The sequence below is a fragment of the Pleomorphomonas koreensis DSM 23070 genome (assembly GCF_000425185.1).
Classification (GTDB): domain Bacteria; phylum Pseudomonadota; class Alphaproteobacteria; order Rhizobiales; family Pleomorphomonadaceae; genus Pleomorphomonas; species Pleomorphomonas koreensis.
The window spans coordinates 1-173,571 of record NZ_AULH01000014.1; the positions used below are offsets into that span (position 1 = coordinate 1).

General features: G+C 69.4%; 154 protein-coding genes and 3 tRNA genes. 84 read left to right on the plus strand and 73 right to left on the minus strand.

Translation table 11 applies throughout. From position 1 onward, the window contains the following. On the minus strand, positions 1-469 hold a 469-nt coding region (locus tag H512_RS23830), incomplete at its 3' end, for an NAD(P)/FAD-dependent oxidoreductase (protein WP_036791545.1). A 169-nt stretch (positions 470-638) separates the two neighbouring features. Here H512_RS23830 and H512_RS0112565 point away from each other — a divergent pair. Both H512_RS0112565 and H512_RS0112575 read left to right on the plus strand, forming a co-directional pair. Then, positions 639-977 (plus strand): NifB/NifX family molybdenum-iron cluster-binding protein, encoded by a 339-nt coding sequence (locus tag H512_RS0112565; protein ID WP_026783756.1) that lies wholly within the window; start codon positions 639-641, stop codon positions 975-977. A gap of 127 nt (positions 978-1,104) precedes the next feature. After that, the gene (locus H512_RS0112575) at positions 1,105-1,287 is read left to right on the plus strand and encodes a hypothetical protein (RefSeq protein ID WP_026783757.1); all 183 of its coding nucleotides are present in this window, start codon (positions 1,105-1,107) and stop codon (positions 1,285-1,287) included. A gap of 222 nt (positions 1,288-1,509) precedes the next feature. Here the strand turns inward: H512_RS0112575 and H512_RS0112580 are convergent, their stop codons facing one another. From H512_RS0112580 to H512_RS0112610, 7 genes are all read right to left on the minus strand, one after another. Further along, positions 1,510-2,757: an FAD-dependent oxidoreductase gene (locus H512_RS0112580; protein WP_026783758.1), complete on the minus strand. Its 1,248-nt coding sequence runs from the start codon at positions 2,755-2,757 to the stop codon at positions 1,510-1,512. 46 nt (positions 2,758-2,803) lie between these two features. Continuing rightward, complete coding sequence (locus H512_RS0112585) at positions 2,804-3,508, minus strand: YeeE/YedE thiosulfate transporter family protein (RefSeq protein ID WP_084798461.1); 705 nt, start codon at positions 3,506-3,508, stop codon at positions 2,804-2,806. A 16-nt stretch (positions 3,509-3,524) separates the two neighbouring features. Further along, entirely contained in the window at positions 3,525-4,112 is a 588-nt protein-coding gene (locus tag H512_RS0112590; protein WP_053239825.1) for a YeeE/YedE thiosulfate transporter family protein, read from the minus strand. A gap of 178 nt (positions 4,113-4,290) precedes the next feature. After that, positions 4,291-4,518, minus strand: coding sequence for a sulfurtransferase TusA family protein (locus H512_RS0112595; protein ID WP_026783761.1), 228 nt, complete (start codon positions 4,516-4,518; stop codon positions 4,291-4,293). A gap of 160 nt (positions 4,519-4,678) precedes the next feature. Then, on the minus strand, positions 4,679-5,302 hold the full coding sequence (locus H512_RS0112600) for a response regulator transcription factor (protein WP_026783762.1): 624 nt from the start codon (positions 5,300-5,302) through the stop codon (positions 4,679-4,681). A gap of 5 nt (positions 5,303-5,307) precedes the next feature. Beyond that, positions 5,308-7,053, minus strand: coding sequence for a sensor histidine kinase (locus tag H512_RS0112605; RefSeq protein WP_026783763.1), 1,746 nt, complete (start codon positions 7,051-7,053; stop codon positions 5,308-5,310). A gap of 364 nt (positions 7,054-7,417) precedes the next feature. Continuing rightward, a tRNA-Gly gene (locus H512_RS0112610) sits at positions 7,418-7,492 on the minus strand. A gap of 237 nt (positions 7,493-7,729) precedes the next feature. Here H512_RS0112610 and H512_RS0112615 point away from each other — a divergent pair. The 4 genes from H512_RS0112615 to H512_RS0112630 all read left to right on the plus strand — a co-directional run bounded on the left by H512_RS0112615 (position 7,730) and on the right by H512_RS0112630 (position 10,194). Continuing rightward, positions 7,730-8,233 (plus strand): prolyl-tRNA synthetase associated domain-containing protein, encoded by a 504-nt coding sequence (locus H512_RS0112615; protein WP_026783764.1) that lies wholly within the window; start codon positions 7,730-7,732, stop codon positions 8,231-8,233. Positions 8,234-8,326: 93 nt separating this feature from the next. Beyond that, on the plus strand, positions 8,327-9,280 hold the full coding sequence (trxA, locus tag H512_RS0112620) for a thioredoxin (protein WP_084798462.1): 954 nt from the start codon (positions 8,327-8,329) through the stop codon (positions 9,278-9,280). A gap of 16 nt (positions 9,281-9,296) precedes the next feature. Further along, a complete protein-coding gene (locus H512_RS0112625; protein ID WP_026783766.1) occupies positions 9,297-9,977 on the plus strand; it encodes an LON peptidase substrate-binding domain-containing protein in 681 nt (226 codons plus the stop codon). A 10-nt stretch (positions 9,978-9,987) separates the two neighbouring features. After that, complete coding sequence (locus tag H512_RS0112630) at positions 9,988-10,194, plus strand: Trm112 family protein (RefSeq protein WP_026783767.1); 207 nt, start codon at positions 9,988-9,990, stop codon at positions 10,192-10,194. 10 nt (positions 10,195-10,204) lie between these two features. On the opposite strand, the gene H512_RS0112635 is transcribed toward H512_RS0112630, so the two are convergent. Then, positions 10,205-10,528, minus strand: a complete 324-nt coding sequence (locus tag H512_RS0112635; RefSeq protein WP_026783768.1) for a DUF167 family protein — start codon at positions 10,526-10,528, stop codon at positions 10,205-10,207. A gap of 129 nt (positions 10,529-10,657) precedes the next feature. Continuing rightward, the gene (locus tag H512_RS0112640) at positions 10,658-10,948 is read right to left on the minus strand and encodes a YggT family protein (protein WP_026783769.1); all 291 of its coding nucleotides are present in this window, start codon (positions 10,946-10,948) and stop codon (positions 10,658-10,660) included. 230 nt (positions 10,949-11,178) lie between these two features. On the opposite strand from H512_RS0112640, the gene H512_RS0112645 reads away from it, so the two are divergent. Continuing rightward, positions 11,179-11,254: transfer RNA gene (locus H512_RS0112645), tRNA-Ala, on the plus strand. Between the two features lie 127 nt (positions 11,255-11,381). On the opposite strand, the gene H512_RS23835 is transcribed toward H512_RS0112645, so the two are convergent. The 4 genes from H512_RS23835 to H512_RS0112665 all read right to left on the minus strand — a co-directional run bounded on the left by H512_RS23835 (position 11,382) and on the right by H512_RS0112665 (position 17,141). After that, on the minus strand, positions 11,382-13,946 hold the full coding sequence (locus H512_RS23835; RefSeq protein ID WP_053239826.1) for a glycoside hydrolase family 31 protein: 2,565 nt from the start codon (positions 13,944-13,946) through the stop codon (positions 11,382-11,384). Positions 13,947-13,997: 51 nt separating this feature from the next. Further along, entirely contained in the window at positions 13,998-14,816 is an 819-nt protein-coding gene (locus tag H512_RS0112655) for a carbohydrate ABC transporter permease (protein WP_036791549.1), read from the minus strand. A gap of 11 nt (positions 14,817-14,827) precedes the next feature. Then, entirely contained in the window at positions 14,828-15,706 is an 879-nt protein-coding gene (locus H512_RS0112660) for a carbohydrate ABC transporter permease (RefSeq protein WP_026783771.1), read from the minus strand. Between the two features lie 148 nt (positions 15,707-15,854). Then, complete coding sequence (locus tag H512_RS0112665) at positions 15,855-17,141, minus strand: ABC transporter substrate-binding protein (RefSeq protein WP_053239827.1); 1,287 nt, start codon at positions 17,139-17,141, stop codon at positions 15,855-15,857. 343 nt (positions 17,142-17,484) lie between these two features. Here H512_RS0112665 and H512_RS0112670 point away from each other — a divergent pair, with 343 nt between their 5' ends. The 5 genes from H512_RS0112670 to H512_RS0112690 all read left to right on the plus strand — a co-directional run bounded on the left by H512_RS0112670 (position 17,485) and on the right by H512_RS0112690 (position 24,253). Further along, on the plus strand, positions 17,485-18,525 hold the full coding sequence (locus tag H512_RS0112670) for a substrate-binding domain-containing protein (RefSeq protein WP_026783773.1): 1,041 nt from the start codon (positions 17,485-17,487) through the stop codon (positions 18,523-18,525). A gap of 208 nt (positions 18,526-18,733) precedes the next feature. After that, the gene (locus H512_RS23840; protein WP_084798463.1) at positions 18,734-20,593 is read left to right on the plus strand and encodes a cation:proton antiporter domain-containing protein; all 1,860 of its coding nucleotides are present in this window, start codon (positions 18,734-18,736) and stop codon (positions 20,591-20,593) included. Beyond that, positions 20,590-20,991, plus strand: a complete 402-nt coding sequence (locus tag H512_RS0112680; RefSeq protein WP_026783774.1) for a hypothetical protein — start codon at positions 20,590-20,592, stop codon at positions 20,989-20,991. Before H512_RS23840 ends, H512_RS0112680 begins: the two co-directional genes overlap by 4 nt. A gap of 75 nt (positions 20,992-21,066) precedes the next feature. Continuing rightward, positions 21,067-23,598, plus strand: a complete 2,532-nt coding sequence (locus H512_RS0112685; protein WP_026783775.1) for a protein translocase subunit SecDF — start codon at positions 21,067-21,069, stop codon at positions 23,596-23,598. Positions 23,599-23,749: 151 nt separating this feature from the next. Continuing rightward, on the plus strand, positions 23,750-24,253 hold the full coding sequence (locus H512_RS0112690) for a rubrerythrin family protein (protein WP_026783776.1): 504 nt from the start codon (positions 23,750-23,752) through the stop codon (positions 24,251-24,253). Positions 24,254-24,352: 99 nt separating this feature from the next. On the opposite strand, the gene H512_RS23845 is transcribed toward H512_RS0112690, so the two are convergent. The 5 genes from H512_RS23845 to hemC all read right to left on the minus strand — a co-directional run bounded on the left by H512_RS23845 (position 24,353) and on the right by hemC (position 29,599). Next, positions 24,353-24,622: a helix-turn-helix domain-containing protein gene (locus tag H512_RS23845; protein WP_053239828.1), complete on the minus strand. Its 270-nt coding sequence runs from the start codon at positions 24,620-24,622 to the stop codon at positions 24,353-24,355. Between the two features lie 80 nt (positions 24,623-24,702). Continuing rightward, positions 24,703-24,778, minus strand: a tRNA-Thr gene (locus H512_RS0112705). A gap of 102 nt (positions 24,779-24,880) precedes the next feature. After that, positions 24,881-26,554, minus strand: a complete 1,674-nt coding sequence (locus H512_RS0112710) for a heme biosynthesis protein HemY (protein ID WP_026783777.1) — start codon at positions 26,552-26,554, stop codon at positions 24,881-24,883. Between the two features lie 21 nt (positions 26,555-26,575). After that, positions 26,576-28,675, minus strand: a complete 2,100-nt coding sequence (locus H512_RS25830; RefSeq protein ID WP_026783778.1) for a uroporphyrinogen-III synthase — start codon at positions 28,673-28,675, stop codon at positions 26,576-26,578. A 3-nt stretch (positions 28,676-28,678) separates the two neighbouring features. Further along, on the minus strand, positions 28,679-29,599 hold the full coding sequence (gene hemC / locus H512_RS0112720; RefSeq protein ID WP_026783779.1) for a hydroxymethylbilane synthase: 921 nt from the start codon (positions 29,597-29,599) through the stop codon (positions 28,679-28,681). Between the two features lie 213 nt (positions 29,600-29,812). Between hemC and tsaD the strand changes: the two genes are divergently transcribed. Both tsaD and H512_RS0112730 read left to right on the plus strand, forming a co-directional pair. Continuing rightward, complete coding sequence (tsaD, locus tag H512_RS0112725) at positions 29,813-30,889, plus strand: tRNA (adenosine(37)-N6)-threonylcarbamoyltransferase complex transferase subunit TsaD (RefSeq protein WP_026783780.1); 1,077 nt, start codon at positions 29,813-29,815, stop codon at positions 30,887-30,889. After that, positions 30,886-31,866 (plus strand): NAD(P)H-dependent glycerol-3-phosphate dehydrogenase, encoded by a 981-nt coding sequence (locus H512_RS0112730; protein WP_026783781.1) that lies wholly within the window; start codon positions 30,886-30,888, stop codon positions 31,864-31,866. The genes tsaD and H512_RS0112730 overlap by 4 nt, the downstream gene beginning before the upstream one ends. A gap of 253 nt (positions 31,867-32,119) precedes the next feature. On the opposite strand, the gene H512_RS0112735 is transcribed toward H512_RS0112730, so the two are convergent. Then, positions 32,120-33,331: an NAD(P)/FAD-dependent oxidoreductase gene (locus tag H512_RS0112735; RefSeq protein WP_026783782.1), complete on the minus strand. Its 1,212-nt coding sequence runs from the start codon at positions 33,329-33,331 to the stop codon at positions 32,120-32,122. 262 nt (positions 33,332-33,593) lie between these two features. Between H512_RS0112735 and H512_RS0112740 the strand changes: the two genes are divergently transcribed. Both H512_RS0112740 and H512_RS0112745 read left to right on the plus strand, forming a co-directional pair. Further along, positions 33,594-34,622, plus strand: a complete 1,029-nt coding sequence (locus H512_RS0112740; protein ID WP_026783783.1) for a beta/alpha barrel domain-containing protein — start codon at positions 33,594-33,596, stop codon at positions 34,620-34,622. 2 nt (positions 34,623-34,624) lie between these two features. Then, positions 34,625-35,638 carry a carbohydrate kinase family protein gene (locus tag H512_RS0112745; protein WP_036791552.1) on the plus strand — a complete coding sequence of 338 codons (1,014 nt, stop codon included), beginning with the start codon at positions 34,625-34,627 and terminating at the stop codon, positions 35,636-35,638. A gap of 36 nt (positions 35,639-35,674) precedes the next feature. Here H512_RS0112745 and H512_RS0112750 read toward each other — a convergent pair whose 3' ends face one another. Continuing rightward, positions 35,675-36,475: an SDR family NAD(P)-dependent oxidoreductase gene (locus tag H512_RS0112750; RefSeq protein WP_026783785.1), complete on the minus strand. Its 801-nt coding sequence runs from the start codon at positions 36,473-36,475 to the stop codon at positions 35,675-35,677. A 150-nt stretch (positions 36,476-36,625) separates the two neighbouring features. Between H512_RS0112750 and H512_RS26995 the strand changes: the two genes are divergently transcribed. Then, positions 36,626-36,796 carry a hypothetical protein gene (locus H512_RS26995; RefSeq protein WP_156899481.1) on the plus strand — a complete coding sequence of 57 codons (171 nt, stop codon included), beginning with the start codon at positions 36,626-36,628 and terminating at the stop codon, positions 36,794-36,796. 6 nt (positions 36,797-36,802) lie between these two features. On the opposite strand, the gene H512_RS0112760 is transcribed toward H512_RS26995, so the two are convergent. Then, entirely contained in the window at positions 36,803-38,275 is a 1,473-nt protein-coding gene (locus H512_RS0112760; RefSeq protein ID WP_026783786.1) for a xylulokinase, read from the minus strand. 232 nt (positions 38,276-38,507) lie between these two features. On the opposite strand from H512_RS0112760, the gene H512_RS0112765 reads away from it, so the two are divergent. From H512_RS0112765 to H512_RS0112775, 3 genes are read left to right on the plus strand one after another with little or no spacing between them, the layout of a single operon-like run. Further along, a complete protein-coding gene (locus H512_RS0112765) occupies positions 38,508-39,437 on the plus strand; it encodes a substrate-binding domain-containing protein (protein WP_026783787.1) in 930 nt (309 codons plus the stop codon). Positions 39,438-39,491: 54 nt separating this feature from the next. Further along, complete coding sequence (locus H512_RS0112770) at positions 39,492-40,997, plus strand: sugar ABC transporter ATP-binding protein (protein ID WP_026783788.1); 1,506 nt, start codon at positions 39,492-39,494, stop codon at positions 40,995-40,997. Between the two features lie 11 nt (positions 40,998-41,008). Further along, the gene (locus H512_RS0112775) at positions 41,009-41,959 is read left to right on the plus strand and encodes an ABC transporter permease (protein WP_026783789.1); all 951 of its coding nucleotides are present in this window, start codon (positions 41,009-41,011) and stop codon (positions 41,957-41,959) included. 6 nt (positions 41,960-41,965) lie between these two features. Here H512_RS0112775 and H512_RS0112780 read toward each other — a convergent pair whose 3' ends face one another. The 8 genes from H512_RS0112780 to H512_RS0112815 all read right to left on the minus strand — a co-directional run bounded on the left by H512_RS0112780 (position 41,966) and on the right by H512_RS0112815 (position 49,014). Then, positions 41,966-43,231, minus strand: coding sequence for an AGE family epimerase/isomerase (locus tag H512_RS0112780; protein WP_053239829.1), 1,266 nt, complete (start codon positions 43,229-43,231; stop codon positions 41,966-41,968). 291 nt (positions 43,232-43,522) lie between these two features. Beyond that, the gene (locus tag H512_RS0112785; protein WP_026783791.1) at positions 43,523-45,610 is read right to left on the minus strand and encodes an alpha-galactosidase; all 2,088 of its coding nucleotides are present in this window, start codon (positions 45,608-45,610) and stop codon (positions 43,523-43,525) included. Between the two features lie 187 nt (positions 45,611-45,797). Then, positions 45,798-46,715: a metal ABC transporter substrate-binding protein gene (locus H512_RS0112790; RefSeq protein ID WP_026783792.1), complete on the minus strand. Its 918-nt coding sequence runs from the start codon at positions 46,713-46,715 to the stop codon at positions 45,798-45,800. Between the two features lie 199 nt (positions 46,716-46,914). Further along, entirely contained in the window at positions 46,915-47,142 is a 228-nt protein-coding gene (locus H512_RS0112795; RefSeq protein WP_026783793.1) for a sulfurtransferase TusA family protein, read from the minus strand. A gap of 2 nt (positions 47,143-47,144) precedes the next feature. Then, positions 47,145-47,315, minus strand: a complete 171-nt coding sequence (locus H512_RS27000) for a hypothetical protein (RefSeq protein WP_156899482.1) — start codon at positions 47,313-47,315, stop codon at positions 47,145-47,147. Positions 47,316-47,319: 4 nt separating this feature from the next. Next, on the minus strand, positions 47,320-47,916 hold the full coding sequence (locus H512_RS0112805; protein ID WP_026783794.1) for an SCO family protein: 597 nt from the start codon (positions 47,914-47,916) through the stop codon (positions 47,320-47,322). Positions 47,917-47,934: 18 nt separating this feature from the next. Further along, entirely contained in the window at positions 47,935-48,435 is a 501-nt protein-coding gene (locus H512_RS23855; protein WP_036791555.1) for a disulfide bond formation protein B, read from the minus strand. Between the two features lie 381 nt (positions 48,436-48,816). Next, positions 48,817-49,014 carry a DUF1674 domain-containing protein gene (locus tag H512_RS0112815; protein ID WP_026783795.1) on the minus strand — a complete coding sequence of 66 codons (198 nt, stop codon included), beginning with the start codon at positions 49,012-49,014 and terminating at the stop codon, positions 48,817-48,819. 100 nt (positions 49,015-49,114) lie between these two features. On the opposite strand from H512_RS0112815, the gene htpX reads away from it, so the two are divergent. From htpX to mbfA, 5 genes are all read left to right on the plus strand, one after another. Continuing rightward, complete coding sequence (gene htpX, locus H512_RS0112820; RefSeq protein ID WP_026783796.1) at positions 49,115-50,086, plus strand: zinc metalloprotease HtpX; 972 nt, start codon at positions 49,115-49,117, stop codon at positions 50,084-50,086. Continuing rightward, the gene (locus tag H512_RS23860; RefSeq protein WP_084798466.1) at positions 50,083-51,543 is read left to right on the plus strand and encodes an RsmB/NOP family class I SAM-dependent RNA methyltransferase; all 1,461 of its coding nucleotides are present in this window, start codon (positions 50,083-50,085) and stop codon (positions 51,541-51,543) included. The genes htpX and H512_RS23860 overlap by 4 nt, the downstream gene beginning before the upstream one ends. Positions 51,544-51,690: 147 nt before the next feature. Then, positions 51,691-53,436 (plus strand): heparinase II/III family protein, encoded by a 1,746-nt coding sequence (locus H512_RS23865; protein WP_084798467.1) that lies wholly within the window; start codon positions 51,691-51,693, stop codon positions 53,434-53,436. Positions 53,437-53,545: 109 nt separating this feature from the next. Then, positions 53,546-55,135: a bifunctional phosphoribosylaminoimidazolecarboxamide formyltransferase/IMP cyclohydrolase gene (purH, locus tag H512_RS0112835; protein WP_026783797.1), complete on the plus strand. Its 1,590-nt coding sequence runs from the start codon at positions 53,546-53,548 to the stop codon at positions 55,133-55,135. Between the two features lie 28 nt (positions 55,136-55,163). After that, positions 55,164-56,141, plus strand: coding sequence for an iron exporter MbfA (gene mbfA, locus H512_RS0112840; RefSeq protein WP_026783798.1), 978 nt, complete (start codon positions 55,164-55,166; stop codon positions 56,139-56,141). A 74-nt stretch (positions 56,142-56,215) separates the two neighbouring features. Here the strand turns inward: mbfA and acs are convergent, their stop codons facing one another. From acs to H512_RS0112865, 5 genes are all read right to left on the minus strand, one after another. Next, on the minus strand, positions 56,216-58,159 hold the full coding sequence (acs, locus tag H512_RS0112845; protein WP_026783799.1) for an acetate--CoA ligase: 1,944 nt from the start codon (positions 58,157-58,159) through the stop codon (positions 56,216-56,218). A 128-nt stretch (positions 58,160-58,287) separates the two neighbouring features. Continuing rightward, positions 58,288-58,941, minus strand: a complete 654-nt coding sequence (locus tag H512_RS0112850; RefSeq protein ID WP_026783800.1) for a class I SAM-dependent methyltransferase — start codon at positions 58,939-58,941, stop codon at positions 58,288-58,290. Beyond that, positions 58,938-59,351, minus strand: coding sequence for an EVE domain-containing protein (locus H512_RS0112855; RefSeq protein WP_026783801.1), 414 nt, complete (start codon positions 59,349-59,351; stop codon positions 58,938-58,940). Before H512_RS0112855 ends, H512_RS0112850 begins: the two co-directional genes overlap by 4 nt. A 24-nt stretch (positions 59,352-59,375) precedes the next feature. Further along, positions 59,376-59,660, minus strand: coding sequence for a YciI family protein (locus H512_RS0112860; protein ID WP_026783802.1), 285 nt, complete (start codon positions 59,658-59,660; stop codon positions 59,376-59,378). Between the two features lie 151 nt (positions 59,661-59,811). Beyond that, the gene (locus tag H512_RS0112865; RefSeq protein ID WP_026783803.1) at positions 59,812-60,132 is read right to left on the minus strand and encodes a hypothetical protein; all 321 of its coding nucleotides are present in this window, start codon (positions 60,130-60,132) and stop codon (positions 59,812-59,814) included. A gap of 314 nt (positions 60,133-60,446) precedes the next feature. Here H512_RS0112865 and H512_RS0112870 point away from each other — a divergent pair, with 314 nt between their 5' ends. From H512_RS0112870 to pyc, 5 genes are all read left to right on the plus strand, one after another. Continuing rightward, positions 60,447-60,971, plus strand: a complete 525-nt coding sequence (locus H512_RS0112870; RefSeq protein ID WP_026783804.1) for a peptide deformylase — start codon at positions 60,447-60,449, stop codon at positions 60,969-60,971. A 53-nt stretch (positions 60,972-61,024) separates the two neighbouring features. Next, the gene (locus H512_RS0112875; RefSeq protein WP_026783805.1) at positions 61,025-61,816 is read left to right on the plus strand and encodes a DeoR/GlpR family DNA-binding transcription regulator; all 792 of its coding nucleotides are present in this window, start codon (positions 61,025-61,027) and stop codon (positions 61,814-61,816) included. Positions 61,817-62,069: 253 nt separating this feature from the next. Continuing rightward, complete coding sequence (locus tag H512_RS23870) at positions 62,070-63,629, plus strand: OpgD/OpgG family glucan biosynthesis protein (protein ID WP_053239830.1); 1,560 nt, start codon at positions 62,070-62,072, stop codon at positions 63,627-63,629. Continuing rightward, positions 63,617-65,800 (plus strand): glucans biosynthesis glucosyltransferase MdoH, encoded by a 2,184-nt coding sequence (gene mdoH, locus H512_RS0112885; protein ID WP_053239831.1) that lies wholly within the window; start codon positions 63,617-63,619, stop codon positions 65,798-65,800. The genes H512_RS23870 and mdoH overlap by 13 nt, the downstream gene beginning before the upstream one ends. Positions 65,801-66,171: 371 nt before the next feature. Then, on the plus strand, positions 66,172-69,612 hold the full coding sequence (gene pyc, locus H512_RS0112890; protein WP_026783807.1) for a pyruvate carboxylase: 3,441 nt from the start codon (positions 66,172-66,174) through the stop codon (positions 69,610-69,612). A gap of 108 nt (positions 69,613-69,720) precedes the next feature. On the opposite strand, the gene H512_RS0112895 is transcribed toward pyc, so the two are convergent. Then, positions 69,721-70,551, minus strand: coding sequence for an inositol monophosphatase family protein (locus tag H512_RS0112895; RefSeq protein WP_026783808.1), 831 nt, complete (start codon positions 70,549-70,551; stop codon positions 69,721-69,723). Between the two features lie 174 nt (positions 70,552-70,725). Here H512_RS0112895 and H512_RS23875 point away from each other — a divergent pair, with 174 nt between their 5' ends. The 4 genes from H512_RS23875 to H512_RS0112915 all read left to right on the plus strand — a co-directional run bounded on the left by H512_RS23875 (position 70,726) and on the right by H512_RS0112915 (position 77,383). Next, positions 70,726-71,607: a YihY/virulence factor BrkB family protein gene (locus tag H512_RS23875; protein ID WP_245585405.1), complete on the plus strand. Its 882-nt coding sequence runs from the start codon at positions 70,726-70,728 to the stop codon at positions 71,605-71,607. A gap of 95 nt (positions 71,608-71,702) precedes the next feature. Next, positions 71,703-72,011, plus strand: a complete 309-nt coding sequence (locus tag H512_RS0112905; protein ID WP_026783809.1) for a hypothetical protein — start codon at positions 71,703-71,705, stop codon at positions 72,009-72,011. A gap of 135 nt (positions 72,012-72,146) precedes the next feature. Continuing rightward, positions 72,147-76,883: an NAD-glutamate dehydrogenase gene (locus H512_RS0112910; protein WP_036791562.1), complete on the plus strand. Its 4,737-nt coding sequence runs from the start codon at positions 72,147-72,149 to the stop codon at positions 76,881-76,883. Between the two features lie 167 nt (positions 76,884-77,050). Beyond that, on the plus strand, positions 77,051-77,383 hold the full coding sequence (locus H512_RS0112915) for a DUF2794 domain-containing protein (RefSeq protein ID WP_053239849.1): 333 nt from the start codon (positions 77,051-77,053) through the stop codon (positions 77,381-77,383). A 96-nt stretch (positions 77,384-77,479) separates the two neighbouring features. Here H512_RS0112915 and H512_RS0112920 read toward each other — a convergent pair whose 3' ends face one another. The 3 genes from H512_RS0112920 to H512_RS0112930 form a co-directional block, all read right to left on the minus strand. Beyond that, positions 77,480-78,532, minus strand: coding sequence for an aldo/keto reductase (locus H512_RS0112920; protein WP_026783812.1), 1,053 nt, complete (start codon positions 78,530-78,532; stop codon positions 77,480-77,482). Between the two features lie 18 nt (positions 78,533-78,550). Beyond that, positions 78,551-79,084: a DinB family protein gene (locus tag H512_RS0112925; RefSeq protein ID WP_026783813.1), complete on the minus strand. Its 534-nt coding sequence runs from the start codon at positions 79,082-79,084 to the stop codon at positions 78,551-78,553. Between the two features lie 77 nt (positions 79,085-79,161). Continuing rightward, positions 79,162-79,722: an arylesterase gene (locus H512_RS0112930; protein ID WP_026783814.1), complete on the minus strand. Its 561-nt coding sequence runs from the start codon at positions 79,720-79,722 to the stop codon at positions 79,162-79,164. 181 nt (positions 79,723-79,903) lie between these two features. Here H512_RS0112930 and H512_RS0112935 point away from each other — a divergent pair, with 181 nt between their 5' ends. From H512_RS0112935 to H512_RS0112950, 4 genes are all read left to right on the plus strand, one after another. After that, a complete protein-coding gene (locus tag H512_RS0112935) occupies positions 79,904-80,599 on the plus strand; it encodes an ABC transporter ATP-binding protein (protein ID WP_026783815.1) in 696 nt (231 codons plus the stop codon). Further along, entirely contained in the window at positions 80,596-83,166 is a 2,571-nt protein-coding gene (locus H512_RS0112940) for an ABC transporter permease (protein WP_026783816.1), read from the plus strand. The genes H512_RS0112935 and H512_RS0112940 overlap by 4 nt, the downstream gene beginning before the upstream one ends. A gap of 132 nt (positions 83,167-83,298) precedes the next feature. After that, positions 83,299-84,048, plus strand: a complete 750-nt coding sequence (locus tag H512_RS0112945) for a Bax inhibitor-1/YccA family protein (protein ID WP_026783817.1) — start codon at positions 83,299-83,301, stop codon at positions 84,046-84,048. A 98-nt stretch (positions 84,049-84,146) separates the two neighbouring features. Beyond that, the gene (locus tag H512_RS0112950) at positions 84,147-84,689 is read left to right on the plus strand and encodes a GNAT family N-acetyltransferase (RefSeq protein ID WP_053239832.1); all 543 of its coding nucleotides are present in this window, start codon (positions 84,147-84,149) and stop codon (positions 84,687-84,689) included. A gap of 64 nt (positions 84,690-84,753) precedes the next feature. Here H512_RS0112950 and H512_RS0112955 read toward each other — a convergent pair whose 3' ends face one another. Continuing rightward, positions 84,754-85,785, minus strand: coding sequence for an aspartate-semialdehyde dehydrogenase (locus tag H512_RS0112955; RefSeq protein ID WP_026783819.1), 1,032 nt, complete (start codon positions 85,783-85,785; stop codon positions 84,754-84,756). 528 nt (positions 85,786-86,313) lie between these two features. Here H512_RS0112955 and H512_RS25835 point away from each other — a divergent pair. Together H512_RS25835 and H512_RS0112965 are read left to right on the plus strand one after the other, a co-directional pair. Beyond that, on the plus strand, positions 86,314-87,582 hold the full coding sequence (locus H512_RS25835; protein WP_026783820.1) for a zinc metalloprotease: 1,269 nt from the start codon (positions 86,314-86,316) through the stop codon (positions 87,580-87,582). 287 nt (positions 87,583-87,869) lie between these two features. After that, on the plus strand, positions 87,870-89,150 hold the full coding sequence (locus H512_RS0112965) for a methyl-accepting chemotaxis protein (RefSeq protein WP_026783821.1): 1,281 nt from the start codon (positions 87,870-87,872) through the stop codon (positions 89,148-89,150). Between the two features lie 75 nt (positions 89,151-89,225). Here H512_RS0112965 and acnA read toward each other — a convergent pair whose 3' ends face one another. Beyond that, positions 89,226-91,922 carry an aconitate hydratase AcnA gene (acnA, locus tag H512_RS0112970; protein ID WP_026783822.1) on the minus strand — a complete coding sequence of 899 codons (2,697 nt, stop codon included), beginning with the start codon at positions 91,920-91,922 and terminating at the stop codon, positions 89,226-89,228. A 328-nt stretch (positions 91,923-92,250) separates the two neighbouring features. Here acnA and ccmA point away from each other — a divergent pair, with 328 nt between their 5' ends. Both ccmA and ccmB read left to right on the plus strand, forming a co-directional pair. Then, positions 92,251-92,892, plus strand: a complete 642-nt coding sequence (gene ccmA, locus H512_RS0112975) for a heme ABC exporter ATP-binding protein CcmA (RefSeq protein ID WP_245585406.1) — start codon at positions 92,251-92,253, stop codon at positions 92,890-92,892. After that, a complete protein-coding gene (gene ccmB / locus H512_RS0112980; protein ID WP_026783824.1) occupies positions 92,892-93,560 on the plus strand; it encodes a heme exporter protein CcmB in 669 nt (222 codons plus the stop codon). Before ccmA ends, ccmB begins: the two co-directional genes overlap by 1 nt. Positions 93,561-93,566: 6 nt before the next feature. Here the strand turns inward: ccmB and H512_RS0112985 are convergent, their stop codons facing one another. After that, positions 93,567-95,585, minus strand: coding sequence for a HAMP domain-containing methyl-accepting chemotaxis protein (locus H512_RS0112985; RefSeq protein WP_026783825.1), 2,019 nt, complete (start codon positions 95,583-95,585; stop codon positions 93,567-93,569). Between the two features lie 261 nt (positions 95,586-95,846). Then, positions 95,847-96,803 (minus strand): 2-hydroxyacid dehydrogenase, encoded by a 957-nt coding sequence (locus tag H512_RS0112990; RefSeq protein ID WP_026783826.1) that lies wholly within the window; start codon positions 96,801-96,803, stop codon positions 95,847-95,849. 146 nt (positions 96,804-96,949) lie between these two features. Here H512_RS0112990 and H512_RS0112995 point away from each other — a divergent pair, with 146 nt between their 5' ends. The 3 genes from H512_RS0112995 (at position 96,950) to H512_RS0113005 (ending at position 101,722) form a co-directional block, all read left to right on the plus strand. Then, the gene (locus H512_RS0112995) at positions 96,950-97,891 is read left to right on the plus strand and encodes an SMP-30/gluconolactonase/LRE family protein (RefSeq protein WP_026783827.1); all 942 of its coding nucleotides are present in this window, start codon (positions 96,950-96,952) and stop codon (positions 97,889-97,891) included. Between the two features lie 172 nt (positions 97,892-98,063). Next, on the plus strand, positions 98,064-99,086 hold the full coding sequence (locus H512_RS23890; protein WP_084798470.1) for a LacI family DNA-binding transcriptional regulator: 1,023 nt from the start codon (positions 98,064-98,066) through the stop codon (positions 99,084-99,086). A gap of 152 nt (positions 99,087-99,238) precedes the next feature. Further along, entirely contained in the window at positions 99,239-101,722 is a 2,484-nt protein-coding gene (locus tag H512_RS0113005) for a glycoside hydrolase family 2 protein (RefSeq protein WP_026783828.1), read from the plus strand. A 22-nt stretch (positions 101,723-101,744) separates the two neighbouring features. On the opposite strand, the gene H512_RS0113010 is transcribed toward H512_RS0113005, so the two are convergent. From H512_RS0113010 to H512_RS23895, 4 genes are all read right to left on the minus strand, one after another. Then, positions 101,745-102,623, minus strand: coding sequence for a 3-hydroxybutyryl-CoA dehydrogenase (locus H512_RS0113010; protein WP_026783829.1), 879 nt, complete (start codon positions 102,621-102,623; stop codon positions 101,745-101,747). A gap of 72 nt (positions 102,624-102,695) precedes the next feature. Continuing rightward, on the minus strand, positions 102,696-103,634 hold the full coding sequence (locus tag H512_RS0113015; RefSeq protein WP_026783830.1) for an electron transfer flavoprotein subunit alpha/FixB family protein: 939 nt from the start codon (positions 103,632-103,634) through the stop codon (positions 102,696-102,698). Positions 103,635-103,657: 23 nt separating this feature from the next. Further along, entirely contained in the window at positions 103,658-104,404 is a 747-nt protein-coding gene (locus H512_RS0113020; protein WP_026783831.1) for an electron transfer flavoprotein subunit beta/FixA family protein, read from the minus strand. Between the two features lie 333 nt (positions 104,405-104,737). Beyond that, entirely contained in the window at positions 104,738-107,137 is a 2,400-nt protein-coding gene (locus tag H512_RS23895) for a TIGR02302 family protein (RefSeq protein WP_053239834.1), read from the minus strand. A gap of 190 nt (positions 107,138-107,327) precedes the next feature. On the opposite strand from H512_RS23895, the gene H512_RS23900 reads away from it, so the two are divergent. From H512_RS23900 to H512_RS0113040, 3 genes are all read left to right on the plus strand, one after another. After that, complete coding sequence (locus H512_RS23900) at positions 107,328-108,458, plus strand: D-alanyl-D-alanine carboxypeptidase family protein (protein WP_053239835.1); 1,131 nt, start codon at positions 107,328-107,330, stop codon at positions 108,456-108,458. Positions 108,459-108,480: 22 nt separating this feature from the next. After that, positions 108,481-109,710, plus strand: a complete 1,230-nt coding sequence (locus H512_RS0113035) for a CobW family GTP-binding protein (protein WP_245585407.1) — start codon at positions 108,481-108,483, stop codon at positions 109,708-109,710. 306 nt (positions 109,711-110,016) lie between these two features. Beyond that, the gene (locus H512_RS0113040; RefSeq protein ID WP_169507158.1) at positions 110,017-110,268 is read left to right on the plus strand and encodes a hypothetical protein; all 252 of its coding nucleotides are present in this window, start codon (positions 110,017-110,019) and stop codon (positions 110,266-110,268) included. 8 nt (positions 110,269-110,276) lie between these two features. Here the strand turns inward: H512_RS0113040 and H512_RS23905 are convergent, their stop codons facing one another. Then, positions 110,277-110,912, minus strand: a complete 636-nt coding sequence (locus tag H512_RS23905; RefSeq protein WP_036791570.1) for a TlpA disulfide reductase family protein — start codon at positions 110,910-110,912, stop codon at positions 110,277-110,279. 31 nt (positions 110,913-110,943) lie between these two features. On the opposite strand from H512_RS23905, the gene argH reads away from it, so the two are divergent. The 5 genes from argH to H512_RS0113070 all read left to right on the plus strand — a co-directional run bounded on the left by argH (position 110,944) and on the right by H512_RS0113070 (position 116,475). Continuing rightward, positions 110,944-112,323 carry an argininosuccinate lyase gene (gene argH, locus H512_RS0113050; protein ID WP_026783834.1) on the plus strand — a complete coding sequence of 460 codons (1,380 nt, stop codon included), beginning with the start codon at positions 110,944-110,946 and terminating at the stop codon, positions 112,321-112,323. A gap of 39 nt (positions 112,324-112,362) precedes the next feature. Then, complete coding sequence (gene lptM / locus H512_RS0113055; protein WP_156899485.1) at positions 112,363-112,560, plus strand: LPS translocon maturation chaperone LptM; 198 nt, start codon at positions 112,363-112,365, stop codon at positions 112,558-112,560. Between the two features lie 10 nt (positions 112,561-112,570). After that, on the plus strand, positions 112,571-113,839 hold the full coding sequence (gene lysA, locus H512_RS0113060) for a diaminopimelate decarboxylase (protein WP_026783836.1): 1,269 nt from the start codon (positions 112,571-112,573) through the stop codon (positions 113,837-113,839). Between the two features lie 167 nt (positions 113,840-114,006). Beyond that, complete coding sequence (locus H512_RS0113065; protein WP_026783837.1) at positions 114,007-114,639, plus strand: urease accessory protein UreE; 633 nt, start codon at positions 114,007-114,009, stop codon at positions 114,637-114,639. A 147-nt stretch (positions 114,640-114,786) separates the two neighbouring features. Next, positions 114,787-116,475 (plus strand): methyl-accepting chemotaxis protein, encoded by a 1,689-nt coding sequence (locus H512_RS0113070; protein WP_026783838.1) that lies wholly within the window; start codon positions 114,787-114,789, stop codon positions 116,473-116,475. Between the two features lie 30 nt (positions 116,476-116,505). Here H512_RS0113070 and H512_RS0113075 read toward each other — a convergent pair whose 3' ends face one another. Next, on the minus strand, positions 116,506-116,724 hold the full coding sequence (locus H512_RS0113075) for a SlyX family protein (protein WP_026783839.1): 219 nt from the start codon (positions 116,722-116,724) through the stop codon (positions 116,506-116,508). A gap of 14 nt (positions 116,725-116,738) precedes the next feature. Further along, the gene (locus H512_RS26370) at positions 116,739-117,140 is read right to left on the minus strand and encodes a YbhB/YbcL family Raf kinase inhibitor-like protein (RefSeq protein WP_245585408.1); all 402 of its coding nucleotides are present in this window, start codon (positions 117,138-117,140) and stop codon (positions 116,739-116,741) included. A gap of 208 nt (positions 117,141-117,348) precedes the next feature. On the opposite strand from H512_RS26370, the gene H512_RS0113085 reads away from it, so the two are divergent. From H512_RS0113085 to H512_RS0113095, 3 genes are all read left to right on the plus strand, one after another. Further along, positions 117,349-118,293, plus strand: a complete 945-nt coding sequence (locus H512_RS0113085; protein WP_026783841.1) for an AEC family transporter — start codon at positions 117,349-117,351, stop codon at positions 118,291-118,293. 69 nt (positions 118,294-118,362) lie between these two features. Further along, the gene (gene hisC, locus H512_RS0113090) at positions 118,363-119,469 is read left to right on the plus strand and encodes a histidinol-phosphate transaminase (RefSeq protein WP_026783842.1); all 1,107 of its coding nucleotides are present in this window, start codon (positions 118,363-118,365) and stop codon (positions 119,467-119,469) included. Beyond that, on the plus strand, positions 119,466-120,407 hold the full coding sequence (locus H512_RS0113095; protein WP_026783843.1) for a prephenate/arogenate dehydrogenase family protein: 942 nt from the start codon (positions 119,466-119,468) through the stop codon (positions 120,405-120,407). Before hisC ends, H512_RS0113095 begins: the two co-directional genes overlap by 4 nt. Here H512_RS0113095 and H512_RS0113100 read toward each other — a convergent pair. Next, complete coding sequence (locus H512_RS0113100) at positions 120,399-121,391, minus strand: DUF2125 domain-containing protein (protein WP_026783844.1); 993 nt, start codon at positions 121,389-121,391, stop codon at positions 120,399-120,401. The two genes, H512_RS0113095 and H512_RS0113100, sit on opposite strands and share 9 nt — an antisense overlap. A gap of 160 nt (positions 121,392-121,551) precedes the next feature. On the opposite strand from H512_RS0113100, the gene H512_RS0113105 reads away from it, so the two are divergent. Then, positions 121,552-122,088, plus strand: a complete 537-nt coding sequence (locus H512_RS0113105) for a gamma-glutamylcyclotransferase (protein WP_026783845.1) — start codon at positions 121,552-121,554, stop codon at positions 122,086-122,088. On the opposite strand, the gene H512_RS0113110 is transcribed toward H512_RS0113105, so the two are convergent. The 4 genes from H512_RS0113110 to ftsE form a co-directional block, all read right to left on the minus strand. After that, positions 122,063-122,845 (minus strand): lysophospholipid acyltransferase family protein, encoded by a 783-nt coding sequence (locus H512_RS0113110; RefSeq protein WP_026783846.1) that lies wholly within the window; start codon positions 122,843-122,845, stop codon positions 122,063-122,065. The two genes, H512_RS0113105 and H512_RS0113110, sit on opposite strands and share 26 nt — an antisense overlap. Positions 122,846-122,923: 78 nt before the next feature. Further along, positions 122,924-123,622: a YdcF family protein gene (locus tag H512_RS23910; protein WP_084798475.1), complete on the minus strand. Its 699-nt coding sequence runs from the start codon at positions 123,620-123,622 to the stop codon at positions 122,924-122,926. A 97-nt stretch (positions 123,623-123,719) separates the two neighbouring features. Continuing rightward, entirely contained in the window at positions 123,720-124,697 is a 978-nt protein-coding gene (locus H512_RS23915; protein WP_053239837.1) for a cell division protein FtsX, read from the minus strand. Next, the gene (ftsE, locus tag H512_RS0113125; protein WP_026783847.1) at positions 124,694-125,353 is read right to left on the minus strand and encodes a cell division ATP-binding protein FtsE; all 660 of its coding nucleotides are present in this window, start codon (positions 125,351-125,353) and stop codon (positions 124,694-124,696) included. The genes H512_RS23915 and ftsE overlap by 4 nt, the downstream gene beginning before the upstream one ends. Before the next feature lie 332 nt (positions 125,354-125,685). Here ftsE and H512_RS0113130 point away from each other — a divergent pair, with 332 nt between their 5' ends. The 3 genes from H512_RS0113130 to H512_RS0113140 all read left to right on the plus strand — a co-directional run bounded on the left by H512_RS0113130 (position 125,686) and on the right by H512_RS0113140 (position 127,876). After that, positions 125,686-126,669, plus strand: coding sequence for an MJ0042-type zinc finger domain-containing protein (locus H512_RS0113130; protein WP_026783848.1), 984 nt, complete (start codon positions 125,686-125,688; stop codon positions 126,667-126,669). A 111-nt stretch (positions 126,670-126,780) separates the two neighbouring features. Then, positions 126,781-127,311: a hypoxanthine phosphoribosyltransferase gene (gene hpt / locus H512_RS0113135; protein ID WP_026783849.1), complete on the plus strand. Its 531-nt coding sequence runs from the start codon at positions 126,781-126,783 to the stop codon at positions 127,309-127,311. A gap of 175 nt (positions 127,312-127,486) precedes the next feature. Continuing rightward, entirely contained in the window at positions 127,487-127,876 is a 390-nt protein-coding gene (locus tag H512_RS0113140) for a response regulator (protein WP_026783850.1), read from the plus strand. 17 nt (positions 127,877-127,893) lie between these two features. Here H512_RS0113140 and H512_RS0113145 read toward each other — a convergent pair whose 3' ends face one another. The 3 genes from H512_RS0113145 to H512_RS0113155 all read right to left on the minus strand — a co-directional run bounded on the left by H512_RS0113145 (position 127,894) and on the right by H512_RS0113155 (position 129,908). Beyond that, entirely contained in the window at positions 127,894-128,496 is a 603-nt protein-coding gene (locus H512_RS0113145) for a cob(I)yrinic acid a,c-diamide adenosyltransferase (protein ID WP_026783851.1), read from the minus strand. A 79-nt stretch (positions 128,497-128,575) separates the two neighbouring features. After that, a complete protein-coding gene (locus H512_RS0113150) occupies positions 128,576-129,241 on the minus strand; it encodes an alpha/beta hydrolase (RefSeq protein WP_026783852.1) in 666 nt (221 codons plus the stop codon). A 25-nt stretch (positions 129,242-129,266) separates the two neighbouring features. Next, positions 129,267-129,908 (minus strand): DNA-3-methyladenine glycosylase family protein, encoded by a 642-nt coding sequence (locus H512_RS0113155; RefSeq protein ID WP_026783853.1) that lies wholly within the window; start codon positions 129,906-129,908, stop codon positions 129,267-129,269. Positions 129,909-130,003: 95 nt separating this feature from the next. Here H512_RS0113155 and gluQRS point away from each other — a divergent pair, with 95 nt between their 5' ends. The 5 genes from gluQRS to H512_RS0113180 all read left to right on the plus strand — a co-directional run bounded on the left by gluQRS (position 130,004) and on the right by H512_RS0113180 (position 134,824). Then, entirely contained in the window at positions 130,004-130,921 is a 918-nt protein-coding gene (gluQRS, locus tag H512_RS23920; protein ID WP_053239838.1) for a tRNA glutamyl-Q(34) synthetase GluQRS, read from the plus strand. 23 nt (positions 130,922-130,944) lie between these two features. After that, entirely contained in the window at positions 130,945-131,364 is a 420-nt protein-coding gene (locus tag H512_RS0113165; protein WP_026783854.1) for a hypothetical protein, read from the plus strand. A gap of 124 nt (positions 131,365-131,488) precedes the next feature. Beyond that, complete coding sequence (metX, locus tag H512_RS0113170) at positions 131,489-132,700, plus strand: homoserine O-acetyltransferase MetX (protein ID WP_053239839.1); 1,212 nt, start codon at positions 131,489-131,491, stop codon at positions 132,698-132,700. After that, positions 132,697-133,344 carry a methionine biosynthesis protein MetW gene (metW, locus tag H512_RS0113175; RefSeq protein WP_026783856.1) on the plus strand — a complete coding sequence of 216 codons (648 nt, stop codon included), beginning with the start codon at positions 132,697-132,699 and terminating at the stop codon, positions 133,342-133,344. The genes metX and metW overlap by 4 nt, the downstream gene beginning before the upstream one ends. An 82-nt stretch (positions 133,345-133,426) precedes the next feature. Continuing rightward, on the plus strand, positions 133,427-134,824 hold the full coding sequence (locus tag H512_RS0113180; protein ID WP_026783857.1) for a GGDEF domain-containing protein: 1,398 nt from the start codon (positions 133,427-133,429) through the stop codon (positions 134,822-134,824). Positions 134,825-134,834: 10 nt separating this feature from the next. On the opposite strand, the gene H512_RS23925 is transcribed toward H512_RS0113180, so the two are convergent. Beyond that, positions 134,835-135,593: a class I SAM-dependent methyltransferase gene (locus H512_RS23925; protein WP_036791653.1), complete on the minus strand. Its 759-nt coding sequence runs from the start codon at positions 135,591-135,593 to the stop codon at positions 134,835-134,837. Between the two features lie 108 nt (positions 135,594-135,701). Here H512_RS23925 and gloB point away from each other — a divergent pair, with 108 nt between their 5' ends. Then, positions 135,702-136,472, plus strand: coding sequence for a hydroxyacylglutathione hydrolase (gloB, locus tag H512_RS0113190; protein ID WP_026783858.1), 771 nt, complete (start codon positions 135,702-135,704; stop codon positions 136,470-136,472). Here gloB and yddG read toward each other — a convergent pair. Beyond that, positions 136,465-137,358, minus strand: coding sequence for an aromatic amino acid exporter YddG (gene yddG, locus H512_RS0113195; protein ID WP_026783859.1), 894 nt, complete (start codon positions 137,356-137,358; stop codon positions 136,465-136,467). The genes gloB and yddG overlap by 8 nt on opposite strands. Before the next feature lie 136 nt (positions 137,359-137,494). On the opposite strand from yddG, the gene H512_RS23930 reads away from it, so the two are divergent. Beyond that, entirely contained in the window at positions 137,495-139,645 is a 2,151-nt protein-coding gene (locus H512_RS23930) for a putative bifunctional diguanylate cyclase/phosphodiesterase (RefSeq protein WP_053239840.1), read from the plus strand. Positions 139,646-139,649: 4 nt separating this feature from the next. On the opposite strand, the gene H512_RS0113205 is transcribed toward H512_RS23930, so the two are convergent. The 3 genes from H512_RS0113205 to H512_RS0113210 are packed head-to-tail and all read right to left on the minus strand — an operon-like array spanning position 139,650 to position 141,238. Then, complete coding sequence (locus H512_RS0113205; RefSeq protein WP_026783860.1) at positions 139,650-140,207, minus strand: HNH endonuclease; 558 nt, start codon at positions 140,205-140,207, stop codon at positions 139,650-139,652. Between the two features lie 13 nt (positions 140,208-140,220). After that, entirely contained in the window at positions 140,221-140,355 is a 135-nt protein-coding gene (locus H512_RS27765) for a hypothetical protein (protein WP_281170348.1), read from the minus strand. Between the two features lie 25 nt (positions 140,356-140,380). Further along, positions 140,381-141,238 (minus strand): SDR family NAD(P)-dependent oxidoreductase, encoded by an 858-nt coding sequence (locus tag H512_RS0113210; RefSeq protein ID WP_036791578.1) that lies wholly within the window; start codon positions 141,236-141,238, stop codon positions 140,381-140,383. A gap of 100 nt (positions 141,239-141,338) precedes the next feature. Here H512_RS0113210 and H512_RS23935 point away from each other — a divergent pair, with 100 nt between their 5' ends. Beyond that, the gene (locus H512_RS23935) at positions 141,339-141,866 is read left to right on the plus strand and encodes a Fur family transcriptional regulator (RefSeq protein WP_245585409.1); all 528 of its coding nucleotides are present in this window, start codon (positions 141,339-141,341) and stop codon (positions 141,864-141,866) included. A 13-nt stretch (positions 141,867-141,879) separates the two neighbouring features. Beyond that, complete coding sequence (ispG, locus tag H512_RS0113220; protein WP_026783862.1) at positions 141,880-143,136, plus strand: flavodoxin-dependent (E)-4-hydroxy-3-methylbut-2-enyl-diphosphate synthase; 1,257 nt, start codon at positions 141,880-141,882, stop codon at positions 143,134-143,136. Here ispG and H512_RS0113225 read toward each other — a convergent pair whose 3' ends face one another. Together H512_RS0113225 and H512_RS0113230 are read right to left on the minus strand one after the other, a co-directional pair. Beyond that, complete coding sequence (locus H512_RS0113225) at positions 143,137-144,066, minus strand: polyprenyl synthetase family protein (protein WP_026783863.1); 930 nt, start codon at positions 144,064-144,066, stop codon at positions 143,137-143,139. A 187-nt stretch (positions 144,067-144,253) separates the two neighbouring features. Beyond that, positions 144,254-144,760, minus strand: a complete 507-nt coding sequence (locus tag H512_RS0113230; protein WP_053239842.1) for an Lrp/AsnC ligand binding domain-containing protein — start codon at positions 144,758-144,760, stop codon at positions 144,254-144,256. Positions 144,761-144,932: 172 nt separating this feature from the next. On the opposite strand from H512_RS0113230, the gene putA reads away from it, so the two are divergent. From putA to rpmF, 3 genes are all read left to right on the plus strand, one after another. After that, entirely contained in the window at positions 144,933-148,040 is a 3,108-nt protein-coding gene (gene putA / locus H512_RS0113235; protein ID WP_026783865.1) for a bifunctional proline dehydrogenase/L-glutamate gamma-semialdehyde dehydrogenase PutA, read from the plus strand. 380 nt (positions 148,041-148,420) lie between these two features. Beyond that, positions 148,421-149,161 carry a monofunctional biosynthetic peptidoglycan transglycosylase gene (gene mtgA / locus H512_RS0113240; protein ID WP_026783866.1) on the plus strand — a complete coding sequence of 247 codons (741 nt, stop codon included), beginning with the start codon at positions 148,421-148,423 and terminating at the stop codon, positions 149,159-149,161. A 165-nt stretch (positions 149,162-149,326) separates the two neighbouring features. Further along, complete coding sequence (gene rpmF / locus H512_RS0113245; RefSeq protein WP_026783867.1) at positions 149,327-149,509, plus strand: 50S ribosomal protein L32; 183 nt, start codon at positions 149,327-149,329, stop codon at positions 149,507-149,509. A gap of 85 nt (positions 149,510-149,594) precedes the next feature. On the opposite strand, the gene H512_RS0113250 is transcribed toward rpmF, so the two are convergent. Then, positions 149,595-149,966 (minus strand): hypothetical protein, encoded by a 372-nt coding sequence (locus H512_RS0113250; RefSeq protein WP_026783868.1) that lies wholly within the window; start codon positions 149,964-149,966, stop codon positions 149,595-149,597. 235 nt (positions 149,967-150,201) lie between these two features. Here H512_RS0113250 and H512_RS23940 point away from each other — a divergent pair, with 235 nt between their 5' ends. After that, a complete protein-coding gene (locus H512_RS23940; RefSeq protein WP_053239843.1) occupies positions 150,202-151,962 on the plus strand; it encodes an EAL domain-containing protein in 1,761 nt (586 codons plus the stop codon). A gap of 21 nt (positions 151,963-151,983) precedes the next feature. Here the strand turns inward: H512_RS23940 and phaR are convergent, their stop codons facing one another. After that, positions 151,984-152,514: a polyhydroxyalkanoate synthesis repressor PhaR gene (gene phaR / locus H512_RS0113260; RefSeq protein WP_026783869.1), complete on the minus strand. Its 531-nt coding sequence runs from the start codon at positions 152,512-152,514 to the stop codon at positions 151,984-151,986. Between the two features lie 215 nt (positions 152,515-152,729). Between phaR and H512_RS0113265 the strand changes: the two genes are divergently transcribed. Continuing rightward, on the plus strand, positions 152,730-155,657 hold the full coding sequence (locus H512_RS0113265; protein WP_026783870.1) for an AsmA family protein: 2,928 nt from the start codon (positions 152,730-152,732) through the stop codon (positions 155,655-155,657). Positions 155,658-155,662: 5 nt separating this feature from the next. Here H512_RS0113265 and H512_RS0113270 read toward each other — a convergent pair whose 3' ends face one another. From H512_RS0113270 to H512_RS23945, 3 genes are all read right to left on the minus strand, one after another. Then, positions 155,663-157,903, minus strand: coding sequence for a heavy metal translocating P-type ATPase (locus H512_RS0113270; RefSeq protein ID WP_053239844.1), 2,241 nt, complete (start codon positions 157,901-157,903; stop codon positions 155,663-155,665). 95 nt (positions 157,904-157,998) lie between these two features. Next, positions 157,999-159,015: a glucokinase gene (gene glk / locus H512_RS0113275; protein WP_026783872.1), complete on the minus strand. Its 1,017-nt coding sequence runs from the start codon at positions 159,013-159,015 to the stop codon at positions 157,999-158,001. A 12-nt stretch (positions 159,016-159,027) separates the two neighbouring features. After that, positions 159,028-159,474 carry a methylglyoxal synthase gene (locus tag H512_RS23945; RefSeq protein ID WP_053239845.1) on the minus strand — a complete coding sequence of 149 codons (447 nt, stop codon included), beginning with the start codon at positions 159,472-159,474 and terminating at the stop codon, positions 159,028-159,030. A gap of 432 nt (positions 159,475-159,906) precedes the next feature. On the opposite strand from H512_RS23945, the gene H512_RS0113285 reads away from it, so the two are divergent. From H512_RS0113285 to upp, 10 genes are all read left to right on the plus strand, one after another. Beyond that, positions 159,907-160,902, plus strand: a complete 996-nt coding sequence (locus tag H512_RS0113285; protein ID WP_053239846.1) for a BMP family lipoprotein — start codon at positions 159,907-159,909, stop codon at positions 160,900-160,902. Between the two features lie 81 nt (positions 160,903-160,983). After that, on the plus strand, positions 160,984-162,501 hold the full coding sequence (locus H512_RS0113290) for an ABC transporter ATP-binding protein (RefSeq protein ID WP_026783874.1): 1,518 nt from the start codon (positions 160,984-160,986) through the stop codon (positions 162,499-162,501). 7 nt (positions 162,502-162,508) lie between these two features. Continuing rightward, entirely contained in the window at positions 162,509-163,612 is a 1,104-nt protein-coding gene (locus H512_RS0113295) for an ABC transporter permease (RefSeq protein ID WP_026783875.1), read from the plus strand. 11 nt (positions 163,613-163,623) lie between these two features. After that, positions 163,624-164,592: an ABC transporter permease gene (locus H512_RS0113300; RefSeq protein ID WP_026783876.1), complete on the plus strand. Its 969-nt coding sequence runs from the start codon at positions 163,624-163,626 to the stop codon at positions 164,590-164,592. 1 nt (position 164,593) lies between these two features. Further along, positions 164,594-165,010, plus strand: a complete 417-nt coding sequence (cdd, locus tag H512_RS0113305; protein WP_026783877.1) for a cytidine deaminase — start codon at positions 164,594-164,596, stop codon at positions 165,008-165,010. A gap of 6 nt (positions 165,011-165,016) precedes the next feature. Continuing rightward, positions 165,017-165,838: a purine-nucleoside phosphorylase gene (locus H512_RS0113310; RefSeq protein ID WP_036791583.1), complete on the plus strand. Its 822-nt coding sequence runs from the start codon at positions 165,017-165,019 to the stop codon at positions 165,836-165,838. Continuing rightward, a complete protein-coding gene (gene deoA / locus H512_RS0113315; RefSeq protein ID WP_026783879.1) occupies positions 165,835-167,151 on the plus strand; it encodes a thymidine phosphorylase in 1,317 nt (438 codons plus the stop codon). The genes H512_RS0113310 and deoA overlap by 4 nt, the downstream gene beginning before the upstream one ends. A gap of 87 nt (positions 167,152-167,238) precedes the next feature. Further along, positions 167,239-168,456, plus strand: coding sequence for a phosphopentomutase (locus H512_RS0113320; protein WP_026783880.1), 1,218 nt, complete (start codon positions 167,239-167,241; stop codon positions 168,454-168,456). Positions 168,457-168,479: 23 nt separating this feature from the next. Next, positions 168,480-169,466: an adenosine deaminase gene (gene add / locus H512_RS0113325; RefSeq protein WP_036791586.1), complete on the plus strand. Its 987-nt coding sequence runs from the start codon at positions 168,480-168,482 to the stop codon at positions 169,464-169,466. 94 nt (positions 169,467-169,560) lie between these two features. Next, positions 169,561-170,187, plus strand: a complete 627-nt coding sequence (upp, locus tag H512_RS0113330) for a uracil phosphoribosyltransferase (RefSeq protein ID WP_026783882.1) — start codon at positions 169,561-169,563, stop codon at positions 170,185-170,187. Positions 170,188-170,255: 68 nt separating this feature from the next. Here the strand turns inward: upp and H512_RS0113335 are convergent, their stop codons facing one another. The 3 genes from H512_RS0113335 to H512_RS0113345 form a co-directional block, all read right to left on the minus strand. Beyond that, positions 170,256-171,230: a type II secretion system F family protein gene (locus H512_RS0113335; RefSeq protein ID WP_036791589.1), complete on the minus strand. Its 975-nt coding sequence runs from the start codon at positions 171,228-171,230 to the stop codon at positions 170,256-170,258. 10 nt (positions 171,231-171,240) lie between these two features. After that, positions 171,241-172,239, minus strand: coding sequence for a type II secretion system F family protein (locus tag H512_RS0113340; protein ID WP_026783884.1), 999 nt, complete (start codon positions 172,237-172,239; stop codon positions 171,241-171,243). Positions 172,240-172,285: 46 nt separating this feature from the next. Then, on the minus strand, positions 172,286-173,571 hold a 1,286-nt coding region (locus tag H512_RS0113345; protein WP_026783885.1), incomplete at its 5' end, for a TadA family conjugal transfer-associated ATPase.

The following is a 173,571-nucleotide window of genomic DNA, read 5'->3' on the forward strand; positions in this document are numbered from 1 at the left end:
CGTCCGCACGTCGATCAGCTCGATCGTGTCGGGCGCGTCCCTGAGCATGTCCCTGAGTTCGCTCCAGCCGATGATTGCGCAGGGTGAAGATGCGCGGTGAGCCGATGCCGGGGATCGGCGGCTTCAGCACCTCGGCGCCGGGCGACAGCAGCAGGCGATCGTAGGACTCGACCGTCTCCTCGCCGCTGTCGAGGTCGCGCAGCGTCACGGTGCGGGCGGCGCTGTCGATCGACAGCGCCTCGGTACGCGAGCGGACATCGACGTGGTAGCGCGCCTCGAACATCTCCTCGGAGGTGACCAGCAGCTTGTCGCGATCGGCAATGGCGCCGGAGATATGGTAGGGCAGTCCGCAGTTGGCGAAGCTGATGTAGGGGCCGCGCTCGACGAGCACGATCTCGGCCTGTTCGTTGGCGCGACGAAGCCGCGCCGCCTGCCATGCAGCCGGCGTGGGCCATTCCGGTTTCCTCACGAGGTGTCACGGCGCGGAGCGTATCCGGACAGGCCGTCCCGGCCATCGGCAGACACTCGGTATCAAGCATTCCCACGTCTTTCATTATGGGTGTATGCTCATAATTCGTCCGAATGTCCCTCGCGGCAACGATCGGGCGAGGTTACCTTCCAGTCAGCGGGAGCGTTCCATGAAGATCGTGTTCACCCTCAAAGGCGATGGCCGCGGCGGCCTCGTCGATCGCCGTTTCGGACGGGCCGAGACTTTCCTGGTCTACAACAGCGAAACGGGCGAACGGCGGCTGGTCGCCAACTCCGCCGTCGATGCCGCCATGGGCGCCGGTCTCAAGGCGGCGGAAGCCATCGTCGCGCTGGGCGCTGTCGCGCTGGTCACCGGCGAGTGTGGCGTCAAGGCCCTGCACGCCCTCCATCGCGCCGGCGTCAAGGTCTACTCCAGCGACAGCACCACCTTCGACGACGCCCTCGAAGACCTGCGGCAGGGCAACCTCCGCGAGGCGCAGCCGGCATGAGGATCGCCATTGCCTCGGGCACGGGCGGTACCGGCAAGATCCTGGTAGCGGGCAATCTGCCGGCCATCGCCGGCCGGTCCGTCACGCTGACCGGCTGCGCCATGCGCTGATCGTCATCGAACCGACCATGTCCGGCCTGCACGATCTCGACCGCCGTCTCGTCCTTATCAACCATTTCCCGGTGCCGGCCTCGGTCTGCCTCAACAAATGGGACATCGCCGCGGAGAAGAGCGCCGCGGAAGCCGTCGTCGCCTCGGCCGGCGACATCCGCGCGGTCCGGCAAAAGCCGGCCGGGACAACCGGCCTTTGACAGATTCGACGGATTGGCGGCCAAGACAGGAACAGCCAGGGCCGATGCCGCGCCTGATGGCCGCCCCGGCCTCATCGATCGGCGTGTCGCCGCCTGCATCCCTCCACCGGGCAGAGCGCTCGTTGCGTCGTGATCTCACCCGGTCAACACATCCGAAACAACTTGCCCGGAAGGCAGCCTTCCGGGCAATGCCAACGGACAAGAAAGCGGACGATACCGGCCTCAGGCGGTGACAGGCTCCGCGACGAGGCCATCCAGCACCCGCATGATGGATGCCCGGTCCGTCTGGATGGACCGCGTCACGACCTGACCATCCTTGGTGAACACGAAGGATGGCGGCTGGGCCGCCCCGAGGCGGGCGGACAAACATACGGACTTGTAGGTGTCGACCAGGCTGAGCTTGACCCGCCCGTCATAGTGCTGCTCGATCTCCTGAACCATCGGCAGCAGGTCGCGCGACGCTTCGTCGATGGCCGAATAGACGAAGACCAGCCCCGGCTTTTCCTTCTGCATCAACTGCTTTTCGAAGATGTGCATTTCCGCGACGTAGCGCTCCACTTCGTAGCCGGCGGTGGCTCCGTCGCCGACCGCCGTCGCCACCTGGCGCAGGCAGGTCTGGCGGACGTCGCCGGCCGCGAAGACGCCATCGACGTTGGTGCGCATATGCGGATCGGTGGGAATGTAGCCGCGGTCGGTGAGGTTGATCTGCCCCTTGAACATCTCGGTCGCCGGCAGATAACCGATGAAGTAGAAGCAACGATCGGCGTCGATGACTTCCAGCTCGTTCTTCTTGGTATTTCGCAACACCACCCGTTCCAGGCGTGCGCTGCCCTCGAAATGATCGACCACCGTGTTCCAGTGGAACTCCATCTTGGGGTTGGCCAGCGCTTCCTCCTGGGCGACGGCATTGGCGTCCATGTGGCCCTCTTCGTGCAGGACCGACATGATCACCTTGTCGGCGAACTTGGTGAGGAAGAGGGCTTCCTCCACCGCCGCGTCGCCGGAGCCGATCACCACCACCGTCTTGCCGACGCACTGGGCGGCGTCGCAGGTGGCGCAGAAGGAAATGCCCTTGTCGTAGAGATAGTCGCTCTCGCCGGGAACGCCGAGCAGGCGCGGCTTGCCGCCCGTCGCGATGATCACCGACCTGGCATGGTAGACCGTACGGAAGGTCTCGATCGTCTTGTCGTCGCCCGTCAGGTTGACGGCCTTGACGGGCGTGTTCTTGATTTCCAGGCCGAAGTGCCGGGCCTGGGCCTCGAACAGGTGCATCAGCTCGAGGCCGGTGGTGCCTTCGGGGAAGCCGGGATAGTTGACGATCTCGTTGGTGTAGGTGGCGAGCCCGCCGAGCAAGGCCCGTTCGAACAGGACGGCCTTGAGACGTGCCCGGCCGGCGTAGATTCCCGCCGTCAGTCCGGCCGGCCCACCGCCGATGATGACGACATCGTAGTGGAGATGCTGCTTTTCCATGGTTTTCGTCTTTCTGGCCGCACCGGGCCACCGTTTGGGGCCGGGGTCAGGACTGCGACGTCTTGCGCTTGTTCCACCAGTCGGCGGCGAGCCAGATGGCGAACAGCAACCCGAACTGGACCACGAGCGCCGGCAGGAAGCCGCCGAGCATGGCCGGCAGATAGACGGTGTCGGCGAGATTGACGCCGAGGAGGTCGCGCCAGATCGGCCAGCTTGCGGCGGCGAGGCCCGAGCCGGCAACGAAGGCCACCAGCGCGATCATGTTCTGAGCGTAGCCTTCGCCGACGCGCATCAGCGTACCCGACGCGCAACCGCCGGCGATGACGGCGCCGATGCCGAACAGGAAGGCTCCGATGGCGGTGTGAATGCCGACCGGCGCCAGATGGACGAGCTTCATGGCATCTGCCATGTCGCCGCTCTTGAGATAGGCGCCGAGTTGCAGGGCCGAGAAGCCGACGGTGCCGACGGCAAGGCCGACGACAACCGCCTTGGTGAGGCTGGTGCTGCCCGTCAGCACCGGATCGCGCATGGCGGCGGTGAAGCAGAACCGCGAGCGCTGGAGGGTCAGCCCGAGGGCGATGGAAATGGCCCAGGACAGGGCGAGCTTGGGCGAGCCGAGATAGAAGCCGAAGGCGATGATGGCGGCCAGCAGCAGCAGCGCGTAGGGGAGTTGCGACGGCGTGGGTTTGGCGACCGTCCGGGTCCGCTTGATGCGCGAGATGCCGGAGGTGTTGCCCGTGGTGGCGGTCATGAGGGTAGCCTCCGCTTCAGATGAAATACTTGACCAGCAGCCGGGAACCGACCGCCGCGCCGAGGAAGATGAAGACGATGAACACCCAGCCCTGGCCCGACAGCGACGGCAGGGCGGTGAACAGCGCGCCGATGTTGCAGCCAAAGGCCAGACGGGCCCCGAAGCCCATCAACAGGCCGCCGAGTATGGCAGCGACCGCCTGCTTGCCGGATTTCAGCCCCTTGAAGCGGGCCTGGCTGGCCAGCAGCACCGAGAGGAAGGCGCCGGCAATGATCCCCAGGTTCATGATCGAGGCGGGGTCGGTGAGGAAGTTGAAGCCCTCGCCGTTGAAGGCTTTGGCGACCTCGGTGAAATAGGCCCAGTTGTGGGCGTCGCCGCCGACGCCGTTCCAGATCCAGCCGGCCCAGTAGGCGAAGGCGGTGGTGACGCCCCAGCCCTTGCCGGTCGAGGCGATCAAGGCGATGTTCAGCAGCGCCAGGATCACCGCGCCGGTGACATAGGTCCAGGGATTGACGAACAGATCCTTGAAGACGGCGTTGTTGCGCAGGCCGCCCGATCCGGCGGCGTTGGCGTCCCGCCCGGTGGTGGAAGACAGATTTGTCATGAGGGTTCTCCCGGAAGTCAGCGACGACCTGCCGCCGCGGCCGGCTTCGCCCGACGTGCCGGGGAGGAGGCCGGCGGACATTCCAAGCCCAGGGCGCCGCGATGCAGCGTCGCCATCGGGTCATGAAGCTCGTTGCCGGTTTCCGATCGGTCTCGTTCGGGGAAGCGGTGCGCGTCGGTCAGTGCGCCTTTTCGATGACGATTTCCCAGCGGCCGGTTTCGACCTCATCGATCTCGAAGTTGTGGCCTTCCTTGTCGGCCCATTCGGGAATGTTCTTCATGGCGCAGGAATGGTCGATCTGAACGATCAGCACATCGCCGACCGCCAGGCCGGCGAGGGCCTTCTGGGTGCGGACCAGCGGCACCGGGCAGGCCTCGCCCAGGCAATCGAGAGTCTGTTCGGCCATGGTTCTTTCCTTCCGTGTCATGGGCCGGCGGCTCTTGCCGGCTTTGGGGATCAGCTCGTGAAGTCGATCCTACGGTGAGGAAATATCAGCCGAAATTGGGCTGATCCCCCTGGCGGTTAGGGGGTGGCGGCAGGCCGGCTAGAGGATGACGGCAATGCGTCTAGGGGTTACCCCCCAGACAGGACGAGAACAGGCGGGCGAGTTCGACGGCCGACCGGACTTCCATCTTTTCCATGACGTTGTGCCGGTGGACCTCGACGGTCTTCACCGAGATGTCGAGTTCGGCCGCGATCGACTTGTTGGGCTTGCCCGCCACCACGAGATCGAGAACGGCCCGCTCTCTGGGCGTCAGGCGGTTCCGCCTTGCCTCAACCTCGGCACGCCGCCGGCGAAGCTGGGTTGCGGCGATGCTTTTCCGGATGGCGTCGCCGATACGGTCGAGCAGCATCTGGTCGTTCACCGGCTTTTCCAGGAACTCGACGGCACCGTCGCGGATGGCGCGCACAGCCATCGGCACGTCGCCGTGACCGGTGATGAAGACGATGCCGAGGGTCGTCCCTTCCGCCTTGAGCGCCTGTTGCAGGTCGAGCCCGCTCATGCCGGGCATCCGGACGTCGACCACCAGGCAGCCGGGGCGGTCGCGCCGGCCGCCGGCAAGGAAAGCCTCGGCGGAGGGGAAGGCGACGCACTCGTGGCCGACGCCGCCGATCAGGAAGACCAGGGAATCCCGCATGGCGGGGTCGTCGTCGACCACGAAGACCACCGGAGAAAGATCGGGTTCCACGGCAGTTACTCCTGTGCGATGGGGAGCGAGAACGATAGCATCGTTCCGCCCTCCGGAAGATTTTCCCCGGTCAGCCGCCCGCCGTGCGCCTCGACAATGCTGCGGCAGAGCGACAGTCCCAGTCCCAGCCCCTCCGGCTTGGTCGTGTAAAAGGCCTCGAACAGGCGTTCGCAGGTCTCCTGCGACATGCCCGGTCCGGTATCCCGCACCGAGACCATGAGAACGCCGTCCACCACCGTCGCCGACAGGCGGACCTGCCGCTCGTCGGTATCTTTCACGGCATCGACGGCGTTCTGCAGCAGGTTGAGGAGAACTTCCTCGATCTGTATGCGGTCGGCATTGACGCGGGGCAAGGGCATCTCGCAGGCATAGTCGAGCGTGACGCCCTGCCGCTCGGCCAGCGGCAGAAAGAAATCGAGCGTCTCTTCGAGGATCTCGCCGATATTCACCAGGGACGGCGACGGCGGACGCTTGCGGACGAAGTCGCGCATGCGGCGGACGATGATCGCCGCCCGCTCGGCCTGGGCGACGATCTGGGTCATGCCCCCCTCGATCTCGGCCAGTTTGTGGCCATCGGCAAGACGGCGCTGGCAGCCGCGTGCATAGTTGACGATGGCCGCCAGAGGCTGGCTGATCTCGTGGGCGATGCTGCTGGCCATCTCGCCCATCAGCGACAGCCGGGCGGCGTGCTCCATCTTCTCGCGCTCCCGCCGGGTCTGCAGGTGGGCGGCATTGAGCTGCTGCGTCCTGAGGCGCACCAGATACTGCACCCTGGCGAGGCTGATCAGCGTCCAGGCCAGACAAAGGACGACCACCGCCACCCAGTGCCAGTTCTCCCTGGCCAACTGGTAGATGCTGCGCTGGCGCAGGTACTCGTAAGGGCCGATCTTCAGGGCACGGAACACGGCATGGACGGGCTGGTAGTCGACGGGGACCGTCCAGCTGAGGCCGTTTTCGCCGGCCGGCATGGCCAGCAGAGCCTGCGCGACGCGCTTGGCGAGCGAATCCGGCGTCGACGCCAGCTTGGCGAACGGCCAGTCCGGATAGAGCGGCGTCGACACCTGGCAGCGAAGCCGTTCGGGTGTCCGCCCCTCGATCGCCACGAAATCGTCGCCGCGCAGGCGTCCGGCGGCCACCAGCCTCTCGAGGTAGCAGCCTCGGGCGATGCCGACATCGGCCCTGCCGTCGCGAACGGCCGCAAAGACCTTTTCGACCGGCTCGCCGACGAACTCCATCGAGCCGGCATCGGTGAACGGGTCGAAGCCCTGCTCGGCGAACTCCTTCCAGGCAACGCGGAAGCCGCCGAAGAGATCGGGGGCGATGGCAACAAGCCGCTTGCCCCGGAGATTGGCGAAGGAGGGGATGTCGGCGCGGCCCGCCCTGGTGAAGACGAGGCTTCCGATGGCGCTCGACGGGGCAGGGCCGCCGGCAAACTCCACGGTGGCAATGCGCGACACGCCGAATTCCGCTTCCAGCTCGATGTACTGGGCCGGATTGCCGATGATGAAGTCGACGCCCCCGTCCGCCAGAATCCGGCGGTAGGCGCCCTGATCGAGAACCCTCATCTCGAAGCGATAATCGGGCAGCGAGATGGAAAGCTGATGGAGTGTCGCCCCCCAGCTGTATTCGGCGCCGTCGATGTCGCGCGGTGCAATGACGCCGATGCGGACCGTCGGCCGTTCGTCGGCCCACCCCGGTCCGACAGCGGCTCCCAGGCACAGAATCAGCAGCATGATCGTCAAGTTGCGCATGGCCCGACTTTATAGCGGGCGACGGGATTTGCCATGCGTCCGATCCCCAAGCCGGTGCGGACAGGCGGCAGCGCATGCGGCGATCATGTCGACGGCAAAGCCCCGACGACGGGCGGCGTTCCATGGCTGCGGACGGACAGGTGCGTGTCCGCGCCGATGAAGCTCGGCGAGCGCCGCCACGCCCGCAGACTGCTACCCGATTTCACGCCTTAAGCAGGGACCTCGCGTATCCACCAACAGAGTCACGGTGCTCCGGACAGCGCTATGGCTCGCCACTTCCGAATGCTTACACGGCGACCCCAACAGTCCATTCAAGCAAAAAGCGCCCCGAAGGGCGCTTTTTCGCAGTCGATTCTTGGAAAAATGGAGCGGGCGATGGGATTCGAACCCACGACCCTAACCTTGGCAAGGTTATGCTCTACCCCTGAGCTACACCCGCGCTCCGCTTTTCAGCATGCTCCGTCGCCGGAGCGAGGCGGTATATCGCCCAAGTCGGCGGCGAATGCAACAGCCTTTTTCGACTTTTTTCGCGGGCGCGGGATTTCCGCGGGGAAAAGGCCGCCTCCTTGCCGGCAAGGCACGGATTTTCCAACGATTTCGGCTTGCGCGCGCCGGCCGTTGCCTCAAATATCGGGGCCTTGCGGGCTGTTTCCCCGCCTGTCGCCGGAGGTTTGCCATGGCCGCGACGCGCGCCGATCTCTTCGCCTTTCTCGACCGTCTGGGTATCGCCCACCGGACGATCGAGCATCAGCCGCTGGCCACCGTCGAGGCGGCGATGGCCATCTGGGGCGGCCTGCCCGGCGGCTTTGCCAAGAACCTGTTCGTGAAGGACAAGAAGAGCCGGCTCTTCCTGATCTCTCTCCGCAAGGACGCCGCCCTCGACATCAAGCACGTGCAGGCGGCGATCGGCGCGTCGGGGCGGGTATCCTTCTGCTCCGCCGAGCAGCTCATGCAGCATCTCGGCATCCTGCCCGGCTCGGTGACGCCGTTCGGCGTCATCAACGACACGGAGGGCGCGGTGACGGTGGTGCTCGAGAAGGCACTCATGGCGCTCGACCCGGTGCATTTCCACCCGCTGGAGAACACCGCCACCACCGCCGTTTCGAGCGGCGGGCTCCTTGCCTTCCTGCGCGCCACCCGTCACGAGCCGCTCGTCGTCGACCTGCCGCTTCTCGCCTGACGGGCGGCTGTTAAACTTGTTGCCGCCGCCCTATATAGGGCAGACGAATTTTCATGCCGCCTCCCCCGGGAGGGGCCAGCCCCGAGTGAGACAATGAGCAGCCCGACCTTCACCTTCGGCAACGGTTTCGCGCCGACCGGCACCCCGGCGCCAGCGACTTCCCCGGCGCCGGTGGCGGCCGACGACATCGTCGAGACCACCACCCGCGATTTCGTCCGCGACGTGATCGACGCCTCCAAGGACAGGCCGGTGCTGGTGGACTTCTGGGCGGACTGGTGCGGCCCCTGCAAGCAGCTGACGCCGATCATCGAGAAAGTGGTGCGCGACGCCAAGGGCAAGGTGCGGCTGGTCAAGATGAACATCGACGACCACCCCGAGGTGGCCGGCCAGCTCGGCATCCAGTCGATTCCGGCGGTGATCGCCTTCGTCAAGGGCCGCGCCGTCGACGGCTTCATGGGCGCCCAGCCGGAAAGCCAGGTGCGGCAGTTCATCGAGCGCGTCGCCGGCCCGATGGGGCCGACCGAGACCGAAACGCTCATCGCCGCCGGCCAGGAGGCGCTCGCCGCCGGCACGCCCGAGGCGGCAGCCGACGCCTTCCTCGCCGTGCTCGACCGCGAACCCGATTCGCTCCCCGCCATCGCCGGCCTCGTCCGGGCGCTGACGGCGGCCGGCCAGCTCGAGGACGCGCGCACCGTGCTCGGCCGCGTGCCGGACCTCAAGGCCAACGATACGGCGATCGCCGGCGCCCGTGCCGAGCTGGAACTGGCCGAGCGGGCGGCCAGCGTCGGCGACACCGAGGCGCTGGCGCGACAAGTCGCCGCCGATCCCGCCGACCACCAGGCGCGCTTCGATCTGGCCGAAGCGCTGGCGGTGAAGGGCGACCGGCAGGCGGCCGTCGACCATCTGGTCGAGATCGTCCGCCGCGAGCGCGGCTGGAACGACGAGGCGGCGCGCAAGCAGCTCGTCAAGCTGTTCGAGGCCTGGGGCATGACCGATCCGTCGACGCTCTACGGCCGCCGCAAGCTGTCGTCGGTTCTGTTCTCCTGATAACGAAAGGCATTCGATGCAGGTCGGCAACGCAAGCTACGTCGGTCCCGCCGATCTCCCCGGCGAACTGCCCCTCTTCCCGCTGAAGGGCGTGCTGCTGCTGCCGCGCGGCCTGCTGCCGCTGATCGTCTTCGAGCCGCGCTACCTTGCCATGGTCGACGCGGCGCTGTCGGGCGACCGGCTGATCGGCATCATCCAGCCGCGTTTCGACGCCGACGACACGGTGGAGGAGGGGTCGGCGCCGCTCTGCGCGGTGGGAACCGTCGGCCGCATCACGGCGATCGCCGAGACCGGCGACGGCCGCTACCAGGTGACGCTGACCGGCGTCTGCCGCTTCCGCCTGACGGACGAGGCGCCGCCCGCCGGCCTGCCTTATCGGCTCGGGCGGGTGGTCTACGACTTCCCCGTCGATTTCGAGCCGCGAACCGGCGAGGATGAGGTGGACCGCGCCGCCTTCCTGGCGGTATTCGAGGCCTACCTCGACGCCAACGAGATGGAAGCGGACTGGGACGCCGTCGAGAAGGCGTCGACGGAGGCGCTGATCAATACGCTGTCGATGATGAGCCCCTACGGCCCGGCCGAGAAGCAGGCGCTCCTGGAGGCGCCCGACCTCAGGACGCGGGCCGAGACTTTGATCGCCATCACCGAGATCACCTTGGCACGCTCCGCCGATGGCGCGCCGCCGACCTTCAACTGAGGATGCCGCCATGCAGGAAAGCGATGGCCGGCGCGACGGCGAGATCGATCCGAAGCTCCTGGAAATCCTGGTCTGCCCGCTGACCAAGGCGACGCTGGAATGGCATCCCGAGCGGCGCGAACTGGTGTCGCGGCCGGCCCGCCTCGCCTATCCGGTGCGGGACGGCGTGCCGATCATGCTGCCCGACGAGGCGCGGGCGCTCGATCCCGACGAATAGCGGCGGGTGATCAGCAGGGAAGGCCGCAGGCCGCCCTGAGTCGCGCCTCGGCGTCTGGTCCGGCGGCCGCGAGGCGGATGGTCTTGAGGCGCGCCGTCGAGCCGGAAACCACGGCAGCCGCCGACTTCGGCAGGCCGGCGGCGGCCGCGAGCAGCGCCGCCACGGCGGCGTTGGCCTTGCCGTCCTCCGGTACCGCCCTGACTCGCGCCGCGACCACGCTCCGGCCGTCCGACAGCGCCTTCACGCCGTCCAGCCGGTCGGATCCGCCGCGCGGCGTCAACCGCACGTCGACGAGCAGATCGGCGCCGTCACGCCGGATGGGGCCGTCCGCCATGCTCTTATGCCAATTCGCGAAGATGCCGACGCATCCGCTCATTGAAGTATTGCCGATTTCTCATTTGCATCAGGGGCATGAGAAACCGGCAAGCGGAATACCAGGAGGCATTTTCGATGCCTCCCGGTATCAGAATACGTAAGGGTAGACGTAGCGGACGATGATCTGTTCCAGGAGGATGATGCCGAACCACAGCACCAGGAAGGACAGGTCGAGGCCGCCGGTGCTCGGCATGAAGCGCCTGATGGGGCGCAGCAGCGGCTCGGTCATGGTGTAGAGGAAGGAGGCGATGGCCGCCACCACCTGGTTGCGCAGGTTGACGACGTTGAAGGCGATCAGCCAGGACATGATCGCCGAGGCGATCAGGATGTACATGTAGAGATTGAGAACCTGCAAGAAAACGTAGAGGACGGCCTGCATGGATGGGTCTTTCGCGTCACGGGTTTTGCGAGATGTAGACACCGCGCCGGCAACCCGCAAGCCCGCTTCGCGGCGGCGGCCTCCAACCATCGCCGGACGTGGTAAAGGCCGGCACCGTCGGTCTCCGCCCTTTGGGCTGCAGGCCCCGCGAAAGGCTTGACAGCCTCGGCCCCTCCCCCTAAAAGCGGCTCACCCGACGCCGGGTTCGCGGCCGAGAAGCCGTGCCGGATGGGGCTGTAGCTCAGATGGGAGAGCGCTGCAATCGCACTGCAGAGGTCAGGGGTTCGATTCCCCTCAGCTCCACCAATTCCCGCTTTCGGGAATGGTGTTCAAAGCCTTCGATAGACTGATCAACCTCATCGGCGATGTTCGATCTGCGAGGTTGCCGCCAGCCAGATGAGGCCTGCGGCTCTCCTGGCTGGCCTGTGTTCCTTTACGTGAGCACGACGGAAATCGATTCTCCGCGATATTCTACCGAGAGTCCGGCGGCCGAGGTCATCGGCGAGACGCCCGGACCTGCGCGGCAGATCGTGAGGTTCCTGACCCGGGGCATTCCTGGGTAGGTTCCACGGCACGCTTCGATCCATAGAGTGTTTTGCGCGTCATCCCACCGGACCGGAATGCGGGCACATTCGCCTCGCTCATAGCCGAGGCTGAGGCCATCGTCCTCATAGAGCTCGATGGCGCCGTCACGGCCGGGAAAGACGTAGATCGTCAGTGTCTCCCAGGACAGGCTGGCGGTCGCCTGAACGACCGGGCCGACAGGGAGCAGGCTGCCCGCCCTTGCGTGAAGCGGAATGCGCTCCAGCGGGCTTGCAACCTCATGCGTCCGGCCGCCGGCGCGATGCTCGCCGGTCCAGAAATCGAACCAGCCGCCTTCCGCTTCGGGAAGATAGACCGGCCAGCTTTCCGCTCCTTCCGCAAGGATCGGGGCGACATGCAATGCTCGGCCGAACATGTAGCTATGGACTTCATCCAGCGCACGCGGGTCCCCGGCGAAGTCGAACACCAGAGGCCGCATCATCGGAATGCCGGTCGCAGCCGTTTCGGCGGCGGTGCCATAGACATAGGACAGAAGGCGATAGCGCAGTTCGAGATAGGTCCTTGCGATCGATTCCACCTTGTCGCCATAGCGCCAGAATTCGGTGTCGGTCTCGAAGCCGTGGACACGCTGCATCGGCAGGAAGGTGGCGTACTGGAACCATCTGAGGAAGCGTTCGCGGTAAGCTTCGTCCTCATATTGGCCGGGGCCAGGACGGAAAAAGCCACCGGCGTCGACGGTCCAGTAGGCATAGCCGGCCGCCGCTATGTTGAGCCCGGCGGCGATCTGGTTGCCGAGCGTTGCCCAATCGTTGCCGACGTCGCCCGACCAGGTGAAGGCCGGGTAGCGGTGCTGGCCTAGGAAGGCGCTGCGGGTCAGGATCAGTCCCCGCCTGTCCGGTACGGACGCCCGCCACGACTCCGACACGGCACGCGTGACCTCCAGAGGATAGACGAGCTGGACATGTTCGCCCCGGCCGGCGGCCGTCATCCGCCCGGCGAGATCGTCGTTCTCGGGCTCGGTGGCGTCCTGCCACCAGGCGTCGATGCCGAAGCGTCTCAGCCGGTCCTCCTGCTGAGCGGCGTAGAAGGCGGCTGCTTCGGGATTGAAGAAATCGACCCAGTCGGTACCCTCGATGAAATACCCGCGACGGGCAAACTCCTGGCCGAGTTCGGACGACGGATCTATGCGTGCCCAGACCGACAGCATGAAGCGCGCATCGCGCTTGTGAACCTCGTCGATGAGCTGTTTCGGATCGGGATATTGGGACTCATCGAAGCGCATGGCGTTCCAGCCGTGCGCGCCCCAATACTGCCAATCCTGCACGATCACGTCGAGCGGCAGGTTTCGCCGCCGAAACTCGTCGAGCGTCTCGATGATCTCGTTTGAGGAATGGAAGCGTTCGCGGCAGTGAACGTAGCCAAAGGCCCATATCGGCAGCATCGGCGTCGCGCCGAGGAGTTGGCGATACCCCGCCATGACCTCGGCAGCGCTGGGGCCGGCGATCACCACGTAGTCGATGGCGTCGGTGACGGGAGAGCGCCAAATGGTGCGATCGACGACAGGACCGTGATGGAGGACGGGGGCGTCGGCTTCGTCGGCCTCCACGGTCACCAAATGGGTTCCGGGCGCGAGGTCGGCGATAAAGCTCGTCGTCGGGGGGAGCCAGAAGTTGTCGTAGTCGGCGTAGATCCGGCCATCGATTTCCACCCGATAGCGTGTGCCCATTGTTCGGCCGATGTCGAGCAGCATCGCATGGCGCCCGCCTGTGGCGACCTCGATCCGCCCTTCGAACACGGCCGTGCGGCGTTCCACTGCGGCGCCACCCGACGTCGTCGAGACGGTTGCCACATGAGCCTGCCCGACCGAGCGCTTCGCCAGAACCATCCGGTTCGGCGGCGGGTTCAGTTCGCTGCGGCCGCGATGGTGCCAGATCAGCCCGTAGCCCTGATCGGACAGGATGAAGGGCAGGGCGATCTGAGTGTTGACTTGAGTAAGGCGACGCGGCAGGCCGCGCAGGTCGAGCGCGCCGTCCTGGAAGCAGCCGGTTCCGTAGAGATGCTCGGTGGGTGGGGATTCGAAGGCCTGTTCGGCTATGAGAATATGATCGCCGTCAAGCAGATCCGGCGACAGGCTGCGCCCCGCCTCGGCTTCGGCAAGCAGCAGCCGGCCGTCCCGCCCGAAGAAGCGCAGGCGCCCCGTGGCGTCGTCGATCTCGCAGGCAAGATGCGGCAGGTCCAGGCGGATGGTGCCGCTTCCGGCCCGATGGAGCGCGGAGATCGGAGGCAGGTCGCTCACCAGGATCCGGCTTTCCGGCATCGCTCCGTCCTGCCCGACCGGGGCGAAACGGACCCGGAAGGCCCGGTCGCTGAGGGTCGAGATGCAAAGCGTGCCGGTGGCATAGGCCTTGATGAAGTCGGGCCTGATGCCTGCGTGGGAAAGAGCGTTGTTGGTCATGATGCCCGGAATACTGATGTGTGATGGAGAAGTCGGATCGTCGCCGGCGGTTCATCCCTTGACCGAGCCGCTGGTCATGCCCGCGATGATGAAGCGCTGGCCCAGGAGGTAGATGACGACGACCGGAATGATGGTGAGCAGGATGTCGGCGGAGACGAGGTTCCAACTGCTCTGGTACTGGCCGAAGAAGTTGTAGACCGCGAGCGTCATGGGCCAGTTGGCGCTGCTGTTGAGGTAGTAGAGCGGTATCATGAAGTCGTTCCAGATATTGAGGAAGTTCAGGATACCGGCCGTGACGAGCACCGGCTTCAGCAAGGGAAGGATCACCAGGAAAAACAGTTGCGGCGGCCGGCACCCATCGATGATGGCGGCCTCATCCAGCTCGCGCGGAATGGTCTCGACAAAGCCGTAGATCAGAAAGATCGAGAAGGGCACCTGCAGGGCGGCATAGAGGATGATGACGCCGATCTTGGTGTTGATCAGGTGGGTCAGCTGCATCATCGTCGTCAGCGTGAAGAAGTTGATGGGCAGCGCGATGCCCATGATCAGGAACAGGTAGAAGAAGCGGTTGAGCCTCGTCCGATGGCGCGACATCACGAATGCCGCCATGGCCGACACCAGCGTGGCGATGACGGTGGCCGACGTGGCGTAGAGCAGGCTGTTGAAGAAGCTGCCAAGCAACTTTCCCTTTTCGATGGCGATCAGGAAGCTCTCGAGGTGGAGCTCGCTCGGCAGCTCCATGCTCATCGTGCTCGCCTCGCTCGACGATTTGAGCGCGTTGATGGTGATGAGGTAGACCGGCAGGATCATGATCAGGCTGGCCAGGAAGGCCGCGAGATGGGCGGCCGGTGCGCGCAGGTTGCCAGGCATCCGTGTTCTCCTCAATCGCGGTCCGATTGGCGTTCCATCACCCGGATGACCAGGTAGCCGGTGACGACCAGGATCAGGAACAGGATGCTGGAAATGGCGGTGCCGAGCCCGAACTGCCCCTTGGAGAAGGCCTTGAAGATCTCGGTCGAGAGAACCTCGGTCGCATAACCGGGGCCGCCGTTGGTCAGGGCGTAGACGATGTCGAAGACGCGCAAACCGTAGAGGACGTTGAGCACGGTGACGATCATCAGCGCGGGCATCAGCATGGGAAGGGTGATATGGCGAAACTTGGCCCAGGCGCCGGCACCGTCGATGGCCGCGGCCTCGTAGAGGTCCTTCGGAATGGTCTGCAGGCCGGCGAGCAGGATGACCATGATGTAGCCGATGCCCTTCCAGCTATCGACGCCGATCACCGAATAGAGTGCGATGCTCGGGTCGATGAGCCAGGGCAACGCGAGGGCATCGAGACCGATACCGCGCAGGAAGCCGTTGAGGAGCCCGGCGGCGGGGTCGAGAATGGACCGGAAAATCAGAGCTACGACCAATGTCGGCAGGATGACCGGAAGATAGATCAGCACCCGATAGCCGTTGACGAACCGCCGGACGCCCTGGTTGAGCAGCAAGGCGAGCGCCAGGCCGAACACCGTCTTGATAATGATCGTCCAGAAGGTGAAAAGCAGCGTGTTCCCGATGAAGGAAAGGTAATTCTCGTCCGGGGACAGGATGGTCCGATAGTTGTCGAGGCCGATGAACTCGGTCTCTTCGGAATAACTGCTCCAATCGGTGAACGAATAGGCGATGCCGCTAAGGCTCGGAATGATGAAGAACGTCACATAGAGGGCGAGCGCCGCGAGGATGAAATAGAACGGGTAGGGACTATGCGTTTTCATTGCGAATTCCGGTCGCTCGCAGTCGCACCCCCGGTCTTGGAGCCTTGCTCGGAAAGACCGGGGATGGACGCTGCCAAGTCCAGAGCTTTTCCGGCGGAGAACTCGCCGGAGCAGCTTTATCCACTCGTCAAGACGAAGCAGGGAGGAGTTACTTCTTCCAGGCGGGGTCCTTGGCGGCCTTGGCAAGATCGCCGCGGCGCTTGTCGATGTTGGCGAGCACCTTGGCCGGTTCCATCGCGCCGGTGAACATCGCCGTCAGATCCGCCCCAATGTCCATCCACTGCGGGTTCACGTAGTTGACGGCAGTTTGGTAGACGGTGCCGCGCGCGTCCTTGTGGGCATCGAACAGCGTTTGAACGTCGGCGCTGAACTTGCTCTTTGCTCCTTCGAAGGGCAGCGTCATCGCGGTCGGCGTGTTGTCGATGAAGTAATCTACGTTCTCGGGCTGGGCGAGGAAGTCGAGATATTGCTTGGCGGCGTCGATGTGGGCCGATCCCGAGTAGATGAAATGGGTGGGGCCGGCCGGATTGATATTGATCCTCTGATTGTCGGCAAGCGGCATCAGAAATACGCCGATGTCGGACGCCTTCATGTCGGGATAGTCGTGCTCCACTAGGGAAGCGAAGCCTGTGTTGGCGAGCACCATCGCCACTTGGCCGCTGGCCATTGCCTTGGAGGCGCCGGTGTAGACGTCGGCGAGAGCGTTCTTGCCCATGAAGCCGAGGTCGTACACTTCCTTGAGTTGCGTGACGGCCGAAAGCATCGTGGGATTGCCGGCAAAAGTGGCGGTGTTCGCGTTGAGGGCATCGGCCAGCCCCGGCGTCACCTCCTCGAAGCGCGGCCCGAGTTCCGGGAACCAGAGCACGTGGTGCCAGCCGTCGGCAACCGGTTCATAGAGCGGCTGGATGCCACTGTCGGCGAGCTTCTGGCACAAGGCCTTGAACTCGGCATAGGTCTTGGGGGCGGCAAGACCGTATTGGGAGAACAGCTTCTTGTTGTAGCTGATCACCCAGGTATTGCCGAGCACATCCCAGTAAGTGAGGCCATAGAGCTTGCCTCCCACCGTCGCCTGGGCGGTGACGAGCGGATCCATTTTGGCGGCCCAGGGCTCGCTCGTAAGGTCGACGGCGTTCTTCTCGACGCCATATTGAAGCTTGAGGTCGGTGACGCCGCTTTGCCCGCCGAACATGTCGGGACCTTCGCCCGAGTTCAGCTTGGCCTGGAGGACATTGAAGTACTGGCCCGATGGCAAGATCTGGAAATCGATGGCGATTCCGGTCTTTTCCTCGAATTTCTTGGCGAGCGCCTGTTCGGCGTCCTTCACCCAGTCCTGGCTTGCCATGTAGGTCAGCGTCACCTTGTCCGCTGCGAGGCCAGCCCCGCCCGTGAGGACAAGAGCCAAGCAGGTGGCGCCGGCAAGAGCCAGCGAGCGCATGGTGCCACTCGCGGCGTTTCGAGTGCTGTGTTTTGCAATCATGGTACCCTCCCTCTTTGCAGATCCAACCGAAGTGCGCCGCCTCCTGCGACGGCTTCGAGCCTGAGACCTTTGCCTGTCGCGGCGAGCGATCCGAATGTCGCCAAGACCCGCTCCGAAACCTCCCGATCTCCGGCCCGTCTCCTCATTGTAAGCGCTTACAATCGATGCGCTGTTCCTGGACTGCCGTCCTTCTCCCTCACGGACAGACTTGAGATAGCCATCATGTTACTGTAAGCGCTTACAATGCTAAGTTCGCCGCTGGATGTCTGTCAATGGGCAACGTGGAAGGTCGGAGGGTTTTATGAGAGGCATCGCCCGCCTGGCCCGGGAGCTCGGAGTTTCCACGGCCACGGTATCCCGCGCTCTCAACGGAAATCCCAACGTCAACGAAGAGACGCGCCGGAAGGTTCTGGAAACGGCGCAACGCCTTGGGTATGCGGCCAACCAGGCCGCCCGTTCGCTTGCCCAGGGCGTTACTCATTCCGTTGGTTTCATGATCGAGCTCGATCCGGAAAGCACCACCAGCACCGACTACTTTTTCATGGGCGTCGTCGAGGGTATGCAAGCCATTCTTGCCGCGCACGGCCTCGACCTCCTGGTGCTGCCTTGTGTCAAGAGCCAGGATACCTTCACGTTTCTTCAACGCTTCGTATCGCGTGGAGCCGTCGACGGCCTGATTCTCGCCGAAACACGGCGGATCGACCGGCGCATCGATCTGTTGCAGTCGTCGGGCCTCCCTTTCGTCACGCTGGGGAGAAGCGACAGCGGCGGCAACCACTCATGGATCGATCTCGACTTTGAGGGTGTCATGGCCACCGCCGTCGAACGCCTGGTTCGGTTTGGCCACCGGCGCATCGCCGTAACTCTGCCATCCAACGATGCCAACTACGGAGCCATCTTTGCACAGGCCTATCGGGACAATCTCGCGCGGCATGGTCTCGAACTCGACGAAGGATTGGTATTCTCTACCCGTCGGCAAGAGGACGACGGCGACAGTATCGTCGATGGTCTCCTAGATCGGCCTGATCCTGCGACGGCCATCATCCTGTTCTACGAAGTGACCGCCATCGGCATCTACAGGCGTCTTGCCGAACGCGGGCTCAAACCCGGCCGGGATCTGTCGATCATCGGTTTCCGCGGCGAAGAGTCGGTTCGTTTTCTCATGCCGCAGGTGACGTGTTTCCAGATGTCGCTCCACGATCTCGGGACCGCTGCGGCTTGCGCGTTGCTCGCTCAGATGCCTTCGACCGCGCCGGCCTTCTCCTCAAAGGTCGTACAATCCAGGGTGCCGCTGTCGCTGATGCCCGGCGAGAGCGACGGACCTGCCTTACAAAGCGGTTAGGACAAGGACAATCGGAGGCCGACGGAAGGCCTGGGAACTGCGTTTTTCTGCTCCTATCATGCCGTCTCTCGGTGCAGGCGAACACTCGCTCTCGGCGGAATGCACTTGATCGATCTTCGAAAACCTCCATATTGTTCCGAGGTCTATTGGCCCGGCCTGCCCGCGAGGTGAGTCACCCCCTGAAAATCCAGTTTCCCGGAGGCCTAGCATGCCGCATGACACGTCCCTTATTTCGACGATCGTCGGCGGCTTGGTTCTAGCCTTCATCTTCGGCGCGGTTGCCAATCGCTTCCGCCTGCCGCCGCTGGTCGGCTATCTGGTCGCCGGCATGCTGGTCGGGCCGCACACGCCGGGCTTCGTCGCCGACCAGACGCTGGCGCCGCAGCTGGCCGAACTCGGCGTCATCCTGCTGATGTTCGGCGTCGGCCTGCACTTTGCGCTGAAGGACCTCCTGTCGGTGCGCTTCATTGCCGTGCCCGGCGCCGTCGGTCAGATCGCCATCGCCACGCTGCTCGGCTGGGTGCTCGGCGAGGTGATGGGCTGGTCCTTCGGCGCCAGCCTGCTGTTCGGCGTCGCGCTGTCCACCGCCTCGACGGTGGTGCTGCTCAAGGCCATGCAGGACCGGCGCCTCGTCGACAGCGAGCGCGGCCGCATCGCCATCGGCTGGCTGATCGTCGAAGACCTCGCCATGGTGCTGGTGCTGGTGCTGATCCCGGCGGCGGCCAGCGTGTCGGACGGCGGCGTCAGCTCCTATTCCGATCCGCTCGCCGCCATGGCCAGCCGAATGGTCGGCATCGACCTCGGCGTCGGCGGCATCCTGGCCACCACCTTGTTCAAGGTGGCCCTGTTCGTCGGCCTGATGCTGGTGGTCGGCCGCCGGCTGATCCCGGCCATCCTGCACCGCATCGCCCACACCGGCTCGCGCGAGCTGTTCCGACTCGGCGTGCTGGCCATCGCGCTCGGCGTCGCCTTCGGCGCGGCCGAGCTGTTCGGCGTGTCGCTGGCCCTCGGCGCCTTCTTCGCCGGCATGGTGCTGTCGGAAAGCGAACTCAGCCATCGCGCCGCCCAGGAGAGCCTGCCGCTTCGGGATGCCTTCTCGGTGCTGTTCTTCGTCTCGGTCGGCATGCTGTTCGATCCGCGCATCCTGCTCGACGAGCCGTTCATCCTGCTCGCCACGCTGGCGATCATCCTGGTCGGCAAGACGCTCGGCGCCTTCTTCATCGTGCTGGCCTTCCGCCGGCCGGTGAAGACGGCGCTGACCATCTCGGCCAGCCTTGCCCAGATCGGCGAGTTCTCGTTCATCCTGGCCGAGATGGGCGTCGGCCTCGACATCCTGCCGGCGGAAGGGCGCGACCTGATCCTGGCCGGCGCCCTGATCTCCATCATCCTCAACCCCTTGATGTTCAACGTCAGCGACTGGCTGCGCCCCTATCTTGAAGCCTGGCTGCAGCCGCGCGTCGAGCCGGCGCCCGCCGCCGAGGCGCCGGCCGCCGCCGTCGAGGCCGAGGCGCCGCCGGCCGCCGCCGGCAGCGACGACGACGACGACGAGGAAGTCGAGCCCACCTCGCTCGCCGGCCATCTGGTGTTGATCGGCTACGGCCGGGTCGGCAGCGTCGTCGCCGACGATCTCGCCAGCCGGGGCGTGCCCTTCCTGGTGATCGAGGACGCCGAGGACCGGGTGCGCCGCCTGCGCGACAAGGGCATCGAGACCATCGTCGGCAATGCCGCCGCGCCGCAGGTGCTGGCGCTGGCCGGCCTCGAACGGGCGACGGCGCTGATGGTCGCCATTCCCAACGGTTTCGAGGCCGGGCAGGCGATCGAGCAGGCGCGCAAGATCAATCCGGGTCTTCTCATCGTTGCCCGCGCCCATTCCGACGAGGAGGTGGAGCACCTGATGCACCACGGCGCCACCCTGGTGATCATGGGCGAGCGCGAGATCGCGCTGGGCATGCTGAAGATGCTGGGCGACCGGTCGCCGGCGACGCCGGAGCCGGCCGCCGAGGCCGAAACGCCGCCGGCCGCGGCGGACGACGACGACGAAACGGAGGAGGGAAAACCGGCGGCGTGACAGCGGCGAGCGCACCCCATCCGACCGTCGCCGGGCGCCGCAGGACGGCGCCGGTGGCGGCTTGCGCCTTTTTCGCCAGCCTGCTGCTGCTGTTCCTCCTGCACGTCGGCTATGGGTTTGGCGGCGGCGGCTCGGCCTCGCCGCTGCTCGGCGCCGGCGACGCCACCGTCGCCCGCCATGCCGCCGTGCTGCGCGACGGTCCGCGACCGGTGGTCGCCGCCGAGCATGGCGACCGGACCTCGGCGCCGCCGCCGTCGTCGCCGGCCGCGCTCGTCTTCGCCGCCGCCGCGCCTTCGGCGCCTTCGGCTACCTTCCACGCCTCCTTCGCCGCCGCCGATGTCATCGTCGGCCGCCGCATCGCCGGTCACCGGCCGCGCGCCCCGCCCATCGCCGTCTGATCCTCCGAACCCGAGATCAGCATCCGCGACCGTCCGTCCGCCCTGGCGGCGGCGGCGCCCGGCATGGACAATCCGATGAAAACTTCCCGCTGGCTGGTGGCGCTCTATTCGGCCATCATCGCCCTCGGCATCCTCGTCACGCTTCCGAACGTGGTGCCGCAATCCGTCCTCGACGCCTTCCCCTCCTGGCTGCCGCGCGACAAGGTGTCGCTCGGTCTCGATCTCCGGGGCGGCTCGCATCTGGTGCTGGAGGTCGACGCCGCCGACCTCGTCAAGGAGCGCTTGCAGACGCTGACCCAGGACGCCCGCCGCGCCCTGCGCGAGGCGAAGATCGGCACGTCGTCGATCCGCCGTACCGGCGATGCCGTGGTGATCAACCTCGACGATCCGGCGCTGACGGCGCGTGCCGCCGAGGCGCTCGGCAAGCTGGCGTCCCCAGTCGGCAATCCCGGTCTCGGCGTCACGGCCAGCGATCTCGACATACGCCGCGGCAGCGGCACGGTGACGCTCGCCCTCACCGAGGCCGGCCTCACCGAACGCACCGCGGCGGCGGTGGAACAGAGCCTCGAAATCATCCGCCAGCGCATCGATCAGGTGGGCGTTGCCGAGCCGACCATCCAGCGGGTGGGCAGCGACCGCATCCTCGTCCAGCTGCCCGGCGTGCAGGATCCGGCGCGCATCCGCGAGCTGCTCGGCTCGACCGCCAAGATGAGCTTCCATCTTCTCTCCGATACGGCGACCGCCGATTTCGTGCCGCCTGGGGTGAGCATGCTCCGGGACGAGACGGGCCGCGTCTATCCGGTCGACGACCGCGTCGAACTCAGCGGCGACCGCCTCACCGACGCCCGCGTCGGCTTCGACCAGATGACCAACGAGCCGATCGTCTCCTTCCGCTTCGATACGGCCGGCGCCCGGCTGTTCGCCGAGATCACGCGGGCCAACGTCGGCCGGCCCTTCGCCATCGTGCTCGACGACAAGGTGCTGAGCGCGCCGGTGATCCGCGAGCCGATCACCGGCGGCTCGGGCCAGATTTCCGGCAGCTTCTCGGTCCAGAGCGCCACCGATCTCGCGGCCATGCTCAGGGCCGGCGCGCTGCCGGCCAAGCTGACGGTGATCGAGGAACGCACCGTCGGTGCCGATCTCGGCGCCGACGCCATCGAGATGGGCATCGTCACCGGCCTGATCGGCTTCGCGCTGGTGTTCGGCTTCATACTGCTGCTCTACGGCGCCTGGGGCCTGCTCGCCAACCTGGCGCTCGGCCTCAACGTCATGCTGACCTTCGCCGGCCTGACGCTGCTCGGCGCCACGCTGACGCTGCCCGGCATCGCCGGCATCGTGCTCGGCATCGGCCTCGCAGTCGACGCCAACGTGCTGATCAACGAGCGCATCCGCGAGGAGCAGCGCAAGGGCATGAGCGCCATCGCCGCGCTCGACGCCGGCTTCAAGCGCGCCTATTCGACCATCGTCGACGGCAACGTCACGGCGCTGATCGCCTCGGTGCTGCTGTTCTGGTTCGGCTCCGGCCCGGTGCGTGGCTTCGCCATCACCATGGGTCTCGGCATCGGCATATCGATGTTCACCGCCGTGTCGGTGGTGCGCGTGTTGATGATGGCCATCGTCCGGCGCAAGAAGCTGCGGAAGATGGACATCCGGCCGCTGTTGCCGATCCGGCTGATCCCCGACGGCACGAAAATTCCCTTCATGCGGGCGCGCTTCTTCGGCATCGGCTTCTCGGCCTTCCTGTCGCTCGCCTCGATCGGCCTGTTCATCTACCCCGGCCTCAACTATGGCGTCGATTTCCGCGGCGGCATCCAGATGCAGGTGGAGACGGCCGGCCCGGCCGATCTGGCCGCCTTCCGTTCGGGCCTCGACCGGCTCGGTCTCGGCGAGGTGGCCTTGCAGGCCTTCGGCGACGACCACCACCTTCTCGTCCGCGTTGAGCGGCAGGAGGGCGGCGAGGAGGTGCAGACGGCGGCCGTCGAGCGTCTCCGGCAGGAGATCTCGGCCATCGACGCCTCGGCCAAGGTGCTGGGCACCGAGGTGGTCGGCCCCAAGGTGTCGGGCGAACTCGCCAATGCCGGCATACTCGCGGTGATTTTCGCCAGTCTCGCCATGCTGGTCTACATCTGGGTGCGCTTCGAGTGGCCGTTCGCGGTGGGCGCCATCGCCACGCTGGTGCTCGACGTCACCAAGACCGTCGGCTTCTTTGCCCTGACCGGGCTCGATTTCAACCTCACCGCCATCGCGGCGCTGCTGACGCTGGTCGGCTACTCGGTCAACGACAAGGTGGTGGTCTACGACCGCATGCGCGAGAACATGCGTCTCTACAAGCAGATGCCGTTGCGCGAGCTGATCGACAAGTCGATCAACGAGACGCTGGCGCGCAGCCTCTACACCTCGGTCACCGCCTTCCTGTCGCTGCTGCCGATGGCGCTGTGGGGCGGCAGCGCGGTGGAGAGCTTCGCCGTGCCGATGATCTTCGGCATCGTCGTCGCCGCCTCGTCGTCGGTGTTCATCGCCGCGCCGATCCTGCTGTTCCTCGGCGACTGGCGGACGCGGCGGCGGGCGGCCCGGCCGGCCAAGGCCGAGGCGATTCCCGGAGCCTGACGAAAAGGCGGGGAGGCCGATGCCGGCCTCCCCGCCTCTTTAGAAAAAATCTGAAGTTCACGGGATTGTCCCGATACTCGGGGGCAAATGGCCGGGCTAGTCTTTCGGGGAGACCCGCGACGTCTCTCAAATCAAAAGAAAGACAGGCACCATGCCCACCACCACGGACAACCTCAAGGAAGCCTTCGCCGGCGAAAGCCAGGCCAACCGCAAGTATCTCGCCTATGCCGACGCCGCCGTGCGTGAAGGCAAGCCGGGCGTCGCCAAGCTGTTCCGCGCCGTCGCCGCCGCCGAGACCATCCACGCCCATGCCCACCTCCGGGCGCTGGGCGGCATCAAGACCACGCTCGACAATCTTGCCGACGCCATGGACGGCGAGAGCCACGAGTTCACCTCGATGTATCCGCCGATGATCGCGACGGCCAAGGCCGAGGGTCACAAGCGGGCCATCCGCTCGATGACCGAGGCGATGGAAGTGGAGAAGATCCACTACGGCCTGTTCGACGAGGCGCTGGAAGCGGTGAAGGCCGGCGGCGACCTCGGCGACGTGGTGATCCGCATCTGCCCGAACTGCGGCCACACGGTGATCGGCGACGCGCCCGAAGCCTGCCCGGTCTGCGCCTGCGCCGGCGAGCATTACAAGATCGTCGAGTGACCGCCTGACGATCGCCCCGAAGCGTCCCGACCTCCCGGGGGGCTTCGGGGCTGCGGCCCGGCCGGGCACCATTTTCGCGATCCGACCGGCGAAGCCGCCTTATCCCGGAAAAGCCGTCAGCATTTTGCCGGCCCGCGCCAACCGGTCGTCGTTCATCCGCGACGGAGTGCCATGGATGTCGACGAGCGGTCGTGCACGCTCGCCGCTGCCGGGCGTCGGCACCCCCGGCGCCGCCGCGATCTTTTCATCTGTCTCGAACAGTGGCGCGGCCTTGCCTCGTTCGATATTGCCGAAGGTCTCGCGGCAAACGCCGACCTGATCGGCAAGCTGCTCCAGCGTCCATCCCTTTGCCTTGCGATGATGGCGCACGGATGCGCACGGCCGACGCTGGCCTCTGGCGCCCGCTCCGGAGCGGACGGCCTTAGGCCATGGCAGCGTGATGGGAAAAGTGGTGCCGCACGACGGATTCGAACCGCCGACCCCATCATTACGAATGACGTGCTCTACCAACTGAGCTAGTGCGGCGCCGGCGCGGGAGGAGACCCCCGCGAGACCGGGCGTTGATACCGGCATCGCCGGCCAATTTCAAGCACCGCTTCGGAAGAAAATGAAGCGGCGTGGATCGCCTCAGGAGAAGGGCGACTGCGGCGTCAGGCTGCGGGCAAGGCCGCGGCCGTTGGCCGGGCCGGGATCGTCGGGCGGCGGCGGCAGCACCACCAGCGGTTCGGCCGCCGGCCTGACTTCCACCGACTTGGCGGCGATGACCGGTTTCGTCTCGACGGGCCTGTCGTCAGGCGGCGGCACCTCGGGCTCCGGCTCGATCGCCGGCGGCGTTTCGGCCGGCTCCGGTTCGGCGAGGATCGGCGCCGGCGGCGCCTCGGGCTCGGTGGCGGGCGATGGCGCTTCCGTCACCGCCTCCGGCGCCGGTGCCGCGACCACCATCGGAGGCGGTTCGACGACGGGGCGCGGCGCGGCGGCGATCACGGCGAGGTCGTCGCCGTCGATCTGGTGGATGGCATCGCGCTCGGCGGGCACCCGCCACTCGACGGCATCGAGCCGGCCCGACAGCGGCGACAGCGGCTGCCAGGCGTCGAGCACCAGGCCGTCGGCGGTCCAGGCGGCGTCGCGCGGCGCCCGTACGGCGCGGGCCAGCCACTCGCGGACGCGGCCGACGTCGCCGCTCTCGCTGTCCTCCAGCTCGGCCATCATCAGGCAGACGCGTTCGGTCGGCGCCTGCCTCAGCGCCTTGGCCAGCGCCTCGCGGGCGAGGTCGAACTCGCGGGCGTCGAGGGCGGCGCGGGCGACGGTGACGGCGCCTTCGGGATGCACCGGCTTCAGGTTCTCCAGCATGCGGGCGCGCTTCAGGCGGTCGCGCGCCGAATCGCCCGACCGCAGATGCAGATAGGCGGCGGCAAGCTCGGGATGCGGGGCGAGCCGCCAGGTGGCCTCCAGCACCTTGGCGGCGCGGCGGGTGTCGAGCGCGCGGGCCAGCGTACGGGCGGCGACGGTGGCGGCCGGCACGAAGGCCGGGGCAAGCTTGTGCGCTTCCAGCGCCAGGCTGCGTGCCTTGTCCGGCTCGCCGTCCTCGATCTCCAGGGCGCGAGCGGTGAGCAGCACGGCGCGCAGGCGGGCGGCCTCGTCCTTGTCGATCAGCCGGCCGGCGACGTTCTGCTCCAGCACGGCGAGGGCGTCGGCCCAACTGCGGTCGGCCGAGAGATAGTCCATCATGGCGGCGCCGGCCCAGGGCAGCGCCGGGTTCTCCTTCTGCGCCTCGGCGGCGAACTGGCGGGCGGCGGCCGTCTCGCCGGCCCGCGTCGCCTCGATGTAGAGGCCGCGCAGGCCGAGGAGACGCGTCTCCGGCGCCTTCAGCATGCGGGTGAAGGACTGACGGGCGGCGTCGCTGCGGCCTTCGAGCTGGGCGGCCTGGGCGGCAAGCAGCAGCACCAGCGGCTCGCCGTCCAGGAAGCGGTGCGCCTCGGCGGCCTCGCGCTGGGCAAGGCGGTAGTCGCCCGAGCCGACGGCGATCATGCCGCGCGACAGCGCCCGGTAGCCGCGGTCGCGGCGGCGGCCGGCGAAATAGGCGCGCAGGCCGGACGGGGCGCGCCAGAGGCCGGAAGCCAGCTTCCAGACAACGGTGAGGACGACGACGAACACCAGCAGCGCGACGACGACGACGCGCAGCGGCGGCGCCGCGGCGCCGCCCGGCCAGCTCACCGACACGGCGACCGGCACGCCGCCCAGCCAGTCGAAGGCGAGAACGGCGAGAAACAGCGCGGCGACCGACAGGAGAATGCGGATCATCTCGGAGCCTTTCCACGGGGGTCAGTCGGCGGTGGGCACCGACAGGCGGTCGACGAGGCGGGCGGAGAGCGCCTTGACGGCGGCGTCGGCGCGGACGCGGGCATCGAGGCCGGCGAGCCAGCTTTCGGCCGGCGGCCGGGCCCAGTCGGGCAGCGTGTCGGCGGCCGCCCGGGCGGCGGCGGCGTCGCCGCGCTGCAGCGCGGCGCGGATGCCTTCGACGGCGCCCGACGCCGGGTCGGCGGTCGTCTCGCCGGTCTCGCGATAGGCGACCAGCGACTTGGCGCTTTGCATGAGGCCATCCATCCAGCCGGCGCCGATCTCGGCCGGCCGGCCGGCCAGCATGGCATCGACCGGCAACGTGGCCAGCAGCCGGTCGCGGGTGGGCACGCCGGTGTCGGCGAGGGGTTTCAGGCCGTCGAGGCCGGGCAGGTCGGGCGCCGCGGCGGCGACCACCGCGAGATCGGCGGCGAACGGCAGGCCGGCGTCGATCTTGCCGCTAAGGCTGGTGACGGCGAGCGACAGCGCGGCGATCTCGCCGCCCTTCGGCGCCCTGGCCAGCCGCTCGTCGACGGCGGTGAGGCGGCGCGCTGCGTCGGCGCTTTCGGCCTTCAGCGCCTGGACGCTTGAAGCAAGTTCGGCGAGGCGGCCGTCGAGCGCGGCGATGGCGGCGGGATCGACCTGCGGCCGGGCGGCGGCCGTCTTCTCGGCCGCGTCGAGGCGGGCCGCGAGATCGTCGAAACGGGTGGTGAGGTCGTCGAGGCGGTTGCCGACCGGTCCGAGATCGACGGTAGGCGCCTCGCGACCTTCGAGGGCAGTAAGCCGGCCGGCCAGCGTCTCGGTTGCCGTCTGGCCCGCCGCGAGGCGGTCGGCCACTTCGCCGAGCCGGGTCTCCAGCGTCGCCGGATCGACGGCCGCCTGCGGCCGGTCGTCCGGACGCGGCAGCGCCACCAGCAGGATGGCGGCGGCGACGCCGCCGCCGAGCAGGGCGGCGGCGACGAGCGGGCCGGCGGTCCTGAGGAGGCTCGGGCGATCGGTGCGCGGCGGCACGGCGTCGGGCGGCGGCTCGATGACCGGTGCGTCGGGACCCGGCGGGTCGCCGAGCGGCGGCGCCTCGTCCGGCGGCTCGACCGGCGGAATGTCCGGGCCGGGCGGTTCGATCACCGGCTTCTCCGGCTCAGGCGGCTCGGGAGTGGGCGGCTCGGGAACGGGCGGCTCGGGAACAGGCGGCTCGTGCGGCGGCCGCGACGGTTCGGGCGGCTTGCCGACCTCGGTCGCCTCAAGGTCGATGACCGGCGCCTTGGGGCGATTCCGCCTGGTGTCGGCACTCTTGCGGTGGTCGTCGGATGCCATGGTCGAGGTGTCCTCCGCTGGTGGTGCGCGGTTGGCAGTTTCGCCCAGCCGGGCGGCAAGTGCAACGCTGGCTTCAACGAGGGCCGGGCCGGTCGGTTCCGTTGCCACCGCCACTTCGGCGACGCGACCGGCGAACGGGGTTACCGCCGCTTCCGACAATGCCGCCACGCCGAGCGGCGCCAGCCGGTCCGCCCAGCCCATGGCGCCGATGAGATCGACGAAAGCCTGCGACGAGCGCCGCGAGGCGACGACGAGGCCGGTGATGCGGCCCTCGGCGAAAGCGGCGGCCACGGCGGGCGCCAGATGCTGGCGCGGCTCGGCGCGATAGATCTCGGCCTCGGCGACCGTGACGCCGAGCAGGGCCAGCCGGCCGGCGACGTCGCCGGCCTTGTCGCGGCCGCCGGCATGGACGAGCCGCTGGAACCCGGCGCGCGCGACGAGATCGACGAGGTCGTCGGCATTGCCGTCGGCCGAGCGCACGTCGGCAAAGCCGGCGGCGCGGGCGTCGTGGGCGGTGCCGGCGCCGACGGCGATCACCGGCCGGGCGGTCAGCGGGCCGAGGCCGCCGGCGGCGCGCAGGATGGCCACGGTCTGGCGCGAGGTGAGGATGATCGCCTCGGCCTGGGGGTCGGCGGCCCGGATGCGGCCGACCGGATCGTCCGACGGCTCGATGGTCAGCATCGGTTCGGCCAGCGCCTCGACGCCGCGGCCGGCGAGCGCCGCCACCATGTCGCCCGCCTGCGGTTCCGGACGGAGGACGAGGAGAGCCATGGCTCAGCCTCCGCTGAAGAAGCCGGGACCGGCCAGCACGGCGAGGCGGGCGCCCAGCCGGTCGCCGACCGCTACAGGGTCGTCGCCGCTCTCCCGGCCCTCGTGGGCGACGCGGCCGTCCGGCGTCAGGATCAGCCCATGCAGGTCGACCCTGGCGCCGGTCACCGTGGCGTAGCCGGCGATCGGCGTGCGGCAGGAGCCGTCGAGCCGGGCGAGATAGGCGCGCTCGGCGGCAAGCGCCATGGCGGTCGGCGCGTGATGGATCGGCGCCAGGAGATCGGCGACGCGGGCGTCATCGATGCGGCTCTCGATGCCGATCGCCCCCTGGCCGACGGCCGGCGGAAAGGTTTCGATATCGAGGATGTCGGTGGCGACGTCGAGCCGGCCGAGGCGCTTGAGGCCGGCGACGGCGAGCAGCGTCGCGTCGGCGACGCCCTCCACGAGCTTCCTGAGCCGCGTCTGGACGTTGCCGCGATAGGGCACGATGGCGAGGTCGGGACGCAGCCGCCGGACGATGGCCGCCCGCCGCAGCGAGGCGGTGCCGACCACGGCGCCGGCCGGCATCTCGGCGAGCGAGGTGTATTTCAGCGACACGAAGGCGTCGCGGGCGTCCTCGCGCGGCAGGAAATGGGCGAGCGTCAGGCCGGCCGGCAGCACGGTCGGCATGTCCTTTGACGAATGGACGGCGATGTCGAGCGCGCCGCTGGTCAGACCCGCCTCGATCTCCTCGGTGAACAGGCCCTTGCCGCCGACCTCGGATAGCGGCCGGTCCTGGATGCGGTCGCCGGCGGTGCTGATCGTCACGATCTCCACCTCGGGCGCGCCGGCACCCCAGGCGGCCAGAAGCCGGTCGCGCACCTCATTGGCCTGGGCCAGGGCGAGCGGGCTGCCGCGCGTGCCGAGACGGATGGGTTTTGATTGCACCGCTGCGCTCCCCAGTGATAGAGCCATGAGACAAAGGCGCCGGCCGCCGCCACCGGCGAATCGGCGCATGCCTCACCTCGTCACGGCAACACTTGGACCATGGGACGCCGTGAGGCAACGTGTTCTTGGGTCTGCCCTTTCGGGCGGATGGGGTCTGCCCTTCCGGGCGGATAACGGTCGGAGCGAGGGTGCAGGATGGGCGTTTCCGGGGATATCATCGTTCTCGGCCTTGAAAGCTCCTGCGACGAGACCGCCGCCGCCGTGGTGCGCCGGCATGCCGATGGCAGCGGCGAAATCCTTTCCAACGTCGTGCTGTCGCAGATCGAGGAACACGCGGCTTTCGGCGGCGTGGTGCCGGAAATCGCCGCCCGCGCCCACGTTGAGGTGATGGACGGCCTCGTTCGGGCGGCGCTCGACGAGGCGGAGACGACGCTCGGCGGCGTCGACGCCATCGCCGCGACGGCCGGCCCCGGCCTGATCGGCGGCGTGCTGATCGGCCTCACCACCGCCAAGGCGCTGTCCTATGCCGCGCGGAAGCCGCTGGTCGCCGTCAACCATCTCGAGGGACATGCGCTGACCGCCCGGCTGACCGACGGCGTCGCATTTCCCTACCTGCTGCTGCTGGTGTCCGGCGGCCACAGCCAGATCCTCAGGGTCGACGGCGTAGGGCACTACAAGCGCATCGGATCCACCATCGACGACGCGCTCGGCGAAGCCTTCGACAAGACGGCCAAGCTGCTCCAGCTCGGCTATCCCGGCGGTCCGGCGGTGGAGAAGATGGCGACGGACGGCGATCCCCGCCGCATCGTCCTGCCGCGGCCGCTGATCGGCCGCGACGAGCCCAATTTCTCCTTCTCCGGCCTGAAGACGGCGGTGCGCCACGAGGCGGAAGCGCTGGCGCCGCTCTCCCGGCAGGATGTCGCCGACCTCTGCGCCGCATTCCAGCTGGCGGTGTCCGACGTGGTGGCCGATCGGGTCGGCCTCGCCGTGCGCCGCTTCGCCGCGACGCTCGACGGCCGGCCGCCGGTGCTGGTGGTGGCCGGCGGTGTCGCCGCCAACAAGGCGATCCGCGCCCGGCTCGATCAGGTGATGGCCGGCCTCGGCGGCCGTCTGGTGGTGCCGCCCGGCAACCTCTGCACCGACAACGGCGCCATGATCGCCTGGGCCGGCGCCGAGCGGCTGGCGCTCGGCTTCACCGACGATCTCGCCGTGGCGGCGCGGCCGCGCTGGCCGCTCGACGACATCGCCGTGCCGATGGTCGGTCACGGCCGGCTGGGGGCGAAGGTATGAGCACGATCGGCGTCTATGGCGCCGGCGCCTGGGGCTCGGCGCTGGCACTGACCGCGGCGCGGGCCGGCGGCGAGGTGATCCTCTGCGGCCGCAACGCCAGCGCGGCGGCCGAGCTGAACGCCACCCGGCGGAGCCGGCACTTGCCGGCCGCCGAATTCCCCGCTGCCGTGACGGCGAGCGCCGATCCGGCCGCACTCGCCGGCGTCGATCTGCTGCTGCTCGCCGTGCCGGCCCAGGCCTGCCGGGCGGCGGCGCAGGCGCTCTCCGATTTCGCAGGCCGCGACGCGGTGATCGTCTCCTGCGCCAAGGGCATCGAGCAGGCGACCGGCGACCGGCTCACTCAGGCGATCGCCGCGGCGCTGCCGGGCCGGCCGATCGCCGTGCTGTCGGGACCGGGCTTTGCCGACGACGTGGCGGCCGGCCTGCCGACGGCGGTGACCGTCGCCGCCGAGGACGCCGGCCTGGCTGACGCCATCGCCCGCCGCCTGGCCGGCCCCGCCTTCCGGCCCTATGCGGCCACCGACGTCGCCGGCGTCGAGCTGGGCGGCGCGCTGAAGAACGTGCTGGCCATCGCCGCCGGCATCGTCGCCGGCCGGGCGCTCGGCGCCTCGGCGCAGGCGGCGGTGATCACCCGCGGCTTCGTCGAGATGCGCCGCCTCGCCGCCGCCTTCGGTGCCGAGGCGGAAACGCTGATGGGCCTCTCCGGCTTCGGCGACCTGATGCTGACCTGCTCGTCGGCCCAGTCGCGCAACTTCTCCTTCGGCCTCGGCATCGGCCGCGGCGAGCCGCCGGCCCGCTTCGGCAAGCTTGCCGAGGGGGCGGCTACCGTCGGCATCGCCGTGCGCAAGGCGGCCGAATTCGCCGTCGAGGTGCCGATCATGGCGGCGGTGGCCGAGGTGATCGGCGGCCGCCTCTCCGTCGACGACGCGGTCGACCGGCTGATGGCCCGGCCGCTCAGGCGCGAGAACGTCATCTAGGTTTGCGCATCGTTGCATTTTGCAAGTGTGGTGGCGCGGCGCAGCAGGTGATATCAATATATGGTGTGTCGAACTTGATTTCGGCTCTATGTATTGAACTCGGCAAAAATGCGGCCGGAAACCGAATCGCAACCATGATCGGCGAAACTTCTCGGTGTCGGCATCAGGTCGCGCGTAGCCGGCCGGTCCGCATGGACACCGGGTTCCGCCCTCGTTCTGTCTCGCGTCGAGGGCGGCCCGAGCCCCGCTTTTCCTATCCCAGCAATTCCTTGAGCGGCTTCGTCTCGACGTCGGCGCGCGAGACGGCCTTGCCGGCTTCCAGCAGCTTCTTGGCGGTGACGAAGGCGGCCGGGAAGTTCAGCGCGTCGACGGCGATCATCCTGCCGCCGGCGAAATACCAGACGGCGTGGCTGCCGGGGCGCGGCCCGTCGGTCTGGAGCGTGTCGTCGTAGCCGTGGTGGAGGCCGGCGATCTGCAACTTGGCGTCATACTGGTCCGACCAGAACCACGGCTGCGGCTGGTAGGCGCCGCCGGCGCCGACCAGCGCCGCCGCCGCCGCCTCGCCCTGGTCGAAGGCGTTCTGCACCGATTCCAGACGGATCGAGCGGCCGCGATACGGGAAACGGGCGCAGTCGCCGACGGCGAGGATGTCGGGATCGGTGGTGCGGCAGACCTCGTCGACCAGGATGCCGTCGTCGACGGCAAGCCCGGCCGCGGCGGCCAGTTCGGCGTTGGGCGCGACGCCGATGCCGACCACGGCGAGGTCGGCGTCGATCACGCGGCCATCGGTCAGTTCGGCGCCGACGAGGCGGCCGCCGGCGCCGATCAGCCGGGCGACGGCGGCGCCTTCCAGGATGTCGACGCCGTGCTCGCGGTGCAGGGTGCGGACCAGATCGGCGGTGGCCGGGGCGGCGACGCGTTGCAGGATGCGGTCGGCCAGCTCGACGACGGTCACTTCCAGGCCGCGCGTCCGCGCCACCGCCGCCGTCTCCAGGCCGACATAGCCACCGCCGACCACGATCAGCCGTCGTCCCGGCTGGAAATCGGCCATCAGCGCGTCGGCGTCGGCCTTGCCGCGCAGCGTGTAGACGCCGGCCAGATGTCCGCCGATCGCCGCCGGCAGGCGGCGCGGCGTGGAGCCGGTGGCCAGCACCAGCGTCGCGTAGGGCAGTTCCTCGCCATCTTCGAGCCGGACGAGGCGGCCGGCGCGGTCGATGGCGACGGCCCGGCGGCTGGTCAGCATCGTCACGGCGTTGGTCTCGTACCAGGCCGGCGGCTTCAGGAGCAGCCGGTCGAAAGCAGCCTCGCCGACCAGGTATTTCTTGGACAGCGGCGGCCGCTGGTACGGCAGCACCGGCTCGTCGCCGACGATCGTCAGCGGCCGGTCGGCGCCGAGCATCCGGAGCTTGCCGGCGAAGGCGGCGGCCGCCTGGCCGGCGCCGATGATGACGATGGGGTCGGACATGATGGTCTCTCGCGCAGACGGGCCGGGGCGGCCCTTTCCCAAGCTATAGCCAACTCGGCGGGCCCGAGGGAAGCGATCGGCGCGGGAGATAAGTCATATCGCCGATCTCATCGGCTCTTGCCACCCGCCTTGAATCGACACAACATGGGCTGAAACAACAAGAGGCCGCCGCTTTCCGTCGGGAAGCGGGCGGCCCTGAGGAAACGCCAAGCCGCCGCGCCGGATCGTATCGGCCGCCGGCCAACCGGGAGTGGTGATCTCTATGTTCCGTCTCGACGAAAAGCTGGCCCGCATTCGGGCGGGCGCCTATACGCGCGCCGATTTCATCATCGCTGACGCCAAGGATCCGGACATGGGGCCGTCGATCCCCGGCGCCGGCCCGCTGCGCGACAAGGACGGCACGCTCGGCCGCTTCCGGACGCGGCCGGAGTTCCTCGACAGCGTGCGCGCCATCGTCGAGCAGGACATCGTCGACATCATGCTGACGTCGGCCTCCAGCCTGGAGCTGCTCAACGAGGCAGGCGTCTACCAGGACTCCAAGGTCAAGCCAGCCATCCGCGCCAACGACACCACCGACATCTGGTTCGTGCGCGGCGGCATCTATCCCAAGAAGCCGTCGCGGCCGTTCCGCACCTCGTCGCTGTCGCGGGTGACCACCGGCACCATCGATCCGGCGCCCGGCGCGCCGCTCACCGGCACCGACCTCGGCCTCTACTCGATCACCTTCAACAACGACCTCGATCACGACATCGAGTCGCTCGACGCCTTCGCCGACTTCCGTTACGAAGCGTCGCTCAACGATTTCAAATACTTCCTCGAAGTGTTCAATCCCAATGTCGACACCGGCATCGATCCCGAGCTGGTGCCGCACTACATCAACGACTGCATCGCCCGCTGCCTGGCCGGCGTGACGCGCGCCGACCGGCCGCAGTTCCTGAAGATCGCCTACAACGGTCCGCGCGCCATGGAGGAACTGGCCGCCTACGATCCGACGATCATCATCGGCGTGCTGGGCGGCGGCGCCGGCACGACGCGCGACTGCTACGAGCTGATCTTCCAGTCCGAGAAATACGGCGCCCGCATCGCCCTGTTCGGCCGCAAGATCAACCTCGCCGAGGATCCGCTCTCCATGGTGCGGCACATGCGGGCGGTGGCGAACGGCGACCTCTCGCCGGCCGAGGCGGTGAAGTCCTACCACGGCGATCTCGCCAAGGCCGGCATCACGTCGATCCGCGCGCTCGACGCCGACCTCGAGGTTACCGAGAAGCCGCTCAAGGCCGGGCTCGCCTGATCATGGCGGCACGACGCGGCATCGTCACCGGCGGCACCTGGTGCGTCGACAACAACCGCGTGATCAGCTTCTGGCCGGAGGAGGACGGCATCGCCGAAATCCTCTCCCAGGAGCTGGCCGGCGGCGGCTCGGGCTGCAACCTCGCCGTCGACATCCGCCATCTCGATCCGGCCCTGCCGGTGGAGACCATCGCCATCGTCGGCGACGACGAGGGCGGCCGCTTCCTGAGAAGCATTGCCGAGGAAGCCGGCATCGACCATCGGCAGATGCACGTCGACGGCTTGCTGCCGACGCAGTTCACCGACGCCTACGCCTCGGCAACGACGCACCGCCGCACCCATCTGTTCGCCAAGGGGGTGGCGGCGTCGCTCACCCCCGACCACTTCGACCTCGCGGCGACCCATGGCCGCATCCTGCACCTCGGCCTGCCGGGCTTCCACAAGCAGCTCGACGGTCCGTGGGCAGGCGGCGACAACGGCTGGGTGACCATCCTGAAGAAGGCGCGCGGCCTCGGCCTCAAGACCAACATCGAGCTGGCCAGCCTGGCGCCGCGCATCCTCGCCGATGCGGTGATGCCCTGCCTCGGTCATCTCGATTACGTCGTCGTCAACGACGCCGAGATCGGCGCGCTGGCCGGTCTTCCCACCGTCTGCCACGGCGTCACCGACGCCGGCCTCTGCGAGGCGGCGGCGCGGGCGGTGCTGGACAGCGGCGCCATGGAACTGGTGGTGGTGCACTGGCCGCAGCACGCCATCGCCGTCGCCCGCGACGGCACGGTCGCCAGGAAGGCGTCGGTGGCCATTCCGCCGGAGCTGGTGGTCGGCGCCAACGGTGCCGGCGACGCCTTCGCCGCCGGCATGGTCTACGGCCTGCACGAGGGCTGGCCGCTCGACCGCTCGCTGGCGCTGGCGCACGCCACGGCGGCCTGCTCGCTGCGCTCGGTCACCACGTCGGGCGCGATGGTCGGCTGGCAGGAGACGCTGCGGCTCGCCGACCAATGGGGCTGGCGGACCTGACGATTCTCTCCGGCGGGCGACCGCCGGAGATTTGCCTCAGCGCAGGCCCGAGCCTGGCTCGGCCATGCGGCGGTGCCGGCGGGCCAGCGTTTCCGGCGACATGAAACCGGCCATCGCCGTCTGCAGCTTGTTGGTCCAGCCGGTGACGATATCGGCCTCGCCCTCCATCATCGCCTTGTAGCCCGACTGCGCGACGTAGCCGGCGTCGTCCTTTTCGGCCTGGCCCATCTCGGTGTCGAGCAGGTTGGCGCGTTCGAAGAACTCGGTTTCGGTCGGGCCGGGCATCAGCACGGTGACGCTGACGCCGCTGTCGCGCAGTTCCTCGCGGAGCGCGTAGGCGAAGCTGTCGACGAAGGCCTTGGTGCCGTTGTAGACGGCCTGGAAGGCGCCCGGCATGTAGCCGGCGATCGAGCCGGTGAGCAGGATGCGGCCGAAGCGGCGCTCGCGCATCCGCCGGCCGATCCGGTGCACGACGTCGAGCGTGCCGGTGACGTTGGTATCGACCACCTTGCGGATGTCGCCGAAGGATTGGTCGAGAAAGGCGTGGCCGAGGCCGCGCCCGGCGTTGGCCATCAGCAGTTCCACCGGACGGCCGTTGGCGTCGATGGCGGCGATCAGCTGGTTGATGCCCTCGGGGGTCGACAGGTCGGCCTGGATGTCGCTGATGGCGACGCCATGCTCGCCGAGCCGGTCGGCGACGTCGTGGATCGCCGGCTCGTCGGCGGCGATGATCAGGTCGTAGCCGTCGCTGGCGGCGCAGCGGGCAAGCTCGAAGCCGATGCCGCTCGAGGCACCGGTGACGACGGCGAGGCCGCGGTCGAGATAGATCTGGCCCATGAGTGTGCTCCTCGGGTTCGCTCCGCGGGATCGTTCCGCGTTACCGGAGAACTTCTCGGAGGAGAGCGATGTTCCCGAACCGGCCGGACGGGAACAATCGGCGCGGCGCGCGGTTGTCCCCGACGTTTCCGGACATCCCAGGAGGCCGTCATGAACGACAATGGCAAGATCAAGGACACCGAGCATCGCGCCGAAGATCCGGCGGAAGGAGCGCGCGACATCATCGACCGCGAGCTGAAACGCCAGGACGACAAAGCCGGGCAGAAGGCGGCGGCCGGCAAGCCGGCGGACCGCTCGACGGACAGCGGCCGGCCGCGCTGAGGCCGCTCACCAGCCGCTGAAGGCTGCCCGCGCCGCGTTGAACGGCTTCAGCGCCGCATAGAGCGCGCGATACTCGCCGTAGATGAAATCCATGCGCGCCCGCCGCGCCGGATTCGGCTCGAACAGCCGGTCGGTGACCACCAGTCGCCCGGCTGCCGCGGCGATCGACGGAAAGGCGCCGGCGCCGACGCCGGCCAGGATGGCCGCGCCGAGCACGCCGGCGTCGAGCGCCTTCAAGCGGCGGATCGGCCGGCCCAGCATGTCCGCGCGGATCTGGCACCAGGGGTCGGCGGCGGCGCCGCCGCCGGCCATGGCAAAGCCGGTGGCCGGCCGGCCGGCCGATGCCTCCAGCGCTTCCAGAAGCCAGCGCACCGAGGCGGCGACGCCCTCGAACACGCCGCGCGTCAGTTCGGCCGGCCCCATGGCGGCGTCGAGGCCGATGAAGGCGCCGCGGGCGCCGATGTCCCAGATCGGCGCCCGCTCGCCCTGGAGATGCGGCAGGAACAGCGGCGTCGGCCGCTGCGGGTCGCCGCCGGCGGCCAGTGCCGACAACTCGGCCGGCGACCGGCCGGTCAGCGTCGACAGCCAGCCGAGCGAGGCGCCGCCCGATTGGGTCGGGCCAGCATGCAGGGTGATGCCCTCGCAGGTCGGAAAGGCGACGACGCCCGGCGCCGGATGGCGCGTCTTCGAGACGAGGCCGACGATCTCCGAGGTGCCGGAGAGATACATGCAGTCGCCATCATCGAGGGCGCCACAGCCGACGAGGCCGGCCCAGGCGTCCATGGCGCCGGTCACCATCGGCGTGCCGGCCAGCGGCAGGCCCGGCCGGATGCGGCCGGCCGCTTCTGTGAAGCCGCCGAGCGGCGGCAGTTTTTCGGCGACGCCCGGCACCAGGTCGAGAAGGCGCGGCACGTAGGTCAGCGACTGGTCGATCAGGCCGAAGGCGGTCATCGGGTCGGCCGTCGCCTCGTCGGTCAGCTGCAGGATGCAATAGTCCTTGGGGGCCATCAGCCAGCGCGTTTTCTCCCAGACGTCCGGGCGGCGGCGCTTCACCCAGAGGGCGCGGGCCAGCGGGTGGCTGGCGTCGATGGTGAGCGGCGCGCCCCACCAGCCGATGCGCTCTTCCGTGGACACCTGCGCGTCCAGTTCGGCCGCCTCGGCGCCGGCCCGGCCGTCCTGCCAGGTGATGGCCGGCATCAGCGCTTCGCCGGCCGCGCCGACGAAAACGTGCGTGTTGACCTGACTGGTCAGGCCGACGCCGGCGACGGCGCCCTCCGGCAGGCCGCTGGCCAGCGCGGCCAGCGTCGCGGTCACCCGGCTGGTCCAGTCGGCCGGGTCCTGCTCGGCGAGGCCGGGGGCCGGCCGCGCCATCGGATAGGGGCGGGCGAAGGCGCGCAGCGCCGTGCCATCGGCATCGAACAGGCTGGCCTTGATCGAGGTGGTGCCGACGTCGATGCCGACGAGAAGGGGCGTCTTCATGGAAGGGATCCGGTAGAGGCGGGACGGCCGAGATCACCACGCCGGCCGCCGCCTGTCCATCTGGTTTCTCTTCCGTTTCAACTGCCGGCGAGCCTCCGGCCCCCGGGCTTCCGTGGCGCTGGAAGCCGCCTCGCGGCGGCTTCTCCGTGTTGAACGCCGCCCCTCCGGCTGCTAACTGTTTCTGGCCAGCGCCTTCGGCGACCGGCGCCAAGAAAAAACGGGGAACGCACACATGACAGCTTCGTTCCGGACGCGGGCCTTCGGCGCCGCGCTCCTTTTGTCCGCCGCGCTCGCCGCCGGCACCGCCATGGCGGCCAAGGTGGCGGTGATCACGCCCTATCTCGCCCAGCCGGGCACCCAGTTCTACGTCGAGGCCTTCGAGGCGGCGGCCAAGGACGAAGGTTGGGACGTCAACGTCATCGACACCAAGGGCGACGTCGCCGCCGTCATCGCCCGCCTTGAGGACGCGGCGACGCAGAAGGTCGACGCGGTGGTGATCAACGTCGATCCGGCGCAGGTCGAGGCCGGCCTTGCCGCCGTCAAGGACGCCGGCATCCCGATCGTCGGCATGGACGCCGGCGCCAGCCCCTATCTCGTCACCAACGTCACCTCCAACGGCTATGCCATGGCCGCCGACACGGCGGCCTATGTCGCCAACCGCATCGGCGGCAAGGGCAACGTCGTCATGTTCGTGTTCGACGCCTTCCCGCCGGTGCAGGTGCGCGGGGTGATCGCCGACGCGGTGTTCGGCAACAATCCCGACATCAAGGTGCTCGACCGCGTGACGCCCGACGTCTCGGACGGCGGCATCGCCGACAGCCGCGCCAAGATGGAGGCGATCCTCGCCGCCCATCCCGACAAGGGCTCCATCGCCGCCGTCTGGGCGGCCTGGGACCAGCCGGCGCTCGGCGCGCTGCAGGCGATCGAGGCGGCCGGCCGTGAGGACGAGGGCATCGTCATCACCGGCATCGACGCCAACCCGCAGGCCCGCGAAGCGATCGCCGCCGGCGGCAACTTCGAGGCGTCGATGGCGCAGGATTTCCACGGCATCGGCAAGGCGGCCGCCGAGGCGGTGGCCCAGACGCTCGGTGGCAAGCCGCCGAAGTCGTCGGTGATCTACGTGCCGACCAGGCTGATCACCGCCGGCAACGTCCAGGACTGACGGCATTCTCCAACGGCGGACGGCGCAGCCGTCCGCCCCCGGGCGGTATTTTCCATGACGCTTCTCTCCATCCGCGGCCTCGATAAGAGCTTTGCCGGCGCCCGCGCGCTGGCCGGCGCCGCGCTCGAGGTGCGGGCCGGCGAGGTGCATGCCCTGATGGGCGAGAACGGCGCCGGCAAATCGACGCTGATCAAGGTGCTGGCCGGCGTGGTGAAACCGGACGCCGGGGTGATCGAGATGGCCGGCATCCCCGTCGCCATCGCCACGCCGGCCGACGCGCTCAATCTCGGCCTGCGCTTCATCCATCAGGAACTGTCGGTGGTGCCGCATCTGTCGGTGGCCGAGAACATCTTTCTCGGTCGCGACTATCCGCGCCGCTGGGGCCTGATGATCGACTGGGACGGCCTCAACAACGCCGCAGCAGAGGTTCTCTCCGGTCTCGGCGTCGACCACATCCGTCCCGGCCGCAAGATGGCCCGCCTGACGGTCGGCGACCAGATGCTGGTGAAGATCGCCGCCGCCTTCGGCGACGCCGGCCGGACGGCGGCCCGGCTCTACGTGATGGACGAGCCGACGGCGGCGCTGTCGGCCGAGGAGTCGCGGCGCCTGTTCGCCGTCATCCGCCGGCTGCGCGCCGAGGGCGCCGGCATCATTTACGTATCGCACCGGCTCGACGAGGTGATGGAGCTGGCCGACCGCCTCACCGTGCTGCGCGATGGCGCCACGGTGGCAACGCGTGAGGTGGCCGGCCTCGACAAGCGCGAGGTGATCGAGCTGATGATCGGCCGCAGCCTGGCCGAGGGCTATCCGCCGCGCCTTGCGGCCATTGCCGAGGACGTGGCGCTGAAGGTCGAGCATCTCTCGACCGGGATGCTCGACGACGTGTCCTTCGAGGTGCGGAAGGGCGAGATTCTCGGCTTCGCCGGTCTCGAAGGCGCCGGCCAGAGCGAGGCCATCAGGGCGATCGCCGGCGCCGACGGCGGTCACGACGGCACCGTCAGCCTCGCCGGCAAGCCGGTGAAGATCCACGAGCCGGTGTCGGCCTGGGCCAAGGGCCTCGCCTTCCTGCCGCGCGAGCGGCAGCAGGAGGGGCTGGTCGCCTCGGCCTCGATCGCCGGCAACGTGTCGTTGCCGCATCTCGACGACCTCCTGCGCTTCGGCCTGGTGCTCGACCGCCGGGCGGAAGCCGAGCAGGCGGTGGAACTCGGCCGCAAGGTGAAGCTGAAGGCCAGTGGTCCGCGCCAGAAGGTGCGGGAACTCTCCGGCGGCAACCAGCAGAAGGTGGTGTTCGCCAGGGCGATCGCCGGCGACCCGCAAGTGCTGCTGCTCGACGAGCCGACGCGCGGCGTCGACGTCGGTGCCCGCTACGACATCCACACGCTCCTGAGGCAGCTGACCGCCGAGGGCAAGGCGGTGGTGCTCGCCTCGTCCGACCTGCCGGAACTCGTCTACATGGCCGACCGCATCGTCGTGTTCCGGGGTGGCAAGGTGGCGGCCACCGTCGCCACCGCCGGCCTCGATCAGGCGACCCTCGCCGCCCTCTGCTTCGGCTCCGCCTGAAGGATTTTCCCGTGCTTTCCGCGCTCAAGACCTACGGCACGCTGATCGGCTTCCTGCTGGTCGTCGCCTTCTTCGCCATCGAGATCCCCGACACCTTCATGACGGCGAAGAACTGGCTGAACATCAGCCAGCAGGTATCGATGCTGGCCGTCGTCGCCTTCACCATGACCATCGTTATGGCGATGGGCGACTTCGATCTGTCCGTCGGCTCGATGGCCTCGCTCGCCGGCATCGTGGCGGCGCTGGCCTTCCGCGACGGCCAGGCGGTGTGGATGGGCGTCATGCTGGCGCTGGTCGTCGGCCTGCTGGGCGGCCTCCTCAACGGCGCGCTGATCGCCTATGTCGGCATCCTGCCCTTCGTGGCGACGCTCGGCACGCTGACCGTCTACAGCGGCCTCGCCTTCCTGGTCTCCGGCGGCAAGACCATCTTCGGCCGCGACATCCCCCAGGTCTTCTCGGGCTTCGCCCGCGCCGGCCTGCCGCTGTCGGGGACGGTGAGCCTGCCGGCCCTGACCATCCTTGCCGCGCTGGTTCTGGCCGCCGTCTGGTTCACGCTGGAGCAGACCGCCTTCGGCCGGCGGCTCTACGCCATCGGCGGCAACAAGGAGGCGGCGCGCCTTGCCGGCATCCGGGTGAAGCGGCTGCGCTTTCTCGCCTTCGGCCTCAGCGGCCTCGGCGCGGCGACGGCCGGGCTGATGTACGCGAGCCGGGTGGCCTCGGCCAACCCGACCCAAGGCTCGGGGCTGATGCTCGACGCCATCGCCGCCGTCTTCCTCGGCATGACGATGAGCGAGGAGGGCGAGCCGCACGTTCTCGCCACGCTGGTGGGCGTGATGATCCTCGGCGTGCTCGGCAACGGCCTGACGCAGATGAGCATCGACAGCTACGTGCGCGAGGTGCTGATCGGCACCATCATCGTGCTGGCGGTGGCCTCGTCGTCGCTCGGCAAGGCGAGGGGATAGCTCCCCTCAGACCTTTATTCCATCGGTCATCAGGCCGCGGACCAGACTGCCGGAGGTCGGCAGCAGCGGGATCAGGCAGGCCTGGACCGAGTGGTAGATGTCGGGCCGGCCGTAGAACGGGTTGGTGGCCGGCCGGTTCTCGGCATCGAGCTGCGGGATGAAGGCGCCGGTCGTCCGGTCGATCAGATGGTCGGAGGTGAAGTCCCAGATGCGGCGATACCACTCTTCGTAGAAGGCGTCGCCGGTGATCGAGGCGAGGAAATGGGCGGCGCCCAGCCCCTCGCAGCAGGGCCACCAGAAGCGGTCGGGCACCGACGGCTTGCCGTCCCAGCCGACGGTGTAATAGAAGCCGCCCCGCTCCTTGTCCCAGCCCTCGTCGACGGCGAGGCGGAACAGATTCTGCGCCGCGTCGGGCAGCCAGCCGAGCTTGCGGCCGCCCAGCTCCCAGAGCTGCAGCAGGAGTCGCGCCCATTCCAGCCAGTGGCCGGGCGTCGAGCCATAGGGCTTGAACATCGGGTTGCCGACATAGTCGAGCGTGACGTTCCACTTGCCGTCGAAATGCTCGGGCAGCCTCCAGCCGTTGCGTGAGGCGAAGCGGTCGACGATCAGCTCGGCGATGCTCTCGGCCCGGCGGAGATAGTCGGCCTCGTCGGTGACCTCGTAGGCGGCCATCAGCGATTCGGTGAGGTGCATGTTGGAGTTCTGGCCGCGATAGTCGCCGATCGGCTGCCAGTCGGCGGTGAACTCCTCGGCGACGGCGCCCGGCCGCGCCTCCCAGAAGCGGTTGACGAGGATGTCGGTGACGTCGGCGAGCAGCCTGTCGGCGTCGGGGTGGCCGGCCGCCCTGGCGGTGGCGGCGGCCAGCAGCACGTGGGCGTGGCCGTAGGCCTGCTTGGTCGGATCGGTCAGTGTGCCGTAGCCGACGCCCCAGTGATAGCCGCCGTTCGTCGCGTCGCGATGGCCGTTCCAGAGGAAGTCCATGCCCTGGTCGACGACCGAGGCGGCGCCGGGGCGGCCCATCAGGCTGGCGATGCCAAAGGCGTGCACCAGACGGGTGGTGATGTGGAGGTTGCGCGACGGCATGAGGCCGCCATCGGCACCCGGCGCCATCGGCCGGCCGGCTTCGTCGAGTTCGAAATAGCCGCCGAGCGGGTTGCGGCAGCCGGCCTCGAAGAAGGAGAACAGGGCGTCGGCGCGGCCGAGCAGCCAGAGGCGGTGAGGTGTGCGCTCCACCCAGCGGCGATCGGCGGCGGGTTTCTGGTCCCTGAGCATCTGTTGTCCTCCAAGCGCAATCGCTTGAAAGCGATTGCTTTCTTTCTTTTCTCGCCTCAGTCGCCGGCGGACCTCCGGTCCTTGGCTTCCGCTTCGCTTTCCGTCTTTCGGGGCTTCGTCCCAAAAGACCCGCTGCGCGCGGCGCCGCTTGGCGCCGGAAGCCGCGTCCCGCGGCTTCGCGCGGTTGCCGTGCCGCCCGTGATGAGACGCTCCATCCCTCCTTCTTAGCACCGCCGGCCATCGGGACAACTTCAGGAGATCACTAAGCTATCAGTCTTTCGGCGTGTCTGGTTAACCAGCCGGCACGAGTTCGAGAAGGATGGCGGTCTCCGGCCGCTGCATGGGTAGCGGCAGGCCGGCACTGGCCAGCGCTGCGGCGCTGAAGGCCATCTCGCCGCTCAGCAGCCTCGTCTGGCCGTCGCTCATGCGGAAGAAGCCCGAGGGGCAGTCGCCGTGCGCGGCGGCGATGCGCCAGCGGCGATCGGGGGCGCCCGGCAAGCGAACGACCAGCGGCTCGGGCTGCTCGGCGATCATCGACGGCCCCTGCGCCACGAAGACGGCGGCGTGCTCGGCCGTCGCGGCACCCCAGACGTAGCGGCCGTCGCGCGGGTCGAGGTTGAAATTGGCGCCCGGCGCGTGCAGCAGCGGCCTGAGGCGCTTATGCAGGGCGATGAAGCCGGCGAGTTCGGTGCGCTCGGCGGCGGTCATGTCGAGCGGGTTCAGTTCGACGCCGAGATGATAGGCGAGCGCCACCAGCGCCCGGAAGGTCAGCGACAGCGTCCGTCCCGTCTGGTGGTTAGGATTGGCCGAGACGTGGGCACCCATGATCTCCGGCGGCAGGAACAGGCTGGCGCCGCGCTGGATCTCCAGCCGTTCGAGGGCGTCGGTGCCGTCGGAGGTCCAGACGCGCTGGGTGTTGGCCAGCGCGCCGTAGTCGGTGCGGCCGCCGCCCGAGGCGCAGCTCTCGATCTCGACATGCGGGAAGGCGGCGCGGACGCGGGCCATCAGCGCGTGGACGGCGCGCGTCTGGGCATCCGTGACCGCCCGGCCGTCGGCGCCGCCGGCGTGGGTGATGTCGCGGTTCATGTCCCACTTGACGTAGGAGACGGCCAGCGAGCCGAGCACCGCCGACAGCCGGTCGAACAGGTAGTCGGCGACCTCGGGCCGGGTGAGGTCGAGCACCTGCTGGTGGCGGGCGCGCAGGAAGGGCCGGCCCTCCACCTTCAGCGCCCAGTCGGGATGGGCGCGGTAGAGATCGGAATCCTCGTTGACCATCTCCGGCTCGAACCACAGGCCGAACTGCATGCCGAGCGAGGTGACGTGGTCGACGAGCGGTTTCAGGCCGTCCGGATACTTGCGGCGGTCGACCGTCCAGTCGCCGAGCGAGGAGGTGTCGTCGTCGCGGCGGCCGAACCAGCCGTCGTCGAGCACGAAGCGTTCGATGCCGAGCGCGGCGGCGGCGTCGGCCTGCGCCTTCAATTCCTCCAGCTTGTGGTCGAAGTAGTTGCCCTCCCAGGTGTTGAGCATCACCGGCCGCGGGCTCATGGCGCCGCCCGGCCAGGACAGGATCTCGGCACGGACGAAGGCGTGCAGCGCGGCGGCGTCCCAGGCGGCATAGGCGACCGGGCTCTGATAGCTGTCGCCCTTCTGAAGCCGGATCTCGCCGGGCTCGAACAGCGCGCCGAGATGAACGAGGCGGCGGCCGTCGTCGAGCGTGTCGACGGCGATCCTATGGTTGCCGCTCCAGCCGAGATGGAAGGCGAAGCGGACGTCGCCGACGCTGACGCCGAGATAGGGCTGGCGGTCGTGGCTGGTGCGGCCGCGCCGGCTCTCCTGGAGCGTGAGACCGGGGGCGAGGGTGTGGCGGCGGATCTGGAACTCGCGGCCCCACATGCCGGCGAAGCGGGTGGCGACGGCCTCGCCGGACGGCAGCAGGAAGCTGCCGGCCATGCAGCGGTCAAGCGTGTAGACGCCGTCCTTCACCGAGGTCAGGCGGGTGGAGAGACCGAAGACACCGGCGTCGCTCACGGTGATGGCGATCTCGATGTCGAGGCCGGCAACGGCGTCGCTGGCCGCAAGCCGCGTGGTGGCGCCGTCGCGGCGGGCGGTCCAGCCGGCGAAGTCGAGGAGGAAATCGCGGCCGTCGCGGTGGCCGGCGATGGCCGGCCAGCCGAAGGCGCCGAGGCCGGCGACCGGCGACAGCACCGCCGAGGGGACGTCGACGTCCATGCCATTGATGCGGCTCGACCGCGGCACGTCCGGCCAGAAGTCGGGCGCCGCCGCGCCGCGGCCGAAGGCGAGGATCTCCGGCATGCCGCGCTCGGGCAGACCGAGAACGAGGAAAAGCGGACCGGCTGAAAGGGTGAGGGTGGACGGCATGGACGGACCCCGGCTGTTGGAATTCGGGAGGGGCGGCGGGGGCACAGGATTCCCTGCCGCGCGTTCCCTGCCGACATGTCGCCGGTATAGTCCGTCCAGAGGTCGCCATTCCAGAGGCGTTTTCCGGAAATCAACCTTTTGAGCCGGAATTCCCTGCCATAAGCACGAAATTCCTGATGCCGGCGTCTCAGGGCTTGGGCGCCAGCGCCTCGGCCAACGTCTTCACGTTGTAGCGGATCATCTCGACATAGGTCGGGGCGGGGCCATCCTTGTCCGACAGGGCGTCGGTGTAGAGTTCGCCGCCGACGACGGCATCGGTCTCGGCGGCGATCTGGTCGATCAGCCGGCGGTCCTTGATGTTCTCGACGAAGATGGCCGGCACGGCGTCGGCGCGGATCTGGCGGATCAGGGCGGCGACGTCGGCGGCCGAGGCTTCCGCCTCGGTGCTGATGCCCTCCGGCGCGGACAGGCGGAGGCCGTAGGCGGCGCCGAAGTAGCCGAAGGCGTCGTGGCTGGTGATGATCTTGCGCCGTTCGGCCGGCAGGGTTGCCAGGGCGGCGCGCACCTCGGCGTCGAGCGCCTCCAGCTCGGCGACATAGGCGGCGGCGTTGGCGTCGTAGGTGGCCTTGCCGGCGGGGTCGGCGGCGTCGAGGCCGGCGGCGATGTTGCGGACGTAGGTGACGGCGTTGGCGACGTCCTGCCAGGCGTGCGGGTCGATGCCGTGATGGTCGTGACCTTCGGCGTCGGCGTGTTCCTCCTCGACGATCTCGCGCGGCGCCACGCCCCTGGAGGCGACGACCACCGGACCGGTATAGCCGGAGGCACCGGCGAGGCGGTCCATCCAGCCCTCGAAGCCGAGGCCGTTGACGACGAGCAGCCTGGCGGCGGCGACGGCGCGGACATCGTCGGGCGTCGGCTCGTAGACGTGGGCGTCGCCGTCCGGCCCGACCAGCGTGGTGACGGCGACGCGGTCGCCGCCGACGCGGGCGGTCATGTCGCCGAGGATGGAGAAGGAGGCGACCACCGGCAGGCGATCGGCGGCGAGGGCCGGCGCCGGCAGTACCAAGGCAAGCGCCGACAGGAGGCAAAGACGGAGACGGGACATGGCAATCTCTCTGTTACGTTATAACATAACAATCAGTGGACCGGCCGAGGGGCGGCTGTCAAGCGGCAACGGCAGGACGGACAGGTCGACAGGCGCCCGGCGGCGGTGCCCTTTTCCCTCACCATGTGAATCCGCGCCGGCTTTCTCCCGTAAATACAAGGGCTCGCTTAACCTGCGCCTCGCCCGGACGTGGCCGGCGTCATCCCTTCTCGATGACGAAATGCAGCACCTCGCCGTCGCGGTCGCTGGCGACCAGGCGGTGTCCCTTCTGACGGCAGAAATGCGGGATGTCGATCGCCGCCATCGGATCGGTGGCGCTGAGCCCCAGGAGATCGCCCGGCGACAGGGCGATCAGCGCCTTCGCCGCCTTCAGCACCGGCAGCGGGCAGTTGAGGCCCTTAAGGTCGAGGTCGAGGCGGCGCGGCATGATCAGGGCAGGGCGGCGCGGCAGAGGTCGACGAAGGCGCGCACCTCGTCCGAGCCGACCGAAAGCGCCACGCCGAAGGCGATGACGGCGATGGGCAGGGCCAGCGAGGCAAGATGGTCGGAAAGCCGCGACGCCTTCCGCCCGTGCTTGTCGGTGCCCTGCTCCCCGCTCATCGGCTCAGCTCCCGGCGATCAGCGTCTTCAGCTTCTGAAGCGCCGTCTCCTGTTCCTCCATGTAGGCGATGGTGCCGCGGTAGCGGCCGCCGGCATCGAACAGGAAGCTCGACGCCGTGTGGTCCATGCCATAGTCGCCGTCGGTGCCGGGCACCTTGCGGGCGTAGACGTTGAACGCCTTGATCATCGCATCGACCTGGGGGCGGCTGCCGGAGAGGCCGAGCACCACGTCGCCGAACGACGACAGGTAGTCTTTCAGCACCTCGGGCGTGTCGCGCTCGGGATCGACGGTGACGAACAGGAGGTCGATCTTGCCGGCGTCCGGGCCGAGACGCTCCTTCAGCGCCGCGTATTCGCCGAGCGTCGTCGGGCAGACGTCGGGGCAATGGGTGTAGCCGAAGAACACGACATGCGGCCGGCCGGCGAAGGTCGCCTCGGTGACGGCGCGGCCGTTCATGTCGACGAGGCTGAACGGGCCGCCGACCGATGCCGTCTGCGTCGCCGCGCCGAAGAAGGGCAGCCGGCCGCCGAACACCAGCCAGCCGGTGGCGGCGAACAGCACGGCCACCAGCAGCCAGACGACGATGCGCACGGTTTTCATGGCGTTTCTCCGGGAGGGTCAGATCAGCGCGTCGCGGCGGGCGACGACGCCGCGCCAGCTCATGACGCCAACGAACAGCATCGACAGCGTGTCCCAGCCGGCGAACGACAGGCCGAACAGGCTGATCGATGCTTCCGAGCAGGAGACAAGGCGGGTGCGGCTCACCGCCGCCATCAGGTCGGCGGCGCTGTTGACGATGGTCGCCGCGCCACCGCAGTCGGACGGGCCTTCCCAGAGCTTCCACTCGGCGCCGGTATGGTAGCCGGCGAGCACCGAGCCGGCCAGGAAAATGGCGCCGCCGACGAAATAGAGAAGGCGCGCGAGGCGCGGCACGCGGCGCGACAGCAACAGGCCGGCGATCAGCACCGGCAGGCCGACGTAATAGAACATGCGCTCCTGAAGGCAGAGCTTGCACGGCAGGTAGCCGCCGATGATCTCGAAGCCCCAGGCGGCGATAATGGCGAAAAGGCCGGCCAGGACGGCGAGGCCGGGAGCGCGGATGGCGGCGGGAGCGGACATGAAGCACCTGAACGACGAAAAACGGCTCGTCCGGCCTAACAGCTTGGGACGAGCCGCGCAATCGTCGATTGGGGCGCCCCCGGCCGCGCCTCGAAAGGCGCAACGCCGGCGGTGACGAATTCCGGGGGGCTGGGGGGCTGGATTGAGCCGGAACCCGTCCGCGGCGTCCTTGCCGGGGGACGAAGGCATCCTGCCGGCCTCGCTTGGCGACGCCAAGGCAGGATTGGGGCCAAACTGTGAAAGGCGATCAGGGCTTCGTGATGGGGTCCGGAGACCGTTTCCGACATTCGCGTCCGGGATGTGCTGGCCCGGCTTTCGAGCACCGGAAGCCTCGACACTTCGGGCCGGAGGTGCCGCCGGAGCCGATTTTCACGACGTCCTTCAGAAGTCGGCGGCGATGCCCTTCACTTCCCAGTCGCCGTAGCGAACCGGTTCCGGGCCCTTGCGGCCGCCGATCTCCGTCGGTCGGTCCGTCGCCGTGGCGCGGCGGCGCTCCTCGGCCTCGGCCAGCGCGCGTCGGGCGGCCGGCGAGAGCTGCCGCTCGGGCGGCGGGGCGGGGCGGTCGGGGGTGTCGGTCATCGCTTGTCCTCGGGCGCGATCCTTGATGGCGGGCGGGGCGCGCCCCATCTTTTCTCACGAAAATCCGGACCAGCATACCCACCGGAGATCGGAAGGACAGATGAATTTCTTCAAGACCTCCCTGCTGCTCGCCGCGATGACGGCGATCTTCATGGGTGCCGGCTATCTGATCGGCGGCCGGGGCGGCATGGTGATCGCGCTGCTCGTCGCCACCGGCATGAACCTCTTCTCCTACTGGAACGCCGACAAGATGGTGCTGGCCATGCACCATGCCCGTCGCGTCGACCGGGCCAGCGCGCCCGAGTATTACGCCATCGTCGAACGGCTGGCCGCCAACGCCGGCCTGCCGATGCCGGCCGTCTACGTCATCGACAACCCGCAGCCCAACGCCTTTGCCACCGGCCGCGACCCCGAGCATGCCGCCGTCGCCGCCACCACCGGCCTTCTGCAGATGCTCGACCGCGAGGAGCTTGCCGGCGTCATGGCGCACGAACTCTCGCATGTGCAGAACCGCGACACGCTGATCATGACGGTGACGGCGACCATCGCCGGTGCCGTCTCGATGCTGGCCAACTTCGGCCTGTTCTTCGGCGCGGCGGGGCGCGACAGCGACAACCGCAGCCCGCTCGGCGGCATCGGGGTCGTTCTGGCCGCCCTATTGGCGCCGCTCGCCGCCATGCTGGTGCAGATGGCCATCTCCCGGACGCGCGAATATGCCGCCGACCGGCGCGGCGCCGAGATTTCCGGCAATCCGCTGGCCCTCGCCTCGGCGCTCGACAAGATCGCCGGCGCCGCCCGGCGCGTACCGAACATGACAGCGGAGCAAAATCCTGCTACGGCGCATCTGTTCATCATCAATCCGCTGTCCGGCGCCAGGATGGACAACCTGTTCTCGACCCATCCGGATACCGCCAACCGCATCCGTGCCCTGATGGCCATGGCGGACGACGGCGTCCGGCGGCCCGCCCCCCAACCGGTGGCGGACGGTCCCTGGAGCCGCCCGCGCGGTCCATGGGATGGAGGGGGGTCCTCTGGCACCGGACGGCCGCCGAACCGTGGACCATGGGGATGACCGCAGACAAGGGTGGCCGCAAGGGCGGCAAAGCCGGCGATACCGCAAGGCCGGCACGCCGCGAGGGACGGCCGAACAATGGTCAGGGGGGCGGCTTCAAGGGCGCTTCCGGTGCCGGGCGTCCGCCGCAGGCCGGCCGCCGGCCGCCGCGGCCGCAGGGCCTCGAAGCGCGCGCCGTCGCCGTGCAGCTTGTCGACGGCGTGCAGAAGGGTCGCCTTCTCGACGCGCTGCTCGACAAGGGGGCGGTGGCCGAACGCTACCAGCGTCTCGACCCGCGCGACCGGGGCCTTGCCCGCGCCATCGTCGGCTACGCGCTGCGCCGACACGGCCAGATCGACGACGCGGTCGGCCGCTTCCTCAACCGTCCCCTGCCGGACGACGCCGGCACGCTGAAGGCGGTAATCGCCGTCTCGGCCGCCCAGATCCTGTTCATGGACGCCGCCGACCACGCCGCCGTGGCACTCGGCGTCGAGCTGGCCGGCACCGACAAGGGCGCGCAGCCGTTCAAGGGTGTCGTCAACGCCGTGCTGCGCCGCGTCTCGGAGAACAAGGCGGCAATCCTCGCCGAGCAGGACGCCGTCGCCCTCAACACGCCCGCCTGGCTGATGGCCCGCTGGAGCGCCGCCTATGGCGAGGACACCGCCCGCGCCATCGCCGAGATGAACGCCATCGAGCCGACGCTCGACCTTTCCGTCAAGTCCGATCCCGAGGGATGGGCGACCCGGCTCGGCGGCGTCAGGCTGCCGAATGGCTCGGTGCGCGTCGCCGTCACCGGCGCCATCGAGAAGATCGACGGCTACGAGGAAGGCGCCTGGTGGGTGCAGGACGCCGCCGCCACGCTGCCGGTGCGCCTGCTTGGCGACGTCTCGGGCAAGAAGGTGATCGACCTCTGCGCCGCGCCCGGCGGCAAGACCGCCCAGCTGGCGGCGCTCGGCGCCGACGTCACCGCCCTCGACGTCTCCTATCACCGCCTGCAGCGGCTCGAACGCAACCTCCACCGGCTCGGCCTCAAGGCCAACCTCGTCAAGGCCGACGCCACCGAATGGCTGGGCGGCACCTTCGACATGGTGCTGCTCGACGCGCCCTGCACGGCCACCGGCACGCTGCGCCGCCATCCCGACGGCGCGGTCAGCAAGAAGCCGGCCGACGTGGCGACCATGGCCGCCCTGCAACGTAGGCTGATTGACCAGGCGATCCGCATGCTCAGGCCGGGCGGTCTCCTCGTCTACGCCACCTGCTCGCTGGAGCCGGAGGAGGGGCCCGACCAGATCCGCCGCCTGAAGCTGATCGAGGCGCCGCTCGACGTGGTGCCGGCAACGGTGGACGAACTTTTCGGTCTTGCCGAGATCGTCACGCCCGACGGCTTCGTCCGCACGCTGCCGTCGCATCTCCAGCTTGAGGACCGGCGGCTTTCCGGCCTCGACGGCTTCTTCGCCGCCCGCCTCCGCCGCCAGTGACGGCAGGGCGGGCCGGGCGACGGCGCAAATTTGATCGGCTCCGCACACCAGTTGGTAACCAAGGCGGGCGTCTCATCCCATCATGAGCGTCTCCGGCCCGGCCGGAGGGCGGTGATTCCAGCTCCAGCCCGGAAAGGGGGCCCGACCATGCGCGCACAAGTCGCCGGCACGGCCCGGCTGGCGCTTTTCGCGACCGAGCTGGCCCTGCGCCGGGCGGTGACGGCGCTGGAGCGAGGGCCCTTCTCGCGCTGGCGCTGGCCGGGCTCGACGCCCGAGCGGCTGGTGATCGCCCCGCAGGACATCCGCACCACCGACCCGACGATCGCCGCCGACATCTACGCCGGCGTCTATGCTTTCGCCGGCAAGGTGGTGGAGACGGGCGGCCGCTCGCCCTTCGACATGCCGTCGCCGTCGCAGGAGTGGACGCGGGCGCTGCACGGCTTCTCCTGGCTGCGCCATCTCCGGGCGGCCGAGAATGCGCTGGCCCGCCAGAACGCCCGGGCGCTCACCGCCGACTGGATCGCCCAGGAGGCACACGCACCGCCCGAGGCTTTCGAGACCGAGAACATGGCGCGGCGGGTGATCGCCTGGATCACCCAGTCGCCGCTGATCCTGAAGGACGCCGATCGCGCCTTCTACCGCCGCTTCCTGCGCTCGCTGGTGCGTCAGGTGCGCCGGCTGCGCGGCCGCCAGGCCGACGCCGTCGACGGCTATCCGCGCCTTGTCGCCGCCATCGCCGTCAGTTTCTTCGCCCTCTCGGCCGACAATCAGGGCCGGCTCGCCCGCCAGGCCGGACAGCGGCTCGAACAGGAACTGAAGCGGCAGATCCTGCCCGACGGCGGCCATATCAGCCGCGACCCCTCGGTGATCGCCGATCTGCTCACCGACCTATTGCCGCTGCGTCAGGCCTACTCCAATCGTGGCGTCAACCCGCCGCAGGCGCTGCTGGTCGCCATCGACCGCATGATGCCGATGCTGCGCTTCTTCCGCCATTCGGACGGCAGCCTGCCGCACTTCAACGGCATGAGCGTCAGCCACGCCGGCCAGCTGGCCACGCTCAACGCCTATGACGACACGCACGGCCGGCCGGTGGAGAACGCCATTCATTCCGGTTACCAGCGGCTCGAAGCCGGCGGCACGGTGATGCTGATGGATACCGGCCCGGTGCCGCCGGTCGGTGTCAGCCAGAAGGCGCACGCCGGCTGCCTGTCGTTCGAGATGTCGAGCGGCTCCAACCGCTTCATCGTCAACTGCGGCGCCGCCGACGATCCGCGCTGGCATTCGGCCGCCCGCTCGACGCCGGCCCACTCGACGCTGTCGATCGAGGAGGTGTCGTCGGGCGCCTTCCTCGACACGCCGCGCCTCGTCCGCCGCCTGGGGCCGGTGATGATCGACGGCCCGCGCCAGGTGCCGGTGGTGCGCGAGGACCGCGCCGACGTCATCGCGCTGGTGGCCAGCCACGACGGCTACATGGCCCGCTTCGGCGCCGTCCACGAGCGGCGCCTCGTCATGCGCGCCGACGGCGGCGAGATCGTCGGCTCCGACCGGCTGACCTTCTCCGGCCGCAAGCCGCGCCACGACCGCTTCGCCATCCGCTTCCACCTGCATCCGCTGATCAAGGCGACCCGCACGGCCGGCGGCGACGTGCTGATCGTCGCGCCGGACGGCGAGGCCTGGACCTTCACCTGCGGCCTGATCGCTCCCGAGCTTGAGGACAGCGTGTTCCTGTCCGACACGCTCGGCCGCCGCAAGAGCCTGCAGATCGTGCTGCCGGGCCGGGCACGGGTGACGCCGGAAGTGGCCTGGGCGCTGACCCGCACCGCCGAAGGCCAACGCGGCCGGCCGCGCGGCCGCGACGTCCGACCGGGGCCGGATCTGTTCGCATCCACCTGAACAAAGTGCTTTTCGCGCCGGCAAGGCGGCCAAATCGATTGGGCGCGGGTTCCGTGGCGCGGCCAATCGTGCTATCGCGCCGCCATCCCCACCCGCCGGAGAACCCACCATGGCTGGCCATCCCGATCGCGTCGCCCCGAAGCGCGCGCTGCTTTCCGTTTCCGACAAGACGGGCCTCGTCGATTTCGCCCGGGCGCTCGCGGAGCGCGGCGTCGAGCTGCTGACCACCGGCGGCTCCAAGAAGCTGCTGTCGGAGGCCGGGGTGCCCGTCACGGAAGTCGCCGACTTCACCGGCTTCCCGGAGATCATGGACGGCCGCGTCAAGACGCTGCACCCGAAGGTGCACGGCGGCCTCCTGGCGGTGCGCGACGACGCCGGCCACGCCAAGGCGATGGCCGAGCATGGCATCCAGCCGATCGACATGCTGATCGTCAACCTCTACCCGTTCGAGGAGACGGTGGCGCGCGGCGCCGGCTATGACGAGACCATCGAGAACATCGACATCGGCGGCCCGGCGATGATCCGCGCCGCCGCCAAGAACCACGCCTACGTGACGGTGCTGGTCGAGCCGGCCGACTATGCCGGTGTCCTCGCCGAGATCGATCAGGGCGGCGTCACCTTCGACAGCCGCAAGCGGCTGGCCGCCAAGGCCTATGCCCGCACGGGCGCCTATGACGCGGCGATCTCCGGCTGGTTCGCTACTGTACTCGGCGGCAAGACCGGCGACTTCGTGGCGGTCGGCGGCAAGCTGGCCGAGGACATGCGCTACGGCGAGAACCCGCATCAGTGGGCGCGCTTCTACCGCTCGACCGAAGTCCGGCCCGGCGTCTCCACGGCGACGCAGCTGCAGGGCAAGGTGCTGTCCTACAACAACATCAACGACACCGACGCCGCCTTCGAGCTGGTGGCGGAATTCGACCCGGCGGTGCCGACCGTCGCCATCATCAAGCACGCCAACCCCTGCGGCGTCGCCACCGGCGCCACGCTCGTCGACGCCTACGTCAAGGCGCACCGCTGCGATCCGGTGTCGGCCTACGGCGGCATCGTGGCGCTGAACCAGACGCTCGACGCCGACACGGCGAAGAAGATCGTCGAGATCTTCACCGAGGTGATCATCGCCCCGTCGGCGACCGACGAGGCGATCGCCATCGTCGGCGCCAAGAAGAACCTGCGCCTCCTGGTCACCGGCGGCCTGCCCGATCCCAAGGCGCCCGGCCTCACGGCGAAGACGGTGGCCGGCGGCCTCCTGGTCCAGTCGCGCGACAACGGCGTCGTCACCGCCGCCGACCTCAAGGTGGTGACCAGGCGCGCGCCGACCGACCAGGAGCTTTCCGACCTGTTGTTCGCCTTCAAGGTCTGTAAGCACGTCAAGTCCAACGCCATCGTCTACGTCAAGGACGGCGCCACCGCCGGCATCGGCGCCGGCCAGATGAACCGCGTCGATTCGGCGCGCATCGCCGCCATCCGGGCCGGCGAGGCGGCGGAGACGGCCGGGTTGCCCGAATCGCTCGCCAAGGGCGGGGTGGTGGCCTCCGACGCCTTCTTCCCCTTCGCCGACGGCCTCGAATCGGCGATCGCCGCCGGCGCCACGGCGGCCATCCAGCCGGGCGGCTCCATCCACGACGCCGAGGTGATCGCCGCCGCCGACAAGGCCGGCATCGCCATGGTGTTCACCGGCATGCGCCATTTCCGGCACTGAGCGGGTCACAACCAGCGGAGAAGCAGTCATGTTCAACGCCTTCGGCGGCCGTCGCCGCTTCTCCGACCTCAACGAGCAGGAGATCCTAGCGCTCGCCATCTCCAGCGAGGAGGACGACGCCCGCATCTACGCCAGCTACGCCGAAAGGCTGCGCAAGGACTATCCGGCGACGGCGGCGATGTTCGACGAGATGGTCAAGGATGAGGACGGCCATCGCCGCTTCCTGATCGCCGAGCACCAGCGGCTGTTCGGGCCGGTGATCCCGCTGATCCGCCGCGAGCACGTCGCCGGCTACTACGCCCGCCAGCCGGTGTGGCTGGTGGAGAACCTCGGTGTCGAACGCATCCGCGAGGAAGCGGCGCGCATGGAGGCGCAGGCCTACGCCTTCTATTCCGAGGCGGCCAAGCGCGTTTCCGACGCCGGCGTCCGGCGTCTGCTCGGCGATCTCGCCGAGCAGGAGCGCCACCACATGGAGGGCGCCGAGATCGCCCGCGAGGAGAACGTCGGGCCGTCGGCCGAGGAAGAGGAGGCGCGGGTGGCCCGCCGCCAGTTCATCCTCACCTATGTCCAGCCGGGTCTCGCCGGGCTGATGGACGGCTCGGTGTCGACGCTGGCGCCGATCTTCGCCACGGCGTTCGCGACGCAGAACTCCTGGACCACCTTCCAGGTGGCGCTGGCCGCCTCGGTGGGCGCCGGCATCTCCATGGGCTTCACCGAGGCCGCCCACGACGACGGCGTCATCTCCGGCCGCGGCTCGCCGGTCAAGCGCGGCCTCGCCTCCGGCATCATGACGGCGCTCGGCGGCCTCGGCCACGCGCTGCCCTACCTGATCCCGCAGTTCTGGACCGCCACCGCCGTGGCGCTGGCCATCGTCTTCGTCGAGCTGTGGGCGATCGCCGGCATCCAGAACAAGTACATGGAAACGCCGTTCTTCCGGGCGGTGATCCAGGTGGTGATCGGCGGCGCGCTGGTGCTCGCCGCCGGCATCATCATCGGCGGCGGCTGAGGAAAAATCCGGTCCAGCCCGGGATGGCTCCTGCATGGACCATCCCGGCCGGATCGGACGTCCGCCGTTCCTTCTCAGGCGTGCCGGTTCTGGCGGTGGTCGATCAGGTCGGTGACCACCGACGGATCGGCCAGCGTCGAGGTGTCGCCGAGCGCGCCGAAATCGTCCTCGGCGATCTTCCTCAGGATGCGGCGCATGATCTTGCCCGAGCGCGTCTTCGGCAGGCCGACGGCAAACTGGATCTTGTCGGGCGAGGCGATCGGGCCGATCTCCTTCCTGACCCATTGCGTCAGCTCGGCGGCGAGCTGGTCGGTCGGCTCCTCGCCCTCCATCAGCGTGACATAGGCATAGATGCCCTGGCCCTTGATGTCGTGCGGGTAGCCGACGACGGCCGCCTCGGCCACCTTCGGATGGGCGACCAGCGCGCTCTCCACCTCGGCGGTGCCCATGCGGTGGCCGGCGACGTTGATGACGTCGTCGACGCGGCCGGTGATCCAGTAGTAGCCATCCTCGTCGCGGCGGGCGCCGTCGCCGGTGAAGTACATGCCCTTGTAGGTGGAGAAATAGGTCTGCACGAAGCGGTCGTGATCGCCGTAGACGGTGCGCATCTGGCCGGGCCAGCTGGCCAGCAGCACCAGATTGCCCTCGGTCGGCCCCTCCAGCACGTTGCCGAGCGCGTCGACGATGGCCGGCTCGATGCCGAAGAATGGCCGCGTCGCCGATCCCGGCTTGAGGCGGGTGGCGCCGGGCAGCGGGGTGATCAGGATGCCGCCGGTCTCGGTCTGCCACCAGGTGTCGACGATCGGGCAGCGGCCGTCGCCGACCACCCGGTGATACCAGAGCCAGGCCTCCGGGTTGATCGGCTCGCCGACCGAGCCGAGGATGCGCAGCGACGCCCGCGAGGTACGCTTCACCGGCTCCTCGCCGGAGGCCATCAGCGAGCGGATGGCGGTCGGCGCGGTGTAGAAGATCGTCACCTTGTGGCGGTCGATCACCTCCCAGAAGCGCGAGGGATCGGGATGGCTCGGCACGCCCTCGAACATCAGCGTCGTGGCGCCGTTGGCGAGCGGGCCGTAGAGCACGTAGGAATGGCCGGTCACCCAGCCGACGTCAGCGGTGCACCAGTAGACGTCGTCGTCATGGCAGTCGAACACCCATTGATGGGTGAGCGAGGCGTAGACCAGATAGCCGCCGGTGGTGTGCAGCACGCCCTTGGGGCTGCCGGTCGAGCCGGAGGTGTAGAGGATGAACAGCGGGTCCTCGGCGCCCATCGGCGACACCGGGCAGTCGGGGGCGATGCCCTTGGCCGCCTCGTCGTAATAGACGTCGCGGCCGTCCTGCATGGCAACGGGGCGGCCGGTGCGGCGCACCACCAGCACCCTCGCGACGCCCGGGCATTTTTCCAGCGCCGCGTCGACGTTGGCCTTCAGCGGCACCTTGCGGCCGCCGCGCACGCCCTCGTCGGCGGTGATCACCAGCGTGCTGCCGGCGTCGCGGATGCGGCCGGACAGGCTGTCGGGCGAGAAGCCGGCGAACACCACCGAATGAACGGCGCCGATGCGCGCCACGGCCAGCATGGCGAAGGCGGCCTCCGGGATCATCGGCAGGTAGATGGTGACGCGGTCGCCGCGCTTGACGCCGGCCGCCTTCAGCACGTTGGCGAAGCGGCAGACCTCCTCCTGCAGCTCGCGATAGGTGATCGCCCGCTGCTCGGCCGGATCGTCGCCCTCCCAGAGGATCGCCACCTTGTCCGGCGTGCGGTCGGCGTGGCGGTCGACGCAGTTGTAGGATGCGTTGAGGATGCCGTCCTCGTACCAGCGGATCGACACGTGATGCGGATCGTAGGAGGCGTTCCTCACCCGCGTGAATGGCTTGATCCAGTCGAGCCGGCCGCCCATCGACGCCCAGAAGCCCTCGGGGTCGTCGATCGAGCGCTTGTAGAGTTCCTGATATCTGTCGTTGTCGATGAAGGCCGACGCGGCGAGCGCCGCCGGCACCTCGAACACCTCTCCGGACATTGAAAATCCTCCTTCGCGCGCGACCCTCCTCGGCCGCACGCCAACCGGCGCCAATATGGTTCGTCAAAACACGTAAATCCATTAGCCGCCCGGCTAAGCGGCGAGGCTTATCGCGTTGGAGGCAGCGGTCAGATGAAGCGCCAGACGCGGGTGGTGCGGATGTCGCGGTCCTCGATGGCGCGCGGCACCGGCACGTCGTAGACGGCCAGCGGCTCGATGCCGGCGGCCGGCAGGTAGGCGCGGCCGGGGTCGCCGAACAGCACGGCGGCACCGGCGCCCTGCGCGGCGCGCAGGAAGGGCTCGACGCGGGCGGCCATCGGCCGCTCGTAGAAGACGTCGCCGGCCAGCACCACGTCGAAGCCCCCGGCGCCGTGGTCGAGGTAGTCGACATCGGGCGCCGCGATGGTCACGCCGTTGTCGGTGGCGTTGATCAGGATGGCGGCGCGGGCATAGGGGTCGATCTCGGCGGCGACGACTTCGCGAGCGCCGGCCAGCGCGGCGGCGATGGCGACGAGGCCGGAGCCGGCGGCGAAATCCAGCACGCGGGCGCCGCGCACGATCTCCGGATGGTCGAGCACGTGGCGGGCGAGCGCCTGGCCGCCGGCCCAGGCGAACGCCCAGAAGGGCGGCGGCAGGCCGGTCCGCCCAAGGTCGGCCTCGGTGGCCTGCCAGAGGTCCATCGCCTCGTCGGCGAGGTGCAGCCGGATCTCGGGGACGAGCGGCGGCGCGGCGCGGCGGGTCTCGCGCTTGACGAAGGCGCTTTCGCGGGAGGGATCGCTCACCGCTCGGCCATGGCGAGCACGGTGGCCCATTCCGCGTCGGTCACCGGCTGCACCGACAGGCGCATGGAGGTGACCAGGCTCATCTTCGACAGCGCCGGCTCGGCCTTGATCTCGGTGAGCGTGACGGGGCGGGGAAGGTCGCGCACCGCCTTGAGGTCGACGCACGTCCAGCGCGGATCGTCGGTGGTGCTGTCGGGGTGGGCGAGAGCGATCACCTCGCAGATGCCGACGATCTCCAGGCCATCGTTGGAGTGATAGAAGAAGCCCTGATCGCCGACCTGCATCGCCCGCATGTTGTTGCGGGCCTGGTAGTTGCGCACGCCGTCCCATTCGGTGCCGGCGGCGCCGCGTGCCTTGAGGTCGGCGAAGGAGAACTTGAAGGGTTCGGACTTGAACAGCCAGTGGGCCATGGGGCTCCCCGTCGCGGCGTGGCGTCAGCCGGGCGCGCCGATCACCCACTTCCACGGCTTGATATCGACGCTCTCGAACAGGCCGGCGCGGGCGTAGGGATCCTCGGCCAGCACGGTCTGCAGCGTCTTGAGGTCGACGGCCTCGGCGATCAGCAGCGAGCCGATCATGTTGCCGCCCTCGTCGAGATAGGGACCGCCGACCAGGATGGTATCGGCGTTGGCCTTGACGTAGTCGAGATGGGCGGCGCGATTGGCCTGCCGGACGGGCAGGTGACCCGCCTTGTCGATGCAGCTGACGACATAATGCATGGTTCGCCTCGGTTGCCGACGATAGGACGAGGCGGACCCTAAGCTGCGGATGGGGCCGACGCAAGTGGCCCCGGCGGGAGAGCCGCCGGGGCCACGAGGGGGTGGACGTCTGGGGTCGGGAAGAAGCCGTTCAGCGTTCCGGGGCGGCGGCTCAGATGGCGACCAGTTCGGGCACGGCCGAGGTGGCCGACGCGCCGAGCGCGTTGCGGTAGGCGGCGCCGATGCCGCCGATGAGGCCGGGGGCGAACACGTCGATCACCTCGGCGCGCAGGCGGGCGGCATAGTCGCCGGCCACCGACAGGAAGGTGAGCGGCGGAAAGACCAGGGTCCGCTCGGTGGAGCTGACGGTCGGCGCGGCGACGGCGGCCATCATCACCGACTTCGGGACGTTCATGTTGAAGGCCGAGGCGCCGGAGACGGAGACGGCGATCAGGGCGGAAGCGGCAGCGAGGGTGACGACGAGGCTTTTCATATTGCAGGACTCCGGAACGCTTGTTGCCTCCCTTCTAGCAGCGCCGGTTGAAGGCCCGGTTCCGGCATAAACGGCAATTCTCTCGTTTCCGGCAGGCTTTCGTTAACCCGTCAGGCGCCGGCTTTAACCAGCCGTTCACCATGGCGGTGCTGTGTTTACAGTGACCTGGCGGAAATGGCGCTTCTGAGCGGTTTTTGCGGTGAACGGCGGTTAAGAATCGTGAATATTCCGGTCGCCTTAATTGTTACTACGTATGAAGTCCCCCTCGACAGCGGTGGTAAGTCTTCGTTGATGATGTTTCGAGGTTTTCGCCGATGACGTCGCCGCGGCTGCTCGCCTATCCCGATCCGCGCCTCCGGGCGGTCGCCGAGCCGGTGACCGTCTTCGACGACGGGCTGGCCGGGCTGTTCGCCGACCTCGCGGCGGCCGTGCAAGCGGCGCCGGCCATCGGCCTCGCCGCGCCGCATATCGGCGTGCTCAGGCGGCTGATCGCCGTGCGGCCGGCGACGGGCGGGGCGATCCGGCCTTACGTCAATCCTGTCGTCGAATGGGCGTCGGCCGAGATCATGGCGAACGAGGAGGGGTCGGTGGCCATGCCCGGCGTCACCGCCGCCGTCGAGCGGCCGCGGGCGGTGCGCGTCCGCTATCAGGGTCTCGACGGCGCGCCGGCCGACGAGGAGGCCGAGGATTTCCATGCCGCCGTGCTCCAGCACGAGATCGACCAGCTCGACGGCATCTTCTGGATCGACCGGCTGTCGCGCCTGAAGCGCGAGCGGCTTCTGAAGCGATATCAGAAGCTCGGCGGCCGATCGGCGTCGTCCGCCATCTTGCCGCCGTGAAGTTCGTCGATTGACCGCTACACTGACGCCATGCCACTCGCCTTGGGAAAGCCATGCTGATCGATCGTCAACACGCCATCCTGGACATCGCCCGCGAAGTCGGCCGCGTCCTCGTCGACGATCTCGCGGCGCGCTTCGAGGTGTCGCCGCAGACCATCCGCAAGGATCTCAACGAACTCTGCGACCGCCGGCTGCTGGCCCGCGTGCACGGCGGCGCCGTGCTGGCCTCGACGGTGAAGAACGTTGGCTACGAGGCGCGGCGGCAGATCGCCGCCGCCGAGAAGCGGGCGATCGGCGAGGCCGCCGCCGCCCTGGTGCCCAACGACGCCTCGCTGTTCATCAACATCGGCACCACCACCGAGGCGGTGGCGCAGGCGCTCTTGCAGCATTCCGGACTGATGGTGATCACCAACAACATCAACGTCGCCAACCTGATGCGCGCCTACCCAAGCATCGAGGTGGTGATCGCCGGCGGCCAGGTGCGCCATGCCGACGGCGGCATCATCGGCGAGGCGGCGGTCGACTTCATCCGCCAGTTCAAGGTGGATTTCGCCATCGTCGGCACCTCGGCCATCGACGAGGACGGCGCGCTCTACGACTACGACTTCCGCGAGGTGAAGGTGGCGCAGGCGATCATCGCCAACGCCCGCCGGGTGATCCTGGTGGCCGACGAGACCAAGTTCGAGCGCACGGCGCCGGTCAGGATCGGCTCGGTGGCCCAGGCCGACGTGTTCGTCACCGATCGCTGCCCGCGCGACAGCGTTCGCCGCCTCTGCGCGGCCGAGGGCGTCGACCTCGTGGAGACCGCCGCCGCTCATGGCGGGCATGCGGGCGAGGCTGTATAATTTCGATGACCGGCGGCGTATGCTTCTGTTCACCATCATGCGGGTCTGGTATCCACATGAGTGTTGGAATCCAACGGGGTAAGAAACATATTCGGCAAGCGGGACGAGCCGGCGCCGCCTCGCTTGCGGCGTGGCGGGAACTTTGTTTCCGGCTCGCAGTTTCGCGCCCATGTGTAAGCCTCTGTGAAGCCGCGGGTCGGCAATGACGAGTGGAGCCGCTGTGGACCTTTCTGTCGGGAATCCCATCAATCCCATGATCGATCGCCGCGATTTTCTGGCGCGGGCGCTGACGGCGGTGGGGGCCGTCGTGGCGGCGACCGGCGTGCCGGCGGCGGCCTGGGCGGCGACGCAGCAGCACCAGTTCGCCGTGACCGGACCGTTCACCCGCTCGACGGTGGCCGAGATCGCCCGCGCGTTGTCCAAGAAGCCCTATGAGGCGCCGGACGCCAGCCTGCCGTCCGTGCTGGAGACGCTGACCTACGACCAGTATCGCGACATCCGCTTCCGCCCCGAGGCGGCGATCTGGGCCGACAAGGGCCTCCCCTACCAGATGCAGCTGTTCCACCGCGGCTCCTACTTCAAGGAGCCGGTGGAGATGGCGCTGGTCGACAACGGCCAGGCGACGCATCTCGCCTACGACCCGAGCCTGTTCAACTACGGCCCCCTGGTGCCGCAGCCGATCCCGGCCGAGGACATCGGCTTCTCCGGCTTCCGCCTGCATGCGCCGATCAACAAGCCCGACGTGTTCGACGAGGTGCTGGTGTTCCAGGGGGCGAGCTATTTCCGCTCGCTCGGCAAGGACCAGACCTACGGCCTGTCGGCGCGCGGCCTGGCGCTCAAGACCGCCGATCCCGAGGGCGAGGAATTCCCGCTGTTCCGCGCCTTCTGGGTGGAGACGCCGGCCGCCGGCTCGGACACCTGCGTCGTCAACGCGCTGCTCGACAGCCCGTCGGTGTCGGGCGCCTATCGTTTCACCGTCCGGCCGGGCTGGCCGACCACCATCGACGTCGAGGCGCAGCTGTTCCCGCGCGCCGACCTCGACAAGGTCGGCCTGGCGCCGGGCACCTCGATGTTCTACTTCTCGGCCAACGGCCGCACCGAGATCGACGACTTCCGGCCGGAGGTGCATGATTCGGACGGCCTGCTGATGGTCACCGGCCGCGGCGACCGCTGGTGGCGTCCGCTGGCCAATCCCAAGGAATTGCAGATCTCCGGCTTCCAGGACCGCAGCCCGCGCGGCTTCGGCCTGATCCAGCGCGACCGGGCCTTTGCCTCCTACCAGGACCTCGAAGCCGCCTACCAGCGGCGGCCGTCGCTATGGATCGAGCCGGTCGGCGACTGGGGCGCCGGCGCGGTGACGCTGGTGGAGATTCCCACCAATTCGGAGATCCACGACAACATCGTCGCCTACTGGTCGCCGCAGGACAAGATTCCGGCCGGCACCGAGTTCTTCTTCGCCTACCGCCTGTTCTGGGGCGGCGATCCGGCGCTCGCCGCCGGTGCCGCCTATGTCGCCGCCACGCGCTCGGGCCGGGCCGGTGTCGGCGGGCCGACGCCGGTGCGGCTGTTCGTCATCGACTACGGCTATTTCGAGGGCGTCGATCCGGTGAAGCTCGGCAACGCCAAGGCGTCGGTACAGGCCTCCAAGGGCACGGTGAAGAACGTCGTCGTCGCCGCCAATCCGGAGACCCAGGGGCTGCGTCTGTCCTTCGAACTCGATCCCGGCAACGAGACCCTGATCGAATTGACGGCAGCGCTCGCCTTCGAGTCCGGCCAGACGGCGGAGACCTGGGCCTTCCGATGGACATCATAGTTCGCGACGTCGCCGTCAGCGGGCGATATGCCTCCGGCATGCCGCCGGAGCAGCCGGCCGACATGCCGGCCCAGGATCTGAGGCGCTTCCGCCGCAAGGATCGGCGCAAGCTGGTCGATCCGCGCAGCCGGTCGTCGTTCCTGAAGCGCTTCGCGGTGATCGGCGGCACGGCGGCGCTGCTCGCCTATGCCGTCAACGAGATGTACGCGGTGCTGGCGCTCGGCGATCTCACGCCGATCGAGCGCATCGTGCTGGGGCTGTTCACCGTCACCTTCGCCTGGATCGCCCTGTCGTCGGTCGCCTCGGTGTTCGGCTTCCTGAAGATCGTCAGTCGCCGCTTCGGCAGGCCGGCGCCCGCCTCCGACGAGCCGCTGCGCAAGCGCACGGCCATGCTGATGCCGACCTACAACGAGGACCCCTCGCGCATCTTCGCCGCCATCGAGGCGATGGCCCGCGACGTCGAGTCGCTCGGCCAGAGCCACGCCTTCGACTGGTTCGTGCTGGCCGACACCACCGACCCCGAGGTGGTGTTGCAGGAGGAGGCGGCTCTCCTGGCCGCCCGCGAGCGCATCGGCGGCTTCACCCGCGTCTACTATCGCCGCCGGCGCAACAACACCGCCAAGAAGGCCGGCAACGTCGCCGACTTCTGCAAGCGCTGGGCGAGCGCCTACGACCACCTCTTGGTGCTCGACGCCGACAGCCTGATGGAAGGGCGGACCATCGTCGAGCTGGCCCGGCGCATGGAGGCCGACCCCGACGCCGGCCTGATCCAGACCATCCCGATGCTGGTCGGCGGCACGACGATCATGGCGCGGCTGCAGCAGTTCGCCGGCCGCGTCTACGGTCCGGTGGTCGGCACCGGCCTTTCCTGGTGGGTGCAGAAGGAAGGCAACTTCTGGGGCCACAATGCCATCATCCGCACCGAGGCCTTCCTGACCTCGGCCGGCCTGCCGGAGCTTTCCGGCAAGCCGCCGTTCGGCGGCCACATCATGAGCCACGACTTCGTCGAGGCGGCGCTGATCCGCCGCGCCGGCTGGAACGTCATCATCGCCGACGATCTCTCCGGCTCCTACGAGGAAAGTCCGCCGTCGCTGGTCGATCTGGCCATCCGCGACCGCCGCTGGTGCCAGGGCAATTTGCAGCACCTCAAGGTGATCGGCGCGCGCGGCCTGCACTGGGTATCGCGCTCGCACATCCTCACCGGCATCATGAGCTACCTCGCCTCGCCGCTGTGGCTGCTGCTGATCCTCTCCGGCCTGGCGCTGACCTTGCAGGCCCACTACATCCGGCCGGAATACTTCAAGGACGAGTTCCAGCTGTTTCCGTCCTGGCCGCGCATCGACGCCGAGCGCGCCTTCTCGCTGTTCGCGCTGACCATGGGCGTGCTGTTCCTGCCCAAGGTGCTCGGGCTTCTCGCCTTCTTCTTCCAGCCGCGCGAGCGCAAGGCGGCCGGCGGCGTGCTCGGCCTCGTTCTCTCCTTCCTGTTCGAAGTGGTGGTGTCGGCGCTGGTCGCCCCGATCATGATGCTGATCCAGACCGGCGCCGTCACCGAGATCGTCATGCGCCGCGACGCCGGCTGGAAGCCGCAGCGGCGCGACGACGGCGGCCTGCCGCTCTCTGACCTGTTCGTGCGCCATCGCTGGCATGTGCTGGCCGGCATCGCCCTGGCCTGGGCGGCGATCGCCGACAGCTGGGTGCTGTTCGCCTGGCTGTCGCCGGCCATTCTCGGCATGATCTTCGCCGTGCCGATCTCCGGCCTCACCGGTTCGACCGCCATCGGCCGCGGCGTGAAGTGGCTGGGCCTCCTGAAGATTCCCGAGGAGACGCTGCGGCCGGCCATCCAGAGCCGCATGGACGAGGCGCGGCCGGCCTATGTCGAGGCCGTCGCCACCGCGCCGAACCTCGTCGACATCGTCGCCGATCCCGATCTCCTGATGCAGCATCTGGCGCTGATCGATCGCATGGCGCCGCGGCCGCCCGGCCGGGTCGACCCGGTGTCGGCGCTGGCGCTGGCCAAGATCGGCGAGGCCGAGACCATCGAGGAGGGCGTTTCCTTCCTCGACGCCAAGGAGCGGGCGACGCTGATCGCCACGCCGCGCATCCTCGAAGCGCTGGCGCAGAAGCCGCTCAACCGTTCAGTCCTGGTGTCCGCCGCCGTCAGGACCGCCTGAGCGGCATCGGCCCGGCCGCCGCCATGCGCGGCGGCAAAAGCCGGTATGCGTCTTTTGCATGACCCATTCTGGACGCGACTGATGCAGCGGGCATCTGCCGGCCGTAAGTGGCGGTGAAATCTTACGAATCTAAATCGGTTTGACCGATGGGCCGCCAGCCGGCCGCCGCAGGCTCCGTCCAAAGAACGAGAGCGAAAATCATCGTTCCCATATGACATTAGGCGTTGAGCCTGCTAGGGAAACCCTGGCCGTATTTCCACTTATGGGGCTTCCGTGATTCATGGGATCGCGGTAGCTCTTCATCCGCCAGATTTCACGCAATTGCGGGGAGCCGCTTTCCTCCTTTCCCGGAATTGCCCGAGGAGCCTGCCGTGCCGATCACCAAGGTACTTGTCGCCAACCGATCCGAAATCGCCATCCGCGTATTCCGCGCCGCCAACGAACTCGGCCTCAAGACGGTCGCCGTCTTCGCCGAGGAGGACAAGCTGGCGCTGCACCGCTTCAAGGCCGACGAGGCCTACCAGATCGGCGCCGGCCTCGGGCCGATCGAGGCTTATCTCTCCATTCCCGAGATCCTGCGCGTCGCCAAGGAATCGAAGGCCGACGCCATCCATCCCGGCTACGGCCTGCTGTCGGAGAGCCCGGAATTCGCCGAGGCCTGCCGCGACGCCGGCATCACCTTCATCGGCCCGTCGCCGGAGACCATGCGCCAGCTCGGCAACAAGGTGGCGGCGCGCAACCTCGCCGTCGAGGCCGGCGTGCCGGTGATGCCGGCCACCGATCCGCTGCCCGACGACATCGAGGTGGTGAAGGCCGAGGCCAAGCGCATCGGCTATCCGGTGATGCTGAAGGCGTCCTGGGGCGGCGGCGGCCGCGGCATGCGCGTCATCCGCGACGAGGCGACGCTTCTCCGCGAGGTGGTGACCGCCAAGCGCGAGGCGATGGCCGCCTTCGGCAAGGACGAGATCTATCTCGAAAAGCTGGTGGAAAGGGCCCGCCACGTCGAGGTGCAGGTGCTCGGCGATACCCACGGCAACATCGTCCACCTCTTCGAGCGTGACTGCTCGGTGCAGCGGCGGCACCAGAAGGTGGTGGAGCGGGCGCCCGCCCCCTATCTCACCGACGCCCAGCGCGCGGAGATCACCGGCTACGGCGTCACCATCGCCAGGGCCGCCAACTACTACGGCGCCGGCACCGTCGAGTTCCTGATGGACGCCGACAGCGGCGCCTTCTACTTCATCGAGGTCAACCCGCGCATACAGGTCGAGCACACCGTCACCGAGGAGGTGACCGGCATCGACATCGTGCGCGCCCAGATCCGCATCCTCGAAGGCGCCCGCATCGGCGCGCCTGAGTCGGGCGTGCCCGTCCAGGAGGAGATCCGCCTGCATGGTCATGCGCTGCAATGCCGCGTCACCACCGAGGACCCCGAGCAGAACTTCATCCCCGACTACGGCCGCATCACCGCCTATCGCGGCGCCACCGGCTTCGGCATCCGCCTCGACGGCGGCACCGCCTATGCCGGCGCGGTGATCACCCGCTTCTACGATCCGCTGCTGGAAAAGGTCACTGCCTGGGCGCCGACGCCGATCGAGGCGATCAACCGCATGATGCGGGCGCTGCGCGAGTTCCGCATCCGCGGCGTCGCCACCAACCTGACTTTCCTCGAAAGCATCATCTCGCATCCGAAGTTCCAGCAGAACCGCTACACCACCCGCTTCATCGACGAGACGCCGGAGCTGTTCCAGCTGGTCAAGCGCCGCGACCGGGCGACCAAGCTCCTGACCTACATCGCCGACGTCACCGTCAACGGCCATCCGGAGACGCGCAGCCGGCCGCGGCCGGGCGAGGGGCCGAAGCCGGTGGTGCCGACCTTCTCCGGCGCCATGCAGCCGGGCACGCGCGACCTCCTGACCTCGCGCGGGCCGGAGGCGCTGTCGAAGTGGATCCGCGAGCAGCACAACGTGCTGGTCACCGACACCACCATGCGCGACGGCCACCAGTCGCTGCTGGCCACCCGCATGCGCACCTTCGACATCGCCGGCATCGCCGAGGCATATGCGCGCGGCCTGCCGCAGCTGTTCAGCCTGGAATGCTGGGGCGGCGCCACCTTCGACGTCGCCATGCGCTTCCTGACCGAGGACCCGTGGGAGCGGCTGGCCAAGATCCGCGAAAAGGCGCCCAACATCCTGATGCAGATGCTGCTCAGGGGCTCGAACGGCGTCGGCTACAAGAACTACGCCGACAACGTCGTCCGCTATTTCGTCAGCCAAGCGGCCAGCGCCGGCGTCGACGTGTTCCGCGTCTTCGACTGCCTCAACTGGATCGACAACATGCGCGTCTCCATGGACGCCGTGCTCGACGAGGGCAAGGTGCTGGAGGCGGCCATCTGCTACACCGGCGACATCCTCGATCCCGACCGCGCCAAGTACGACCTCAAGTATTACGTCAACATGACGCGCGAGCTGGAGCGGGCCGGCGCCCATATCATCGCCATCAAGGACATGGCCGGCCTCCTGAAGCCGGCGGCGGCGCGCGTGCTGTTCCGGGCGATGCGCGAGGCCACCGACCTGCCGCTGCACTTCCACACCCACGACACCTCCGGCATCGCCGCCGCCTCGGTGCTGGCCGCCGTCGACGAGGGCGTCGACATCGTCGACGCCGCCATGGACGCCTTCTCCGGCAACACCTCGCAGCCCTGCCTCGGCTCGATCGTCGCGGCGCTCGACGGCGGGCCGCGGCCGACCGGCCTCGACGTCGAGGCCATCCGCCGCATCTCCTTCTACTGGGAGGCGGTGCGCAACCACTATGCCGCCTTCGAGAACGACCTGAAGGGGCCGGCGTCGGAGGTCTATCTCCACGAGATGCCGGGCGGCCAGTTCACCAACCTCAAGGAACAGGCGCGCTCGCTCGGCCTCGAAACGCGCTGGCACGAGGTGGCCAAGATGTATGCCGACGTCAACCGGATGTTCGGCGACATCGTCAAGGTGACGCCGTCGTCCAAGGTGGTCGGCGACATGGCGCTGCTGATGGTCTCCTCGGCCCTCACCCCGGCCGAGGTGATGGACCCGGACAAGGACGTCGCCTTCCCCGATTCGGTGGTGGAGATGTTCCACGGCGACCTCGGGCAGCCGCCGGGCGGCTGGCCGAAGGAGCTGCAAGCGAAGATCCTGAAGGGCGCCGAGCCGATCACCGTGCCGCCGGGATCGCTGATCCCGCCGGTCGATCTCGAAGCCATGCGCGCCGAGCTGACGGAGAAACTGGCCGAGCCGCCGACCGACCGCGATCTTGCCAGCTACCTGATGTATCCCAAGGTGTTCCTCGACTTCGCCAAGTCGCAGGAGAGCTACGGCCCGACCTCGGTGCTGCCGACGCCGGTCTATTTCTACGGCATGCAGGCCGGCGACGAGCTGACCATCGAGCTGGAGCGCGGCAAGTCGCTGATCCTGATCTGCCAGGCGATCGGCGAGCCCGACAACGAGGGCATGGTCCGGGTGTTCTTCGAGCTGAACGGCCAGCCGCGCATGGTGCGGGTGCCCGATCGCTCCAGCGCCGCCTCGGCGCGCACCCAGCGCCGCAAGGCCGACGACGGCGATCCCGGCCACGTGGCGGCGCCGATGCCGGGCGTCGTCTCGACGCTGGCGGTGAAGCCGGGGCAGGCGGTGAAGGCCGGCGACGTGCTCTTGTCCATCGAGGCGATGAAGATGGAGACGTCGATCCACGCCGAGCGCGACGGCACCGTCGCCGAGGTGCTGGTGTCAGCCGGCGCCCAGATCGACGCCAAGGACCTCCTGGTGGTGCTGAAGGACTGAGGCTCATCCTGCCCGAGGTCTCCCGCTTTCGCGGGAGGCCTCGGATTCTGCACCAAATTCAGCGTTATGGCCGCAGAGGCCGGCCATCTCGGGCAGGACGTGGCGCGCTTAGTTCCCCCTGAGCGCGGCGGCGAGCGCTGTCCAGCTTGCCGCATCGGGCGTCATCAACAGGCCGCCGGCGCGGAGGTCGGGACGATAGGGCGTGCCGTCGATGAGCGCCGAGTGGCCGCCGGCCTCGCGGTGGATCAGCCAGCCGGCGGCGTGATCCCAAGGCGACAGCTTGTGGTAGTAGCAATAGTCGATGCGGCCGTCGACCAAGAGCCGCATCTCCTGGCCGCCGCAGCGGTAGTTCATGACGTTGGAGACCTGCTTGAGGCCGTCGAGCAGCCGGTCGCGCTCGTCGGCGTCGGCATAGTACCAGCCGGCGCAGCCCTGCATCTCCGATAGCGGCGCGGCCGGTGCCACGCGGAGCGGCCGGTCGGGCCGGCCTTCGCCGGTGAGGAAGGCGCCGCCGTCGCGAATGGCGCATGCCGCGTCGCGACGCAGCGGATCGTAGATGATGCCGCCCGTTACCTCGCCGTGCTCGACGACGGAAATGATCACCGCGAAGGCCGGCACGCCATTGGCGTAGTTGAACGTGCCGTCGATGGGGTCGACGACGACGGCGCGCGGCGCCGCCATCAGCTGGTCGATCAGCGTCGGCTGGCGCTCCATCACTTCCTCGCCGATGAACAGGAAGTCGTCGCCCCAGGCGGCGCGGACCTGCCGCTCGATCATCTCCTCGGCGGCGACGTCGGCGACGGTGACGAAGTCGGAGGCGTGCGCCTTGGTCTTGATGTCGGCGGCGGTGAGATTGGCAAAACGCGGCATGATCTCGACGTCCGCCGCCGCGCGGGCGGTGGCGACGAGGAAATCGATGTCCTGACGGGTGACGGTCATTTCAGGCTCCGGAATTTGAGGCGCCATCGATGCACCCAAAGCGCCGCCGGGGCAAGGGCGCGGCGGGCATGGCCGTTCTGCCCGACGATCAGGGTGGATTGCAGCGTCAGATTGCAGCCGGCCCTTGCATTTGCCGCCATTTCACCCACCTTGACGGCATAACGGAGGATTGCCGTGCGGGCACTCGGACGCCTTTTCGGCCCGTTCTGGCGGGCCGCCCTGACCTTCAACGCCGCCGACGGCTGGGCCATCGCCTCGCACGTGGCGCTGTCGACGCTGATGGCCATCTTCCCCTTCCTGATCTTCCTCACCGCCATCGCCGCCTTCTTCGACCTCAGCGCGCTGTCGAACACCGTGGTGACGCTGATCTTCGACAGCGTGCCCGAGCGCATCGCCGCGCCGATCGCCGGCGAGGTCAGGCGCGTGCTGCTGGTGCCGCGCGGCGATCTTCTGACCATCGGCGTGGCGCTCGCCCTGTGGTTCGCCTCCTCCGGCGTCGAGGCGATGCGCGTCGGTCTCAACCGTGCCTACGGCAAGGTCGAGAATCGCAATTTCCTCTGGCTCAGGCTGGAGAGCATCGGCTTCGTGCTGGTCGGCTCGCTGACCTTCCTGACCATCGCCTTCCTGCTGGTGCTGGCACCGGTCGCCTGGACGGCGTTCGTCCATCTGGTGCCGGCGATCGAGGATTTCGCCTGGCCGCTGACGCTGCTCCGCTACGGCCTGACGCTGGTGATCGCCGGCAGCGGCCTCATCGTCTCCCATCTCTGGCTGCCGGCCGGCCGCCGGCGCATCGTCGACATCCTGCCCGGCGTCGGCCTGACGCTCGGCGCCTGGATCGCCGGCGCCTACGGCTTCTCGCTCTATCTCGCCGACTTCGCCAACTATGCCTCGACCTATGCCGGCCTGGCCGGCGTGATGACCGCCATCGTCTTCCTCTACATGATGGCGTTGATCCTGCTCTACGGCGCGTCGCTCAACGCCGCCCTCGGCGAACGACGGCAGGTTGCGACGGCCAAGGCTTCGCCGGAGGAACCATTGACATCCCCCGAGCCATAGTGGAAGCCGTAGGCTCTCGGCAGGCTGCCTCGGCCGCCGACGCCAATCCTCGAAGCATCCGTCCGAGCCTTCGCCCGGACAACAGGGAGACAGCCATGTACACGCTCGAAATCGCCGGCATCGCGATCGCCACCACCGACGCCGACGAGGCGGAAGCGCGGGAGATCTTCGAGAGCGAGGACTTCCTCGACGACATCCGCGGCTTCACGAGCGGCGGCACTGCCATCTGGGACGGCGCCTCCGCCTTCGTCATCCGCCCGGCCAACGAGGACGAGATCGACGCCTTCGCCGAGATCGACGACCTCGAGGAGGAGTTCGAGGAGGAGGACGACGACGCCGAGGACGAGGATGGCGCCAACATCATGTTCCTCGTCGACATCGATCAGTTCGACGACGAAGACTGAGCCTTCCGCGTCCGCAACAGCGCGAATTGGAATTGCCCCGGCGACCGGCTTGACTGGCCGCCGGGGTGTTCGGGCGGTGCCACGGGAGTGGCGCGGCGGCGGAGGCCCGACCGTCCGGGCCGTCGGGAGTTGTCGATGAAGCGCGTGATGGAAGTGCTGAAGGAGGCCCGTCTCGACGAGGCGGCCGATCTCGCCGCCGGCGGCGTCAGGCCGGAACTCGCCGGCTTCCTGAAAACGCTCTACGGCAAGGGCGCCGCCGAGGACGTGGTCGCCTATACGGCCGGCGAACTCACCGCCTTCGCCGAGGGGGCGATGTCCAGCCTGTCGCTGCGCGTGCCGGGCATCCACTCGATCCGCATCTACAATCCGGTCTGGGACGACGACGCCAGCCACCGCAAGGCGGTGACGGTGGTCGACATCCTCAACGACAACATGCCGTTCCTGGTCGATTCGGTGATGCAGGAGCTGACCGACGCCGGCATCGAGGTGCGGCTGATGGTCCACCCGATCTTCCAGGTGGTGCGCGGCATGAGCGGCCGCCTGTTGTCGATCGGCGACGACCCGGACGCCGGCCGCGAGAGCTTCATCCACATCCACATCGCCCGCCTGCCGGACGCCATCGCCGCCGCCCAGCTGGAGACGCGGCTCGACGGCCTGTTGACCGAGGTGCGCGCCGCCGTCGACGACTGGCCGCGCATGCAGGCGCTGATCAAGTCGGTGATCAACGTCTACCGGCACACGCCGCCGCCGCTGCCGCCCGAGGCGGTGGCCGAGGCGGCCGAGTTCCTGAACTGGCTCAACGCCGACAACTTCACCTTCCTCGGCCTCAGGGAATTCGCCATCGGCGGCGGCGAGGGCGAGGAGCCGCACTCGCTGACCCCGAGCGGCGGCTACGGCCTGTTGCGCGACCCGGCGGTGCGGGTGTTGCGGCGCGGCCGCGAGCTGGTGCAGGTGACGCCGGAGATCACCGAGTTCCTGCGCCAGGCCGAGCCGCTGATCGTCGCCAAGGCCAACGTCAAGGCGCGCGTTCACCGCCACGCCTATCTCGACTATATCGGCATCAAGCGCTACGACGCCACCGGCCGGCTGCTCAGCGAGGTCAGGCTGCTGGGCCTGTTCACCTCGTCGGCCTACACCCGCTCCACCCACTCCATCCCCTATCTCCGCCGCAAGGTGGGAACGGTGATGGCCCGCGCCGGCTTCGACCCCGAGAGCCATTCCGGCCGGGCGCTGCGCAACATCCTCGAAAGCTATCCGCGCGACGAGCTGTTCCAGGTCGATCTCGACACGCTGCTCGAATTCTCGCTGGCCGTCCTGGAGCTTGGCGAGCGGCCGCGCATCCGCGTGCTGGCCCGCCGCGACCGCTTCGACCGCTTCGTCTCCATCCTGGTCTACGTGCCGCGCGACCGCTACGACACCGACGCCCGCCACGCCATCGGCGACTATCTGGCCCAAGCCTTCGCCGGCCGCGTGTCGTCGGTCTATCCGTCCTTCCCGGAAGGGCCGCTCGCCCGCGTCCACTACATTATCGGCCGCGACGAAGGGCCGACGCCGGCCGTCGCCCAGACCGAGCTGGAAGCGGCGGTCGCCCGCATCACCCGCGACTGGTCGGACGGATTCGCCGACGCCTGCCGGGCGAAGTTCGGCCCGGCGCGCGGCCGCAAGCTGATCGAACTCTACGGCCGCGCCTTCCCCGAGGCCTACCGCGCCAGCTACGACGCCGAGACGGCGGTGGCCGACGTGGCGCTGCTCGAGCTGTTCGTCGGCACGCGGCAGGTGGCGGTCGACCTGATCGGCGGCAGCCTGCCGTCGCCGCGCGTCGCCATGCGCCTGATGAGTCGCGGCGGTCCGGTGCCGCTGTCGGCGCGGGTGCCGGTGCTGGAAGCCATGGGCTTCACCGTGCTCGAGGAGAAGACCTTCGAGATCGACCGGCCCGGCGAAGTCATCGTGCTGCACGACATGGCGCTCCGCCGCGCCGATGGCGCCGATGTCGACCTTGCCCGCGACGGCGACCGGCTGAAGGCGCTGTTCATGGCCGTCTGGCTCGGCGAGGCCGACAGCGACCGCCTCAACGCGCTGACGCTCAACGCCGGCCTCGGCTGGCGCGAGATCGCCATGCTCCGGGCGCTCGCCCGCTATCTCAGCCAGATCGGCGTCGCCTACGGCCACGCCTATGTCGCCGAAGCGCTGGTGCGCAACGCGCCGATCGCCGCGCTGGTGACGGCGCTGTTCACCAGCCGCTTCGACCCGACCTTCACGGGCGACCGCGAGGCCCGCCTTTCGCGACTGCGCGGCGAGCTGGAGGCCGGTCTGCGCGACGTGCCGATCCTCGACGACGACCGCATCCTCAGGCGCCTCGTCAACCTCGTCGAGGCGACCAGCCGCACCACTTTCTTCCAGATCGGCGCCGACGGCGGCCCGCATCCGGTGATCGCCTTCAAGTTCGACGCCGCCCGCATCGACGGATTGCCGGCGCCCAGGCCGTTCGCCGAGATCTGGTTGCACGCCCCCGATGTCGAGGGCGTGCATCTGCGCTTCGGCAAGGTGGCGCGCGGCGGCCTCAGGTGGTCCGACCGTCCCGAGGACTTCCGCACCGAGATCCTCGGTCTCGTCAAGGCGCAGCAGGTGAAGAACGCGGTGATCGTGCCGGTCGGCGCCAAGGGCGGCTTCGTCGCCCGCCGGCCCGGCGCCGATCGGGGGGCGGCCGGCGTCGCCGCCTATCAGCGCTACATCGGCACGCTGATCGACCTCACCGACAACCTCATTGGCGATGCCGTGGTGCCGCCGGCCGCCACCGTCCGCTACGACGGCGACGACCCCTACCTGGTGGTGGCCGCCGACAAGGGCACCGCCAGCTTCTCCGACGTCGCCAACCGCATCGCGCTCAGCCGCCGCTTCTGGCTGGCCGACGCCTTCGCCTCCGGCGGCTCGGCCGGCTACGATCACAAGAAGATGGGCATCACGGCGCGCGGCGCCTTCGAGGCGGTGAAACGGCATTTCCGCGAGCTGGATCTCGATGCCGCCGCCGATCCCTTCACCGCCGTCGGCGTCGGCGACATGTCGGGCGATGTGTTCGGCAACTTCATGCTGCTGTCGCCGTCGCTCAGGCTGGTCGCCGCCTTCGACCACCGCCACATTTTCATCGACCCCGATCCCGACGTCGAGACGGCGCTGGCCGAGCGGCGGCGGCTGTTCGCGCTGCCGCGTTCGAGCTGGGCCGACTACGATCCGGCCAGGCTGTCGAAGGGCGGCGGCGTCTATCCGCGCAGCGCCAAGTCCATCGCGCTGTCCGGGGAGGCGCGGGTGGCGCTCGGCATCGAGGCATCGACGCTCAGCCCGGACGCTCTGGTTTCCGCTATCCTCGCCGCGCCGGTCGACCTGCTGTTCTTCGGCGGCATCGGCACCTTCGTGCGCGGCGACGGCGAGAGCGACACTGACGCCGGCGACCGCGCCAACGACGCCGTCCGCATTGCGGCCGGCGAAATCCGGGCGCGGGTGGTCGGCGAGGGCGCCAATCTCGGCGTGACGCCGCGGGCGCGCGTCGACTTCGCCCGGCGCGGCGGCCGGATCAACTCCGACGCCATCGACAACGTCGGCGGCGTCGCCACCTCCGACGCCGAGGTCAACATCAAGATCGCCCTGGGACGGGCGGTGGCGGCCGGCCGGCTGACGCTGGCCGAGCGCGACGAACTGCTGGCCGGGATGACCGACGACGTGGCCGGCGGCGTGCTCAGGCTGTGCCGCCGGCAGGTGGTGGCGCTGTCGGTGACGCGGGCGCGCGGTCCCGGCGAGTTGCCGCGGCTGATGCGCCTCTCCGCGATGCTTGCCGAGAAGGGTCTCCTCGATCCCCGCCGCGAGGGCCTGCCCGACGCCGCGGCGGCCGGCCGGCTGGCCGCCGCCGGCGAGACGCTGTCGCGGCCGGAGATCGCCATCCTGATGGCCCACGCCAAGCTGATGCTGGCCGACGAGCTAACGGCCGGCCGGCTGATCGACGATCCGGCGCTCTCCGACTGGCTGACCCACGCCTTCCCGGCGGCCATGCGGGCGCGCTTTGCCGAGGACATCGCCGCCCATCGCCTCGCCCGCGACATCCTGGCCACCCGCATCGCCGGGGCGGCGGTGGACGCCGCCGGGCCGACCTTCGTCAGCCGGCTCGGCGACGAGGCCGGCGTCGACGCCGAGGACGCGGTGCGCGCGCTGGTGGTGGCCGCCGCCGCCTTCGGCACCGACGCGGTGACCACCGGCATCGATGCCCTCGAAGGCCGGATCGCCGGCGCCATCTGGGTGGAACTGCGCCGCCGCGTCGCCGATTTCCTGACCGACGCCGCCTTGTGGGTGGCCGAGAACGGTGCTGCCGAGGGCGACCTCGCCGCGGCCATCGAGCGGCTGGCCGCCGGCATTGGCCGCTTCCGCGACAGCGCGCCGGCCGGCGCGGCCGATCCGGCGCTCGTCGCCGCCGGCGTGCCCGAGGAGCTGGCGGCCCGCATCGCGGCGCTGCCGGCCGAACTCGGCAGCCTCGACCTGATCGTCATCGGTGAAGCGGCGGGCCGTTCCGTCGACGAGGTGCTGCCGGTGGTGACGGCGATCGACGAGGCGATCGCCGCCGATCTGGTCGCCGACCTCGCCGAGACGGTGCGGCCGGCCGATCTCTACGAGGGACAGGCGGCGGAGATCGCCCGCCGCGCCTTCGCCGCCGCCCGCCGCCGCATCGTCGCTGAGGCGATCGCCGAGGGCGGCGCCGACCTCTGGACGACGGCGCGCGAGGCGCGCATCGGCCGGCTGCGCCAGCTGGTCGGCGACCTGCTGGTCGGCCCGCCGACGGTGGCCAAGCTGACGGTGGCGGCCGGGCTCGTCGCCGAGCTTGCCGAATGACGGGGCTTGGGTGTTGCGTCGGCCGCCGCCAGAGGCAAAGATGACGGCGACATGACGATCGCGGCCGGGAGGCGCGCTTGAGTGGCGATACCGACGACGGGGCGGGCGAACCCGCCAATCTGATCGCGCTGGCGCGCGGGGCTTCCCGGACGCCGGCGCCCGACGGCATCCGTGCCGCCGCGCCGGTCCCGCGCGAGAAGGACTATGTGGCCTTCGACCGGCACGAACTGTCGGAAATCCTCAAGGTCTACGGCCGCATGGTGGCGGCCGGCGAATGGCGCGACTATGCCATCGACCATCTGCCCGACCGCGCCGTGTTCTCGATCTTCCGCCGCTCGTCGGAAATGCCGCTCTATCGGGTGGAGAAGAACCCCAAGCTGGCCCGCCGGCAGGGCGCCTATTCGGTGATCGCCCAGACCGGCATGATCCTGAAGCGCGGCGGCGATCTCGGCCGCGTGCTGCGGGTGCTCGACAAGTCGTGGCTCAGCGTCGCCGAATAATGCCGGGAGGCATTGAAACTGACTGCCGGGTCTTCCGCTTGCCAATGTCTCACGCTGCGGATGCGTCAGCATCTTCGCCAATTGGTATAAGCCATCTCACGGGCAGGGATTGCCGAAGCGTTGATGCAGGTCGTCGACGGCCGCCTGCATTTCCGCCGTCCAGGCAAGATGCAGGGCGGCGAGGTTGCTGTCGAGCTGGTCCGGCGCGCTCGGGCCGATGATCACCGAGGCCACTGTCGGCTGGTTCAGCGCGAAGGCGAGGGCGAAGGATACGGGATCGGCGCCAAAATCGTCGGCAAGGTCGACATAGGCGGCGATCGCCGCGTCGGCATGCGGCTTCTCGTAGCGTTGCAGGCGGTTGAACAGCGCCTTGCGGCTTCTCGCCGGCAGCGCGCCGCAGAGATACTTGCCGGTCAGATAGCCCTGGGCCAGCGACGAGTAGGGCAGAAGGCCGATCTCCTCGCGCAAGGCGATCTCGGCAAGGCCGCCCTCCCATGTGCGGTTGACCAGGCTGTAGGCGTTCTGCACCGAGACGGGGCGCGGGCCGATGCCGCGTTCGGCGGCGTCGAGGAAGCGCATCAGGCCGTAGGGGCTCTCGTTGGAAAGGCCGAACTGGCCGATCTTGCCGGCCCGCATCAGGTCGGCGAAGACGGCGGCCGTCTCCCCGATGGCCGTCTCGTCGGCGGCCGGCGCGAACGGCTTGAAGCGCGCGGGCACCGTGCCCCATGCCGAGGTGACGCGGTCGGGCCAATGGATCTGGTAGAGGTCGATGTGGTCGGTGCCGAGCCGGCGCAGCGATTTCTCCACCGCCTCGACGATCTGCGGCCGGGTGAGCCGGGTCGGCGCGCCGTCGTCGCGGAACCAGTCGTTGCCGCTGCGGCCGCAGACCTTGGTGGCGAGAAGCACCTCGTCGCGGCGGCCGTGCTGCTTCAGCCAGGCGCCGACGATGGTCTCTGTCGCCCCTTGCGTCTCGCGCCGCGGCGGCACCGGATACATCTCGGCCATGTCGAGGAGATTGATGCCGGCGTCCACAGCGCGGTCGAGGATGGCAAAGGCGTCGGCCTCGCCCGTCTGCTCGCCATAGGTCATCGTGCCGAGCGTCAGCGGCGCCACGAGGAGATCGGAACGGCCGAGGCGGCGCTTCTGCATGGGAAACTTTCTGGTGGGTCAGCCGGCGTCGGGGATCAGCGCCAGCAGATCGGTGACGCCGACGTCGATGCCGGCCTGGAAGAGCAGCGTCGTCACCTGGCCGCGATGGTGGGTCTGGTGGTTGAAGATGTGCGACAGCACCGACGACAGCACCTTGCGCTGGCGCGTGCCGTCGGTGCGGCGATAGTCGAAGACGCCGCCGATGTCGGCCTCGGTCAGGCCGTCGACGAAGCCGACGATCATGCGGTCGAGGCGCTCGCGGGTCGGCCGCAGGCCGGCGAGGTCGTCCGCCACGGTGAAGCGGACGCTGGTCGGCTCGGGCAGGCCGGCGAGGTTGATGCGGCCGGACAGCGGCGGATGGTTGGCAAGGCGGCCGAACCAGATCAGGTCGGAGGCGACGAGATGGTTGAGCGTGCCGAGGATCGAGCCGAAGAAGGCGCCGCGATCGCGGGCGATCTCGTCGGCGGTCAGCCGCTCGGCGGCAACGTAGAGGCGGGTATTCATCCAGGCATTGTAGGGCGCCATCAGCCGGAAATGGTCGAGGCTGCTCATGTCGTTCCTTTCCTGCCGCCGTTCTGGCTCCGTCTGTTCCGGGCGCAAAGCCGGTTCCCGCTCCTGCCGGACGTGCTCTAGCTGCGGCCGTCGATCCGCGCGATCAGCGCCTCGACCGACGGCAGCATGCGCCCGACGATCACGTCGACGCCGGCGGCGTTGGGATGCATGCCGTCGCTCTGGTTGAGGCCGGCGTCGGAAGCGACGCCGTCGAGGAAGAAGGGGTAGAGGAGCGCGCCGTATTTGCCGGCCAGCTCCGGGTAAATCGGGTTGAAGCGGGCGGCATAGTCGGCGCCGAGGTTGGGCGCCGCCATCATGCCGGCGATCAGCACCGGCGCGCCGGTGGCCTTGAGGCGCGACATCAGCTTGTCGAGGCCGTCGCGGACGCTGGCCGGGTCGTGGCCGCGCAGCATGTCGTTGGCGCCCAGCTCGACGATCACCCCGTCGGCGCCGCCCTCCAGCGCCCAGTCGAGGCGGGCAAGCCCGTCGGCCACCGTGTCGCCGGAGACGCCGGCGTTGACGATCTCGACGTCGTGGCCGCGCTTGGCCAGCGCCGCCTCGAGCTTCTTCGGAAAGGCGTCCGTCGCCGTGACGCCGTAGCCGGCGGTCAGGCTGTCGCCGAGCGCGACGATCCGCATGGGTTTGGCCTCCGCGCCGACGACACCGGCGAGGAGGGCGAGGACGAACGCGACGATTGGCTGTCTCACGGCCTTTTGACCCGGCTTGCTATGGTTTACCAACCACGCATATGACAGGCTCGGGCTTTCTTCGGCAAGCCCCGCCAAAGTCACGTCGGCCCGAACCTCCGGAAAGCCCTCCTTGCCCGATCCCGCCATCGTCCTCTCCGACGTCGATCTGAGCCTCGGCTCCGGCGCCGCCCGCGTGCATATCCTGAAGCGTCTCAGCTTTGCCGTCGAAGCGGGCAGCAGCGTCGGCATCGTCGGTCCCTCGGGATCGGGCAAGTCGACGCTGTTGATGGTGCTGGCCGGCCTCGAACGGGTGGACGACGGCACGGTGACGGTGGGCGGCGAGCGGCTCGACCGCATGGACGAGGATGCGCTCGCCCGCTTTCGCGGCCGCTCGGTCGGCATCATCTTCCAGTCCTTTCACCTGATGCCGACCATGACGGCGCTGGAGAACGTCGCGGTGCCGCTGGAACTCAGCGGCCGGCGCGACGCGTTTGAACGGGCAGAGGCCGAACTCAAGGCGGTCGGTCTTTCGCACCGGCTGCACCACCATCCGGCCGAGCTGTCGGGCGGCGAGCAGCAGCGCGTCGCCATCGCCCGGGCGCTCGCCCCGGAGCCGTCCATCCTGATCGCCGACGAGCCGACCGGCAACCTCGACGCCGATACCGGCCGCGACATCGTCCGCCTGATGTTCGAGGCGCGGGCCAGGCGCGGCGCCACGCTGCTGCTGGTCACCCACGACCGCACGCTGGCCGCCGCCTGCGACCGCCGCATCGTCATGCGCTCCGGCGAGATCGTCGAGGACGTCGTGGCGGAGACCCTGTCATGAGCGGCAGCTCGCCAGGCTGGCGGGTCGCCGGCCGTCTCGCCGCCCGCGAGGCGCGCGGTGGTCTCAAGGGATTTCGCATCTTCATTGCCGCCATCGCGCTGGGCGTCGCCGCCATCGCCGCCGTCGGCTCGACCAGCCGGGCGATCACCGAGGGCATCGCCTTGCAGGGGCGGGAGATCCTCGGCGGCGATATTGCGGTCCGTTTCGGCAGCGAGGTGCCGCCCGAGGACGTGCTGGCCGCGCTGGGCGCCCGCGGCAGGCTGTCGACGGTGACGCTGGTCAACTCCATGGCCCGCCGTATCGACGGCGGCGCCCAGGCGCTGGTGCGCATCAAGGCGGTGGACGACGCCTATCCCCTGGTCGGCGAGCTGCGGATCGAAGGCGGCGGCTGGCTGGCCGACGCCCTGGCGCCGGGCGCCGACGGATCGATCGGCATCGTCGTGGAGCCGATGCTCGCCGACCGGCTCGACGTGAAGGTGGGCGATCGCCTGGCCATCGGCCGGGCGACCGCCGAAGTGCGGGGCCTGATCGAAAAAGAATCCGACCAGGTCGGCACCGGCATTGCCTACGGACCGCGGGTGATGATGAGCCGGGCGGCGCTCGCGGCGACCGACATCGTGCAGCCGGGCAGCCTGGTGGCCAACACCGTCCGGCTGGCTTTGCCCGACGGCGCGACCGACGACGCCGTGGCGGCGGCCGCCGACGAGATCAAGGCGGCGCAGTCGGAGAGTGGCCGTCTCGTGTCCACCCGGCTCGACGCGGCGCCCGGCCTCGAGCGCAACGTCGACCGTTTCTCGCAGTTTCTGACGCTGGTCGGCCTCACGGCGCTGATCGTCGGCGGCGTCGGCGTCACCAATGCGGTCAAGGCGTTCATCGATCGCAAGCGCGATACCATCGCCACCCTGAAGGCGGTGGGCGCGCCGGGCGGCTTCGTGGTCGCCGTGTATCTGATCGAGATCGGCGTCATTGCCGGCATCGGCGTGGTGCTCGGGCTGGCGCTGGGCCTGTTGCCGCCGTTCTTTGCCGGCGGACTGATCGCCTCGGCGCTCGACCTGCCGATCGAGATCGGCGTCTATCCTGGCGAACTGCTGCTCGCCGCCGCCTATGGCTTCCTCACCGCCTTCGCCTTTGCCATCTGGTCGCTCGGCCGGGCGCACGACGTGCCGGTGAGCGCGCTGTTCCGCGACAAGGTGGCGCCGGAGCGGCGCCTGCCGCGCCGGGCCTATGTCGCGGCCACGGCGATCGCCGTCCTGCTGCTGGCCGCGTTGGCCGTCGCCTCGGCTGCCGATCGCTTCGTGGCGGTGGTTTTCGTGCTGTCGATGGCGGCGATCTTCCTCGTGCTGACCGGCGTGGCCGCACTGATCCGCCGCCTCGCCGGCCGTCTGCCGGCGGTGGGCTCGGCGGAGTTCCGCCTGGCGCTGCGCAACATTCATCGTCGCGGCGGCCTGACGCTGTCGGTGGTGCTGTCGCTCGGGCTCGGCCTGACGCTGATGGTGGCGCTGGCGCTGATCGACACCGGCCTCCGCCGCCAGCTCACCTCGACGCTGCCGGCCAAGGCGCCCACCTTCTTCATTCTCGATATCCGCTCGAACGAGTTCGACGCCTTCGCGCAACTGGTCAAGGCCACGGTGCCGGGCACCGAGTTGCAGACCGTGCCGATGCTGCGCGGCCGCATCACGGCGCTGAAGGGAACGCCGGTCGACAGGATCGACGCGCCGGAAGGCGCGCGCTGGGCGCTGTCGGGCGACCGCGGCATCACCCTGTCGGCCGAACTGCCGGACAACGCGACGCTCGCCTCCGGCGCCTGGTGGCCGGCGGATTACAGCGGCCAGCCGCTGGTGTCCTTCGAGGACAAGCTGGCACAGGAGTTCGGCCTGAAGATCGGCGACACCGTCACCGTCAACGTGCTCGGTCGCGAGATCACCGCCAGGGTCGCCAGCACGCGCAAGGTCGAGTGGCAGTCGCTCTCCATCAATTTCGTGATGGTGTTCTCGCCCAATACCTTCGCCGGCGCGCCCTATTCGGTGCTGTCGACGGCGGCCCTGCCGCCAAGCGGCTCCGCCGCCGGCGACCGCGACAACGAGGCGCGGCTGATGAGGGCGGTGGTCGCCGCCTTCCCGACGGCGACGCTGGTGCGGGTGAAGGACGTGCTGGCCACCGTCAACGATCTCGTGGGATCGCTGACGCTGGCGATCCGCGCCGCCGCCTCGATCGCGCTGGCCGCCTCGGTGCTGGTGCTGGCCGGTGCGCTGGCTTCCGGCCACCGCCAGCGCGTCTACGATGCCGTGCTGCTCAAGACCTTCGGGGCGACGCGCGCCCGCGTCCTGCTCGCCTTTGCCCTGGAATACGCCGCCCTCGGCTTTCTCACCGCCATCTTCGCGCTGATGGCCGGCGCGGCGGCCGCCTGGGGCGTGCTCACCGGCATCATGGACGTGCCGGTCGATCTCAATCCCTGGGTGGCGATAGGCGCGGTGGCCGTGGCGCTGCTCCTGACCATCGGCCTCGGCCTCACCGGCACCTTCCGGGCGCTGTCGGCCAAGGCGGCGCCGGTGCTGCGGAATCTTTAAATCTTCGTCATGTTGGCGGGGTGGCCGGCCGGGCTCTTGAGCTTTCACGCCCGTACGCCCATATTGCTTTTTTGAGCGGGGGAGGCTCGCCTTCCCCATGACTTCGCACCTTAGGAAGGATCGAGGCCACAGATGGCATTCCCTGAACGCAACATCCCCTCGGGTTACGGTTCCCGGGCCTATTCCGCGGAGATCGATCAGGGTCTCCGCAGCTACATGCTGCGCGTCTACAATTACATGGCGATCGGTCTCGCGGTCACCGGCGGCGTCGCGGCGATGGCCGCCAATGCCGCCGTGGCAAGCTGGGAGCCGCTGACGCTCAGCTCCTTCGGCGCCGCCCTCTACACCAGCCCGCTGCAGTGGCTGGTGATGCTGGCGCCGCTCGGCCTGGTGCTGGTGTTCTCCTTCGGCATCCAGCGGCTTTCCATGCCGGTGGCGCAGGGCCTGTTCTGGGCCTTCGCGGCGCTGATGGGCCTGTCGCTGTCGTCGATCTTCCTGGTCTACACCGGGCAGTCGGTGACGCAGGTGTTCTTCATCTCGGCCGCCGCCTTCGCCGGTCTCAGCCTCTACGGCTACACGACGAAGCGCAACCTCAGCGCCATGGGCTCGTTCCTGATCATGGGCCTGTTCGGCCTGATCATCGCCTCGCTGGTCAACCTATTCATGCAGTCGTCGGCGATGCAGTTCGCCATCTCGGTGATCGGCGTCGGCATCTTCGCCGGCCTCACCGCCTACGACACGCAGACCATCAAGGAGATGTATTACGAGGGCGACGACGCCGCGACGTCCGGCCGCAAGGCGATCATGGGCGCCCTCAACCTCTACATGGACTTCATCAACCTGTTCCTGATGCTGCTGCGCCTGATGGGCGACCGCCGCTGACGGTTGGTGAAATCGAGCGACAACGCGGCGCCGGGGCAACCCGGCGCCGTTTTCGTTTGAGGGCGGGGTAACCGCGTGGCATGTAGGGACGCCCCGCCATGCCGTTCCGGATCCCCGCCATGCTGACCATCCGCCCCGCCCGCGCCGCCGACATCCCGGCCATTGCCGGCCTCTACCGCGCCGCCGTCGAGACCGGCACCGCCACCTGGGAGATCGATCCGCCCGACGAGGCGGAGATGCTGCGGCGCTTCGAGGCGACCACCCAGGGCGGCTATCCCTATCTCGTTGCCGAGGCGGGCGGCGCGCTGGCCGGCTACGCCTATGCCGGCGCCTACCGGCCGCGCCGCGCCTACCGCTTCACCGTCGAGAACTCGATCTACGTCGATCCCGCCCAGCAGGGGCGGGGCATCGGCAGGCGCCTCCTGCAAGCGCTGATCGACGACTGCGCCCGGCGCGGCTTCCGGCAGATGGTGGCGGTGATCGGCGACAGCGACAACGTCGGCTCGCGCAAGCTGCACGCCGCGCTCGGCTTCACGCTGATCGGCGTGGCGCCGTCGCTCGGCTACAAGTTCGGCCGCTGGCTCGACCAGGTGCTGATGCAGCGGCCGCTCGGGACCGGCGACGCCTCGGCGCCCGACTGAAACGAAACGGCCGCCGCAAGGGAGATCGTGGCGGCCGGCAAACGGCGACTGTGAGAAAAGACCGTCAGGCGGCCTTCTTCGGCTTCAGGAGGCCGCGGTTGATCAGCACCTCGGCGATCTGCACGGCGTTGAGCGCGGCGCCCTTGCGGAGGTTGTCGGAGACCACCCACATGGTGAGGCCGTTCTCCACGGTGATGTCCTCGCGGATGCGCGAGATGTAGGTGGCGTCCTCGCCGGCCGCCTCGTAGGGCGTGATGTAGCCGCCGGGCTCGTGCTTGTCGATGACCAGGCACCCGGGCGCCTCGCGCAGGATCGAGCGCGCCTCGTCGGCGCTGATCGGCTTGTCGAACTCGATGTTGACCACCTCCGAATGGGAGACGAACACCGGCACGCGCACGCAGGTGGCGGTCAGCTTGATCTTCGGGTCGAGGATCTTCTTGGTCTCCGCCATCATCTTCCACTCTTCCTTGGTGAAGCCGTCCTCCATGAAGATGTCGATGTGCGGAATGAGGTTGAAGGCGATGCGCTTGGGAAACTTCTTCGCCTCGACCGGATCGGAGACGAAGATGGCGCGGGTCTGGGTGAACAGCTCGTCCATCGCGTCCTTGCCGGCGCCCGACACCGACTGGTAGGTCGAAACGACGACGCGCTTGATCGACGCCTTGTCGTGCAGCGGCTTCAGCGCCACCACCAGCTGGGCGGTGGAGCAGTTGGGATTGGCGATGATGTATTTCTTGGTGAAGCCGGCGGCGGCGTCGGCGTTCACCTCCGGCACCACCAGCGGCACGTCCTCGTCGTAGCGCCAGGCCGAGGAATTGTCGATGACGACGCATTTCTGCGCGCCGATCTTCGGCGACCACTCCTTGGAGATCGAGCCGCCGGCCGACATGACGCAGATGTCGACGTCGGAGAAATCGACATGCTCCAGCGCCTGCACCTTCAGCGTCTTGTCGCCGAACGACACCTCGGTGCCCTGGCTGCGGCGCGAGGCGACGGCCACCACCTCGTCGGCGGGGAAGCCGCGCTCGGCGAGGATCGAAAGCATTTCCCGGCCCACGTTCCCGGTGGCACCGACGACTGCGACCTTGTAACCCATGTTGGACTGACCTTCTGATTGCGGCATGTCGCCGAAAGAGCCGTTCCCCGTCCTGTTCGGCGGCCGGTCGCTCTAGTCTGTCAGGGAGACGTTCGAGGAGGCCACCATCCGCCTCCCCGGACCCCGGGGAGAACGATGCGGGGCGAGGAAGCGTCGATCACGTCGTGGTCGTTTTCGTCGTCGCCGTTTTCGTCATGGCAAGGCCGGCCGGGCGGAAACCCGAGGCACTGGCAAACCGACGAAGACCATTCGCGAACGACATGGACCATTCCTCTCTCGAATGTCGGGCTTTATGGCCGAAAGGTGGGGGCGGGTCAAGGCTTTCGCGCGCCGCCCGCATCGCCCGGAGATCTGAGGCGGCCGCCGCCGGCAGGATGCGCGGCCGGGAGAGAAGAGAGTGGTTGCTCTTAAGCATAATTAACCTCAGGTTGAATATGTAGTATAACGTACAGGCATTTCTCAACCGGGGAGGGGAAAATGCCTTTCAAACTATTCGTTTTATTGTCGATTTCTGGTTGTCTGCTCGGCATGCCGGCTCATGCGCAGACCGAGGACAGTGCCGGCGATACCGGCATCGAGGTCTTTCCCGACCGCATACAGCGGATGATGGAGGCCGACGCTTTCCTGCAAACCACCCAGGAGCTGGTGAACAGCGGCGATCTGGAGGATTCCTTCATCAGCACCGCCAAGCTCTGGGCCAGTCTTCCCATCCGCGTCTGCTTTTTCGGCGGTTCGGTCGATCTCCGCCGGTCGATCGTCAAGACGGCCGCCGCCTGGGAACTGGCGGACAGCAGCATTCGCTTCGACTTCGGCAACCGGAACGATCCTCGCCTCTGCGACAAATTGCAGTCGGCCATCCGCGTGGGATATTCGGAGCCCGGCAACTGGTCGCTCGTGGGGCAGGACAGCATCGTCTATGCGACCCAGTATGAGCAGAGCCTCAATCTCGGCCGCTTCGATGTTGCGCCGCCGTCGGGGTCGGAATTCCAGCGTCTCGTCCTGCACGAGTTCGGGCACGCCCTCGGGCTTCGCCACGAGCACCAGAACCGGGAGGGCAATTGCGAGCAGGAATACGACTGGCCCGCCGTCTACAGCTATCTCGGAGGGCCGCCCAACTACTGGCCGAAGGAGAAGGTGGACAGGAACATGAAGAGCGTGGCCCTGGCCAAGGGCGACGTCACGACGCCCTTCGACGTCAAGTCGGTCATGCTCTACTCCTTCCCCGCGAAATACTACAAGGCGGGCGCCGCGAGCCGCTGCTATACGGCCGGCAACAACGGCCTCTCGACGGACGACAAGGCGGTCATTCGCCGCTTCTATCCGATCGGCGAGGCATCGCCGATGGTTGCCGAGGCCGGGCAGCGGATCATCGAGGCGGCGGCCGAAGCAAACGTGCCGCAGGAGGAGCGGTCGATCATCGCCGAACGGCTGGCGGCTCTCCGGAACGGCGACCCCGTGCGGACGCTGACGCTCGGTCCCGCCAGGGCCGACTACATCGATGTCGATATCTTCGCCTGCCAGCCGACGGAAGCGGCGCGACGCCTCGCCCTCGATGCCGCCGCCGTCATATCCGAGCAGCCCGGCATCGGCCGGCTGCGGGTCCGCAACGAGCCCTATCCCGGCGGCGGCCGCTTCGACAGCGGCCTCAACGTGATCGCCGACGCCGGCCATCCGGAGGTGTCGGAGGCCAAGGCCATCGTCGACAGGCTCAACGCCCGGAATGACGGCACCGCCCGCCTGATCGACAATCGCGGCGGCGTCAGCCGCTGGTATCTGTCGGTCGCCGCCTGCGAGTGAGCGGCATCATTGTCGCGAACGGGAATGCTGGAGCGGCGGGCGTCCGGGCATGTCCGGGCCGCCGCTCCAGCCTCTTGTTGCGCAACGGATTTTCCGAAGGCCCGCCCCGTTCCGGGCCGATGGTCTCGCCGGGGCCACCGACGGGCCGACACCGCATGCGCGTTCTTGCTTAGGCGAACGGGGTGCCGGAGAACTTGAGGAACAAGCAATCCTTTACCCTTCGGGTTGTAGATTTCCTTGAGACTCCCTTCTGAGGGAAAATACCGAGACAAAGCTACGAGGCAAGCATGCCGCTGTTCGGACGCAAGACTTCTTCGGAGAAGGTCAAGGTGATCTTCTTCGACAGCACGCCTGATGCCGTCATGGTCATGGCCGACGGCAAGTTCATCGAATGCAACGCCGCCGCCGTCAAGATGTTCGGCGCTTCGTCGAAGGATGCGCTGATGGCCATGACGCCGGCCAAGCTGTCGCCGCCGACCCAGCCGGACGGCCAGCCGTCGGGCCAGAAGTCCGAGGCGCTGATCGGCGAGGCAATAGCCCAGGGCTACAAGCGCTTCGAATGGATGCACCGGCGCGCCGATGGCAGCGACTTCCCGGTGCTGGTGACGCTGATTCTGTCCAAGGTCGACGGCCGGCCGGTGGTTCTCACCAATCTCGCCGATCTCACCGAGGCCCTGCGCGAGCGCGAGGCGCGGCGCGAGGAGGAGGCGCGCAGCGCCAAGGCCTCGACGCTGCAACGCCTGGCCGGCGAGTTCGACCACGACGTGGCGGCGGTGCTCGGCACGGTGAGCGAGGTGGCCGACCGGCTCGAATCGGCATCGCAGGCGATGTCGGGCTCGGCCGAGCAGACCAACCGGCAGATCACCGAGCTGGCCGCCGCCTCCGAGCAGGTGTCGGCGGCCGTCTGCATCGTTGCCGAATCGGCTGGCGAACTGTCGGACTCGATCGCCGAGATCGGCCGGCAGGTGCACCAGTCGAGCACCATATCGAGCGTCGCCAACGAGGAGGCCCGCCACACCAACGATATCGTCAAAGGTCTTGCGGAAAGCTCGGCCAAGATCGGCGAGGTGATCAGCCTGATCAACGGCATCGCCAGCCAGACCAACCTGCTGGCGCTCAACGCCACCATCGAGGCCGCGAGAGCCGGCGAAGCGGGGCGCGGCTTCGCCGTGGTCGCCCAGGAGGTGAAGGCGCTCGCCAACCAGACGACGCGCGCCACCGAGGAGATCGGTGCCCAGATCGGCGCCGTGCAGGCGGCCACCACCCAGGCGGTCGGCGCCATCGGCGGCATCGCCACGCGCATCGGCGAGATCAACGAGATCGCCGGCGTCATCGCCGCGGCGGTCGAGGAGCAGTCGCGCGCCACCGCCGGCATCGCCAGCAACATCCAGCAGGCGTCGACGGCCAGCTCCAAGGTGTCGGCCAATACCGGCGGCGTCGCCCACGCCTCGGTGGAGACGCGCAAGGCGGCCGAGGCGGTGCTGAGTTCGGCCAAGGCGCTGTCCGGCGAGGCCGGCGGCCTGCGCGCCACGGTCGACCGCTTCCTGCAAGGCGTGCGGCGGGCCTGATCCGGTCTTCAGCCCTGAAATGAAAAGGCCCAGCCTGATGGCTGGGCCTTTTGCTTGTCTTGTGGGGCCTCCGGCTCAGGCGGCGAGCTGGCGCAGCACGTAATGCAGGATGCCGCCGTTCTTGTAGTAGTCGAGTTCGTCGAGCGTATCGATGCGGCAGAGCAGCGGCAGGTCGAAGGTCGTGCCGTCGGCGCGGGTGACCTTCGCCGTCAGCTTCTGGCGCGGCTTGACGTGGGCGATGCCCTCGATGGTCACCGTCTCGTCGCCCGCAAGACCGAGGCTCTGCCAGCTGGTGCCGTCCTCGAAGGTCAGCGGCACGACGCCCATGCCGACCAGGTTGGAGCGGTGGATGCGCTCGAAGCTCTCGGCGATCACCGCCTTGACGCCCAGGAGGTTGGTGCCCTTGGCCGCCCAGTCGCGCGACGAGCCGTTGCCGTATTCGATGCCGGCGAACACCACCAGCGGCACGCCCTCTTCACGATAGCGCATCGCGGCGTCGTAGATGTACATGCGGTCGCCCGAGGGATGGTGGATGGTCCAGCCGCCCTCGACGACGTTGCCGTTGTCGTCCTTCACCATGTAGTTCTTGATGCGGATGTTGGCGAAGGTGCCGCGCATCATCACCTCGTGGTTGCCGCGCCGCGTGCCGTACTGGTTGAAGTCGGCCGGCCGCACCTGATGGCTGGTGAGATACTGGCCGGCCGGGCTGGCCGCCTTGATCGAGCCGGCCGGCGAGATGTGGTCGGTGGTGATCTTGTCGCCGAACAGGCCGAGGATGCGCGCTCCGAGGATGTCGGTGACCGGCGGCGGCGTCATGGTGATGCCGGCGAAATAGGGCGGGTTCTGCACGTAGGTGGAACCCATGTTCCAGCCGTAGGTCTGGCCGATGCCGGCCTCGACGGCCCGCCAGCGGGCGTCGCCCTTGAATACGTCGGCGTATTTCTCCTTGAACATCTCGGCGGTGATGTAGGTGGAGATCGTCTCGTTGACCTCGCGGCCGGACGGCCAGATGTCCTTGAGATAGACCGGCTCGCCGTCGACGCCGGGGCCGATCGGCTCGCTTGACAGATCCTTCTGCACCGAACCGGCCAGCGCGTAGGCGACGACCAGCGGCGGCGAGGCGAGATAGTTGGCCTGCACGTCGGGGCTGACGCGGCCCTCGAAGTTGCGGTTGCCCGACAGCACGGCGGCGGCGACGATGCCGTTGTCGTTGATCGAGCGGGAGATCGGCGGCGGCAGCGGGCCGGAGTTGCCGATGCAGGTGGTACAGCCGAAGCCGACCAGGTTGAAGCCGAGGGCGTCGAGGTCCTCCTGCAGGCCGGACTTGCCGAGATATTCGGCCACCACCTGGCTGCCGGGGGCGAGCGAGGTCTTCACCCAGGGCTTGACGCCGAGGCCCTTCTGGCGCGCCTTGCGGGCCAGGAGACCGGCGGCGACCAGCACGCTCGGGTTGGAGGTGTTGGTGCAGGAGGTGATGGCGGCGATCACCACGTCGCCGTGGCCGAGGTCGAAGTTGCCGCCCTCGACCGGATAGCGGGTGGCGATGTCGTCGGCCTTGCGGTACTCGCTCTGCATGGCGGCGGCAAAGCCGGCCTTGGCACCGGAAAGCGACACCCGGCCCTCCGGCCGCTTGGGGCCGGCCAGCGACGGCACGACGGTGGACAGGTCGAGTTCGAGGACGTCGGTGAACACCGGGTCGGGCGTGTCGGCGGTACGGTAGAGGCCCTGGGCGCGGGCATAGGCGTCGACGAGGGCGATGCGATCATCGGCGCGGCCGGAGAACTTCAGGTAGCGGATGGTCTCCGAATCGACCGGGAAGAAGCCGCAGGTGGCGCCGTATTCCGGGCTCATGTTGCCGATGGTGGCGCGGTCAGCCAGCGTCAGGCTGTCGAGGCCGGGACCGAAATACTCGACGAACTTGCCGACCACGCCCTTCTTGCGCAGCATCTCGGTGACGGTCAGCACCACGTCGGTGGCGGTGACGCCCTCGGCCACCTTGCCGATGAACTTGAAGCCGACCACCTCGGGGATCAGCATCGATACCGGCTGGCCGAGCATGGCCGCCTCGGCCTCGATACCGCCGACGCCCCAGCCGAGCACGGCGAGGCCGTTGACCATGGTGGTGTGGCTGTCGGTGCCGACGCAGGTGTCGGGATAGGCGAGAGTGGCGTTGCCCTCCTCGGCGGTCCACACCGTCTGGGCCAGGTATTCGAGGTTGACCTGGTGGCAGATGCCGGTGCCCGGCGGCACGACGCGGAAGTTGTGGAAGGCGTTCTGGCCCCACTTCAGGAAATTGTAGCGCTCGACGTTCTGCTCGTATTCGCGGGCGACGTTCTGGGCCAGCGAGGAGGCGGTGCCGAAATAGTCGACCACCACCGAGTGGTCGATCACCAGATCGACCGGCACCAGCGGGTTGATCTTGCGCGGGTCGCCGCCCAGGGCGACCATGGCGTCGCGCATCGCCGCGAGGTCGACGACGGCCGGCACGCCGGTGAAGTCCTGCATCAGCACGCGGGCCGGGCGATAGGCGATCTCCTTGTCGACCTTGCCCTTGTTGTCCAGCCAGGCGGCCATGGCGCGGATGTCGGCCTCGGTCACCGAGCGGCCGTCCTCGAAGCGCAACAGGTTTTCGAGGATCACCTTCAGCGAGAACGGCAGGCGCGAGACGCCGGTGAGGCCGTTCTCCTCCGCCGCCTTCAGGTCGTAGTAGACGTAGGTCTTCGAACCGACCTGAAGTTCCCTCCTGGACTTGAAGCTGTCGAGCGACGGCATGCGCGGGGCCCCTTTCCATGCCGGGGGCGCCTTGCGCCGACGGTGGGCGACGGCGCGCCGCGCATCCGTTCGGGCAGGGTCTCGCCACCGGCGAGCTGTTTGACGTTTACGTAATGGTCATGATGGCGACCGAGACTTCCATGCGCCTTATAGAGAATAAGGCGCCGGCTCACCAGACCTTGCGTACGAAATTCTACCATATGGCGGCTGATCCTGTCGCCGCGCCAAGGTTGCAAAGCCTCGTGCCGCGAAAGCGGCTTACGCCGCCGGCCGCGATGCTCTATTGGGAAGCAAACCGCCCGCGCCCGAAATGCCCGTGAGGATGCCCGTGAGCCAGCCCTTCCCGCCCTTCCGCCTCGCCGTCCGCGGGCTCGGCGTCGATCGCGGCGGCCGGCGGGTGATCGAGGCCATCGATCTCGATATCAATGGCGGCGAGACGGTGCTGGTCACCGGCCCCAACGGCGTCGGCAAGTCGACGCTGCTGCGCGCCGTCGCCGGCCTGGTGCGGCCGGCCGGCGGCACGATTGCCTTCCTGTCCGATGGTATCGACGACGCCGACGAGGTCGGCCGGCACGTCCACTATCTCGGACATCGCGACGCGGTGAAGCCGGCGCTGACGGTGGCTGAGAACCTCGCCTTCTGGCGCGACTTCCTCGGCGACGAGGGCGGCGTCCCGGTGGGGGAGGCGCTGGAGACCGTCGGTCTTCTCGACCTTGCCGCCCTGCCGGCCGGCTATCTGTCGGCGGGCCAGCGGCGGCGCCTGGCCATCGCCCGGCTGATCGCGGCGCGCCGGCCGCTATGGCTGCTCGACGAGCCGACCGCCGCCCTCGACGCTGCCTCGGAGGCGCGGCTCACCGGCCTGATGGCCGAACACGTGGCAAGCGGTGGCGCCGTGGTCGCCGCCACCCATCTCGCCATCGGGATCGGCGCCGCCCGCTCCCTGCGCCTCGTTGCCGGGGAGACCGTCTGATGCGGAGCCTTGCCGCCCTGTTCGTCCGCGAGCTGCGCCTCGCCGTCCGCATCGGGGGCGGCGCGCTGATGGGCGTGTTGTTCTACCTGATCGTGGTGACCACCTTCCCCTTCGCCATCGGCCCGGACCTCAACCTCCTGTCCCGCCTCGGCCCAGCCATCCTGTGGATCGGCGCGCTCCTTTCGACGCTGCTCGGGCTCGACCGGCTGTTCGAGGCCGACCGCGACGACGGCACGCTCGACCTGATGGTGATCTCCGGCCGGTCGCTGGAGCTGCTGGTGATCGTCAAGGCGACGGCCCACTGGACGGCCACCGGCCTGCCGCTGGTGATCGCCGCGCCCTTCCTGTCGCTGCTTCTGGCCATGCCCACCGACGTGACGCTGGCCACCGTGGCGACGCTCCTGGTCGGCACGCCGGCGCTGACGCTGCTCGGGGCGATCGGCGCCGGGCTGACGGTGTCACTGAGGCGCGGCGGCCTGTTGCTGCCGATCCTGATCCTGCCGTTCGCCGTACCGGTGCTGATCTTCGGCGTTGCCGCCTCGACGGCCGTCGCCTACGACGTGGCCGCCTTCCGCACGCCCTTCCTGCTCACCCTCGCCATGACGCTCTCGGCGGCGGCGATCTCGCCGATCGCCACCGCCGCCGCGCTCAGGAACGGTATCGACTGACGAAGATCACGCTGCCCGGATGGTGGCGAGGAAGCTCTGAAGTTCCGACTGCAGCCGCTCGGCCTGAGCCGACAGCGCCTCGGAGGCGTGCAGTACTTCCTGGGCGGCAGCGGCCGACTGGCTCGCCGCCTCGCCGACCTCGCCGATATTGCTGGCTACCGTGCTGGTACCGCCGGCCGCCTTCTGCACGGAATCGGCGATCTCCTGCGTTGCCATGCCCTGGTCGCGCACCGAGCCGGCCACCATGTTCGACACCTTGGAAATGTGGCCGATGGTCTCGGTGATGCGCATGATGGCGTCGCTGGAATCGGCGGTCGACGCCTGGATCGCCGCCACCTGGGCGCCGATCTCGCTGGTCGCCTTGGCGGTCTGGTCGGCGAGCTGCTTCACTTCCGCCGCGACGACGGCGAAACCCTTGCCGGCCTCGCCGGCCCGCGCCGCCTCGATGGTGGCGTTGAGGGCGAGGAGGTTGGTCTGGCCGGCGATGGTGTTGATCAGGTCGACGACGGCGCCGATCTTCCTGGCCGCCTCCGACAGCTCGCGCACCTTGGCGGCCGTCTCCGAGGCGTCGCGCACCGCCTGCGAGGCGACTTCCGTCGATTCGTTGACCTGGCGGCCGATCTCGGAGATCGACGAGGCCAGCTCCTCGGCGGCGGCGGCCACCGTGCCGACGCCGGCCGACGCCGCCTCGGAGGCGGTGGCGACGGTCGATGCCTTCTGCGTCACGTCGGCGGAGGAATGGGACAGCGTCTGGGCCGAGCCGTTGAGCTGGCCGGCGGCGGCGGCCAGCGACGAGGCGATGCCGCCGACCGTCTGCTCGAACATGTCGGCGAGCTGCCGCACCTCGGCGCGTCGCAGTTCGGCCTGGGCGGCGGCGTCGGCCTCGCGGGCGGCGCGCGCCCCGGCGGCCTGGGCGAGGCCGGTCTTGAACACCTCCAGCGCCTCGGCCATGGCGCCCACCTCGTCCTTGCGGCCGAGGCCCGGCACCACCGTGGCGAGATCGCCGTCCGACACCTTTTCCATGGCGCGCGAGATGGCGACCACCGGCCGCGAAATCGAGCGGCCGATGACCAGCGCCAGGGCGATGGCGCCGAACAGCGACACGGCCGCGACGATCAGCAGCATGCGGCGGATGGTCTCGATCAGCCCGGTGGTGGCGACGCCGATCGACGTCGATTCGATGGAGGCGGCGGAGCGCACGCCAGCCACCTTGTCGGCGATGGCCGTCGAGGCGTTGGTGAGGTCCTTGGCGGTCAGTGTCCGGAGGTCGGCGGCGATCTGGTTGGCCTGACGATAGGCCTCCTGATAGGTGGTGGCCGACTTCAGCACCTTGCCGAGCGTCGCCGCCTCCTGGCCCTCGCCGACCGCCTTGATCACCAGGTTGAGGCGCTGGACCAGGCCGTTGAAGCCGGCGTCGGCCGCCTTGAGGTCATCGGCGGTGCCGCTGTTCATCAGCTTGTAGACCGCCAGACGGCCGGCATTGTACTGCTCGGTGGCCTTGGTGGCGATCGGCAGCAACTCCGGCTTGCCGAGCTTGTCGACCTTGGAGGAGAAGAACAGCATGTCGTTCTTCAGCTTCTCGCCGAGCGGCTCGACGCTGTCGCGGATGATCTTCTGCTGGCCGGTCTTGAGGTCGATGAGCCGGTTCAGCACGCCGCCGTAACCCTCGAACAGCGAGGCGATGGCCGCCATGTCGTCCTTGCGGGCGCCGCTTTCGATCTTGCTGACGGCGCTGGCGATCGAGGCGCGCGTCGTTTCGGCCGCCGCCTTGGCGTCGGAGAGCGCCGTCTCGCTGCCGGAAACGAGATAGGTATCCACCTTGGCGCTGAGATCGCGGAAAGCGTAGTCGATGTCGCGCGTCAGCTCCACCTCGTCGACGCGCTGGCGATGCTGGGCGAAGGAGCGTTCGAAGGAACTGAGCGAAAAGAGAGAAAGGCCGGCGCAGGCGATCAGCAGCGCGATGATCAGCGCGAAGGCCACGAATACCTTGGAGCCGATGGACAGATTGTTGAACAGACGCGCCATCGCTTCTTCCCCCGAATTGCCGGCAAACCGTCCGGCCCGCGTGCCACCGGCCGCGACAAGATGCGGCGGCGCGAGGCCGAACCGCGGGCGACCTTGCGTATCGAGCGATAATAGGGGAGCGCTGTTAAAGTTTTCCAAACAATAGGCGGGCCGCCTTGCCGATTAACCCATGTAAAAAATAACAATAAACACCGGCATTCCCGCAGGCCGGACCGCCGGTGTCGCCGAAGCCTCGGCAAGACGGAGACCGGACGGCAGCGTTCATCGCCGCCGTTTGAGCACGGCGCTCGGCAGCTCGTCGCCGGCGAAATGCGCCGCGAGGTTGGCGCGCACCAGCGCGCCCATCGCCTGGCGCGAGCCCAGCGTGGCGCTGCCCTGGTGGGGTGACAGCACGACGTTGTCGAAGCCGGCAAAGCGCCGGTCGATTCTGGGCTCGCCCATGAAGACGTCGAGCCCGGCGCCGCCGATGGCGCCGCTTTCGAGCGCGGCGATCAGCGCCGCCTCGTCGACGGTGCTGCCGCGCGAGATGTTGACGAACAGGCCGTCCTTGCCGAGGGCGGCGAGCACGGCGGCGCCGATCAGGCCGGCGGTGCCGTCGCCGCCGGCCACCGTCACCACCAGGATGTCGGCCCAGGCGGCCAGCGCGTCCAGCGTCGGGAAGGCCCGCCAGGGGGCGGCCGGCTTCGGCGAGCGGTTCCAATAGCCGATCTCGGTGTCGAAGCCGGCGAAGCGGCGGGCGATCGCCTCGCCGATGCGGCCGAGCCCGACGATGCCGACCTTGCGGCCGGAGATGCCGCCGGTGGCGAGCGGCGGGGTGCCGGTCTCCCAGGCGCCCGACCGGACGAAGGCGTCGCCCGCCACGATGCGGCGGGCGAGCGCCAGCGTCAGCGCCAGGGCGAGGTCGGCGACGTCGGCGGTGAGCACGTCGGGCGTGTTGGAGACGGCGATGTTGCGCCGACGGGCCGCGTCGAGGTCGACCTTGTCGTAGCCGACGCCGTAGACGGCGATCAGTTCCAGCGCCGGCAGCGCCTCGATCAGCGCCGCGTCGACGCGCTGGCCGCCCGAGGCGACCAGCGCCCGCACGCCGGAAAGCGCCTGCATCCGCCCGTCGGCCGGCGGATCGACCAGCCGGTAGGCGGCGCGCATCGGCGCGAGATCCCACTCGGGCATCGGCGACAGCAGCAGCACCTCGGGGCGGGACGAAGGGATGACGGACATGGGAAGACTCCGGCGGCGGACGGCGAGCGAGGGGGCACGAGGCGGTTGCCGCGTCCTTGACGCCCTCCATTCGTATGACAATAGTGCCGTCGTCGCGCAAGCCGACACGGGCGAAGATTGCCCGCGGCCGCGCCGGGGAGGACAGCATGGCCGACTACGAAGCCTTCGACGACCGTTTCTGGTCGCTGGTCATCGGCAGCGCCGCCATCGAGCAACTGTGGTCGGGCGGCCGCTGGGTGGAGGGGCCGGTCTACGTGCCGGCCGCCAAGGCCGTCGTCTGGTCGGACATCCCCGAGGATCGGTTGATGCGCTACGACGAGACGAGCGGCGCCGTCTCGGTGTTCGAGCATCCCTGCGGCTACCACAACGGCCATGCGCTCGACGCCTTCGGCCGCATCGTCGCCTGCGAGCACGGCGGCCGCCGCATCTCCCGCCTCGGTTTCGACGGCCGATGGCAGACGATCGTCGACCGCTTCGAGGGCAAGCGGCTCAACTCGCCCAACGACGTGGTGGTGAAGTCGGACGGCAGCATCTGGTTCTCCGACCCGAGCTACGGCATCGACAGCGACTACGAGGGCCACGCGGCAGAGAGCGAGATCGGCGCCTGCCACGTCTACCGCCACGACCCGGAGAGCGGCGAGACGACGGCGGTGATCACCAGCCTTTCCAGACCCAACGGCCTCGCCTTCTCGCCCGACGAGCGCATCCTCTACGTCTCCGACACCGGCGCCACCCATGTGTCCGGCCATCCCAGGGCGATCCACGCCTTCGACATGACGGCCGACGGCCGTGCCGTGGCGGGTGCCGGGCGCCCCTTCGCCACCGCCGACGCCGACCTGTTCGACGGCTTCCGCGTCGATACCGCCGGCAATATCTGGACGTCCTGCGGCGACGGCGTCCGCATCTACGCCGCCGACGGCACGCTGCTCGGCCGCATCAACATTCCCGGTCCGGTCTCCAACCTCTGCTTCGGCGGCGCCAAGCGCAATCGTCTCTACATCACCGCCAAATGGTCGCTCTATGCGGTCTATGTCCACGCGACGCCGGCCGGCTGGGCGAGATCGTCGGCCTGGCAAGGAGCAGCCTAGTCCAAAAGTAGTGAACAACGATAAGTGTTACCACTTAACCAGATGTGATGACTGCGGTTTCCAGGACGCAGACCTGCATGCTGGAAGCGTTCCTACCCAAGAAAACTGTCGACAGGCCCGGCAGAATCGATATTGAACTGAGGCAATCGACAGTCTCCGGAGTTGACCCAACGTGGGCGATGATCGTGCTCGGCTCAACCTGAAAAGTCTGGCCCGCCACCTCGACCTGTCGATTACAACCGTCAGTCGAGCCTTGCGCAATGGGCCGGAGGTTCGCAAGGAGACCATCGAGCGGGTCCAGAAGGCGGCGGCCGAGCTGGGCTACGTCCGCGACTTCGGCGGCCTGACGCTCCGCACCGGCCTTTCCTATTCCATCTGCGTGCTGATGTCGGCGGTGCCGCCTGATGACATCGCCGACACCGGCTCGGTCGGCCTGTTGCAGGGCGTGCACGAGGTGGCGCAGGCGGCCGGCTACGCCGTCACCGCCGTGCCGCTCGCCCCCGGCGCCGATCCGATCGACGCGCTGAAGACCATCATCGACGGTCGCCGCGCCGACGGCCTGATCTTCGACCACACGCTGCCGATGGATCCGCGCGTCCGCTTCCTGCTGGAGCGCGACTTTCCCTTCGTCACCTTCGGCCGCACCGAGCTGTTCACGCCGCACGCCTGGTTCGACATCGACGACGAGGATGCCACCTTCCGCGCCGTGCACCATCTTCTCGACAGCGGCTACCGGCGCATCTGCCTGATCAACCCGCCGACCGAGTTCATGTTCTCGCAGTACCGGCTGCGCGGCTATCGCAAGGCGCTGGCCGAGGCCGGCATCGAGATCGACCCGCGGCTGATCCTCGACCTCGACCTGACCGCCCGGCGGACGCGCGCCTCGGTCAAGGATATGATGCTGCAGGAGAGCCCGCCGGACGCCTTCATCTGCGTCAACGACATCACCTCGCTCGGCATGATGACCGGCCTGCGCGACATCGGCCTCGATCCCGCCGACTTCGGCTTCTGCGCCTCCACCACCACGCGGCTGATCGAATATGTCGAGCCGACGCCGGTCAGCTTCTATTTCCCGCTGCAGGAGGCCGGCCGCCGGCTGACCCGGCTGATGCTGCGCCGGCTGGAGGGTGAAACCGATATCACCCAGCTCCAGGAACTGGCCGCCGCCGAGATGCATGTACCGGCCAAGCGGTAGGTTTTCCGCCTCGTCACGGCTCCGGCATCGTTTCAGTTGCCCGGTCCGGGTCGCCGGGCTATGCTTCCGTGGTTTTCCCGCGTCCGCCGCTCCGTGGGAAAAGGGATGCTGATTCCTGGGGAGCAGCGGCCTCCGACCTCTTCAGGACTGCCATGGCTGACCTCGTCAATCGCGCCTCCGCGACCGACCTCGCGGGAAACTGGACGCTTCACTCGGCGGATGAATCGATTTCCGTGCCCTTGCCGCTGCCGGGCGACGGGCTGTCGGCGCTGATCGCCGCCGGCGTGCTCCCCGATCCCTATGTCGGCGAGAACGAGCTGGCGTCGCGCTGGCCGGCCGAGCGCGACTGGATCGCCCGCCGGACCTTCTTCATCGACGCCGAGGCGCTGTCCCACCCCTGGGCGATCCGCGTCGACGGCCTCGACACGGTCGCCGAGATCAGGATCAACGGCCGGGCGGTGCTGTTCGCGGCCAGCATGTTCCGGCCGCACCGGGCCGAGCTTGCCGAAGCGCTGGAGGCCGGCGACAACACCATCGAGATCGTCTTCCGCTCCAATGCCGCCGCCGCCGTGGCCGCCGCCGCGACGCAGCCCTACGAGCAGCCCTACAGCGCCCAGATGCAGGCGTTCGCGCACATCAATCTTCTCCGCAAGGTGCAGTGCCACGCCGGCTGGGACTGGGGCATTGCGCTGATGCCGTTCGGTCTCTATGGCGCCATTCGTCTCGAACGGGATGATTTGCCGCGGATCGCCTATGTCCAGCACCGCCAGTACCATGACGGGGAGAGCGGCGCCGCCCTGGTGGAGGTCGACGTCAGGATCGAGGCGTCCTCGGACGGCGAGGAGTTGCTGACCGTCGAGTTCGCCGGCCAGCGGCACGCCCGCACGGTCGCCTATGCCGCCGGCAGCACGGTGGTCACCGCCGCCTTCCGGGTCGAGGAACCGCGCCTCTGGTGGCCGGCCGGCTCGGGCGGCCAGCCGCTCTACGATCTCGAGGCGAGCCTCGGCGACAGCGTCGTCCGCCAGCGCATCGGCCTGCGTCAGATCGAGGTGGTGATCAAGCGCGACGCCATCGGCGTGCCGCTCACCGTGCGCATCAATGGCCGCGACCTGTTCTGCCGCGGCGCCAACTGGATTCCCGCCGACGCCCTGCCGTCGCGCATCACGCCGGAGGCGGTGCGGCCGCAACTCGAGGATGCGGTGGCCGTCGGCATGAACATGCTGCGCATCTGGGGTGGCGGTCAGTACGAGCCGGACTGGTTCTACGACCTCTGCGACGAGCTCGGCATCCTGGTCTGGCAGGACATGATGTTTGCCTGCGCTCTCTATCCGGCCGACGAGCCCTTCCTCGCCGAGGTCGACCGGGAGATCGAGCACCAGGTGCGGCGGCTGTCGCACCACGCGTCGATCGCCCTCTACTGCGGCGACAACGAGGTGATCGGCGCGCTGACCTGGTTCGAGATCGCGCGGCAGAACCGCGACCGCTACCTCGTCGCCTACGACCGGCTCAACCGCACCATCGAGCGCGCCGCCCACCGGGCCGATCCCGACCGGCTGTTCTGGCCGTCGTCGCCGTCCAAGGGGCCGCTGGACTTCGGCGACGCCTGGAAGGCGGAAGGCTCCGGCGACCAGCACATGTGGGACGTCTGGCACGGTGCCAAGTCGTTCTCGGCCTATCGCGACGTGCGGCCGCGCTTCGCCTCGGAGTTCGGCTTCCAGTCCTTCGTGTCGCTGTCGACGCTCCGCCGCTACATCGCCGAGGAAGATCTCGACATCGCCTCGCCGGCCATGGAACTGCACCAGAAGAACGCCGGCGGCAACGCCCGCATCGTCGAAACCATCTCGCGCTACTTCCGCTTTCCGAAGAATTTTGAAAACGTCGTCTATCTGAGCCAGGTGCAGCAGGGCCTCGCCATGAAGACCGGCATCGACTTCTGGCGGTCGATCAAGCCGGAGTGCATGGGCGCGCTCTACTGGCAGCTCAACGACACCTATCCGGTGGCCTCCTGGTCGTCGATCGAATACGGCGGCCGCTGGAAGCTGCTGCACTCGATGGCCCGGCGCTTCTTCGCCGCCGTCAACGTGGTGGCGATCCCGTCGCCGGACGGCACCAGCGTCGAGCTTGTGGCCGTCAACGACACGCCCTCCGAGGTGGTGGTGTCCGGCCGGGCCTTCTGGCTGGCGACCGACGGCGGCCGCCGGCCGGCCGGCGAATTCATGCGGACGGTGCCGGTCGACCGGGCGGTGCCGCTCCTCAGCGTGCCGGCCGACGGCGGCCGCGAGGCGGTGCTGGCCTTCGCCTGGAGCGATCCCTTCGGCGACCACCTCGATCATCTCGCCGTCACGCCCTACAAGGCGCTGCGCCTTGTGGACCCCGGCCTGACGGTGTCGGCGCAGAAGACGGGCATCGGGCAATGGCGCTTCACCCTGAGCGCCGAGGCGCCGGCCTTCTATGTGGCGCTGGAAGCGGCGCCCTACGGCGTCTTCTCCGACAATGCCGTGCTGGTGACGCCGGATGCGCCGGTCTCCGTCATCTGGACGTCGCGCTCGGGCGACGTCGATCCGGTCGATGGCCTCGTCGTGCGCGACCTCTGGTCGAGCTACCGGCCGGCCGGGATCGTCGTCCGTAAAGAGTGAGGGATCATCCGGTGCCGCCGCCTCAGCGCGTCGGCACCGGCGTCGGGCCGCGATAGTCGTAGAAGCCGCGCTGCGTCTTGCGGCCGAGCCAGCCGGCCTCGACGTATTTCACCAGCAGCGGACAGGGGCGATACTTGCTGTCGGCGAGACCGTCGTGCAGCACCTGCATGATGGAGAGGCAGGTGTCGAGGCCGATGAAATCGGCGAGCTGCAACGGTCCCATCGGATGGTTGGCGCCGAGCCGCATGGCGGTGTCGATGGAATCGACCGTGCCGACGCCCTCGTAGAGCACGTAGATCGCCTCGTTGATCATCGGCAGCAGAATGCGGTTGACCATGAAGGCCGGGAAATCCTCGGAGACGGCCACTGTCTTGCCGAGCTTGGAGACGAAATTCCGCGCTGCCTCGAAGGTCTCGTCCTCGGTGGCGATGCCGCGTACCAGCTCGACGAGCTGCATCACCGGCACCGGGTTCATGAAGTGGATGCCGATGAAGCGCTCGGGACGGTCGGTGGAGGCGGCGAGGCGGGTGATGGAGATCGACGAGGTGTTGGTGCCGATCATCGCCTCGGGCTTCAGCTCCGGACAGAGCCGGCTGAGCGCCTTGCGCTTGATGGTCTCGTTCTCGGTCACCGCCTCGATGACCAGATCGGTGTCGGCGAAGCCGTCGAGGTCGTCGAGCAGGCGGATGCGGGCGAGCGCCTCGCGCCGCTGCTCCTCGGTGATCTTCTTGGAAGCCACCTGCCGGCCGAGGTTGGCGGACACGACCTCGAGGCAAGCCTCGAGCCGGTCGCGCGCCGTGTCGTGGAGCGCCACGTCGAGACCGGCGAGGGCGCAGACATGCGCAATGCCGGAGCCCATCTGACCCGCGCCCATGACGCCGATCGACTTGATTTCAATCATTGAAGTCCTCGACCCTCTCGGATGGCGCCGGCCGGCGGCGCCCCCTCTTGACACGTATCAGGTCATTCTAGCTCAACCAAGCGCCTTCGTCAGCTCCGGCACGATCTCGTTGAGGTCGCCGACGAGGCCGAAGTCGGCGATCTGGAAGATCGGCGCCTCGGGATCCTTGTTGATGGCGACGATCACCTTGGCGTCCTTCATGCCGGCGACGTGCTGGATGGCGCCGGAGATGCCGATGGCGACGTAGAGGTCGGGCGACACCGCCTTGCCGGTCTGGCCGACCTGCCAGTCGTTGGGGGCGTAGCCGGCGTCGACGGCGGCGCGGCTGGCGCCGACCGCCGCGCCGAGCCGGTCGGCCAGCGGCAGCAGCAGTTCGCGGAACCGCTCCTCCGAGCCGAGCGCCCGGCCGCCCGACACCACGACGCGCGCCGAGGTCAGCTCCGGCCGGTCGGCCTCGGAGAACTGCTCGCCGACGAAGGCGGACAGGCCGGGATCGGCCGGCACGGCCACCGCCTCGATCGGCGCCGGCGCCCGTTCGGCGCCCGGCGTCGGCCGGAAGGAGGCGGTGCGGACGGTGACGACGCGGATCGGATCGGCCGAACGCACGGTGACCACGGCGTTGCCGGCGTAGGTCGGCCGCTCGAAGGTGTCGGGGGCGAGCACGGCGGTGACGTCGGACAGCTGCATGACGTCGAGCAGCGCGGCGGCGCGCGGCAGGGCGTTCTTGAAGGTCGAGGTCGCGGGTGCCAGCAGCACGCCATAGGCCGGGGCGAGCGACACGAGGAGCGCGGCGAGCGGCTCGGCCAGTTCGTGGGCGAGCTGCGGCGCCTCGGCGGTCAGTACGCGGACGACGCCCGGCAGCCGCGCCGCCTCGGCGGCGGCGCCGGCGACGCCGTCACCGGCGAGGAGCACGTGGATGTCGTCGCCGACGGCAAGCGCGGCGGTCAGCGCCTTCAGCGTGGCGTCCTTGAGGTGAGCGCCGTCGTGGGCGGCGACGAGAAGGGTGGTCATGGCTTTAGCATTCCCCCGAAGGCTCAGATGACGCCGGCGGCGTTCAGCCGCTCGATCAGTTCGGCGACCGAGCCGAGGCGGACGCCGGCCGGCCGGGCCGGCGGCTCGGCGGTTTTCAGCACGGTCAGGCGAGGCGCCAGATCGACGCCGTACTGGCCGGCGTCGCGGACATCGACCGGCTTCTTCTTCGCCTTCATGATATTGGGCAGCGAGGCGTAGCGCGGCTCGTTGAGGCGGAGGTCGGCGGTGACGACGGCCGGCAGCGTCAGCCGCACGGTCTGGAGGCCGCCGTCCACTTCGCGCGTCACCTCGATGGCATCCGTGCCGAGGGCGAGCTTTGATGCGAAGGTGCCCTGCGGCCAGCCGAGCAGGGCGGCCAGCATCTGGCCAGTCTGGTTGCTGTCGTCGTCGATCGCCTGCTTGCCGAGGATGACGAGGCCGGGCGCCTCCTCGGCGACCACAGCCTTCAGGAGCTTGGCGACGGCCAGCGGTTCCACCGGGCCGGCCGCCTCGATGACGATGCCGCGATCGGCGCCCATGGCCAGCGCCGTGCGCACCGTCTCCTGCGCTTCCTTCGGACCGATCGACACGGCGACCACCTCGGAGGCGGCGCCCGCCTCGCGCAGACGCAGCGCTTCCTCGACGGCGATCTCGTCGAAGGGATTCATCGACATCTTGACGTTGGCGAGATCGACGCCCGAACCATCGGCCTTGACGCGGATGTTGACGTTGTAGTCGACGACCCGTTTGACGGGCACCAGGATCTTCATCGGAACCATCTCTCCGGAGAGCGGGGCGAGGGCCGAAACGGCCGGTGGCGGGCGGATTTGACGCGCGAGGCGAGACCGTAGCGGCCGTCCGCGCCGTCGTCAACGGCGGGCTGAAGCGCGTTTTTTGCCTGCCTCAGGCGCCGGAAGCCGCTGGCGCGGCTGCCGGTTTTCTGCCTCGGTCGCCGGCGGACCTCCGGTCCTTGGCGTCCGCTCCGCTTTTTCGTCTTTCGGGGCTTCGTCCCGAAAGACCCGCTTCGGGCGCCGCCGCCTGGCGCCGGAAACCGCTGGCGCGACCTTCAGGAGACTGTTCTGCGGGCAGGGGCCTTGAAGCGGTCAGAAGGGAGCGATCAGCCGGCGGAGATAGTCGAGTTCCAGCGCCGGGCGGCCGGGATCGGCATAGCGGCGGCGCAGCTCCTCCAGGAGCTTGCGCGCCCGCTGCACCTCGATCTCGCCGGGCACGCGGGTGCTGTCGCCGAAATCGGGGCCACGCCGGCCGGTCGGCCGGCCGAGCGGATCGGTGCCGCCGTTGGCCAGGCCGCCGGGCTCGCCGCGGCCCTGCATCAACTGGCGGGCGCCGCGCCGCAGCGCGTCGAGGGCGGTGCCCTGGTCGCCCACCGCCGTTTCGGCGTCGCCGGAACCGAGGCTGCGGCCGGCGTCCTGCATGGCGCGGCCGGCGCCCTGCAGGCCGTCCTCGCCGCTACCCGGCTGGCCGCCGGGCAGGCCGGCCATCAGCTCGTTGAGGCGGCGAGCCAGTTCCGCCTGCTCCCTGGCGAGGCCGTCGAGCACCTGCCGGTCGCCGCTGTCGTCGCCGAATTCCTCGCCGGCATAGCCGTCGGGCGTCAGCTTGTGGGTGCGGTTCTGCAGGTCCTGCTGGCGGCGGATGATGTCGGCGAGCGCGTCGAGCGTCGGATCGCTCTGGCTGCCGGACTGCGGCCTGGCGACCTGCAGGCCGGACAGGATGTCGTCGAGCCGCGACAACAGCTCGGCGGCGGCGTCGCGTTCGCCGAGCTTGCCGAGTTCGCGCATGCGGTCGACGAGGTTCTTGAGATCGTCGCCGGTGACGCGCTGGCCGCCCCGCTGCTCGAGGTCGCCGAGGCGGGAGGGATTGCCGGCCGCCGTCTCGGCCATCGCCTTCAGATAGTCGTCGAGGGCGGCCTTCAGTTCGTCGGCAAGGCGGGCGATCTCCTCGGGCGGGGCGCCGCTCTCCAACGCCGTCTTCAGCGCGTCGCGGGCGGCGGCGAGGCGCTGTTCGACCGGCGCCAGATCGCCGGCCTCGATGGCCAGCGCCATCTGCCAGAGATAGTCGAGCGCCGACTTCAGCTCGGCATCGTCGCGGGCGAGCAGGATGCGGTTGCGGGCGACGCGCAGGCCGAGCACCTCGCCGGCGCCGCTGAGGAAGGGCGCGCCGAGGTCGCCCAGCGTCTCGAAGGTGGCGGCCACCTCCTTGGCGCGGTTGGCGTCGCCGGCCAGCAAGCGCCGCTGTTCGGCAATGGCAGCGGCGAGCGGGTTGCGGAACGGCCGGGCCGGCAGGTCGATGACGAGCGGCGGCGTCTCGGCCACCTGGCCGGCGTCGTCGCGCGCTTCCAGCGTCAGGCGGACGCGGCTGCCGGCCAGCGGATGGGTGGTGAGGTCGGCGGTGGCGACGGCGCGCGTCTCGCCACGGCGCGGCAGGGCGAGCGGCACGTCGGAGAGGGCAACGAGCGGCCGGGCGCCGGCCGGCAATTCGGGCGCCAGCACGGCGCGGGCGGCGGCGACGCCGTAGTCGTCCTCCGCCGCGTAAGTGAGGCGGAGGGCGCCGCGGGCGGTGGCGGCCGGCTGCTCCAGGAGGCGAATCTCCGGTGGCTTGTCGGCCGTGATGGCGATCGGCAGATCGAAGGGCGACAGGCCGCCGCCCGACAGCGTCAGCCGGCCGGAGGCGGCGAGGCGATACTCGTAGGCGATCTGCCCGGCCGTCGGCGACCGGCCGGCGAGGGTGACCGGCGGCTTGTCGGCCTCGGCGAAGGCGACGGCCGGCGAGCCGACGCCGGCGAGCCGCACAGCCAGCATGGTGCCTTCCGGCAGCACGACCGGCGCGGCGGCGGCGCCGTTGGCCGTCACCAGGGCACGCGGCGACAGGTTTGTATAGGCCGGCGGGCTCGCCCAGACGTCGACGCGGATGTCGGATGGCGCGGCGGCCGGCAGGCGGAAGGCGGCGGCGAGCGGTCCGAGGTGGTCGGCGGTGGCGAAGAAGCCGACGATGACCGCCAGGAAGACGGCGGCCCGCAAGGCGTAGGGATCGGCGCGGTCGAGACGCGGCGACGGCAGCCGGGGCCGCAGGGTGGTCAGACGTGCCAGGAGACGCCGGCGGTGAGCCTGCCACAGCGCGTCGGCCGTGGCGTCGCCGGGCATTGCCGGCCGGTCGAGGAAGGCGCTGAGCGGCCGATGCGGCACGCCGCGTTCCAGCCGGTCGGCGGCCTGCCGGCGGTCCGGCCGGGGCGTCCGCAGGAGATTGACGAGAGCGAACAGCAGGGCGACGGCGAACAGGCCGGCGGCGGCGAGACGGAGGGCGGCGGGCAGCCGCTCGAAGGCGCCGAGCCAGGCGAGCGCCAGGAAGGCGCCGGCGATCGACAGCAGCAGCGCCAGGCGCGGCCACAGGCCCTCCCAGACGAGCGCCAGACCGGAGAGCGCCACGGCGCGCGACGCTTCGGGCGGCAGGCCGTCCCGGTGGTCGGGCTGGTGCGGTGCGTCTGTCATCGAGCCTTCCCTGGCTGTGTCCTGTGGGTCACTTTAGAGGTGAATTGGGCCGAAGATAAGGGTGTCGCCGCATTCTGGCCGCCTTCGGGGGACAACGGGTAAGCGCCGGCCGCGCCGCCGCCTTTGCGGAAAGCGCGACCTTCGGCTAAGATCACTGGTCCGTGGACGACCGTTTTCCGGGAAGAAAGCCTTGCCGACGATATCCGGCCCGCGTGGCCGCGCCCGCCGTCTTTTCCGCCTCGCCCTGGCGCTGCCGCTGTTCCTGAGCCTCGCCGGCGGCGCCGGAGCCGCTCCGTATCTCGCCGTCGACCTCGCCACCGGCGCGGTGCTGGCCGAGAACCAGAGCTTCGATCCCTGGTATCCCGCCTCGATCACCAAGCTGATGACCGTCTACGTGACGCTCTCCGCCATCAAGGCCGGCGAGCTGAAGGGCGATTCCGGCGTGGTGATGACGCCGGCCTCGACGCGCGAGCAGCCCTCGAAGATGGGCTTCAAGCCGGGAACGGTGCTGACCATCAACACGGCGCTCCGCATCATCATGGTCAAGTCGGCCAATGATGTCTCCTATGCGCTGGCCGAAAGGGTGGGCGGCGGCCTGCCCGGTTTCGTCGCCCGCATGAACGCCGCCGCCGCCCGCCTCGGCATGACCGGCACGCATTTCAACAACGCCAACGGCCTGCCCGACCCCGGCCAGTGGACGACGGCGCGCGACTACGCGCTGCTCGCCCGGGCGCTGATCAGCGAGTTCCCCGGCTATCAGGAGCTATATCGCACCACGGCGCTGTCGCTCGGCGGCAAGATCATCCAGAACCACAACAACCTTCTCGAGCGCTATCCGGGCTCCGACGGCATGAAGACCGGCTTCATCTGCTCGTCCGGCTTCAACGTGGTGGCGACGGCGACGCGCAACGGCCGCCGGGTGCTGACCATCGTGCTGGGCGGCAAGACGGCCAGGGAGCGCGACGAGCTGGCGGCCAACCTGCTTGAAGCCTCGTTCCGTACGCCGGCCACCGCGGCGTCGGTGACGCTCGACCGCCTCACGCCGCGCGGGCCGGTGGCGACCACCGTCGCCGACATGCGCGACCTCGCCTGCCCCAAGCGCAAGAAGGGCGCCAAGGCGCCGGTCGGCGAGGATCTCGGCGACGGCGACGACAACCAGCCGGCCAGCTACCTGGTGCCGCGCTTCAAGGTGATGGACCCGATCCCCATCAGCCTCGGCGGCGCCAGCGACATGCCCGACCCGGTGGAGCCGGTGGTCGAGGCCAAGGCCGACAAGCCGGCCGTCGCCGTGCCGCTGCCGCTGCCGAAACCCGCCCGCTGACCCCTTGCCGAGGACCGAGGCCGTGCCCGAAGCCGTGACCGAAACCGAGCGCCCGCGCGGGGCAAGGCCCGCCATCCCCGTGACGATCCTCACCGGCTTCCTCGGGGCCGGCAAGACCAGCCTCATCAACCGTCTGGTCCACGATCCGGCGCTGGCCGGCACCGGCTTCATCATCAACGAGTTCGGCGAGATCGGCATCGACCACCTGCTGGTCGAGGCGGCCGACGACGGCATCGTCGAGCTGTCGTCGGGGTGCCTGTGCTGCACGGTGCGCGGCGAACTGGTGACGACGCTGGAGAATTTCCTGCGCGGGCTCGATAACGGCCGCATAGAGACGCTCTCCCGCATCGTCATCGAGACCACCGGCCTCGCCGATCCCGTGCCGGTGCTGGCGACGCTGACCGCCCATCCCTACCTGTCGCTGCGCTATGCGGTGGACGGGGTGATCACCGTCGTCGACGCGGTCAACGGCGAGCGCACGCTCGACGAGCATCCGGAGGCGGTGAAGCAGGCGGCGGTGGCCGACCGGCTGGTGATCGCCAAGGCCGACCTCGCCGAGGGCGCGGCGCGGCTGCCGGCATTGACGCGGCGGCTGAAGGCGCTCAATCCCGGCGCGCCGCTGGTCGACGCCGCCGCGGCCACGCCGGCCGACCTCCTCGATTGCGGCCTGTTCGATCCCGCCACCAAGACGGCCGACGTGCGGCGCTGGCTCAATGCCGAAGCCTTCGAGGCGCACACCCATCATGATCACCATCATCATCATGGGCACCATCATGACCACGACTGCGCCGGCGAGGCTTGCGACCATCCGGACCATCATCACCACCATGGTCATGAGGATGGCGGGCATGACCACAGCCGACACGACGGCGTCCGCGCCTTCTCGCTGGTCGCCGACCAGGCGGTACCGGCCGGCGCCGTCGAGATGTTCCTGGAGCTATTGCGCGCCGCCCACGGGCCGAAGCTGTTGCGCCTCAAGGGGGTGATCCGGCTGGCCGACGATCCCGACCGGCCGCTGGTCGTCCATGCCGTGCAGGAGCTGTTCCATCCGCCGCTGCGTCTCGCCGCCTGGCCGGATGCCGATCATCGGACGCGGCTGGTGTTCATCACCCGCGATCTGCCCGAGGATGAGGTGCGGCGGCTGTTCGACGCCTTCTGCGGCGTGCTCGCCCCCGACACGCCCGACCGCGCGGCGATGACCGACAGTCCGCTGTCGCTTTCCGGCTTCACGCCGCCATCGCGGCGAGCCTGAGGCGCCGTCGGCTAATACGTTGTTTTACGCATGACGGCATTCCGCCGCTTCCGCCTGGCAAGTCGGGAACGCGGAAAGACACAGTTTATCCACATTTTTTTATGGGCGCGCTGTTGCTAAAATTTTTTCATATCATTGGCAAAATTGCCATTTCCGGAGGTAATTTTCATTGTTTACCAACGGTGGCAAACTTGCAACGCGGCGCTGTTAATGATCCGTTAACCATAACGGTTCGATCCTTGGAACCGGAGTGGTCGGGCGTCTCGGGGCGCGCTACGAACTCCCGACCAAGACGGGATTGAGAACGTGTTGACCATGCTTGCCAAGCCGGAACCGTTCCTGTTTTCGTGGATGGACGGCGACCACGTGGTGGTCGTCCGCGTCGTCGAGGTGTCGCACCAGCGGGCGCTGGCTCGCTTCCGCGCCATGAGCACCACCGAACGCCGCAAGGCGACGGTCACCCGCCGCGAGGGCGACGTCGACCATCTCGACCGCCTCACCGGCTGGTTCGAGCGCCAGTTGCCGCGCGTCGGCTTCCCCCGCCGCAGCCACGCCTGACTGCGTTCTCACTGCGACCTGACTGCCGCCTCGACGAGCGCCAGCGCCGCCGGCGAGTCCCATTGCGCCGGGCCGGCCAGTGAGGCCAGCGCACAGCCGTCGCGATCGACTACGAAGGTGGTCGGCAGACCGAACACCAGCCCCTTCGACTTCAGCGCGTTGAAGGCGGCCATCTCCGGGTCGCGCAGGTCGATGAGCGACGTGGCGCCGATGTCGGCGAGAAAGCGGCTCGGCTTGTCCGGTCCGCCGACGTCGACGTTGAGGGCGGCCACCGCGAAGTCGCCGCCGCCCCGCTTCTCCTGAAGGGATTGAAGGTGCGGCATCTCGGTGCGGCAGGGCACGCACCAGGTCGCCCACATGTTGAGGACAAGCGTGCGGTTGCCGAGGTCGGCGAGGCGGCGTTCGCCGCCGTCGGGGGCGCGGAGGACGAGGGTTGACAGGTCGGCCGGCCGGTCGGCGACCAGCAGCGCCGACAGGTCGCCGGTGGCGAAGGGCTTTAGCTTCGCCGCGGCGGCCGCCTTGGCGGCGCAGCGGCCGCCGCTCTCGACAGCGCCCCTCTCCGTCACGTATACCGCAGCGAGGCCGGCGGCCACCGCAACGATCGCCATCGCGGCGAAGGCGCGGCGGGAAGGCTTGAACGGCATCGATCGATCCTCGTTTCCTGGAGTGCACCCGATGAGCAACCGCATGTGGGGCGGCCGGTTTTCGGCTGGGCCGTCCGCGATCATGGAGGAGATCAACGCCTCCATCGACTTCGACCGGAAGCTCTACGCCCAGGATATCGCCGGCTCCAAGGCGCATGCCGAAATGCTCGCCGCCCGCGGCATCATCTCCGAAGGCGACGCCGGCAAGATCGCCGAAGGTCTCGACGCGATCAAGGCGGAAATCGACGAGGGACGCTTCACCTTCTCGCGCGCCCTCGAAGACATCCACATGAATGTCGAGCAGCGCCTCAAGGAGCTGATCGGCCCGGCGGCCGGCCGCCTGCACACCGCGCGCTCGCGCAACGACCAGGTGGCGACCGATTTCCGCCTCTGGGTGCGCGACGGCCTCGACCATCTCGACGACCAGCTTGCCGAGCTGATGGGCGCCCTGGTGGCGCGGGCCGGCGAGCACGCCGGCACCGTGATGCCCGGCTTCACGCACCTGCAATCGGCGCAGCCGGTCACCTTCGGCCATCATCTGCTCGCCTATGTCGAGATGCTGGCCCGCGACCGCGGCCGGGTGCAGGACGCCCGCCGGCGCCTCAACGAATGCCCGCTCGGCGCGGCGGCGCTGGCCGGCACCTCGTTTCCGATCGACCGCCACATGACGGCGGCGAGCCTCGGCTTCGACCGCCCCACCGCCAACTCGCTCGACAGCGTCTCCGACCGCGACTTCGCGCTGGAGGCGATGGCGGCGGCGTCGATCGTCGCCGTGCATCTCTCCCGCCTTGCCGAGGAGATCGTCATCTGGTCGTCGGCGCAGTTCGGCTTCGTGCGCCTCTCCGACGCCTTCTCGACCGGCTCGTCGATCATGCCGCAGAAGCGCAACCCGGACGCCGCCGAACTGGTGCGTGCCAAGGCCGGCCGCATCATCGGCGACATGAACGCGCTGCTGATCGTCATGAAGGGCCTGCCGCTCGCCTACCAGAAGGACATGCAGGAGGACAAGGAGCAGGTGTTCGACGCCTTCGAGAGCCTGTCGCTGGCGCTCGCCGCCACCACCGGCATGGTGGGCGACCTCCAGCCCGACATCAAGCGCATGGCGGCGGCCGCCGGCTCGGGCTTCTCCACCGCCACCGACCTCGCCGACTGGCTGGTGCGGGTGCCCGGCCTGCCGTTCCGCGACGCCCATCACGTCACCGGCCGCCTGGTGGCGATGGCCGCCGAGCGCGGCGTCGAGCTGGCCGACCTCTCGCTTGCCGACATGAAAACGGTGCATGACGGCATCACCGAAGCGGTCTACGATGTGCTCACCGTCGAGAATTCCGTCAGGAGCCGCACCTCGCACGGCGGCACGGCGCCCGACAACGTGCGGGCGGAAGTCAAGCGCTGGCAGGCGCTGATCGGCTGACGACGGCGTGAACCCCTTCGGGGCCAAGGGATCGGGGAGATGATGGTGCTGCGTCTCGGGATGATATCGCTGATGGTCTGCCTCGCGCTCGCCGGCTGCGGCCGCAAGGGATCGCTCGAAGCGCCGAAATCGACGGTCGAGGCAGCGCCGGCCGCCACCGCCGATCCCGGCGCCGTGACGCCCGCCGCAAAGCCGGCAACGCCCGACAAGCCCTTCATCCTCGACGGTCTCATCTGAGGAGCTGCCGTTGCATCATTTCAGCTATCGCGGCGGCGTGCTCCATGCCGAGGACGTCGCGGTGCCGGCCATCGCCGCGGCGGTGGGCACGCCGGTCTACATCTATTCGTCGGCCACCATCGCCCGCCATTTCCGGGTGTTCCGCGAGGCACTCGGCGATGGGCGCACGCTGGTCTGCTACGCGCTGAAGGCCAATTCCAACCAGGCGGTGATCGCCACGCTGGCCCGGCTCGGCGCCGGCGCCGACGTCGTCTCGGAAGGCGAGCTGCGCCGGGCGCGCGCCGCCGGCATTCCGGCCGACAGAATCGTCTTCTCCGGCGTCGCCAAGACGGTGCGCGAGATCGAATACGCGCTCGTCGAGGGCATCAAGTGCTTCAACGTCGAGAGCGAGCCGGAGCTGGAGCGTCTCTCCGCCGTGGCGAGCCGCCTCGGCGTGACGGCGCCGGTGTCGCTGCGCATCAATCCCGACGTCGACGCCCGCACCCACGCCAAGATCTCCACCGGCAAGGCCGAGGACAAGTTCGGCATCCCCTGGAAGGAAGCGGTGCGCGTCTACGCCCGCGCCGCCGCGCTGCCGGGTCTCGACGTCGCCGGCATCGACATGCACATCGGCTCGCAGATCACCGATCTCGACCCGTTCGACGCCGCCTTCGGCCGGCTCGGCGAACTGGTGGCGGCGCTGCGTGCGGCTGGTCACTCCATCCGCCACGTCGACCTCGGCGGTGGCCTTGGCATTCCCTACCGCGCCGACAACGCGCCGCCGCCGCACCCCGCCGCCTATGTCGACATCGTGCGCAAGCACACGCAGGCGCTCGACGTCGAGGTGCTGATCGAGCCCGGCCGCTTCATCGTCGGCAACGCCGGCATCCTCGTCACCGAGGTGCAATACGTGAAGCGCGGCAAGGCCAAGACCTTCGTCATCGTCGATGCCGGCATGAACGACCTGATCCGGCCGACCCTCTACGACGCCCATCACGAGATCAGGCCGGTCGACCAGCGGCCGGCCGGCACGGACGAGGAGAAGGTCGACGTGGTCGGCCCGGTCTGCGAGAGCGGCGACTATCTGGCGCGCGGCCGCAGCCTGCCGGTGGCGCGGCCGGGCGAACTGCTGGCGGTGTTCTCGGCCGGCGCCTATGGCGCGGTGCAGTCGGGCACCTACAATTCGCGGCCGCTGGTGCCGGAGGTGCTGGTTGACGGCGACCGCTGGGCCGTGGTGCGGCCGCGCCCCTCCTACGATGAGCTGATCGGCCTCGACCGCCTGCCCGACTGGCTCGGCTGAGGGCCGATTCGCAGACTTTCCATGCCGGTTGTCGCGCCCGTCCACCACGCCGGCGTCGCGGCGACGACGTTCGCCGGCCTCGCGCCGATGGCGGCGGCCCTTGCCTCGGGGGCGCTTTTGGCTAAGCTCGGCCGCAAGCCCGCCGCTCCGACGCCGAGGACCTCATCATGATCACCGCCACCCGCCTCCTGCCCGCCGGCACCTGGACCGGCACGCCCGCCGACACGCTCGCCCTCGAGCGCGACGATCGCCACCGCCGCCGCCTCGTCATGCGCTGCGTCGGCAAGACGGTGTTCCTGCTCGACCTCAAGGACGCCACGGTGATGAAGGACGGTGACGCGCTGGAGCTGGAGGACGGCCGGCTGATCGTCGTCCAGGCGGTGCCCGAACGCCTCCTGGAGATCGTCGCCGGAGACCCGGCCGGGCTCGTCCGCATCGCCTGGCACCTCGGCAACCGCCATCTGCCCGTCCAGTTCCTCGGCGACCGGCTGCGCATCCGCTACGATCACGTCATCGAGGACATGCTGAAGGGGCTCGGCGCCACGGTGACGCCGCTGCTCGCCGCCTTCGACCCGGACGGCGGCGTCTCCGGCGAGGCGCACGATCACGACCACGGTCATGCCCACGAGCACGGCCCGGAGCGCCATCATCATGAGCACGAGCATGGGCACGACCACGGCGAGGCCTGCGGTTGCGGCCACCACCATCACGGGCACGCCCATGCCCATGACGACGACCACGGTCCTGAGCACTCCCATGATCACGACCATTCCCACGGCGATGATCACGAGCATCGGTGAGTCGTCTAATCCCATGCCTGGGTAGATTCATTGCTTTGGTGAACGATTTTCGGCAACAAAGGCCTATTTCGTAAGCCAAAGTTAACGAGCGGGTCCTAAATGGGAATCATCCCGGTTTGCCGGATGGTACCGTTAGGGCTCGCTGCCATGTTCAACATCCATTCCGTGTCCGCCAAGATCGCCGCCATCGTCGTGCTGGCGATCGCCGGCCTGTCGGCGATCGGCTATCTCGGCTACGCCGATCTCCGCTCCGAATTGATGACGCAGAAGAAGCTGTCGCTTCAGGACCAGGTCGAAACCGCGCGGTCGATGATCGAGGGCTATCGCGACCGCGCCGCCAAGGGCGAGATGAGCGTCGAGGAGGCCCAGGCGGCCGCCAAGGCGGTGCTGAGGCCGGTGCGCTTCGGCGCCGACAAGAACTACTTCTTCATCTACGGCGCCGACGGCCAGAACATCCTCTTGCCGGGCAAGCCGGAGCTTGAGGGCAAGAGCCTGATCGACATGAAGGACACCAACGGCAAGCCGATGATCCGCGACATGCTGGCCATCGCCAAGGCCGGCGGCGGCAATTACGAATACATGTGGGTGAAGCCCGGCGACAAGGACGCCTCGCTGAAGCTCGCCTACACCGTCAACATCGACGGCTGGAACTGGATGCTCGGCACCGGCTTCCATGTCGGCGACATCGAGGCATCGCTGTCGGCCAGCACCCGCCGCGTCGGTCTGGCGACGCTGGCCGCCCTCCTGCTGCTCGGCGGCCTGTCGGCGGCGGTGGCGCGCGGCATCACCCGGCCGCTCGCCCGCCTCACCCGCTCCATGGACCGGCTGCAAGGCGGCGACCTCGACGCCGAGATTTCCGGCGCGACGCGCAAGGACGAGATCGGCCTGATCGCCCGGGCGGTCGCCCGCTTCCGCGACTTGCAGCGCGAGCGCATCGCCGTCGAGGCCGACGCCGAGGCGGCGCGCGCCGCCGCCATGGACCGGGCGCGCCGCGACGCGCTGACCGGGCTTGCCGACGGCTTCGACCGGTCGTTCCGCCAGACGTCGGCCGGCATCGAGAATACGGCGGCCGGCTTCGAGCGTGTGGCCACCGACCTGCTCGCCGTGTCGAAGCACACCCGCCGCCAGGCCGAGACGTCGGCGGAGGCCGGCCGGCAGGCGCAGGACAACGTGCAGGCGGTGTCGAGCGCCGCCGAGGAACTGTCGGCGTCGATCTCCGAGATCGTCGCCCAGGTCGACAAGGCCGCCGAGATCTCCAGCGGCGCGGTGCGCGAGACGGCGCGGGCCACCGAGGTGATCCGCGGCCTCGACGAGGCGTCGGGCGAAATCGGCAAGGTGGTGGCGCTGATCCAGGAGATCGCCGACCAGACCAACCTCCTGGCCCTCAACGCCACCATCGAGGCGGCGCGGGCCGGCGACGCCGGCAAGGGCTTCGCCGTGGTGGCCACCGAGGTGAAGGCGCTGGCCGCCCAGACCTCCAAGGCCACCGACGAGATCTCCCGGCGGATCGGCGTCATCCAGTCGGCGACCGGCGAGGCAGTGGCGGCCACCGGCACCGTCGAACAGTCGATCGAGCGGGTCAACGTCGTCGCCTCGTCGATCGCCGCCACGCTCGACCAGCAGAACGCGGCGGTGTCGGAGATCACCCGCGCCATCTCCTCGACGCTCGCCGCCGTCGGCGGGCTGGCCACCGACATGGCCCGGATGATGGAGAATGCCGAGGCGTCGGACGTCAAGTCGCAGGAGGTGGCCGTCGAAGCCCGCCGGATGCTCGCCGACAGCAAGGCGCTGCAGGCCGAGGTCGATCGGTTGATGACCGAGATGCGCGCCGCCTGAGGCGGCGCCGTCCGGTCAACGATGGGCTGATCAATAATGGGGCGGCGGCGGCTCGCGGCCGGCGCTGGCCCGCTGCGCCAGCTCCATCTCCTTGACCTCGTCGAGGAGGCTCGTCACCAGGCGGCGCAGCGTGTCGATCTCCTTCCACTGGCTGGTGACGGCGGTATCGAGGTCCTCGATCGTCTGCTCCTGGTAGGCGACCTTTTCCTCCAGCGCCATGATGCGCGCCTCGTTGGTATCCGCGGTCATATGTCTCGCCTCGGTTATTCAGGGAAGGAACGGCTGGCCGACGCCTCGCCCAGCGTGCGGCCGAAGGTGGTGCCGCGGTCGCGGGCGGTGGCCGTCCAGCGGTAGCGGTGCGGCCCGGCCGGCGGGCAGGGACCGAGATAGCGGAAGGCACCGGCCGGCACCAGATCGTCGCCGGCGTAAGCGACGGTGCCGCCGCCGTGGCGGAAGTCGGGAGCGGCGAGGTCGATCATCTCGAAGACAATGACGCGCGTGCCCGGCGGCACGCCCTCGAGGCGGAATTCCGGGCTGGCCACCACGGCCGGCCGGCCGCCGGAACAGGCCGGCGTGGCGCCCCAGGCAAACGACAGCTCGAAGGCGGCGGCCGGCAGGACGGAACCGACGACCAACGCGACCACCGTAGCGAGACGTGCGAGCAAGGCGTCCTCCTTCGTCAAGAGCGCGGCGCAGTGTGTCATTCGCCCCCCGCCGAGGCAAGCGACAGAGACGAGCGAACCGATCCGCATTGCTTCGGCCTTGCCGGCGGCGTGGCGGCCGGAGTAGGCAGAAAGTCTAAGTCCCGCCCGCCGATTTCCGACGCGCCGTCGCGGCCGCCGGCCTCCGGGTCAAAATGTCCGGTTGCCGCCCGTGATCGAAATCGCCCTCGACGTCCTGCCCATCTTCCTGCTGATCCTGATCGGCTATCTGCTCGTCCGCTTCGGCGTGATGAAGGCCGACGTCGGCGACGCCCTTTCAGACTTCGTGTTCACCATCGCCATGCCGACGCTCTTGTTCAAGACGGTGGCCGGCGCGCATGTCGAGGGCAGCTCGCCCTGGACGATCTGGGTGGCCTATTTCGCCGGCGTCGCCGTCACCTGGGCGGCCGGCCATCTGGCGGTGACGCGCCTCTTCGGTTGCGACGCCCGCATCGGCGTGCTGGCCGGCGTCTCCTCGGCCTTTGCCAACAACCTGTTCATCGGCCTGCCGCTCGTCCAGCGCATCGTCGGGCCGGACGGCGTCGTCGCCCTCTCCATCCTGCTCTGCGCCCATCTGCCGGTGATGATGATCGCCGGCACCCTCCTGATGGAGCAGGCCGAGCGCCGCACCGGCGGCCGGCCGCCCCAGTCGGTGGCCGCCGTGCTCAAGCAGGTCGGCCGCAACCTCGTGCGCAACCCGCTGGTGGTCGGTCTGGCGCTCGGCTCGGCCTGGCGCCTCGCCGGCCTGCCGCTCACCGGCGTCGTCAAGACGGTGGTCGACGACATCGGCGACATCGCCGGCTCGGCGGCGCTGATCTCGCTCGGCATGGCGCTGATGAAATACGGCATCTCCGACGGCGTCCGGCCGGCGCTGGTCACCTCGCTGTTCAAGCTGTTCCTGCTGCCGGCCTCCGTCTATGCGGCGAGCCGCCTCATCGGCCTCGACGGCACCTGGACGGCGGCGCTGGTGCTGACCGCCTCGGTGCCTACCGGCATCAACGCCTGGCTGATCGCCAACCGGTTCGGCGTCGGCCACGGCCTCGCCTCGTCGTCGATCACCATCACCACGGCGGTGGGCGTCGTCACCACCACCTTCTGGGCCTGGCTGCTCGGCTGAGATTGCTTTTCCTTTGCGCGACCGCCATGCCTGCCGTATGACGGGCGCCGGTATTTTAGAGGCGTTGCCATGTCCGACCTCCGTTCCAAGCCCGTCCCGCGCGGCGGTATCCTCGACATCGACCTCTACGTGCCCGGCGGCTCCAAGGCGGCGCCGGGCAAGAAGCTCCACAAGCTGTCGTCGAACGAGACGCCGCTCGGACCGAGCCCCAGGGCGGTCGAAGCCTACGGGCGGGTGGCCGGCAAGCTGGAACTCTATCCCGACGGCTCATCGACCGAACTCAGGCAGGCGATCGCCGAGACCCACGGTCTCAACGCCGACCGCATCGTCTGCGGCAACGGTTCGGACGAGCTGCTGCACCTCATCGCCGAATGCTATCTCGCGCCCGGCGACGAGGCGATCTATTCCGAGCACGGCTTCCTCGTCTACCGCATCTCCATCCTCGCCGCCGGCGCGACGCCGGTGGTGGCGAAGGAGACCGCCCACACCACCGACGTCGACGCCATCCTCGCCGCCGTGACGCCGAAGACGCGCATGGTGTTCCTCGCCAACCCCAACAACCCGACCGGCACCTACATCCCGATAGCCGAGGTGCGGCGCCTCGCCGCCGACCTGCCCAGCAACGTGCTGTTGGTTCTCGACGCCGCCTATGCCGAATACGTCCGCCGCAACGACTACGAGAGCGGCGTCGAACTGGTATCGGCCAGCGACAACGTGGTGATGACGCGCACCTTCTCGAAGATCCACGGCCTCGCCGCCCTGCGCATCGGCTGGCTCTACGGGCCGAAGGCCATCGTCGAGGTGCTGGAGCGGGTGCGCGGGCCGTTCAATCTCAACGCGGCGGCCATCGCCGCCGGCGCCGCCGCCATGGCCGACCGCGCTTTCGTGGACGTGGCGGTGGAGCACAATCTCCGCTGGAGCGCCTTCCTCGCCACCGAACTGGAAAAGCTCGGTCTCAAGGTGACGCCGTCGGTCGCCAACTTCCTGCTGGTGCATTTTCCCGAGACTGGCAAGACGGCCGATGCCGCCGACAAGGCGCTGCTTGCCGAGGGCGTGGTGGTGCGCAAGGTGGCCTCCTACGGCCTGCCCAACGCGCTGCGCGTCACCGTCGGCTCCGAGGAAGCCTGCCGCAAGCTCGTCGACGTGCTTTCCGTCTTTCTGCGAGGGCCGGCATGAGCGACGCCATCTTCTCCCGCCTCGCCATCGTCGGCATCGGACTGATCGGCTCGTCGATCGCTCGGGCGGCCCGCCAAAACGGCCTCGTCGACGAGATCGCCATTGCCGACCTGTCGCCGGTCATCCTCGAGCGGGCCGAGGAACTCGGCCTCGGCGACAGCTACCATGCCTCGGCCGGCGACGCGGCGGAGAGCGCTGACCTCGTCATCGCCTGCGTGCCGGTCGGCGCCGCCGAGGCGGTGGCCAAGGCGATCGCGCCGCATCTCAAACCCGGCGCCATCGTCTCCGACGTCGGTTCGGTGAAGGGCTCGGTGGTCAGGCAGATGCGGCCGCACCTGCCGGACAACGTCCAGTTCATTCCCGCCCACCCGGTGGCCGGTACCGAATACTCCGGTCCCGACGCCGGCTTTGCCGAGCTGTTCGTCAACCGCTGGTCGATCCTCTGCCCCGACGAAGCCACCGACGTCCGGGCGCTCGACCGCCTCGTCGCCTTCTGGGCCGGCATGGGCGCCAACGTCGAGTGCATGAGCGCCGAGCGTCACGACCTGGTGCTGGCCATCACCAGCCATCTGCCGCATCTGATCGCCTACAACATCGTCGGCACCGCCGCCGACCTCGAGAAGGTCACCGAGTCCGAGGTGATGAAGTTCTCGGCCGGCGGCTTCCGCGATTTCACCCGCATCGCCGCCTCCGATCCCACCATGTGGCGCGACGTGTTCCTGCACAATCGCGACGCGGTGCTGGAGGTGCTCGGCCGCTTCCAGGAGGACCTGTTCGCGCTGCAGCGGCAGATCCGCTGGGGTGAGGGCGACAAGCTCTACGACCTGTTCACGCGGACGCGGACCATCCGCCGCGGCATCCTGACGCTCGGTCAGGACGCGCCGGAGGCCGACTTCGGCCGCGCCCACCGGCCGGTGCCGAAGGCGCCCTCAGAATAGTGGAGCGATCCGGCCGATCTCGCGGCCGTTGGCCGAGACGACGCCGTCCTCGACGCGCAGGCCGATGACGCGGCCGCCGTCGTCGCTGGCCGTGCCCATGAACAGGAAGGCCATCACGAGGCCGGCGACTTCCGGCGTCAGGCCGCCGCCAGCCGCCGCCGCTGCCGGCAGGGCGTTGAGCTGATGGCCGGAGATCTGGCCCTGCGCCTCGACGAGGCCGGCCTCGGTCACCGTCGCCTCGCCGGTCAGCGTCAGCGAGGCGCCGCCGAGTTCGGCCGAGAGGCGGTGCAGCGCCAGCTTGCCGCCGGCTGCCCGCCAGCCGGCCAGCGCCGCCGGACCGGCGGCGGCCATGTCGGCTTCGGCGAGCGTGGCGGCGAGCGTCAGGTGCACCGGCAGCGGCGCCAGCGCGACGCCGCCGGCGCTGAGGGCGAGGTCGTCGATGGTGGCTGCGACGTCGGCGTCGGCGGGCCGGCCGTCGGCGCGCGCCAGCATCAGTTCGCCATGGCCGGCCGTCAGCCGGCCTTCGCTGCCGCCGGCCAGCGGGCCGCTGACCGTCAGTTCGGCGGCGCGGACGGCCAGCCGGTCGGCGCGACCACTGGCCAGGCCGAGGCTGGCCGAGAGGTCGCTGGCCGCAAGATCGAGCCGCCGGCCGTCGGGGGCGGTGTAGGAAATCGGCGCGTCGAAGTGGAAGTCCAGCCGGCGCGGATCGAGCACCGAGCCGCGGCCGTGGGCGCCGGCCGCCGACAGCTTGCCGCCGTCGGCGAGGTCGATGCCGAGACCGCCGCCGCAGGTGACGGTGAGCGCGACGGGCCAGCCGCCGATCGTCTCGCCGGCGCAGTCGACGGCGACGCCGTTCCGCGCCGAGAGGTCGGCCTTCGCCCGGTCGATGGTGTCGCCGAGCCACCAGCGGGCGCCGAACCAGGCGCCGGTCCACAGGATGGCGACCGCGACGATCGTCCAGAGGCTCCACCGCAGCGTCCGCATGTTGGTCTTCCTCGCAAGGCATCGGCGCCCCGTGGACGCACTGTTCACCGTCCATCCACTAGAGCAATGTGGCGAAAGATGGAATCGTCATCGCCGGCCGTTGCATTCGCCGGCCGGAATGCTACCCATCGCACACTTTCAGGAACGGACCGGAGGCGGCATGGACGCGACCATCTGGGTGTTCGGCTACGGCTCGCTGATGTGGAACCCCGGCTTTCCCCATGTCCGGGCGGTGCCGGCGCGCATGCACGGCGTGCGGCGGGCGCTGTGCATCCGCTCGACGCATTATCGCGGCACGCCGGAGCGCCCCGGCCTGGTGTTCGGGCTCGACCGCGGCGGCTCCTGCCACGGTGTCGCCTTCGAGGTGGCCGAGCCCGACCGCGAGGCGGTGGTCGCCTATCTTCGGGCGCGCGAGCAGATCTCCATGGTCTATCACGAGGTGGTGCGGCCGGCCCGGCTCGCCGGCGGCGAGACGGTGGGGGCGCTGGTCTATGTCGCCAACCAGGGCCATCCGCAATATGCCGGCGGCCTCGGTTTCGAGGAGATGCTGGACATCGTGCTGGCCAGCGCCGGCGAGATGGGACCGAACGCCGACTATGTCACGGCGACGCTGAAGCGGCTTGAGGACATGGGCATCCGCGACCGGGCGCTGGAACGGCTGGTCGATGCCCTCAGGACGCGGGAGCGCCTCGGCTGAGTTCGGCGACGCGGGCGCGCGCCGTCTCCGGCAGGTCGTCGCCGCGCGCCGCCGCCTCGACCAGCAGCCGGTCGCAGGCCGCCTCGATGTCGGCTTCGAGCCGCTGGAACATGTCGCGCGGCTTGAGGCCGGGCGGGATCGGCTCCAGGAACTCGACGACGATGGTGCCGCGGCGGTGGACGCGCGCCTTGCGCGGCCAGACGGTGCCGGCATTGTGGGCGACCGGCAGCACCGGCACGTCGAGCGACTTGTAGATCTGGGCGATGCCCTGCTTGTAGTCGGGCTTCGCCCCGGCCTCGGCGCGGGTGCCCTCGGGGAAGATGATCACCTGCCGGCCGGCGGCGACGGCGGCGCGGGTGCCTTCGATCACCTTCCTCAGCGCGGCGGTGGGGCTGCCGCGATCGATGGCGATGTTGCCGGCCAGCTTCAACCACCAGCCGAAGACCGGGATCCAGGTCAGCTCGCGCTTCAGGATGAAGGCGGGATCGGTGAGCAGCGGCACCAGCGCCAGCGTCTCGAAGGTCGACTGATGCTTCGACGCGACGATGCAGCCGCCCGGCGGGATGCGCTCGAGGTGACGGTATTCATGGCGCGTGCCGGTGATCAGCCGGTGCAGGCCGATCAGCGTCGACGTCCAGGCCTTGACGACGATCATCACGCCCCGGTGGCCGAACAGGGCGAAGGGCGCGCCGAGAACCGCCATGACGGCGGTTACCGAGAAGAAGGCGATGCTGTAGAGGAAGGAGCGGATCGGCATGGGTCGTCTTCCGGGGTGGCAATCATTCTGTGTGATGCATCCGCCTGTCCGAAAAGCGCCAGCACTTTTCGGTGGATGCTAGCCGAATGCGCCGCTGATCAGCTCGGCGAGGCCGTCGATGCCGCCGAGCGACAGGCGGAGGCGCGTCGCCGTATACTTCAGGTATTCCTCGAGGAGAAGCAGGATCACCGTCCGGTCCTCCGACCAGTTCTCCAGCGTCAGGCCGGGCCGCGTCACCGCATAGGGGATCAGGCGGATGCCCGGCATGGCGTGCGACAGCTCCAGCATGGAGCGCGGCATGTGGTAGGCGGAGGTGACGACGATCAGCGACAGGAAGCCGTTGCGCCGCGCCCACTTGGCGGTCTCCAGTGCATTGCCGATGGTGTTGGCGGCGCGGTGGTCGAGGTCGACGCAGCAGGCCATCAGGTCCGGCTCCGCCTCGACCATGCGGCCGAGCCGGGCAGCCGAGGTGTCGGGATGGACGCCGGAGATCAGCAGCCGCCGCGCCTTGCCGGCGGTGATCAGTTCGACGGCGCCGGCGATGCGCTCGGCGCCGCCGGTCAGCACGACGATGCCGTCGGCGGCGAGCGGCGACGGCGTCTGATAGCCGGCGACGGTGTCGGCGAAGCGGAAGAAGCCGCCGAAGAAGAAGCCGACGCCGATCAGCAGCGCGGCGGCGAGGAGAACGCCGATCGCCCGGCGGGCGCGGGTGCGCTCGCCGGCGCCCTCGTCCGGTCCGTAGGCCGTCTCTCTCGGAGGGGCGGGCGATTCCATCATGATTTCATTCTAGGAAATCGGCCGGCGCTTGACAAATCGCCACAAGGACCGGCCGGCCGGGCACCGGAAACAGCCGGGGAAGCCGCGTTTCCGGCGTTCAGTCGAGCGCCGACAGCGAGCGCCGCACGGCGAGGCGCGAGGTGAGGGCGGTCAGGAGCGCCACCGCCGCCACCAGCCCCAGCACCAGGCCGTAGGCCGAGGCCGGCAGCTCGAAGCGGCCGAACAGCGCCTCCAGCTGGTCGGCGCCGGGCCGGCCGGCCGAGCCGCCGATCGCCCAGGCGGCGGCCGCCATGGCGACCAACGCCAGCGCGCCGCCGATGGCGCCGCCCTCGATGCCGAACAGCAGGAACCGGCGCTGGAACTGGCCGGCGATGAAGCGATCCTCGGCGCCGCAGAAATGCAGCACCTCGATGACGTCGCGATTGCCCGCCATGGCGGCGCGCGTCGCGAACACCACGGAGAGCACCAGCGCCACCAGCATCAGCGCCATCAGGCCGATGCCGGCAAACACCATGGAGGCGGCCATGGCCGAGAGACGGTCGACCCACAGCGCGTGGTCGTCGACGCTGCCGCCGCGGATCTCCTTGCCGACGGCGGCGGCCAGCGCCTTGACGTCGAAGGCGGCGGGATCGTCGATGGAGACGACGACGAGGCGCGGCACCGGCAGGGCGGACAGGTCGGCACCCGGCCCCAGCCATGGCTCCAGGAGGCGCTGCGTCTCGGCGTCGGAAAGGCCGTGGGCGCCGCCGACGCCGGGGAATTCCTGGGCCAGCGCCACCGCCTTCTCCACCTCGGCCTCGGCGGCGACGCCGTCGAGCGGCCGCACCTCGACGGTCACCTCGCGGCCGATGTCGGAGGCCCAGGCGTCGGCGGCGCGGTCGATCACCGAGACGACGGCGATGGTGAAGCCGGCGAGGAAGGTCATGATGGCGATGACCAGGATCAGCGTCCGGCCGGCGATGGCCTGCGGCGGCACGATCGGCGAGGCGCTCGTCTCCGGCCGGCCGGACGGACGGGCGGGGGCTGCCTTGGCGGTCTTGCCGCTGTTGCCGTGTTTTACGGGCGCCGTGGTCATTCGTAGATCTCGAGATGGCCGCCTTCGAGGACCAGCCGGCGGGCGTCGAGCTGGTCCATCAGGCCGATGTCGTGGGTGGCGATGACCACGGCGGTGCCGAGGCGGTTCAGCTCCAGGAACAGGCGCAGCAGGCGGCGGGCGAGCGGCGGATCGACGTTGCCGGTCGGCTCGTCGGCGAGCAGGAACTCCGGCTTGGTGATCAGCGCCCGGGCGATGGCCGCCCGCTGCTTCTCGCCGCCCGACAGCACCGGCGGATAGACGTGCTTGCGATCGCCGAGGCCGACCCAGTCGAGCAGGTCGGCGACGTCGGCGCGATAGCTCGCCTCGTCCTTGCCCAGCACGCGATAGGGCAGGGCGACGTTCTCGTAGGTGGTGAGGTGGTCGAGCAGGCGGAAGTCCTGGAACACGACGCCGATGCGGCGGCGCAGCGCCGGCATGTCGGAACGGCGCAACAGCGCCGTGTCCTTGCCGAAGATGGAGATCAGGCCGCGTGTCGGCTTGAGGTTGAGGAACAGCAGGCGGATCAGCGTCGTCTTGCCGGCGCCGGAGGGACCGGTCAGGAACTGGAACGAATGCGGCGCGATCGAGAAGGTGAGATCGCTCAGCACCTCGCGACCCGTTCCATAGCGGAGACCGACATTCTCGAACCTGATCATATATTCTCAGCCTCAATCGCCGGCGGGTTTGTTGGCCGCCTCCGTCGCCGGCGGGCCTCCGGCCCTTGGCTTTCGCTCCGCTTTTCGTCTTTCGGGGCTTCGTCCCGAAAGACCCGCTTCCCACGCGGCGCCGTTCGGCACCGGAAGCCGCTCTGCGGCTTCTTCTCCTCTCACGCCCTCATAAATGATGTTGCCGTCCTTGTCCTTAACGTTTCATTAAGCATGTTGCCGCCATCCCTTGGAAAAGGGCGGCGACGCAGAAGGCGCGCCGCCCGCCTTCCGGACGCGCTCTCCCCGAAGGAGCCGGGCCGGCGGTCGATCGGGGGCCGAAGATGAGAATTGTCTGCCCCGCCTGCGAGACGGGGTATCAGGTTGCCGACGGCACGCTCGGCGTCACCGGCCGCAAGGTGCGTTGCGCCCGCTGCGGCACCGTCTGGCATGCCACGCCCAACGACTATCCCGAAGCGCCGCAACCGGCGCCCGCCGCGCGGCCGGCATCCACCGCGCCCGAGCCCAGCGAGGACGAGTGGCGCGACGCCATCGCCGGCGAAGGTCCGCAAAGCACGTTCGACAAGGACGCCGCCAGCCCGGCGGCCGAAGGCAACGACCAGTCGGCGATCGACGACCTGTTCGCGTCCGGCCCGGCCGAAGAGGCCGAAGCCGAGGCGGCGGACAGCGGCAACGACCAGTCGGCGGTCGACGACCTGTTCGCCGCCGGTCCCGTCGCGGACGAGCCGCCCAGGGACGAACCCGCCGAGACGGCCGCCGCCGACGAGGCGCCGACCATCGATGCGCCGCCGGCCGGCTTTGGCAGCAGCCGCAGGAGGCGCGACAAGGCGAAGCGGCGGGGTGCCTCGGCGCTCAGCCTGATCGACCGGCATCTGTCGACGCCGGTTGCCTCGGCGCTGCTGATCGGTTTCCTGGTGCTGTTCTGCGGCGTGGCGGTGGTCGGCCGCGAGACGGTGGTGCGGGTCCTGCCGGATTTCGCCGGCATCTACCAGCTGATCGGCCTCAAGGTCAATTTGCGCGGCCTCGACTTCTCCGAGGTGGCCGCCCACCGCGAGATGGATGGCTCGACGCCGGTGCTGGTGGTGGAGGGCGACATCGTCAACCTCGACGACCAGTCCAAGCCGCTGCCGGCCGTCCGCGTCACGCTGAAGTCGTCGACCGACCGCGACGTCTACGCGTGGAACTACATGCTGCCGCAACTCAACATCGACCAGCGGGGCAAGGTACACTTCAAGACGCGCCTGCTGGCGCCGCCCGAGGCGTCGACCAGCGTGGAAGTCCGGTTTACAGATATGCGTCCGCCGTAATATAGCTCCGGCCGAATGCGCCGGGGCTCTGCGACGGTTCCGGATGCGCGCCCCGCCATTGTCGGCGGATCGAGGCTCATCGGCCGTCGCGACCGCGCTAAGGAGACCGGGATGACGGGCAGGACCATCGACGTGCTGTTTTCGGAGGAGACGATCGCCGCGCGCGTCGACGCCATGGCCAGGGAGATCGCCGCCGCCCGCCCCGACGACCTGATGGTGATCGCCATCCTGAAGGGCAGCTTCATGTTCGCCGCCGACCTGCTGCGCGCCCTGCACCGCGAGGGGCTGGCGCCGCAGGTCGAGTTCATGATGCTGTCGAGCTACGGCACCGGCACCACCTCGTCGGGTATCGTCAAGATCATCCGCGACATCGACACCGACGTCGCTGGCCGCTCCGTGTTGATCATCGACGACATCCTGGAATCGGGCCGGACGCTGGCCTTCGCCAAGCGCCTCACCGAGGACCGGGGGGCGAAGGAGGTCAAGGTGGCGGTGCTGCTCGACAAGCCGGGCAAGCGCAAGGCGCAGATCGACGCCGACATCGTCGGTTTCTCCTGCGCCGACGTGTTCGTGGTCGGCTACGGCATGGATGCCGCCCACGCCTACCGTCAGTTGCCCTTCGTCGGCGTGGTCACCGACTGAACGAGCCTGCCGCAAAGCGTTTGCCCTTGTCGGAAAGGCGGATGGCCGGATGGCGCGGCCTCCGCGTCGATCGGCCGGTCCGCGCGTGAGTTGCGGTGTCTGGCACGCCGGCCCGGCTTATGCGACAATTGGGTGAAACACGTCCCGATTCCAAAGGGATTGCCGGGGGGCGGCCATGGCGCGCATTCTGCTGACCGAGGACGACGCATCGGTTCGGGCCTTCGTGAAGAGGGCGCTGGAACTCGACGGCCATGAGATCACCGAGGCCGAGGACGGCGGCATCGCGCTGGAGATTCTCGGCGAGCGGCCCGAGGGCTTCGACCTGCTGCTGTCCGACATCATGATGCCGGTGATGGACGGCATCGCGCTGGCGCTCAGCGTCGCCCGCGATCATCCCGGCCTCGCCATTTTATTGATGACCGGCTTCGCCGACCAGCGCGAGCGCGCCTTCGGTCTCGACAGCCTGGTCAGCGACGTCGTCTCCAAGCCGTTCACGCTGGCCGAGATCCGCGCCGCCGTCGGCCGGGCGCTCGACGGCCGCTCGCCGACGAGCCGGATCGCCTGAGAGCTGCCACGAAAGGTTCAGTCGCGATATTCCCGGTTCTGCCCGGGCACCCAGATCACATCGCGGCCGCCGAGGTCATTGGCCCAGCGGCTGGCCACGAACAGGAAATCCGACAGGCGGTTGAGATAGCGCACCGCGTCCGGGTTGACCTGCTCGCCGGTCGTGCGGGCCAGTCGCACCGCCGCCCGCTCGGCGCGGCGGCAGACGGCGCGCGCCACGTGCAGATGGGCGGCGGCCGAACTGCCGCCCGGCAGCACGAAGCTGGTCAGCGGCGCCAGGCCCCGGTTGAGATAGTCGATTTCCTTCTCCAGCCGTTCGACCTGCGTCGGCAGGATGCGCAGCGGCTCCGTCCCGGTCCCGGTTTCCGATGCCGCGCCGCGGGCCGGCGTGGCGAGGTCGGCGCCGAGGTCGAACAGGTCGTTCTGGATGGCGCCGAGCATCAGGTCGAGGTCGGGATAGTCGCCGATCGACAGGCGGGCGACGCCGATCGCCGCGTTGGTCTCGTCGACGCCGCCGATCGCCTCGAAGCGCAGATCGTCCTTGAAGCGGCGTTCGCCGGTGGCAAGACCGCTCGAACCGTCGTCGCCGGTGCGGGTGTAGATGCGATTGAGCCGAACCATGCTGCCTCCGGGCGTCCTGCTGGCCGGCCATACTCGCGTGGATGCGGCGGCGGCTCAATCCGTCATTCGGCTTTCGCCGTCATTGCCCGCCGGGCAGATCGATGCCAAGCGCCTCGGCGATGGCCCTGAGGCCAAGCACCAGCCCCATGCGGTCGATGCCGTGGCCGAGGCCCGGCGTGAGATGCAGCGCCACCGGCAGGCCGGCGGCGGTGAGCGCGGCGGCAGCGAGGCGGCTGCTCTCGACCGGCAGCACCTGGTCGGCGGTGCCGTGGACGAGCAGCACCCTCGGCCTGGCCGAGATCTCGCCGAGATGCTCGGGACCGGCCAGATAGCCCGAGTAGCCGACGATCAGCGCCGGCGCCACCTCTCGCCGCAGGCCGACGTGCAGGGCCATCATGGTGCCCTGGCTGAAGCCGACCAGCACCAGCCGGTCGGCCGGCACGTCCCAGCGCTCCAGTTCGGCATCGAGGAAGCGGTCGAGCCCGGCGCTGGCGGCGGTGACGCCGGTCCAGCGCTCGGCCTCGCCCTGCATGGTCAGCGGGAACCACTGGCGGCCGCCCGGCGCCATGGGACAGGCATCCGGGGCGTGCGGCGAGGCAAAGGCGACCGACGGCAGGAAGGGCGCCCAGCTCTCGGCGATGTCGTAGAGGTCCTCGCCGTTGGCGCCATAGCCGTGCAGCAGCACGACGAGGGCATCGGCCTTGCCGGCCGTGGGTTCGAGGCGCGGTCCGTCGATAGCGGCCATGGGCAGGCTCCTTCCGGGATGGGGGTCAGACCGGGAGGACGTTCCTGCCCTGTCGCATCGCCTTGTAATAGGCCCAAAGCAGCTTTGCCGCAACGCCGCGCCAGGGCGACCAAAGCTCTGAAATCGCCCGCAGTTCCTTCTCGCTGGGCCGGCCTTCGAGCGCCAGCGCCTCGGCGGCGGCCACCTGGAGGGCAAGGTCGCCGGCCGGCAGCACGTCGGCGTTGCGGGCGCAGAACAGCAGGAAAATCTCCGCCGTCCAGCGGCCGATGCCGGGGATGGCGATGAGCCGTTCGGTCGCCGTTTCCGGCGATTCGGCGGCGAGGCCCTCGAGGTCGAGGCCGGCGACGGCCGCCTCGGCCAGCGCGGTGAGCGTCCGGACCTTGCCGCGCGACAGGCCGGCGGCGCGTAAGGAATCCTCGCCGTGACGGAGGTAGTTGTCGGCCGTCGCGACGCCGAGCAGCGTCTCGAAGCGGCCCCAGATGGCGTCGGCGCTGGCCACCGAGAGCTGCTGGGCGACGACGATGCGGGCGATCCCCTCGAAGCCGGGCGGCCGGTAGCGGATGTCGACCGGTCCGGCGGCGGCGCGCACCGGGCCGAGGCGCGGGTCGACGCTTTCGAGATAGTCGAGGCCCTCGGCCATGTCGGCATCGGTGAGGATGAGGCGCATCGGGGTCTCCTTCAACGAGACTTCAGCATTGGAAAGCTATACTGTCCAGCCCGCCAGAAGCCGGCAGCAGCGCTGGCTTGTTCCCGCCGAGACCGATGACCGTTCCCGTCTTCCGCTTCGCGCCGTCGCCCAACGGGCCGCTGCACCTCGGCCACGCGCTGTCGGCCCTCCTCAACGCCGACATGGCCAGGCGGACCGGCGGCCGGATGTTCCTCCGCATCGAGGACGTCGACGGCACGCGCGCCCGGCCCGAATATGAACGGGCCATCCTCGACGACCTCGACTGGCTGGGCATCGCTTACGAGACGCCGGTGCGGCGGCAGTCGGAACACGCCGACGACTATGCCGCCGCTCTCGATCGGCTCGCCGCCCTCGGGCTGGTCTACCGCTCCTTTCTGAGCCGCACGGAGATCGCCGCGGCGATTCGCCTCGAAGAGGCGCGAAGCGGCCGGCCGTGGCCGCGCGACCCGGACGGCGCGCCGCTCTATCCGGATATCGACCGCGTCCGCCCGCCGGCCGAGGCCGAGGCGCTGGCCGCCGCCGGCCGGCCGCATGCGCTGCGACTCGACATGGCGAAGGCGGTCCGCCTCGCCGGGCCTCTCGCCTGGGAGGAATTGGGCGACGGCCTCGACGGGCCGGGCGAGACAATTGAAGCCGATCCCGCCGCCTGGGGCGACGTGGTGCTGGCCGGAAAATTCATGCCGGCCGCCTATCACCTCGCCGTCGTGGTCGATGACGCCTTGCAGGGCGCGACGGACGTGGTGCGCGGCCGCGACCTTTATTTCGCCACCGCCGTCCATCGTCTCCTTCAGACGCTGCTCGGGCTGCCGGCGCCGCGCTATCACCATCACCGGCTGATCGTCGGCCCCGATGGCCGCAAGCTCTCCAAATCGAAGGGCGCTGCCGGCCTTTCGGCACTGCGGGAAGCGGGGGCGACGCCCGCCGACGTCAGGCGGATGGTCGGGCTTGCGGAACCGGTCGCCGCCGGCCAATACTCGCCCGGCCCGCCCTGAAGACGGGCCTCCGGGAGCGTTCCATGCGCGCGCTGCTTCTTGCCTTCCTCCTCGTCGTCTCGGGCCTGCCGACCTTGGCCGCCGACGGCGTGCCCGTTTATGCCGATCTTCTCGCCGACTGCGCCAAGTCGCCCGATCCGGCCTGCGCCGGCCAGCAGGCGGCGCTGGCGCCGCAATGGCCGAAGGCGCTCAGCGGCAGCCCGCTGGCGCTTCGCAACTTCGCCTTCTGCCTGGCCGATGGCTGCTACGGCGCCCTGAAGGTCGATCCGGTGAAGGCCTGCGCGCTGCGCATCGTCGTCGCGGTGGCCATGGGCGGCGACATCGGCGCCGAGGACCGCGACAATTTCGATCAGGCCTGCGGTCCGCTCGGGCCGGAAGACCAGGATTCAGCCAAGATCCTGGCGCGCGAGGTGGTGCGCGCCATCCGCCGGGGCGGCTCCTGAACGATCTTCTCCGGCAGCCGGTCCGGCGATTTCCTTGACATTTGCCGTCCCCCTTCCGATAGCTAACCACCTTCGGGCGGCGGGCAGGACGCGCCGCCGCCGCTGCCGGATGCCGAAACAGACGATGCTGGACGCCCCCCTTACCGAGACCGACGCGCAGGAAGCCCTGCGCCGCAGCGAGGCCGACAACCCGTCCAGCCTCGTCATGCGCTTCGGCACGGACGCGCCGCTCACCCTCGACGCCGGCCCGGCCATCGCCCCCTGGCAGATCGCCTACCAGACCTATGGCGAACTCAATGCCGACCGCTCCAACGCCATCCTGATCTGCCACGCGCTGACCGGCGACCAGCATGTCGCCAGCACCAATCCGGTGACCGGCAAGCCGGGCTGGTGGACGCTGATGGTCGGCCCCGGCCGGCCGATCGACACCGACCGCTTCTTCGTGATCTGCTCCAACGTGCTCGGCGGCTGCCTCGGCACCACCGGGCCGGCCAGCACCAACCCGGAGACCGGCCGCCCCTACGGGCTCGACTTGCCGGTGGTGACCATCGCCGACATGGTCAGGGCGCAGGCCATGCTGGTGACGGCGCTCGGCATCGATCAGCTGTTCGCGGTGGTCGGCGGCTCGATGGGCGGCATGCAGGCGCTGCAATGGGCGGCGAGCTATCCGACCCGCGTCTTCTCGACGGTGGCGATCGCCACCAGCTATCGCCATTCCTCGCAGAACATCGCCTTCCACGAGGTGGGCCGGCAGGCGGTGATGGCCGATCCCGACTGGTGCGGCGGCCGCTATCTCGAAGCCGGCCGCAACCCCAAGAAGGGCCTCGCGGTGGCGCGCATGGCCGCCCACATCACCTACATGTCCGATCGCTCGCTGCACCAGAAGTTCGGCCGCAATCTTCAGGATCGCGAAGCGGTGGCCTTCGGCTTCGACGCGGATTTTCAGATCGAAAGCTACCTTCGCCATCAGGGCATGAGCTTCGTCGACCGCTTCGACGCCAATTCCTATCTCTACGTCACCCGCGCCACCGACTATTTCGACCTCGCCGCCGACCATGGCGGCGTGCTCGCCAACGTCTTCAAGGGCGCGACGACGCGCTTCTGCGTGCTGTCGTTCACCTCCGACTGGCTCTATCCGACCTCGGAAAGCCGGGCGGTGGTGCATGCTCTCAACGCCGCCGGCGCGCCGGTCAGCTTCGTGGAGATCGACAGCGATCGCGGCCACGACAGCTTCCTTCTCGACATTCCCGAGCAGTTCCGCATCGTGCGCGGCTTCCTGACCGGCGCGGCGCGGGCGCGCGGCATCGCCGGCCCGGCGGCGGAGGTGAGGCCATGACCGATCTCGCCGACCTCGCCTCCGACGTGCGCGTCGACCTCAGGCTGATCGCCGGGCTGATCGCGCCGGGGTCGCGCGTGCTCGACGTCGGCTGCGGCGACGGGGCGCTGCTCGAACTGCTGGAGCGGACGCGCGGCGTCGACGCCCGCGGCATCGAGATCAGCCAGGAGGGCGTCAACGCCGCCGTGTCGCGCGGCCTGTCGGTGATCCAGGGCGACGCCGACAGCGATCTCAAGCAGTATCCCGACCAGTCCTTCGATTACGTGGTGCTGAGCCACACCATCCAGGCGACGCGCAATGCCCGCCACGTGCTCGACGAGATGCTGCGCATCGGCCGCCGCGTCGTGGTGTCGCTGCCGAACTTCGGCCATCTCGACGTGCGCTTCCGCCTGATGTTCCTCGGGCGGATGCCGGTGTCGAAGCGCCTGCCGTATTCCTGGTACGACACGCCCAACATCCACTTCTGCACCATCCGCGACTTCGTGGAGCTGGCCGGTGACGTCGGCGCCCGCGTCGAGCAGGCGATCGTTCTCGACGGCGCCGGCAAGCGGCTGCCGTTCAGCCTGCCGTGGATCGTCTGGAACCTCCTCGGCGCGCAGGCGGTGTTCCTGCTGTCGCGCGACGGCGCCGCCCGCCGCAGATAGTGCTAGCTATTGTTAATATTCCTGACCTAACCTCATTCCGGAACCGCCAGCGGATGGCGGCGGAGGTTGGTCGAGCGGTAAAATGACACTGTTTTTCTGGCACTCGAGTTTTGAGACGGGCAATGCCCGGATCGACGAGCAGCACCGCCGTCTGTTCGCGCTGACCAACGAGCTTGCCGGAGCCATCTGCGACGTCGGCTCGTCGCTGGATGTCGACCGGCTGGTCGCCGAACTCCGCGATTACGCGGCGACCCATTTCTGCGACGAGGAGAAGCTGATGAGCTGCTCCTCGCTGCCGGCCGTCGAGCAGAAGCGACACGCCTGCGTGCATCGGCAGTTTCTGGACCGGGTGGAAGCCTTCGTCGCCCGGCACGCCGCCGGTGATCCCGACGCGCTGGCCGGTTGCCTCGATTTCCTGGTCGACTGGCTGGTGCTGCATATCCTGAAGATGGACCAGCGTATCGTCCGTGCGCTGCCGGACGCGCCGGTGAGCGGCCCGCCGCCGGCCGTGGCGCGCGTGCTGATCGGCGCGCTGGTCGAGACCGAGCGCCGCTTCCGGCTGCTGTCCGACGAGGCGCCGACCATGATCTGGGTGTGCGGCCAGACCGGCGTCGTCGATTTCGTCAACAAGGCCTGGCAGACCTGCCTCGGCCTTGACGCCGCCGCCATCGCCGCCGCCTGGCCCGATCTCGTCCATCCCGACGACCGGGCGCGCTATGGGCAACGCATCGCCGAACTGCTCGCCGCGCCGGCGACGGCCGAGATCGAATACCGGGTTTGCAAGGCCGATGGCGACTGGATCTGGGTGCTGGAGCGGCTGTCGCCCCGCTACAAGCATGGCACGTTCATCGGTCTGGTGGCCGCCGCCTCGGATATCACGCCGATCAAGCAGTCCGAACTGATGCTGACCGAGACCAACCGGCGGCTTGAACACGAAGTGGAGCTGAGGACGGCGCAGTTGCGCGAGATGGCCGACACCGACGCGCTGACCGGCGTCGCCAACCGGCGGCGCGTCCTGCATCAGCTTGCCAGGGCCATGGCGCGGGCCGATGCCGACGGCAGCGAGCTGACGCTGCTCTATCTCGACATCGACCATTTCAAGAAGATCAACGACGGCTACGGCCACGCCGCCGGCGACGAGGTGCTGGTCGCCTTCGTCAAGACGCTGCGGGCCTGGCTGAGGCCGGCCGACGCGATCGGCCGGGTCGGCGGCGAGGAGTTCCTGGTGATCCTGCGGTCGACCGGCCTCGACGAAGGCACGCTGATGGCGGAGCGGCTGCGGCAGGCGGTCGAGCGGCTCACCGTCGCCGGTCTCGGCGGCCGGGTGACGGTGTCGATCGGCGTCGCCGGCCGTATTCCCGGCGAGGGCCGGGACGCGCTGGTCGCCCGCGCCGACCATGCCCTCCTCGCCGCCAAGCGCGGCGGCCGCAACCGCCTGCGCGTGGCGCTGGCGCCGGCATCGGTCGCGGCGACGGGCTGAGGTTCGGCCGTCAGCCGCCGGATCGGCCGTGATGCGGGCTGGGCAGGCCGGCCGGCGCCGGCAGCAGCACCGGCCGGATGGCCGGCGAGCGGACGCGGCGCACCACCGGCACGCCGTGATAGAGATGCTTGGTCGCCTCGACCAGGATGACGCCGGCAAAGGCCGGCCACAGCCGGGCGCCGATCGCCTCCCAGCGGGCGCTGGCATGCAGGAAGCGGCGGCGCGGCACCGGCATGACGTAGAGCGCCTCGTCCCAGGCGGTGGGCGAGAAGGAGGTCTCGCGCAGCAGCTTGGTGATCTGGCCGCGCGAGAACGGCCGGCCGTAGCCGAAGGGCGAGGTGTCGACGCGCGCCCAGAGGCCGCGCCGGTTGGGCACCACGGCCAGCACCCGGCCGCCCGGCGACAGCACGCGCCAGGCTTCCTTCAGAAGCTCGGCCGGGTCGTTGGCCATTTCGAGGGCATGGACGATCAGCATGCGGTCGATCGAGGCGTCGGGCAGCGGCAGCATGTCGTCGCAGACCAGCGCCGACGCCGACGGACCGCCGGCCGGCCAGTTGACCGCCCCCTGGGCGGCCGGCATCAAGGCCAGCGTGCGGTCGGCCTCGCCGATGAACGGGCCGAGGTAGGGCGTCGGAAAGCCGAGGCCGGCTAGCCGGTCGCCGGAGACGTTCGGCCACAGCTTGCGAAGATGGCCGGCGAGGATGGGCCGGATGACGTGGCCGAGGTCGCTCGAATAGAAGTCCCTGAGATCGACGACGTCGAGAAACATGCTCAGCTCCGGCGGCACCCTTGCCCTTTCCGCCATATTGATCGACTGTCGGGTTGTCGCAATGGGTGCCGCCGGTTTTTTCGGGCCGGCGACGAAGGGAGCCTGCCGATGGTCCGGACAATCGACGTCGTCGCCTGTCTTGGCGACAACTATGCCTATCTCCTCCGCGACGCGGACAGCGGCGGCGCCGTGGTGATCGACGCGCCGGAGGCGGCGCCGATCCTCGCCGCCGTCGAGGCGGCCGGCTGTCGGCTCGACGCCGTGCTGCTCACCCATCACCACGGTGACCACATCGAGGGCGCCGCCGAGATCCGCAAGCGCACCGGCGCGCAACTGGTCGGCGCCGCCGCCGACGCCCACCGGCTGCCGCCGCTCGACCTGATGGTGGCCGACGGCGAGGAGGCCGCCATTGGCGGCTTCCGCTTCCGCGTGATGGCGACGCCCGGCCACACGCGCGGCCACGTCGTCTATCACGCGCCCGAGGCGTCGGCGCTGTTCTCAGGCGACACGCTGTTTTCGCTCGGCTGCGGCCGGCTGTTCGAGGGCAGCGCGGCGGAGATGTGGGATTCGCTCCTCCGTCTCGCGGCGCTGCCGCCGGAGACGGCCGTCTGTCCGGGCCACGAATACACCGCCGCCAACGGCCGCTTCGCCCGCAGCGTCGATCCCGACAACCCGGCGCTCGCCGAGCGGATCGCCGAGGTGGAGCGCCTCAGGGCGGCCGGCCGGCCGACCGTGCCGGTGGCGCTCGGCACGGAACTGATGACCAACCCGTTCCTCAGGGCCGGCGATCCGGCCATCGCCGCCCGGCTGGGCCTCGCCGGCCGGCCGGCCGTCGAGGTGTTCGCTGAACTGCGCCGGCTGAAGGACGACTTCAGGTGACGGCCCGGCGGGTGCGACGGCGGAACGGCAGGGCATCCCAGGCGGCGACCACGGCGCCGAGGGTGACCAGGGTGCAGGCCGCCGCCGCCGTCCAGGTGAGCGAGCCGTAGCCGGTGAGCGTCAACAGCAGCGTCGACAGCACCGGCGTCGCATAGGCGGCGGTGCCGATCAGCTGGATGTCGCCGTGCTTGACGCCGTGGTCCCAGACGAAGAAGGCGAGGCCGACCGGCAGAGCGCCCAACAGCAGCACCATCGACCACTGAAGCGCGTTGGCGGGCAGCACCGTCTCCTCGAAGGCAAAATGGCAGATCAGGCTCAAGGCGGCGGTGGCGAGGCAGAAGCCGGCGACCGCTTCCGACGGCACGCCGGTGAAGCGGCGGGAGATCACCGAATAGCTGGCCCAGACCACGGCGGCGAGGAAGGCGGCGAGATAGCCGAAGGCGTAGCCGCCGTCGAGCGACAGCGAGCGGCCGGCCGTCACCAGCAGCGCGGCGCCGGCGAAGCCGATCAGCACGCCGGCGACGTGGTGGACGCCGAGACGCTCGCCCGGCAGCAGGCCGGACAGCAGCACGATCAACAGCGGCCAGAGATAGTTGAGGAGGCCGGCTTCGACCAGCGGGGCGTTGCGCAACGCGGTGAAGTAGAGCGCATGGTAGCCGAACAGGCCGAGCGTGCCGACCGCCCACACCTTCGCCGGCTGCCTGAGCACGCCGGTGCGGCGGCGGGCGATCAGCCAGGCGGTGGCGACCGAGCCGGAGAGGCCGAAGCAGAGGGCGTTGAGCAGGAAGGGCGGCACGGCGCCCGAGCCGCCGGTGAATACGCCGAGCAGCGACCACATCAGGATGGCGGAAAGGCCGATCAGCGTGGCGCGGTTCCGGTTCGGCATGGTGTCGCCTTGCGTTTTTCCCTGGTCGGGAGAGGATCCGCCGGATCCGTGTTTTTGCGAATGAGTGGCGGCGGAATTTGCGAGGCTTTAACGGTATCCGTTTAATCTGCCAAGACAGAACCAATGGATCATTGCCTTGATTTTTGCCAATCGCCGCTGGATGGAGTTCGTCTTCGGCGTGGTCGTGCCGACCGCGCTGACGGCGCTCGCCGCCGCGGCGGTGGTCTATCTCGCCATGGGACGCATGGCGGCCGAGGTGAACGCCATCGATCGCGACGGCGTCGCGCGAGTGATCGAGGTGATGAAGGACGAGACGCTCGGCCAGATGGGCCGCGCCGCCAGCGAGGTCGCCACCTCTCCTGCTGCCATTGCTGCACTCGGGCGCGGTATCGATGCCCCTTCCGTCGATGCCGGTCTGCGCCGCCCCACCGAAAGCGGCCGCTTCTTCGACACGCTGCTCGTCCTCGACGCCGACGGCACGCCGCTGCGCGCCTTCCACGCCGGCCGGCCGGCCGGACCGGACGGCGATGGCATCATCAGCCGGGCCGACATCGTCGCGCTGATTGCCGCCGGGCGGCGGACGCCGCAGGGGGCGGCGTCCGGCTTCGTGCCGTCGCGCTTCGGCCCGCTCTCCGTCGGGCTGCACCGGATCGAGGGGCAAGACGGCCTCGAAAGCGGCGATCCGCCGCTCTATCTGCTGGTCGGCCGGCCGGTGATCGGCCCCCGCTTCCAGAGGCTGGCCGACGCGCTCGGCGTGCGCAATCTCAGCTTCGGCCCGGTGCCGGTCGGCATGGACGGCGTTATGCTGACATCGGTGTCGGGCGTTCCTCTCGGTTCGATCGGCTGGGAGCCGCACGTCTCCGGTTCCGAGGCGATGGAGCGCGCCCGCCTGCCGGTGCTGGCCGTGCTGGCGCTGCTGTTCGTCGTCATGGGCGTGCTGGTGGTTACCATCTGGAAGATGCTGAGCGGGCTGCGCCACGACGAGACGGCGGCCCGCCACGCGGCGAGCCACGATCCGCTGTCCGGCCTGCCCAACCGCGCCTCCTTCCATCAGCGGCTCAGCGAGGCCTATGAGCGGCCTGACGGCGGCATCGCCGTGTTGTTCGCCGACCTCGACGGCTTCAAGGAGGTCAACGACACCTACGGCCACGATGTCGGCGACCGACTGATCCGGGCAACGGCGGCCGGCTTCCGGACGCTGGTCGGCGACGACGGCGCGCTGGCCCGGCTCGGCGGCGACGAGTTCGCGGTGGTCGTCGAGGGCGAGGGGGCGGCCGGACGGGCGCGCGCCCTCGGCCAGAGCTTCGTCGACTTCCTCGACGAAGCCTTCGATTTCGAGGGGCGGACGGTGAAGGTCGGTTGCTCGGTCGGCGTCGCCGGCGACGAGCGTGGCCGCCTGACGCCGGGCGAACTGGTGCGACGGGCCGACGTCGCCATGTACGTCGCCAAGGCCGGCGGCAAGAACCGCGTCGACCTCTACGATGCCGGCATGGACGCCGATCGCCAGGCGCGGGCGGCGCTGGCCGCCGATCTGCGCGCCGCGCTCGCCCACGACGATCTTCAGGTCCACTACCAGCCGGTGGTCTCGGCGAAGACCGGCGGCATCTCGGCCGTCGAGGCGCTGGTCCGCTGGATCCGGCCCGGAACCGGGCCGGTCAGCCCGGCGACGTTCCTGGCCGTCGCCGAGGAGGCGGGCATGACCGACCTGATCGGCACCTACGTGCTGCGCCGCGTCGCCCGCGATGCGCCGGCCTTCGGCGACCTCAAGGTGGTGGTCAACGTGTTCGCCGCCCAGTTCCGCGATCCCGGCTTCCCCGAGGCGCTGAAGGCCATCCTCGACGAGGCGGCGATGCCGCCGGAGCGGCTGGAGATCGACATCACCGAGAGCTTCCTCGCCGCCGAGCCCGAGCGGGCACGCCGCAGCATCGAGGCGCTGCATGCGCTCGGCGTGTCGGTGGCGCTCGACGACTTCGGCACCGGCTTCTCGTCGGTCGCCTATCTCCGCCGTTTCGCCTTCGACAAGGTGAAGATCGACCGTTCGGTGGTGATCGACGTCATCCGCGATCCGGCGTCGCAAAGCCTGGTGCAGGCGGCGGTGGCGCTGGCCGAGACGCTAGGCGCCGAGGTGACGGCCGAGGGCATCGAGATGGCCGAGGAAGCCGAGGCGCTGAAACAGGCCGGCTGTCACGAGTTGCAGGGCTACTATTTCGGCTCGCCGACCGTCTGCTCGGAGATCGTCCGCCGCCTCGCCCGCGAGCACGAGGCGGCCGGACAGAAACGGGCTTGAGCCGTCACGGATCGAGTTCGACGTCCCAGTAGAGGAAGTCCAGCCAGCTTTCGTGCAGGTGGTTGGGCGGGAACAGCCGGCCGTTGCGGTGCAGATCGTGGACGGTGGGCGCGAAGGCGCGGCCGTTCAGCTGCATGCCGACCTCGGCCGGCGTCTTGTCGGCCTTGCGGAGGTTGCAGGCCGAGCAGGCGGCGACGACGTTCTCCCAGGTGGTCTGGCCGCCCTTGGAGCGCGGCAGCAGGTGGTCGAAGGTCAGCTCGTCGCGGCTGCCGCAATACTGGCACTCGAAGCGGTCGCGCAGGAAGACGTTGAAGCGGGTGAAGGCCGGCTGGCGCGACGGCCGGACGAAGGTCTTCAGCGAGACGACCGACGGCAGGTGGAACTCGAAGCTGGGGCTGTGGACCAGCACGTCATATTCGGAAACGATGTTGACGCGGTCGAGGAACACCGCCTTGAGCGCGTCCTGCCAGGACCACAGCGACAAGGGGAAATAGCTCAGCGGACGGTAGTCCGCGTTCAGCACCAGCGCCGGGTGTGCATCCGGCGAGACGGCGATCGTCACCTCGTGCTCTCCTTCACCGAGGCGGCGTTCGGGCCCGCCCCGCGCGCAGATACTCTACGCCGATGATGTCGATGATGTGAAGCTGAAAGCCTTGGTTTTCCGCCTGATTCGCATGGCGGCACACCGGCGCCGGCACGGTGGCCGCCATCAGGGCAAGTCCTTGTCGAACCTCGTCAATTGCCGGCCTTCGCCGCCCGATGCAGCAGGGCGACGAACAGCGACGCCGGTAACAGATGCTTGACCACCGCCGCCCCCTTGGTGAGCCAGGTGATGCGGTAGTAGGGGCGCGGCCGGGCTGATTCGCAGGCATGCACCAGGCAGTCGACCACCGCTTCCGGCGGCTTGCGGAACACCGAGGCTTCGGGCGGCCGCCGCATGTCGTCGAGGCGCTGGCGATAGCCGGCCGCGTTGGCCGAGCCCTCGACGTCGACGTTGTCGCGGAACTGCTTCATCGACGTCGCCACGAAGTTGGTGGCGATCGGGCCGGGTTGCAGCGTCGCCACGTGGATGCCGGCGTCGATCAGCTCCAGGCGCCAGCTGTCGGCAAGTCCCTCGACGGCGTGCTTGGAGGCATTGTAGGCGCCGCGATAGGGCATCGACAGGAAGCCGAGGATCGACGAGCACATGACGATGCGGCCGGCGCCGGCCTGGCGCATGGCCGGTACGAAGCGGCGCGTCAGGTCGTGCCAGCCGAGCACGTTGACTTCGAACACCTGCCTCAGCACCTCGGTGGAGATGTCCTCAAGCGCGCCGGGCTGGCCGTAGGCGCCGTTGTTGTAGAGGGCGCCAAGCCGGCCACCGGTCGCCTCCAGCACCGCCTCGGCGGTGGCGGCGATCGAGGCGGGGTCGGCGTAGTCCATCAGGAGCGGCGTGACGCCGGGCAGGGCGGCGAGCCGCTCCCGGTCTTCCTCCTTGCGCACCGTGGCGAATACCTGCCAGCCGCGGCCGGCCATGATGGTGGCGGCGGCAAGGCCGATGCCGGAGGAGGCGCCGGTGATCAGGATGCTGCGGTGGACGGCGGGGAAGCGCATGGCGGGCCTCGGGCTCGGGACGATGGCTGCCCGGCGACAATCAGTCTTTCTCCGGACGGCGCGGCCGACTATATACTGCATCAGGCGTTTGGAGAGACCCTTGCTCGACGATTCCGACCACGATCATCAGGCCTGCCGCAGCCGCGCCGTCGCCCGCGCCGAGGAGCGTTGCCGGGTCGAGGGGCTGCGCCTTACCGCCCAGCGGCGGCAGGTGCTGGAGGCGATGCTCGAAAGTCATGCGCCGGTGTCGGCCTACGAGATCATGGACCGCATCGCCGAGGGCGCCCGCCGGCCGAGCCCGATCTCGGTCTACCGCGCTCTCGACTTCCTGGTCGCCAACCGCTTCGCCCATCGCATCGAGAGCCGCAACGCCTTCCTCGCCTGCATCGAGGAGCACGGCCATGCCGCCGGCCCGGAAGCGCCGCTGGTGTTCCTGCTCTGCGAGCGCTGCGGCTCGGCGACCGAGGCCGAACCGGCCGAACTGGCGGCGCTGCTGTCGGGCATCGCCGCCGCCGAAGGCTTTCAGCCGTCGACCTCGGTGCTGGAGATCCGCGGCCTCTGCGCCGCCTGCCAGACATCGGAAGCGCCCGACGGCCACCTTCACGATCACCCGCACAGCCACAACTAGGGATCACCTGCGCATGTCCAGTTCCTTCGGTCCGGCGCCGCGCCGCCGCTCGGTTCCCGTCGCCGTCGGCAAGGTGACGATCGGCGGCGACGCGCCGGTGGTGGTGCAGTCGATGACCAACACCGACACCGCCGACGTCGACGCCACGGTGGCGCAGGTGATGGCGCTGGCGCGGGCCGGCTCGGAACTCGTCCGCATCACCGTCGACCGCGACGACAGCGCCGCCGCCGTGCCGCGCATCCGCGAGCGGCTCGACCGGGTCGGCGTCGACGTGCCGCTGATCGGCGATTTTCATTTCATCGGCCACCGGCTGCTCGCCGACTTTCCGGCCTGCGCCGAGGCGCTGGCCAAGTATCGCATCAACCCCGGCAACGTCGGCGTGCGCGCCAAGCGCGACCGGCATTTTTCCGACATCGTCGAGATCGCCGCCCGTCACGGCAAGGCGGTGAGGATCGGCGTCAACTGGGGCTCGCTCGACCAGGAACTGGCGACGCGGCTGATGGATGAGAACAAGGCCAAGGGCTCGCCGCTGACGGCGCAGGAGGTGATGCGCGAGGCCATGGTTCAGTCGGCGCTGCTCTCCGCCGCCCGCGCCGAGGAGATCGGCCTTTCCCGCGACCGCATCGTGCTGTCCGCCAAGGTCAGCCAGGTGCAGGACCTGATCGCCGTCTACGGCGACCTCGCCACGCGCGGCGACTACGCCCTCCACCTCGGCCTCACCGAAGCCGGCATGGGCACCAAGGGCGTCGTCGCCTCGGCGGCGTCGATGGGCTACCTGCTGCAACACGGCATCGGCGACACCATCCGCGTGTCGCTCACCCCGGAGCCGGGCGGCGACCGCACGCGCGAGGTGATGGTGGCGCAGGAACTCTTGCAGGTGATGGGCTTCAGGAGCTTCGTGCCGATCGTCGCCGCCTGTCCCGGCTGCGGCCGCACCACCTCGACGGTGTTCCAGGAACTGGCCAAGACCATCCAGGACCAGATCCGCGCGGCGATGCCCGAGTGGCGGCAGCGCTATCCCGGCGTCGAGGCGTTGCAGGTGGCGGTGATGGGCTGCATCGTCAACGGCCCCGGCGAATCCAAGCACGCCGACATCGGCATCTCCTTGCCCGGCACCGGCGAGAACCCGGCCGCTCCCGTGTTCATCGACGGCGAGAAGGCGGCGACACTGCGCGGGCCGACCATCGCCCAGGATTTCCAGAAGCTGGTGCTCGACTATATCGAGCGGCGCTACGGCGACGGCAACAATCGCCTGCCGGCGGCGGAATGATCAGCGTCGCCTGTCGGCGACGAAGCGGGCGGCGGCGATCAGCATGTCGGAGCGCTGCCCCCAGGGAGCGAGCAGGTCGGCGGCCTCGGTGACCAGCCGCTCGAGTTCGGCGCGTGACGCGTCGACGCCGTGCAGCCCCACCAGCGTGCCCTTGCCGTGGGCGGCGTCTTTGGCCACCGCCTTGCCCATCTCCTCGGTGGTCGACGTCACGTCGAGGAGGTCGTCGGCGAGCTGGAAGGCGAGGCCGATCACCTCGCCGAAGCGGCCGAGCCGGATAATGTCGGCGTCCTTGCCGCCGCCGAGGCGGGCGCCCATGACGATCGCGGCGCGAATCAGCGCGCCGGTCTTCATCGCCTGCAACTGGCGGATGCCGGCTTCGTCGGGATCGGCGCCGGCCGTGCCGAAGCGTCCCTCGGCGGCGAGGTCGAGCATCTGGCCGCCGACCATGCCGCCCAGACCGCCGGCCCTTGCGAGGTCGAGCACCAGCGCCGCCCTGACCGCCGGATCGGCGTGACAGGCGGGGTCGGCGAGGAGATCGAAGGCGAGCGTCAGCAGGGCATCGCCGGCGAGGATGGCCGTCGCGTCGTCATAGGCGACGTGAACGGTCGGCCGGCCGCGCCGGAGCGCATCGTCGTCCATGGCCGGCAGATCGTCGTGGACCAGCGAGTAGCAGTGCAGGCACTCAACGGCGGCGGCGGCCGGCATCAGCGCGGCGGGCGTCAGGCCGGGATCGACAAGGCGGGCGGCCTCGACCAGCAGGAAGGGACGCAGCCGCTTGCCGCCGGCCAGCACGGCATGGCGCATGGCGGCGAGGAGGCGCGGCGGCCGGACGATCTCGCCGGGCCGGGGCGCGGCGTCGAGACGCGCGGCCAGGTCGGCCTCGAGCGCGCGGGCGAAATCGGCAAGGGCGGCTTCGAGGTCGGCGGTCATGGCTACTCCGGACGATGCGGTCCTGTGGTAGCACCGGCCCGGCGGCGGGGTCAAGGCGAGGCTTTCATGTCGGCGGGCGAAGAGGCTGACGCGTGCGCTCGCCGTGAGGCCCGCCGATTTCCCATGTGCGTCAGAGGCATGAGACACCGGCGAACGGAATGGCGACGATCCTTGCAAGGGCTCGTCGTCATACCGGCAGCACGGTGGTGTTCTTGACCTCCTCCATCACCGGGTAGGTATGGGTCTCGCGCACGCCGGGCAGCGTCATCAGCACCTCCGACAGGAATTCGCGATAGGCCTCCATGTCGCGGACGCGCGCCTTGACCAGATAGTCGAAGCCGCCGGCGATCAGGTGGCATTCCAGCACCTCCGGCGCCTTCTTCACCGCCGTCGCGAAGGTGGTGAACACCTCCGGGTTCATGCGGTCGAGCTTGATCTCGACGAATACCAGGAGGCCGCGTTGCAGGTGGGTGGGGTCGAGGCGGGCGGTGTAGCCGACGATGAAGCCGTCGCGCGTCAGCCGCTTGACGCGCTCGGCGGTGGCGGTCGCCGACATGCCGATGCGGTCGGCCAGTTCCAGGTTGGTGATGCGGCCGTCGTCCTGCAGCGCGGCGAGGATCTTGCGGTCGATCCGGTCGAGGCCGGGAATGTCCTTGCCGTGATAAGAGCGGTCGCCGGTGAATGTCGCGGCCATCGCAGGGCCTCCAGAACGGGCAATTCAGGAAAAATCACGAAAACAAACGGTTCATTCCGCGAAGAACCCCGATTCTATACCGCAATAAGGAGAGTGTCACCGAAAGGCCCGCGCTATCCTGCGGATTATAAACAGAAGCCGCCGGCCAAGGCGGCAACCTTCCGGAGACCAGATGTCAGCGCTTCTTTCCGGGCCCGAAAGGGCTCCCGTCTTTGCGCCGCCCTATGCCGAGGACGAGACGGCGGTGGTCCGCCGCCTCATCTCGGCGCTGCCCGACGACGCCGCGGCGCGAGCGCGCGTCGACGCCCACGCCAGCCGCCTGATCGCCGCCATCCGCGACGGCAAATCGGCGATCGGCGGCGTCGAGGATTTCCTGAAAGCCTATTCGCTGACGACGCGCGAGGGCCTCGCCATCATGGTGATGGCGGAAGCCCTGCTGCGCGTGCCGGACGGTGCCACCGCCGACCGGCTGATCGAGGACAAGCTGGCCTCGGCCGCCTTCGGCTTTCATGCCAAGGGGGAGGACCCCTGGCTGGTCGCCGCCTCCGGCTGGGCGCTCGGGGTGACCACCCGCGTGCTCCAGCCGGGCGAGACGCCCGACAACGTCGTCACCGGCCTCGTCAAAAGGCTCGGCATGCCGGCGGTGCGTGGCGCGACGCGCCAGGCGATGAAGATCATGGGCCACCAGTTCGTGCTGGGCACCTCGATCGGGGCGGCGCTTTCCCGCGCCAGGAGCCTTGCCGGCAAAGGCTACCGCCATTCCTACGACATGCTCGGCGAGGGCGCCCGCACGGCGGCCGACGCGACACGTTACTTTGCCGACTATGCCCGGGCGATCGAGGCGATCGGCAAGGCGGCTGGCGCCGAGGCGCTGCCGGCCCGGCCGGGCATTTCGGTCAAGCTGTCGGCGCTTCACCCGCGCTACGAGGCGGTCAACGCCGAGCGCGTCATGGCCGAACTGGTCCCGAGGCTGATCGAGCTGTCGCGGGCCGCCAAGGCCCACGACCTCAACCTGACCGTCGATGCCGAGGAGGCCGATCGCCTCGCGCTGTCGCTCAAGGTGATCGCCGCCACGGCGGCCGATCCGTCGCTTGCCGGCTGGGACGGCTTCGGCCTCGCCGTGCAGGCCTACCAGAAGCGGGCGACGGCGGTGATCGACTGGCTGGTCGATCTCGCCGACGGCCTCGACCGCCGCTTCATGGTCCGTCTGGTCAAGGGCGCCTATTGGGACAGCGAAATCAAGCGGGCGCAGGAGCGGGGCCTTGCCGACTATCCGGTGTTCACGCGCAAGGCGTCGACCGACCTCAGCTATCTCGTCTGCGCCCGGAAGCTCTTTGAGGCGCCGCGCCTCTATCCGCAGTTCGCCACCCACAACGCGCTGACGGTGGCCGAGGTGTCGGAGTTGGCCGGTGCTGGCCGGCGTTTCGAGTTCCAGCGCCTGCACGGCATGGGCGACACGCTCTACCGCGAGGTGACCGAGAAGGACGGCCAGCCCTGCCGCATCTATGCGCCGGTCGGCGGCCACAAGGACCTCCTTGCCTATCTCGTCCGGCGCCTGCTGGAAAACGGCGCCAACTCGTCCTTCGTCGCCGCCGTCGGCGATCCGAACGTGGAGATCTCGACCTTGCTGATCCGTCCCGCCGACGTGCTGGAAGGCGGCGCCCGCGCCCGCCACGCCCGCATTCCGCTGCCCGCCGACATCTTCGGCTGCCGCCGCAACTCGCGCGGCGTCGAACTGGCCGACGCGGCGGCGCTCGAACCGCTGCGCGCCGCCATCGCGGCGGCCGGTACGGATTTCGGCACCGCCGCCTCGATCATTGACGGCGAAGCGGCGGCCGGCCCTTCGCGTCTCCTCCTGTCGCCAGTCGACGGCAAGACGACGATCGGCCGGGCAATCGACGCCGACGCCGCGACGGTGGAGAAGGCGGTGACGGCCGCCGCCGCCGGCTTCCGCGCCTGGGCGGCGACGCCGGTCGAAGCGCGCGCCGCCGCGCTGGAGACGGCCGCCGATCTCCTTGAGGAGCGGTTGCCGCGGTTCCTGGCCCTCCTGGCGCTCGAAGCCGGCAAGACGCTTCCCGACGGCATCGCCGAGGTGCGCGAGGCGGCCGACTTCTGTCGCTACTATGCCGCCGAGGCGCGACGTCTGTTCGCCGAGCCGATCGTGCTGCCCGGCCCGACCGGCGAGGACAATCGCCTCGCTTACCGGGGCCGCGGCGTGTTCGCCGCCATTGCGCCGTGGAATTTCCCGCTGGCCATCTTCATCGGCCAGACGGCGGCGGCGCTGGCCGCCGGCAACGCCGTGGTGGCCAAGCCGGCCGAGCAGACGCCGCTCGTCGGCGCCGCCGCCGTGAAGCTGCTGCACGAGGCCGGCGTGCCTGTTGCCGCGCTTGCCCTTCTCATCGGCGACGGCACGGCCGGCGCGGCGCTCACCGCCGATCCGCGCATCGCCGGCGTCGCCTTCACCGGCTCCACCGACACCGCCTTCGCCATCAACCGGGCGCTCGCCGCCAAGGCCGGGCCGATCGTGCCGCTGATCGCCGAGACCGGCGGCCTCAACGCGATGATCGTCGACGCGACGGCGCTCGGCGAGCAGGTGGCCGACGACGTCGCCGCCTCGGCCTTCCGCTCGGCCGGTCAGCGCTGCTCGGCGCTGCGCCTCCTGCTGGTGCAGGAGGACGTCGCCGATCACATGATCGGCCTCGTCAAGGGCGCGGCGGCCGAACTCAGGCTGGGCGACCCGCGCCGGCCGGATACCGACGTCGGGCCGATCATCGACGCCGCGCAGCGGCAGAAGCTGGCCGTCCACGTCGCCGCCTGGCAGGGCGATGTGCTGTTCTCGGGCGAGGTGCCTGGCGGCGAGCTGGCCGGCGGCTGCTGGTTCCCGCCCACCGTCATCGCGCTGCCCGAGGCGGCGGCGCTCGAGCGAGAGGTGTTCGGCCCCGTGCTGCACGTCGTTCGCTACAAGGCTAGGGATCTCGACCGGGTGCTCGACGCCATCGCGGCGACCGGCTACGGCCTGACGCTCGGCATCCACTCGCGCATCGAGGCGACGGTGAAGAAGATCGTCGAGCGGCTGCCGGTCGGCAACGTCTACGTCAATCGCAACATGATCGGCGCCGTGGTCGGCTCGCAGCCGTTCGGCGGCTCCGGCCTCTCCGGTACCGGCCCCAAGGCGGGCGGGCCGAACTATCTGACGCGCTTCGCGCTCGAGCAGGTGGTGTCGGTCAACACGGCGGCGGTCGGCGGCAATGCCACGCTGGTCGCCATGGGCGATGAGTAAAGCAGAATAAAGCAGGGGGCGAGGGAAGGGCCGGGGAGCGATCCCCGGCCTTTTCGTTGGGAAGCCCGCGCAAAAAAACAGGCCGGGGTTACCGGCCTGAGTTCTGGGAGGAAAGCTGGAGTGCCCCATGGATCAGGAGGAGATCCAGACGGAAACCCGACAAGGCAGCGCTCACAATTCAAGGGTCTCACGTTGCCTCAATTCGCGCCATGTCAAATTTTAGGCGCGTCCGGTCAATTTGCGGGCAGTTGCCGATTTAGGCGGCGTTTTGCGCTGGTCGGAGAGGGAAAAGCTCTCGCCGCTGCGGCCGGCCGCCGTCTTTTCCCTTGTTTGCCGGGCCGACGGCGTTGGATTATGAGACAACGGCAAGGCGGGTGGGCATGAGCGATCTTGGCGAGGCAACGGCGGACGGACCGGTGGCGGACGATGGAGGGACGGCGGCGGTGCGACGGACGGGCTGGCGGATCTGGCTCAGGCGGCTGACGACGGTTGCCGCGGTGGCGGTGCTGCTGCCCCTGGTGCTGACGCCGCTCTATCTGGTCGTCCGGCCGGTCTCGACGCTGATGGTCTGGGACCTGCTGACCTTCCAGGGCTACAGCCGCCAGTGGGTCGACCTCGACGACATCTCGCCCAGCATGAAGCAGGCGGTGGTGATGAGCGAGGACGGCCAGTTCTGCTTTCACGACGGCGTCGACTGGGGGCAGCTGAAATCGGTGCTGAGCCGCGACGGCGGCCCCAACCGTGGCGCCAGCACCATCACCATGCAGACGGTGAAGAACGTCTTCCTGTGGCCGTCGCGCTCCTACATCCGCAAGGGCTTGGAAATCCCGCTCGCCCTCTATGCCGATCTCGTCTGGTCGAAGCGGCGGACGCTGGAGATTTATCTCAACATCGCCGAACTCGGCCCCAACATCTACGGCGTCGAGGCGGCGGCACGCTATTACTTCAAGAAGCCGGCGGCGAAGCTCGGCCGGCGCGAGGCGGCGCTGATCGCCGCCGCCCTTCCCAATCCGGCCATCCGCAATCCGCTGAAGCCGAGCCGGGCGCAGGCGCGGCTGTCGCGCGTCATCGAACGTCGCATCGTCCAGTCGGGCGCCTATGTCGAATGCCTTCAGCGGTGAGCGAACATCGGGATTGCGACGGAGCGGCGCACTTTTTTGCCGGCAGGCTATGGCAAAGTGGCGCCACACTCTGTATAAGGCCGCATCTTTAGGAACGAGCGCCCGCGCGCCCGGACGGTGAACCGTTGCGGTCCCTGTCCGATACGGGCGATGGAGTAGAAGACAATGGCAGTCCCCAAGCGAAAGACCTCGCCGTCCAAGCGCGGCATGCGTCGGTCCGCCGATGCCCTGAAGCAGCCGACCTACGTCGAGGACAAGACCTCGGGCGAGCTGCGCCGTCCCCACCACGTCGATCTCAAGACCGGCATGTACCGCGGCCGCCAGATCCTGGCGCCGAAGGAAGCCTGATCTCCGGCCGCGCGGCGGCCGGATCGACTTAAAAAAAGGCCGGTGCTTCGCGCCGGCTTTTTTGTTTTTCGAGGAAGCGTCAGGCTCAGTATTCGGCGGCGCCGAAGAAGCCGGGCTCGAGGTCGGTGACGCGGCGATAGCCGTCGCGATAGAGCGCGTCGGCGCGGGCGGCGATCTGCGCGGGATCGCGGCGGACGCGGCGCTCGCCGGTCATGGCGTCGCCGAGGCCGAGCGCGGCGAGCTGGGCCAGGAAGGGCGTCGAGGCGGCATCGCCGGCCGAGGCGGCACGGCGGCCGGCCGTTTCCTCGCGGCGCGTGGCCCTGATCTCGACGACGGCGGTGGACGGCGTCCGGTCGCCGGCTGCCTCGACCGGCTCGACGTAGCGGCCGGCGGCGCGGGGACGGGCAACGCGCTCGCTGCCGAGGCTCTGTCCGATGGGGCCGACCGATCCGATCATAGTCGCGGGCCTTTCAGGAGGCTGTGCCGTTCCGGCACGGAATGAACCGACGCGAGAGAAGCCGAGCAACCGCCGCGCCACCCTCCGAGAATGATTAACAAAGGGTTAACGCGCAAGAGGGGACGCCGGAAAATCGCCGGCCGCGCCGGCGTCGGCGACGGGGCGAGGCGAAATCGCGGGTTCCCGTGGCCGCGTCGTTGCGCTAGGTGTTCCAAAACGGCGAGGACGGCGGCAGATGGAAGACGATGTCGGTCCAGCGGAGGGACAGGGGCTCGGCGGCGGCGCGGTCGGCGCGGCGATGGCGGCGGCTGGCATCGCCGCCTATCAGCACGACTACGCCGAGGACCGGCTGCACTGGTCGGCCAACGCCGGCGAGGTGCTCGACCTGCCGGTCTACGAGGTGCCGCTGTCCGGCCGGGCGCTCGGCCGGCTGATCGGGCCGCAGGCGGCGACGCTGCGGCTTGCCGCGACGCCGCCGCCGGTGCTCTCCGCCGACCGCATCGGCCCCGACTATCGCGTCGTCTACGATCTCAGCCCGCGCGGCGGCAAGCCGCAGGGCGTGCGCGTCGAGGAAAGCGGCCGCTGGTTCGGCCCGCCCGGCGGGCCGGCGCTCGGGGCGCGCGGCACGGTGCGCGTGCTGCCGCGCGACAACGAGACGGCGGCGCCGGCCCGCCTCTACGGTCCCGACCGGCGTCTCGACCGCGACGAACTGCTGCAAACCCTCGACGACCGGCTGAAGCTGCTGGAGGCCGAGGGCGGCCGGGCGGTGTTCCTGATCATCGCCGTGCTGGATATCGGCCGCATCAACGCCAACTTCGGCTACGAGGCCGGCGACCGGGTGATCGACGCCGCCGGCGAGCGCATTCTGAGGCGCATGCGGCAGGGCGACGTGTTCGGCTCATTCTCCGGCCACAAGTTCGGCGCCATCCTCTACGACTGCGACGAGCACGCGCTGGTCATCGCCGCCGAGCGCTTCCGCGAGGCGGTGCGCGACGGGGCCATCGACGGCGACGGCGCCGCCGTGCGCGCCGACATCGCCATCGGCGCGGTGATGCTGCCGCACCACGCGATCACCGGCGCCATGGCCGCCAACCGCGCCGAGGAGGCGCTCGGCGAGGCGCGACGCGACATCGACCGCTATCTCCACCTCTACGAGCCGTCGGCGGCCCGCGACGCCGCCCGTCGCCGCAACGTCGAGATCGCCGAGGCGATCCAGCGCGGCCTTGCCGAGGATCGCTTCGTGCTGGCCTATCAGCCGATCGCCCGGACCGGCGATCGCGCCATCGTCTCCTACGAGGCGCTGACGCGGCTGGTGCTGCCGTCGGGCGAGATCGTCTCCGGCGGACCCTATGTCGAGGCGGCCGAGACGCTCGGCCTGATTCGCCGGCTCGACATGCGGGCGCTGGCGCTGGTGATCGCCGACCTGCACGCCTCGCCGGCCCTGCGCCTCTCCGTCAACGTGTCGCCGGAGACGCTGGCCGATCCGGCCTGGCTGTCGCTGCTGGTGGCCGGCGCGCGGCGCGGCGGCGACGCCTTGAAGCGGCTCACCATCGAGATCACCGAGACGGCGGCGCTCGGCAGCCTCGACGACCTCCGTCACATGGTGGCGACGGTGCGCGACATCGGCTGCCGCATCGCCATCGACGACTTCGGCTCCGGCCACACCTCGCTCAGGATGCTGCGCGACCTCAAGCCGGACTGGCTGAAGATCGACGGCGCCTTCATCCGCGACATCGGCCGCGACGGCGATGCCGTGGTGTTCGTGCGCGCGCTCTCGACGCTGGCCGCCCACTTCGGCATCCGCACCGTCGCCGAGTTCGTGCAGGACGAGGCGTCGGCGGCGCTGCTGGCCGATCTCGGCATCTCCGCCTTCCAGGGCCGGCTGATCGGCGAGGCACGCCTCCGGGTGGGGCCGGAGCCGAGCCTGCTCGACGACCTCGACGAGCCGGCGGACGGCGGCTGGCTCAGGGGGGCGCTCGTCGTGGCGCCGGCCTGAAGATCATCGTTCCCTGGGGCGTCATTCGGGTGCGAGACGGTCGAGCCGCCGCCGCATGGCCTCCAGCTCGCCGCGCAGCGCGTCGATGTCGGCGGCGCGGCTTTCCGGTTCCGGCGCCTCGCCGGGCAGGGCGGCGCGCACCGCCCGCTCGAAGGATTCGGCGTTGAGACGGGCCTGCTCGCCCAGCTTCTCGCCGAGCGCCTCGCTGGCGATGCCGCGCATCTTGCCCTGCTCGCGGGCGAACTGGCCGATGGAGTATTCGAGGAAGGCCGGCACCATGGCCTGCAACTCGTCGCCGTAGAAGCGGATCAGCTGGCGCAGGAAATTGACCGGCAGGAGATGCGGCCCGCGCGTCTCCTCCTCGAGGATGATCTGGGTCAGCACCTCGTGGGTGATGTCGTCGTCGCTCTTGGCATCGATCACCACGAAGTCGACGTCGGCGCGCACCATGGCGGCAAGGTCCTGCAGCGTCACGTAGCTGGAACTGCCGGTGTCGTAGAGCCGCCGATTGGCATACTTCCGGATGACGGTGCTCTGCCGCATCTTCGACATGGAGCGCTTCCCTCGACGCGCCGCGTCGCCCACGCGGCACCGCCACCATAAAAGCAATGATGTGCCGCGGCCAAGCCTTTTGCGCTGCGGGAAAGGCTTCTCCCATCGGCTAAGGGCGCAAGGGTTCCAAACGTCGAAAGGACTGGTATTGTGGTGCCTTGCGCCGGAGCCGGGGGAAAGGCGCGGCGCGCGCCGACGAGGTTCGGGGGATCGGCATGCTTCGCGTTGTGACGGCCTTGTCGGGGCTGGTGCTGGTCGTCCTGGTTCTCCGCCTGGCGATGGCGCCGGTGTTTCCGCTCGACAAGTTCATGGCGCCGGCCATCGCCGCCTTCGAGGCCGACACCGGCACGGCGGTCAGCGCCGGCACCGTCGATCTCGATCTCTTGCCGACGCCGCGCGTCGTCGCCAGCGACGTCAGGATCGAGTTGCCCGACGGCCTCGGCGAGGCGCGCGCCGACCGGCTGGTGCTCTCCCTCCGGACGCTGCCCTTCCTGTCCGGTTCCGCCGAACTGTCCGGCGTGGCGGTGGAGCAGCCGGTGCTGCGCCTGACTCTCCGGGGCGGCGACCTCGATCCGGCCAAGGCGGTCGCCACTTTGACCGGCCTCGCCGGCAGGGCGGCGACGCGGCGTTTCGCGGCGACCGGCGGACGGTTGGAGCTATCCGCCGACGGCCGCGACTGGCGCCTCGACGATGTCACGGCGTCGGCGCTGCGGACCACCGACGGCGACCGGCTGGCCATCGGCGCGGCACTGTCCGGCACGCCGCTGTCGCTGATCCTGGAGACCGGCGCCACCGGTGCCGTCCGCCTGCGGCTGGCCGCGCCGGCCGGCGGCCTCGACCTCGACGGTGGCCTGACGAACGGCGCATTCGCCGGCCGCCTGACGCTGTCGGCGCCGGATGTCGCGGCGTCCGGCCCGGCGCGCGTCGCCGGCGCCGCCATCCTGACGCCCGGCCGCGTCGAGCTGGTGGATGCCGACGCCACCCTTCTCGGCGGCACCGGCCGGCTGTCGGCCGCCCTCGACCTGACGGCGCCGCGCGCCGCCGTCGATCTCCATGCCGCCTTCAAGCGCCTGCCCGTCGATGGCCTCGCAGCGCTCGCCCGCCTTGCCGCCGGTCTCGGCTTCGATCCGGCGGCCGGGGCCGCGCCCATCGATGCCGGCCTCGACCTGAAGCTTGCCGAGCTGGCCTTTCCCGGTGGCGGCGTCCGCGACGTCCGCCTGACGGCGGTCGGCCGCGACGGCCGCTTCGGCGCGGTGCTCGACGGCGCGGCGCTCGGCAATGGCAGCCTGTCGGGCCGGATCGATCTGGTGCCCGATGCCGGCGGCCGGCGGCTCGGCGGCACCCTGGTCGCCAAGGAAATCGCCCTGCGCGACGTGGCGGCGCTGGCCGGCGCCGCCACGCCGCTGGCCGGCCGGATATCGGCCGATCTCCGTCTGTCGGCGCGCGGCCGGTCGGCGGAGGAGCTGGCGGCGACGCTGGCGGCCGACGGTGCCGCCACGCTGCGCGACGGCCGCCTGGCCGCGCTGCCGCTGATGGGCCTCGAACTGCCGGCACTGACCCGGCTGGCCGCCGACCTGACGCTGTCCGGCCTGGACGAGCCGGCCCGGCTGAGCGGCCGGGGAATGGCGCCGTCCGGCGCCGTGACGCTGGACGCCGCGGTGACGCCGCGACGGCTGTTCGACGGCGGTGCGGCGCCGGTGGTGCTGCATGTCGACGGCGCGACGCTGTCCGCCGCCTTCGACGGCGGCGTCGATCCCATTGCCGTCACGGCCGAGGGCACTCTCTCGTTGACCAGCCGCCGCCTGTCGGCACTCGCCGGCGTCACCGGCCTGACCGACAGCGCCTCGCTGGATGGCCGTCTCGAGGCGGGCATCGGCCGCCTTGCCCTCAGCGGCGCCCGGCTGATGCTCGGCGACGCCGCCTTTGCCGGCGTGCTCGATCTGACGACCGCTGGCGACCGCCCCCATCTGGCCGGCCGGCTGAGCGGCGACACGGTCGACGTGGCGGCGCTGGCCGGCGCGCTGGCGCGGCTCGGCAGCCTGGCACGCGGCATCGACGCCGATCTTGGCATCGAGGCGGCCCGCATCGCCGCCGGACCGGTGGCGGCGGCCGGCGGGCCGGTCGATCTCCGGATCGACGACAAGGGCGCCGAAATCGGCCTCGACAGGCTGTCGCTCGGCGGCGGCAGCGGCGCGGCGACGCTGCGCGTCACCAACGGCGAGCGGCCGGCTTTCGCGCTGAAGGGGAAAATCGACGGCACGCGGCTCACCAGTCTGGCGCCGCTGATCGGCAGTCGCGCCGATGGTGAGCTGACGCTGGCGGCCGACGTCAATGCGACAGGGACCACCGCTGCCGAACTCCTCGCCTCGGCCGGCGGCAGCGCCGACCTCACCCTGTCGCGCGGTGTGCTCGACGGCCTCGATCCGGTGGCGTTGCTCGGCCGGCTGGCCCGGAGCGTGCAGACCGGCTTCGGGTCCGATCCGCGGCGCGTCGCCTTCGACCGGCTGGCCGGCCAGCTCGCTCTGGCGGCGGGCACCATCCGGAGCGGCGATCTGGCCTTCTCGGCCGGCGATCTCCAACTGTCGGGCGCCGGCAGCCTGCGTTTTACGGACGGCGTCCTCGACCTGAAGCTGAAGCCGCAATTGAAGGGCTATCCGGATTTCGAGGCGCCGGTGGCGGTCAAGGGGCCGCTCGCCGCGCCGCGCCTTTATCCCGACCTGCCCGGCCTCATCGACGACCCCACGGTGGGATACGCGCGGCTTGCCGCGATGACGGGCGGCTTCTCGCGTCTCCGGACGGGCGCGGCACCGGCGCTCGAAGCGGTCAGGCCGGACGCCGTGACCTCGATGATCGACACGCTGACCGCCCCGGCCAAGCCGGCGGCAACGCCCGTGGGAGCGTCGGCCAGGCCGACGGAACCTCAGGAGGAAACGCCGGCCGAACCGGCCGTGGCGGCGCCGTTGCCGCCGCTTCGTCCGGCCGGGCGGGTTGCCGCGCCGCGCCGCCCCGCCGCTCCGCCGCCGGCGCTGGCCGACGGGCCGCTCGATCTCGGCGCGCTGGGCCGCTCGCCGGGCGACATCGTGCCGGCGAGAACGCCGTCAGGCGCCTGCCAGCCGGGACGCGACGGCCGCTGCATTCCCTGAGAGCGTCAGTCCTTCGGCATGGCGACCGGCGGCAGCTTGGGCGCCCAGCGGGTGAGCAGGCCGGCGTTGGTCACCACCGACACCGAACTCATGGCCATGGCGGCGCCGGCCAGCGCCGGCGTCAGCAGGCCGAAGGCGGCGAGCGGAATGCCGATCACGTTGTAGACGAAGGCCCAGAACAGGTTCTGCCGGATCTTGCGCGAGGTGGCGGCGGCGATGTCGAGCGCGGCGCCGACGAGGCGCGGGTCGGGGCGCATCAGCGTGATTCCAGCCGTCTCCATGGCGACGTCGGTGCCCGAGCCCATGGCGACGCCGACGTCGGCGGCGGCCAGCGCCGGCGCGTCGTTGACGCCGTCGCCGACCATGGCGAGGCGGCGGCCGGCGGCGCGCAGAGCCTCGACCTCGGCCGCCTTGCCCTCGGGCAGCACGTCGGCCCGCCAGTCGTCGAGGCCGGCGGCGCCGGCGATGGCGCGGGCGGCGGCCGGCCGGTCGCCGGTCAAGAGCAGCGTGCGGATGCCGCGCCGGCCCAGCTCGGCAACGGCGGCCGGGGCTTCCGGCCGCAGGGCGTCGGCATAGCCGAACAGGCCGATGGCCCGGTCGCCGGCCGTCACGTAGGCGAGCGTCATCTCCGGCCCGAGGCGGCCGAGGCCGGCCTTGTCGAGGTCGGCGTGATCGATGCCATGCTCGTCGAGCAGCGCGGCGGTGCCGATCAGCACCGTCTCGCCGTCGACGCGGGCGGACAGGCCCTTGCCGGGCACCGCCCTGACGTCCTCGGCGGCAAGCGGCGCGACGCCGTCCCGCGTCGCGCGGTCGAGCGTGGCGCGGGCCAGCGGATGCTCGGAGCCGGTCTGGGCGCCGGCGGCGAGCGCCAGCAGGCGGGCCGGATCGACGCCGTCCGAGGCGACCAGCGCCTGCAACTCGGGACGACCGGCGGTCAGCGTGCCGGTCTTGTCGAACACCACGGTGCCGACATGGGCGGCGCGCTCCAGCACCTCGATATCCTTGATCAGGATGCCGGCGCGGGCGGCAGCGCCGGTGCCGGCGACCAGGGCGGTCGGCGTGGCGAGGCCGAGGGCGCAGGGGCAGGCGATCACCAGCACGGCGACGGCGGCGGCCAGCGCCTGCTCGAGGCCGCCGCCGAAGGCCAGCCACAGAGCGAAGGCGAGGACGGCGACGGCGACCACCACCGGCACGAAGATCGCCGACACGCGGTCGACGAGGCGCTGCACCGGCGCCTTGCCGGACTGCGCGTTCTCGACCAGGCGGGTGATGCGGCCGAGCGTCGAGTCCTCGCCGACGGCACCGACCTCGACGGTGACGGCGCCCTCGCCGTTGACGGCGCCGGTCACCACCGGCCCGCCGACCGCCCGCAGCACCGGCAGGCTCTCGCCGGTGATCACCGCCTCGTCGAAATGGCTCTCGCCGGTGAGGATGACGCCGTCGACCGGCACGCGCTCGCCGGGGCGGACCAGCACGCGGTCGCCGGGCAACAGGCGCGTCACCGGCACGGTTTGGTAACTGCCGTCCTCGGCCAGCTGGGTCGCCGTCTCCGGGCGCAGCGCCATCAGCGAGCGCACGGCGCGGGTGGTGGACGCCTTGGCACGCTCCTCGAGGAACTTGCCGAGCAGCACCAGCGTCAGCACCACGGCCGACGCCTCGAAATAGAGATGCTCCTCCACCATGTGGTGGACCGTCGCCATCTGGTAGACCGAGAAGCCCCAGGCGGCGGTGGTGCCGAGCGACACCAGCACGTCCATGTTGGCGCCGCCGCCCCTCAGCGCGTTCCAGGCGCCGCGATAGAAGCGGCGGCCGGCCAGCACCTGCACGGCGGTGGCCAGCACCAGCTGCAGGTAAGCCGGCAGGATATGTCCGAAGCCGGCCATCATGGCGATCATCGCGACGATGAAGGGAGCGGTGAGCAGGGCCGAGACGGCGAGCAGCCGGCCGGTGCGGCGGCGGGCGGCGGTGGCCTCGGCCTCGCGCGCCTCGCGTTCGGCGCGGGCGACGACGGGGTCGTCGGAGCGCAGCGTCGCCGAGAAGCCGGCCCGGTCGACGGCGGCGGCGATCGTCTCGGGCGTCACCGCCGGCTCGACGGCCACGTCGGCCCGCTCCAGCGCCAGGTTGACGCGGGCATCGAGGATGCCGGGCGTCTTCTTCAGCACGCGTTCGAGGCGGGCGGAGCAGGCGGCGCAGGTCATGCCGCGGATATCGAAGGAACGGACGGAGCTTTCAGCGGAACTGGTCATCACACACCTCTGCACTCGCTATAGCAGATGGTGGCTGCCGGCCGCCCCGTCCATGTTCACTTCATCGTTCAACTATCCGGCACGTGTCCGGCGCGTCAGGCGCGCCAGTGCCGGCCGTCGAGGCGCAGGCCGAAGGTGTCCGGCCGGCGGGCGAAGTCGACGAGGCCGGCGAGGGCCGGCCGGTCGTGGACGATGATCGCCGTCGGCAGGCCGGCCATCAGCGCCTGATGCGGATACTTGTCCTCGAAGGCGGCGCGGAAGCCGCCCTGCTGCAGCACCTTGACGAGACGGGGGGCGATGCCACCGGCCAGATAGACGCCGCCGTGAGCGAGGAAGGTGAGCGCGAGGTTGCCGGCGATGCGGCCGAGATGTTCGGCGAACAGGGCGACGGTTTCGACGGCCAGGGGATCGCCGGCCTCGGCGGCGGCGGTGACGGCGGCCGGCGTATCGCAGGCGGCGAGCGACTTGTTGGCGGCGGCCACCGCCTTGTAGAGGCGAAGGAGGCCGGAGCCGCAGATGATGGTCTCGCCGGTGACGCGGCCGCCGGCCCGCTCGATGTGCGGCCAGATGGCGTAGTCGCGGGCGGTGACCGGCGCGAGGTCGATGTGCCCGCCCTCGCCGGGCACCGGCACCCAGAGGCCGGCGGCGTCGACGAGGCCGGCGGCGCCGAGGCCGGTGCCGGGGCCGATCACCACCTTGGTGCCGCGCGCCTGCGGCAGGGCGCCGCCGACGGCGACCAGATCCCTCGCCTTGAGGCCGGGCAGCGACAGGCCGAGCGCCTCGAAGTCGTTGAACAGGATGACGTGGTCGAGCCCGAAGCGCTCGACCAGTTCCTTGGGCGTCACCACCCAGGGGCAGTTGGTGAGCTGAGTGCTCTCCTCGCCGATCGGCCCGGCCAGCGCGAAGACCAGCGAGCTTGGCTGCGGCGCGCCGGCGTCGATCACCGCGCTCTCTATGGCATCGCCGATGGTCGGGAACAGCCGCGTCTCGACGGTGTCGAAGTGCCGGATGTCGGCGTCGGGATCGGTGAGAAGCGCGAATCGGGCGTTGGTGCCGCCGATGTCGGCGAACAGGACCGGAAAGGTGACGACGCTGGGGACGCTCTGGGACATCGTGATCTTCGCTCAGTCGGAGGGAACAGGGGCGGCGGAAACGGCGGCGGGGCGGGCGAAACCGCCGGCGCGGATCAGGAACTCCGCCGTCGAACGGTTGAGAGCCATCGGAATGTTGTAGACGACGGACAGGCGGGTCAGCGCCTTGACGTCGACGTCGTGCGGCATGGGCGACAGCGGATCGATGAAGAAGATGAGGCCGCCGAGCCGGCCCTCGGCGATCATGGCGCCGATCTGCTGGTCGCCGCCGAGCGGGCCGCTCTTCAGGCAGGTGACGTCGAGCGTCGGGCAGGCGCCGCGGATGCGGCTGCCGGTGGTGCCGGTGGCGAACAGGCGGAAGGCGGCGAGCCGCGCCTCGTGGGCGCGGGCGAAGGCGACCATCTCGTCCTTCTTGGCATCATGGGCGACGAGCGCGATGGCCGGGACGGCGGCTGCGGCGGTGTCGGTGCGTACGGTCATCGCATCCTTGACGACTGGAACTCGATCGGCACGCTCTTAGCGCCTTTCCCCCTGAAACGGTATCGATTTTGCTGCGCGCTCCTCGGAAATTTCGCCCGGCGGCGCGGCGAGGGTCGCCGGAACGCCGTCCCGATCGGGGCAAATACGTAAGGGGGTGGTTCGCCCTGGCCGCCGGCAGCCTTGCGCGGCGCTCGGCCGCGGCGTTCCAAGGGCGCGATTCCGCGTTTGCCGGCGCTTTGCCCGGTGCCGTCCGACATAGCCGAAAGCAGCATTCGACAATATTGTCCATTTGGTCAAAAACTGAAGAAAGGCGATGCAAACCGGCGGAAAGCGTGCTTAGTATGCGCCACTCGGGGGAGGGGCGTTTTCAACCGGATTTCCTCCGCCGACCAGCCCGAACGGGGGCTCCTTCCAAAAGGGGTGAGGAACACGATGATCAACAAACTGATCGGCGCTACCTTCTTCGCAGCCGCGCTGTCCAGCACGGCCATGGCGGCCGACATCAAGCCGGCGCTCGTCTACGGAACCGGTGGCAGGTTCGACAAGTCGTTCAACGAGGCGGCCTACACCGGCGCCGAGAAGTTCAAGGCCGAGACCGGCATCGACTATCGCGACTTCGAGCCGACCGGCGACACCCAGGGCGAGCAGGCGATCCGCAACTTCGCCTCCAAGGGCTTCAACCCGGTGGTCGGCGTGTCGTTCGCCTGGACTTCGGCCATCGAGAAGGTGGCGGCCGAGTTCCCCGACACCCAGTTCGTCATCGTCGACGCCGTGGTCGACAAGCCGAACGTCCGCTCGGTGGTCTACAAGGAAGAGGAAGGCTCCTTCCTGGTCGGCACCGTGGCCGGCCTGTTCTCCAAGACGGGCAAGGTCGGCTTCGTCGGCGGCATGGACATTCCGCTGATCCGCAAGTTCGAATGCGGCTACGAGCAGGGCGCCCGCGCCGCCAATCCCAAGGCCGACGTGCTGCAGAACTGGATCGGCACCACCGGCGCCGCCTGGAGCGATCCGGTGCGCGGCGGCGAGCTGGCCAAGGGGCAGATCGACCAGGGCGTCGACGTTGTCTACGCGGCGGCTGGCGCCTCCGGCATCGGCGTGCTGCAGACGGCCGCCGACCAGGGCAAGTATTCGATCGGCGTCGATTCGAACCAGAACTACCTGCATCCGGGCTCGGTGCTGACCTCGATGGTCAAGCGCGTCGATCTCGCCGTCTACAACGCCTTCTCCGACGTCAAGAACGACAAGTTCACCCCCGGCGTGCAGGCGCTCGGCATCAAGGAAGACGGCGTCTCCTGGGCTTATGACGACAACAACAAGCCGCTGATCACCCCGGAGATCCTGGCGGCGGTCGAGAAGGCCAAGACCGATATCGTCTCCGGCGCGGTCAAGGTGCACGACTACATGACGGACAACTCCTGCCCGAAGTGATGCCCCACTGACGAGGGCGCAAGGCTTGGCCGGTGTTCGGGCTCGCCTTGCGCCCTTTTTCGTATCCGGAGCCATGAAGCCGTGAGCCCATCCCCGACGCCCGCCATCGAACTCAATGGCATCGACAAGAAATTCGGCGCCGTCCACGCCAACAGGAACATCCATCTCACCGTCGCCAAGGGCTCGATCCACGGCATCATCGGCGAGAACGGCGCCGGCAAGTCGACGCTGATGTCGATCCTCTACGGCTTCTATCACGCCGACGCCGGATCGATCCGCATCAACGGCAAGGACACCGTCATCCACGACAGCCAGGCGGCGATCTCGGCCGGCATCGGCATGGTCCACCAGCACTTCATGCTGGTCGAGAACTTCTCGGTGCTGGAGAACGTCATCCTCGGCGTCGAGGGCGGCGCGCTGCTCGGCAAGGGCGTCACCGGGGCGCGGGCGGCGCTGAAGCGGCTCGAAGCCGACTACGGCCTCGAAGTCGATCCCGACGCCATCATCGAGGAACTGCCGGTCGGATTGCAGCAGCGCGTCGAGATCCTGAAGGCGCTCTATCGCGGCGCCGAGATCCTGATCCTCGACGAGCCGACCGGCGTGCTGACGCCGGCCGAGGCCGATCATCTGTTCCGCATCCTCGGCGTGCTGCGCGACCAGGGCAAGACCATCCTGCTGATCACCCACAAGCTGCGTGAAATCATGGCGATCACCGACACCGTGTCGGTGATGCGGCGCGGCGAGATGGTGGCGACGCGGCGGACCGCCGAGACGACGGTGGAGGAGCTGGCCGAGCTGATGGTCGGCCGCCGCGTGCTCTTGCGCGTCGACAAGGGGCCGGCGGCGCCGAAGGAGGTCGTGCTGTCGGTCAGGAATCTCACCGTCAAGGACGGCCGCGGCGTCACCATGGTCGACAACGTCTCCTTCGACGTCCGGGCGGGCGAGGTGGTCGGCATCGCCGGCGTCGCCGGCAACGGCCAGTCGGAGCTGCTTGAGGCGATCACCGGCATCCGCAAGCCGGCCTCGGGCGAGATTCTGATCCACGGTCAGCCGGTGGCCGGCTTCGACGCCGCCCGCCTCAGGGCGCTTGGCCTCGGCCACATCCCCGAGGACCGCCACCACATGGGCCTCGTCCTGAATTTCGAGGAGAGCGAGAACTCGGTGCTCGGCTACCATCGCGACGAGCGCTATGGCCGCGGCCCGCTGCTCGACCTCGACGCCTGCCGCGACGACGCCAAGGCGAAGATCGAGAAATACGACATCCGGCCGCCCAACTGCCGGCTGAAGACCGCCAACTTCTCCGGCGGCAACCAGCAGAAGATCGTCGTCGCCCGCGAGATCGAGCGCGACCCGGCGCTCCTGGTGGTCGGCCAGCCGACGCGCGGCGTCGACATCGGCGCCATCGAGTTCATCCACCGCCGGCTGATCGCCATGCGCGACGCCGACAAGGCGGTGCTGCTGGTGTCGGTGGAACTCGACGAGATCCGCTCGCTGTCCGACCGCATCCTCGTGATGTTCGCCGGCCACATCGTCGGTGAGAAGACGCCGGACACCGGCGAACAGACCCTCGGCCTGATGATGGCCGGCATTGCCGCGTGAGGCCGAGATGAGCACCGCGTCCGTACCGCTTCCCAACTGGATCACCTACGGCCTGATGCCGTTCCTCAACCTCGTGGTGGCCTTCCTGATCTCCGGCGTCGTCGTCTGGATCATCGGCGAGAGCCCGCTCGACGCCGTGACGCTGCTGCTGCAAGGGGCGCTCGGCAACGGCGAGGGCATCGGCTTCACGCTCTATTACGCCACCAACTTCATCTTCACCGGCCTCTCGGTCGCCGTCGCCTACCACGCCGGCCTGTTCAACATCGGCTCCGAAGGTCAGGCCTATGTCGGCGGCCTCGGCGCGGCGCTCGCCGCGCTCGCCCTCGACCACTACGTGCCCTGGTACGTGACCATGCCCTTCGCGGTGGCCGGCGCGGCGATCTTCGGCGCCGCCTGGGCGCTGATCCCGGCCTGGCTGCAGGCCAAGCGCGGCAGCCACATCGTCATCACGACGATCATGTTCAACTTCATCGGCGCGGCGCTGATGGTCTATCTCCTGGTCCACGTGCTGATCGTGCCGGGCAAGATGGCGCCGGAAACCCGCGTCTTCCTGCCCGGCGGCCAGTTGCCCAAGCTCGACTGGCTGATCGCGCTGTTCGGCGGCAAGCTCGGGGCGGCGCCGTTCAACGTCTCGTTCCTGATCGCGCTCGTCATGTGCGTGGCCGTCTGGCTGCTGATCTGGCGGACCAAGCTCGGCTACGAGATCCGCACGCTCGGCGCCAGCCCGACCGCCGCCGTCTACGCCGGCATCCCCTATGTCAAGACGGTGATCATCACCATGCTGATCTCCGGCGGCCTCGCCGGCATGATGGCGCTCAACCCGGTGCTCGGCGCCTCGGCCCGCCTGCAGGTGGAGTTCGTCGGCGGCGCCGGCTTCGTCGGCATCGCCGTGTCGCTGATGGGGCGGTCGCATCCGGTCGGCATCGTGCTCGCCGCCATCCTGTTCGGCGTGCTCTACCAGGGCGGCGACGCGCTGAGCTTCGACATGCCGAAGATCACCCGCGACATGATCGTCGTCATCCAGGGTCTGGTGGTGCTGTTCGCCGGCGCCCTCGAATACATGTTCCGGCCGGCCATCGTCCGGATCTGGCAGCGGCTCGGCAAGGCCTGAGGAGCGCGTCAATGGAAAACCTCGACCTGATCTCGATCCTCGGCTCGACCATCCGCCTGTCGATCCCGCTGATCTTCACCGCGCTGGCCGGCCTCTTCACCGAGCGGGCGGGCGTGTTCGACATCGGCCTCGAAGGCAAGATGCTGTTCTCCGCCTTCGCCGCCGCCGTCGCCGCCTTCATGACCGGCTCGCCGTGGATCGGCCTTCTGGCCGGCATCACGGTGTCGGTGCTGATCTCGCTGATCCACGGCTTTGCGGCGATCACCAACCGCGGCAACCAGATCGTCTCCGGCGTCGCCATCAACTTCCTGGCCTCCGGCCTCACCGCCGTCCTGGGGCAGGCCTGGTTCAGCCAGGGCGGGCGGACGCCGCCGCTCGCCGCCACCGCCCGCTTCACCGAGATCGTCTTTCCCTACGCCAACGAACTCAGGGACAGCGGCATCCTCGGCCGCTTCTACGCCAACGTCATCTCCGGCCACAACATCCTGACCTATCTCGCCTTCCTCGCCGTGCCGGCCTCCTGGTGGGTGCTCTACCGCACCCGCTTCGGCCTGCGCCTCAGGGCGGTCGGCGAGAATCCCGGCGCCGTCGACACGGCGGGCATCTCGGTCACCTTCCTGCGCTACCGGGCGACCATCTGCGCCGGCATCCTGTGCGGCTGCGCCGGCACCTATCTGTCCGTCGCCCAGTCGGCCGGTTTCGTCAAAGACATGTCGGCCGGCAAGGGCTTCATCGCCCTCGCCGCGCTGATCTTCGCCAAGTGGCGGCCGGTGCCGGTGATGCTGGCCTGCCTGCTGTTCGGCTTCCTCGACGCCTTCGCCAACTTCATGCAGGGCAAGAGCGTGCCGGGCATCGGCGAGGTGCCGGTGCAGATCTTCCAGGCGCTGCCCTACGTCTTGACCTGCGTGCTGCTCGCCGGCTTCATCGGTGTCGCCCGGCCGCCCAAGGCGGGCGGCGTACCCTATGTCAAGGAGCGCTGAGATGGCCGATTTCGATACGCTGTTCGCCGCCGCCAGCGCGGCGCGGCAGAAGGCCCACGCGCCCTATTCGCGCTACGCGGTCGGCGCCGCCCTCCTCGCCGACGACGGCCAAGTCTATGCCGGCTGCAACGTCGAGAACGCCTCCTTCCCCGAGGGCTGGTGCGCCGAGACGACGGCCATCGGCCAGATGGTGGTGGGCGGTGGCAGACGCATCGTCCGCGCCGTGGTGGTGGCCGCGCGCATCGACACGGCGTCCGTCGCCGGCGGCCGCTTCTGCACGCCCTGCGGCGGCTGCCGCCAGCGACTGGCCGAATTCTCCGGCGCCGACACCGAGGTGTTCGCCGCCGATCCCGATGGCGCCAGTCAGCGCTTCACCATGGCCGAGCTGCTGCCGGCCGGCTTCGTTCTGGAGGAGTGAACGATCATGACCGAAGTCTCCAACGCCGCCCGCGCGGCGGCGCTGATCGCCGGCAAGACCGACCTGAGGCCGATCGTCGGCATGGTGCTCGGCTCCGGCCTCGGCTCGTTCGCCGACAGCGTCGAGGACGCCGTCCGCTTTTCCTTCGCCGAGCTGCCGGGCTTCCCGGTCTCCACCGTATCGAGCCACAAGGGCGAGCTGGTGATCGGCCGCCTCGCCGGCCAGCCGGTGGCGGTGCTGTCCGGCCGCGGCCATTATTACGAGCACGGCGACGCGGCGGTGATGAAGACGCCGATCGAGGTGCTGAAGCTGATCGGCTGCCGCGCCGTCATCCTGACCAATGCCGCCGGCGGCCTGCACCTCGAAGTCGGGCCGGGCGAACTGATGCTGATCACCGACCACATCAACTTCACCGGCTCCAACCCGCTGGTCGGCACGCTCGGCGACGAGCGCTTCGTCGGCATGTCGCAGGCCTACGACCTCCGCCTGCAGGCGCTGTTCCGCGAGGCCGCCGCCGCCGAGGGCGTCACGCTGCACGCCGGCGTCTACGTCTGGTTCACCGGCCCGTCCTTCGAGACGCCGGCCGAGATCCGCGCCGCCAAGATCCTCGGCGGCGACGCGGTGGGCATGTCGACGGTGCCGGAGGTGATCCTCGCCCGCTACATGGGCCTTGAAGTGGCCGCCGTCTCCACCGTCACCAACCCGGCCGCCGGCCTGACCGACCAGGAGCTGAGCCACGAGGAGGTGAAGGAGGCGGCGCCGAAGGGGGCGGAGAAGCTCCGCCGCATCCTGCCGCGGGTGATCGCCGCCTACGGGGCCGCATCATGAGCTTCCTGCCGCAGGAGATCATCCGCAGGAAGCGCGACGGCGCCGCGCTTTCCCGCGACGAGATCGCCTTCATGGTCGAGGGCCTGACGGCCGGCTCGGTCACCGAGGGGCAGGTGGCGGCCTTCGCCATGGCCACCTTCTTCCGCGGCATGACCACCGACGAGCGGGTGGCGCTGACGCTGGCGATGCGCGATTCGGGCACCGTGCTCGACTGGTCCGACCTGCCGGGGCCGGCGCTCGACAAGCATTCGACCGGCGGCATCGGCGACACCGTGTCGCTGATGCTGGCGCCGGCCGTCGCCGCCTGCGGCGGCTTCGTGCCGATGATCTCCGGCCGCGGCCTCGGCCACACCGGCGGCACGCTCGACAAGCTCGACACCGTGCCCGGCTACAGGACGCAGCCGGACAACGACACGTTCCGCAAGGTGGTGCGCGAGGTCGGCTGCGCCGTCATCGGCCAGACCGCCGACCTGGCGCCGGCCGACAAGCGGGTTTACGCCATCCGCGACGTGACGGGGACGGTGGAGAGCATCGACCTGATCACCGCGTCGATCCTGTCGAAGAAGCTGGCGGCCGGCCTCACCGGCCTCGTCCTCGACGTCAAGACCGGCACGGGCGCCTTCATGGCGACGCTCGATGAGTCAAGGGCCTTGGCGGCCAGTCTGGTCAGCGTTGCCAACGGCGCCGGCCTGCCGACCATCGGCCTGATCACCGACATGAACGAGCCGCTCGGCACGGCGGCCGGCAACGCGCTCGAAGTGCAGCTCGCCGTCGACTTCCTGACGGGAAAACGCATCGACCCGCGCATGTGGGAGGTGACGGTGGCGCTCGCCGCCGAGATGCTGGTGATCGGCGACCTCAGGCCCGACGTCGCCGAGGCGCGCGTCGCCATCGAGGAGGCCTTCACCTCCGGCAAGGCGGCGGAGATCTTCGGCCGCATGGTGACGGCGCTCGGCGGCCCCGCCGACTTCGTCGACAAGGCGGACACCTATCTCGCCAAGGCGCCGGTGGTGCGGCCGGTGATGCCGCCGGCCGCCGGCACGGTGGCCGCCATCGACGCGCGGGCGATCGGCGTCGCGGTGGTCGGGCTCGGCGGCGGCCGCACCCGGCCGCAGGACGCCATCGATCCGGCCGTCGGCTTCTCGGGTCTCGCCGGCCTGCGTGACGACGTCGGTTCCGACCGGCCCCTCGGCTTCGTGCATGCGGCCAGCGAATCGACGGCCGACGCGGCGGCGGCGGCGCTGGTCGCCGCCTACACGCTGGGCGACCGGCCGGAGCGCGGCCCGGCGGTGATCGAGCGGCTGGGCGGCTGAAGGGTTTTCCGGGACGGTCGCGGACGGCGGCGCGCCCCGGCTTCACGAGAACAGGATGAGGCGCCCGGCGGGCGCCGGGGAGGATTCATGAAACGGGCCATCGTCATCGTGCTCGACAGCTTCGGCATCGGCGGCGCGCCGGACGCCGCCCGCTTCGGCGACGAGGGATCGGACACGCTCGGCCACATCGCTGCCGAATGCGCGGCCGGCCGGGGCGACCGGGCCGGGCTGCGGTCGGGGCCGCTCAGCCTGCCCAATCTCGAACGGCTCGGCCTTGGTCTCGCCGCCGAGCTGGCCACCGGCGTCCGGCCGGCCGGTTTTTCGCGCGAGACGGCGGAGGGCCGCTATGCCGCGCCGGCCGAGCAGTCGAGCGGCAAGGACACGCCGTCCGGCCACTGGGAGATCGCCGGCGTGCCGGTGCCCTTCGAGTGGGGCTATTTCCCGCCGGAGCCGCCGAGCTTCCCGGCCGAGCTGATCGACGCCTACGTGCGCGAGACCGGCGTGCCCGGCATCCTCGCCAACTGCCACGCCTCGGGCACCGAGGTGATCGCCCGCTTCGGTGAGGAGCACATCCGCACCGGCAAGCCGATCGTCTACACCTCGGCCGATTCGGTGATGCAGATCGCCGCCCACGAGACGCATTTCGGCCTCGACAAGCTGCTGGCCGACTGCGAGATCGCCCGCCGGCTGGTCGACCCCTACCGCATCGGCCGGGTGATCGCCCGGCCCTTCGTCGGCGAGACGAAGGACACCTTCAAGCGCACCGCCAACCGGCGCGACTATGCCGTGCCGCCGCCCGAGCCGACGCTGCTCACCCGCGTCGAGGCGGCCGGGCACAAGGTGTTCGGCATCGGCAAGATCGGCGACATCTTCGCCCACCAGAACGTCACCATCACCCGCAAGGGCAAGTCCAACGACGGCAATCTCGACCTCGGCATCGCCGCGCTGCGGGAAGCCGAGGGCGGCGATCTCGTCTTCGTCAACCTCGTCGACTTCGACACCGAATACGGCCACCGCCGCGACGTCGCCGGCTACGCCGCCTGCCTCGAAGCCTTCGACCGGCGGCTGCCGGAGGTGGAGGCGGCGATGGGCGACGGCGATCTCCTGCTGATCACCGCCGACCACGGCTGCGACCCGACCTTCCGCGGCAGCGACCACACGCGCGAGCGGGTGCCGGCGCTGTTTGCCGGCAAGGGCGTCCGGCCCGGCCCGGCCGGCCGGCCCGACAGCTTCGCCGACATGGCCGAGAGCGTCGCCGCCTGGCTTGGCCTCGCGCCGGGCTTGCACGGCCGCTCGCTCCTCTGACAGACACTTTTGAAAGACATTTCATGACCGAACCGACCGCCGCGCCTCCGGTGCCGAAGGCCGAACTGCACGTCCATCTCGAAGCCGGCGCCGCGCCGGCGCTGGTCCGCCGCAACGCCGACCGCTACGGGGTGGACGTGTCGCGCCTGTTCGACGACGAGGGCCGCTATCTCTGGACCGATTTCACCACCTTCCTCACCGCCTACGACCTCGCCGCCTCGGTGTTCCGGACGCCGGAGGACTTCGCCGGCCTTGCCGAGAGCTATCAGCTCGACGCGGCGGCGGCCGGCTCGGTCTACACCGAGTTCTTCGTGTCGCCCGACTTCGGCAACCGCTCCGGCCTCGGCTACCGCGCCTATCTCGACGGTATCGTCGAGGGACTGCGGCGAGCCGAGGCGGCGGCCGGCATCGTCGGCCGGCTGATCCCGCTCATCGAGCGCCACTACGGGCCGGAGCGCGGCGTCGAGGCGGCGCGGGCGGCGGTCAACAATCTGGTGCCGGAGGTGGTCGGCTTCGGCATGGCCGGCGAGGAACGGCTCTATGCGCCGCACGAGTTCCGCCCCGCCTTCGAGGTGGCCGCCGAGGCCGGGCTGCCGCTCACCTGCCACGCCGGCGAATGGTGCTCCTGGGAGGGCGTCGCGGCGACGCTCGACGCGCTGCCGGTGAGGCGCATCGGCCACGGCGTCCGGGCGATCGAGAACGCCGACCTCGTCCGCCGCATCGCCGCCGAGGGCATCCACCTCGAGATCTGCCCGGTGTCCAACGTGACGCTCGGCGTCTACGGCAGCTACGCCGACCATCCGCTCCTGAAGCTGCGGGCGGCGGGGGTGCGGCATTCGCTCAATTCCGACGATCCGCCGTTCTTCTGGACCTCGGTCGGCCACGAGTACCGGGTGGGACGCGACACGTTCGGCCTTTCCGATGCCGAGCTTGCCGGCGTCACCCGCATGGCGATCGAGGATGCCTTCTGCGACGAGGCGACGAAGGCGCGGCTCTTCGCCCGGCTGTGAGGGGGAATTCCGTGGAGATCGGGGTTTTTGCCGGTTTCGGCGGCGCGTCCGAGTCTCTATGGTCGCCGAAACGTCCATCCCCCGCGAGGAACCCATGAGCGTCAAGGTCATCGATCATCCGCTGGTGCAGCACAAGCTGACCATCATGCGCAAAAAGGAAACCTCGACGGCGAGTTTCCGGCGGCTGCTCAGGGAAATCTCGACGCTGCTCTGCTACGAGGTGACGCGCGACCTGGCGCTGACCGAAGTGGAGATCGAGACGCCGATGCAGCTGATGTCGGCGCCGACACTCGAAGGCAAGAAGCTGGTGTTCGCCTCGGTGCTCAGGGCCGGCAACGGCCTCCTCGAAGGCATGCTCGACCTGGTGCCGGCCGCCCGCGTGTCGCATATCGGCATCTACCGCGACCACGAGACGCTGCAACCGGTGGAATATTACTTCAAGGCGCCGGCCGATCTCTCCGATCGCCTGACCATCGTCGTCGATCCGATGCTGGCCACCGGCAATTCGTCGATCGCCGCCGTCGACAAGCTGAAGGAGCGCGGCGCCCGCGACATCCGCTTCGTCTGCCTGCTGGCCGCGCCCGAGGGCATCAAGCACTTCACCGAGGCGCATCCAGATGTGCCGGTGTTCACGGCGGCCATCGACAGCCACCTCAACGAGAAGGGCTACATCGTGCCCGGCCTCGGCGACGCCGGCGACCGCATGTACGGCACCAAGTAAGGTATTTTTCCGCCACGCATGACGAGGCCCCGGCCGCCGGCCGGGGCCTTTGTCGTTTTCGGGGCGGTTCAGTGCATCGAGGTGATCTTGATGATTGCCGGCGCCATGATGACGGCGAACAGCACCGGCAGGAAGAACACGATCATCGGCACGGTGAGCTTGGGCGGCAGCGCCGCCGCCTTCTTCTCGGCCTCGTTCATGCGCATGTCGCGGTTTTCCTGGCTGAGGACGCGCAGCGTCTGGCCGAGCGGCGTGCCGTAGCGTTCCGACTGGATCAGCGCCAGACACACCGCCTTGACGCCGTCGAGGCCGGTGCGGTTGGCGAGATTCTCATAGGCCTGCCGGCGGTCGGACAGGAAGGACAGCTCGGCGGTGGTGAGGCTCAGTTCCTCGGCCAGCGCCAGCGACTGGCTGCCGATCTCCTCGGAAACGCGGCGGAAGGCGATCTCGATCGACATGCCGCTCTCGACGCAGATCAGCAACAGGTCGAGGGAATCGGGGAAGGCGCGCTTGATCGACTGCTGGCGCTTCTGGAGCGCGTTGGAGACGAAGATCACCGGCAGGTAAAAGCCGATATAGGCGATCACCAGGCAGATGCCGACCTTGAAGGCCAGGGGGCGATCGATCTTCAGCACCACGAAGACGTAGAAGATGGCGACGGCCAGGAAGCCGAAGGGCAGTACGAAGCGGGCGAACAGGAAGGTGGTGGTGGCCGCCTCGCTGCGGTAGCCGGCCTGCTTCAGCTTCTCCTCGCCCTTGTCGTCGAGCAGCGCCTTCCTGAGCGACAGCTTCTCGACCAGGCTGCGCATGTAGGCCTTGGATTCCTTGCCACGCAGCGAGCCGCGCCCCTCCTCGGCGAGCCGGGCCCGTTCGCGCTGGCGGATCTTCTCGCGCTCGTCGGCCACCGCCTTCATGCGGGCCGGCAGGCGGTCGCTGGATAGAAGCGGCATGGTCAGGCTGAGGACGGTGGCGAAGATGGCCAGCGACACCAGGATGGCCATCAGCGTCACCGGATCGCGCAGGATGTTGATGATCGCGCCCATGAACGGCTCCTCAGAAGTCGAAAGCGATCATGCGCTTCATGATGAAGACGCCGACGGCCATCCACAGCAGCGAAACGCCGAGGACGATCTGTCCGATCGGCGCCGTGAACAGCACCATGATGTAGTCGGGGCTGGTGATGTAGACGAGTATGGTGACGATGAACGGCAGCGAGCCGATGATGCCGGCCGAGGACTTGGCCTCCATGCTCATCGCCTGGATCTTGGCGCGCATCTTCTTGCGCTCGCGCAGCACCTTGGCGAGGTTACCGAGCGCCTCGGAGAGGTTGCCGCCGGCCTTCGACTGGATGGACAGCACGATGCCGAAGAAGCTGGTCTCGGGCAGCGGCACGTGCTCGTACATGCGGCCGACCGCCTCGTCGATCGGCATGCCGAGCTGCATCGCCTCGACCACGGCGCGGAACTCGCTCCTCACCGGTTCCTTGGCCTCGGCGGCGATGGTGCGAAGGCAGTCGTTGAGCGGCAGACCGGCCTTGACGCCGCGCACGATCACCTCGACGGCGTTGGCGAGTTCGTCGACGAAGGCGGCCTGGCGGCGCTTGCGCTTGAAGTTGACGACGAAGCGCGGCAGGCCGACGGCGCCGACGAAGCCGGCGCCGAGCACCAGGAGCAGCGGCAGGCCGGCGATCAGGCAGAGGAAGGCGACGACGAAGCCGGTCAGGCCGCTGTAGAGATAGAAGCGGCCGATGGGCAGGCTGAGGCCGGCCTGCTGGAGGCGGAGCTGCAGGGGCGGGTTGGTCGACTTCGACGCCCGGTGCTTCTGCTTGATCTCCAGGTCCTTCAGCGTCTCCTGGACGTTGCGGCGACGGGCGGTCGGGGCCGCCGGCTTGGCCCGGTCGACCTCGGGCGCCGGTGCCGCCACCAGCGTGCGCCGCCGCTCGACCGCCGCGTCGCGCTCGATGCGGCCGTAGAGGAAGCCGTAGAGCAGCGCGGCGATCGAGAAGCCGACGAGGCCCATCATCGCCAGGACGCTGATATCTATGCCGAACAGCATGCTGCCTCTCCGGTGTCGCCGCCGGGCCGGCGGCCTTGTGCGATCAGGCGTAGGCGCCGGTCGGCGCCGGCGCCTCGGAAGCGTCGAGGGCGGCGGCGAGACGCCGCTCCTCGCCGTAGTAGCGGGCGCGATCCCAGAACTTCGGCCGGCCGATGCCGGTCGAACGATGGCGGCCGATCAGCCGGCCGTCGCTCTCCTCGCCGATGATGTCGTAGACGAACAGATCCTGGGTGATCACCACGTCGCCTTCGAGACCGACCACCTCGGTGATGTGGGTGATGCGGCGCGAGCCGTCGCGGAGACGCGCCGCCTGGATGACGACGTCGACCGACGAGACGATCATCTCGCGCACCGTCTTGGCCGGCAGCGTGTAGCCGCCCATGGAGATCATCGATTCGACGCGGCTGATCGCCTCGCGCGGCGAGTTGGCGTGCAGCGTGCCCATCGAGCCGTCGTGGCCGGTGTTCATCGCCTGGAGGAGGTCGAAGGCCTCGGGTCCGCGCACTTCGCCGACGATGATCCGCTCGGGGCGCATGCGCAGGCAGTTCTTGACGAGATCGCGCATGGTCACCTGGCCCTCGCCCTCGAGGTTGGGCGGCCGGGTTTCCAGGCGCACGACATGCGGCTGCTGCAGCTGGAGTTCGGCGGCGTCCTCGCAGGTGATGATGCGCTCGGTTGGCTCGATGTAGGCGGTGAGGCAGTTGAGCAGCGTCGTCTTGCCCGAGCCGGTGCCGCCGGACACCAGCACGTTGCAGCGGCTCTTGCCGATGATCTCCAGGATGGTGGCGCCCTCGGGGGTGATCGAGCCGAACTTGACGAGCTGCGGCAGCGTCAGCTTGTCCTTCTTGAACTTGCGGATGGTCAGCGTCGGGCCGTCGATGGCGAGAGGCGGCGCGATGACGTTGACGCGGCTGCCGTCGGGCAGGCGGGCGTCGCAGATCGGCGACGCCTCGTCGACGCGGCGGCCGATCTGGCTGACGATGCGCTGGCAGATGTTCATCAACTGCACATTGTCGCGGAAGCGCACGCCGGTCTTGACCATCTTGCCGGCCACTTCGATGAAGGTGGCATTGGCGCCGTTGACCATGATGTCGGCGATGTCGTCGCGGGCGAGCAGCGGCTCCAGCGGGCCGTAGCCGAGCACGTCGTTGCAGATGTCGTCGAGCAGTTCCTCCTGCTCGGCGATCGACATTACCACCGCCTTCAGCGAGATGATGTCACCGACGATGTCGCGGATTTCCTCGCGCGCCGTCTCGATGTCGAGCTTGGCGAGCTGGCTGAGGTCGATGGTCTCGATCAGCGCCGAGAAGATCGACGACTTGGTGTCGT

Coding starts and splice junctions, on each gene's coding strand:
- H512_RS0112665 (WP_053239827.1), bottom strand. CDS start 17,141: ATGCGCTCGCTGGCTCTTGCCGGCGCCACCTGCTTGGCTCTTGTCCTC.
- H512_RS27000 (WP_156899482.1), bottom strand. CDS start 47,315: ATGAGCGGGGAGCAGGGCACCGACAAGCACGGGCGGAAGGCGTCGCGG.
- H512_RS0112750 (WP_026783785.1), bottom strand. CDS start 36,475: ATGGGCCAGATCTATCTCGACCGCGGCCTCGCCGTCGTCACCGGTGCC.
- H512_RS0112875 (WP_026783805.1), top strand. CDS start 61,025: ATGCTGATCGATCGTCAACACGCCATCCTGGACATCGCCCGCGAAGTC.
- H512_RS0112565 (WP_026783756.1), top strand. CDS start 639: ATGAAGATCGTGTTCACCCTCAAAGGCGATGGCCGCGGCGGCCTCGTC.
- lptM (WP_156899485.1), top strand. CDS start 112,363: ATGATGGTGCTGCGTCTCGGGATGATATCGCTGATGGTCTGCCTCGCG.
- H512_RS0113065 (WP_026783837.1), top strand. CDS start 114,007: ATGATCACCGCCACCCGCCTCCTGCCCGCCGGCACCTGGACCGGCACG.
- H512_RS0112805 (WP_026783794.1), bottom strand. CDS start 47,916: ATGAAAACCGTGCGCATCGTCGTCTGGCTGCTGGTGGCCGTGCTGTTC.
- rpmF (WP_026783867.1), top strand. CDS start 149,327: ATGGCAGTCCCCAAGCGAAAGACCTCGCCGTCCAAGCGCGGCATGCGT.
- H512_RS26995 (WP_156899481.1), top strand. CDS start 36,626: ATGAACGACAATGGCAAGATCAAGGACACCGAGCATCGCGCCGAAGAT.
- H512_RS23925 (WP_036791653.1), bottom strand. CDS start 135,593: ATGTTTCTCGACGTCGTCGATCTCAGGGACTTCTATTCGAGCGACCTC.
- H512_RS0112595 (WP_026783761.1), bottom strand. CDS start 4,518: ATGGCCGAACAGACTCTCGATTGCCTGGGCGAGGCCTGCCCGGTGCCG.
- H512_RS0113075 (WP_026783839.1), bottom strand. CDS start 116,724: ATGACCGCGGATACCAACGAGGCGCGCATCATGGCGCTGGAGGAAAAG.
- htpX (WP_026783796.1), top strand. CDS start 49,115: ATGAATTTCTTCAAGACCTCCCTGCTGCTCGCCGCGATGACGGCGATC.
- H512_RS0113225 (WP_026783863.1), bottom strand. CDS start 144,066: ATGACCGCCGACCTCGAAGCCGCCCTTGCCGATTTCGCCCGCGCGCTC.
- H512_RS0113250 (WP_026783868.1), bottom strand. CDS start 149,966: ATGATCGGATCGGTCGGCCCCATCGGACAGAGCCTCGGCAGCGAGCGC.
- H512_RS0112985 (WP_026783825.1), bottom strand. CDS start 95,585: ATGGCGCGTCTGTTCAACAATCTGTCCATCGGCTCCAAGGTATTCGTG.
- phaR (WP_026783869.1), bottom strand. CDS start 152,514: ATGTCGAAGATGCGGCAGAGCACCGTCATCCGGAAGTATGCCAATCGG.
- H512_RS0112990 (WP_026783826.1), bottom strand. CDS start 96,803: ATGTCCGTCATCCCTTCGTCCCGCCCCGAGGTGCTGCTGCTGTCGCCG.
- H512_RS0112785 (WP_026783791.1), bottom strand. CDS start 45,610: ATGCCGTCCACCCTCACCCTTTCAGCCGGTCCGCTTTTCCTCGTTCTC.
- H512_RS0113155 (WP_026783853.1), bottom strand. CDS start 129,908: ATGCGCCTCATCCTCACCGATGCCGACATGGCCGAGGGCCTCGACTAT.
- H512_RS0112740 (WP_026783783.1), top strand. CDS start 33,594: ATGTTCCGTCTCGACGAAAAGCTGGCCCGCATTCGGGCGGGCGCCTAT.
- ccmB (WP_026783824.1), top strand. CDS start 92,892: ATGCGGAGCCTTGCCGCCCTGTTCGTCCGCGAGCTGCGCCTCGCCGTC.
- H512_RS0113230 (WP_053239842.1), bottom strand. CDS start 144,760: ATGGCCGCGACATTCACCGGCGACCGCTCTTATCACGGCAAGGACATT.
- H512_RS0112735 (WP_026783782.1), bottom strand. CDS start 33,331: ATGTCCGACCCCATCGTCATCATCGGCGCCGGCCAGGCGGCCGCCGCC.
- H512_RS0112575 (WP_026783757.1), top strand. CDS start 1,105: ATGTCCGGCCTGCACGATCTCGACCGCCGTCTCGTCCTTATCAACCAT.
- metW (WP_026783856.1), top strand. CDS start 132,697: ATGACCGATCTCGCCGACCTCGCCTCCGACGTGCGCGTCGACCTCAGG.
- H512_RS0113105 (WP_026783845.1), top strand. CDS start 121,552: ATGGACGCGACCATCTGGGTGTTCGGCTACGGCTCGCTGATGTGGAAC.
- H512_RS0113100 (WP_026783844.1), bottom strand. CDS start 121,391: ATGCGGACGCTGCGGTGGAGCCTCTGGACGATCGTCGCGGTCGCCATC.
- H512_RS0113165 (WP_026783854.1), top strand. CDS start 130,945: ATGCGCGCGCTGCTTCTTGCCTTCCTCCTCGTCGTCTCGGGCCTGCCG.
- H512_RS23860 (WP_084798466.1), top strand. CDS start 50,083: ATGACCGCAGACAAGGGTGGCCGCAAGGGCGGCAAAGCCGGCGATACC.
- H512_RS0113020 (WP_026783831.1), bottom strand. CDS start 104,404: ATGAAGATCCTGGTGCCCGTCAAACGGGTCGTCGACTACAACGTCAAC.
- H512_RS0112745 (WP_036791552.1), top strand. CDS start 34,625: ATGGCGGCACGACGCGGCATCGTCACCGGCGGCACCTGGTGCGTCGAC.
- H512_RS0112995 (WP_026783827.1), top strand. CDS start 96,950: ATGGCCGACTACGAAGCCTTCGACGACCGTTTCTGGTCGCTGGTCATC.
- gloB (WP_026783858.1), top strand. CDS start 135,702: ATGGTCCGGACAATCGACGTCGTCGCCTGTCTTGGCGACAACTATGCC.
- H512_RS0112950 (WP_053239832.1), top strand. CDS start 84,147: ATGCCGTTCCGGATCCCCGCCATGCTGACCATCCGCCCCGCCCGCGCC.
- upp (WP_026783882.1), top strand. CDS start 169,561: ATGAGCGTCAAGGTCATCGATCATCCGCTGGTGCAGCACAAGCTGACC.
- H512_RS23855 (WP_036791555.1), bottom strand. CDS start 48,435: ATGTCCGCTCCCGCCGCCATCCGCGCTCCCGGCCTCGCCGTCCTGGCC.
- gluQRS (WP_053239838.1), top strand. CDS start 130,004: ATGACCGTTCCCGTCTTCCGCTTCGCGCCGTCGCCCAACGGGCCGCTG.
- putA (WP_026783865.1), top strand. CDS start 144,933: ATGTCAGCGCTTCTTTCCGGGCCCGAAAGGGCTCCCGTCTTTGCGCCG.
- H512_RS0112930 (WP_026783814.1), bottom strand. CDS start 79,722: ATGCGGATCGTCGCGCTCGGCGACAGCCTGACCGCCGGCTACGGCGTC.
- H512_RS0112685 (WP_026783775.1), top strand. CDS start 21,067: ATGAAAACTTCCCGCTGGCTGGTGGCGCTCTATTCGGCCATCATCGCC.
- H512_RS0112815 (WP_026783795.1), bottom strand. CDS start 49,014: ATGACCGACACCCCCGACCGCCCCGCCCCGCCGCCCGAGCGGCAGCTC.
- H512_RS0112870 (WP_026783804.1), top strand. CDS start 60,447: ATGACGTCGCCGCGGCTGCTCGCCTATCCCGATCCGCGCCTCCGGGCG.
- H512_RS23895 (WP_053239834.1), bottom strand. CDS start 107,137: ATGACAGACGCACCGCACCAGCCCGACCACCGGGACGGCCTGCCGCCC.
- H512_RS23940 (WP_053239843.1), top strand. CDS start 150,202: ATGGAAGACGATGTCGGTCCAGCGGAGGGACAGGGGCTCGGCGGCGGC.
- H512_RS0112660 (WP_026783771.1), bottom strand. CDS start 15,706: ATGAAAACGCATAGTCCCTACCCGTTCTATTTCATCCTCGCGGCGCTC.
- H512_RS0112635 (WP_026783768.1), bottom strand. CDS start 10,528: ATGGCGGACGGCCCCATCCGGCGTGACGGCGCCGATCTGCTCGTCGAC.
- H512_RS0113110 (WP_026783846.1), bottom strand. CDS start 122,845: ATGCCGATCCGCTCCTTCCTCTACAGCATCGCCTTCTTCTCGGTAACC.
- H512_RS0112770 (WP_026783788.1), top strand. CDS start 39,492: ATGACGCTTCTCTCCATCCGCGGCCTCGATAAGAGCTTTGCCGGCGCC.
- trxA (WP_084798462.1), top strand. CDS start 8,327: ATGAGCAGCCCGACCTTCACCTTCGGCAACGGTTTCGCGCCGACCGGC.
- mdoH (WP_053239831.1), top strand. CDS start 63,617: ATGGACATCATAGTTCGCGACGTCGCCGTCAGCGGGCGATATGCCTCC.
- H512_RS0113150 (WP_026783852.1), bottom strand. CDS start 129,241: ATGGCCGCTATCGACGGACCGCGCCTCGAACCCACGGCCGGCAAGGCC.
- H512_RS0113140 (WP_026783850.1), top strand. CDS start 127,487: ATGGCGCGCATTCTGCTGACCGAGGACGACGCATCGGTTCGGGCCTTC.
- H512_RS0112585 (WP_084798461.1), bottom strand. CDS start 3,508: ATGACCGCCACCACGGGCAACACCTCCGGCATCTCGCGCATCAAGCGG.
- H512_RS0112855 (WP_026783801.1), bottom strand. CDS start 59,351: ATGGCCCACTGGCTGTTCAAGTCCGAACCCTTCAAGTTCTCCTTCGCC.
- H512_RS0112955 (WP_026783819.1), bottom strand. CDS start 85,785: ATGGGTTACAAGGTCGCAGTCGTCGGTGCCACCGGGAACGTGGGCCGG.
- H512_RS23835 (WP_053239826.1), bottom strand. CDS start 13,946: ATGACCAACAACGCTCTTTCCCACGCAGGCATCAGGCCCGACTTCATC.
- H512_RS0112945 (WP_026783817.1), top strand. CDS start 83,299: ATGGCATTCCCTGAACGCAACATCCCCTCGGGTTACGGTTCCCGGGCC.
- H512_RS0112790 (WP_026783792.1), bottom strand. CDS start 46,715: ATGTCCCGTCTCCGTCTTTGCCTCCTGTCGGCGCTTGCCTTGGTACTG.
- H512_RS0113005 (WP_026783828.1), top strand. CDS start 99,239: ATGGCTGACCTCGTCAATCGCGCCTCCGCGACCGACCTCGCGGGAAAC.
- H512_RS0112780 (WP_053239829.1), bottom strand. CDS start 43,231: ATGCTCAGGGACCAGAAACCCGCCGCCGATCGCCGCTGGGTGGAGCGC.
- H512_RS23870 (WP_053239830.1), top strand. CDS start 62,070: ATGATCGATCGCCGCGATTTTCTGGCGCGGGCGCTGACGGCGGTGGGG.
- argH (WP_026783834.1), top strand. CDS start 110,944: ATGAGCAACCGCATGTGGGGCGGCCGGTTTTCGGCTGGGCCGTCCGCG.
- H512_RS23945 (WP_053239845.1), bottom strand. CDS start 159,474: ATGACCGTACGCACCGACACCGCCGCAGCCGCCGTCCCGGCCATCGCG.
- H512_RS0112860 (WP_026783802.1), bottom strand. CDS start 59,660: ATGCATTATGTCGTCAGCTGCATCGACAAGGCGGGTCACCTGCCCGTC.
- H512_RS0112910 (WP_036791562.1), top strand. CDS start 72,147: ATGAAGCGCGTGATGGAAGTGCTGAAGGAGGCCCGTCTCGACGAGGCG.
- H512_RS0112760 (WP_026783786.1), bottom strand. CDS start 38,275: ATGAAGACGCCCCTTCTCGTCGGCATCGACGTCGGCACCACCTCGATC.
- H512_RS23910 (WP_084798475.1), bottom strand. CDS start 123,622: ATGATGGAATCGCCCGCCCCTCCGAGAGAGACGGCCTACGGACCGGAC.
- deoA (WP_026783879.1), top strand. CDS start 165,835: ATGAGCTTCCTGCCGCAGGAGATCATCCGCAGGAAGCGCGACGGCGCC.
- H512_RS0112640 (WP_026783769.1), bottom strand. CDS start 10,948: ATGCAGGCCGTCCTCTACGTTTTCTTGCAGGTTCTCAATCTCTACATG.
- H512_RS0112580 (WP_026783758.1), bottom strand. CDS start 2,757: ATGGAAAAGCAGCATCTCCACTACGATGTCGTCATCATCGGCGGTGGG.
- purH (WP_026783797.1), top strand. CDS start 53,546: ATGGCTGGCCATCCCGATCGCGTCGCCCCGAAGCGCGCGCTGCTTTCC.
- hisC (WP_026783842.1), top strand. CDS start 118,363: ATGTCCGACCTCCGTTCCAAGCCCGTCCCGCGCGGCGGTATCCTCGAC.
- H512_RS27765 (WP_281170348.1), bottom strand. CDS start 140,355: ATGGCGGCCACCGTGCCGGCGCCGGTGTGCCGCCATGCGAATCAGGCG.
- H512_RS0113210 (WP_036791578.1), bottom strand. CDS start 141,238: ATGCGCTTCCCCGCCGTCCACCGCAGCATCCTGATCACCGGCGCCTCC.
- H512_RS0113015 (WP_026783830.1), bottom strand. CDS start 103,634: ATGACCACCCTTCTCGTCGCCGCCCACGACGGCGCTCACCTCAAGGAC.
- H512_RS0113180 (WP_026783857.1), top strand. CDS start 133,427: ATGACACTGTTTTTCTGGCACTCGAGTTTTGAGACGGGCAATGCCCGG.
- H512_RS0112920 (WP_026783812.1), bottom strand. CDS start 78,532: ATGCAGAAGCGCCGCCTCGGCCGTTCCGATCTCCTCGTGGCGCCGCTG.
- H512_RS0112905 (WP_026783809.1), top strand. CDS start 71,703: ATGTACACGCTCGAAATCGCCGGCATCGCGATCGCCACCACCGACGCC.
- H512_RS0112630 (WP_026783767.1), top strand. CDS start 9,988: ATGCAGGAAAGCGATGGCCGGCGCGACGGCGAGATCGATCCGAAGCTC.
- H512_RS0112655 (WP_036791549.1), bottom strand. CDS start 14,816: ATGCCTGGCAACCTGCGCGCACCGGCCGCCCATCTCGCGGCCTTCCTG.
- H512_RS0113295 (WP_026783875.1), top strand. CDS start 162,509: ATGAGCACCGCGTCCGTACCGCTTCCCAACTGGATCACCTACGGCCTG.
- H512_RS0112615 (WP_026783764.1), top strand. CDS start 7,730: ATGGCCGCGACGCGCGCCGATCTCTTCGCCTTTCTCGACCGTCTGGGT.
- H512_RS0113320 (WP_026783880.1), top strand. CDS start 167,239: ATGAAACGGGCCATCGTCATCGTGCTCGACAGCTTCGGCATCGGCGGC.
- H512_RS0112925 (WP_026783813.1), bottom strand. CDS start 79,084: ATGAGCAGCCTCGACCATTTCCGGCTGATGGCGCCCTACAATGCCTGG.
- H512_RS0113285 (WP_053239846.1), top strand. CDS start 159,907: ATGATCAACAAACTGATCGGCGCTACCTTCTTCGCAGCCGCGCTGTCC.
- H512_RS0113070 (WP_026783838.1), top strand. CDS start 114,787: ATGTTCAACATCCATTCCGTGTCCGCCAAGATCGCCGCCATCGTCGTG.
- H512_RS25835 (WP_026783820.1), top strand. CDS start 86,314: ATGCCGGCTCATGCGCAGACCGAGGACAGTGCCGGCGATACCGGCATC.
- H512_RS0113145 (WP_026783851.1), bottom strand. CDS start 128,496: ATGGTTCGGCTCAATCGCATCTACACCCGCACCGGCGACGACGGTTCG.
- H512_RS25830 (WP_026783778.1), bottom strand. CDS start 28,675: ATGGCTCTCCTCGTCCTCCGTCCGGAACCGCAGGCGGGCGACATGGTG.
- H512_RS0113270 (WP_053239844.1), bottom strand. CDS start 157,903: ATGACCAGTTCCGCTGAAAGCTCCGTCCGTTCCTTCGATATCCGCGGC.
- hpt (WP_026783849.1), top strand. CDS start 126,781: ATGACGGGCAGGACCATCGACGTGCTGTTTTCGGAGGAGACGATCGCC.
- H512_RS0112590 (WP_053239825.1), bottom strand. CDS start 4,112: ATGACAAATCTGTCTTCCACCACCGGGCGGGACGCCAACGCCGCCGGA.
- H512_RS0113335 (WP_036791589.1), bottom strand. CDS start 171,230: ATGGGCGCGATCATCAACATCCTGCGCGATCCGGTGACGCTGATGGCC.
- H512_RS0112625 (WP_026783766.1), top strand. CDS start 9,297: ATGCAGGTCGGCAACGCAAGCTACGTCGGTCCCGCCGATCTCCCCGGC.
- mbfA (WP_026783798.1), top strand. CDS start 55,164: ATGTTCAACGCCTTCGGCGGCCGTCGCCGCTTCTCCGACCTCAACGAG.
- H512_RS0112765 (WP_026783787.1), top strand. CDS start 38,508: ATGACAGCTTCGTTCCGGACGCGGGCCTTCGGCGCCGCGCTCCTTTTG.
- H512_RS0113010 (WP_026783829.1), bottom strand. CDS start 102,623: ATGATTGAAATCAAGTCGATCGGCGTCATGGGCGCGGGTCAGATGGGC.
- H512_RS0113300 (WP_026783876.1), top strand. CDS start 163,624: ATGGAAAACCTCGACCTGATCTCGATCCTCGGCTCGACCATCCGCCTG.
- H512_RS0112690 (WP_026783776.1), top strand. CDS start 23,750: ATGCCCACCACCACGGACAACCTCAAGGAAGCCTTCGCCGGCGAAAGC.
- H512_RS23915 (WP_053239837.1), bottom strand. CDS start 124,697: ATGACCACGGCGCCCGTAAAACACGGCAACAGCGGCAAGACCGCCAAG.
- H512_RS0112895 (WP_026783808.1), bottom strand. CDS start 70,551: ATGACCGTCACCCGTCAGGACATCGATTTCCTCGTCGCCACCGCCCGC.
- acnA (WP_026783822.1), bottom strand. CDS start 91,922: ATGCCGTCGCTCGACAGCTTCAAGTCCAGGAGGGAACTTCAGGTCGGT.
- add (WP_036791586.1), top strand. CDS start 168,480: ATGACCGAACCGACCGCCGCGCCTCCGGTGCCGAAGGCCGAACTGCAC.
- H512_RS23840 (WP_084798463.1), top strand. CDS start 18,734: ATGCCGCATGACACGTCCCTTATTTCGACGATCGTCGGCGGCTTGGTT.
- H512_RS0113265 (WP_026783870.1), top strand. CDS start 152,730: ATGCTTCGCGTTGTGACGGCCTTGTCGGGGCTGGTGCTGGTCGTCCTG.
- ispG (WP_026783862.1), top strand. CDS start 141,880: ATGTCCAGTTCCTTCGGTCCGGCGCCGCGCCGCCGCTCGGTTCCCGTC.
- acs (WP_026783799.1), bottom strand. CDS start 58,159: ATGTCCGGAGAGGTGTTCGAGGTGCCGGCGGCGCTCGCCGCGTCGGCC.
- H512_RS0112710 (WP_026783777.1), bottom strand. CDS start 26,554: ATGATCCGCATTCTCCTGTCGGTCGCCGCGCTGTTTCTCGCCGTTCTC.
- H512_RS0112795 (WP_026783793.1), bottom strand. CDS start 47,142: ATGCCGCGCCGCCTCGACCTCGACCTTAAGGGCCTCAACTGCCCGCTG.
- H512_RS0112605 (WP_026783763.1), bottom strand. CDS start 7,053: ATGCGCAACTTGACGATCATGCTGCTGATTCTGTGCCTGGGAGCCGCT.
- metX (WP_053239839.1), top strand. CDS start 131,489: ATGCTGGACGCCCCCCTTACCGAGACCGACGCGCAGGAAGCCCTGCGC.
- H512_RS0112940 (WP_026783816.1), top strand. CDS start 80,596: ATGAGCGGCAGCTCGCCAGGCTGGCGGGTCGCCGGCCGTCTCGCCGCC.
- ftsE (WP_026783847.1), bottom strand. CDS start 125,353: ATGATCAGGTTCGAGAATGTCGGTCTCCGCTATGGAACGGGTCGCGAG.
- H512_RS0113130 (WP_026783848.1), top strand. CDS start 125,686: ATGAGAATTGTCTGCCCCGCCTGCGAGACGGGGTATCAGGTTGCCGAC.
- H512_RS0112730 (WP_026783781.1), top strand. CDS start 30,886: ATGAGCACGATCGGCGTCTATGGCGCCGGCGCCTGGGGCTCGGCGCTG.
- H512_RS23865 (WP_084798467.1), top strand. CDS start 51,691: ATGCGCGCACAAGTCGCCGGCACGGCCCGGCTGGCGCTTTTCGCGACC.
- H512_RS23905 (WP_036791570.1), bottom strand. CDS start 110,912: ATGCCGTTCAAGCCTTCCCGCCGCGCCTTCGCCGCGATGGCGATCGTT.
- H512_RS0113310 (WP_036791583.1), top strand. CDS start 165,017: ATGACCGAAGTCTCCAACGCCGCCCGCGCGGCGGCGCTGATCGCCGGC.
- H512_RS0112965 (WP_026783821.1), top strand. CDS start 87,870: ATGCCGCTGTTCGGACGCAAGACTTCTTCGGAGAAGGTCAAGGTGATC.
- H512_RS0112865 (WP_026783803.1), bottom strand. CDS start 60,132: ATGAAAAGCCTCGTCGTCACCCTCGCTGCCGCTTCCGCCCTGATCGCC.
- H512_RS0112670 (WP_026783773.1), top strand. CDS start 17,485: ATGAGAGGCATCGCCCGCCTGGCCCGGGAGCTCGGAGTTTCCACGGCC.
- cdd (WP_026783877.1), top strand. CDS start 164,594: ATGGCCGATTTCGATACGCTGTTCGCCGCCGCCAGCGCGGCGCGGCAG.
- H512_RS0113095 (WP_026783843.1), top strand. CDS start 119,466: ATGAGCGACGCCATCTTCTCCCGCCTCGCCATCGTCGGCATCGGACTG.
- mtgA (WP_026783866.1), top strand. CDS start 148,421: ATGAGCGATCTTGGCGAGGCAACGGCGGACGGACCGGTGGCGGACGAT.
- glk (WP_026783872.1), bottom strand. CDS start 159,015: ATGTCCCAGAGCGTCCCCAGCGTCGTCACCTTTCCGGTCCTGTTCGCC.
- yddG (WP_026783859.1), bottom strand. CDS start 137,358: ATGCCGAACCGGAACCGCGCCACGCTGATCGGCCTTTCCGCCATCCTG.